The organism is Aquimarina algicola (assembly GCF_006443095.1).
GTDB lineage: Bacteria > Bacteroidota > Bacteroidia > Flavobacteriales > Flavobacteriaceae > Aquimarina > Aquimarina algicola.
The window spans coordinates 922,744-1,153,429 of the sequence record NZ_VFWZ01000002.1; the positions used below are offsets into that span (position 1 = coordinate 922,744).

A 230,686-nucleotide genomic window follows, 5' to 3' on the forward strand; every position below is an offset into this window, starting at 1 on the left:
AACATAACCAGTAACTCCATTCGTATAGTAAGGCATTCCATTGTATATCTTTTTAAAGATATACCCGCTTCCATCATAAAAAAAACCTGGACCTATAATAACTCCCGGGTTTACAATTATAGCATTGAGCCCCTCCTGCGTTCCTCTCCATACTTCCATCTCTGCACCATATTTTGTAATAGCATAGACCGAGTTTTTTACCTCAGGATTCCATTCTGCATTTTCATCAATGAGTTGACCATTAATACTGTCACCAAGCGTTGCTATAGAGCTTACATGACAGAGTTTTTGAACATTATGAACCAAACTAAGGTTTACAATATTAGCCGTGCCTTCGATATTTACTTTACGTAATTTTTTGTATTGAGAGATATCAAAACTAATAATAGCTGCGCAATGATATACATGAGTTATCCCTTTGAACGCTTCACTTAGTGCGGGAATATCATTAATATCTGCTTTCACCCAATCAATAGTATCAAAAAGATACTCTTCTTTTTTAGAAAAATAACTTAAAAATACTGTTTTAGCTTTCTCCTTTTTAGCTTCTGTTCTATACAATGCTCTAATCTGAGATTGTTCCTTTATCAACTTAATAAGCATGTGGGTTCCCACTAAACCGGTTGCTCCTGTAACTAGTACCATTTCTTAAATTCTACAAGACACTAAAATAGAGAATTAACTGTATTATTTTGACTCAATTGATTTTAATTTACCATTTTCTTTACTTTTCTTAGATACCAAAGTACGATCAAAACCAATAATCCTATCGCTCCCAATCCTACCACCCAATAGAGTAGAGTATTATCCTCAAAGTGCATCGCAGATGTATCGCCTACCAAATAAAAACTACCCCAGTAGAAAGGATCTCTACTATGTATATCTGCCTCTTTGATATATGTCAACTTTGCTTGTTGTAAGGCCTTGGATTTGTTCATCCCCTCTTTTAGGTTCTTGTAGAAGTATTGTATCAACTCCGGAGTGGTTCGGTCGGATACCGACCAGTTGGTCAATAACAAGCTCTTACTCCCTGCATATTGAAAAGCACTGCCTAAACTCATAATCCCTTCACCTTTGGCAATCTTACCAGAACCTGTATTACAAGCACTCAATACAGTAAGCTCTGCTGGAATATCCATAGCAAATAACTCATGACTATATAACAGGTTATCCTCTAAGGTGTCTTTGCTTTTGGTAAAATATAATTTTGAGTTCTCCGGATGCTCATTATCAACCTCGCCATGTAATGCCAAGTGTAAAATATTATATTGACTCGCTTTATCCTTAAAGTTCTTCTCTATAGCTTGTGAACCATAATAGTATTCTCCATCAATAATCTCTGATATCGCTCTGATTTCTGCTCTAGTGCCCGGTAGATCATCTCCTGTATCTCTTAAAGTAGCCAAGGTCATTGTAGGAGCATCTACTACCTGAGTACTATCTGAAAAAGAAAACGCTAAACACTCCTGTAATTTTGATACATCATCACTTGTGGTTGTGCTTTTTGAAAACAATAAATTCGCAGAATTGCCATAACTGATCGCATATTCTCGTAAAAGATAAGGCAAATCAGCAGGATTGTTAGAGGTAGGTTTTTGTGTCAATAACAAATCAAAATTAAGATGCCACAACGAACCATCGGGAATAATCAATAACTGATCCCCTTTACATTGATCTCGAATCGGTTTGAGTAGAGTAGTGTATAGTTCGTATGCCTGTTGTTTGTATTGTTGAAGGTCTTTATTAATAACTTGTGATCGAAAAGCTTCTATCTTTTTGGTAAGTTCTTTTGTTTGTAATGATTTTACATCAATAGCTTCTTTAGAGATTGTAAATGCATAAGTAGTACTATCCAAAGTAAAAAACTCTACTACTGTAGTTTGATCATCTAATTGTTGTTGAATATCAGCTACCGTTACAATAGTATTTTGATATTTCAGCTCATGATATTTGGGATAGTTTTGTTCTAAAACATCGATTAATGAATCCTGACTTCTATTGACCCTAAAAAGCTCATTCTCGAAAGTGGAAATCTTGGTAGAATCCACTTCTTGATTAGACAATTCTTCTGTAATTCTAGATTTATAAAACGATTTTTCGATACGAAGTTCTTTTTCTAAAGCAATCAAATCATCGGGCAGACCTGTAAACTTTTTAGCATTAGCATCGGTAAGAAGTTCTTTTAGGGTATTGGCTTTACTCTTTTCTGCATAATAAAAGGCCTGTTCAAGGGATTTTTGATCTTTTTCAACCTCATATAATGTCAAATGCGCAATAATTGCTCCCTCATAGACTTCTTTAGCGGTTTTAGAAAAAGTGAGTTTATCCTGATAATTGGTAAACGATTGCCTCATATTTTGAATTAAAGTATCGGCCTGTTTATACGTATTGATAGAATTTTGAAGAGAAGTCAAGTCTTGGTTCTCATCGTATATACTCTTATGTACCGTTGCTTCTCCAGTTAATGTTCCTAAATAATTAATAACATCAAGATATAGGTCTAAAAACAAGAGGTTATTATTTTTATCAAGTTTATTTGACTTTACATTCACTAGTTTTGCTTTATTGTAATACTCAAGTGCCTTTTTTAATTTTTTCTTTTCGGCATGAATAGCTGCGATTAAATTAAGGGATTCTACTGTAATAACACCATTCCATCCTTTTTGTAAATTGGTATTAATATCAATTGCTTTATTAAAAAAATATAATGCTTTCACATATTCCTTCTTTGACTTATAAATAACACCTAATAAACGGTATGAGTATGCAACCTGTCTACTTTTTTCTCCATAAATTCCCAACCTAAGATCTAGTGCTTTTTGAGTATATTCAAGTGCTTTTGGATATTCTCCTATTTCTTCATAAATGATTCCCATAGATTCATAGCAATTTGAAATTCTAGGATGATTTTCACTTAAAACAGAAAGATACATATTTAATGCTTTTTGAGTACATTCAAGAGCTTTTGGATAATTTTCTTGATGTCTATAATCAATACCCATATTATTAAAGTATGCGCCAATCCAAACATTATTTTTCTTTTTCGAGCTTATTTCTAATGCAATTGATTTCTTTAAATATTCTATAGATTTATCATAATAATTTTTATCTGAATAACATCGAGATATCCTTGAATATGTAAACGCTATGTTTTGAGATTCTTTTTCTAAACCACTCTTTTGTATGGCTAAACATTTTCGATAATATTCTAGTGCTTTGTCTACAAAACTAGTACTCAAATAAAACGAAGCTAAATCATAATATGTGTAGGCAGTTTCTAAATGATAAATTCCATAAGTCTTCTCTACAAGTGCCTTTGCTTTTTCGAGATATTTAAGTGCGCTTTTATAATTTCCACTTACTGTTAAAGCATCTCCAATATTTCTATATAAGATCAACAAACTAGAATCTTCTACTCCTAGAAGCTTAGTTTTAATACCAACTGATTTATAATAGTAATCTATGGCTTTTTCAAAATCAAAAAGTTCTCTATATACTAATCCCAGATTATTATATGACTCTGCAATATCTAGATTCACTTCTGGAAAATGTCTTCTCCTTATCCGTAGAGCTTTTTCATAATATTTTATAGATTGATAATAATCTTTGCCTGTAATTCGATAATAATATCCAATATTATCAAATGCCAATGCTCTCTGCAGATTATTTTCACTTAAAAAACTTATATTCAATACTTTTCTAGCAACATCAAGCATTTCTTTGAGGTTAAAACTTTTTTTATGTCCTTCAGAAACCTTATTATAACATCCCGCAACACGTTCCCATGCTTTGTGTTTTTGATAAATCAGCCGTGCCTTTTCAAATAACGTTATAGATTCATCATATTTTCGTTCTGTAAGTAAAGAATCTGCTGTTTTAAAATATTGAGAGGCTAATAAGGTATCTTTAGGTGTTTGTGACCAACTATAAACACTACTAAAAACACTAAGCAATAGAATTACAATACGTTTTTTCATAAGAGATAAGAGGTATAATACACGACATTGGTTAATACTAAATACAGCAAAAATATTGCCAAAAAGCAGCTTTAAAAGTTAAAATATAAGTATAGAAATAACGACAGGAAGCCATCTTAATTTACAGTTTTCTTTGCTTTTCTTCGATACCAAAGTAATATTAAAAACAATAATCCTATCGATCCCAATCCTATCATCCAATAAAGTAGAGTGTTATCCTCAAAGTGCATGGCAGATATATCCCCCACCAAATAAAAGCTCCCCCAGTAGAAAGGATCTCTACTGTGTATATCTGCCTCTTTGATGTACGTTAACTTTGCTTGTTGTAAGGCCTTGGATTTATTCATGCCCTCTTTTAGGTTCTTGTAGAAGTATTGTATCAACTCCGGAGTGGTTCTATCGGATACCGCCCAGTTGGTCAATAGCAAACTCTTACTCCCTGCATATTGAAAAGCACTACCCAAACTCATAATCCCTTCACCCTTAGCAATCTTACCTGAACCTGTATTACAAGCACTCAATACCGTAAGCGCTGCTGGAATGTCCATAGCAAACAACTCATGACTATATAACAAGTTGTCTTCTAAAGTATCTTTGATTTTGGTAAAATATAATCTTGAATTCTCCGGATGCTCATTATCAACCTCGCCATGTAATGCCAAGTGTAAAATGTTATATTGACTCGCTTTATCTTTAAAGTTCTTCTCTATGGCTTGTGAACCATAGTAGTATTCTCCATCAATAATCTCTGATATCGCTCTGATCTCTGCTCTAGTACCTGGTAGATCATCTCCTGTATCTCTTAAAGTAGCTAAGCTCATTGTGGGGGCATCTACTACCTGAGTACTATCTGAAAAGGAAAAAGCTAAACATTCCTGTAATTTTGATACATCAGTACTTGTGGTGGTGTTTTCTGAAAACAATAAATTCGCAGAATTACCATAACTGATGGCATATTCTCGTAACAGATAAGGTAGATCAGCAGGATTGTTAGAAGTAGGTTTTTGTGTTAATAGTAAATCAAAATTAAGGTGCCACAACGAACCATCGGGGATAATCAATAATTGATCACCTTTTAACTGATCTAAAATCGGTTTGAATAGAGTAGTGTATAGTTCGTATGCCTGTTGTTTGTATTGTTGAAGGTCTTTTTCAATCACTTTTGATCGAAATGCTTCTATCTTTTTGGTGAGTTCTTTTGTTTGTAATGATTTTACATCAATAGCTTCTTTAGAGATTGTAAACGCATAAGTAGTACTATCTGAAGTAAAGAATTCTACTACCGTCGTTTGATCGTTTAATTGTTGTTGAATATCAGCTACCGTTACAATAGTATTTTGATATTTTAACTCATGATATTTGGGATAGTGTTGTTCTAAAACTTCAATTAATGAATCCTGACTTCTATTCACCCGAAAAAGCTCGTTCTCGAAAGTAGAGATTTTGGTAGAATCCACTGCTGCATTAGACAATTCTTCTGTAATTCTAGATTTGTAAAACGATTTTTCGATACGAAGTTCTTTTTCTAAAGCAATCAAATCATCGGGCAGACCTGTAAACTTTTTAGCATTGGCATCGGTAAGAAGTTCTTTTAGGGTATTGGCTTTACTCTTTTCTGCATAATAAAAAGCTTGTTCAAGGGATTGTGGGTCTTTTTTAACCTCATATAATGCCAATTGAGCAGCAATTGCTCCCTCATAGACTTCTTTGGCGGTTTTAGAAAAGGTAAGTTTATCCTGATAATTGGTAAACGACTGCCTCATCGTTTGAATTAAAGCATCGGCTTGTTTATATATACTGATCGAATTTTGAAGATGAATAAGTTCTTGACCTTTATCAAATAATATTTCATATACTTTTGCTTCTCCGGTCAATGTCCCTAAATAATTGATAGCGTCAAGATATCGGTCTGAATAGGAAAAACTATTTATTTCACCAAAACTATTTACTTTTTGATTGGCTACTTTTGCTTTATCATAATTTTTGAGAGCATTTATAAATTCTTTCTTTTCAACATAAATTGTTGCAATTTCATTATATGATTCTGCTATAGCAATAGCATTATTAACCTTTAGATTAGTACTAATATCAAGTGCTTTATAAAAATATTGTAATGCTTTTGTATATTCTTTTTTTGACTTATAGATAGTTCCTAATTGATTATATGTATGAGCAACTCTTGTACTTTTCTTCCCATATCTTTTTAGTCTAACATTAAGTGCTTTGTGAAGAAATTTTTGTGCTTTCGTATATTCTCCTGTTTCTTCATAAATAATCCCCATAGATTGATAGCAATTAGACACTCTAGGACTGTTTTCATCTAAAACCGTCAAATATATTTTTAGGGCTTTTTGTGCGTATTCAAGAGCTTTTGGGTAATTTCCTTTATGCCTGTAGGCTATACCAATATTATTGGTATGCGCTGCAATCCAAATATTATTTTTTCTTTTTGAGCTTTTTTCTAAAATTATGGCTTTCTTCAAATATTCTATAGCTATATCAAAATTATTGTTATAAATAAGGGTACCCCCTATATTCCCTAAAGTAAATGCCATATTTTGAGGTTCTTTTTCTAATCCACTTTCCTGTATTTTTAAGCATTTTTGATAATATTCAAGAGCTTGGTCATAAAACCCAACTTTTGAATAAAACAATCCTAAATCAAAATACGTATATGCAGTTTCTAAATGATAAATTCCATAAATCTTTTCTACAATATCTTTTGACTTCTCAAGATACTTAAGTGCACTTTTATATTCACCTTTAGAAGTTAAAATATCTCCAATATGTCTATAGGAAACTATTAAACTATGATTTTCCGCATCTAAAAGTTTGGTTTTAATATCAACTGATTTATAAAAATATTCTAAAGCCTTATCAAAATCATATAATCCTCTATATGCTAATCCCAAGTTATTATACGACTCTGCAACCTTTAAACTCAATTTAGGAAAGTGGCTTCTATTTATCACCAAAGCCTTTTCATGACTTTCAATAGACTGATAATAATCTTTTGCTCTTATCCTATAATAATACCCAATATCATCAAACGCTATTGCACGTTGTAAACTATTTTTATTCAAAAGACCTGTCTCGATATTTATTACTTTTCTGGAAATATTCAACATCTGACTTAGGTTAGATGTTTTCTCATAATTCTTAGAAATCTTATTATAACACGTAGCAACACGTTCCCACACTTTATGTTTTTGGTAAATCGGTAGTGCTTTTTCAAATAGCGCTATAGATTCATCATGTTTTTCTTCTGTAAGTAAGGAATCTGCTGTTGCAAAATATTGAGAGGCTAACAAAGTATCTTTTGGCGTTTGTGACCAGACACAAACACTAACAAACATAATAAGCAAGAGTATTATAATACGATTTTTCATAGAGAACCAAAGGATTAGTATACTTATTAATAGCAAATAACGCAAAAATGTTACCCAAGAAAGTAGCTTTAAAAGTTAAAATGTGATACAAACAAATAATGCAGGATTTCTATCACTAGGATAGGGCAATATGAACCATATTTTTATCTTTGTCGATCTTAATTGAATACTTATGAAAATGGCTCAGAATTTTATAGAAGAATTACGCTGGAGAGGAATGCTACATGATGCTATGCCAGGCACAGAAGAATATCTACTAGAACAAATGCGATCTGCATATGTAGGCTTTGATCCTACGGCAGATTCGTTACATATCGGCAACCTTGTACCTATCATGCTATTAGCGCACTATCAACGAGCAGGCCACAAGCCTTTTGCTTTGGTAGGAGGAGCAACCGGTATGATCGGTGATCCCTCTGGCAAGTCTGCAGAACGTAATCTTCTTGACGAAAAGACCCTGCGCCACAATCAAGAAGCTATAAAAGCACAGCTAAGTCGATTTCTAGATTTTGATAGCGATGCGCCAAATGCTGCTATTCTAGTTAATAATTACGACTGGATGAGTCAATTTTCGTTTTTAGACTTCATTAGAGATGTAGGAAAACACATTACAGTCAATTACATGATGGCCAAAGATTCTGTAAAAAATAGAATTTCTTCAGAGTCTTCTGAAGGGATGTCCTTTACAGAATTCACCTATCAATTGGTACAGGGATACGACTTTTTACATTTGTACAAAGAACATGAGTGTACGCTACAAATGGGAGGTAGTGACCAGTGGGGTAATATTACCACGGGAACAGAACTTATCAGACGCATACAAGGAGGTAAAGGGTATGCATTAACATGTCCTTTGATTACAAAATCAGATGGTTCTAAGTTTGGTAAGTCCGAAGGTGGAAATGTATGGCTGGATGCCAAACGTACTTCGCCTTACAAATTCTACCAATACTGGCTCAATACCAGCGATGAAGATGCAGAAAAATACATCAAAATATTTACTTTCTTAACCGAAGAAGAAATCAATTCGCTAATTGCTACGCACAAAGAAACACCTCATCAAAGAGCTTTACAGAAAAAACTAGCAGACGAAGTCACTGTAATCGTACACTCACAAGAAGACTTAGATAATGCGATCAAGGCTTCTGCTATCCTATTCGGAAAATCTACTTCTGCAGATTTGAAGGATTTGGACGAAGCTACTTTTTTAGATGTTTTTGAAGGAGTTCCCCAAGCTGAAGTTTCTAAAGATTTACTTACTACCGGAATGGATATCATAGGAGTTTTAGCAGAACATACCGGTTTTTTAAAATCTAATGGAGAAGCGAGACGAGCATTAAAAGAAAACTCTATTTCTGTAAATAAAGAAAAAGTAAATGATAGCTACAAAATAGATCAAGATGATTTGATTAACAACCAGTTTGTTTTACTACAACGAGGTAAGAAAAATTATTTTGTAATTAGAGTAGTTTAAGAAATTATACTTCCTTTATACTATTAAAAGCACTACAAAAATGTAGTGCTTTTAATTTATATATTCAGAACTTCACAAAAACGCAACATTCTAAAACATGATTCGATTACTAGTCTCTTCTATTTAGAAAAATAGAGATAAAGTACAATAGTGTTGCCAGGGACCCCAAAGCAGCTACCAAATATGTTCTTGCCGCCCATTTTAAAGCATCTTTTGCCCCGGCATATTCCTGACGGGTTACCATATTTTTATTTTCTAACCATGCTAATGCTCTTTTACTGGCATCATATTCTACAGGTAATGTTATAAATGTAAATAAGGTCGTTACTGCAAATAATAAAATACCCAATAAAAACACCATATTACCTAAAGCCATGCCTGTAGCAGACAATACAAGTCCTCCCATAATTACAATGTTGGAAAATTTACTTGCAATACCAACTGCTGGTACGATCTTAGACCTCATCGTTAACCAACTATATGCTGAGGCATGCTGTACGGCATGTCCTACTTCGTGTGCAGCAACAGCTGCCGCAGCAGCATTACGTTGGTGATACACGCCTTCACTCAAATTCACTGTTTTATTAAGTGGATTATAGTGATCTGTAAGCATCCCCGGAGTAGAGATTACCTGCACATCATGAATCCCATTGTCTTGCAACATTTTTGTTGCAATTTCAGCTCCGCTCAAACCATTTTGTAAATGAATATTAGAGTATTTTTTAAATTTTCTTTTGAGCTTATTACTTACGTAAGAACTCACTAAAAATATAATTCCCGCTATGACATAATATCCTATCATCAGTATAATTTTTTATGTATATAAATATACTATATAAAAGCAAAAACCCCGCCATAATAGCGAGGTCTTCGGTTACATAAACTTGAGTTAGCCAATTAATCGAGTTTACTTGTATATGCATTTACGTCTTTCAATGGCAGGTCAAAAGCCTCTGATATTGCAGGATACACAACATCACCATTGATTACGTTTAATCCTTTTTTAAGCGGTTCATTTTCTGCACATGCTTTTTTCCAACCTTTGTTTGCAAGCTGAATCGCATATGGCAAAGTGACATTCGTAAGTGCCATTGTCGAAGTATAAGGCACTGCTCCCGGCATATTTGCCACAGAGTAATGTACTACATCGTCTATAATATATACCGGATCTTGATGTGTAGTAGGTTTTGTCGTTTCAAAACAACCTCCTTGATCTACAGCCACATCTACAAGAACTGTTCCCGGACGCATTTCTTTCAACATATCTCTAGTGATTAATTTTGGAGCTTTCGCACCAGGAATTAATACCCCACCAACAATAAGATCTGATGTTTTGATGTGTTTACGAATTGTATATTCGTTAGAATATTCTGTATTTACATTTGCAGGCATTACATCATCTAGATATTTTAATCGTTTTGGACTGATATCAAGAATTGTTACATCTGCTCCCATTCCGGCCGCCATTTTTGCGGCTTGAGTACCTACAACACCACCTCCAAGTACTAATACTTTTGCCGGAGCAACACCAGGTACGCCTCCAAGCAAGATCCCTCTACCTTTTAATGGTTTTTCTAAATACTTTGCTCCTTGTTGAATAGACATTCTACCTGCTACTTCGCTCATAGGAGTTAATAAAGGAAGGCTTCGATCAGGATCTTCTACAGTTTCATAAGAAACACATACAGAACCACTATCAATCATTGCTCTGGTCAACACCTCACTAGAAGCGAAATGAAAATAGGTAAAAAGAAGTTGATCTTTTTTGATTAAAGAATATTCTGGCGCTATGGGCTCTTTAACTTTAATAATCATTTCTGCAGTTTGATACACCTCTTCTATCGTAGGTAATATCTTTGCTCCTGCACCAATATACTCATCGTCTTCAAATCCGCTTTGAAGCCCGGCACTTTGTTGAACAAAAACCGTATGCCCATGTCTAACAAGTTCCATAACACCAGCAGGAGTCACTCCTACTCTGTTTTCGTTATTTTTGATCTCCTTAGGAACACCAATTATCATATTCTTAATTTTTGGTCGAAAATAGCTGTTTTTATGAAAAAAAACAATAAAAGAGAGGTCAAAAATATTTTATCAATAATTTTATTAAATTTTTATGAATTATGTTAAAAAAGAAAAGAATATTTTGTTTTTATCGATTTTTGTATCGTATTTTAAAAAACAACAGTAAAAAACCTAAAATTACTGTAACAAAATTTGCTAAAATAATAGGGACACTATCAATCAAAAACCCATAAACCAACCAACAAAGTAGTCCTGAAATAAAAATAAACAACATGGTCAATGATAATCCTTCTACAGACTTTGTTTTCCATGTTGTATACACTTGAGGTAGAAACGCTGTTGTTGTGAGTACTGCAGCAACAAAACCAAGAATTTCTATGGGATTGGTCATGCTTTCCTATTTTGAAACAAAGGTAGGCTTTAAAAAGAACACCTACCTTCATATAATTTTTTTTGGCTATCCTACAATGTTTACAATTTTGCCAGGCACTACAATCACCTTCTTGGGTTCGCGCCCAGCAAGTTGTTGTTGGGTTTTTTCGTGCGCCATCACTGCTGCTTCAATATCATCTTTGCTCATATCCAAAGGCAATTCTAACTCAAATCGTTTTTTACCATTAAATGAAATAGGATATACTTTTGAACTTTCTACAAGATATTTTTCCTCAAATTGAGGAAAATCTACTGTAGTAATAGAATTATTGTGACCTAACTTACTCCATAGTTCTTCTGCAATATGAGGTGCATACGGAGAAATCAACACCAATAAAGGCTCTAATATCGCTCTTGAACTACATTTTTGTGCAGTAAGTTCATTTACAGCAATCATAAAGGTACTTACCGAAGTATTGAAAGAAAAATTCTCGATATCTTCTTCAACCTTTTTGATGGTTTTGTGCAATGTTTTCAGGTTATCTTTTGTTGGTGCCATATCACTAACTTCAAAGGTATCGCCGTTGTGATATAATTTCCATAATTTTTTAAGGAAATTATGTACTCCTGTAATTCCGGCAGTATTCCATGGTTTTGCCTGTTCTAATGGTCCAAGAAACATTTCGTACAATCGTAAAGTGTCTGCTCCATAGTCATGACAGATATCATCTGGATTTACAACGTTGAACCAGCGTTTAGACATCTTTTCAACTTCACGACCTACAATATATTTTCCATCTTCGAGTGTAAATTCTGCCTCTTTAAACTGAGGCTGCCAATTTTTTAGACCTTCTATATCTAATTCGTCAGAACTATTAATTAAACTAACATCCACTCGTAATTCTTCTGTTTGATGATGATCTTTTAACCCTTTAGAAACATACGTATTTGTGCCACTTATTCTATACACAATAGCACTAGTTCCTAAAATCATCCCTTGATTGATCAGTTTTTTAGCAAATTCATCTACGGGTACGATTCCTTTATCAAACAAAAACTTTTGCCAAAAACGAGCATATAATAAGTGCCCTGTAGCATGCTCACTACCCCCGATATACAAATCTACTTGTTTCCAATAGTCAATCGCTTCTTTTGAAAACACCTCATTTTCATTGTGAGGGTCCATATATCTATTAAAGTAATAAGAACTCCCAGCCCAACCCGGCATCGTATTCAATTCTAAAGGATGAATGTTTACATGATCAATATCTTCATTTTTTGCCAATTCGCCTTTTAGGGCGTTCCATGCCCAAACTTCAGCACGCCCCAATGGTGGTTCTCCGGTTTCTGTAGGTAAATATTTTTTGATTTCCGGTAATTCGATGGGCAAATGCTCAATATCAATCATCTTTGGCATTCCATCTACATAATACACAGGAAAAGGTTCTCCCCAATATCGTTGACGACTAAACACTGCATCCCGTAATCTATAATTAATTTTTCCTTGCCCCTGACCGAGTTGCTCTAGTTCGTAAATCGCTCTTTTGGTCGCTTTCTTATAATTTAAGCCGTTCAAAAAGTCAGAATTAGCAATGATTGTCTTTTCTTTATCCGCAAAAGCTTCTTCAGAAATATCAACACCCTCAAAAATATTAGGGATTTCGATCTTAAAATGCGTTGCAAAATCATAATCACGTTGGTCTCCACAAGGTACTGCCATTACTGCTCCTGTACCATATCCGGCTAACACATAATCTCCGATCCAAATGGGTATTGGTTTTTTGGTAAATGGGTGCGCTGCATATGCTCCTGTAAATACTCCACTGATTGTTTTTACATCTGCCATACGCTCTCGTTCGCTACGTTTTGCTGTAGCCTCGATATAAGCATCTACTGCTTCTTTTTGCTCGGCAGTTGTGATTTTTTGAACCAATTCGTGTTCTGGGGCTAAAGTCATAAAACTTACTCCAAAAATAGTATCGGGACGTGTAGTAAATACTTCAATTACCTCATCATGATCTTTAACATTGAAGGTTACACTTGCTCCTTCTGATCGACCTATCCAATTGGTTTGAGAGTCTTTGAGTGGTTGCGGCCAATCTATGGTGTCTAATCCATCTAAAAGACGTTGCGCATAGGCAGAAATACGCATGCTCCATTGTGTCATTTTTTGGCGTACCACAGGATACCCCCCACGCTCAGACACACCGTTTACGATCTCATCATTCGCCAAAACGGTTCCCAACTGTGGACACCAGTTTACTTCGGTTTCTGCTAAATAGGTTAATCTATATTGCAATAAAATGGTTTGCTTTTCTTTTTCTGAAAAAGTGTTCCATTGGTCTGCTGTAAAGAACACGATGTTATCATCACAAACTGCATCCACATCTTCATTCCCCTGTTCTGCAAAAATCGCTTCTAAGTCAGAAATATTTCTTGCTTTGGCTTCTCTATTATCATACCACGAGTTAAAAAGCTCAATAAATATCCATTGTGTCCATTTGTAAAATTTTGGATCACTGGTTTTTACCTCTCTACTCCAATCAAAAGAAAATCCGATTTTATCTAGTTGTTCACGATAGCGAGCTATATTTTCTTTGGTTGTGATTGCAGGATGTTGCCCTGTTTGTATCGCATATTGTTCTGCCGGCAATCCAAAAGAATCATACCCTTGCGGATGTAATACATTAAATCCTTTGTGACGTTTATATCGCGCATAAATATCACTGGCAATGTATCCCAGAGGATGCCCGACATGTAACCCTGCACCAGAAGGGTAAGGAAACATATCCAAAACATAGTATTTTGGTTTTGAACTATTGTTTTCTGCTTTGAATGTTTGGTGCGCTGCCCAATATTTTTGCCATTTGGCTTCAATATCTTTAAAATCGTAGCTCATTGATCGTAAAATTAAGACCGCAAATTTACTAAAACCTTAAAGGTTTCGGAAGACTAAATGATTAATTTACGTGCTTTTGCTTCTACAGGCGCTAAACAATTGTAAATAAAACTATTTACCGGTGTCAAAACGTCTAGTTTTTCACCTTCTTTCACTATAAATCCATTGAAGTTTTCTAATTCAGAGGGGCGTCCTTCTAAAATATCGCGTTGCATAGATGCAGTAGCTTCATAAGACTGTTTACTAATAAACATCATAATACGATCTACAATATCTCTAGGCAGTGCCACACCTTTTGCAATAGCGACATTATAAATTTCTAAAGCTGTTTGTCTTAAGATTTCTCGAGTACCCGCATGTTCATACATTTCTCCTATGGTAACTCTTGTCAATGCTCCCAAACCACTTACGGTAGCTATAAACATAAATTTACTCCATACATCTACTTGAATGTCTTTTGAAATTGTACTCTCAAAACCTGCTTTATCAAATATTTCTTTGACTTTTTGTACTCGTTGTGTATCCTTTTTGTCCAGCTCTCCAAAAACCACTTCGGGAGGATGTCCAAAATGAGAAATCCTCCCAGGCGCTTCAATTTTACTATAGATTTTACATAATCCTCCTACAACATGCTTTGCAGTTATGGCTGCACATAACTTTCCAGCATTGTCTGCCCCATTTTGTAAGGGAATTACAATGGTATCTTCTTTTAAAATAGGTTTGATCAACAATCCTGCTTCTTTAACTTGCCAAGATTTTGTGCAAATCAAGATCAAGTCTGCTTTCTCGACCTTGCTCATATCATCGGTAACCAGATATGGATGTGTTACAAAATCTCCATTAACACTCTTTACCTGCAATCCATTTTTTTGAATGGCTTCTAGATGTTTCCCTCTGGCAATCATCGTTGTTTTTTGCCCTGAGTATGAAATTTTTCCTCCAAAATACCCTCCTACACCACCAATACCAACAATCACTATATGCATACCTTTAATTTTAAAAATTTAGAACAGACGACTTTTTATAAAAAACGCACAACACAATTTAGTGTTCGTATTTCGTATTCATAAAAAATAATTACCGCTAAGATTGCGTTATTTTCTTTATTAAAGTTAGTTAACTTTATTATTTTTACACACAAATCAATGTATTTATGAGTTCATCTTTTGAAAAGTACCAAAAACGGCGACTAATTTCTTCTTATTTCTCTGTAGTGATTAGTATCTCTTTGGTTTTGTTTTTATTGGGCTTATTAGGTTTGTTGGTTTTAAATACGAAAAAGGTAGCAGATCATTTTAAAGAAAAAATTGCTTTGACAATTTATCTGAAGGATAGTGCCAAAGATGTAGAAATCAAACAACTTGATAAAACACTTGCTCTGGCAGAATATACTAAGTCTACCACTTATATCTCTAAAGATGAAGCTGCAGAAGAACACAGCAAAGATATCGGAGAAAACTTTATGGATTTTTTGGGATATAACCCACTACAGAATTCTATAGATGTATATCTAAAAGCTGATTTTGTAGATCAGGCAAAAATAGAGGAGATTAGTACAACGATTAGTAAAAAAGATTTTGTAGACGAGGTTGTATACGACAAACCTCTAATATCTCTACTTAATGACAATATTAAACGGATTAGTTTTTGGGTACTCCTCATTAGTGGTTTATTTACATTTATAGCTGTATTATTGATTAATAGTTCTATACGCTTATCGGTATACTCCAAACGTTTTATCATAAAAACGATGCAAATGGTAGGCGCTACCAAAAAATTTATTCGCAGACCTTTTGTATGGAAAAGTGTACGCTTAGGAATGATTGGTGCTATTGTAGCTTTGATTGGGGTAGCTATTGTTTTGTATTATTTAAACAAAACCTTCCCCGAGTTAGCACTTCTGGATGACAAAATCCTAATCTTTACCTTGTTTGCTGGTGTTTTTGGAATCGGTGTATTCATTACTTGGATTAGTACTTTTTTTGCTACACAACGATTCTTAAACCTAAGAACAGACGAGCTTTATTATTAACTATCGCCAAGAAAAATTATGGGACCTATCTATTGGGATCTTGATCCGGAAATCATCACTCTATTTGGTACTTTTCCTCTCAAATATTATGGGCTCTTTTTTGTAACCGGTATTATTTTATCTTACAAACTTGCTCAACATATTTATAAACTTGAAAAAGTTCCTGTAGATGACTTGGATAAATTAGCTACTTTTTTATTTGTAGGAATATTAGTAGGTATGAGATTAGGACACTGTTTATTCTATGACTTTGAATATTTTTCTAAGCATCCTTTAGAAATATTTTTACCTTTTCAAATTACAGATGGCAACTGGACATTTACAGGGTTTGCAGGATTAGCAAGTCATGGGGGCAGTATCGGAGCCATTATTGCTATCATTTGGTATGCTCGAAAATATAAAACCAGTATAGTATGGATTCTAGATCGTATTGCAATAGTTACTCCAATAACCGGTGCTTTTATTCGTTTGGGAAACTTCATGAACTCAGAAATCTATGGAAAACCAACAAACGGAGACTATGGAGTGGTATTTGTTAGAGACGATATGATCCCCAGGCATCCCACACAGATTTATGAAGCATTTGCTTATCTAGTAATTTTTGGATTGCTTTGGTATCTCTATAAAAAAACAAATATTACATCAAAAAGAGGGGCTTTATTTGGGTTATTGTTGTCCATACTTTTTACAGCAAGATTCATCATAGAGTTTTTTAAAGAAAATCAAGTCGCTTTTGAAGATAGTATGTCTTTAAATATGGGACAATGGCTTAGTGTTCCGTTTGTAGTGGCAGGTATTGCCTTACTCTTTTTGCATAAAACTAATAAAAAGGTCAAAATAACTTCTTAGCTTATGGGTAAAGCAGGAAAAATATGGTTTATAAGCGCTTTGATCCTTTTTATAGCTTTTATGGCTGTAATGATACAGACTTTTAGGCCTGTTCGTAATGTTCAACCTGAAGATGTAATAAAAATTGAAGGTATTGTTACTGATATTAAAGAAGCACCGGGATATGATATCGCTATTACAATTAAAGATGACGTGCACTACTACTACATCAATAGAGGTTTACAGCAAGGTTTGAATATAGAAAATCTTCGAAATCAGCTAATAGATCAAAAGATTACTTTGTATGCTTTAAAAAGATGGACTATATTTACCCGTGATTATAACATGGGTCATGTTTCAAAGTTAATATTCAATGATTCCATTATTTATAATGAAATAAAAAACGATTCTAATGAGTAAATCAAAACACCAAAAAGACGTTGTCGCACAGCAAAGCTTTGTATTCGGCAAAAAGAACTATACGTTTATGGCTATTGGAATGGCAGTAATTGCACTTGGTTTTATCTTAATGGCCGGTGGTGGCAGTGACGACCCAAATGTTTTTAATCCTGAGATTTACAATTTTAGAAGAATCCGACTAGCTCCCGCTATTGTATTGCTTGGTTTTGGTATAGAAGTATATGCCATTTTATTAAATCCTGATCAGAAGAAAAAAAGCTAATTCAGGATTTTATACACAGGTAATTCTATATTTGCATCAAATTAAAGTAAACCCATATACTTCATGGAAATTATTGATGCTATCATATTAGGGATTATACAGGGATTAACAGAGTTTTTACCTGTTTCTTCAAGTGGTCATTTAGAGTTGGGAAAAGCAATTCTAGGAGACCAGAGTATTCCTGAAGAGTCTCTTTTATTTACAGTTGTACTACATTTTGCAACCGCCTTGAGTACTATTGTTGTTTTTAGAAAAGATATTTTCAAAATTATTGGTGGGTTATTGGCTTTCAAAAAGAATGAAGAAACTTTATTCTCGCTCAGAATCATCATCTCTATGATTCCGGCGGTAATTGTTGGGTTGTTTTTTGAAGAGCAGTTAGAACAATTATTTGGCGGAGATGTTACTTTTGTAGGGTTTATGCTTCTTATTACAGCAGTATTATTATGGTTTGCTGATAAAGCTAAAAGCACACGTAAGCCGGTAAGCAATTCAAATGCTTTTGTTATTGGTATTGCACAAGCCATCGCGATGTTACCTGGTATTTCACGAAGTGGAGCCACAATTTCTACTTCGGTATTATTAGGAAATGATAAAACTAAAGCAGCTCGTTTTTCTTTTTTGATGGTTATCCCCTTGATTTTTGGAAAGACAGCAAAAGACCTGGTCAGCGGTGATCTTTCTTTTTCTTCAGAAAACGCAACGGCAATCGGAATAGGTTTCTTGGCTGCCTTTGTTTCTGGACTCTTTGCATGTACATGGATGATTTCTCTAGTAAAAAAGAGTAAGTTAACTTATTTTGCAGTATATTGTGTTATTGTTGGCTGTATTGCCATCATATTTGGTTTTACTAAGTAGCCCCCTGGATTTCATTATGTTAACCGAGCAAGATTATAAAAATGGTCAAGTTATTTTGATTGACAAGCCACTACAATGGACTTCATTTCAAGTGGTTAACAAAGTGCGTTGGTTAATCAAAAAACATTTTGGAATCAAAAAAATAAAAGTAGGTCATGCCGGTACATTAGATCCTCTAGCTTCTGGATTATTAATTATATGCACAGGCAAATTCACTAAAAAAATTCAAGAATTTCAAGGACAGAAAAAAGAATATACAGGCACAATAATGCTCGGTGCAACGACACCATCTTATGATCTGGAAACTGAAATCGACGAGACATATCCTATTGATCACATTACAGAAAACCTTATTAAGGACACAATACCAAATTTTATTGGCGAAATAGAACAGTATCCTCCTGTATTTTCTGCGTTAAAAAAAGATGGAAAACGATTATATGAATATGCCAGAGAAGGAGAATCTGTTACTGTAAATCCAAGAAAAATAAATATATTAGATTTTGAAATTACCAGAGCACATCTACCTAAAATCGACTTTAGGGTAGTATGTAGTAAAGGAACATATATACGATCTCTAGCACATGATTTTGGAAAAGCTTTAAATAGTGGGGCGCACTTAACTGAATTGAGAAGAACCAAAATAGGGGATTTTTCTGTCGAAAAAGCAAGTACTATAGCATCCTTTGAAGATCAGTTGCATGTTAAAATTGAAACTACATAAAATATTGTATAATAAAAGTAGTTATAGAAACCTATGAAATTTATAGAAAAACATAAAGCTCTGATTATCACATCTATGCTGATGGGTATTTTTGTTCTTAGCTTATATAACATAAGCATGTTTAAGAAGCAAAAAGAACAATCAGAAATTCTTATGGAAATTCCTGAAGAGTTCCTTGCAGAACAGGAAGAAGAACCTGATGAAGAAATGGTTGAACAAGCAGAACGACAACTTATTGCTTCAAAAAGAACACACTCTGCATATAACGAAGACTTTGAAGACCATGATGAAATAGAACAACGAATAAAGTCTTTGACCGAAACCGAAGAAACTACATTAGAAGAAAGTGAAGAATTAAAAGTTACTGAAGGAGAAGTTCCTATCGAGGAGGAGAAAAAAGCAGAAAAGGAAAGTAAAGAGGCCGCAAAAGCCGAAGGTAAAACTACCAACAATAGAAATAGTTCTTTGACCTATAGTTTAAAAAATAGGCAATCTATAGACTTGCCCAACCCCGTATACACTTGTAATGGTAGTGGTAAAGTGGTGGTGAAGATAAAGGTAAACAATAATGGTTATGTAATCGACACAAAAGTAAACAAGAAAAGATCTACTACTAGAAACGAATGCTTGTTTGATAATGCTATGGATTATGCAAGACAAGCATTGTTTTCACGTTCTGATATCGAAGAGCAAGAAGGAACGATTACTTATTATTTTAATTATAATGAATAATTAAAATACTTTTTAAAATCTTTCCCTTAAAAATTTTATTAGTTTTACTTTAATAATGCTAATAAATCTTCAACAACATTTGCGCCTTTATTTTTGTTGTACCAAACTTGCAAATCTTGTTTAAACTCAGCATCCAAGCCTCCATGTTCTGCCTTATAATCATTAACCATTTTTGTAGCAGTAGATGGTCTTGGACCCCACGAATATAAAACTTCTTTATTCTCTGGGTTATATCCTATTAATTTAGGGATAGACTTTCCACCATTAGTTAAAAACTGATTCATCAGTTCTTCATTTTCATCTCTCAAAACTATTTTAAGATCAATATTCTCATTTAATTCCGTGATTTTATTAATCACAGGTAGAGATTGCGCTGCATCACCACACCAACCTTCAGTCAATACTAACCAGGATACTTTCTTTTCGGTTTTAGAAAAGTGTTCTACAGCAGCATCTTCTATTTTTATTGTTTTATCCAGTCGTTTCATTCTGCGATCATTCAACATACTATAATTAGTAAGTGATTCTGATTGCTCAACTCCTGTCGATTTTCCTTCTGCAAGTAAGTCACTTACAAGTTTTTTGTACTCTAAGTATGTGTATGATTTTGCTATTCCTTGTTCAATTAATTCAGGTATATTCATTTTTTCTATAGTCTGTTCCATAATCAATTCTGTTATAAGAAATATGACGAAGTATATTCTTAAAACTTACAAATTATAATTCTTCTCAAAAATAATATATTTACATTTCAAAAGGAATCTATATGCAAAAACATAGATGCGGGTGGTGTGTTGGAGATCCACTATACGAAGCATATCATGATAATGAATGGGGTGTACCTGTACATGATGATCAAATTTTATTTGAATTTTTAGTTTTAGAAACTTTTCAAGCTGGATTAAGCTGGATCACCATTCTTCGTAAAAGAGAAAACTTCAGAGTGGCTTTTGATCATTTTGATTATAGAATTATAGCTAATTATAATGATACTAAGAAAGAAAGCCTTCTTCAAGATGCCGGGATTATAAGAAATAAATTAAAGGTAAACGCTACGATAAGTAATGCTCAAAACTTTATTAAAGTTCAAGAAGAATTTGGAAGTTTTGACAACTATATTTGGGGGTTTATTGACCAAAAACCTATAAAAAATAGTTGGAAACATCATAAAGATTGCCCTGCTACAACAGAGATGTCTGATCGTATTAGCAAAGATCTAAAAAAACGAGGTTTTAAATTTGTAGGCTCTACTGTTGTGTATGCTTTTATGCAAGCGACAGGAATGGTAAACGACCACGTGCAAGAATGTTTTAGATATAACAAAGTATAACCAACTATAGTTTACTTCCAAAAGCTAAATCTCCTGCATCCCCCAAACCGGGAACAATATAACTTTTTTGGTTGAGCTCTTCATCTATTGCTGCTATCCAAAGGTGGGTATTTTCAGGAAAAATATCTTTTATAAATTCAACTCCATCACTAGAGCCAATTACAGAAACAATATGGATTTGTTTTGGCATACCGTGTTTTTGTAATGCCAGAAATGTATTTTCGAGGGTTCTTCCTGTAGCCAGCATAGGATCTGCAAGTACAAGAACTTTGTCTTGTATAGAAGGTGATGCCAAATAATTAACTACAATATCAAAATCATCATCGTTATTTTTATGATCTCTATATGCCGATATAAAAGCGTTTTCGGCTTTATCAAAGTAGTTCAATAACCCTTGATGTAGCGGTAATCCAGCTCTCAAAATAGAACATAAAACGATATCATGTTGAGGCACAGATATCTTTTTATATCCCAAAGGTGTCTTAATATCAAGAGATGTATACAGTAACGACTTACTAAGTTCATAACTTAAAATCTCGCCTATACGTTCTATATTTTTTCTAAAACGCATTGCATCCTTTTGAATATCAACTTCTCTAAGCTCTAATACAAATTGATTGAGTATTGATTGTTCTTCTCCTAAGTTATGAATTGTCATCTTTTTTTATCTTTAAATTAAAATGATTAAGGTTTTAAAAGTTTTATAAATTGATCTCTCGAAATTTCGCGAGCTCCAAGGCTTGCCAAATGATCTGTATATACTTGACAATCTACCAATTTCAAGCCGTAGTTGTTTAAATATTCTATTAATTTGATAAATCCATACTTTGAAGCATTGCTTACTTTTGCAAACATACTTTCTCCACAAAATATCTTTTGAGTATCTAACCATACACCATATAAGCCTCCTACTAGTATTGAGTTTTCCCAAACCTCAACAGAAATTACATGCCCTAGTCTATGTAATTGTAAAAATGCATCTCGCATTTCTTGGGTTATCCATGTACCTTCTTCTCCAGAACGTTTAATGGTTGCACAATTAAGAATCACATTATCAAAATTGGTATTAAACGTTACTTCAAACTTATCCTTGCGTATCAATTGACGCATGCTTTTACTGATCTTTAATTCTTCTGGAAAAAGTACCATTCTGGGGTTAGGACTATGCCATAAAATTGGTTCTCCTTCATTATACCAAGGAAAAATCCCATTACGATATGCTTCTAATAATCGATCAACAGACAAATCACCACCCAAAGCTAGTAGTCCATCAGAATCAGCATAAGAGGCATCAGGAAATTTTATAATATCAGAAAGAATGTACAATACCTTTTTATTTTAACGTTTATACAAAGTTAAATATCAGCCTGTTCTTTGAATTAAACAAAAAAAATCACAATATTTGTTAAGACCTTTTAAGAAAAATTTTTGTTCATCATTGCTTTTTTGAGTTTTATTAAAAGGTTAACCTAAAACCACAATAGTAAAAAGTCCGATATTTTTATAATCGGACTTTTTTTATGCAATTAAAATGATGATTTATTTTTCTAAAATGGTAAATCATCATGATCTTCTTCAGAAAAATCTGTTGCCGGTTCAAAAGCATCAGCAGGTGGTGTCGGAGGAGGAGATGACATTGGAGCCGCAGATTGAAGGTTCTCTATTCTCCATCCTTGTATTGAATTAAAATATTTTGTCTCTCCTTGAGGGTTTACCCACTCACGACCTCTTAAATTAATACTTATTTTAACGTCTTGCCCTACTTGAAAAGTATTCAACAAATCACACTTATCCTGAATAAATTCTACCATGATATGCTGAGGATATTGTTCTTCTGTAGTCACTACAATTTCTCTCTTTCTAAAACCATTGCTACCAAAGGTTTGCGTTTCACCGATCATCTTTACTTTACCTTGTACTTCCATCTTGTTATATTATTGTTTTGCTGCTAAAATATTCCATGCTGTATCTATGTCATTTTGATCTAAATACAGTTTCACAAATTTATGAATTTCTATTAGATCACCTTGTTCAATTTTATCTTTAATATCAATATGTTTATCAACAAATATCCTTGCATCGTCATATTCAGGCATACTTTCTACATTAGCCAATTTTCCTAAATCATTACCTGTAAAAATCTTACTATTCTTGATTTCTTCAGGAAGAGCATCTATACCTATACCCATAGTTCTTAGTGGCTTAGGCACTTCAAACATTCCTAGGTTTGCTCTAGTATACCAGTTGCCTCCCATACGTGCAACCTGGTCAATTTTATGTTGATCTATACTTTCGTTTTCATCCAAAATATCTTTATTGATATGTATCAACAGAACTTCGCATATTACTAGGTTTCCTGCACCACCTTCTTCTCCCATAGGTATAATTTGGTTTACCTTACATTCAAACTGAACAGGAGATTCTCCAACTCTATATGGCTTCACTTTTTCTGAAGAAACCATTGTTAACCCTGATTTAACAAACTCATTTACTCCATTGGCATATTCTGTACTAGAGAGAGACATTTGTTGTACGATATCATAATTAACAATATTAATCACTACTTCTTCTGTAGATTTAGCATTTTCAAGAGTATGCTTTGTTGTATTATCTCTTACTCTTCTAGAAGGAGAAAATATAAGTATTGGTGGATTTGCACTAAAAATATTAAAAAAACTAAAAGGAGATAAGTTTGGATTATTATCCTTATCAATGGTACTTGCAAAAGCTATAGGTCTTGGTCCTACAGCACCTAGAAGTATCCCATGCAGTTTTCCGGTGCTAATTTGTTTTGGATCAACAGTAATCATATTTTTCTTCATATATTTTGACAAATATAACCAAAGTTTAGCTTGATAAATAGATATAAAATATGATTTAATCTTGTATTATGTTTATAATATTGATGAGCTATTTTCTAGATTAGAATTGACTATTATCAATGTATTAATGACTACAAAAACCAACTGTTTTTACTTAATATCAAGTTAAAATGTGTCATTTATACAACTATCTGTTGTTAATTGCTGGATGATTTATCTTCAAACAAGTTTTTATTCACAATAAAACTATATTTTAACGTTATATTTTAAGATTTAGTTAACAAATATGAATTTTTCAGACGAACGTCATTTTTCTAGTTATTTCATTATTATAGCAGTTCTGGTGATCACAGGACTTGTTTTGTGGAATACATCACTTTTTATGCAACGTCTTAAAGATGATGAGCGTACAAAAATTCAAATATGGGCACAATCACAAAAAGCGTTGAATAGCGAACAGTCTGACGATTATCTTGAATTATCAATTGTTATAGGAGCGACAAACAAATCTATCCCTATCATCATTACCGACTCTAATGGAAATTTTATTCGAGATTCTCTAGGTAAACCTGATCATAGCTATTTTCAGAATATTGCTACAAATGTTCTGGATAGTGAAAGTAAACTTAAGTCTTTTCTAAAGAAATTAAAATCTGAAAATAAACCTATAAAATTAGATCTCAAAGAGACCGAGCAATATATATATTATGGTAATTCTGATATTTTAAATAAATTGAAGTACTATCCAATGACAATTGCTATCATCATATTTTTATTGATTGGTGTGATCTATTTCTTTTTTACCACGTCTAAAGCTAGTGAACAAAATAAATTGTGGGCAGGTATGGCTAAAGAAACCGCCCATCAAATCGGTACACCCTTATCTTCTTTGGTGGGATGGAACGAGATCTTGAAAGCAGAAAATGTTGATCCCGATTATATTAAAGAAATTGATAAAGATATCGAGAGACTCAAAGTAATTACAGAGCGTTTCTCTAAAATTGGTTCAATTCCAAATCTAGAAGAATTAGATATTGTAAAAGAAACTCAAAACGCATATACATATCTTCAATCCAGAAGCTCAAAACTGATCAACTTTTCTCTTGATTTGCCCGACAAGCCTATTTCTGTATCGCTCAATTCTCAATTATATGGTTGGACAATCGAAAACCTGGTAAAAAATGCTATTGATGCTATGAGAGGAAAAGGAGATTTAAAAATTGACCTTACTGATGATGCCAAAAGAGTTTTTATAAGAATTAAAGATACCGGAAAAGGAATTCCTAAAAGTAAGTTTACTAAAATTTTTGAACCGGGTTATACCTCAAAAAGTCGTGGTTGGGGCCTCGGACTCTCTCTAGCCAAAAGAATCATTGAAGAATACCACTTAGGAAAAATCAAAGTCCTAAAATCTGATATTGGCAAAGGGACTACTTTTCAAATTACACTTCGCAAATCGGGTGTAACTATCTAAAGTTAACACCCATCCAAAAACCACAATATTTCATCTAAATTTATGACCAAGTATTTGGTAAATAATTCTTAAAATATAAGAATGCTTTTTTCAAAACGTTATTTATGATACATAACCAAAATAAAATAACGTTGGAAACTGAGTATATTATTCTAAAAGAAACTCCACTCACTAATAATTGTCCCGAGTGTTATTCTAAAGACGGTATGGTGTTATCTTTTAAGCAAAAAAGGTCAAAATCAAGATTTTTGATTAAAACCGATAAAAAAATTGTAGAAAGTATTCAATGCCATAAATGTGAAAGTACAATTTTTCCTGGTCAGTGGACATTAGATATAGAACGTGTTTATGATTATCATAAAAAAACGATCACAAAAGAACCTGGTTCTATGAAATTTACAGGACTTTTTTATGCATTGTTAGTTCTATCTATCCTTGTATTTGTAAGTGGTTACCTGTTCTTATATCAACCACAACTTATAGGGTTAGGAGTATAAAAATTAGTATTTTTTCATAATTGCTCTCAAATCGTTTGTAATACTAAATGTTTTATTTGTATTAAAGTTGAAGCATACTGCAACATCATGACCTTCTGCACAAAGTACATTGTCATCGTTAAACAACTTGTGATATAACCCAAAACTAGAATTCTTTATAAATTCAACTTTTGTTTTTATGACAACATTCCCCGGAAAAAATAATGGATTTTTAAAATCACAATGTGTAGAAACAAGCATTGGACCTTTTTTAGTCTCTTGATAAAGTTTAGATAATCCTGTCACTTCCCAAAATTGAACACGTGCACTTTGCATGTACTTCATAAAGTTTACATTATTAACATGCTGATAGGTATCCATCTCACTCCAATCTATCCGGAGAGTGAGAGACAATTTAAACTCTGATTCAAGCATCGCTATAAATTTGATTGAATCTTCTTTACCAGCGCCTCAAATTCTTCTGGAGACATCTTTACTTTATGCTGAAAAGTCATGTCCTTCATTTCGTTAATAGGAATCAAGTGTACATGTACGTGAGGTATTTCTAATCCTACTACTGCTATCCCTACCCGTTTGCAAGCGACTGCTTTTTCTAAAGCCAAAGCTACTTTTCTAGAGAAACGCATAAGGTCTACATACAAATCTTCTTCTAGATCAAAAATCTTATCTTCTTCTTTTTTAGGAATACACAGTGTATGTCCTTGCGCATTTGGATTGATATCTAAAAAAGCATAAAACTTTTCATCTTCTACAATCTTATATGACGGTACTTCGCCATTTACAATTTTAGTAAATAGGGTAGGCATTTAAACAAAAATTAGCTGGTTTACGATGTGGAAATATAGTTTATTTATCTGTAAGTCTAAACTATAAAACCCTCTTTTTAAAAATTAAAAAGAGGGTTTTTATTTTTTTTGATAAAAAATAGCGTGTTTTATTCTCTTGAGATTTCTAAAACATCAAACTTCATCACTCCATTTGGCACTTTTATTTCGGCTATTTCTCCTGCACTTTTTCCTAGTAGACCTTTACCAATAGGAGAATCTACAGATATTTTTCCTGTTTTTAAATCCGCTTCACTTTGTGCCACTAGTTTATATACCATCTCTGCACCATTCGTCTGGTTTTTGATCTTCACAGTAGAATGTATCAATGCTTTTGAGGTATCTAATTGAGATTCGTCTATAATACGCGCATTTGCTAAGGTCTCTTCTAATTTAGAAATTCTCATTTCTAATAATCCCTGAGCTTCTTTTGCGGCATCATACTCAGCATTTTCACTTAAATCTCCTTTATCTCTAGCTTCTGCTATTGCTTGAGAAGCTTTTGGACGTTCAATGTCTTTAAGAAGACTTAGTTCATCTCTTAATTTTTTTAACCCCTCTGCAGTATAATAAGATACTTTGCTCATAACTTCATCGTTTATATAAATACAAAAAATCCCATTGCGAATGGGATCGTAATTCAAATATAGCAAAAAATTTACTGAAGATCATAAATTTGAGCAATTTGGTAAAACAATAACTTTTATTAGTAAACACAAAGTTAAAAACCTTTTTTGAAGCATGTTATTGATTAATTTAGCGCTTTACATGCTTTTTTGAAAAGAAAAACAAAAATCTATGAAGAATATATTGCTGATCATGAGTCTTTTTTTAGTTGTAGCTTGTAGTAGCGACGATAACAATCAAAGAAACCCTAATTTGCCCAATCAATCGTTTACTGTTCAGATCAACCTTGATCTACCTCAATATGTAGAATTAAGAGCACCAGGAGGTATCACTGTTGATCGTGCAAATGGCCGAGGCATCAGAGGGCTTATTATATACAGACAAAACATTGACCAGTTTTTTGCTTATGAGCTTAGTGACCCTAATATTCCTCTAAGTGATTGTTCTGCATTAGATGTACAAGCAACAAGGGCTTTGTCCAACTGTGGTAATGATAATGAATATGACATTCCTTCTTTTGGACAACAAGTTAAGGGAGAGGGTGGTTTGCCTTTATTGTCTTATAGCGTCTCTAGAAATGGTAACAATCTAACCATTAGCAACTAAAATCTTTATCTATACTATTACGAAAACACAGATAACTAAATAAAGTTTATTATACATAGTAAAAAAAGCCTTAAGCAACCTTTTTGTTATAATATCATCTATTTGATAGTAAAATCAAACACAAATGAAAAAGGTTACTTTACTTATTGTTTTACTAATTAGTATATTGGGTTGTAGTGATGACGATAATCTACGTTTGGAAAACGAAACGGTAGTAGGAAAATGGAACCTGAGTAAAGTCATAAACAATTCTCTTGGGGGAATGTCTGAACCTGACCCTAATCAAACACATTCTTATGTATTTGATAACGATGGTACGTTTCAAAGAATTGCCATCGAAGATAAAGTACGTAACGAACTTAGAGGAGAATATGTATTGGTGGATACCGATGAAAGTTATGAAGTAGAAAGCCCTGAAATTCTTACACTTATCAAGCTAACGTATGCGCCGGATGTTGTGTTTTTTAATTGTGGCGCCTTACCTGATAATCAACAGCTTTTGATACTTACTACAGACAACGTATTAAAAAATGAACTCGAAGGGATTTGTGATGGAAATTCTTTTCTATACACAAAGCAATAGCGCCAAGCTAGTATACTAAAAGAGTACGTTTCAACTCCAATGATCCCAATCTTTCCAAACTACTTCTAGCCCTTTATTTTTTAGCATGGCTACAACTTCTTCGGTAGGTCTTTCGTCTGAAATCTCAAATTGTTCTAAAGATTGAGGCTCTACAACATAGCCTCCGGGATTTGTTTTGGATTCTGCACTTATAGAAGTGATCCCTAAATGAACAATATGCTCTCTAAAAATCTCACTTTCGCGAGTAGACATTGATAACTCTAAGTCTTCATCCAATAGGCGAAAAGCACATATCAACTGAACTAAATCTGCATCTGTCATGGCTACTTTTGGCTCTAATCCGCCACTATGCGGTCTTAATCTGGGAAATGAAATAGAATATTTGGTTTTCCAATATGTTTTTTGAAGATATTTGAAATGTAAAGCTGTAAAAAAACTATCTGCTCTCCAATCTTCTAATCCAAACAAAGCTCCTAGTCCAATCTTATGTATTCCGGCTTTTCCTAATCGATCAGGAGTTTCTAATCTATATTCAAAATTTGATTTTCTACCTTTAGGATGATGTTTTTTATATTCACTTTTATTATAGGTTTCTTGATATACCAAAACAGCGTATAAACCACTTTTGATAAGGGTTTCATAATCATTTTGGTCAAGCGGTTGAACTTCGATTGTGATATTGGCAAATTCTGATTGTATCAGTTGTATAGCATGATCAATATAAGATACTCCTACTGTCTTATTAGCCTCTCCGGTTACTAGAAGAATATGATTGTATCCTTTGGATTTTAGATAGGCTACTTCTTTAAGAATCTCTTGATCTGTTAATGTTCTTCTTGGGATTTTATTTGTCATACTAAAACCACAATACGTACATATGTTTTGGCATTCGTTACTCAAATACATAGGCGCATACATTTGTATGGTGTTACCAAAACGTTTTTTGGTCAATTGACTGCTCACTTGTGCCATGCGTTCCAAATATGGTTTTGCTGCCGGAGAAATCAAAGCTTTGAAGTCCTCTAAATCTCTTTTGGAAGTAGTAAGTGCCTGTATAACATCTTTTTCAGTTTTTGAAAGAATACTTGATAATATATCGTTCCAATCATACTGGTCATATGTGTCTTTGAATGTGGTCATTATTCCTTTAGCTTTTAGTTTTTAGTATTTGGCTACCTGTTTTTACTTTATTCAGCTATTGGCTAAAAAGCTTATCAGTTAATAGCTCTATCCGTCAAAAAGCTTGTTAATGGGCTACTGGCATCTGCATGCGTTTGGATTGGTGCTAATTTTGCATTATATGCCATTCGACCTGCTTTTACTGCCATCTTAAAGGCTTTTGCCATGGATACAGGGTCTTGAGAAACTGCAATTGCAGTATTTACCAAGACAGCATCTGCGCCAATTTCCATAGCATGAGCTGCATGAGAAGGGCTACCGATACCTGCATCTACAATAACAGGTACAGTGCTTTGATCTATAATAATATCTAGAAATTCTAATGTTTTTAATCCTTTATTACTTCCAATTGGTGCGCCTAGTGGCATCACACACTGCGTTCCTACCTCTTCTAATCTTTTGCATAGTACCGGATCTGCATGAATATAAGGCATAACTACAAAACCGAGTTTTACTAACTCTGCTGCAGCTTTTAAAGTTTCTATAGGATCAGGAAGCAAGTATTTAGGATCAGGATGTATCTCGAGCTTAATCCAATTGGTTTCTAAAGCTTCTCTTGCCAGCTGCGCTGCAAAAATAGCCTCTTTTGCATCTCTTACTCCAGAGGTATTGGGTAATAAGTGTATATTTTTATGATCCAGATGATTTAAAATGTCATCTTCATCATTATGTACATCCACACGTTTTAAAGCAACCGTTACCAACTCACTCTCCGAAGCCAGCAATGCATTTTTCATTAGTAAAGAGGAGCTGAATTTTCCTGTTCCTGTAAATAAACGAGAAGAAAATTCTCTATCTGCAATTGTTAAGGTATCCATAAATTTAATGTACTAGTAATATGCCATTATCAGCATCTTTATATCCTGTATTTTTTGCTTTAAATCAGAAGTATGCGTTAGCAATCCAGAAGCAGCAATCCCTTTGAATCCTAATCTGAAAATACTATCGATATCGTTTTGTGTAATGCCTCCGATTGCCACGATTGGAACGCTACGGTGCACTTCTCTTTTCAACTTCTCTATCGTTTTTTTATATCCTTCAATTCCTAATATTGGGCTTAGGTTTTTTTTGGTCGTAGTGTGTCTAAAAGGCCCTAGACCGATATAATCCACTCCATTTCGTATATGTTGTGCGCAATCTTCGGCGGTATTGGCTGTACCTCCAATAATATAATCATCTCCCAGAATATCTCTGGCTTCTTCTACACACATATCTTTTTTGCCCAGATGTACGCCATCTGCCATGGCTACTTTTGCCACACTTACATCATCGTTCACAATAAAGGTTGCCTGATACGCATCACAAATATTTCTAGCTTCTATAGCTGTGTGTATATAGGTTGCTAAATCTTCTTCTTTGATACGTAACTGCACCCATTTACATCCTGCTTCACAAACTTTCTTGATATTTTGTAGATGTTCTTGTGGTGTTTCGCCCTGAGAAATATATTGTAGGCTAAACCGCTCATTACTCAGTAATGATGATTTTAGCAGTTTTGGGCTTCTTGTTAATTTAGACTCTTTTTCCTTTGCCATTTTTTGATGTATTCACATTTTAGTTTACCTCCCTTATTATTCTTAATGTTATGTTCCCTTCACATTTTATGATAACCTAATAAGGTATCATTAGAACTTAATATTTTCTCTGTATACCGTTTTGCCTTAAGGCATGATTTTAATAATGGATACCCTAACGCTAGATATGTGGTGATCGCAGATGAAAGTACACAGCCGCTACCATGTTTTTCTGAACATTTATTTCCTTTGGGGTTTAGGATATAATGTTTTCCTGTTGTTGTAAACAGCTCATCTTTACCAATAGCATCTTCTCTATGTCCTCCTTTTAAAAACAGATGAGTTCTACAAGATATATGTTTGATAGCCTCATCAATGGTTTGATCGGGGTATAGCATTTGTATCTCTTTGTAATTAGGAGTAATAAGATGTATTTTTTCTAAAATTTTATCAAACTCATGATTCAACTCTTTATCCTGATCAGGGTTCTGAAATGCATATGCTGTACTTGACTTTAAAACCGGATCCAGAATAATTTTAATATTTTGAACCTTATCCAGTATATGGTCAATGATAAAATGAAGCGTTTTCCAGTTTTTAACAACCCCTATTTTTACAAATGATATTGTAAAGCGTTCTAAAATACTATCCAATTGTTCTTTAATAATATCTTTGTTTACCCAATCACAAGATAAAAATTTGATATCATTCTGAATTGTATTTGCTGTACAGACAGCTACACCATATCCTTTTAGGGATTCTATGGTTTTGATATCTGCCAAAATACCAGCCCCTCCCGAGGGGTCGAATCCTGCAATTGTAAGTATATTTGGCCGATTTTTCATTTGTATTCAGTGTTTAGTTCACCTGCTTGTTGTTCTATTGTTTGTAATCGCCTTTAATATGATCAGACAGACACGTTTTGATATACTGCCTGAATTTTGTTGAAGTTTGCTAAAGGATCTTCAGCATTCCATATTCCTCCAAGTACACCAACACCTTTGAATCCAAGATTAAAAGTAGCTTGCAGCGTTTTTTCATTAATGCCTCCCATACCTATTACATATTCATCAAGGTCAGTTACATCAAACCCTTTACCCTCATAACCCACTTTTGAAATAGAACTAAACACCGGACTCAGCAATACATACTCAAACTTACCTTTGCACGCTACAATATCTTCTTTACTATGAAAAGAACTCGATACTTTCAGGTTTTTGTTTGCATATACTTTTAAAGTCACATCTAAGGCATCTCCTAAATCTAATCGGGGTTGTTCCTGTAAATGAATCCCTCTTAGCGCATACTCTTGAGTCAATTCGTGAAATTGATGTAACATTATCCTATCATAGTATTTTGGTTCGATTTGATCTAATAGTGCTCGATACCCATCGACACTAAAATTAGGTTTACGCAGATGTAATCGTTGTAACCCTTCTTTAAACAAAGCGTTAATTTGGTCAGCTTCGTGATCTAATTCTTTTTCTGAGGTAAGTATTATCAACATTCTATGTGTATACTAATTTCTTTACGTTTTCTAGCCCCGATTGCAACGGCATCCTTATTTGTGGTTTTAGAACCACAAATAAGATACAGTGAAAAGCGGGAAACAACTCCTAATTAACATAATATATTTATAAAGCAAGGGCTATAAATACACTTCGCTTCCTTTTTCTTTGAACTCTTCTGCTTTTTCTTTCATACCGGTTTCTATCGCCTTTTCGTTTTCGATTTCTTTTTGTGCTGCATAGTCTCTTACCTCTTGAGAGATTTTCATAGAACAAAATTTTGGTCCGCACATGCTACAAAAGTGTGCAATTTTTGCTCCCTCTGCCGGTAAGGTCTCGTCATGGTATTCTCTAGCTCTTTCCGGGTCTAAAGACAGGTTAAATTGATCTTCCCATCTGAACTCGAATCTGGCTTTGCTCAAGGCATCATCTCTGTGTTGTGCTCCGGGATGCCCTTTTGCCAAATCTGCGGCATGTGCTGCGAGTTTGTATGTAATTACTCCTGTACGCACATCTTCTTTATTAGGTAATCCCAAATGCTCTTTTGGTGTTACATAACACAACATTGCTGTACCATACCAACCGATCATAGCAGCACCAATACCCGAAGTAATGTGATCATATCCGGGTGCTATATCTGTGGTCAGAGGTCCCAATGTATAAAATGGTGCTTCTCCACAAGCTTCGAGTTGTTTATCCATATTAGCCTTGATCATATGCATCGGTACGTGACCGGGACCTTCGATAAAGGTTTGTACATCATGTTTCCATGCGATTTTGGTAAGTTCTCCCAATGTTTCGAGTTCTGCAAATTGTGCTTCGTCATTAGCATCTGCAATACAACCTGGTCGAAGCCCATCTCCTAGTGAAAAAGCTACATCATACGATTTCATGATCTCACAAATTTCTTCGAAGTGGGTGTATAAAAAGCTTTCTTTGTGATGTGCCAAACACCATTTTGCCATGATTGACCCTCCTCTAGAGACAATACCTGTAATTCGTTTTGCGGTCATTGGTACATAGGCTAATCGTACTCCGGCATGAATCGTAAAGTAATCTACCCCTTGTTCTGCCTGCTCGATAAGCGTATCTTTAAAAATCTCCCAAGTGAGATCTTCTGCTTTTCCGTTTACTTTTTCTAATGCTTGATAGATCGGCACTGTTCCTATTGGTACCGGTGAGTTGCGTATGATCCATTCTCTGGTTTCATGAATATTTTTTCCTGTAGATAGATCCATAATATTGTCTGCTCCCCAACGGCATGCCCAAACCGCTTTTTCTACTTCTTCTTCTATACTTGAGGTGGTGGCAGAGTTACCAATATTAGCATTTATTTTTACCAAAAAGTTTCTTCCTAAGATCATAGGTTCACTCTCGGGGTGATTGATGTTTGAAGGGAGTACTGCTCTACCTCTTGCGATTTCATCTCTTACAAACTCTGGTGTAATCACATCAGGGATGCTTGCTCCAAAATCTTGCCCTGGGTGTTGTTTTGCCAATCGTTTGGCTTCTTGTATTTTTTGGTTTTCGCGAATGGCTACATATTCCATCTCGGGGGTAATGATTCCTTTTTTTGCATAATACATCTGAGAAACATTAAGTCCTTTTTTGGCTCTTTTAGGTTTCTTAATATGATTAAATCGTAAGTGGTCTAAATTGGCATCATTTAATCTTTGATTGCAATACACAGAAGAAAACTCGTCTAATTCTTCTACATCTCCGCGGTCAAGAACCCATTGTTCTCGTATGCGTTCTATACCATCGTGTATATTGATTGTTTTTGAAGGATCTGTATAAGGCCCACTGGTATCATAAACCGTTACAGGTTGATTGGTTGTTTTTTTACCCGTCATACTATCAACTGTATCGTTGAGGGTAATCTCTCTCATCCCCACTTTGATCTGAGGATGGATCGTACCGGGAACGTATATTTTTTGAGAATTAGGGAAAGGCGTTGTACTAATGGTATGATCTTGTGGAGCTGTATCTTTTTTTTTCATATCTGTGTGTTTTGCGTTTTTGTTGTGTGCTGATGCTCTAATTATTTTCTACTCTCTATCCTCCTTGTGTTGCTTTGATAATCGTAATATTGTCTTGATCACAAATAAGAGTTGTATCCCACTGCTCTTTGGTAATGATATGATTATTAATCGCTATGGCAATACCGTTTGTAGCAATATCAAGATTTGCTAATAGATGTTGTATAGAACAATTATCTGGGATCGTTTGGGATTGATGGTTTACGTTTACGGTCATTCTTAAAAAAATTTGATCCATAAACTTTAGGTAGTATACGCCTATATACTAAAGAAGAAACACATATCTTATTGATATGAGTTTGACTTTTCCCTTCGTCGGTACTAACCGCATCAGGTTCAAAGGGTATTTCTCAGACCTTATTATAAAAAGGTCACCCCTAAAGTTTATATAAGGCTTAAAGGTAATAAATCTTAAGCTGAAAAATGCATATAATATTTATTTTCATGGTTTTGATGTGTTGATATATCCAATACAATGAAGTCATCTTGATTTTTTCTATTCTCTAAAAAATGGTTAAAGTCAGTTAATATATCGTTACTTTTTTTGTCTGCATCGCTGCTATACACTTCAAAAAAGCCTTATTTGCCCACGTTTTATATGATTTTTGCTAAAAACAAAAAGTCAAGATGACTTCAATATTTTTAGCACACTTATTCTAAAAACAATTATCTTTAATGATTTTTAAAAATACTAACAATCGTTATTACTAAGGTTGCTAACACAAATCATGAATAAAATGCGAACACTATATTTGACCTTATTGATGTTTGTTGTGACACATGCTATCTCAGCTCAAAATATCTTTCAAAAAGCGTTTAATACCAACTCTAGATCGACGAAAGAGAACATCAATATAAAACTATCTGATGATCAAGGAAATTTAGGAAACTTGCCTGTTTCTGTCATAAAAGGTGAAGAGGAAGGTCCCGTTTTCACAATTATTGCGGGTGTTCATGGTTTTGAATATCCACCAATAATAGCAATACAAAAAATTATAAAGGAGATTGACATCTCACAACTTAAAGGGACTTTAATCATTATTCCTATAGCGAATAAAGCTTCATTTTTTAACAGAACACCTTTTATTAATCCTCAGGACCAAAAAAATTTAAATAATGCATTTCCTGGTAATAAGAATGGTAGCATTACGGAACAAATTGCGCATTTTATAACTACTAATATTATTCCTGTAAGCGATGTTTTTCTCGATGTTCATGGAGGAGATGCCTGCGAAGATTTAATTCCTTTTGTATGTTATTATAATAATCAGAAAAAGCCGGATCAAACTGCTTTAGCCAAAAAACTTTCTGAAAACAGTGGATTTCAATACGTTGTATCGTACCCATATACGATTTCTGATACAGAACCTGCAAAATATACATTCAAACAAGCTGTTCAAGACGGTAAAACAGCTCTAAGCATTGAATGTGGTAAGTTAGGCAATGTGCAGAAAAGCAATGTAGAGTTGATTAAGAAAGGAGTATATAATATGCTTTCTACTATGAATATGTATACTAAAGGAACAGGTCCTCACCCAAAACTAATTTATCGAAATAGTCAAGATTATATCAAGTCTAAAGTTCAAGGAATTTTTTATAGTGAATATAAAGCAGGTGATACTGTTAGTAAAGGCGATAGTATTGGCTATACTACAGATGAGTTTGGAAATGTACTTGAAGAATACACAGCTTCAAAAGATGGCATCGTTTTATATATGTTAGCAACACCACCTGTAGATGTTAATGATACGATTATGTGTATCAGTTCTTTTGAGAAAAATTAAAAAATTTGGCATACAGAATATTCAATACTTTCCAGAAGGGTCAACCGAGTCATCTCCCTTTCTTTGGGCATGAATTTTATACAATTATTTTCGTTTACTCAGCATTACAAAAACAACTGCAATCATTAAGAATCCAACACCGGTAATTACAGGTGGATTGATAATATTTTCTCTCTGTAGTCCTAAATATGTAATCATTATTGATAGAATACATAAGGTAATAGCGGCAAATATTAGAATAGATTTCATCGTATAAGTTTTAAGTGTATTGTGTGAGTATTTATATTCTCTAAAATATAAATCATTGGCGTAAAAGACAATATAACTTATAGCATTATCAGTCTTATATGTCACGTTACAAAACCAAAAACTTTCGTGATTTTATTTTTGCCAACCAATCTTTTATCAGTAAAATGTTTTAGAATCATAAATGACCTTAGACTCTACATAGGTTTTATCCATTAGATTAAGTAAGTCTATAATAAAATATAGCTTCCTTTTTAGGTTCATCAAATTTGTTATATTTAAATATGAAATACTATTCTATAAAGACTATTTTAATAGTTATACTCTCTTTTTTTATTTTCAACTCGAGCTCGGGACAAGAGTTAAAAAAAGAACATAAAGATGTTGTTTTAATATTTGTAAACTGTATTAAAAATCATAATCTCGAAAAATTACAAAATTTAATCTCATATCCACTTAAGAGAGAATATCCATTGCCCGATATAAAAGATGAAACCGATTTTATCAACTGGTATAGCGAGGTTTTTGATGATCACCTGATAAACGAAATTATAAAGTCAAACTTAGATAAGGATTGGTCTGCTGTTGGTTGGAGAGGAATAATGCTAAACAACGGAACGCTTTGGCTGGATTATGAAGGAAAATTACTTGGTGTGAATTATCAATCTGATGCAGAACGCACCAAAATAAAAAAGTTGATTGAAATCGACAGAAGCTCAGTTCATCAAACCTTAAAAAAGTATAGACAACCAGTAATAATATTAGAAACAAAAAAATTTAGAGTTAGAATAGATGAATTAGAAAATGAGACATATAGATATGCTTCTTGGTCAATTAACTCAAAGATGAGCGAAAAGCCTGATTTAATAATCAAAAGCAGGAAATTGTTTTTTGAAGGTAGCGGAGGAAATCATAGGTATGAATTTAATAATGGAAATTATAAATACGTATGCTCAATAAATATTATCGGCGCAATGGATACACCACCAGCAGACTTATTAATTTATGAAAATGAAAAAGAAATACTATCCCAACCTGCTCAAATTGTCAACTACTTCGAGTCAGACACAAAAAATATAGGTAAGTAAATATCTTTGAAGTTTTAAAACAAGCCTCGAAGTACGTAAATCTCGATAATCGAGTAAAAAAATAAATGTATCACTTATGCTTATCAAAAAACAACAACTTTCACTTATACTGTTTATCACTTCAATTGTAGCAATCACAGCACAAAACAAAACTATCTATTACGGAACACCTAATGCTGGCGGAGCTCAATTACATGTGAATGAAGACAATACATATGATATTATACTAGAAAAAGGCAGTCATGACAAGATAAAAATTAAAGATGAAGAATACCTATTCTTGTATAATATTGGTCATGAGCATGAGGGATTTAAAATAACTGAAAACTCTACAAGAGCAAAGACTGATAGTATTACAATCCATTTTATGCGCCGAAATATATCTTCAAGTATTAGTGATATTCAGGACGTTTATTTGGGTTACAAAACCAAATCAGATACTAATTTTAAGTACGTAAATCTATGCTACGAGACACTCTTATTCAACACTAAAGATATTGTGCCTTTTGACTTTAACGGAACATTAAATATTACAATTCCAAGGGCAGAAGAGATACAATTAATCTTAAAGAAAGATCAATTTCACAGAGATCAGTTTAAACTATCCCCAAATACAAGTAATGTATATGTTGATTATCGATACATATACAACAAAGGCAACATCGATAATAACTCAAAACTTGTCATAGCAGAAATTAATACCGAAGGGGGATTAAAAATTAACAAGAAAGTACTTTCTACAAAAAATTTACCTGCTAAACCTGTAAAAAGAATAGCTTCTGATTCGTTTCCTAATTGGAAAATACCTTTTTCGATAAAAAAAGAAGTCTACAAAAAATTTAATAACCCAAAGTTTAAATATCAACCTGTTACTACAATTAGTCCATCTAGTAGAGAAGAAAAACACAAAGAATTCAACAACCTAAACGAAGCTATAGCTACATTAAAAAGTGATGATTCTAAAGTATTATTAGTATTTAATTCTCTTTTAGGGAATAATGACATACATGATTTTCATTTCATTTTTGATCGAATTCACAGAAATGCTAAACTTGACTACCTATCAGATTATCATCTTGATCGATATTTACTTTATTATTTAAAGCCTGACGATTTAAACGAATTAAAAAAATACAAGCAGGGAAGTATCAACGAAGTGCTTGCTTTTAATAGTGATCTAGATATTATATACGAAGAAAACATAAGTGCGAATATTTTCTATAGAAAATACAATTCTATGACCGAAGAATTATCTCATGATATCCTAGCAACCAACGCGTTGCATCGGTTTAAGAAAAAAATCGACAATAAAACAATAACTGCCAAAGATTTTCTGGAGCTAGGACAATGGAGAGACCATAGTTTTATAGAAGAGGCTATAGAAAAAAGACCAAAAGACGAATCAGATATTCTTATCGAATCTACTATTGATGTTGTTGAACCTAGTAGAAAAAAAGATACCAGATTTAAAACTAAAATTAAATTCAACTGTCCCAAAATTAGTTATACGCAAATTAATAAAGAACTTAAAACATTAATTAAAAAACATAAGCAAGACCAATCTTTGGATCCGGATTTTGCAGAATTAGCTTTTGATTTTATATCGTATTATCCATTTTTTAAAACCATTTCAGGAGCAAAAGGAAGTTATGACTCTAGTCGAGAACATTATGAGTTTTGTTTATACCTGTCACGTTTCCCTATAGAGACATCAAAAATTCAAAATGAACATACTAAGAGTATAGAAGACCATTTTTTTGTAATCAAAGAAATATTAAAAAGGGAAGGAACCAAAAAAGAGTATCCTGAAATAGTAATCCCTACTTTTGAAAATTTAATCCAACTTGACGAGTATAAATTTCATACCATTTTTATCTATTATTTTGATCTATTTAATCAAAGTAAATTGACTTATAATGATTTTAATACTCTCTTCAAAGAGATAGCGCCTTTAACCGAAAATTATAATGAACAAATAAAATCTTTTTATGATGATTGTCATTGTCCATATATAGATGATTTAAAATATTATATAACAGCATTGAGTAATGCAATGGCCTGGAAAGTAGTAACGGAAAATAACAATGACAAAACACTTTTATTAAAAGCTTTAGAATGGTCCAAACTCACTGCAGAAGTATCTCCTGAAAGTCATTTTTATACAGATACATATGCACATCTAGAGTATTTTTTAGGAAATAAAGAACGTGCGATCGAATTAGAATCAAAAGCTATAGAGCTTGCAACAAGTAATAATCATAAAAACCTAGAAGAGTACAAAAAAACCTTAGAAAAAATTAAAACAGGCACACTCAAATACTAAAGACACATTTTATGATGACCTGAATGGTTCAATTACATTTTTAAGCTTATATCAATACAATATATAACGAACAAATGAATCTCTATAACAAAGGTATTTATAAATTCTATCTCGTTGACAGATATATCTTTACAAAAACACCTGTCTATATCATCTAATCAACTACTTCGTAGTAAGCCTACGAAGTATAGATAAATGAATAACTTTTGAAATTTTAAAGCAAGCCTCAGCGTGTTTAATCAAGTAGAATCAATACTCAAAAAATAAAATACTCTTAAAACTTCAAAGTTGCTCCTACAAGAAAATTAATCCCTGCCTGTGGATAAAATCCTTTAAAATATTGAGTTCTAAAACCTGTAGGGCTTTGATTATCTTCTATATCTCCTAATGCAAATGAAAACCCATTAGATTCATATTCTACATCAAAGATATTATTGACCAGACCTGTAAGTACAATAGATTTGAATACAGGTATATTCTTAATTTCGTAAACAATGTTAAGGTCATTTACAAAGAAAGAATCTAATACAAGTTCGTCATTGCCTAGATTACTAAGGTGTTGTTCTCCTACAAATTTAGACAGGAAACCGACTTGTAACCCTTTTACCGGTGGTTGATATATCAGCATGTTTCCGGCTACAACCTCTGGCGAAAAAGAAATATCTGTCTCTCCCAAATTAGCAAGTACTCCATCTACAGGAGCTACAAAATCTTTGTTTTTGTTTGTACTCAAAGCTATATTAGGTTTGATCGATAGGCTTTCTAATAATTTTATTTCTGCATCTACCTCTAACCCCAATCGATAGCTTTCTCCACTTGTGGCTCGTATAGGATTACCGACATCATCCAGTGCTCCTGTTAGTACTAATTGATCTCTATACCACATATAATAAATATTGGTATTTACAATAGTATTATTTTTGGTAAATCGCCATCCTAATTCTATATCATCAAGTTGCTCTGGAGTAGTAATCCCATTTTCAAAATCATCTCTTCTAGGTTCTCTATTTGCTCTTGCATATGATGCATATAGTTGATGATTGGTATTGATTTGAAATGTCGCTCCAAATTTTGGATTAAAAAAATTAAAGTCTTCATCAACATCCAATTGAACACGCGCAGAGGTTAATCCTGAAATCTCGTGAGTCACAAAACGTCCTTGCAGATCTAAAAACGCACTCCATTGATCATTAATTCTATAGGTTGTTTTACCAAAAACAGTAAATTCATTTTTGATTCCGTTACCAGAATAATAGCGGTCACCACTTTGAAACCCTATTGGGTTTTCTGACCAGATAATTTCTCCAAAATGATCCCCATCATAATGGCTGTAAAAAGCCCCAAAGTCAATATCAAAATTATTGTCTTTGTAATTTGCAGAGGCATTGATCACATAAAAATCATTGTCTAACCACCGTCTTCGTATGTAATCCGTTTGAGTAACTTCCTGCCCATTAACAGTTACAGGATCTACCCCTAGAAATGAGAGTGTTGCCTGATCAGAGAACAAAACATTCTCAAAATACCATTCATCCACATATTGTTCAAAAAAACCACGACCATAGGTATAGTTAAGGCCAAGATTTGTTGACCAATTGTTATTGTATTTCTGATTCCAGTGTAATTGATAATGATCTTGTTTATAATCATCAACTTCATTCCCGTAGAATCCTTCTAGATTACCCTCAGCATCATATTGAAAACCAATAGGATTAAAACGTCTATTGGTATTCAACGTTTCTTCATCAATACCGTTCCAGGATTGGTACGTGATATTGTGCCCGCCAAAAGTAACAGCTTTGATCAACGTGTTATCATCTAAATAAGCTCCTTGTAAAAAATATGATTTTAAATCCGCAAAGGCACGATCTACATACCCATCTGATGAGATTGCAGATAAACGCCCTGCAATTTCTATATGGTCATTAAGCAACCCTGTACTGAATTTTACATTATGTCTTCTTGTACCAAAAGAACCAAAAGAATTAGAGATTTCTGCATTGGCTGTTTCTGATACCGCATCGGTAAGCAGGTTTAAACTTGCTCCAAAAGCTCCAGAGCCATTTGTAGAAGTTCCCACTCCTCGTTGTAATTGTAAATCTTGTATCGAAGAAGCAAAATCGGGAAGATTAACCCAAAACGTACCTTGACTTTCTGCATCATTAAAGGGAATTCCATTTAAGGTAACATTTACTCTAGAGGCATCACTACCTCTTACCCTAATATAAGTATACCCTATCCCTGTGCCTGCATCTGTTGTCGATACAACTCCTGGCAAATAATTTAGTAAAATAGGAATATCCTGTCCTAGATTACGGGTCGCTAACTCTTCTTTAGATAAATTAGAATGTGTAATTGGTGAATCTGCTTCTACCCTTACTGATTTAATCAAAACCTCATCAAGGACTTCTGCAGGATTATTCAAAGAATCTTTTTGTTGTTCTTGGCTCCAATTTGTGAAGCTTGTCAAAAAAACAACTAAACATAGTATATTATTTTTCATTCGTAGATGGTGTTACGAATAAAAGGGGTAATTATTCTAAAGTTAAATTAAATATTTGATGGTTTATCAACAACTTTCACATACCATTTTTATCATATCAGCTGCATAGTAAAACATCTGGCTCCTCGCTTAAAAATGCCTACAAAACATTTTTATTAATGCTCGGCCCTCCCTTGGCAGCATTACCTGCCCAGGTTCATTGGGTATGATCTCAGCCTTTTTAAGTTTTGGAATTAAGATTTTGGAAGTAGAAGAATAATGTTTTTAAACCTCATCCCAAACTCTCATATCTTACACCTAATCCAAGCACCCCTTTTGAGATTTTTTGCAAAAATAATACGTTTAGTTGATTTATTGTAACTTTATTAAATATAAAAACAATCCGTTTTAGCTTTTTAAGTTATATAGTAAGAAGTTGATGTTGATATGAAGAATACAAAGAGGTCAGTTACTTTTAAGATTATAGCAGGATATATTGTTGCCGGTTTGATTGCTGTAACCGCTTTTTGGGTAATTTACAAGCAATTAAATAATTACACCCAAATTGCAGAGATCAAAAACGAAAACAACGAGAAGCTTTTTCTTGTGGGAGAAGCAATCACCGGATTGTATGAGGCAGAAAGCCTGACTCGAAACATCATTCAAACTTCGGATGTAAGAAAATTTAAAACTTATAAAATAAAAATTGATACGATATTAAAAACGATCAATAAAGTATCTGAAATCTCTGATGACACCCTTCAAACCAAAAAAATCGATAGTATCAAATTCTTGGTAGATCGTAAAAATAAAAACCTCGAAGAACTCATCAAAATATATGAACAACGTAAACAAAAAGGTTTATATGAATCTGCAATAGATGAGCTAGAGAAAGTAAATAAGAGTTTCGGAAGTGGGTATACGAATTATGAAAAACGATTCAAAAAATACGATCCAAGAACCAGAAAAGCACTGATCAACATTCTAGAATACACCAAAAAAGATAATGCCGAGCGACTTACTAATCAAACCGTAGATTCTTTGGCTACTTCTGTACGACAAGTTTTGGCAGAATTAGAACAAAAAGATCGAAAATATAAACGAGAAATTTCTGTAAAAGAAAACAATCTTCTTAAGAATGATCAGATCATTACCAAACAACTTAGAGACTTACTTGCCGCAATAGAACGTAATGAACGTAACCAATACTTTGCACGGTTAGAAGCTTCTAATCAAATGTTGAATAATACGTCTGAGATTATTGTAGTCATTGCCGCTATTAGTGTATTGATTGCTATTATTTTTCTTTTTTTAATCACTAAAGACATTTCTAAAAGTCAAAAGTATCGTAATGAACTCGAAGCTGAAAAAATATATACAGAGTCTTTATTAAAAGCAAGAGAATCACTAATCAATACTGTAACACATGATCTGCGTTCTCCGTTAAATACAGTAATAGGATATTCTGATCTTTTAGAGCGAACAGGGTTAGATAATAAACAAAAACACTATTTAGATCATCTTAAAAAATCATCCGACTATATTCTTCACCTTGTAAATGATCTTTTGGATTTATCAAAGCTGGAAGCAGGTAAAATGGTTATTGAAGAGCTTCCTTTTTCTCCAAAGAAATTAATTGATAATACGATCGCCAGTGTGATTCCGCTTAATGACAAAAAGAATTTGGATATTAAGGTGATTAATGATGAGAACCTAAATCAGCAATATCTTGGAGACCCTTTTAGAGTTAAACAAATTCTAACAAATCTTGTCAATAATGCTTACAAGTTTACGAATCGTGGTTCAATCATTATCGATAGTAAAGTAACGGTAAATGGGTTGTCTGAGAAACATTTGGTTATTTCTGTAAAAGATACCGGAATAGGGATTACAAAAGAGCAGCAGCAACATATTTTTGAAGAATTCTCTCAAGGTGATGACAGTACAGAGAAAAAATATGGTGGATTTGGACTTGGGCTTGCGATTACCAAAAAAATAATCAAATTGCTTAACGGTAAAATTGACTTGAATAGTGAACCCGGAAAAGGAAGTGAGTTTACTTTTTATATTCCTATTAAACTTTCTGAGTCTTCACCAACTGAAGAAGCTGATAATCAAGAAATACAAAGCTTTTTTGACAAAAAAGTACTTATTGTCGATGATGACGAAAGTCAAATTGCATTAACTAGCGAGGTAGCGTCTCTGGCAGGATTATCTTATGATGTGTGTGAAAATGGAGCAGAAGCTGTAGACTTGCTCAAAAAGCATACTTATGATCTTGTACTTACAGATATACAAATGCCAAAAATGGACGGATTTGGTTTGATACATGCCATAAAAAATGACCTAAAATTAAATCACTTACCTGTTATTGCTTTATCAGGAAGAACTGATGCTTCTGCTTCAGAATACCAAAACGCAGGGTTTTCTGGCAGTTTACAAAAGCCATATGCTCCAAAGGCATTGATCGATTTAATTGCTTCGTTATTAAACTTTAGCATATCAACTTATGAGCATCAAAATAAAGCTGTAGATCTCGAAAATGAAGGAGATGAAGAGTATTCATTAAATGATCTTATGATTTTTGCTCAGGGTGACTCTGATTCTCTATATGCCATACTGGATACTTTTTATGAAAGCACTATTGAAAACATAAAAGATTTGAAAATATATGTAGAACAAAAAGACACTCTTCACATTAAAAAGATGGCACATAAGATGTTGCCTATGTTTAAACAAATAAGAGCAAAAGATGTAGTTTCTATTTTAGTAAAATTAGAAAACCCTGATCAATATGATATTGATAATAACACATTAATACAACTCACAAATTTAGGAATCCTTAAAATTGAAGACCTGATACACAAATTAAAAGTCGAAAACTAAAGACTGATATCGTACTGTTTTAATTTATTATATAGTGTTTTTCGATCTATAGCAAGCATCCTTGCTGCTTTAGCTTTATTACCGTTTGCTTTTTCTAATGCATCTAAAATCAACTCCTGCTCGTTTTGATTTTTAAATAAACCATAAGTTTGTTTTGCGTTATGTGACGCATATGCAATATCATTTGGTAAAATATCTAATGTAATCATATCGACCTGAGTAAGCAGAACAGAGCGCTTTACTATATTTTTCAATTCTCTTAGGTTACCCGGCCAATTATACTTTTTGAATGCTTCTAAAACTTCGTCTGTAAACCCTACAACATGTTTTTCTAATTCTGTGTTGGACTCTTCAAGAAAATGATTTGCAAAGAGCATTAAATCTTCGATTCTATCCTTTAATGGAGGTACTTTGATAGAAAACTCATTAAGTCTATGATATAAATCTTCTCTAAAATCACCTTCTTTTACCGCATGACTCAAATCCTCATTAGTTGCAACAATAACTCTGATATCTACTTCTATCTCTTTATTGCTTCCAACAGGTTTCACTTTTCTTTCCTGTAACGCTCTTAATAATTGGACTTGTAATTCGTAGCTCAAATTACCTATTTCATCAAGAAAAAGAGTACCACCATTTGCTGCTTCAAAATGCCCTACTTTATCATTTACGGCACCTGTAAATGATCCTTTTATATGTCCAAAAAACTCACTAGAAGCTATTTCTTTGGGTATTGCACCACAGTCTACAGCAACAAAAGGTTTGTCTGCTCTTTTACTTGCTTTATGAATACTACTTGCTACATATTCTTTTCCTGTCCCGCTATCTCCGATAACCAAAACAGACATTTTAGTAGGTGCTACAAGCGCAACATATTCGTTTAATTTTTTTGAAGCATCACTAACCCCTCTTACAAAAGATGTATTAACATTCGTTTTTTTGGTTGTTGTAGAAGCCTTTGTTTTTGTTTCTTTTTCAGGTGTTACTGTCTTTGTTCCTTTTTCATTCAAGGCTTTATCTATCGTTTGCAATATCCTATCCGGATTAAACGGTTTGGACACATAATCAAAAGCCCCTTGTTTAATTGCATTAACCGCCATATTAATCTCTGCGTACCCAGTCATAATGATCACCTGGGTCGTAGGATTTTGTTTTAAAATTTCTTCTAATAAAATAATACCATCTGTATCCGGTAGTCGTACATCTGTTAATACTATATCAAAAGTCTCTTTCTTTATTTTAGGAACAGCTTCGTTACCTGAAAAAGCAGTAGAAACATCATATTCTTTCTTTTCTAAAAAAGTCTTCAGCATTGTACAAAAAGCAACATCGTCTTCGACTATAAGTATTTTAGACATAATTCTAATAATTTGTGATCAACAAGATTTAATAATAATTGTTCTGCATACCTCGAATTGATCTCGGCACGCTACTTTTGTCAAAAGTATTTTATCATTCCAAAACCTGAAATAGCACATACTCAAAAAGCTAATAATAAAATTTAGGACAACAAGTATAGCTATGATCAATAACGGTTTTTCAAATAAAATTGATATACAAAACAAATTTTTATAGTAAACTAATATTATAAAATTACAATTTAAAATGTTTAGTAAAAATAAAAACATAAAAAAAGAGACCCTTGGGATTGAGTCTCTTTTTTAGCACTAAACAACTTTATATCGTCCTTGGTTGCAAAACGATATCCTTTTTCTACCCCTAGATTTAAGATTTATTGTCGTTTGGCGTTATCCATTCACCATTAGCGCTTGCAAATACAACTTTTGTGTTATCGTTATCGTCTTTAAAAATAATCTTGTATGTATTATCTTTAGACATATATGCTTTTACTATTCTCAAATTTCTGTAATCTTTTGCCGCCAACTCTTGTACAGAAAGTGGCAACTCTACAATATTAATTTCTGTATATTCTTGCTGCTCATACTCATAATCCCATACATCATATCCATCTTCTATCGATGCCAAGTCATCATCCTGACCAGCAACACCTTGAGCTGAAAATATACTTACTACAATTGCTATTATCATTGGTATCTTTTTCATCGGGTTATTGATAAAATTACCTTATCTACCTAATAGTAATAATTGTTCCAAAACAAAGGATTTTACCATTTTAACCATAAAACACTATAAATAAGCGTTTTACATTTTCAAGGTATTAATAAAATATGTTAAGAAATTGTAGATTAAATCAAAAATGTGTAGAAATATTACACGTTTTTATGATGTTTTTTAAAATAATGGTTTTCTACGGTTTGCTTTTTTTGTGGACTGTCTTTGTTTTTGTTCTAAACGTTTTTTGACAGCTGCTCTTGAAGGTCTTGTCGATTTTCGCTTCTTGGGGATATGTAAATTAGTCTTTAAAACTTCAAAAAGTCTTTTTATCACTAATTCTTTATTGCGATGTTGGCTTCTGTGATCACTACATTGTAAAATAAGAGTCCCTGATTTGGTAAGTCGCGATGATAATTTTTGGCTTAGCAAAAGCTTTTCTTCATCAGTAAGGCCTTGCGAAGCCAAAATATCAAAACTCAGTTCTACTTTTGAAGACACTTTATTTACATGTTGTCCTCCTGCACCAGAACTTCTTACAGCTTTATATATTACTTCTTTTATGATGATTGAAGTATTCACGAAAAGAGTTTTACCTGGTGTGCAGATTTTAATAAATCGTTGACCGTTTTTACAGGGTTAAATGTGGTTAATGGTACTTCTATAAAAACACTAATCCAATTTGACATAGCTCCATTCCATAATCCGGGTAACTCTAGAGCTTTAAGAACTTTCCCATTCAATGTTTTTTGAGTAATAAATCCTGCATCAGGATCTACAAAATCTAACAGATTAAACTTGTTACCATGATAATCTCGTACTCCACAAATCAAATCTACCGGATTAAAATGAGTTGCACTGTTCAAAATTTCTTCTTGTCTACGGTCTGCTTTATCAATCTGAGGCGATTCGATAATTTGAAGCACTAATCTTCCATTTTCATTTTTGATCCAAAAAGGGCCTCCTCCAGGCTCTCCTTCATTGATTACCATACCACATACTCGTATAGGGCGGTTCAATGATGATCTCAAAAATTCAATTTTATATTGGTCTGAAAATTTGTCAAAATCCAATGGCAAAGTAACATTAAGCTGTTGTACCAAAAACTTTTTGATGTCTTTCAACTCTGCTTCGGTAGGTTGTTGTTGATCTATCGCATTTAGTATTCTAAATACTTCGTCTTGAATTTCTATAAGTTTACCTGCTAATACTTTTTTATACCCTGATACTTCATCTTGATATTTACGAACTACCACATTATCTATATTTTTGATATAAATAATATCTGCATCTAGATCATTGAGGTTTTCTATAAGTGCTCCGTGTCCTCCCGGTCTGAAAAATAACGACCCGTCTTCTTTTCTAAAAGGTTCATTATCTTCATCTACTGCTATAGTATCGGTTTCAGGCTTCTGAAATGAATAGGTAATATCAAATTTTGTATTTGTTTTTTCTTCTACCTTCTTTTTTATTCTTTCAAATTCTTCTTTAAACCCTTCTAAATGATTTTTTGAAATTGTAAAATGAAGTTTAGATTCTCCATCAAGATTTTTATTATATCCGGCAGCTTCATACAAGTGCTCTTCAAAAGAAGTAGAAACACTATCAGAATATTTATGAAACGGAAGAAGTCCTTTTGGGAAATCCCCAAAATTCAATCCTTTTTCTTTTAACATCATCTCGACAAAGATGTAGAGTTGTCTTCCTTCAGAAAGTGATTCGAATTTTGGATAGGCAGACTTTACCTTCTTCATTACAGTTTCGTAAAACGGAAATTTCTCCAGACCTATTAAGAAAAGTCTTATCGCATTCGCTTTTTCATGGTTTGTATATGAATTTAAGCTTTCTTTCTCAAAATTATAATTATCCAAAAACCGAAACAGATCTTTGAACATGCGTGTCGCCGCACCCGAAGCAGGAACAAATTTAATCGTATCCAGATTTTCTAACCTAGATTCATATAGCTTAATCAGTTCTGTTTGATAATGCTCAGAGATTTTGAGGATTCCATTATCTAGAGTTGCTGCACTACGTAGTGATACAAATGGAATTTCTGTTTTAAAAATCTCAATCTGCGAAAGCACCTTATCAATAGTTAATCCTTTTGACTTGATAAGTTTGATATCCTTGTCTGTTATATTCACTTTACTATGTTTTTATTAATTGGTTAATTGCCTTAACAGCTGTTTCTAAACGAGATTTTCTATCTCCTTTTATTATAATATAAGGGCGATTATGATCATCTAAAGCTTTTTTAAAAGCGTCAAACATCTTTTCTCGCTCATCTGGTTTGTCTCTTAGATCATCCGGCATCCATGGGGTATCAATATAAGTCAACAAATACAAATCATAAGTATTCTCTATTGAAAACTTATCTAAATCAGGATGCACCAAATTATTAAAATATACTTCAGAATAGACTTTAGTTTCTAAAAGATCAGTATCACAAATCAATACTTTATTTGCTTTTTTCAGCGCTTGATTTTCTAGCTCCATCTGTCCTTCTGCAATTAGAATAAGATCATCATAACTACATATTTCTTTTGTAGCATCCCATTTTTTCTGCAAATATTCTCTGGCAAACTCTGGAACCCACTCTGTTTTGTAGTAAGCTGCCAGCTGTTTACTCAGTGTTGTCTTTCCTGTTGATTCAGGACCAAAAAGCACTACTTTTATACAGTTACCGGTTTGTTGTTTAAGCTTTTCTTCCATTCTAGATATCCTAAGACTGCTAATATGGTGAATAATACATATTGAAAACTAGTAAATGTAAATCCTTTATAAAAGTACAATGGTACAGATATAATATCACCTATAATCCAAAAAATCCAGTTTTCTATCTTTCTTCTTGCCATTAGCCACATCCCCACAAAGAATATTGCTGTTGTCAGCGTATCAATGTAAGCTGTCCAATCTTTCCACTTATCAAAAATAGTATATACCAGATAAACAAAAAACAAAGTAGCAATAAAGATTGTTGTACTTATTTTTTTTTCTTGAGATGTCGTTATAGAGATGGGAGTTACTTGTTTGTCATTTATTTTTCGTGTCCAAATAAACCAACCATAAACACTCATAACAAAATAGTATCCATTAATCATCATATCCCCCAACAATGACCATTTTAAAAGCAAGTACACATATATAGATGTACTGATCATACCGGTAGGATACACCCATATACGGTTTGCTTTTGCAAAATACACACTCAATAATCCAAAAATAACAGCTGTAATTTCTAGTACAATATCAAGAAGTGCATACGTTGAATATTGAGCAAAGAAAAAATCAAAAATTTGGTTCATAATCACTTCTATTACTCTTTACCATTTTCATATATACCAAAACATGATCCATATTACCGAATGCGTTTTTAATCTCTTTTGTTAAAAAAGGCATCACTTTATCATATTCTCCATAGACTTGGGTACTTAATGGATTTTCTAAAACAGTAAACTCTGATGCTCGAAGTTTTTTTATAAAAAGTATAATATGATCTTCAAAATCATTTTGAAGAGGGGTTAGGGTTAACTCTACAGAAATTTGCATTATTCTAAGTTAATTATAATTAAATACTACAAAGATAAATCAAGGACATCAAGAAGCAGGCAATACATATACACATGTAAACCCTTCAAACTCTACAAAACTCATTTCATATTCACTCTTTTTTTCCTGATAGAAAATAGCTCCATATATAATAGGGATTTTTAAACTAAATTGAGAGATATAAATATGGTCTTTAAAACTAAGACCTGCTGTAGCATATAGCTTGTATAGTGATTCTTTTGCTCCCCATATTATAGTCAAAGCTCTGGTTTCGTCAAGATTCAAATCATGCATATATTCATTTTCTCCTTGATTTGTAAACTTATGAGCGATTTTATTAATTTTTTCTCTTTGTTTTTCTATATCAATACCAACAGGTTTATCACTTACAATCACTCCTACAAATTCATAAGAATGTGTAATAGAAATTTGATTACCATCTTTGAGATGTGGTTTACCAAATTCATCATAATAGAGATCATGATCTGTATATCCAAAAATAGCTAGCAAATGACGAACACTCATAAAACCCTTGCGATGCATTTCGGATTTCATATTATCTACTCTGTTTTGACAATATTCTGTTAGTGTTATTCCTTCACACAAATCTTCATAAGATTCATTTATCTTCCATATTAATACGGTAGTGGTATTATTTGGTGTTATAGTTTTATAAAGAGGCATTTATAGTCTTAAAGTTATTGTGTACCTTTGCAAACTTAAAAGGATTTTATCCTTTACAAAACGAATTTAGAACAATTTAGTGCCAAATACCAAAAAGCACTTCATAAACATAAAATAAAAAGCTATGAGTACCAAAACAGTACCTTATGTTCCTTATAAAGTTAAAGATATTTCTTTAGCCTCTTGGGGAAGAAAAGAAATCGAATTAGCAGAAGCAGAAATGCCGGGACTTATGTCTCTTCGTGAAGAATATAAAGATGAACAACCTTTGAAAGGCGCACGTATTGCAGGGTGTTTACATATGACAATACAAACTGCCGTATTAATTGAAACACTAGTAGCACTAGGAGCAGAGGTGACGTGGAGTTCTTGTAATATTTTTTCTACTCAAGACCAAGCAGCTGCCGCTATTGCTGATGCCGGAATACCTGTTTATGCATGGAAAGGAATGAATGAAGAAGAGTTTGACTGGTGTATCGAACAAACTTTATTTTTTGGTGAAGATAGAAAACCACTTAACATGATCCTTGATGACGGTGGAGATCTTACCAATATGGTACTAGACAAATACCCAGAGTTGGTAAAAGACATTAATGGATTATCTGAAGAAACTACAACAGGTGTACATCGTTTATATGAAAGAATGAAAAATGGTACATTACCAATGCCAGCTATCAATGTAAACGACTCTGTTACAAAATCTAAATTTGATAACAAATACGGATGTAGAGAAAGCGCTGTAGATGCTATCCGTAGAGCTACAGATACTATGCTAGCCGGTAAACGTGTAGTAGTATGCGGATATGGTGATGTAGGTAAAGGTACTGCCGCTTCTTTTAGAGGAGCAGGATCTATAGTAACAGTTACCGAGATTGATCCTATCTGTGCTTTGCAAGCTGCTATGGACGGTTACGAAGTAAAAAAATTAGATACTATAGTTGGTAATGCAGATGTAGTGATTACAACTACAGGTAATAAAGATATTGTAAGAGGAGAGCATTTTAAAGCCCTTAAGGATAAAGCTATCGTTTGTAATATTGGTCATTTTGATAATGAAATCGATATGGCATGGCTAAACGAAAACTACGGAAATACTAAAGATGAAATCAAGCCGCAAGTAGATAAATATACAATTGATGGTAAAGATATCATCATACTTGCTGAAGGGCGTTTGGTAAACCTTGGTTGTGCGACAGGGCACCCTAGCTTTGTTATGAGTAATTCGTTTACAAATCAAACCTTGGCTCAAATAGAGTTATGGAACAATTCTGAAAATTATAAAAATGAAGTGTATATGCTACCTAAGCATCTTGATGAAAAAGTAGCAGAATTACATTTGGCACGTCTGGGAGTAGAATTAGAAACCCTAAGACCAGATCAGGCAGAATATATTGGTGTAACTGTAGAAGGACCTTTCAAGCCTGATTATTACAGATACTAAATATATTTTAAGTAATAGTAGAATATTCTACTATTACTTTGAAATCATAAAAAAAACACCCTTTTGCACTTGCAAAAGGGTGTTTTTTTATAAAGAATATTGTGATTAAATAATTTAATTAGATTCAGCCAATAGACAATTCTCATAAGATGCTATCTTATTTTGAATAAGTGCTAAACCTTCATTTCTTGATGTTGTTGGATCAATTTTTACATCTTCTCCATTTGGTAAATGCATTACATAAAATCCATTTTCAAAAGAAGATAGTTTAATAACCTCTCCATTTGGTTTTATAGCACTCCATGATTTATTTGATGGACTGTATACTAAATCTAGCTTTTCTCCCTTTCTATCTCCTTCTAATACTTTGATCTGAAATCTGTTTTTTGTAGCAGTCATTTCAAAAGTATTTCCATCTTTTTCTACGATTTGTGTTTCGATATCTCCTTCGTTCATTGCCAATGGATTAGATCCACTCCAGAACTCTATTACATTAAATATGATAACATCTCCGACAAAAAACAAACCATAAACAGGAATGATATTTAAGACCCAAAAAATAAGGTTATCTAAGAACTTACTGTCTGTTAATCCATCGTTCCAATCTCTTAGGCCATTAAATGCGGAAAAAGACCCTAAACAACTAGAAAATAGAATTGAAGCCGATAACAAAGTACATACTGTTAGTTTTTTCATAATTATTATGTTTTTAAAGTGTTTATTAAAAATAGAACTACTTATTAAAAAATGTTAATTTTTAATATATAATTAAGAAACTTTAATTCAATTATAATATTTCGGAAACCAAAAAACCCTTTTTCATGATGAAAAAGGGTTTTCCTATAAGAATAGAAAGAAATATATTTATGCTTCAAAAGGCACTATAGAAACATATGATTTATTGTCTTTCTTTTTAGTAAATTTTACAATACCATCTACTTTTGCATGTAAAGTGTGGTCTTTTCCGGCATAAACATTTTCTCCGGGTTTATGAGCAGTTCCTCTTTGTCTTACAATGATATTACCTGCAACGGCAGCTTGACCACCAAAAATCTTAACACCTAGACGTTTCGATTCTGATTCTCTACCATTTTTAGAACTACCAACTCCTTTTTTATGAGCCATTTTCTTTGGGTTTTATATTGTTAATACTACAGTATTACCTGCTATTTTTATTTTGCTTGTAACGCTTCGATCAAATCTGCTTTCTTCATTGAAGAAATACCAGAAATTCCTTTAGCTTTAGCTAGTTCTTTTAATTCAGCTACTGTTTTAGTATCTAAATCATCAGCTACCGTTTCTGCTTTTGGCGCAGAAGCTTTAGTTTGTTTTTCTGTTTTTGGCTCTACTTTTTTAGTTTCAGCCTTTGGTGCAGCTTTTTTAGCTCCTGAAGTTACAATGTCTTCTATTACAATCTCGGTAAGATACTGGCGGTGACCATTCTTAACTCGATATCCTTTACGTCTTTTCTTTTTGAAAACAATAACTTTATCACCTTTTAGGTGTCTGGTAATTTTTGCTCCTACTTGAGCTCCTTCTATAGCCGGGGCGCCTAGAGTAACTTTGTCTCCGTCTGCTGCAAGAAGTACTTTATCAAAAGAAACTTTGTCTCCTTCTTCTCCTGCTAGACGGTGTACAAATACTTTTTGGTCTTTTGCAACTTTGAATTGCTGCCCTGCTATCTCTACAATTGCGTACATAGCGTAACCTTTAATTAATTATTTTAAAAATATTTGAAACCTATTTTTGCAAATAAGCGGGTGCAAATATACTGCTAATTAATTAAAAGACAAATATTTTATGCTTCTACTGCGTGAGAATGATGATTTTTTCGTTGATTCCAACTTTCTTTGAAAAGTTGCATGAAAGACAATGTCAACACAAAAGTTGTGGCAAACCCCATGATTGCAGCTACAAAAACTACTATACCAACACCAACATGGTAGTGAGAACTCCAATTTGCTAACATTTCAGGCAGAAAACTGGTATTAATATGAGTTACATAAATAGCAAAAAAGATTGTAAACAAGAGAGTAGCGTTAAATCCGGTAAAAATACCCGCCACAAAACCTTTTTGGTAATCAAAACTACTTCCTTTTTCTAATTTATAATTTTTCATAGCCTGATACAGTCCAAAAGCTACAATAATACCATTCCCTAGACTAAAAACAGGATTTGTTTGCACTCCTATTAAGGCAAGTGCCAAAAAATATATAATAAGCCCTATTGATATTAGCACTCCGTATCGAATAGGTATCGTTGACTTTTTCATAGGTTTCGATTTTAATGTTCTCTTCTAAAAGTAAGAAAATTAAGAATCTTTTAACCTTAAAAACCTGTTAATTTATTGTTTAACAACACAATACAGTTTACCTGTTTCTATTAGAGAGATATACTCCAAGAATTATAATCCCAGAAGCAAGCACTTGATAAAAAGTAAATTTTTCGCCATCCAATAATCCCCACAACAAGGCAACAATAGGAATTGTATATGTAACAGATGTAGCAAAAACAGGTGTGCTAATTTGAACTAGTTTATTAAACAAAACTTTTGCTATACCCGTACCCACAACAGATAATACACACACATATAGTAGACTTGTTTGTACAATAGTGTCTGAAACTACTTGTAATGTAAAAAAGTCTGAAAAATACAACACTATCAAAGCAGGGATAACCAGCACAATAAAATTTCCGTTTGCAATCGCCATAGGTGGGATATGTTGCATATATCTTTTTATAATATTTACATTAATCGCATAGCAACCGGATGCACAGAGGACCAAAAATGCATACCAATAATTTTGATTAGGGTTTACAGAAGCTCCTTCCAAAATCAGTGCAATACAACCTATTAGACCTACAATAACTCCTATTAACTGATTTTTGTTAAACTGAATCGAAAACGCCAAAATTCCTAAAATTAGTGTAAGCAATGGGGTTGTAGAATTTAAAATTGACGCAATACCACTATCTATTTCAGTTTCTGCAAATGCAAATAAAAAGGCAGGAATAAACGTACCAAAAAAACCTGAAATGATTACCCATTTCCAATCAGAAGCGGCTATTGCCTTCATACTTCTAAAACCAATAAAAAATAAAAAAACCGCTGCAAACAGAGTTCTAAGTGCTCCTAATTGCAGAGGAGTCAAACCAATTAATGATTTTTTTATTAAAATAAAAGAACTCCCCCAAACCAGAGAGAGTATTGCCAGATAAATCCACTTAAGTTTTGTATGTTGCATTTTGCCAAAATAAGTAGCAAAAGTGATAAAATTCTAGAAAGGAAGAAGCTGTTTTTGATGAAAATTAACGCTCATGGGACAAAATATTATTCTTGCCACTCTAATGTTTCTATCATGTGTCGAATATCGTTTCGCAAATATTCTGCCGCAGGCAGTATAGAATCATAATTAGGCTTTACTTTAAAATAAATAGAACCTACCAAAAAATGATTTGTACTATCTGTTGCATAAAATTGAGAAGGAGAAGCTGCATCTCCTGATACCTTGTAAATTGTTCCAAAGACTCGTTTTTCTGAATTTACGTATTCTTCAGGTTTAATCGCATCAGCTTTTATAAAATGTTCTTGGGTAAGATTTTGTGCGTCTCTAAGCAAAGAGTCGAGATTATTATTAATCCTAAAGTATGAAATATACATCGTTGCTTTAAGTTTTTTGTACTCGAGATTGTACCAACATTTTCTATTTCTTCTGGCGTTCTCAAGTTCTGCAAAATCATTTTTTTCAAAAGAATAAGCACAAGGGATAGTAGTTTTTTGATACTTTGGATTTGGATAACTTAATCGAAGCATTCCTTTAGGTTTTGGCAACACCTCTCCTTTGCAGGAAAGTAATATTGACACCATAATTATCCAAGAAGACTTAATTACTACTTTCATCAATGGTTAATTTTATTTGTTTTATACGCTTATTATCAAGTGACTCTATTTTAAATGTGTATTTATCTAGCATAATCGATTCTCCTCTTTTAGGGAAACTTCCCGAGATCTCAAGCAATAATCCTGCAATCGTTTCAGCATCTCCTTTTTTATCTTCAAAAGCCGTATTGTCTTCAAGTTTTAGCACTTTATAAAAATCTTTGAGCGCCGTCCTCCCTTCAAAAACGTAATTTTGGTCATCTAATTTAGAGTAAATAAGATCTTCATCATCAAACTCATCACTGATATCTCCTACAATCTCTTCTATAATATCTTCTAATGAAATCAAACCACTTGTTCCCCCATATTCATCAACAACTATAGCCAAATGATTTTTCTTTACTTTGAAATCATTTAATAAATCATCAAGTTTTTTATTTTCAGGCACAAAATAAGGTTCTCTAAGTAAGGATAACCAGTCAAACGTTGATTCATTGATATATGGCAAAAGATCTTTGACATACAAAATACCAATTACCTTATCTATACTTTCTTCATATACAGGAATTCTTGAATATCCATTTCCTACTATTTCGGGAATAATTTCTTTGTATGTAGATTCTTTATTAAGCGCAAAAATATCAATCCTCGGGCGCATTACTTGCTTGGTATCTGTATTCCCAAAAGAAACAATGCCTTCTAATATTTTTTTCTCCTCAAAAGTAGTATCTGTATCAGATGTAAGCTCTAATGCTTGAGACAATTGATCAACACTCAAGTTGGATTTTTGTTTTCCCAACCTGTTATGAATACTCATTGTAACGCTACGCATAGGTAGACTAATCGGAGAAATAACCCAATCTAAAGCCTTAAGGGGTTTTGCCATAAACTTAGCAAACTTAACATTGTTTCTACTTGCGTAAATTTTGGGTAAAATCTCCCCAAATAATAAAATAACAAAAGCCGCAATCCCTATTTCTACAAGCAATCTAACCCAAAGTACAACATTAAGGTGTTCAAAATACAATTTACCCAATGCATCAAAAAGTAAAACAATTGCAATATTGATAAAATTATTGGCTACCAAAATCGTTGCCAATAGTTTTTTTGGGTTATCTAAAAGTTTAGAAATAATCTTAAGATTATTAGAGGTATCTTCTTCATCTTTGAGATCTGCAGTCGTCAAAGAAAACAAAGCTACTTCACTACCTGATATTAAAGCAGAAAAAATAAGCAGAATCAACAGGGCAACAATATTAATTGTTTGCGCTATATCAAAAATAAATAATGAAGTTAAAAGAAGTTCAGGATCAGGGTCCAAATTATTTTTCTTTAATTAAACATATCAGAATGGCAGATCATCGTCTTCCATTTCTGGTGAGTTGGTTGAAACCTCCTGTGGATTAACCGCCGGAGTATTTGCTTGGGGAGCACTTTGCATAGAAGAACCTGTAATTTGACTTTCATTTTTTGGTGTTAGAAAAGTAAAGTCTGTGCATTGTATTTCTGTACTATACCTATCTTTACCTTGTTCATCCTGCCATTTTCTAGTCTTAAGACGCCCTTCTATATAGATCTTATCTCCTTTGTTAAGGTATTTTTCGCAAATTTCTGCGGCTTTATTACGCACCACTATATTATGCCATTCTGTAGTATTCACACGCTCGCCTGTGCTTTTGTTTACATAAGAATCGTTTGTAGCCAGCGGAAATCTACCTATACAATTTCCCCCTTCAAAATAATGCATTTTTACATCATCTCCCGTATGGCCAATAAGCATAACTTTATTTAATGTTCCAGACATATATCGTTCTGTAGTTTGTTATTTTGGTTTTGAGTTGCAAATAAATGACAAACAAAGTAATTAAGCATGTACTATAATTACTTTTTTATCATTTTATTAAAAACACCTTACTTAGTAAATGTAATAAAAAAAATAATACATGAATAGCATAAAACATCTATTAACGTATATTTTATTTATTTTCAATACTGATTTACAACAAGTTAAAAAACACAAAGCCTATTACTATAATAGTTATTAACTCGAGGTTAACTCTTTGCTGAAAAATGAATCTATAAAATTACCTATCAAAATAGGCACCGGATACGAATGCACATCTCTCATTAGTATCATTTCTTCTGAAGCCTCAAAAACAGATTCATCATCAATTTTTAATATAAAAAATCGGGTATACAAATGTTGATGAGATAATTTATGTACTATAGGTTCATTATTATGTGGGATAATATCATATGGCTTATCTTTTATCATCTTTGTAAAAAGAGAATGTGAGGCAATTGTATCAATATCTGTTTTTTCGCTTTCTATAAGAGGAAACTCATACAAACCTTGCCATATCCCATTTCCTGTTCTTTGATTTATAATTGTGTATGTATCATTAATCACAGGTATGATATAATTAAAATATCTTTTTTTAATCTTTGTTTTCTTGAGCTTAACAGGCAATTGATCTACGGTTCCTTTTTTTAAAGCCATACAACTATCATTCAAAGGACATATAATACAATACGGACTCTTTGGCTTGCATTGTAACGCTCCAAACTCCATAATTGCCTGATTATATGCATCAGGCTCCTCATGATCCATAAGTTCTATAGCTAATTCTTTAAATTCTTTTACTCCTTTGGGAGTATTGATAGGAGTATCTATATTAAAATATCTAGAAAGTACTCTATATACATTTCCATCAACAACAGGAACAGCTTCGTTATAACAGATAGATGCAATAGCACTAGCAGTATAATCTCCTACTCCTTTTAATGTTAATAATTCTTTATAATTAGAAGGAAACACTCCATTTAGTTCTTCTGCAATATATTTTGCTGTGGCATGAAGATTTCTTGCTCGAGAATAATATCCCAAACCTTGCCATAATTTTAATACTTTTTCTTCTTCTGCTTTTGCAAGGTCAAAAACAGTAGGAAAAGCTTTTGTAAATGACAAATAATAGGGTAATCCTTGTGCAACTCTGGTCTGTTGAAGTATAATTTCACTCAGCCAAATATGGTATGGATTTTTGGTTTCTCGCCATGGCATTGCTCTTTTATTTTGTAAGTACCACGTAATGAGTTTTTTAGAAAATTTCATAACAAAATTATAAGTTTTACAAAATTAAACGTTTAAAGATGAAAATATCATCTTAAGTATTGATATTTTGGATTTTAAATTATTATATTTGCCCCCTTGAAAATTTAAAAACCCCTAAATAGGAAATAGAATGACTAAAGCAGATATTGTAGCGAGAATTTCAGAAAAGCTAGGAATTGAAAAAGGAGATGTTCAGGCAACGGTTGAAACATTCATGGAAGAAGTTAAAAGTTCTTTAGAGAGCGGAGACAATGTTTACCTTAGAGGATTTGGTAGCTTTATAATCAAAACCAGAGCAGAAAAAACCGGTAGAAACATTTCTAAGAATACTACAATCAAAATACCTGCGCACAACATACCAGCATTTAAACCTGCAAAAGTATTTGTAGAAGGTGTAAAAACTAATGTAGAAGTAAAGTAAACTAATTAACAATAAATAAAACGCATACACTATGCCAAGTGGTAAAAAAAGAAAAAGACACAAGGTAGCTACGCACAAGCGTAAAAAAAGAAGAAGAGCAAACCGCCATAAGAAAAAGTAGTTTCTAACTACTTTTTTCATTTAAAAAGTTAAGTTCTTTGACATCGAAACAAAATTGTATTTTACTACCTACAATAAATTTTGTTTCAACGGAATTTATAACAATTCCTGTGAAAAAAAGTACTAGCAAATCCAATCTTTATATTGTTTGAAGAATATTTGCTATACGAACTATGAAATGCTAGAAAGTATCGAATAATCATATTATCGACATCTTTCTAGCAAACAAAAATGTTTAATCCATCTCGATTCTTCGGGATAAAAATCTATTCAGAGTGAACAAAGAATTGATCATCAGGTCAGGTTCCTCTACAGATTTTGCCTTATTAAAGGATGGAAAACTAATTGAATTACACAAGGAAGAAGACGATAGCAATTTTTCGGTTGGTGATATTTTTATTGCCAAAATCCGCAAAGCTGTTCCAGGTCTTAATGCCGCATTTGTAAATGTCGGCTACGAGAAAGATGCTTTTTTGCATTATCATGACCTAGGTCCTCAAGTGTCTTCTTTGCTTAAATTCATTAAACGTGTAAGCACAGGTAAATTAAAAAATTATTCTCTTAAGGATTTTCCTTTTGAGAACGACATTGACAAACATGGTATTATTACCGATGTTTTAAAGTCTAATCAATCACTACTAGTACAAATTGTAAAAGAACCGATATCGACAAAAGGCCCTAGAATTAGTTCAGAACTTTCTATTGCAGGCAGATATATCGTATTAGTTCCTTTTTCTAATAGAATCTCTATTTCTCAGAAAATAGAATCCGCAGAAGAAAAAGAACGTTTAAAAAGGCTTGTAAAAAGTATAAAGCCAAAAGGTTTCGGAATTATTGTACGTACAGTAGCAGAAGGCAAAAAAGTAGCAGAACTAGACAAAGATTTACAAAATCTAATGGATCGTTGGAAAGCTATGTGCAAAAAAATGTACAAAGCACACCATCCATCTAAAGTACTAGGTGAAATGAATAGAGCATCTTCTATACTTAGAGATGTTTTTAATGACACCTTTACATCTATCATTGTAGACGACGACGAACTCTACAACAGAATCAAAGAGTATCTGCAAGAAATTGCTCCAAAAAAGGAATCAATTGTAAAACTTCACCCTCCAAAAGTACCTATATTTGAAAAGTATGGTATAGAAAGACAGATCAAAACAAGTTTTGGCAAAACAGTTTCGATGAGTAAAGGCGCTTATTTGGTTATAGAGCATACAGAAGCAATGCATGTAATTGATGTAAATAGCGGCAATCGGTCAAACAAGGCCAAAAACCAAGAAGATACTGCATTAGAAGTTAATCTAATTAGTGCAACAGAGGTTGCTCGACAACTTCGTCTAAGAGATATGGGAGGAATTATTGTCGTCGATTTTATCGATATGAATAATGCCGAAAATCGCAAAACACTCTTCAATCATTTGAGAGAAGAAATGAAAGACGATAGAGCAAAACATAAGATTTTACCACCAAGTAAATTTGGTTTGATTCAAATCACGCGACAGCGTGTACGACCAGAAATGAATATCAAAACCCGTGAAGAAGATCCAAACGGAATAAATGGCGAAGTTGAGGCGCCAATAGTTTTGGTAGATAAAATAAAGGTCGAACTAGAAAAATTAATTAAAAAAGACTATAAAAGTATTACGCTAAGCGCGCATCCTTTTATTGCTGCTTTTTTAACTAAAGGATTTCCATCCACCCGATCAAAATGGTTTTTGAACCACAAAAGATGGGTAAAAATTGTACCTAGAGACGCTTACACGTATTTAGAATATCATTTTCACGATAAAAATGGTGAACTGATAAAATAACAGAAACCCGGCATTATAACACTGCCGGGTTTTTTGTTTTATTACTTTAACAGAAAAATCAAGAATAAAATAGCAATCAATTTCTTGAGGTGTTGATGCTATATTCTCTAATTATTCAATATTTCGACAGCCTTATCAATACCACCATCTTTTTCTTCTATAAAATCATCGTTTGAGAATAAGGGAACTCTATTCTCATCACCTGGTCCAATACCAATTGCTTCAAACACCTGACCTTGTGCATCACTATATACTTCATTAGACAACCCTACACTCGCACCATTTGGTAAAACATGAACAAGAACATCAGAAAAAATTCCGCTTGTATGATCCCCTACTATAGTTACATATGGTAGATCTTTCATGCATAGCATAAAAACCTCTGTTGCACTTGCCGTAAAAGGACTTGTAAGCAACACTATATCTCCCGTAAATTGAAAATCACCTTTGGGTGATATAGACACAGATGTACTTTCAGTAAAACCATCTTTAAACTTTGCCTTTTTTGAAAATGCCAATCGTTCTTGATCTACAAATCTAGAAGCTATATTTACAGCAACCATATCAAATCCTCCTCCATTAAAACGCACATCTATAATAAGCTTGGAAAGCTCAGCATCTTTAATGTCATCCATTATGTTATCTAAAACAGTATTTAATGCTTCTAATTCGTTTCCCGCACCGGTTCCAAAACCAGCCATTCCAAAAATATTTATATATCCAATATTGTCATCAATTGCCCCCCAAGCTATCGTTTGATTTTCATTAAATTCAAAAACTCCACCTAAATATTTTGCTCCTATCGTTTCTAACCTTTGACCATAAAGTCTATTATAATCTTCAAAAGATTCAATTCTAAAATCTCCACTAAGGCCTGAATTTAGTCTGTCAAATAAATTTTGAGAACCAGAATCAATATTAATATTATTGGCCTCGTCTTCGATGAGTACATGACCGTCTTTTAATTGAAGTATTACTTCTTCTAGAACAGTATAAAAGTTATCAGAGTTGATTTGCTCTCCCAAATTTTTATACTGCATCCAATCCACATTACGGGTTTCAAAAAAGGCATAATGATCGTTGAATATATTCCAAAAATGATCATAATTAACCTTTGGATCATTTGTGTCTGCAATCTGATCAGGTAAACATAACTCATTTTGGCTAGTCAATCTTTTGAATTCAATATCTGATGCTGAAAGTTCTGAGGCTACTATCAATTCGTTGGGACCAACTTGCTCTAATGTTGCTCCAAAAGATTCTTCTGCATCAAAATTATCATCTGCAACCGTACAACCTATAGAATTGACACTATACAATACACTTTTCTCATCATTAGTTTCTAAAATATATCCTTTGCCTTCTAATAGCCAAAAACCATTCTTCGAAGTCTCCGGGGATGATTGATCATCATCATTTTGACAGGCCGTGATGATGAGCCCTACAATTAACATCAAAAAAATTTGCTTGAAATTTCTAATCACTGTCGTTTTACTATACTTGCGTGAATCCATACTTTTGTTTTATTTTAAGAATTAATAACACTGTTGATTGACAAATAAAACCTATCAAGTATCCAGAGTTATAAATAAAATACAACAGGTCTAAATACTCATTTGGTTTTGGTCAAAACTAGGTAGGACAAATGAAATCGACGTTCGATAATATTAAGATTTAAGAATTTAGAACCTTTTTATACTTCGATTTATACTGACTTGGAGTAAGTCCTGTTTCTTTCTTGAAAGACGTATAAAATGTTGTTTTAGATTTAAAACCAGCTTCTAATCCTATAGCTAATAAACTGTATTTATCATACTCTGTATCAAGAATCATTTTTTTAACTTCTTTAATACGATAAGAATTTACATATCCGGTAAAATTCTTTTTTGTAACATCATTGACTATCTGAGATACATAACCAGAACTAATATTCAATAGTTTGGCAATTGTGTCTCGGTTTAAGTCAGGATTACGATATATATAGTCTTGTTGAAACAAGTTTTCTAATTTCTGAAAGTATCTATTGTTTTCAGAAAAAGAATGGTCAGAAATTTCAAGTTTTCTTTGTGTTGTTTTTTCAAAAGTTTCTTTTAAATCTAAAAGAGATCTTTTCGTTGATCTATCATCATTACTAAGCTTTAACATATACACTCCATAATACAAAACCCAAAACATAAATATTGAGCCTCCACCACATATGATTACAATACCAATTTTATAACCAATATCAAAAATCATATCAGCGATATCAAGTATTACCCATGATGTTACAAGAGAAAATACACATATACACAAGTTTTTTAACCATTTAGTACTAGGGTGATTCATGTATTTTTTTTGAAGAAGAATTACATAAGCCCAAATAGCCAATAAAAAATTATAAGAATAATATCCAAATTCCTGAAAGCCAAAAAGCCAATCATAAAACAACTCTTTATGTTTCCAGGGATAGGAATACCAATGATAGATATTTTCAATATTAACAACCGTATTAATAAGTACAGACAGTATAAAAGGAAGGTACAACCAAAGTAATTTTTTGCTTTTCTCTAAATGATGGTTGATCGATTTTAAAATATAAAGGAAAAAAAATACAGGAAATAAAAATATCCATTCAATATCATAAAAAATGAATAGTCTAGGATAATCAATGTAAAAATCAATAGCATCCAAATACACATTAAACATCAAAAATGACAAAATTAATATTGAATATCCCAAATAGTTATTAGTAGAACTCTTGAAAAAAGGAGAAAAAAGGATAGCAAAACCAAAAATGACTCCTTGGGAAGCGCTAATTATCAAGAAAAATTGAAAAATGCTCATTTTTATGATTTTGCTTTAAAAATTAGGTTGAAAGCCTGTTTTTATCTTTAGCTGCTACTATAACCTTATTTCTATTATTAAAAAGTCTCTTACCTTTGTACTCAATGCAACAGAAACCACCTACATCAATCACAGTAGCTGAAGCTACTAGCAAAATGGAACACTACTGTGCTTATCAAGAACGCTGTCACAAGGATATTGTGACAAAATTAAACACTATGAGGCTTATCCCTGCAGCCAAAGAACAAATCATAATACATCTTATTGAGCACAATTTCTTGAATGAAGAACGTTTTGCTAAAAGTTTTGCAAGAGGAAAATTTTCTATCAAAAAATGGGGTAAACAAAGAATCATTAGAGAGCTAAAATATAGAGACATTTCGCAGTATAATCTAAAAGAAGCATTAAAAGAAATCTCTGATACTGACTACCTCAACACTTTTCACGAATTGGCTGAAAAAAAATACCATTTGCTTACCGAAACAAACCTTATTAAAAAAAGGAAGAAATTAACCGATTATCTTTTATATCGAGGTTGGGAAACTCATTTGGTTTTTGAAAAAGTAAGAGAACTTTTTGAATAAAAAAATGCTATAGTGACATGGAATAAAAAAACAAATTCCTTAAATAGTATTGATCAAAAATAGATCAAAATCCATTTCTCTTGTTGGTTCTTCGAATAGCTTCTGTGTTTTTATAATCAATCCATTTATGACCTCGTTGTTTTCTCATAAAGTTATCAAAATGCCTTAGAAGAAACACATTATAAGTAGCTTGTGTAAAATTAGTTACTTTTTTAGGCAAAGATCTAATACTCATCGAAAACCCGGGAGTCAAATACGTCATTTGATGCCAGTATCCTTCGGGCATATAGAGAACATCGCCGTGTTTTAATTCTGTTACATACCCTTTTGCATGTTGTAGTGCAGGCCATTGATCAAAATTGGGATTATTAAAATCTATTTCTTCGTGCGAGATCAATGCATGGGGTACTTTATACAAATATCTGGTCTCTGATGGAGGAAACAAAATACATTGCTTTTTTCCATGAAAATGGAAATGAAAAATATTAGCCAAGTCTATATCATAATGCATAAACACTTTTGATCCTGATCCTCCAAAGAATAGAAATGGTAACTTTTTTAAAAATTTTAGTCCGATATCAGGATAATCAAAGTCGTTTTGAAGCTCAGGGACTTCTTTTAATAAATTGTATAAAAATATCCTGTAATTTGTTGATCCCTCTTTCAATAATTCAATATACGCACTCAATTTCATATTAGAATGAGGCTCATTGAACTTTTGGTCAGAATTAATTCGCCTATCATCATACACCGGAACTATTTTTTCTCCTGCTAATTGAGAAATATAATCAAGGCTCCATTGCTTATAAGCTACACTATCAGTAATCAATTCTTCAATTACTAATGGCTTTTGTAATTTGACATACTCGTTAAGGAACTTTTCTTTGGTAATTTTCTTTACCCTTGGTATATGTTCTAAATTTAATTTCACTGAAAACTATAAAATAAAACATAAACAAACGACATGCTGACTACACGAAATGTTTATCTATCCTAATAAAAACAACTCTACATCATACCTAGCAAAAGTCTTTTTATTTATCTGCAGCTATACCTTTAGCTTTTTCTTTTGCTATTTCATTTCTTTCTATACTATGACCTGGCCTTGACCATTTTGGTTTTTCTCCTAATGATTCAAATTTTGAATCTGCGGCTTCTATTGTTTCAGGTTGTGCTTTTTTAACAAATGGTTTCTGAGGATTAAGCCCGAGTAACTTAAACATTTCCATGTCTTCATTTACATCAGGATTTGGAGTAGTAAGTAGTTTATCTCCGGCAAATATTGAGTTTGCTCCAGCAAAGAAACACATTGCCTGCCCTTCTCTACTCATTTCAGTTCTTCCCGCAGATAGTCGTACTTGTGTTTTTGGCATTACGATTCTTGTAGTAGCTACCATTCGTATCATATCCCACATAGACACAGGCTTTTCTTCTTCCATAGGTGTACCCTCTACTGCCACCAAAGAGTTAATAGGCACAGATTCTGGTTGTGGGCTTAATTTTGCTAATGCAACAAGCATTCCTGCACGATCTTCTACTTCTTCTCCCATACCAATAATACCACCACTACATACGGTTACATTGGTTTTTCGCACATTATCAATGGTCTGCAAGCGGTCTTCATATCCTCTTGTAGAAATAACTTCTTTATAATACTCTTCTGAAGTATCTAAATTATGATTGTAAGCATATAGACCCGCTTCTGCCAAACGCTGGGCTTGATTCTCTGTAATCATACCTAGAGTACAACATACTTCCATCTCTAATTTATTGATCGTTCGTACCATTTCAAGCACATTATCAAACTCAGGTCCATCTTTTACATTACGCCATGCAGCACCCATACATACTCTGGAACTTCCTGAGGCTTTTGCTCGAAGTGCCTGAGCTTTTACTTGTTGTACACTCATGAGGTCGTTTCCTTCTATATCGGTATGGTACCTAGCTGCCTGTGGACAATACCCACAATCTTCTGGACAACCTCCTGTTTTGATCGATAATAATGTCGATACTTGTACTACATTAGGATCATGGTATTCTCTATGAATAGTTGCTGCCTTATATAATAAATCCATCAAAGGTAGATTGTAGATATCTAATATCTCTTGCTTTGTCCAATCGTGTCTAATTATGCTCATAAAAATGGTTGTGAGTCTTCAAAAATAATGGTTTGTTCTTAAAAAACACAGCGAATAAACATCAAATTCGTGGTTTTTAGTCCTAATAAATCTATAAATTTTGTTAATTCGAGTTTGGGGTTTCTATCAAAACACTCACTGCATTTCCTCCAAAACCAACTGCATTCACAATAATTTTATGTAATTGCTTGGGGGGTGTTTTATAAGTAACGTATGGTACGGGGATAAATTGCTGTTTTTGTAACATCAATATTGCCAATTCTAAACTCAGCATCCCACTAGCTCCAAAGGTATGACCTATTTTCCATTTATTTGTTGTAAGTGCAGGTTTGTGTTTTCCAAAAACAGCTTGTATGGCATTATATTCTGATAAATCTCCTTTTACCGTTCCCGGAGCATGCATTACAATAGCATCTACCTCATCGACAGCAGTATTTTTTAAAGCCATTTTCATTGATTTCTGAAAACAATCTGCCTTTGTTGATATCGAAATATTGTGTTTCAAAGGTTCTGTAGCATACCCAATTCCTCTTATCTGTGCTATTGCATTTTCTTTCGCTCCTTTTTCGAGACATGCTACTGCAGCACCTTCTCCCAAAAACATAGAATTTCGAGTTTTATCCCAATGCATTGCCTGACAAGGATATACTTCTCCATTATTTGCCCCATAGATTTTCAAGGCTTTCATCTGTGCAATAGTAAAAGGAGTAAGTGGTGCTTCGCTACCACCGACTAAAAACTTATCTGTTAATCCAGATTGTAGCCATGCAACACCATTAAGTATTGCGTGTAATGCCGTAGAACAAGTAATAGAATGACTGATTTCTGGTCCGTTTGCTTGTAAATCGTGAGCAATCCATGATGAGATATTACCCAGTGTTGTTGTAGGTGAACTCAATGTTGACGATTTACTCGTTTCCAAAAACTCTTTATGATATTTTTCAAAAAGCTGTGTCGCACCTCTAGAAGAGCCAATATTAATCCCAAAATTAGAATCGTCACCCCATCCTGATTTTTTAATTACTTCTCTCGCGGCAAATATTCCGAAAAGAACAGAATCATCCAACGCTTTGTAATGAGTAGTTTCTTTTCTTAAACTTTCAATTACTTGTTTTGAGGCTGTACAAAGTGGTGCAATAGGTGTTGATTCTCCTTCAAAATCTTCAAAAGAGATGCAATGTGATGAATCCTTGTATTTTTCCCAAATACCATCAGACGAAATTCCTAATGGAGAGATTGAGGAGATCCCTGTTATTGATATCGTGTGTTGCAATGCCTAATTTTTGGCAAATGTAGGGGTTTGATCTGTTTTCTTCAATACCTACCCATACTTCATTAACTAAAAATTAGGATAAAGAAAATTAAAGTTTCAAAACTAACGTGTTCACTACATCATTTCTTGTTATTAAAAAATACGATTACATTTATATGAAAAAAAGTTAATCAACCAAAAACTCATAGTTCAACTTCAATTGAAAAAAATGAAAACTAATAAAATACTTAAAACAATACTAACATGGTTACCTTCGGTAATACTAACATTATTTTTTATCCCAAATGCTTTGGACAAAATTCTACATTCTAATCAGACCGAAAAAATCATAGCAAATAGCACTGTGATGATCACAACAGGAATATTTCTTTTAGTTGCTACAATTATGTTCTTGTACAACAAAACTATACTTATCGGAACCTTTCTTTTGGCACTTTACATGACTCTTATTGTATGTATTCATATGTATAAAGGAAAACCTTACGAAGTAACTATTTTGATTGTTATGGCAACAATATTTGCTTCCTATATCCGAAAACCAAAACTGTTTTAATAAGAATGAGAATTCTAATGTATTGCTGACTTACTCTAGCTTATAAAGTTGAATCAAAATCGTTGGAGAAAAGTTTCGTAATATTATTTTCAAAGTAATTTTAAGTAATGGATTTTATATTTAACCAAATAGAAATTAAGGACAAAAACATAGTTCTGGAGTTATTTAAGAAAACTGCCGAAAAAATTAATAAAATGAATATCGATCACTGGCAGTATTGGAAAAACCCACCTCTTGAAAAAATTAAATGGGTCGAAGAAGGTATCGCAAATAATGAATTCTTTTTTATTAGTACTCCCAATAAAGAAAATCTAGGTATGGTCAGAATCTTGGAAAAAGACTTATTATATTGGGGTAAACAACACAGTAAAGCAAGATATATTCACTCTCTGGTAATCAAAGAAGAGTTTAACGGAAAAGGGATTGGTACTAAGGTTATTAATAAAATAGGGGAACGAGCCAAGAGAGAGGGTTATAATTTTTTGAGGCTTGATGCCGACTCCAAAAACTCAAAACTTTGTGGTTATTATGAGAAAATAGGATTTAAAAAAGTTGGTATGAAAACATTACCATTGTCAGTCAATACTCTTTATGAGAAAGAATTGATATGAAAATCATCTACAAAAATCAAAAGCTTAGATAGTTTTAGGTTTGAAGTTATTAACTAGCGTGGGTATTCTTTTGACAATATATATCGTTATGAAAGAGGAATTCAAAAAAAATAGAATCACCTATTACGAATAAGACGAAAAAAAGGAAATAATGATACTCATGTTGACTCTTTTTGAATTAAATATTGACTTTATACAACAAGGATGTGTATAATAGAAATATGCTTAATAGTATAGAGAAGATGAAAAATATGAAAGTGGTAAAGGAAAATTATGAAACTTTAATTCAAATAGGTCTTCCTACCTTCATACTTAATCATGAGAAAAAATGGATTTTCTTTCTTCAGGAAGGTTGGGATGTAGAAACCGGTTGGAATTATTCTAGTGAAATGACAGAAATACAACAAATCCAACTCTACCGATTTATTAAAGCCAATACTATAGAATCGTGCTTATCTAATGAAATTGAATTAAAATATAATTTAAAAAATAAACAGCAAATCGAGATCAAAGTAGTTAAACACCACTCTAATAATATTTCTTTTGATTTCTTTATCAATCAACAACAGCTTTCAAAAAAACTTGGGATCAACCGATTTGACATGGCTTATTCTGATTTTGATTTAGACGTTTTTGAAGTTGATACCACCAAATTCCCCAATTATGACAGAAAAAAAATAAATACAAATGCTGTCTCTGGATTTTTAGGAATCAGTAAGCCTATAAACCAGTTTGGAACAGATAGAATTGTATTATACAGGTGTCATTGCGGTTCTGATTACTGCGGCGTTATTTCATTTGCATTACACAAGGAAGACAACTCAATAATCTGGAAAGACATATCTTATGAAGATGACACTGAAAACAACGAAGAAATAATAATAAAAGAACTAAGATTTGACAGTAAAGAATATCAATTAGAATTTGAACAATATTTATCTAAATATTGTAGCTAAAACAAGTTGTATTTGATCAAATAGGCTAAAAAAGAAAATATAGTTTATCGATTCATATCCAAGTAGTCATATACTTTTTCTTTGTAGCTCACTCCTATCGGGATTTCGATAGTATCCAATTCAATATCATTATGAGTATATGCCGTTATTTTACTAAGGTTTATGATATACGATCTATGAATTCTTAAAAATAACTCTTGATCCAATTCTTTTTCGATGTCACTAATTTTATATTTAGTTAGAATTTGTTTATTGGCTGTATGTATTTTAATATAATCTTTAAGGCTTTCGATATAAACAATATTGTAAATAGGTACTTTATGATATTTATTTCCTGATTTTACCAGTATAGATTGTTCTTTTTCTTCAGGTATACTTTTATTTTCTATAATCTTAATATTGTCTTCTCTAGAGAATCGTTCGACTGCTCTAAAAAATCGCTCAAAGGTAATCGGTTTCAACAAATAATCTAATATATCTAAGTCATATCCTTCGATCGCATAATCTCTATATGCAGTAGTAATTATAGTTTTTGGGGGATGTTTTAGCGTTTTAAGAAATGCTAATCCTGTTATATTTGGCATTTTTATATCCAAAAACATAAGATCTATCGTTTGTTTTTGTAATACTTCTAGTGCCTGAATTGCATTGTTGCAAGTAGCGACAATTTCAAAAGACTCTATTTTAGAAATATGATTTTCTAATAATCGAATAGCCAATGGCTCATCATCTACAAGTAAGCATCTAGTCTTCATTTGTAATATCTATTTTTAATCGAACCAAAAACATATCTTCTTTACTATTCTCTATCTCTAATGCATATCGGTTTGGGTATAATAATTCTAATTGCTTCCTAATATTTACCAGACCAATTTTTTTTCTAGGTGTGCTTATACCTATTGATTGGATTGTATTACAAATTTCAAATACAAAACACCCATTTTGGTTGCTTGTTGTAATGTCAATCTTTGGAGAACCACTATCTTCTCCTGCGCCGTGTTTGAAAGCATTTTCTACAAATGATAATAAAATTAGTGGAGCTATTTTAATTTCTTTATGTATTTCTTTTTTAAAAGTCACTTGTAAACGATCATCATATCTTAGTTTTTCTAATCCTATATAATTTTCCAACATTCTCAATTCTCCTTGTAGTGGTACATATTTCTCTGAACATCGATATAAAATATAATCTAAAATTTCTGATAATCGTTCAATAGAATATGCTGTATGAGGTGAATTTTCGATAGCCAACACATAAATATTATTAAGAGTATTGAATAAAAAATGAGGGTTCAATTGCGCTTTAAGAATATGAAGCTCTGTCTCTACTTTTTCTTTCTTTAATGTTAATTCTTTTTGTTTTGTATTTGCAAAATGGGTAAAATACTTTAGGAAAAGAAATACAAAAACCGCCAAATATACTGAAGGAAAATAGTTAAGTAATAACTTTTTCCAATCTAATAATATTTCTTTCAAAGGCTCTTGTACAAAAGGATATGTCCTTAGCAATGGTTCGGATATGTAAATAATCAAAATTCTTCCCAGAGCACTGGTAAAATATATGATCATAAAACCAATCGAAATATAAAACCATTTCTGTTTTCTTAATATATATCTCGGAATCAAATAATATGCAAAAAGATATGCTCCAATAAGCTGAGGAACAAGCAAACATAATTGTCTGACAAGAGAAGAGAACAAAGAATATTGATCCAACATTCTATCTCTAGCCATAAAACCAAGCACCATAATCGACCAAAAAATCAAATGTTTTGTCCACTTTGTGCTCTGAATATATTCTGTTATTTTCTCTATTTGATTCAACACTGAAGCATTTCTAAAATTGGGCATCAAAAAAGTCAAAATAATAAATTATTCATCAATCACTTTTTAGAAATCGACAAATTCTTATCAATAGCATATCAGTATCAGGATTCTAATGCCGAATTACATATATCTATCATTTTTAGCTTTATGACAATCAAAACATCAAAGTCATCGATATCCAAAAATACTATGATTTGATTTTATAATATTTCAAATTGAATATAGTCATAGTCATTCAACTATTACTATAGATTATATAAGTACAACCTTTAACATATTAAAACAACCGATTTCTTATGAAAAAAGCATCTTTTAAAATCATCATGGCCATATTTCTTTTTTGTGCTTCTATTTTAACACTTACAAATTTTAGTCATATGTATCCTCAAAAAGACAATCCCGAGGATAGCATATCAAAAAAAATTGATCAGCACATTAAAAACTATGCCAAAAGCGATCAGTATCAAGGTACTGTAATTGTTGCCAAAGAGGGGAAAATAATACACAAAGACGCTTATGGATATGCCAACAGAGAAGAAAAGACTAAAAACACCATCCACACTCAATTCTTGATAGGCTCATTAACCAAGTCTTTTGTTGCTGTGACCGTTATGCAATTGGTAGAAAAAGGAATCCTGGATTTACACACTCCATTAAAGTTGTACATTCCTAATCTAAAGAATGAATTATCAGAGCATTTAACATTACATATCTTATTGAAACATCAATCCGGATTATCTCCACATTTAGAAAGAATCACAAACTTTGAGAACAAAGATGTTACTTCTCAAGAAATTATTCAGATCATCAATACCTCATCATTATCGTTTTCGCCCTCTACTCAATATCAATACTCAAACCTCAACTATACGCTATCGGCTATTGCTATTGAAAACGTGACTGGAAAAAGCTTTGCAGATGTATTACAAGAAAACACCTTTGATCCCCTACAAATGAATCATTCTGGTGTTGAGAGAATAGCCAACAAACCCAAAGAAAGGGCAAAAGGGTATTATAAGAACGCATTTGGAATTAAAAATGATGAAAACATCGTTTCATATGCTTTAGGTAGTGGAGACATTTACTCAACAGTAGAAGATTTACTAAAATGGGATCAGGCTCTCTATCAAAATACACTCTTGTCTGACAAAAGTAAATCACTACTATTCAAAGGAGAAAACGCAACATTTGGGAACTATGGTTATGGGTTTCGAATTCAAGAATATCAAATAGGGCGTGGCAAAAACAAAAATGGAATATTGACTCGTCACGGCGGAACTATGGATGGGTTTATGTCTAATTTACATCGATATACTGATGATCGATTAACAGTAATCATTCTAGGAAATATCCGTCCGTTTCCTATTAGGCAAATGACTTTTGAACTAAAAGAAATAGCACTGGGTTTCAAGATTAATGAACGTAACCGAAAGACATTAGAGTAGCGAATAATAATGTTAATCTAATATTGTAACACTACAAACTTTCACTATATAAAGACGAATTTTGATGTATATCACCTCAACTGTGTTGATACTATAAAAAAAGTTTTATGATCCAAAAACCCAGTAACTCGACGATTTTCTAACATCTCGACTTCCTTTTTTTGAATTTTTGAACAAAATTTTAAAATCTATTTATAATGATACGAATTTGTACAACACTAATAGTCTTATTAACATCTGTGCTATTCAATGTAACCTTTGGTCAAAATAAAAAAATTTCGATTCAAGAAGGGTCTGGGGTGTTTTCTATTGTAGGAGGCCTTAAGCACGAGCAAAAGACAATTAAGATCTTTTATCACAAACCAAAAGCTTTTGACTCAAACACAAAAGTAGTGATCGTAATCCCGGGATCAGGAAGAAATGGAGATAGCCATAGAGATAGTTGGGTTGAAGAATCAGAAAAGTATAATCTATTAATTTTATCCCCTAGTTATTCAGAAAAAGAATACCCTTATAAAGATTATCATCTAGGCGGAATATTAACTGATTTAAACATTAGAGAGCATGCAAAATTCAAGAAAAACTCCAATCAGGTATTTCTAAACGAAGAAAAGGTCTCGTTTACAATAAATAATAATACCAAACAGTGGATTTTTAATGATTTTGACAGGTTATTTGATCTTGTAGTCGATCACTTAAAAATCCCTCAAAAGCAATATGATATTTTTGGTCACTCTGCCGGCGGACAAGTTTTACATCGTTTTGCTATTTTTCACCCAAAATCAAAAGCAAATCGTATTATAGCAGCAAATTCAGGCTCATATACATTGACCAATTTTGATACCCATTTTCCCTTTGGTACAAAAAACACCCACCTTTCTGATCGGGATTTAAAAAAATCATTTGCCAAAAAACTAATTGTTTTTGTAGGAGAATTAGATAACGAAAATAGTAACGGAGGAATTTTACTACGTTCAAAAACCGTTGATAGACAGGGATTACATCGATTAGCACGGGCAAAATACTTTTTTGCTACTGCTAAAAGTAAAGCTCAACAAATAGGATGTGAATTTAACTGGGAGCTCAAAGTGATAAAAGGAGTTGGGCATAATCAGAGAAAAATGGGCGATGCCGCAGGATTACTTCTTTTTGATTAAATTTGAATAGGGTTAAAAGAAAAGTCTATAGGTTGTAACATATTGATTACAACCTAGACTTATATTACAAACTTTATATCGTATCATGAGTACTACAGAGCACAAAAGTTGGTTTGCTAGAAACTGGGGATGGGCAGTACCTCTGGGAGGGTGTCTTACTATTATCGTATTGTTTGTCATTTTTTTAGGTTCTGTAATTTTTGGAGTTAGTGAGATCATGACAGAATCTGTACCCTACAAAGATGCTATAGAGAAAGCCAATGAAGATGACTATGTTTTAAAAATATTAGGTGCTCCCATAGAAACTAATGGAATCATGGGCGGTAGTATTTCTTATGAAAATAACAATGGGTCGGCAGATATTTCTATTCCAATAAAAGGCTCAAAAGCCGAAGCGCAATTGTATGTAACAGGCACAAAACAAAATGGTGTTTGGGAGTATACAGAAATGTATATCATTATTGATGAAACAGACGAACAAATTGATTTATTAGGTTATGAACAAAATGAAAGTAACAACCAGGATCAATGGTAATCTAATTACCGTTGCGATACCCATACTACTTATCGCGTCTCTATTTATATTGGCAAAATCTGAAGCATTCGCTTCAAACATAAGTTCGTTATCTATAGGTATTACTTTGGACTTATTATTTACAATTCCTGCAATCTATTTTTTATTGATCAGGAAGAAAGCTATTCCAAAAATCACTGTTGTTCCTTTTTTTGTTATGGGAATGCTCATTGCTTTCCAAATCATTCCAAAAGAACATCAATTTATTCTAAAATGGGTTAAAACATGGATATTTCCTATTGTTGAACTGAGTGTTATTCTATTTTTAGTATATAAAATACAACAAATCAGAATTCAATATAAAGCTCATACGCTTCAAAAACCTGATTTTTTTACAGCATTGCAAGAAGCATCAAGAGCTGTAATTCCTGGCAAAGTATCAACCTTACTTACTATGGAAATTGCGGTAATCTACTATGGTTTTATTTACTGGAAAAGAAAAAAACTGTCAAAAAATGAATTTACTTATCATAAAAACAGTGGAACAATAGCACTACTAATCGCTCTTATAGGGATTATAGGAATAGAAACATATGTTTTACATATTCTTCTTTTAAAATGGAATCACATTGCTGCATGGATTGTATCCGGAGCTAGTATTTACTCCGGAGTTCAGATTTTTGGTTTCTTAAAATCAATTACCAAACGCCCAATATCTATAGAGAACAACACTTTATTGATACGATATGGTATTTTGAGTGAGGTTAGTATTCCTATAAAAGACATTGTATCTATAGACATTACAAGTAAAGATATAGAGCTTGATTCGACAACAAGAAAACTATCGCCCTTTGGAAATTTAGAAAATCATAATATTGTAATCACCTTACAAAAAGAATATATTCTTAATGGGTTATATGGTAGCAAAAAATCTTTTCAAACTCTTGTTCTGTTTGTTGATCAAAAAGAAGACTTTAAAACCATGATAGAAAACAATCCTAATTTTCTAAATCAGCATGTTGAAAAATCAAATCGTATCCAATAAGCTTTTTATAGCTTCATATATCGTATTTAACTGCTCATTAGTAACTACATACGGGGCCAAAATATAAATTGTGTTTCCTAAAGGTCTCAGGAAAATTCCTTTTTGCATAAAAAAGTCAAAAATCTCGTATCTTTTTTTACCATATCGGTCCATTTCGATATCAAGATCCATTGCATATATGATACCCGTTTGCCTGGTACTTTTGACCTTGGGGTGATTCTTGATCGAATCGTTAAATTGTTGATGCGATGCTATAATTCTTTTTATGCTTGTTTGTATTTCGTCTGATTTTAATAATGATATTCCTGCCAAAGATACTGCGCATGCAATGGGGTTTGCAGAATATGTATGTGCATGAAAAAAAGCTTTTCCTACAGAGTCATCTAGAAAAGCATCATAAATTTCTTTTGTACAACTTGTTATTGCCATAGGTACAAATCCTGCCGTCAATGCTTTTGACATAGAAATAATATCAGGTTGTATCTCTGCATGTTCTGAAGCAAACATTTTACCCGTTTTGCCAAAACCTGTCATGACCTCATCTGCGATTGTGATCACTCCATGATCATTACAAACAGCAAGAATTTGATTGAGATATCTGGCATCATACATATGCATTGAATTCGCTCCCTGTACCAAAGGTTCATAGATAAATCCGGCTACATCATGATTATTGATAATAGTAAGAAGTTTTTCTATAACTTCTTCTATTGAGTCTGCTGTTGGAGTAGGTATACGCTGTACATCAATAAAAAAATCTTCAAAAGGCCCGTTATATACTGACAAACCCGAAGCTGACATAGCACCAAATGTATCCCCGTGAAATCCATTCTCAAATGCAATAATTGTATTTTTCTTTTTTCCTTTATTAAAATGATATTGAAGTGCCATTTTAATCCCTATCTCATTTGCTGTCGAACCATTATCTGAAAAAAATATTTTCTCTTGATTAGTAGGCAATAAACCTATCAATTCTTCTGATAATCTAATCGCTGGTTCATGAGTAAATCCAGAAAACACAATCTGATCCAATTGTTGCATTTGTTCTTGTGCTTTTTCTAAGACAAATGCATTACAATGGCCATACATTGCCGTATACCAAGATGCTATACCATCTATATAGGTTTTTCCATCTTCACCGTATAACAATGCTCCTTTTGCTTTTACGATAGGTAATGCTTCTTGGTGAATCTTATGCTGGGTAAGTGGATGCCAAATAAATTTTTGGTCTCTTTCTTGTAAAGTCATAAATAGTATATCAACGCCTCCGCGTAATTGTTTTAGTTATTGTTTTGAGTCATTGCAAGAAGATTTTCTTTGAACATATCTGCATACTCTGCTACAACACTTTTGTCAAAATAAGGTTCATTATCAATCCTTCCAATCACAGAAACATCCGCCATTTTGGTGATGATACGCTCTGTTGTCTTATGCTCTTCTCCGTTAAAAATAACAGATACTTTACATCCTTTTTCTTTTAATGTATGTAATGTCATAAGGGTATGATTAATACTTCCTAAGTAATGTCTGGAAACAACAATAACATGATACTCTGGTTGAATAAGGTCTAGAATTGTATGTTCTTCATTTAATGGTACCAAAAGTCCTCCTGCACCTTCTATTACCAAAGGATTATCCACTTGTGGTATGTTGATCTCCTTAATATCTATAGCTATATTATCTATCGCGGCTGCAGCATGTGGACTCATAGGAGTATGTAATGCATAGCTATTCTCATGAAATTTTGATCTCGAATTCATTACAAGCTCTTGTACCTTATCTGTATCCGAATATTCTAAATCTCCTGCCTGTACCGGCTTAAAATAATCTGCTTCTAAAGCTTCTACTACGATTGCAGAAGCTATTGTTTTTCCAACATCAGTACCTATTCCGGTGATAAATATCTTAGGAGAAGTATTTTCTAATTGATCTAGCATCTTTCTTTTAATTATGAATAACAAAAGTAGCAAGTAAGGATAAGACTTCCGAAATTTCTTCTTCAGAATTATAGGCATGTAAGCAAAAACGTAAACGTTCTTTTCCCTCTGGTACTGTTGGTGATAAAATAGGTTTTACATCAAATCCTTTATCTTGAATCTGTAAGGCTATTTGTTTTACATTTTCATTACCAGATAGAATACAACAATGTATAGCAGAATCACTTTTGATAAAATTCTGTTTTAGACCTGTCTCATCAAGTTTTTGATTAAACCATGCAATGTTGTTATGTAATTTTTGTATAGCTAAAGAATGTTCTAACTCTTGATATGCAGATAAAATAGTAGCTACAGAATGTGGAGGCAGCCCTGTTGTATAAATGAAACTTCTTGCAAAATTTACGAGATATGCTTTTAACTCCTCCGAACCTAGAATAATAGCACCATGACATCCTATCGCTTTACCAAAAGTATTGATCCTTGCAAATATATTCTTTTCTAGCCCTAAGTGCTGTACTATTCCTTTACCTTGATTACCAAATACACCTGTTGCATGTGCCTCGTCTACAATAAGATGAGCATGATATTGGGCACAAAGATTGACAATACCTTGTAGATCGGGCATATCGCCATCCATAGAAAAGACAGATTCTGTTACTACATAAATCTCAAACTCCTGAATATTATCATTGTTTTTTGAATGTAATTGTTCAAGTTTCTTTTGCAGATCATTTAAATCATTGTGACTAAATTTATATGACTTTGCATTACACATTTGTACACCATCTCGTATCGAAGCATGAATAAATTCATCGTATAAAATAAAATCGCCTCTTTGGGGTATCGCAGAGAAAAAACCAATATTCGCATCATATCCGGAGTTGAATAATAGGGCAGAGGGAGCATCATGAAAATCTGCCAAATATGTCTCTACTTTATCATATAAATCATAATTACCAGAAAGTAAACGAGAGCCCGTAGCTCCATTTTGTATTATATTTTGTTCTGCTAAAATATCTTGTGTATTCTCAAAAATAGACTGAGAAACTGCAAAACCTAAATAATCATTAGAAGAAAAATCAACCCAGTTATTTATTGAGGGCAACTTTCGTAGTGCGTTTTTTGCACTTCTATCTTCTAGTTTTTTCTGTATCTTTTTTGGCAATCCTTTCATTATCTTTACAAAGATAAGCAATGCTAATACTTATTACATATTCACTCTTAGATTACACTATAATATTGTCCTTATTACTCCTAAAATACAATACATGAAAAACATAGAATACACTTGTGTTACTCAAGAAAATGAACTTAGACAGATTATTCATTTACAACAAACCAATCTACCGTCTTCTATCTCTGAAACCGAAAAACAAAAAGAAGGATTTGTTACGGTACAACATGACTTGAATATCTTAAATAAAATGAATAATAAACAACCTCATATTATCGCAAAAGACGAGGATAAAGTTGTTGGCTACGCACTTTGTATGCCAAAAGATTTCAAAGAAGACATAGAAATTCTAAAACCTATGTTTTCAAAAATTGATCAACATCTTACTTCTGGCAATTCTTATATCGCAATGGGGCAGATATGTATTGATAAAGCCTATCGAAGGCAAGGAATTTTCAGAGGTTTGTATCAAAAAATGAAAAGCGAATTACAAACAAAATATGACTATTTGATTACTGAAGTAGCATCCAATAATTTACGTTCTATACAAGCCCATCAAGCAATAGGGTTTAACTCCTGGATTACGTATGCTGTTGATGGAATTGAATGGCACCTTATTCGTTGGAACTGGGAGTAATCCTTGTAGGAGCAACTCTTATAGTATCAAGATCGTATCCGAGATCTTTTCCTTTCTGTACTCTAGGAACTCCCGTAGTCATCCACTCAGGTGGATTTGATCCTTTTAAGTAATGATCAAAAAACTGCATCATTCTTATAGAAAGATCTTGTTTATTTCTCATTTTTCTTAGATTATGAGCTTCTTCATTATAAACTAATAACCAAACTGGTTTTTGTAATCGTCTCATTCCCATAAACATTTCGATACCTTGATAATATGGTACAGCACCATCATTATCATTATGCATCATCAACAATGGTGTTTCTATTTTCGGAATTCCGAAAAGAGGTGAATTTTCTATATACAGATCAAAACCTTCCCATAGATTTTTACCGAGTCTACTTTGGGTTCTCTCATATTGAAACGCTCTACTCAATCCTGATTTCCAACGAATACCACCATAAGCAGACGTCATATTACTTACAGGTGCTCCAGCCATAGCAGCTTTAAATTTATTTGTCACTGTAATTAAATATGCAACTTGATAACCTCCCCAGCTTTGACCTTGTATACCTATATTATTGCTATCAATATAACCTAGCTCTTCTAGTGCTTCTACTCCCGATACAATACAATTATAAGCACTTGCCCCGGGTTTTCCTTCGTCATACACAATATCCGGAACAAACATAATATAATCATTGCTTACCAAATAAGATGGATTAACAGTAGACGCACTTGGTCTCGGGATATGATAGGATCGATAGCTATCAGACCTTTTTTCATAAAAATAAGTAATCAAAGGATACTTTTTTGAAGGATCAAAATTTTCTGGTTTATATACAATCCCTTCTAATTTTTTACCATCATTCGCTTTCCAAGAGAATAGCTCGGCTGTACCCCATTTAAAGTTTTTTTGATGCGGGTTTACTTCTGTTATCTTTTTTATATTCTGAAAACTATTATTAAATGTATATAAATCCGGAAATATTTTAAAATTTCCTTTTCTAAATACAAAAATATTAGCGTTTTTAGCTTTTTTATGCGAATTAATCGAATATTCTGTAGGTGCTATTTTTTCGATTAATTTCTTCTTTTTAAGAGTATATAATCCAGAAGCTTTTGTTGTTTTGTCAAAACTTGTTATTAATAACTCTTCTCCGATATAACTAGCAATGTTTTTATCATCAGAATCAAGCATTTTTGTGCGATACTCAATAGTGTTTTTTCTTCCTGATTTTGTGAGATTTATTGGCTTTTCTTTTCCGGTAAGAGAAATTTTCCAAATATCAAACCTGTCATAAATTAATGCGTTTTGGTCTTTATCAAAACCTCCGAAACCATATGCGTCTGGAAGTGTAGGGTGATCGTCATCTTCTTCAAAGAAAGCAACATCAAGATCTTTGGTAAGATTTATCTTTTGATGAGTTGATAAATGAATAGAAAACCAATGCTTCTCTTTCATATCATAATGCAAAGCATATTGACCATCTGGTGAAAGATAAGGACGCTTCCCTTTATTTTTGAGAATTAACTTTTTATTGCCTGTATACGTATCAATAACATAGAAATCGTTTGTCCAGGGATAATCCCATGACCTATTAAGATCATATGGAGTACTTGATTCTCCTAAAATGTATTGTTGTTCTTTATTTTTATCGAAAATAAGATCTTCAATAGTTTCGTCTTGAAGATGAACATATTTTTTCTTTTCAATATCAAAATAAGAAATAAAGGCTTTTTTACTAAGTTTATCAAATTTTGATTTTTGCTCAGGTTGAATAAGCTTGTCTTGCCAGTTCCAAACATCTACTTGCGGAACCTCGTCCTTTAGCATAGTAGTATCTATTTTATAAACTACTTTTGGTTTTGAATATAAGTAAAGTCTATTTCCATTCTCAGAAAAGAAAGGTTCTTGATTTTCACTCAAAATCCAATGCTTTCTCAGGTTTTTACCCAAGGTATCTACTAATTTTTCTAGTGTATTATTTGCATAATAATGTAACTCAAATTGCAAAGAATCTACGTCTGTAGAATCTGATACAGATAAATACGCTAGTTTATCTCCATCTTTATACACACTAAGCTTGTCGTATTTATATTTAGTAGTATCAATTACGGTAGTATTTTTAGAAATGCAGTTATATTGATAGATTCCAAGATCTTTATCTTTATCTTTTTTATTTTTTAGTGTGTAATAAAAAACATTTCCTTTATCGGGTACAACAAATTCCTTGATCTGGTGTATTGTGTCTTTCTGTTTAGTCTTAAACGAGTAAATCAGGGCATAATTCTGTTGATAAGCCAAAGAAGATTTATTCTTATCAAGAGTATCTTTTTTATTTTTCTTGGAGTCAGCTCTTTTATAACTTTCAAGAACTAACCAATTTTCATGATCTTTTGGTAATTTATATGATTTTACTTTTGCTATAGAATCATAAATAGAATTTGTATTTACATTATATATAAACAAAACATCTTTGGTTCTTTTTTCTTTATCTATCTTTTTCTTTTTTTCGCTTCTTGTTACCTGATATTTAGGCTTTCTTTTGAAAACAACGTAATTTTCATCTGAAGATATTGAAGTATCATATCCATTCGGAAATGTAAACTTTCTTTTACTCTTAGTATTATAAATCTCTATATATCCATCACCTCTCCTTGTATTTGTTTGGATAGTAGAAACAATCAGTTTTCCATTATCAGATATTTTTGTATTTGTAATATTCTTCCATAGGTCATAATCGCTATGCGTAAGAGTTTTTTTTTGCGCAAAAAGAGAGGTTACGCTAAAAAAGATGATGAGGGTAATAAGTTTTTGATCCATAGGATAAAATTTGACCTTGAGGTGTATTAATTAATGTCGAAAAGTATTAAAACGTTTCTATGGTAGAAGGTGTTTTAACATAATTTTATCTAAAAACCAGATTTTTAGATTATTACATTAGAGTTTCCCTTATAAATTTAATATTTCAGTTAGTGAAACTATATTTTGCAGCATTAAAAGTCTTAAAAATAAAAACCTATCTAATGTGTTTATTTTGTTGATCCTTACATCTATTTTATATTATTATTTTGAGAATAGTTGCAATGGCAAATGAGGCGTATAAAAAAAGTGCTTCTTTTATGTAAAGAAGCACTTTTTATAGTTTTATCAAGTATTGTTTTAATCTGCTAAAACAATTACTTTATTATCTTTCATTTCTATCGTTCCAGAAGTTATAGGAAGTAGAGTAGCTCCATTTTCACCTTTTGTGAACTTATCAGCAACTTCTTCGCTAAGATTCATATCACCATATACTTTTACATTTCCTTTTCCTAATAAGGAGATAATGGGTGCATGGTTATCCAGCATCTGAAACTCTCCATTTTCTCCTGGTACGGCTACAGAGGTTACTTCACCACTAAATAATACTGCTTCTGGAGTTACTATTTCTAAATACATATTTATTCTAGTTATGAGTTATGAGTAGTGAGTTATGAGTGAAATAAAAATTAATACTAAACTCCTAACTCTGAACTCTGAGCTTATGCTTCAGCTAACATTTTTTCTCCTGCCTCCATAGCTTCTTCTATGGTTCCTTTGAGGTTAAATGCTGCTTCTGGAAGGTGATCTAATTCACCATCCATAATCATATTAAATCCTTTGATTGTATCTTTAATATCAACCAATACTCCTGGTATACCTGTAAACTGCTCTGCTACATGGAATGGCTGAGATAAGAAACGTTGTACACGACGTGCTCTGGCAACTGCAAGTTTATCTTCTTCTGATAATTCTTCCATACCAAGGATGGCGATAATATCTTGCAATTCTTTATAACGTTGTAATAACTCTTTTACTTTTTGTGCACAGTTATAGTGATCATTCCCTAAAATATCAGCTGTAAGAATTCTTGAAGTAGAATCTAACGGGTCTACTGCTGGATAAATACCAAGCTCTGCAATCTTACGAGATAATACTGTAGTTGCGTCTAAATGGGCAAATGTTGTCGCCGGTGCAGGGTCAGTTAAATCATCCGCAGGTACATAAACCGCCTGTACTGATGTAATAGATCCTTTTTTGGTAGAAGTAATACGCTCCTGCATAGCTCCCATTTCTGTTGCTAATGTTGGCTGGTATCCCACTGCTGATGGCATACGACCTAGAAGTGCTGACACCTCTGAACCTGCTTGAGTAAATCTAAAGATATTATCTACGAAGAATAATACATCTTTTCCTTGACCATCTCCTGCTCCATCACGGAAATATTCTGCAATTGTAAGACCAGAAAGTGCAACACGAGCACGTGCTCCCGGTGGTTCATTCATTTGTCCGAATACAAAAGTAGCTTTAGAGTCTTTCATCACCTCTTTATCTACTTTAGAAAGATCCCATCCTCCTTCTTCCATAGAGTGCATAAAATCATCTCCATATTTGATAATTCCAGATTCAAGCATTTCACGAAGAAGGTCATTTCCTTCACGAGTTCTTTCTCCTACTCCTGCAAATACAGAAAGTCCACCGTGACCTTTTGCAATATTATTAATCAACTCCTGGATCAATACAGTTTTACCTACTCCTGCACCACCAAATAGTCCAATTTTACCTCCTTTTGCATAAGGTTCAATAAGATCGATTACTTTAATCCCTGTAAACAAAACTTCTGTAGAAGTTGATAAATCTTCAAATTTTGGTGCTTGACGGTGAATTGGAAGTCCTTCTTCTCCTTCTTTAGGAAGATCTCCCAGACCATCGATAGCGTCTCCAATTACATTAAATAAGCGTCCATATACATCTCCTCCAATAGGCATTTGGATAGGAGCTCCTGTTGCAACTACTTCCATTCCTCTACTTAATCCATCACTGGAGTCCATTGCAATAGTTCGTACAGTATCTTCACCAATGTGAGATTGAACCTCTAACACTAGTTTGCTACCGTCTGCTTTGTTAATTTCTAACGAATCATAGATTTTTGGTAATTCAGTACCGGCTTCGAATTCAACATCGATTACCGGACCTACAATTTGAGATACTTTACCCGTAACTTTAGACATTATATAATTATTTAATGTTTTGTATTTAACTATACCGAAAAAAATCAAGCACTTAGTTGTACTAATTAGCATGTTTTTTCAGGCTGCAAATATAGTCTTTTCAAATAAAAAAATAATGTATTTTATTTTGTTTTTTTTAAGCTATTCTTCTATTACTTTTTTTAACTAATACTGTACTGATTTTTATATTCAAAAAAAATCCCGTTCAAAACATGTTGAGCGGGATTTTCTATGTTATTTCTATTTTAATTACTCCAGTAGTGAAGCCGAATAAGTAGTACTAAATGTTGAAACGTCTACGAGATTTCCTGAAGCTTCAAAGTTTGAACCATAAGTAGCATCTATAGCTTTCAGCATCTCATTAGCAACTAATGCATAACCTCTAGAAGTAGGATGCACACCATCTAAAGAAAAAGCACCACCCGTTGCTAAAGTTGAAGTGATAACTAATCCATTTGTTTCAACGCCAGTTGAAGCCACTCGATCTAACAGCGTATTGGCGTCAAATAAAGCAAAGCCACTTGCTGCCGCAGCAGTTTCTATAACATTATTGAAAGCCATAGTTGCAGTCTTAATTTCATTTTGTTCCTCTGGTGTGAGTACCCATTTATCAGACAAAGGTATAGCAACACCATTAACAGACAATGGATTTTGTGGGTCTGCGAGTGTTCCAATAAAACTTGAAGCTGGTAATACCAATAAGTCTTCTTCTGTAGCTTGCCTGAAGTTTGGCAAACCTAAACCAGACAAATCTGTTAAATCTTCATCTACAATCACTACAGCATTAGACGATGAAGCTTCAAAATTAATGGTTCGAGCATTGGCTTCTTCTGCGGTTATTAAACTATTTGCTAACGCTAATTGTAGCCCTCCGTTATACTCCATGTATGCTTGATTTACAGCGCCTGCTGTCGCAGCATCTAAGGGTACAGGATTATGCGGTACTGTCGTAAAATGAGGTATCGCAGTGACATTAGGGATGTTACCCAGTATACCCTGAACACCTGAAATATTGGTTGTTAAAGATCCTATAAGCGCTTGGTAAGTTGCCTCGAAACCCACACCAATATCACCAGCCAGTGGTGTGATTGGGTTAGTACCATCGCCGCCAGAAAGCGCATAACCTAAAACATCATTATTACCAATCCATAAAGAAACAAATGATGGTTGTTGAGCAATAGCAAGTTCTATTACACTTGCATCAGGGGATGTACCAGTCATTCTTACAAAGTATGGATTAGCATTAGGCAAAGCCCCAATATTACCATACCCAGGAGCTAATAAGTGAAAACTTTTAGCACCAGGCACACCGAGATTATTAAATGGTCCGGTTGGATTGTTTAACACGATATCTGTTGTCGGCACTGCAGAAGGCACCAGTGATTGTAAGGGAACTGGTGCTGGTCTAGGACCACTAAGATCCAAAACTAATCTTGGACCAAAACCTTGAATTTGAGTTCCACCAGCTAACAAACCACCAACATTATCATTCATTAATGGCTGTGTAAATGTACCACCATTTCCTAAAGCTGCAAATTGTTGTGCCAAAATTGCGGGCATAGAATTTTCTTGGGCAATTTTATAAAGAGCTCCATCTGCAAATCCAGCTGTTAAAGAATTTCCCATAGATACATACTTAGAAAAATCTGCACTTCCTTGCGTGAAAGCTTCGAGTTCTATCGACTCTTCTTGTCCTCTTTCTCTTAGGTCTTCCAAAGTGTCGTTATCGCAAGACATAAAACTGATAAAAAGAAGAAACAATGCTGTATATTTTATTTTTTTCATGATAATTTCTAATTTCAATATTATAAGTTATTGATTGTCCAAGATATGTAGTACTGAGAACCGATGAATCCTGTACCGAATGCAGTAAAGTATTCATCTTGTAACAAGTTTGTTGCACCTATTTTAAAAATAGACTTTAGACTTGGAATGGTATAATTTAACTGTGCATCGACGACATGATAAGCGGGCACTTCGCCGTCTCCGAAGGAAGCCTCCCAAAAGAAGTTATCACTCCATCTCCAAGAGGTATTGAATCCGAAATTTTCAAACAATTCAGTTTTACCAAAAGAGACTTTTACTTTATGTTCTGGTGTATTGAACTGGGTTCTAAAATCCGGATTTTCGTTTACATCAAAATCTAATCTTGCCCATGTGTAGTTCGCACTTAGGTCAAAACCATTGAATACTTTTGTAGTTACCTGAACAGCTGCTCCATATGATTCTACATCTGCATCAGAATTTGTATACGTCTGGTATGGTTGGAAATCTTCGTTTGCCAAAGCTGCTAAAGAAAGAGAGCTGTCACCTGCAGTACCATAAAAGGGTGCTATTACAGTTTCGTTTGCTAAGAAATCCTGATATTGATTATAATAGGCAGAGGCATCGAAGATAAAGTTTTTCACCTTACCCCGATAACCGACCTCAAAAGAGGTTACTTGTTCCGGTTCAGCTAAAGAAGAGTTCCCTATTTGTAAGTCTTCGGGATTACCAGAATTGGCAAAAGCTTCAACAGAGCTTGCCAGATAAGAATTGGTGTAAGCTGCGACACCTGTTTGTGTGATCTGAGGTGCCTGACCTAACGCTTGCCCATCAGCACTTACATTATAGGTTCTTGAAAATCTCTCTGGGTTATCAAAAGCACCTCCGATTAATACAGCTCGACCAACATCTAGACCAATATATAAATCTTGAGTCGTTGGGTTTCTAAATCCTGTTTGGAAAGACAATCTAAAATTATGATTTTCATTAACCGTAAAACCTGCAGAAATTCTCGGAGAGAAAAATCCGTCAAACAATTCGGATTTATCATATCTTATTGATCCTGTTAATTTTAATTCGACATTATCATTTATATCTAATTTTTTCTGAGCCTGCGTATAAATACCATATTCTGAGTAGGTAATAGGACCATCAAAATCGGTATAAATAGTTCCAAATGAATTTAGGCGATACGTTCTGAAAGAGCCTCCCACCTGTACCTCTACTGCATCCCAAAGATGACTGAAGTTATAATTCGCATCTGCATGATAAATCTTTGAGTTATCTTGAAAGCGTGAACCTGTGGATAAATTGGGATCATTTATGATCCTATTAAATGCTTCTTGAAATTCTGAAGTACCTGGAATCAAGCGGCCTGTATCTGCAGCCGCTCTCGCTGCATCATGTTTTTGCTGTGTGGTGAGACCTTGTGGATTACCAGACAACTCTATCCCTGCAAAGGTTTGTATGTAGTCTCCGAACCAATCTTCATCGCTTTTCCAAGCACGATTAATATTAATTCCTGTAAAAACCATATCGTAAGAGTCACCGGCTTTGTCTTCAGTAAGGTAACCTCTCACAAAAAAGTTATCATTTCTCACCTCTATTTTATGCTGCTGCAAAAAGAAATTTTTAATATTGTATCTATTAGCACCTTGATAAATAGTATTCCCAGAACCAACCTTTCCTACATACTGAATTTCGAAATCTGTACCCCAGGGGCGGAAATATAAACCCCAATCTGCTTTGACACTCTCTGCATTATAGTTGGTTAAATCGACTTCATTATATCCTGTCCTACTCACTTCTACATCAGGAATTATTCCTAAACCGGAAGCTTCTCTAATATTAGTAGAAACTTCATCCCCATAGACATTAATCCCGTCATAATCTGTATTCGCTCGTGTAAAGCCTCTATTAAATCTATCCTCTTCACTAGTAGCAAACCAATCTGTTCCCTTTAGATAACTAAAATTGACTTTTGCTGCAAAATTATCACTAAACTTATGGGCCATACGTACTCCAACATCTGTATAGGAATTGTCTCCTGCAGCTTCTTGAGAGGTAATGCCTCTTTTGCCATAAGCGCTTATCCCTTGATGATCAAAAGGACTTTTGCTACGCATAAATAAAATACCATTGAAAGCATTTGCCCCATAAAGGGCCGATGCCGCTCCAGGGAGAATTTCTACGCTTTGCACATCAGTTTCAACCATTCCCAGGAGGTTTCCTAGTGGAAAGTTAAGCGCGGGCGCAGAATTGTCCATTCCATCGATAAGTTGCATAAATCTTGTGTTTGCAAAGGCGGCAAAACCCCTCGTGTTGACAGATTTAAATGTTAAACTATTAGTATTAACATCAACACCTTTTAAATTTTCTAACCCGCCATAAAAATCTGCAGAAGGTGTGTTTTTTACCTCTTTCAATCCAAAACGTTCGACAGTAACCGGGGATTCAAAAATCCGCTCAGGAGTTCGTGAAGCCGAAACAATAACTTCATCTAATTCTGTACCTTCTTTTAATGTAATAGTAAGTTGTTCGTTTGCAGAAGCAACTGTTACCGAAGACGATTCAAAACCGATAGAACTCACAGATATCGCAAAAGGAGGTTCTTTTTCGACTGTTAATGAAAAAAGACCATCAAAATCGGTCACTGTTCCTACTCTTTCTCCTTCTAACACGATATTTGCTCCCGGAATTGGCTGATTATTGTTGTCAACAACTTTACCAGTAATAGTAGTTTGTGCAGAAGCAATAATGCCACATATGAGCATTATCACTAACGTAATTTTTTTCATACTCCCAATGTTTATTTAATGATTTATGATAAAAATATACGTTTTTTTGATATTTATTCATCATTATTGATAAAAAAATAAGTTTTTAACACAAAAGTCCTTTTAAAAATAACACATTCTCAATATTTTTTGTCTTCATTCATATTATTAAATAACTTAAGCTAACGTAAGACAGACCCATATAAGTTCGATTTATCTAACAACAAAACAAGCCTACAAATAAAAAAGTCTGTTCAGAAATTTCCAAACAGACTTTAATTTATAAAGGTTAATTGTCTTTAGACAATCAATTATTATTCAACAGTTACAGATTTTGCTAAATTTCTTGGTTGATCTACATTTTTATCTAGCATTACTGCAATATGATAAGACAATAATTGTAATGGTATTGTTGTAAGCAAAGGCGTTAAAAACTCTTCTGTTTCCGGTATTTCAATCACATGATCTGCCAACTCTTTAACAGTTACATCTCCTTCTGTTACTATACCTATTATTTTTCCTTTTCTTGACTTAATTTCCTGAATATTGCTCACCACTTTTTCATAATGTCCTTTTTTTGTAGCAATAACTACAACAGGCATTTGTTCATCGATAAGAGCAATTGGACCATGCTTCATTTCTGCTGCAGGGTAGCCTTCTGCATGTATATATGAAATCTCTTTTAACTTTAGGGCTCCTTCTAAGGCTACCGGAAAATTATATCCGCGACCTAAATACAAAAAGTTCTTTGCATTTTTATATGTGTCTGCGATATATTTTATATGCTCATTGGATTCTAAAGCTGCCTTAACTTTTTCAGGAATTCTTTCTAATTCTTGTAAGTAATAGTGGAATGAGCTATTAGAAATTGTTCCTTTACGCTCAGCTAATTTTAATGCTATCAGTGCAAGGACTGTTATTTGTGTTGTAAATGCTTTTGTAGACGCAACACCTATCTCTGGTCCGGCGTGTGTATATGCCCCGGCATGTGTTTCTCTAGAAATTGAAGACCCCACAACGTTACAAACACCAAAAACAAAAGCTCTATTTTCTTTTGCTAGTTTTATTGCAGCCATTGTATCGGCAGTTTCTCCACTTTGAGATATCGCAATTACAACATCATCTGCATGAATCACCGGATTTCTATATCTAAATTCTGAAGCATATTCTACCTCTACAGGTATGCGAACAAGCTCTTCAAAAATATATTCTGCAACCAAGCCTGCGTGCCATGATGTACCACAAGCTATTATAATGATACGTTTTGCATTCAACAGTTTTGCTAGGTTATCATCTATCCCAGCCATTTTAATAATTCCTTCTGCAACTCTCATCCTACCTCTATAGGTGTCGCTAATTGCACTAGGTTGTTCATAAATCTCTTTCAGCATGAAATGATCATAACCACCTTTTTCTATTTGCTCGAGATTGATTTGTAATTCTTGTAAGTAAGGATCAACCAGGCTATCATCATGTATTTTTCTTATTTTGACATCCTTACCTCTTCTTACTATTGCCATTTCGCCATCTTCGAGATAAATTGCATTTTTTGTGTATTCTATAAATGGTGAAGCATCAGAAGCGATAAAAAATTCATCATCTCCAACACCTATAGCCAAAGGACTACCTAATCTTGCTACAACAATTTCATCTGGTTTTTCTCTATCAAAAACTGCAATAGCGTAAGCCCCTACTGTTTGGTTTAATGCTGTTTGAACGGCTTTACCAAGTTTTACATTCTCTTTGGTCTTTACGTCTTCAATGAGATTTACCAATACTTCTGTATCTGTATCAGAATTAAATGTATACCCTCTATTTGAAAGTTCTTTCTTTAAGGATTCATAATTTTCAATAATTCCATTATGTATAATAACCAGATTACCCGAATTAGAATAATGTGGATGAGAATTAACATCATTTGGGATACCATGTGTAGCCCATCTTGTATGGCCGATACCTATATTTCCACTTGTTGATATTTCTTTTTCTAATCTTTCTTCAAGATCTACAACTTTCCCTTTTGTTTTTGATAATTGTATATCATTACCATCATAAAGAGCTATCCCCGCAGAATCGTACCCTCTGTACTCTAGCCTTTTTAATCCTTTCAAAATGATTGGATAGGCCTCTCTATGCCCTATGTAGCCTACTATTCCACACATAATTTAAGTTTTGTTTTTTTAATTAGTTATCTTTTTCAGATGTATAAAGAATCTCAAGCTGTAATCGCTTTGATTCGGGAACATCATTACCATTACCGTATAAAATAGTTCCTTCATGCGAAACTATGGATGAGGTGGGGATAACCTCTCTTTCTTTTTCAGGAGTATCTCCTATTGCTAGTGTTGTCGAATTTACATTTTGCGAAACAGCTACTCCTATTTTTATATTATCAGTATCTCCATTTAGCAAATTAATAACGTGCTGGGTAAGTCTTATATTGTAGAACTCTCCTCTTCCGTCAGACTGTCTACTTAATCTTCCTAGGTGACTTGGTATCGAAAACAGGGGTGCATCAAAGTTTTGAAGACCAAAAAGTGTGATATCTAAGGCATAATCTGCAAGTACAGCTCCTGTTTCTAAGTCAAAAACATAAATTCTTTCTGGTTCTGTAGATCCTCCGGATGTCATTTTTTCTTGATCTACATAAAGTCTGAGGTTAGCTTCATTAATCAACCAATTTTGTCGCCTTAAAAAATCGAGTTCATTCTCTTGTTCTCCATTTTCATTAGTTATCTGACCAGAAAATAAATCAATTACAGCAAAGGAACCATCTCCTCCTTTTAGATACAAACTTTCTTCTCCATTAACTTTATCTTGATTTTCAGGAAGTAAGGCTGTGGCTATATCAGAATTAAATTCTGTGTTCATCCCATTGATAATTGCATTAGAAAAAAGAAGCTCAAGTTCTCCTGTTTGTCGAGCATCTCCATCTGTTGTCGAAGAAGTTTCAGAATTATAATAAAGTGTCATTCTTGCATCAGCCATATTTACATATAACAAATTACCTCCTCCACTTATATCTTCAGCTTTAAAATATATTCCTCTATAATAATTTATAAAATTATTTGTGTTACTCAATACTATATTTCCAACCTTATCTAAAAATTGTTTTTTGAATCTTTCTACAATTAACTGATCTTCAGGTCTATTTTTAGAAAAAACGACTCTAAGTCTTGGTGTTTCTCTTGTTGTTTCAATAAGAGAATCGTTATTATTTACATCAAATTCGTCCAAAGCTCTTTCTCCTGGGGAGGGAACAAAACTTTCAATTGTTCTTAGAAGATTACTACTATTCTCTATTTGATCTTCTGGAAAATTCGAAGATATATCATTAGAATAGTATACTTGACCATCATTTGAAGTTGGATCAAAATCTCTTAGGAAAAAATCTGATTGAAATATTGACAACCTAAATGGTTGACCTCCATAAACAGAATCCAAACCATATATGGTAGCAGGATTATTTGCTGTTGGGCTTTCTGTAATAGTACTAAAATAAGGTAAACTAATGACCACACTATCTAAAACAGGGTTGGCACCAAAAGTAAGTGGAAATCTACTTGGAGTAGGTACAACCTGAGATAGTATCGAATATGTAGACTTACCATAGACAGGATCATTGTATATCCCAAGTAAATTAGCATGTGGAACTAATTGGGTTCCATTAACTTCTCTAATTAGGCTATTAGTTCTTACTCTATTAAATCGTTTACTATACGCTACAGGAACGGCCGAGTATGTATTCTCTTCAAAGTTGACATCTCCTATTACTTCACTCCCCACAGAATTAAAATCATCATCACATGCAAAAAATGCAAAAACAATAACAAATACTGTTATTGTTTTGATTGCCATATTGTTTATCTTCATAAAAAACTAATTCATCAATTTTATTTATACTAATACTTCTGATTGGTAAAACTCTACATAAGCATCAGCAAATTCATCTTGCCTTTTGTATTCTAAAACTGGTTGGTCTATGGTTTTTAAATGCTGTACTAACTCTTCAGGTATTTCTTCAGAACCTACGATTACTGCATCAGAGTTATCTACTGCCACTTTCATAAGATTATTATACGTTGGTGTCTCTAAGTGACTAATTAGATTTTCACTAATTCCATCAAACTTCACCTTTTCCATCATTTTTTCATCTAGTATGCCTTCATATCCACTATTATAAACAGAAGTTACTATTTTACTTTGTCCAAATAATGGTTCATTTGCATAATAATGCTTTAGATACAAAGGTAAAAGTGAGGCTAGCCAACCATGTACATGAATCACATCGGGTGACCAATTCAACTTTTTAACCGTTTCAATAACTCCTTTTGCAAAGAAAATAGCTCTTTCATCATTGTCAGGAAACAAATTACCATCTTCGTCTGTTAATGTGGCTTTTCTTTTAAAATAATCTTCATTATCAATAAAATATACCTGCATCCTTTCTTTAGGTATAGAGGCAACTTTGATAATTAAAGGCATATCTAAATCGTTAATAACCAAATTCATACCTGAAAGACGAATCACTTCATGCAACTGATGTCTTCTTTCATTTATGTTTCCATATCTGGGCATAAAAATTCTAATTTGACCTCCTTTATTGTTTACCATTCTAGGTGCTTCAAAAGACATTGATGAAATTTCGGTCTCTGGCAGGTAAGGTATTACTTCTGATGATACATACAATATCCTCTTATCTTTCATATAATCGATACTTTTATCGTACTCTTTTCGGGATTAATTTTGCAAAATTACGAAAATTTATGTAGTCTGCCAGTAATATCTTATTTTTGCACGCCTTATAAGTTTTACATCAATGCAAATACGTACAAAAAGACTTGACATTACAGGAGATGTTGCAAGTTTTAAAAAACAAAAGAAATCTATTGGTTTTGTTCCAACCATGGGAGCATTACATAAAGGTCACCTTGCATTGGTAGAAAGAGCATTAAAGGAAAATGATGAGGTTATTGTTAGCATTTTTGTAAATCCTACTCAATTTAATAATACTGAAGATCTGGATAATTATCCTAGAACTTTAGAAAAAGATGTTGCACTCTTATCAGAATTATCAGAACATATTATTGTGTTTTCTCCATCCCCAAAAGAAATCTACGGTGATCGTGTAATATCTATAGATTATGATTTTGGAGGAATTGAACATGAGATGGAAGGTAAGTATAGACCCGGCCATTTTGATGGAGTAGGCACCGTATTAAAACACTTTTTTACTATTGTAGATCCTACCAGAGCATATTTTGGAGAAAAAGATTTTCAACAATTACAAATCGTAAGAAAATTAGTTGAAATTGAAAATATGTCAGTACAAATTGTTGGATGCCCTATCTATAGAGAAAAAAGTGGTTTAGCCCTTAGTTCTCGAAACAAAAGGTTAACACAAAAACAACTTGAAGCTTCTTTATTGATTTTTAAAATCTTAACTCAAGTCAAAGAAGATTTTGGCACAAAAAATGTTATACATTTAAAAGATTGGGTTTCAAAGCAATTTGAAAACGATCACGAGCTAGAACTTGAATATTTTGAGATTGCCAAAACAGCTGATTTACAATCTATACAACAAAAACAAGAGAATATAAAATATCGAGCTTTTATTGCAGTATTTGCAGGAAAAGTAAGACTAATTGATAACATTGCCCTAAATTAAAAATAATTAACTTTGTAACATGTTTGTACACGTCGTAAAATCAAAAATTCACCGAGTCAAAGTTACTGGTGCTGATCTGAACTATATTGGTAGTATTACTATCGATGAGGACTTAATGGATGCCGCTAATATCATAGAAGGAGAAAAAGTACAGATCGTAAATAATAATAATGGGGAACGCCTAGAAACATATGCTATCCCAGGACCAAGAAATAGTGGTGAAATTACATTAAATGGTGCTGCGGCCAGAAAAGTAGCAAAAGGCGATGTCCTTATATTAATTACTTACGCAATGATGGATATCGAGCAAGCTAAAACCTTTAAGCCAAAACTTCTTTTTCCAAATGAGGAAAATAATTTGTTAAAGTAAAAAGAATTGAATCCTAAACTTATTAAAGTACTTAAAATTATACTCCCACTCGCACTGGGAGTTTTTTTAATCTGGTATTCTATTTACTCCGCCACAGAAGAGGAGCGTCAAAAAACACTACAATATATCTTACAAGCAAATCCTAAATGGATTCTTTTATCACTTGCAATGGGAATTACCTCTCATATATCAAGAGCATATCGATGGAGGTTTTTGATGGAACCTATGGGATACTCTATTAAATTATCAAATAGTTTTATGGCTGTTATGATAGGATATCTTGCTAACTTAGGTATTCCAAGATCAGGAGAACTTCTTCGTGGCGGAACCATATCTACGTATGAAGATATTCCATTTAAAAAAGCTTTTGGCACCATAATTTCTGAAAGAGTCATTGATCTTGTCATGCTTTTGATTGTGATTACAATTACGCTGCTTCTTCAATCAGAAAACTTATTATCTTATTTTGATGAAAATATTGCAAGTCCTCTCGTATTTTTAATAATCATTGTTATTGGAGTTATTTTGGGAGTACTATTTCTACGCATCATCAAAAAATCAAAACACCCCATTTTGATTAAAATCAAAAATTTTGGAGAAGGGTTACTAGAAGGGATAAAAAGTATTACACGTATAAAACACAAGAAAGCTTTTATATTTCACACATTTTTAATCTGGTTTCTCTACATTTTTATGTTTTATGTCATCAAATTTACAGTACCAGAAACTGCATCTCTTTCTATAGGCCCTATATTGGCGACTTTTGTAGCCGGAACCTTTGCTATGACAACTACAAACGGAGGTATTGGTGCATTTCCGCTAGCAATAGCAGCAATACTAGTCATTTTTGATGTAGAAAAACCAGCCGGAGAAGCTTTTGGGTGGATATTATGGGGGTCACAAACAGCAATAAATATTATCATAGGAGCGTTATCGTTTTTATTTCTACCTATTTTAAACCGAGAGAGATAAGGAAATAATTTATATATTGCTCCTTGCTTAACCTAAACTTGATACTTATGAAAAAAAGTATATTTTTTATTTTCACCTGCTTATTTACCGTATATGGTTATAGCCAGGCAATTTATGAGTCCTTTAGATCTATTAAATTAGACCAAAGTAGAGAACTTAAAATCCAATTACCCCGTAATTACAACAAAAATGTAGATAAAATATATCCTCTTATCGTTGTATTAGATGGTGATTATCTGTTTGAGCCTGTTGCAGGTAATGTAGACTACTTTTCGTATTGGGAAGATATGCCAGAATCTATTGTAGTAGGTATCAATCAGCGAAAAACCAGAGAAGATGATTGTAGATATGATAGTGCCGAATTTTTACCTGATCTTAAAGGAGCAGAGTTTTTTGAATTTATCGGTCAGGAACTTTTGCCTTATTTAAACAAAACCTACCGTACGGCACAATTAAAAATTATCGTTGGACATGACTACACTGGTAATTTTATAAATTATTTCTTGTTTAAAGATAATCCTATTTTTCAAGGATATATTTGCTTAAGTCCAGAGTTAGCGCCACCAATGGCAGAAAGAATAACAAATAAATTAAGTACTTCTTCAGAAATTTGGTACTACTTGGCTACAGCTACCAATGATGCAGAAAACATTAAAAAAGAAGTAATCGCTTTAGACGAAAAAATGCAAGCTGTAGAAAATACAGAAATGGATTATTTCTTTGATAATTTTGACGAATCTTCACATTACACTTTAGTAGGAAGAGCTATTCCAAAAGCGTTAGAAGGTATTTTTGAAATGTATCGCCCAATAAGCAAAAAAACATACAAAGAAGTACTACTAACTCTAGAAGAGACTTCTCCTTATGATTATTTGGTAGACATGTATCAAACTACAGAAAAATTATATGGGATCAAGCGTAAGATAAGAGTTAATGATTTTATCGCAGTATCTACAGCCATTGAAAAAAATAAAAACTGGTCTGAATTAGAACCTTTAGGAAAATTGGCTATAAAAGAACATCCAGATACCATGTTGGGTTACTACTATCTTGGTATGTTTTATGAACAAACCGGAGAACCCAAAAAAGCCATGAGAGCATATGAAAATGGATTTCAACTTTCTGAAGTTGCATTTTTAACCAAAGATTATATGTTGGATAAAGTAAATAAAATCAAAGAAGATTTTGGCTGGTAGCTGATCTAAATAATAATGTATAATAAAAGGTGTTTTTGTTATTCCAAAAACACCTTTTATATTTTGGATAATTATCAAAACGTTTAACTTTCATCTTACACAGATCAAGACCACTCCGTAATTAAAATAATAGTATTTTTACACTCAAACCCTTTAGATATTTATGGCAAAAACCAAAACTGTTTTTTTCTGTCAAAACTGCGGAGCACAATATGCAAAATGGCAAGGTCAATGTACATCTTGTAAAGCATGGAACACAATCGCTGAAGAAGTTGTACAAAAAGCCGAAAAAAATGATTGGAAAAGTAATACCAAAACCACTAAAACTAACAGAACTGCCAAACCATTGCGCATTTCTGAAATAAGTTCTGGTAATGAAACCCGTTACAACACAAATGATGCAGAACTTAATCGAGTACTAGGAGGCGGATTAGTTCCTGGTTCTTTAACGTTATTAGGAGGTGAACCCGGAATCGGAAAAAGTACACTTTTACTACAAATAAGCCTACAATTACCATATAAAACCTTATACGTTTCTGGAGAAGAAAGTCAACAACAGATTAAAATGAGAGCAGAGCGAATACGCTCAAAAACCGATAACTGTTTAATTCTTACAGAAACTAAAACCCAAAACATCTTTAGACAAATTGAGGAAACAGAACCTGATATTGTTATCATAGATTCTATACAAACCTTACATAGCGATTATATCGAAAGTAGCGCCGGAAGCATTTCTCAAATCAGAGAGTGTACCACCGAGCTTATTAAATTTGCAAAAGAGACTGCGACCCCTGTTCTTCTAATTGGTCATATTACAAAAGATGGTCATATCGCAGGACCAAAGATACTTGAACATATGGTTGATACTGTTTTGCAATTTGAAGGCGACCGTAACCATGTATATCGAATTTTAAGAGCGTTAAAAAATAGATTTGGTTCGACCTCAGAATTGGGCATTTACGAAATGCAAGGTAGTGGATTAAGGGAAGTGAGCAATCCCAGTGAAATTTTGATTTCTAAAAAAGATGAAGAATTAAGTGGAACTGCTATTGCTTCTACCCTAGAGGGGATGCGTCCGCTTATGATAGAAATACAAGCTTTGGTAAGCACCGCTGTATATGGCACTCCTCAACGAAGTGCCACAGGGTATAACTTAAAAAGACTACATATGCTTCTTGCTGTTTTAGAAAAACGTGCCGGTTTCAGACTAGGTGCCAAAGATGTTTTCCTAAACGTTACCGGTGGAATCTCTGTAGATGATCCTGCAATAGATCTTGCTGTCGTTGCTGCTATATTATCTTCGAACGAAGATATCTCTGTACCAAAAGACTTTTGCTTTGCTGCAGAAGTAGGGCTTGCGGGAGAAATACGACCCGTTACCAAAGTAGAGCAGCGCATTCAAGAGGCCGACAAACTAGGTTTCTCTACCATTTTTGTGTCTAAATACAACAAAATCTCGCTACAAGACAATAAAATCAATATACGGCTTGTCTCTAAAATCGAAGATGTTGTTGAATACTTATTTGGCTAATCTTTATGGAGCAGGATTAGGAATATCAGCATGAACTTCATTGATCTTATTGATAATATCTTCTGATAGTGTAATATTAATACTATCAATATTTTCTGTAAGTTGCTTCATAGTAGTAGCCCCAATAATATTACTCGTCACAAATGGTTGCTGATTCACAAATGCCAATGACAGATGAGTTAGACTCAAGTTATGATCTTTAGCGATCTGATTATATCTTCGTGTGGCTTCAAAACTATTTTCACCCATATATCGATTATAATTAGGAAACAGATCTACTCTGGAGTTTTTGGGTGTCCCTTCTAGATATTTACCCGTCAGCATACCGAATCCTAAAGGAGAATAGGGTAACAAACCGATATTTTCACGATGTAAAATTTCGGTAAGACCAACTTCATCTTTGCGATTAAGAAGATTATATGGATTTTGAATAGTAATCATTTTTGGAGCTCCTTTCCTTGCTTCTTCAACATAACGCATCATACCATAGGCTGTTTCATTAGACACCCCTATTTGACGAATTTTTCCTTCTTTTACAAAGTCTTGCAGGCACTCTAATACTGTTGCAAAATTATCTTTCCATGTATCGTTTTCGTCATGTGTATATCCCAATTTACCAAAATAATTAGTTTGTCTTTCGGGCCAATGCAGCTGGTACAAATCAATATAATCGGTTTGTAATCGATTTAAACTTTTATGAATAGCGTCTTTTATTTCTTCTTTTGTAAACTCACCTTTTCTAATATGTTCTGTAAACGCAGCAGGTCCAACAATTTTAGACGCTATGATTACGTCATTACGCTTGCCTGTTTTTTGTAACCAGGTTCCTATTATTTTTTCTGTGTTTCCTTGTGTTTCTTTTTTTGAAGGTACAGAATATAACTCTGCTGTATCTATAAAATTTATGCCTTGATCAATAGCATAATCTAGTTGTTGATGCCCTTCTTCTTCTGTGTTTTGTTGTCCCCATGTCATGGTTCCCAGACATATTTTGCTTACTTGTATGTCTGTATTTGGCAGTGTAGTGTATTTCATTATGTTAAATTATAAATATTTTCTGTATTAACAGTAACCAAAAGTAGAAACTCTTATTCGAGTTCATGTAAAATTTATCTTAATAGTTAAGTTTTAAGTGCATGTCTAAGTCGTTTCCTTTCAAAAATGTGAAATAAATCTACATTTTACATCTTTTGCGCAACAGTTCTGAGAGAAATTAAATTTAGGATCAACTTATAACTTTCTTATTTTCAAATTATTAAGCAGATTTAAAATAAAAATTATTTTGTGGAATAATTATTTCTCTTCTAAAAAGAAAAAACATATCCAACCAAATTCAACACTTATGAAAAAGATACATATTATTTACATTGCGTGTATGGTGCTTTTTTCATCACAGTATATGATAGCGCAACAAGATGAAGAGGCATTACCCATAACAATGACTGAAGCTGCCACAGATCAAGATAAATATATGCAGATGAAAGTTGATAAGCTTTCTGAAATTGTAAAAGCAGCTGTAGAAAAGGATTTTCCGAAAGCCAGTATTTCTGAAGCGTATACTGATAAAGTAGGAAATTACAAATTGATATTGGCTATGGATAGCGATACCAAAACAGTGTATACAAATGCTAGGGGAGAATGGTTTAATCCAGAAGAAAAAGATATGGATTAACCTTATCTTTAATTAAAACGGATAGGCTACCCCCATTGCCTATCCGTTTTCAACAACTAACCAACCTTAAATTAGACCCTGCTATGTTTTTTATAACATGCTTTACCTTGGTTGACCCAAAAATAGAATGAGATACCATTCTAAACAATATATAATGAGGGAACAGCGCCATTGATTGAGGGAAAGTAATCGTAGCACTCGGGAACAAAAAACAGTCAACTTAAAATTAGGTTGACTGTTTTGTCTTTTAGAAATAAGCAGCTTATCTTCTTCACAATGTGCTGACTTAATTTATTAATAGTTAGAGTTAAAATCAATAACGTGTAAACAATATAGAATTTTAACCCAGAATATTAAAGGTTTGAAGTACTATAGATTTGACGTATTTCCTTTATGTATCCTTATTCGATACCAAAGTAGTATTAAAAATAATAATCCTATTCCTCCCAATCCTATCATCCAATAAAGTAGAGTGTTATCCTCAAAGTGCATGGCAGATGTATCGCCTACCAAATAAAAGCTCCCCCAGTAGAAAGGATCTCTACTGTGTATATCTGCCTCTTTGATGTACGTTAACTTTGCTTGTTGTAAGGCCTTGGATTTGTTCATGCCTTCTTTTAAGTTTTTGTAGAAGTATTGCATTAACTCTGGAGTGGTTCGGTCGGATACCGACCAGTTGGTCAATAACAAGCTCTTACTCCCTGCATATTGAAAAGCACTGCCTAAACTCATAATCCCCTCTCCTTTGGCAATCTTGCCTGAACCTGTGTTACAAGCACTCAATACCGTAAGCTCTGCTGGAATGTCCATTGCAAATAACTCATGACTGTATAACAAGTTATCTTCTAAGGTATCTTTGCTTTTGGTAAAATATAATTTTGAGTTCTCCGGATGTTCATTATCAACCTCGCCATGTAATGCCAAGTGTAAAATATTATATTGACTTGCTTTATCCTTAAAGTTCTTCTCTATAGCTTGTGAACCATAGTAGTATTCCCCATCAATAATCTCTGATATCGCTCTGATTTCTGCTCTAGTGCCCGGTAGATCATCTCCTGTATCTCTTAAGGTGGCTAAGGTCATTGTGGGGGCATCTACTACCTGAGTGCTATCTGAAAAGGAAAAAGCTAAACATTCCTGTAATTTTGATACATCAGTACTTGTAGTGGTATTTTCTGAAAATAATAAATTCACAGAATTGCCATAACTGATCGCATATTCTCGTAAAAGATAAGGCAAATCAGCAGGATTGTTAGAAGTAGGTTTTTGCGTCAATAACAAATCAAAATTAAGGTGCCATAATGACCCATCGGGGATAATCAATAATTGATCGCCTTTTAACTGATCTAGAATCGGTTTGAATAGAGTAGTGTAAAGTTCGTGTGCCTGTTGTTTGTATTGTTGAAGGTCTTTTTCAATCACTTGTGATCGAAATGCTTCTATCTTTTTGGTGAGTTCTTTTGTTTGTAATGATTTTACATCAATAGCTTCTTTAGAGATTGTAAACGCATAAGTAGTACTATCTGAAGTAAAGAACTCTACTACTGTTGTTTGATCATCTAATTGTTGTTGAATATCAGCTACCGTTACAATAGCATTTTGATATTTTAGCTCATGATATTTGGGATAGTTTTGCTCTAAAACTTCAATTAATGAATCCTGACTTCTATTGACCCGAAAAAGCTCGTTCTCGAAAGTAGAGATTTTGGTAGAATCCACTTCTTGATTAGACAATTCTTTTGTAATCCTGGATTTATAAAACGATTTTTCGATACGAAGTTCTTTTTCTAAAGCGATCAAATCATCAGGCAAACCTGTAAACTTTTTAGCATTGGCATCGGTAAGAAGTTCTTTTAGGGTATTGGCTTTACTCTTTTCTGCATAATAAAAGGCTTGTTCAAGGGATTCTTGATCTTTTTCAACCTCATATAAAGCCAAATGTGCAATAATTGCTCCTTGATAAACTTCTTTGGCGGTTTTAGAAAAGGTGAGTTTGTCCTGATAATCAGTGAACGATTGCCTCATAGTTTGAATTAAAGTATCGGCTTGTTTATACGCTGATATAGACTGATTAAGAGCTGTAAGATCCTTGTCTCTGTCAAATATAGCTTTATACACTTTTGACTCATCTGTTAAAGTAGCCAGCACAGTAAATACATCTAAATATTGATCGAATTGTAAATCACGATTACTAGCTTGAAAATTATCTGATTTTAGATTTGCTAATTGGGCTTTTTTGTAATGTTTGAGTGCTTCTTTATACTTTCTCTGAACAAAATAAACATCCCCAAGTTTATCGTAAAATTGTGCTATTCTATGGTGATTTTCCCCATAGTTTTCTGTGAAAATTGTTATTGCTTTAGTGTAGTTTTCAATTGCCTTAGTATATTCTTTTGTATCAGCATAGATGTCACCGATATACTCATAATTATCCGCAATATCAGGATGGTTTTTTCTAAGCAGTCGTTGTCTGATTTTTAAAGATTCTCTACAATACTGAAATGCCTTAGCATAATCTTTCTTTTTCCTATAGACGTAACCTAAATTGTTATAATATATTGCGTTTTTTGAATGATCACTGCCATAATGTTTAATATTCAAGGATAATGCTTTATGATAATATTTTATAGATTGATCATATTCACCTTTATATTTATACGCAACACCAATGTTATTATAACATAGGACACTATCATAGTGGTTTTTACCAAAACTATCTTCTATAATTCTTAGAGCTTTATGATAATATTGTAATGCTTTATCATAATGACCTTTTTTTTTAAAAGAAATACCCATTATATTATAACATAAAGCAATATTTAATGGTCTACTAATTCCTAATTGATAATATTTCGATATACTTTTCTCGCAATAAAAAATCGATTTATCCAAATCCCCTAATGTATTATAAATCAAACCTATGTTATTATAAACTCCTATTAAATCGATCTGCTCTCCACCAGAGAAGTTATTTAATACTTTTTCTGCTTTTTTATTCAATCGAATCGCTTCTACATAATTTCCTTGTCTGTTAAATAATATTGCTCGATACATATATGATTTTGCAGCTTCATAACTATCCAAACCTATTCTTTCTTTAACTATAGTAAATGCTTCATTATAGTACCTAAATGCTAACTCATATGACAATTTACTCATATATATATACCCTATTCTATTATAAGGTTTAATTAATGCTAAATAGTCATTTGGGAAAAAATCTTGTATTATTTTTAATCCTTTTTCATAATGTAATAAAGCTACGTTGTAATCTATTTTATAATTTAAATAAAATGCACCTAAATTATTATGAGCTATTGCCTCTTCTTTACTTACTTTATCAATGTTATTTTCACAAATCTCTAAAGCCCTATTTGCATAGAAAAATGATTTCTCATAATCTCTACTCCTTATATAATTTTTAGAAATCTTATTATAGCACCCCGCTACACGTTCCCATACTTTATGTTTTTGATAAATCTGCAGCGCCTTTTCAAAAAACACTATAGATTCATCATGTTTTCGTTCTGTAAGCAAAGAATCTGCTGTCGCAAAATATTGAGAGGCGACTAAGGTATCTTGTGCTGTTTGTGACCAGACACAAACACTAGTAAACATACTAAGTAAAAGTATTGTAATATGCTTTTTCATAGAGAGTCAGAGGATTAGTATACTTATTAATAGCAAATAACGCAAAAATGTTACCTAAAAAGTAGTCCCTAGTAGTTAAAACCATCATTTCTAGCATGTATACAGAATAAAATATCTATAATTTTAGAAGCATTTTAAAACTTTTGTTCAAAAGCATAGTATAATACTCTTTCTCAAACATTCTCCTTTTTTTCAGTACTTAATGTCTATGATTTTAAATCCTTTTTATATTCATCTATACCTATAAAAGTATTTCTCTTTAAATAAATGGCATACTTTTTGGTTTTTACGAAATAAATTAAGTATTTTGACTATAATTTTTAAGGTTATTTTAACAATAAAAAATGATTTGTCCCGTTAAATATAACCGGTGTAATTAACCTATAAATTTTTAATACATTATTAAACACCCAAACGTTATGAAAAAATTATTTCTACTTTTATTTATGCTAGGCGCAGGATTATCAGTTCAGGCTCAACAGTACAATAGTAAGGAGCTAAGTGATCTTTTTAGTGATGAATTATATCCATTAGCTAAGGATATTTCAGAATATACTAATAAAGTGATTGCATATGGCAATGTAATTTCCATTGTAAAGAAAACAGGAACTACTTCGTTAGCCAAAAAAAAGATAGAAGGTATATCAGTTGAAGCGCATAGTTTTTCTTTACTTACTTCTTCAGGTAAAGAAATTAATCTAAATAATGATATGCTTCTAGCCAATAAAGTGGTCAATAAGTTCTTTGATGTCTTAAGACGTGTTAAAGAAAGTATGAAAGAAGACAACAGAAAAGAAGTTGAAGATATCCTTAATAGCTTATAAAAAGTTGTAAAGAACAACAAAAAAGCGATCCAAATGGATCGCTTTTTTGTTTGAATATAATTTGTTTTTTAGATATCATTCAACAATTTGGTAATCTCATCTAGTTTTGGCGTTAAAATAACTTCAATACGTCTGTTTTTACTCTTACCGGCACTTGTATCATTAGAAGCTACCGGAGCAAATTCTCCTCTACCGGCCGCAGTAAGGTTTTGTGGATCTATTTGTTTATTTTCTAAAAGAATGGTTACAATAGCAGTCGCTCTTTTGGTAGAAAGATCCCAATTACCCTTAAGCTGACCACCACCGGTATAAGGTACATTATCGGTATGACCCTCTATCAATACAGCAATATCCGGGTTGCCACCCAATACTTTACCCAGTTGCTTCACTGCTTTTCTTCCTTGGGTGCCTACTGCCCAACTACCGGATTCAAACAATAGTTTATTTTCCATAGAAACATATACTTTTCCGTCTCGTTCTTCTACAGTAAGGCCATTGCCTTCAAAATTGCGTAGGGCTTTGGATATGGCTGCTTTCAACGCTTGCATTTTGGCTTCTTTGGCAGCAATAAGTCCTTCTAACTCATCTACACGTTGTGAACGAGCGTCTAGATCTTTTTGTAAGGCATCTAATCGATTACGTTCTTGTGCAAAGGCTCTTTCTTTTTCTTCAAGCTTTGTCAACAATTCTCTATTTTTTTTGCTATTGGCAGCTATCGCAGCAGAACTATTTTTTTCGAGTGCATCATAAGAGTTCTTCAAGTTCTCATAATTAGCAAGAGCAGCGTCATAATTGTGTTGTAATTCATCTCTCTCGGCTTTGGTTTTTGCATATTCTGCTTCGAGTGTTTGCAATGCTTCTCGATCTTTTGCATTTGTTTTTTCTAAAGCAGAAAAATCGTCTTTCATCTTACGATGCTCACGTTTAAGATTTGCGTACTTACTTTCTAAATCCTTATACACTTTAGATGTTACACAAGAGGTCATCAGTATACCTACTACTGCTATACATGTTATTCTCCGGATTCCTTTATACATCATATATGGGGTTTTATATTTCTAATTCTACTACAACGGGACAATGATCACTATGTTTTGCTTCTGATAATATAATCGCTCTTTTTAACTTCTCTTCAAGAGGTTGTGCTACCATACCATAATCTAAACGCCATCCTTTGTTATTGGCACGGGCATTTGCTCTGTAACTCCACCAAGAATATTGATGTGGTTCTTGATTAAAGTGTCTAAAAGAATCAATAAAACCACTCTCTATAAAGTTACCTATCCATTCACGTTCTACCGGTAAAAATCCGGATACATTTTTATTGCGTACGGGGTCATGAATATCAATCGCCTGATGGCAAATATTATAGTCCCCTAAAATCACAAGATTAGGGTGCTCTTTTTTTAACTCGTTAATATACGTTTGAAAATCTGCCATGTATTGTAACTTATGCTCTAATCGGTCTACATTGGTCCCGCTTGGTAAGTAGAGACTCATCACAGATACGCCATCAAAATCTGCTCTTAAATTACGTCCTTCGTGATCCATATAATCTATGCCTGTCCCATATTCTACATGATTAGGTTCTTTTTTAGAAAGGATAGCAACCCCACTATATCCTTTTTTTTGTGCACTATACCAATAATTATATGGGTAACCTGCTTCGGCAAACAGGTTAAGGTCTAATTGCTCTTTGTTGGCTTTGATTTCCTGAAGGCAAATAACATCGGGAGAAGCTTGTTGTAACCAATCCAAAAATCCTTTATTGATGGCAGCTCGTATTCCATTTACGTTATAAGATGCGATTTTCATTATATGTATGAATTAAAATTTTAGTAAAAATAAAACGTATTCTTTTTATAATACCATTAAATACGATATAAACGTCTTTATGTAGCAATTTGCAAGTTTTTGAGCTCAAAAAAAGAAATAATACAACAAACCAAAAAGCCTCTAGTTATGAAGTTACATAACTAGAGGCTTTGTATATAAATACTATCGAGATTTACTTTAACCAGTACTCTGCGTCTGTTTTTTCTGAAACCAGCGTTTTTAATTCAGAAATCGCTACTCTCTTTTGTTCCATCGTATCACGATCTCTTATCGTAACCATCTGATCATTGATTGTATCGTGATCTACAGTAATACAAATAGGAGTTCCGTTTGCATCTTGTCTTCGATATCTTCGACCAATAGCATCTTTTTCATCGTATATGACATTAAATTTCCATTTTAAATCATCTACAATTTGTTGTGCAATCTCGGGTAAACCATCTTTTTTGACCAAAGGCAGAATTGCTGCTTTTATTGGTGCTACTACTGCCGGTAATTTTAATACAACTCTACTTGACCCATCTTCTAACACTTCTTCTTGAAGTGCTGTAGAGAATACTGCCAAAAACATTCTATCCAAACCAACAGAAGTTTCTACTACATAAGGCACATAGCTTTCTTTTAATTCGGGATCAAAGAATTGTAATTTTTTACCAGAATATTCTTCGTGAGCTTTAAGGTCAAAATCAGTTCTAGAGTGAATCCCTTCGAGTTCTTTAAATCCGAATGGAAAATTAAATTCTATATCTGCAGCAGCATTAGCATAATGTGCTAATTTATCATGATCATGAAAACGGTAATTTTCTTCGCCCAGACCTAGTGAGTGGTGCCATTTTAATCGGGTTTCTTTCCAATACTCATACCATTTCATTTCTTCTCCCGGGCGTACAAAGAATTGCATCTCCATTTGCTCAAATTCTCGCATTCTGAAGATAAATTGTCTTGCTACGATCTCATTTCTAAAAGCTTTTCCGGTTTGTGCAATCCCAAACGGAATCTTCATACGTCCTGTTTTTTGCACATTCAGGAAATTCACAAAAATTCCCTGTGCTGTTTCTGGTCGTAGATAAAGATCTGTTGCGCTTTCGGCAGAAGCACCTAATTTTGTTCCAAACATAAGGTTGAACTGTCTCACCTCTGTCCAGTTTTTTGATCCTGTCTCTGGGCAACCTATTCCAAGATCTTCTATCAACTGTTTAAAACCGGTAAGATCATTTTCTTCTTGAACTCTTGTAAGCTCAGCAGTAATTTTATCAATTTCTTTTTGACGTCGAAGAACATTGGCATTTGTACTTCTAAACTCATCTTCATTAAAAGCATCTCCAAAACGTTTTTTAGCTTTGGTAATATCCTTTTGAATTTTCTGTTTGATTTTTTCTCTGAAATCCTCCACTAACACATCGGCTCGATATCTTTTTTTAGAATCTTTATTATCGATAAGTGGGTCATTAAAGGCATCTACATGGCCAGAAGCTTTCCAGGTGGTAGGGTGCATAAATATTGCAGAATCCAGCCCTACGATATTTTGGTGCATGTTTACCATGCTTTTCCACCAATAGTCTCTAATATTCTTTTTGAGTTCTACTCCATTCTGACCATAATCATATACAGCACTAAGCCCATCATAGATTTCGCTGGAACCAAAAATGTACCCATACTCTTTTGCATGGGCTATAACTTTTTTAAATTTATCTTCTTGCTTTGCCATTGTATTTTATTCTCTTTTTAAAAAGTCGTTATCCTTTTTAATATAGATGCTTTCTTAAAAAAATTCGTCCCGCAAAAATAGTTGAATTTAAATGATTTGGAAACGAATTTTGTGAATTAATAAAGTTGGTTTATGATTTATGAAAAAAGCATAAAAAAACCGTCAATATTTAAAAAATATGACGGTTTTTTTGTTCAGTATAAGAAATTATTTCAATTCAAATTGTGTGTTTGAAATCATTTTTGGTCCTGAGAATAGGTTCACTACATAGTTTCCTTTTACCAACTCTCCTTGTGCAGCGTCTACCAATACACAAACGTCTAGTGCTTCATTTTCATAAAATACTTTATTACGTCCACTGTATGTAAGCACTGCATCATCAAAGTTTACAGATACTTTATCACCTATCAAGTTATTTTCTGGATTGATTACCTGTACAAATAAGTCTTTGTCTCCTTTTTCAGTAAGTTTATTAGGTGATAATGTAAAACATACTCTTACTTTTTCTGCTCTGCTTGCTTTTGTAGAAGTAGATATTTTACCACTATTACGTACTCTTACTCCTTCTGCCTTGATGTTTGCAGCAGTAAGGGCAGAACCTCTTTCTACAATATCAGCTAATTTGCTGTTTTGCGTTTGCAAAGAGTCTGACAAAATAATTCTTTGATTAAGTGCTGTAGATGTACTATCTAAGTCTGATGTTAATTGCGTATTTGCAGTTGTTAAACTATCAGCAAGCTTAAATAATCTATCGCGCTCTTTTTTAAGTTTACTTACTTCTCTTCTGTACTTAGAGATCAATGCAAGGTTTGCTTCATTATCTTTTACACTATCTAATAAAACAACGATACGCTCTTTTGCTTTTAGTAAATGATCGTCCATAACCTCATTAAGAGCAATCGCATTATCATACTTTGTGATTAACTCACCTAATTCACTCTCAATAAGATCTTTTTCCTGTTGCAAAATCGCTTTATTTTGCTTCTCTTCATTGTAAAACTTATACGTAAATATCCCTAGAATAAGTAATAGTGCTCCTAGAACACCAATAAGGATTTTAAGGGTCAAGTTATTGTTTTGAGTTGTCATAATTAATTTTTATAATTGTTTGATGGTTATTTTAAAAAGCTAAAAATAATAATTAATGTTTATCTTTCTAATAAAATGCTAAGAGACTTAGCGTATTTATTTTACCCGACTTATTGTGCCGCCTGTGGTCATCCTCTTTTCAAAAATGAAAGAATAATCTGTACAACCTGTAGGCATAACCTTCCATTGGGTAATTTCCATAACGTAAACGCAAAAAAAATTGAAAAAGTATTTTATGGGCGTTCCAAAATTGAAAATGCTACTGCGTTATTTGTTTTTCACAAGGATAGTTTAGTACAAAATCTTATCCATAATCTTAAGTACAGAGGGCAAGAAGAAATAGGCGTAGAGCTAGGGAAATGGTTAGGACACGAACTCTATCAAAACTCTGAATATCAATCAATTGATGCCGTTATTCCTGTACCATTACATGAAAAAAGATTAAAAGAAAGAGGCTATAATCAGGTAGAAAAATTTGGTAAAGAAATAAGTAAAAAACTAAAAGCAAACTATATTGATTCTGTATTGAAAAAAAAATCCTACAATTTTAAACAATCTAAAAAGGGGAAATTAACGCGTTGGCAAAATACTTCTGAAACATTTGAGATTCAAAATGAGTCTTTACTTGTAAATAAACATATTTTGTTGGTTGATGATATCGTTACAACGGGAGCAACGATAGAATCTTGCGTTGATGTATTAAAGTCAATTCCCGGTATTAAAATTAGTATTGCTACTATCGCAATTGCAGAATAATAGCATTTTGTTAAGTTTTTTGTTTTTAAATATAATCGTTTCTTTGTGTCTTAAAATTTTTATGTAGATATGAACAGAAGGTCAAATTTGGCATTGCTTGCCTTGATATTAATCCTTATTGTATTAGGCTGTGCAAAAAAAGGTTCGATCACAGGTGGTCCCAAGGATGAAACTCCCCCTGTTTTTATAAAAGCGCTACCTCCTAATCTATCTACCAATTTTGACAAAAAAGAAATTAGAATCTATTTTGATGAATATATAAAGTTAAAAGATCCTCAAAAACAGATTATCATCTCACCACCGATGGATCCCAAACCTAATATTACGCCTCTGGGTGTAGCAAGTAAATATGTTAAAATTGAATTTACTGACACATTGCTAGAAAACACAACCTACAGCATTAACTTTGGAGAGAGCATCGTAGATAATAATGAAGAAAATCCTTATCCATTTTTTCGTTATGTTTTTACTACTGGTGATTTCTTAGATTCCTTAAAAATCAAAGGTACTATTGCAGATGCTATACAAAAAGAACCCGATTCTTATATTACAGTCGCTCTATATGAAGTTGATGAAAATTATTCTGACTCTATTGTATACAAAGATGTTCCTCGATACATAACAAATACATTAGACACGATATCCTTTGATATGTATAACATCAAAGAAGGTGAATATAAGCTTGTTGCTCTCAAAGATGCCTCCAGTAATTATATTTATAATCCAAAACAAGATAAAATTGGTTTTCTAGAAGAAACCATCTCGTTACCAAAAGATACTGCAAAAGTTTTCAACATTAAACTATTTAAGGAAATATTGGATTTTAAAGCCTTAAAACCAAAGCAAGTGTCTAAAAATGAAATTATATTTCCGTATGAAGGAGAAGCTGATAGTATGAAAATTAAAATGCTAAGCCAAGTTCCTGACGATTTTAAAACCACAATTTTTCCTGATAAAGAAACAGACACCTTACATTATCTGTTTAAACCTTTTTTTGAAACCGACTCTTTGGTTTTTGAAATCACAAACAAAAAAAACTATCGAGATACGTTAATTGCAAGAATCAAGGACCAATACCAAGATTCACTAGTTGTGACTTCATCAATACAATCTACTCTGAATCCTGAAGAAAATTTTAGCTTTTCTGCGCTCACTGTTATCGATAGTATCAACAAAAGTTTAATTTCTTTAACCGACAAAGACACTCTAGATGTTCCTTTTTCTATAAAAACGAATCGCATCAAAAACGAAACTGAACTTGAATTTGAAAAAACAGAAAGTAATTCATATTCGCTTCAATTTCTTCCGGAAGCGCTTAAGGATTTTATCGGAAATACTAATGATACTATACAATTCTCCTTCAGAACAACAAAATTAACGGATTATGGTACTATTTTTTTAACCTTAGAAAATGTAGAAGAATATCCAGTCATCGTTCAAATCACCAATGAGAAAGAAGAAGTGATCACTGAAAAAATATCAAAACAACAAGAAACGTTAGTTTTTAAAAACCTTAATGCTGCAAAGTATTACATTAGAGTAGTCTTTGATAGTAATGATAATGGTAAATGGGATACAGGTAATTTTTTAAAAGGAATACAACCTGAAAACATAAAATACCTTACCGAACCAATAGACGTAAGAGCCAATTGGGAGATCAAGCAAACCTTTATTTTAGAGTAAGAGAATTATATCAGTCCTTCTAAAAAATATAATAGCAAAATCAATTATTGTAGATTGCTATGTAAATTCTGTAAATAATTAAGTATTATTACTCATTAATACTATTTGATTTAACTTCGGTTATTTTTTATATTTTTTTGTTTATGAAGCATTTATACTTATTATTATCAATTCTACTCTTTATCAGCTGTTCTGATGAAAAAACAGATGAAGCCTTATTACAAAAAGACAAAGAAGAACTGATCAAACAACTAGACTCAGATAAAGTATTAGTATATAAATTCGGAAAAATAAGCATTCGATCTTCTGCATTGCAAGAAGATATACCTCCTGAATTTGAAGAATTTAAAACCAAATTTGATAACATCTCTAGCAAATTGGCGGCCTATGATACGAAAAACAATGAGGAACTTTCTATTATAGACTATATTTCAATGTATCGGGATTATAGAACTGTGAAAGGATTTGTAGAAGAAACTGACGAGGATATATTTCCTACCCTCACAGAAGCTTTGTATAAAATACGTAAAGACACTACAATCAAAGCCCCTGTGTTAAATCATGAAGACAAAATTATAACCCAAAATATAGAACACGCCCTTTTGAGTGTTGTCGTACTAGCCAGTAGAGATCTTGGAAAAGAAATTTCTTTATATGAAAGCTCCAAAACTCACCCTGAATTACTACCGGATGGTGAAATCAAAGCCTTAATGCAATTTTTTAGAGGATTCCTATTCTTTGAAAAAAAATTATACTATTTGTCTGAAGACGAAATCTCTAGAAATATAGAATGGTTAAATAATAATCCGGATGTCGATTTACCTCTCTTGAAAATTATTTTTCAATGGGGCAACTTAGACAGTCAAAAAGCACATACCGGTTTGCATGCACTTAATCATCTCTTTAGAGGATTCGACAGACTAATGATGGAGCGTGAAATTGATGAAGAAAGAGCATTGTTGGATTTTGAAGAATTCTTAAAAGATGCAGAAAAAATAGGTCTAGATAATGAAATCACATGGTCTGTAGAAACCTATTTATATCTAAAACAAGAAAATAATGAAAAAGCAATTACCTCTTTGCAAAAATTAAAAACCAGTACACTACTCTCTGCCCGAGAAAAAGAAACTATCGATCAATCGATTGAATATCTCAACAACAGAGAGCCTGACAAAGTACTTAACGGGATATACGATAAGTATTTCTTAAGTAAAATTGCCACAAAATATATCATTGATATACTATCAAAAGTAGATTGGAAACAATTAATGAAATCACAAGATATCCCATATACCGACGAGATTTTCAAAATTATTGATACTTTCAATAATTTTATAGAAAACATAGACAAATACTCAAGCATGGAGAACTTGGAGAATGCTACAGACGAGATTAAAGATCAAAGCTCTAAGCTATGGGATAGAGCAAAAGGTTTACTGAAAGAAAAAGATACAATTACCACAGAAGAATGAGATTAACTTAGATTTTATATAAGTTCAAAATTATCTCTATCTTCAAGAAAAGGTAACTTAGTTCTTATCTTTTTGATATGATCTTTATCCAAAGTAGCATAAATAGTAGTTTCTATTTCCAGAGGATGTTGCTTAGTTAGAGCATTACCCAGTACATCATATATTGCAGAATGCCCATTATACTCATATCCTTTACCATCTAACCCTATTCGATTTACACCAATACAATACGACATGTTTTCTATAGCTCTAGCTTGTAATAATACATCCCATGCATTAATTCTAGGTTTTGGCCAACTTGCTACATAAAGTAAAACGTCGTAATTAGTAGTATTTCTCGCCCAAACAGGAAATCGAAGGTCATAACAAATTTGCGGCTTAATTTTCCAACCTTTATAGTCTATAATCAATTCTTTCTGCCCGGATTCAAAAACTTCTTGTTCTTTTGCCAAAGTAAACAATTGGTGTTTATCATAGTATGTATACGATCCATCAGGAAACATAAAAACTAAACGATTATAATATTTACCAGACGCTTCGATAACCAAACTGCCTGTGATGGCAACATCTTTTGACATTGACATTTCTTTTAGCCATTGTATCGTTGCTCCACTCATTGGTTCTGCAACCTCTGCTGCATTCATCGTAAATCCGGTACTAAACATTTCTGGTAAAATAACAAGATCTACTTTTTGAGAAAGTGAGTCTATCTTTTCTGTAAAAATCGACCGATTTTGTGCAGGATTTTCCCAAACAAGGTCAGATTGAATAAGTGCAATATCTAAAATAGATTTCATAAGATTAAAAATACTAAATCTGGCAAACCACAACAAATGATATTGATGTTATGACAAGTACCTTTCTATGATTACATTTAAGTCTTTTTCTTCTTCAAGATAAATTGGCAAGTGAAAATCGTCTAATTTTTTTAGTAACCTTAGCAGTGTAATTTGTTCACTACTTGTAAGACAGCCGCTTACAGTTTTTGCTGCCTTTCCCACTTCAGAATATGATTTGATTATATTTTCTTCTCCTTTCTTTGTTAATCGTAATAATTTACTTCTTTTATCATCCGGATTAGGAAATTGCTCTATAATTCCATTTTTAAGTAATCGCTTAATAACTTCCATACCAGAAGATTTATCATATACCATTTTTCTGATTAAATCTGTTTTGCCGATTGAACCTGACCTATGCAGTATTGCCGTAAAAGCAAAATCCATATCAGTAGTAAATGGTAAATCATTTAAGGCAGACTTTATATACGTATTAGAATATCTATTCATTCTTCCTATATGTGCTGCTATTTCAGCATCGATACTATGACCGGTTACTTCATATTTTTCTTCAGAAACAGTATCGTCTACATGTTTAGAAAGCCAATAAGTGAATGATTTTAAGTGAATTTCTTCATCTTTTTTGTTATTCACAAAGTCTCCAACCAGTTCAATTAACTGCTTTATCAATCCATAAATCTTCATTAAAAATATTTTTTAACACTAAATTATAATTATTTACTATTATATAATACTTTATTGTTTAATATTTACAATGTAAAAGTTAAACAAAATATGTTTGCAATATTATCTATAACATAGATAAATAAAATACTCTAATAGCTATGAGAATCAAAAATACAGTTTTAGCACTATCTATACTATTCGTTTGTCATACAAATGCTCAGGTATTTGGAGAAATTTTTGGAAATGTCACAGATCAAAAAGGACAACCTATATTAGGAGCTTCGGTTTTTCTAGAAGGCACAGAAAAAGGAGCTCAAACAGACTTTGATGGTAATTATAGAATAGAAAATATCACTCCAGGATCTTACAATTTAATCGTGAGTTATGTTGGTTTTGAAACACAAACCAAGTTTAATCTAATTGTACGATCCAAAGGAACGCTGCCAAGCAACTTTACCCTTGCAGCGTCAACAGAGTCTTTGGATGAAGTAGTTATTAGTAATGCCAACAAAATCAGCCGTCCCAGAGAAACTCCCTTATCTACTCAAACATTATCTGCTGTAGAGATTGCTACCTATCCGGGGAGCAATAATGATGTTGTACAAGTTGCACAGACTTTGCCGGGAGTTTCTCCATCGATAGGAGGTTTTAGAAATGATTTAATCATTCGTGGAGGTGCTCCAAATGAGACTGTGTATTATCTAGACGGAATGGAGGTACCAAACATTAATCATTTTAGCACACAAGGTAGCGCAGGTGGCCCTGTAGGATTAATCAATGTATCATTTATAAACGATGTTACCCTTTCTACTTCTGCTTTTGGGGCACAATACGACAATCCACTTTCGGGAGTCTTACAATTTAGTCAACGTAATGGAAACAATAGAGATATAAGTGGTAATTTTCGAGTAAGCGCAAGTGAAGCTGCACTTACATTAGAAGGACCTCTTTTTAAAGGTAAAAACGAAGAAGCAAAAACTACTTTTCTTGTATCAGGAAGACGAAGTTATCTGCAATTTCTATTTGAAGTTATAGGACTTCCTTTCAGACCTAATTATTGGGATTATCAATATAAAATCAATCATAAAATTGACACATACAATGATCTTAGTTTTATTGGTATCGGTTCTATAGACGATTTTTCTGTAGAAGCACCAGACGACTTTGATGCTGAACAACAAGCTCAATTAGAGCAAGCCCCTTTTATAGAACAACGTACTAATGCCATTGGTTTATCCTGGAAAAGGCGTTTCAAAGATGGATCCGGATTTATGGAAACTACGGTAAGCAACAATTTTTTGAAAAATGAATTTACACGATTTGAAGACCCCGAAAATGAAACAGGCGTGATCTTTAGTAATGATGCTACCGAATCTGAAACGAAGTTGAGATATCAATTGACTAAATTTTTTGGAGATTGGAAATTCACGACAGGTTTCAACACACAATACTCTGATTACAGTAATGAGACTGTAAACCTAACTGATAACAATATTTTTGATACAGAAATTGATTTTTTTAAGTATGGTCTATTTGCAAATCTAACCCGTACATTTTTTAATGATAAATTAGATGTATCTTTTGGTTTTAGAGCAGATGACGATACCTTTACCGAAGAAGATAATATCTTATCTACTTTTTCTCCTCGACTTTCTCTCTCTTATGAGTTTAAAGAAAACTGGAGGCTCAACGGGTCTGTAGGCAGGTATTATAAGTTACCTCCATATACAATTCTTGGGTTTAGAGATAATAATAATATTCTTGTAAATAAAGATGTAGAGTATACCATGAGTGATCATTATGTTTTGGGTATACAACACTATTTCAGTCCTTCAGCAAGTATCTCGCTAGAAGGGTTTTACAAACGTTATGACGACTATCCCGTATCTATACTAGACGAAGTTTCACTTGCTAATAAAGGTGCTGATTTTGAAGTTTTAGGAAGTGAAGATGTTGCTACAGTAGGACGAGGACGAAGCTATGGTGCAGAACTTCAATTTCAACAAAAACTCTCTAATAATTTCTACGGAATCTTTGCGTACACATGGTTTTTTAGTGAGTTTACAGGTTTTGATAGAAATGTTTATTTGCCCTCTGTTTGGGATAGCAGACATCTTATCTCATTTACCGGAGGTTATAAATTAAAACAAAATTGGGAAGTAAGTGCTAGATATCGTTTTGCAGGAAACACACCTTTTGTTCCAACAGATCAGGAAGCTACTTTAGCAAATTACCCCGAAGTTATTTTGGATTATGATCGTTTAGGACAGGAAGAGCTTGATATATTTAGCCAATTAGACATTAGAATTGACAAAAAATGGAATTTCAAAAATGTCTCTCTAGATGTCTTTGTAGAAGTTCAAAACGTATTAGGACAAGAAACCCCACAACCTACACAATTTGGTCTTAATAGAGACATCAATGGCAATATCACACAACCAAGAAGTTTAACTGCAATAGAAACCGATACAGGGCAATTAATCCCCAGTATAGGAGTAGTCATTGACTTCTAAATTCAGAAAAAGGTATACACAAGAACAAAAAAATTTCTGTATGTTGTATTATTCTTATTTAGTGAATAAAATTATGCATCATTAATGCGTTTTTAATTCTTTTTTATAAAAAATAAGATGACTTTGTTAAAAATCTTGATCTATATGGATTTATTTCTAATCGCACTTTAATTTCATCTGACTTTTTTCAATAAAATCCTTATTTTCGCAAACCTAATAGAAAGAACGATCAAATGAGCACTAAGTTTCCTGAATATAAAGGACTTGACTTACCAAAAACAGCTGAAGAAATCCTAGATTTTTGGCAGCAGAACGATATTTTTGAGAAAAGTATAAACGAACGTGAAGGGGCAGAACCATATGTCTTTTTTGAAGGACCTCCTTCTGCAAATGGACTGCCAGGAATTCACCACGTTATGGCACGCGCTATCAAAGATATTTTTTGTCGTTACAAAACTCAAAAAGGTTTTCAGGTAAACCGTAAGGCAGGATGGGATACTCATGGGTTACCCGTAGAACTTGGTGTTGAAAAAGAATTAGGAATTACCAAAGAAGATATCGGTAAAAAGATAACGATAGAAGAGTATAATGAGGCTTGTAAAAAAGCCGTTATGCGATATACAGATATCTGGAATGATCTTACTCAAAAAATAGGATACTGGGTAGATATGGATGAGCCATATATCACATACAAGTCAAAATATATGGAGAGCGTATGGTGGTTACTTGCTCAGATTTATAAAAAAGGACTTCTGTATAAAGGGTATACCATTCAACCGTATTCGCCAAAAGCTGGTACTGGATTGAGTTCACACGAATTGAATCAGCCCGGAACATATCAAGATGTAACAGATACTACTGTTGTCGCTCAGTTTAAAACCCAAAAAGAAACACTACCTTCTTTTTTAAAAAATATAGAAGGAGACATTTACTTTTTGGCATGGACGACCACTCCTTGGACACTTCCTTCTAATACGGCGCTCACCGTTGGGCCTAAAATTGATTATGTTGTAGTCAAAACATTCAATCAATATACTTTTGAACCTATCAAAGTAATTTTAGCCAAAAATCTAGTCGGAAAACAATTCTCAGGTAAATTCGTTCAGGCAGAAAATGAAACGCAAGTTGATGCGTATCAACAAGGAGATAAAAAAATTCCATATTTCATCCTTCAGGAATGTAAAGGAGTTGATCTTGTAGAAATTAGATACGAACAACTTATTGATTATGTGCAGCCTTATCATAATCCTGAGAATGCATTTAGAGTTATTGCCGGTGATTTTGTAACTACAGAAGACGGTACAGGTATTGTGCATACCTCACCAACCTTTGGTGCAGACGATGCATTTGTAGCAAAGCAAGCAAAACCAGAAGTACCTGCACTATTAGTCAAAGATGAAAACGACAATCTTGTGCCAACTGTTGATTTGCAAGGACGTTTTATCAAACAACTGGGAGATCTTGGTGGTAAATATGTAAAGAACGAATATTATGATGAGGGTAAAGCTCCTGAAAAATCAGTAGATGTAGAAATAGCAATCAAACTCAAGACAGAAAACAGGGCTTTCAAAGTCGAAAAGTATGTACATAGCTACCCGAATTGCTGGCGTACTGACAAGCCTGTTTTATATTATCCATTAGATTCTTGGTTTATAAAGGTTACAGATTTTAAAGATCGAATGCATGAATTAAATCTTGGAATCAATTGGAAACCAAAAGCCACAGGAGAAGGACGCTTTGGTAATTGGCTAGCCAATGCCAATGATTGGAATTTATCTCGTTCACGTTTTTGGGGGATCCCATTACCAATATGGAGAACCGAAGACGGAAAAGAAGAAATGATCATTGGTTCTATAGAAGAACTAAAAGCCGAAATGTCTAAGGCTGTAACAGCAGGAGTTCTCGAAGCTGATCTATTTGAAGACTTTGTTGTAGGTGATATGAGCGACGACAATTATGAAAAAGTAGATTTACATAAAAATGTAGTTGATAAAATCACACTAGTATCTCCTTCGGGAAAACCAATGAAGAGAGAAAGTGATTTGATAGATGTATGGTTTGACTCCGGATCTATGCCCTACGCACAATGGCATTATCCTTTTGAAAACAAAGAAAAAGTAGAACAAGGAGAACGCAAAGCAGATTTTATTGCAGAAGGTGTCGATCAAACAAGAGGATGGTTCTATACACTACATGCTATAGGTACTATGATTTTTGATGATGTTGCATACAAAAATGTAGTATCAAATGGGTTGGTTTTAGATAAAAATGGGCAAAAAATGTCCAAAAGATTGGGCAATGCTGTAGATCCTTTTGAAACCTTGCAAAAATACGGACCAGATGCCACTCGATGGTATATGATCAGCAATGCAAATCCATGGGACAATTTAAAGTTTGATATTGAAGGTATTGAAGAAGTACGACGTAAGTTTTTTGGTACGCTATACAATACCTATTCATTCTTTAGTTTATATGCCAATATCGATAATTTTACCTATTCTGAAGCAGAGATCCCAATCGATGAAAGACCAGAAATCGACAGATGGATTCTTAGTGAACTACATACATTGATCAAAAACGTAGATGAATATTATAACGATTATGAGCCAACAAAAGCGACTCGGGCAATATCTGACTTTGTACAAGAAAATCTGAGTAACTGGTTTGTACGATTAAGTAGAAGAAGATACTGGAAAGGAGATTATCAAAAAGATAAAATATCAGCATATCAAACTCTTTATACTTGTATGTTGACTGTTGCAAAATTAGGTGCTCCTGTTGCTCCGTTTTTTATGGATCGCCTTTATAAGGATCTTATTGCCGGAACAGGCAAAGAAACCTTCGAAAGTGTTCATTTGGCAAGTTTTCCAAAATATGATGATTCTTACATAGACCCATCACTAGAACGCAAAATGCAAAAAGCTCAGACGATTACTTCGTTAGCATTATCACTTCGTCAAAAAGAAAAAATCAAAGTACGTCAACCGTTACAACGTATTATGATACCCATCTTGAACGAAACTGATAAAAATGAGATCAATGAAATTGCAAATCACATTAAAAATGAGGTTAATGTGAAAGAAATTGAGCTTATTGATGATGCTTCAGGTATTTTGGTAAAGCAAATTAAGCCTAATTTTAAAGCCCTTGGCCCTCGTTTCGGAAAAGATATGAAGCTGATTGCCAATGAAATACAGAATTTCGATCAAGAAAAAATAAAAATTCTTGAACAAACAGGGCAATTTGATATAGAAATTAATGATAAAATTATTACATTAGAATCAAGCGATGTAGAGATTAGCTCTCAAGATATAGAGGGTTGGTTAGTTGCCAATTCTGGTTCTTTGACAGTAGCATTAGATGTAACTATAAGTCCCGAGCTCAAAAAAGAAGGTATTGCTCGAGAACTTATTAATCGCATACAAAATATCCGTAAGGATAGCGGTTTTGAAGTGACAGATAAGATAGAAATTGTTTTTCAGGAAAATGAAACTATTCAAGCAGCTGTTGCTAATAATGAGCATTATATTAAAAATGAGACCCTAACAGAAACCATTGAATTTACGTCAGATATAATAAATGGAACAGAAATTGCGTTTGACGACATTGCGACTCAATTGATAATTAAAAAACATTAAAAACGTATGGCAGAAGATATCAAAGTAAGATACAGCGACAATGACCTGGCAAAGTTCAAGGAAATTATCGTTGAGAAAATGGAAAAAGCACAAAACGATTTGGAATTGTTAAGAAGTGCCTATAAAAATGATGGAAATAACGGTACAGATGATACCTCTCCAACATTTAAGGCATTTGAAGAAGGAAGTGAAACTATGTCTAAAGAAGCAAATACGCAACTTGCTATTAGACAAGAAAAGTTTGTACGTGATCTTAAAAATGCGTTATTACGTATAGAGAATAAAACTTATGGAATTTGTCGTGTAACCGGAAAATTAATCAATCCTGAACGATTAAAGTTGGTACCTCATGCAACCCTAAGTATAGAAGCAAAAAATATGCAGAGCTAAATAATATTGCTATAATTTGTAAAAGTTAAAAAGGGAGTGCATAAAATGTACTCCTTTTTTGATTTAACCCATCTTTATACCATATTAGAGATTTCTACTAATTTTTTGGGTTTTAATACGAAAATAGAATTTTCTTCGATTTTAATAATTTTTTCCTCTTTAAAATCATGAAGAACTCTAACTAAGGATTCTACAGAAGTACCTACTATATTACTATGATCTTTTCTAGAAATTTTGAAACCTCTATCGGTTGCATTAAAAAAATCCTTCAATTTAATAATTGATATTGCACATCGTTCTCGAACACTATGTTGTGCTAATATTTTTGAATTATTAATAAATACTCCAAATTCGTGAGCTAAACTTTTTGAAAATCTATTTAAAATACTTTGATCTAAGCTTAGAATAATGTAAAAAATTTCTTTGGGAACCAGATTTATCTCACAATCAGAAAGACAAGCAGAGGAGCAACAATGTGGCTCTTTAGAAAGAAGAGAATGATGCCCGAGGATTTCATTATCTTTGGCCAAATAAAAAATATGTTCTTTACCTGCGAGTCCTGTAGTATATTTTTTAACCTTTCCTGACTTTATAATATATAATCCTACAGGAACTGTTCCTTCATGAAATAGAATTTGCCCTTTTTTTAATTTTAAAGTTATTGAATTTTCATTGATGAGCTGTATGGCATCCTTAGGAAGATTTTCTAAAATAGATTCATTGATAAACGAATATCTTTTGTGGGGGAACAAGATATTTATCATTATTATTAGTTTTTATAACCAGCTATCAACCTTTATAAATTAACTAATTTTTATCAAAAAAAGTATTTTAAGCAATAAAGATATATAAATCACAAAAGACCATTCGAATAATATTATTCGGATGATCTTCTTATAAACTATTAACGATATTATTATTTCTTAATCATCTTGACTACGAATTACTCTACCGTTCAATTCTTGAACAGGTCTATAATTCTTATGCATTATATCTTTTAGTTTTCTTATTTGAGAGACAGATGCTGTTATAGGTTCTTTAAGAACATACCAAGTTACAATCTCAGAACACCCAGGAGTAGTCAAAGAACCCGGATATGTATAAAAATCTAAATCTTCTGGAAGTAAGTCTTCAATATGAAATCGAGATCTATCTGTATAGTGTGTTCCTTCAAATTCTGGAAAATTATTAAAATATTTCTTTAGAATCTTATTAGCATCTCCTTCTTCAAAAAAAACACCTACCACAGCTAGTAAACCTGTATTAGGATCTCTATGTACCAGATGTGCTTCCATAGGATATCGATATCCATTTATTGTATGTTCACTTTCTGTATGAAAATGAAATTGCAATAAGTCATATTCAATATTATTCAGATCTGCAGAACTACCTGACGTATAATTAAATTGTACTGTATGACCGTTATTATAAATATCAACTTTACTCGTACTATAGTTTATATTAATATTATTAATATAATCATCTTCAACAACTTTATTAGTAACAATATTAATCGGAGATTGAGAATTTCCTGAACAATCCATCCATGCTTCTCCACAAAGATTGGCCCAATTTTCAGGCCCTTCTCCTCCTTCATATTCAAAATTACATTCGGAGCTAGATTTGCGTCCTGCATATCTATTGCTTAGTTCCATTTCACTATTTCTAATAGCGTTATTTACAGGATCTTCAACATGTACTTCATCCCTGCTACAAGAGATTAGAAGAGCCAATAATGCAACTAAAGAAATTCTTAAAAAATTACTTTTCATGAGTTTGTGAGTTTATGATTTATGTGGCAAAACTATTTTTTTGATCGCATTTTAAACTCATTATTTATCAATTGAAAAAATGATTTTTATCAAATATTTATTTGACTTTTAGTGTGGCTCGATAATAAAAAAGTAATTTTAATGTAGCGATTTTTCATTAAGACAAAGTTTTTTTATGTTCTCATGTAACCTTTTTAAAAAACACAGGTATTACAAATAAGAACTAACCAAAAGAGTAACATCTTGAAACAATTAAGCGACGAAGAATTAATGATTCTGGTATCTAATGGAAACTTAGATATGATGAGTATCTTATTTGAACGATATCATATTCGGTTATTCAATTTTTTACTAAAAATGACAAGAGATAGAGATGCAAGTCAGGATCTTACTCAAGAAGTTTTTTATAAAGCGATAAAATACCGACGTTCTTATAAAAGAGGAAAGTTCTCATCATGGATATTTACCATTGCCAGAAATTGTTTTTCTGATCATTACCAAAGTAAAAAAATGGCAATGCAACGATTAGACGACATTGATTATAAATTGAAAGAAAAAGAACAAAATGAAGTCGAGAAGCGAGAAGATAAACAACAGCTCAACAGAGCACTCGATAAACTCAACACAAAAGATAAAGAACTCATTATTATGCACCGATATCAAGGAATAAAATATCAAGAAATTGCAGAGATTATGGGATCAACGGAAGGTGCTATAAAAACAAAAGTACATCGTGCTGTTCATAAACTAAAACAACATTATTTACAAAATATATAATGACTATGAAATGTAGCCATATACAAGATCAACTTATTGATTATATAGACAAGAATCTGGATGAGAGTACATTTTTAGAAATAAAAAGACATCTCGAAAGCTGTGATCAATGTACTCATGCTTTACAAGAACTACAAACTGTTTTTGAAGCGATAAACAATGAACCTACAGAAGTACCTGATAATAGTCTAAGAGAAGGATTTGAAAAAATGCTAGAAGAAGAAAAGCAAAAAATCAATACTCCTAAAACGATCTCACTACATCAAAATAGGAAAAATTACTGGAAAAAACCATTGCAAATAGCAGCAGCCATAGCTCTTTTGGTTTCTGGTTACTTTTTAGGAAAAAATCAAAATACTGAGGCTTTCACTCAAGAAATAGCGGTTTTAGAAGATGAAAAACTCAAAATGAAAGAGACAATGACAATTTCTCTTATACAAAATGAATCTGCAAGCAAACGTTTACAAGCCGTAAGCTATGCAGAAGAGTTTACAAAACCTGGAAATGAAATCCTAAACGCATTAATAAATAAAATGCATTATGACGATCATATCAATGTCAGGTTAGCTGCCGCAGAAGCCTTAGTAAAATTTGCTGATAAAGAGATTGTACGCAAAGCTTTTATAAATGCTTTGAATACAGAACAAGACCCTAGTTTACAAATAGAATTAATTCAAATATTAGTTTCCATTCAGGAAAAACGCGCAATTCCTTCAATGGAAAAATTACTTCAAGAAGAAGAAGTCCCTGATTATGTAAAAGATCAAGTAAAGATTGGTCTACCAAGTTTAATTTAAAATTTCAATCAAAAAGCAAACAATCATGAATAGAATCACAATAACAATTATAGTTTTCATTATAGCAACTCTCAATGGAATCTCACAAGACTATACACATAACTTGCAAGGAGTTAAAAAAGTAAAAATCAGCTCTGCTACAGACATAAATATTAGGACTCATACCAAAAAGGAACTTTTGATTAAAAGTGAAGAAAACGGGCAAATTCCGGAAAAAGCAAAAGGCCTTAAAGCTATTTTTCCTGGAGGAGATGATAATACCGGATATGGGATCAATGTCATTAAAGAAGGAGAGATTCTAATACTTAAGAATTTAAAAAACATGCATAGTGAGGAAATGGATATATACCTTCCTAAAGACATCAATATAACAGTAGAAAATCCTTCAATTGGTGATCTTAATATCAATGGTTTTACATCAGAAATAGAGGTTAAATCCAATGTTGGAGAAATTAAAATTCATAATGTTACCGGACCTATAGTTGCAAAAAGTTCTGCAGGTGATATCGAAGTTATCTTTGATAAAATCAATCAAAGCTCTCCAATATCATTAATCACATCATCCGGCGATGTAGACGTTAGTCTTCCATCGAGTACACCTGCAAATCTAAGCCTTAAAGCATCTATGGGTGAGATCTATACTGATTTTGACTTAAAAATACCCTCAGGAAAAGATAATATGCAAGTTGTAGGAGGCAGTCGATCTATAGATACAAAAATCAATAGTGGCGGTGTAAATATCTCTCTTAGGTGCTCTGTTGGTAATATTTATCTTAGAAAAAAATAATAAACATCATTCAATCATCAAAAAACGAACAATCATGAAAAATATATTCACACTATCAATATTTTGTCTATTTGTACTATCGACATATGCACAAAAAGTAATCGAAAAAAATATTAAAACTTCTAGTAAAGAGGTGTCAATAGAATTCAAATTTGCAGAAGATATTATTGTAAGAACCTGGGATAAAAAAGATGTATATCTAAAATCGCAGGTTAGTGTCAAAGATGGAGAGTTTGATAACTATTTTAACTTAAAAATAGATAACAACACCTCTATTTTAAATATAAAATCTGATTATGGTGATCTATTTGATAAATGGAAAAAAGAAAGAAGATCGAACAAGAACAATAGTTGGGATTCTTGCAATAACCTAAATATTGATGCATACCATACCTTGTATTTGCCTAAAAACACTAAATTAAAAATAAAAAGTATTTCTGGTAATGTGCAATCTGAAAATTATCAAGGACAATTAACCGTTGATATTATCAGTGGAAATATAGATATCAAAAAGTACAACGGAGATCTTAAATTAAAAACCATAAGCGGAGATATCGATATCAATATTGCAAAATCTACACTAAAAGCTGAGACCTTGTCAGGAACTATTTATTCTGAAAAGGATATGCAGTTTGACCATAGCAAAAATCGAATCTCAGGAAATACAGTATCAGGTACTTTTGGAGACCCTAATCATCAATTGTCTTTAGGAACAATAAGTGGAAACATTTATCTCAGAAAACAGTAATTCACAGAGAGGTTTAAAGAAAAAGTTTAAGGTATTGAATCTAAAATATGAGACTGTTTTTAATCGTCATTTTCGTTACCAATATAATGTTGGGGCAAATGCCAAATAACATTACAAACGTCGATAAAATATATGGCTTGTCTAAATTTTGGCAAGAAGTAAACTATAACTTTGTATTTCTGGACAAAATAGACAAACAACAATGGGAGGAGAACTACAAAAAAGCAATTATAGAAGTTCAACAAACTAAAGACGACTATGAATATTATAGAGTTCTTCAAAAGTTTTGTGCTTTATTAAAAGACGGTCACACCAATGTATATTTCCCAGAAGAAATCCAAAAAAATGTTTTCACTACTTATTTTGGAGAATATCGTATCGTTTTGACAAATTTTGGTGGAAAAGCTATTGTAACCAGAGTTAACTTAAGTAAAAAAGAAGAAATCCCAATTGGTTCTGAAATTATAAAAGTCAATGGATTAGCTACTCAGGATTACATTGATACATTTGTAAAACCATATATTGCTTCTTCTACTGACTACATTGTCGAGGATAGATCTGTAAGCACATTACTTAAATCACCAATAGGTACTACTTTTAATATCACCTTGCAACTCCCAAATGGAACAACAAAAGAGTTAACCCTGACACATTCAGAAACAAAAGAAAAAGAAATCTATCCACCAATACAAAAAAGAGCATTAATCACATCAAAATGGTTAAAAAACAACATATTGTATTTAGCCTTAAACTCTTTTCAAGATGATAAAATCAACAATTTGTTTGAAGAAAAGTTACCTGAAGTGTATAAGGCTAAAGGGCTAATTATAGATATAAGGCAAAATGGAGGCGGAAGTACAAAAATAGGTCTGGATATTTTAAAATATCTTACCAAAGATTCTATCTTATATGGTTCCAAAAGTTTTACAAGATCACATATTCCAACTTTTAAAGCTTGGGGGAAATGGACAAAAGCAGAGGATACAACAGGCAATAGTATTGCCAAAAGAAATTTTTTGGCTTACAAAGATCAATATTACTATGAGTTCCCGTATCAACCTGATACAATTAAACTTAAAAAGAAAAGAATTGCGATCCCTACAGCAATATTAACAAGCCACAAAACCGCTTCAGCCGCAGAAGATTTTTTAATTTATGCCGATCAACAAAAACACATCACCAAGATAGGAGAAACTACCTTTGGAAGCACAGGACAACCTTTTATATTTAATTTACCCGGAGGAGGAAAAGCAAGAGTATGTACCAAAAAAGATACCTATCCAGATGGTAGAGAATTTATAGGATACGGGATCAAACCCGATATCGAAGTCAAAACATCTTTAGAGCAGTACATAAACAATGAAGATCCAGTGGTAGAAAAAGCGCTCGAAGTTTTGATAAAAGGCAAATAACTTTGAAAATAAGAAATGTAGAAATGAGCCCTGTTTTTAAAAAGACATGACTCATTTTATGTATATAAAATACTTTCTATTGGTATGCAAAATGAATAACTGTTTATAAAACAAAATAAAACACTATTTTTGTTCGACATTTTAACATCTGTGGCAAACCTATAGCTATATGTCCTTAAAGAAATCTATTTTAGTTATCATTTTAGTTCTACTAATTGATCAGATTACAAAAGTCTATATAAAAACTCATTTTACACTACACGAAGAAATAAGAGTATTAAGCTGGTTTCGTATCATATTTGTCGAAAACAAAGGAATGGCTTGGGGTGTTGAGTTGCCCGGAAATTATGGTAAACTCATCCTTACACTATTTAGAATCATAGCTATTACTGGTATTGGATATTGGCTTTATGACTCTGTTCGCAAAAATAGCCCTGCGATTCTTACTTTTTGTATTGCTTTAATTTTTTCGGGTGCTTTTGGAAACATTATTGATTCTATCTTCTACGGGATGCTCTTTAGCGAAAGCACACCTATAGAAGTTGCTAGTTTTTTACCTGAAGGAGGCGGATATGAAACTGTTTTCTATGGTAAAGTGGTTGATATGATACAATTAACATTTTATAACGATATTCTACCAGAATGGATCCCTATTTGGGGAGGACAACCTTTTTCGTTTTTTGATCCCGTATTTAATGTTGCTGATTCTGCTATAAGTGTTGGTGTATTTTTATTAATCGTATTCAATAAAAAAGCATTCCCAAAAAAGTAGGTTCTTTATATCCTATCTATCACACAAGTATTTTCTCAAAATCATTGAGATTAATCGGTTTAGTAAGATAATCTGAAACGATATCTATAGCTTTGGCTCTATTTATATCCCTAGTATCTATTGAAGAGCTTACCACGTATAAATTGATATTTTTATAGCTATTGTTTTTGATTTTAGAAAACTCATCCAAAAACTCCCAACCATCCATAACAGGCATATTCAAATCCAATAAAATGACTTGAGGCACCTTTTCGTTCTTGCTGTTTTCCTTAGAATCCACAAAAAAATCTAGCGCTTCTTTTCCATTTTTAAAAACCAAAATGGGTCTTGATAGTTTTTTGAATTCAATAATCTTCTTTACAAGATTAATATAGATATTGTCATCATCTATGATGCAAATACTTTGTGCATTTTGGGACATTTCTGGGGATAAAAAAATTAAGCATCGAATATAGCATAAAGTAGCATAGTACACAAGAATTGTTAATTAAAACTTAAAACTATATATTTCTGATGGTGTTATGCAAAAATCAAGACGAACATCTGTTGGCAATACTTTGTTTATTTTCTCTTCGGGATCAAAAAATGACACTCCTATTTTTATAGTATTTTCTGAACACTTACTAAGAAATTTATCATAAAAACCCTTACCATACCCAACTCTATTACCCTCTTGATCAAAAGCTAATAACGGAACAAAAACAACTTCAATTATACTATCGGGAATAGGAATTCCTTCTTTTGGTTCTGGAATCCCCCAGGAATTTATCTCTAGAACTGTTGTATCTGTAAGTAAAAAGTGAGCTAATGTATGATCATCAAAATTACTTTTTGATATAATTACATTTTTATCTTTACCTTGTAATATATGTAAAATATACTCTGTATTAACTTCTTTTTGTTTTACAATAGGCAGAAAAATATGATAATATGATTTTTTCCAGATGGGTAATTGCAGTAATTGATTTGCAATATCCATACTCAATTGTTCAATCGTATCGTCTGTTAATTGTGATCTAAGTTTTTTGTATTTGTTTCTTAATTCTTCTTTAGTCATCTTCTAATGCTCTTGTGATTCTAAAAATAGCATCTCCTTTGTATACAATTGGTGCCTCATTAACATTAATTACGTATCCTTCATCGCTTGCTTTGACAACGTGCCTCATCTTACCATAGGGATCAGTAATTGTTGCCAAAATCTCTCCCTTTTCTACATGTTTTCCCACAGGTATTTTTATGTGTAACAATCCGCTATATTTTGCACGTATCCAGGCACTTTTTTTTATGATCAAACTATTAGATTCTCGAACAGGTAATTCAAACTTAGTGCTTAGCATTTCTAAGTGATGTAGTATTCGCATCGTTCCTTCTACGCCTTCTATGGCTATTTCTTTACTACTATTTTGAGATTTCCCTCCTTCAAACAACAAAATATCAACTTCTTTTTTGGCGCAGGTAGCTCTGTAAGAACCTTCTAGGTTTTTAGACAACAAAATGAATGGAGCATTAAAAATTTTTGCTAATGTTATCAACTTTTCATTGTTGGGAGCAACTCTTATATGAGGAGCATTGAATCTACTTGCTCCTCCGGTATGAAAATCTAAGCAGAAATCTACCGCAGGCAATATTTCATTCACAAATTGATACGCAAAACGACTTGCTAAAGATCCATTTTTGGTCCCGGGAAAAACCCTGTTAAGATCTCTCCCATCAGGAAAAAATCGATTCATACTTAAAAACCCAAAGACATTAAGGACCGGTATGCAGATGATACTGCCTTTTGCCGGTTTATTAATTTTTTTAGCTATAATTTGTCTTACAACCTCAACACCATTAATTTCATCTCCATGAATTCCTGCAGTAATTAGTACTGTAGGTCCCGGTTTTTTAGAACGCTCTATAATAATTGGTATTTCGACTTTGGTAGAAGTATATAATTTGGCGATATTAAAATTAATAGTAGTGCTTGTACCCGGCAATACTTCTTTACCTAGAATATTTAATATATTATTTTCGATTTTTTTATTCATATAAGTTTATAAACTTCTTTCGATGTAACGAATAATCGTTTTTGCAATGTCTTTTCCGGTTGCTTTTTCTATACCTTCTAATCCCGGCGAAGAATTTACTTCAAGAATAAGCGGGCCTCTGTTACTTTGTAGTAAATCTACACCTGCCACTCCCATTTTCAATGCTTTTGCAGCATATATTGCAGCTTGTTCTTCTTCTCTACTTAGTTTTATAACAGTTGCTGTACCTCCTCTATGAAGATTTGATCTAAATTCTCCTGCTTTGCCCTGTCTTTTCATCGCTCCAACAACCTCTCCATCTACAACAAGGACTCTTATATCTGCTCCTTTGGCTTCACTAATAAATTCTTGTACAATAACTCGTGCTTGTAATCCATTAAACGCATCAAGCACAGATTCTGCTGCTGTTTTTGTTTCTGCCAGTACTACCCCAAGTCCTTGTGTACCTTCTAGTAATTTTATGATAAGAGGCGCTCCTCCTACATGAGAAATCACTTCAGATACATTTTTAGAATAATTAGTAAATACTGTTTTTGGCAATCCCAAACCCGCTTTAGATAATATCTGAAGACTTCTTAACTTATCTCTGGATTGTAGTAAGGCTTGTGATTTTAATGTCGTAAACACATTCATCATCTCAAATTGTCTCACAACCGCTGTACCATAAAAAGTTGTTGAAGATCCTATTCTGGGGATAACAGCGTCTACATGATCGAGTTTTTTACCTCTATAATAAATTTCGGGTTTTTGTTTCTCGATCACAATATCACAGTTAAGCGGGTCTATAACCTGTACATTATGTTTTCTTTTTACTGCAGCTTGAACGAGTGCATTTGTAGAATATAAATTTGCACTACGCGACAAAATCTTAATATTCATTATTATTTTTGATTATAAGACTGATTTTCTAATTGAGGATCTACCATGAATTTACCATTCAAAAATTTGCGCCCAATAAGTAACGGAAATCGCATGTCATCTCTAGGAGATAGATTAAGGGTAATAGGATACGTTTTATCAAACAGTGTAATTTGTGTTTTTACTGCATAACGCACTTCTACTCTTCCATTACTACTTTTTACTGCCGAAATATCATAATTATTGAATGTAAATATTTTCCCATTATATTCTGGATGAGTAGCATCTAGAAAACTGCATTGTAAGGTTTGATCAACTTCTTTAATATCTATGCAATGAATTGAAGATGTATAAGCCCCTGTATCGATTTTGGCATCGATCTCTATTAATTCTAATAAAGGAAAATCTACTTTATCAGTCCTACCTATTATTCTTTTTGCTTTTTCCAAAAAAGTATATTAAATAATACGACTACTAAAGTAATAAAAAACAACATGTATTGTATGGTATAATCTTTTTTAATATAGTCGATTTAACAAAATTTAAATCTTTAAAATCAATACAATAAAGGTAAACTATTAACTTTACCACTAATATTATGCAAGAAGCAACTTTAGACATACAATTAAAAACACTACCTGCTAGTCCCGGAGTATACCAATATTATGATAAAGATGGTAAATTATTATATGTAGGTAAGGCCAAAAATCTGAAAAAAAGGGTAACCTCTTATTTTACCAAAAATCATGATAGCTATAGAATTAGTGTTTTGGTAAAAAAGATAAAAACCATTCGCCATATTGTTGTAGAAACCGAAACAGATGCGCTACTGTTAGAAAATAATCTAATAAAAAAACATCAACCTCGGTTTAACGTAATGCTAAAGGATGACAAAACCTATCCTTGGATTTGTATTAAAAAAGAACGCTTTCCCAGAATTTTTCTTACCAGAAACCTCATTAAAGACGGGTCTGAGTATTTTGGACCCTATACATCTGTAAAAACTGTCTACGCATTACTGGACCTTATCAAAGGGCTTTATTCATTAAGAACCTGCAAATATGATCTGTCCAAAGAAAAAATTGAAAGTGGTAAATACAAAGTTTGTCTTGAATATCACTTAGGCAATTGCAAAGGACCGTGTGAAGATCTGCAAGAAGAACAAGAGTATAACGAAAACATAGAAGCGATACGACAAATTGTAAAAGGAAACTTTAAAGATTCGTTGACTCGATTTAAAAAACAAATGGTAGAACATGCCGAAAAAATGGAATTTGAAGATGCCCAAAGGATTAAAGAAAAAATACAGGTTTTAGAAAAATATCAGGCAAAATCTACTGTGGTTAATCCCAAAATAAGTAATGTTGATGTTTTTTCTATCATATCAGACGAAACACATGGGTATGTCAATTTTTTACAGCTATCTCATGGTTCGATTATTCGATCTCACACCACAGAAATCAAAAAAAAATTAGACGAATCAGATCAAGAACTTTTAGAATTAGCAATTATAGATTTACGGCAACGCTTTGGTTCAAAATCCAAAGAAATATTTGTTCCTTTCAAAGTAGAAGTAGGTGAAGAAATTAAAATTACAGTCCCTCAACTAGGAGATAAGAAAAAAATTGTAGACTTATCTGTACGTAATGCAAAATACTACCGCCAAGAACGTTTCAAACAAATTAAAATCATTGATCCCGACAGGCATGTTAAGAGATTGATGGCTCAAATGAAAAAAGATCTTAGATTACCTGAAGAACCAAGGCATATAGAATGTTTTGATAATTCTAACATTCAAGGAACTAATCCTGTTGCAGCATGTGTTGTTTTTAAGGATGGTAAACCCAATAAAAAAGAATATCGCAAGTTTAATATAAAGACTGTTGAAGGTCCTAATGATTTTGCATCAATGGAAGAAGTAGTTTACAGGCGTTACAAACGTTTGCTCAATGAGGGACAACCACTACCGCAATTGGTTATTGTTGATGGTGGTAAAGGGCAACTCTCTTCTGGATTAAAAGCTTTGGATGCACTAGAAATAAGAGGAAAAGTAACAATTATTGGTATTGCCAAGAGATTAGAAGAGATTTATTATCCCGGTGATTCGATACCGTTATATTTAGATAAAAAATCTGAAACTTTAAAAGTTATACAACATTTGCGTAATGAGGCGCACCGATTTGGTATTACCTTTCATAGGCAAAAAAGAAGCAAAGCCGCTCTGGATACAGAACTAGATCTTATTCCTGGGATAGGAGAAAAAACAGTAGTAGAGTTGCTACAACATTTTAGGTCAGTAAAAAGGGTAAAAGAAGCTACAAAAGAACAACTTATAGAAATAATAGGCGAGTCAAGGGCTAACAAAATATTTAATTATTATCTTTCTAAAAAAGAAAAATTGTGATAAAAAGGGGAAAATCAAATTTCTTGTTCGTTTGGTTATTTATTACAGTACTATTTTTTACTAATTACACAAAAGCACAAGAAAACGATATTCTTGAGCCAATGGATAGTACTGACACCAAAGATGTAAAAATTGGTCTGGTACTTAGTGGTGGTGGTGCCAAAGGTCTTGCTCATATCGGTGCATTAAAAGTAATTGAAAAAGCAGGAATTCGCATTGATTATATCGGAGGAACTAGTATGGGTGCTATTGTGGGTGGATTATATGCCTCTGGATATACCGCAAATCAACTTGACTCTATTTTTAGAAGAGTTGATTTTGATGCCCTTATCCAAGATGAATTACCAAGACAAGCCAAAACTTTTTATGAGAGAGAAGATTCTGAAAAATATGCTATCACTCTACCTTTTGATAAATTTAAAGTAGGGTTGCCCAAAGGATTGTCTAAAGGGCAGAATTTTTACAACCAGTTTTCAAAATACACTGCGCATGTAAATCATATAAAGGATTTTGACAATTTACCCATCCCTTTTTTCTGTATGGCGACAAATATAGAATCCGGGCAGCAAGTATTATTAGACAAAGGTTATCTCCCAGAAGCAGTAGCAGCCAGTAGTGCACTCCCTTCTATTTTTACACCAATTGAATTAAATGGGGTTTTAATGACAGACGGTGGAGTAACCAATAATTTCCCTGTAAAAGAAATCAAAGAAAAAGGAGCTGAAATTGTAATCGGTATAGACGTGCAAGATAGCTTAATGACAAGAAAAGATTTGAATTCTCTTACCAATATCATGCTTCAGATTAGCAATTTTAGAACCATAAAGGCGATGAAGAGCAAAATACCTGATACAGATATTTATATAAGTCCTTCGATCATGGATTTTTCTGTAATATCTTTTGATCAGGCAGACCAAATTATTACAAATGGAGAAAAAGCAGCATTAGAACAATACAGTGAATTAGAAAAACTTGCTGCATTGCAAACAAGAAAAAAAGAACCATATTATGTCGATAAAAGATCAGAAAATTTACTCATCAACAGCTTAGCCATTTCTGGTCATAAAAGATACACCAGAGCTTATATCAGAGGAAAACTAAAACTAAAAACTCCAAGAGTCACAACATATAAAAAATTAAACGAGGGGATCAACAACTTGTCTGCGACAGGAAATTTTGATCGTGTTAATTATAAATTAATCGATAAAAAAGAAGGTAAAGAACTATTTGTGAATGTAAAAGAAAGTGAAAACAAAATGCTCTTACGTTTTGCATTACATTACGATGATTTATACCAAACCGCAGCATTAGTTAATCTTACTCGCAAAAGTTTATTCTTTAATAATGACGTCTTATCAGCAGATATTGCATTGGGAGATAATATCAGGTACAATATAGATTATTATATCGATAAGGGTTTCTACTGGAGTACAGGGTTAAAAATGAGTTATACTAATTTTAATAAAGCTATTGATTTTGATTTTATCGGTCAATTTGGTGAACTCCCAAACCTTGATATCAATACAATAGATGTAGAATATACGGATATAACTGCTCAAGCATATGCAGAAACATTATTGAACCAAACTTTTTCTATTGGATTGGGGGCAGAATATAAAAGGCTTAGGATTAGTTCAGAAACCTTCGGAGAAGATGAAGATGAAATTCCTAGAACAGTTTTTGAAAATAGCGACTATTGGAGTGCTTTTGGATATATAAAGCTAGATAACTATGATCATAAATATTTTCCCAAGAGCGGTTTCTTATTTCAGGGAGATATACATTCTTATCTTTTTTCTTCTGATTTTACAGATAACTTCAGTGAATTTTCGATTGCAAAAGCAAAATTTGGATATGCTTCTTCACTTTATAAAGAATTAGTAATGAATATTACTCTAGAAGCAGGAACCAAAATAGGGAACTCTTCTATTAATTCTCTAGATTTCTTATTAGGAGGTTTTGGAGCAAGAACGATCAATAATTTCACCCCATTTTACGGATATGATTTTCTTGGACTCAGTGCACCTAGTTTTGCAAAAGCTCTGGTAACTTTTGAATATGAAATCTTTAAGAACAATTATCTTAATGCTTCTGCAAATTATGCTAATATTGGTAATAAGCTTTTTAGCACAGGAAGATGGTTTGAAGCTCCAGAATATTCTGGATATGCATTAGGATATGGGTTAGATACATTTGCAGGCCCAATACAGGTAAAATATTCTTACTCTCCAGAACTTGAAGAAAGTCAATGGTTCTTTAGTGTAGGTTTTTGGTTTTAAGATAATATCATAAAAAAGAATAGAAATATTTACGATATTTGTAGAACTATGAGTCTTTTTTGGCAAGATTTATTGTTATTGCTACATTACCTTATTAAACGAAATCCAGAATAAGGAATATTATTTTTCAATAGCTACCTTTTATATTGAAGAACAAATAATTCACGTCTTAAAATTAAATCATCATGCCTTTTTATCACACTTTAGGAAAAATACCCCCTAAGCGACATACCATATTCAAAAAACCAGATGGTAATTTATATTATGAACAAGTATTCGGAACCATTGGTTTTGATGGAATGTCTACTAATTTATATCATATTCACAGACCAACACAAGTAAAAGAAATCGGAGATAGCTACAGTGTAGCTCCAAAAATAGCTATCAAAAATAATATTAAATCCTATCGTTTTCATGGATTTAAAGTAACACCAGAAAAAGACTATTTACAAAGTAGAAAAAATGTACTTACAAATAGTGATGTACATATTATTCTATCGGCTCCACAAGAGTCTACATCACAATACTTTTATAAAAATACTGATGCAGATGAACTTATTTTCATACATAGGGGAAGTGGAAAATTCAGAAGTCATCTGGGTAATATTGATTTTAAATACGGAGACTACATATTGATTCCCAGAGGAACGATATATAAACTTGATTTTGATACCCAAGATAACCGACTCTTTATTGTAGAATCCAGAAGACCAATATATACTCCTAAAAGATATAGAAACTGGTTTGGGCAATTATTAGAACATTCGCCATACTGTGAGCGTGACCTCAGAGCGCCTCATGAGTTAGAAAGCTATGACGAAAAAGGAGATTTTCTCATCAAGGTAAAAAAACAGGACGAGATTTTTGACATGATATATGCCACACATCCTTTTGATGTTGTAGGATACGATGGTTTTAATTTCCCATATGCCTTTTCAATTCATGATTTTGAACCTATAACAGGACGAATACATCAGCCACCTCCTGTGCATCAAACCTTTGAAACAGATGCCTTTGTTGTATGCTCATTTGTTCCAAGGTTATATGATTATCATCCGCAAAGTATCCCTGCTCCTTATAACCATAGCAATATTGATAGCGACGAAGTATTATATTACGTAGATGGTGATTTTATGAGCAGAAACGATATCGATGCAGGACATATTTCTTTACACCCAGCCGGGATTCCTCATGGACCACACCCGGGAGCGGTAGAACGTAGTATCGGAAAAACCAAAACAGATGAACTTGCCGTAATGGTAGACACTTTTAAACCGTTAATGGTAACCGAAGAAGCAATCAAAATTGCAGACGAAAAATATTATAAATCCTGGTTAGAATAAACACCTTTTCATCCTATGTTGAATTACAGAACAGATATAACATCACATATAAGAACCATGTGGTAGCTTGATTAAAAATTACATCAAAATATAACACGTTACTATCAATTTTCAATAACTGAGTACATTAATTAATTCAACAAAAAATATATGTCGACCAATATAACACCAAAAGATTTAGAAAAAGTAGTTCCACAGGCAGAAGATTTTTTACCACTTTTAGGAACAGATTACGTAGAGCTTTATGTAGGCAATGCTAAGCAAGCTGCTTATTATTACCAAACAGCATGGGGGTTTCAACCTATTGCTTATGCAGGATTAGAAACAGGAAGAAAAGATAGTGTATCTTATGTATTACAACAAGATAAAATACGTTTGGTTCTCACCTCTCCTTTACAACCAGATGGAGACATCAACAAACATATCAACGCACATGGAGATGGTGTAAAAACAATAGCATTATGGGTTGATGATGCTACCAAAAGTTATCAGGAAACCATCAAAAGAGGCGCTCAATCATACTTAGAACCTACAACTCAAGAAGACAAAAACGGGAAAGTTGTATTTTCTGGCATTCACACATATGGAGAAACAGTTCACATTTTTGTAGAACGAAAAAATTATCATGGAGCATTTCTTCCTGGTTACAAAGCATGGGACAAACCTTATAAGACCAAAGAGACCGGGCTAAAATATATCGACCATATGGTTGGTAATGTAGGTTGGAATGAGATGAACAAATGGTGTGAGTTTTATGCAAAAGTAATGGGGTTTGCACAACTCGTATCATTTGATGACAAAGATATCTCTACAGAATATACCGCATTGATGAGTAAAGTAATGAGTAATGGTAATGGCCGTATCAAATTTCCGATCAATGAACCCGCAGAAGGAAGAAAAAAATCTCAAATAGAAGAATATATCGATTTTTATAACGGTGCAGGTGTACAACATTTGGCATTGGCGACCGATAATATTATAGAAACGGTTTCAGAGCTTCAAAGTAGAGGTATTGAATTTCTTACGGTTCCGGCTACATATTATGAAACGGTATTAGATCGCGTAGGAGAAATTGATGAAGATCTTGCTCCATTAAAAAAGCTTGGAATTTTGATCGACAGAGACGATGAGGGGTATTTACTACAGATTTTTACGAAACCGGTTCTTGATAGACCTACAATGTTTTTTGAAATCATACAACGCAAAGGAGCCCAATCTTTTGGAAAAGGAAATTTTAAAGCACTATTCGAAGCAATAGAACGAGAACAACAAGAACGAGGTACTTTGTAATTTTAAACCCAAAAAGAGTCGTAAACAACTTGACCGGCTTTTAAAAAAAGGCAAAAAACGATCTCAAAACCAGCGATTTCTGTTAAATTCATAATAAAAAAAGGTTTTCGTTTGAAAAATATTAAAAAAAAGTGGAATTTTACATCATATAAATGGAGTGGTTACCATTTATATCTAAAACAATAATTATTCTCATAATTTAAGTTTTTAGTTGGTTAATAAAAGTAAAAAAGAGAGCTGTGGTGGCTCTCTTTTTGTATTTATTTTTAAATTAACATAACATAATCTTCTTTTTACTTTACGTATTAAATAGTATTTTTGGAATAGATATTGCTTATTTATAATTAGTTAAAACTTTTTATATAAAACCAAGCCATACAATTATGAGACCATATATATCAACATTAATTCTAATATTTACTCTATTTTCTGCTTTTGCTCAAGATAACCACAAAGCATATGATTCTGGTGAGTGGTTCAAATTCAGAATTCATTATGGGGTTTTTACTGCAAGCTACGCGACATTAGAGGTCAAAGAAGATAAAATTGATGGTAAACCGGTACACCATGTTATTGGTACTGGTAAGTCATCGGGATTTTTAAGTCTCTTTTTTAAAGTAGAGGATTATTACGAAAGTTATATTGACAAAAATGAAGTAAAGCCTTACAAATTTGTTAGAAAAATCAATGAAGGAGGACATACCAAAGACATTGAGATTGATTTCAACCATCAAACCAGCAAAGCTCTAGTTTTCAACAAAAAACACAATACCAAAGAAACATTTCCTATCAAATCCGATGTACAGGATATGATGTCTTCATTTTATTATTTGCGCAATAGTATAGAAACATCATCGCTCAAAAAAGGAGATGAGCAATATATCAACATGTTTTTTGACAATGAAAACTATAGATTTAAGTTAAAATTTCTCGGTAGAGAGGTCATTAAAACAAAAATGGGTAAAATTGCATGTTTAAAATTCAGACCCTACGTTCAGGCAGATAGAATTTTTAAAGAAGAAGAAAGTATGACTGTTTGGGTAAGTGATGATCCTAACAGAATGCCCGTAAGGATAAAAGCTGATATCTTGGTAGGCTCTATCAAAGCTGACTTAGACGCATTCAAAGGTTTAAAACACCCATTTAAAACTATTATTGATTAAATGAATGAACCTATAAAACCAGAGATAGTTGAAAAAATAAATCAATTAGAGAAAAAGTTTAAAAATTCCGGGCAAGATTTAGGTTCATATCTTGATGGTTTACTCCATGACAAGTATTTAACGTATTGGGATTATATTCATCTCGATACATTATTGAGTTTACAGATCCCTAAAACTCATTTTCCTGATGAAGAAATTTTTATAACCTATCATCAAATTACAGAACTTTATTTTAAGCTTATCATACATGAGCTGAAACAGATTATTGATGATAAATTACAAACTGCCGAATTTTTTATTTCCAAAATCGATAGAATAAATCGGTACTTTAGAGTTTTGATTAATTCTTTTGATGTAATGATCAAGGGAATGGATAAAAATCAATTCCTAAAATACAGAATGTCTTTATTACCAGCTAGTGGTTTTCAATCTGTACAATATCGATTAATTGAAATCTATGCTACGCCATTAGTAAATCTGGTAAATACTAAAAACAGAAATCAATTTTCTGAAGAAGACCCTCTAGAAGAAGTATTTGAACATCTCTACTGGAAATCCGGTGCAACCGATATAGAGACAGGAGAAAAAACACTTACTCTAAAACAATTTGAATACAGATATACCCCAAGAATGATGCGTATTGCGTATCAGGTAGAAAAAAGTACAATCTACCATAAATACCATGACCTACCAGAAAAAGAACGAAATAATGTGCACCTTATCGAAGCATTACGTACTTTTGACACAAATGTAAATATCAATTGGTTATTAATGCACATGGGTGCCGCTTTTCGATATCTTAATAGAGAAAAAGGTGAAGTTTTGGCAACCGGCGGAACAAATTGGAAAAACTTTTTACCTCCTAGTTTCCAAAGAATTATGTTTTTTCCTAATCTCTGGAATCAACAAGAAAAAGAAGACTGGGGTAAACAATGGGTTACTCATCAATTTAATACCAAAAAATAAAATAGTCATCAGTTGAAACAAATAGGTTATCTACTACTATTATCAGTAGTATTATTTTCATGTAAACAAGAAAACAAAGCATTAGAAACTGTAGCAAGCAGTGTTGTCGAAGAAGAAGAAAAACCACCCATCATCAAAGAGTTTGGTTATATCTTGGATAATTTTACGGTGGTTAAAGACACTATAAAACCCGGAGATAGTTTTGGAGCCATTATGGATTCGCATGGTATGAGCAGAGCCCGCGTTTTTGAAATTACCAATAAAATTAAGGATACCTTTAATGTAGCAAAAATTAGAGCAGGGAAACCCTACATGCTCTTAAAATCAAAAGACACTACAGAAAAAGCTCAAATATTTGTATATCAAAACAATAAAATAGACTATACTGTTATTGATTTTAGAGATAGTATTATTGCCAAAAAAAATAAAAAACCTGTAAAACTAGTAGAAAAAATTGCATCCGGAACTATAGAAAGTAGTCTTATGCAAACTTTTGACGATCTTGATCTCAATTTTTTAGTTGCATATAATATGGCAGATATATATGCATGGACTATAGATTTCACACGATTACAAGCAGGGGATAGATTTAAAGTTGTATATACAGAACGATTTATCGACGATACAATTTCTGCAGGGATTGACAATATAAAAGCTACATATTTCGAGCATAGAAACAAACCTATTTATGCATTTAGATTTATGGATGATTCAATACATAACTCTCATGATTATTTTGACGAAGAAGCCAATAATTTAAGAAGAGCATTCCTTAGAGCTCCGGTAAAATTTAGTAGAATATCTTCGAGATATAACCTAAAAAGAAGGATCAAATATTACGGTAACAAAATAAGACCGCACAGAGGTACAGATTTTGCTGCCCCTATAGGTACTCCAATATTAGCAACAGCAGATGGTATCGTAACAAAATCGGAACGAAGAGGAGGTAACGGCAAATATGTAAAAATTAGACACAATGCTACTTATGACACTCAATATCTTCATATGAGTAAACAAGCCGTAAAAGTAGGAGAGTTTGTAAAACAAGGAGACGTAATAGGATATATAGGTATGACAGGAAATACCAGTGGACCGCACGTTTGCTATCGATTCTGGAAAAACGGAAAAGAAGTAGACCCTTTTAGACAAGAGCTTCCTACATCTAAACCATTAGCTGACAGCCTAAGACCTTCATTTTATAAACATATAGAACCACTGAGAACACAATTAGACAGTATTGTTTTTAAACCAAAAGAAATTTTATAACCATGGCACTACCTTCTATTAACCCAACCACCACAAATGCTTGGAAAGCACTACAAGAACACTATTTATCTATTAGGGACAAAAAACTCAAAGATCTTTTCTTAGAAAATCCTGAACGAGCAAATCAATTTGCCATTGCCTGGAAAGATTTTTATGTAGATTATTCAAAAAATAGAATTAACGAAACTACAAAATCATTATTGCTAGATCTTGCAAAAGAAGTAAAACTAGATCAGGCAATACAAAGTTATTTTGAAGGAGATATCATTAACGAAACAGAAAATAGAGCTGTTTTACATACAGCGCTAAGAACTCCTGGTGAGAAAAAAGTTTTTGTAGACGGTAAGGATGTCGTTCCTGAAATAAATGCAGTCAAAGAAAAAATTAAAAAATTTAGCTATGAGGTTATTTCAGGAGAATTAAAAGGGTATACAGGAAAACCATTTACCGATATCGTTAATATTGGGATAGGTGGTTCTGATCTTGGACCTGCAATGATTACAGAAGCACTAGAGTTTTATAAAAATCATCTTAACATACATTTTATTTCTAATGTCGATGGGGACCATGTGCATCAGAGATTAAAAGGCCTAAATCCTGAAACTACTCTTTTTATTGTAGTTTCTAAAACTTTTTCTACCCAAGAAACACTTTCTAATGCTACGACTGCCAGAAAATGGTTTACTCAACACGCTATACAAGAAGCTGTGAGTAAACATTTTATTGCGGTATCTAGCAATATTAGTAATGTAACTAATTTTGGTATTGATTCAGAAAATATATTCCCTTTATGGGATTGGGTAGGTGGTCGTTTTTCACTTTGGAGCGCAGTAGGATTGTCTATAAGTCTTGCGATAGGCTATGATAATTTTGATGCGTTACTACAAGGAGCTAATGAAATGGATGAACATTTCAAGAATACTCCTTTCGAAAATAATATCCCGGTTATTCTGGCATTACAAAGCATATGGTATAATAACTTTTTTAATGCAGAAAGTGAAGCTATAATTCCATATTCTCAATATCTACATAGATTACCTGCTTATCTTCAACAAGGCATCATGGAGAGTAACGGAAAAAGTGTAGACCGAAATGGAGTTCCTGTGAATTACCAAACAGGTACGATTATATGGGGAGAACCCGGAACAAACGCACAACATGCCTTTTTTCAACTCATTCATCAGGGAACCAAATTAATACCTGCAGAGTTTGTCGGGTTCAAACATTCTCTTTTTGGAGATCAGGATCATCAAAACAAGCTAATGGCAAATTTCTTTGCACAAACAGAGGCTTTGATGAATGGAAAAACAAAAACCGAAGTAATCGATGAATTAAATGCAAAAGGACTTTCAGAAACAGAAATAGAAAAACTCACTCCTTTTAAGGTTTTTGAAGGTAATAAACCCACAACGACCATACTAATTGATAGGCTTACACCAAAATCTTTGGGATCATTGGTTGCTATGTATGAGCAGCGAATATTTGTACAAGGAGTAATTTGGAATATTTTTAGTTTTGACCAATGGGGAGTTGAATTAGGAAAGCAACTTGCAACAAACATTTTATCAGAAATAGAAAATAAAGAACCTAGAGAACATGACGCTTCTACAAAAACATTACTTCAGAAACTATTGATCAGTGATTTAAAATAAAAGTATCTTATTTTTAATAAAGCCCGAGTATAAAATATTAACTTGGGCTTTATTCTTCTTCAGTATATTTTCAAACCAAAAACATCATATCTGAACAATATTTTTTTGGTATTCTACTCTTTTTTCAGAGCGGTGTTGCAACATTATTGTTATTTTTTTTTCACTACAATATTAACAAATAAACAAAATTCATTTTAAACAACTAAAAATCAGTTATTTATACTTGAAAAAATTAAGTTTTATTTGTGGAAATTCTTAGAAACTCTTAACATTAAGGTAAACTTAGGTTTCATAAAGATTTGTTCTTTTGCAGAACTAATAAGTTCAAAAGCGATTATAAAGCTGATTTTGATGCAAGTAGATTTAATCATATTGTGATCATCGAACTACTTTAATCATTTGAGGTTTTATAGAGTAATTAACAAACAATTAAATTACACTCATGAAAAAGATTACAGTTTTATTTTTTGTAATCCTTCTTGCATTCGTTGGGGAGACGTATGCGCAAGGGGTAACCACATCCTCCATTAACGGGAAGATAATTGACAATACTGGGAGTCCAATGCCCGGTGCCAATATTGTAGCTATTCATAATCCGACAGGAACTAAATATGGAGTTACTACAGACTTTGATGGCTTTTATCGTATCAGTAATATGAGGGTTGGAGGTCCATACACTATTACTATTTCTTATGTAGGGTTTAAAGAGGTTAAAAAAGAAGGTCTATTTTTACAATTAGGTCAATCTGAAAGAATAAGTGTTCAGATGGAAGAAGAAGCCGATGCATTAGAAGAAGTGATTATTACAGCACAAGCAAATAGTGTATTTGATTCTGGAAAAACAGGTTCTGAAACCACTGTAACCAGAAGACAACTAAATACTATACCAAACACTTCTAGATCTATTTCAGAATTTGTTAGAATTACACCTCAGGCAAGACTTGCAGAAGGAGATGACGGATTTAATTTCTCTATTGCAGGTCAAAATAACCGTTTTAACGGAATTTATGTTGATGGGGCCGTAAATAATGATGCTTTTGGTTTAGCTGGATCTGGTACTAATGGTGGTCAAACAGGTATCAACCCTTTTACAATAGATGCGATAGAAACAATTCAAATTAACGTTGCTCCTTTCGATGTAAAACAATCAGGTTTTGCGGGTGGAGCAGTAAATGCAATTACCAGATCGGGATCAAATAACTGGGAAGGATCTGTTTATACTTTCTTTAAAAACGAAGATTTAGTTGGAAAAACTCCTGTTGATTTAGTAAATGAGGGAGATGAAAGACAAAAATTAGATGAATTTACCGCATTAACTTATGGTATGAGAGTTGGTGGTCCTATCATTAAGGATAAATTATTTTTCTTTGCCAATTATGAAAGAGTAGATAATGAGTTTAACAACCCATTTAACATCAGCAATTATACAGGAAGTTCAACTGCTGCTGATTTAGCAAATCTTAGACAAACTGTTCTATCTCGTTATAACTACGATATTGGTAGTTTTGAAAACAATGTGTCTACATTACTTGGTAACACATTTACGGTAAGATTAGACTGGAACATCAATGAGAACAACCAGATATTTTTAAAAAACAACTATGTAAAGTCTGAAAACCTTGAAGGAAGAGCTTCTGGTATTAGAACTATTAACTTTTCTAACGGATCAGAACTTTTTGAAAGTGTAACAAATACTACTACTTTAGAATGGAATACTACCATTGGTAATAAATTTTCTAACAACTTAATATTAGGATATTCTAGAGTAAGAGATGATAGAGATCCTGCAGGAGATCCATTCCCATCAGTACAATTGAATGATGCCGATGGTGGTAGAATAAATTTTGGAGCAGAAAGATTTAGTACTGCTAACCTTTTAGATCAAGATGTATTTACATTAGCGAATAACTTTAATATCTATTCAGGAAGACATACAGTTACCATAGGTACACAAAACGAATATGCTTCTGCAAAGAATTTATTTTTTGCAAGCAACTTTGGTTACTATCAATATTTTGATCAATTCGAGGATGTTAATGGAGATGGTATAGAAACTCTTGTAAGCACTGGAACGGAACAGTTCTTAAATCAACAAGCAGCAGATCGATATGATATAAGCTATCCGTTACTTGAAGGTTCTAGAGTTGGTGATGATGCTGTTGGAGCGGCAGAGTTCGAAAGAGTAATGTTTGGGTTCTATGCGCAAGATGAAGTTCAGTTTTCAGAGAATTTAAAAATTACTGCTGGTCTAAGAGTAGATATTCCATTCTGGGAAGATGGTACAGTGAATGAAGATTTCAACAATAGAACTATTCCAATCTTAGAAGCTGCTGGTAAAGACTTACGAGGAGCTAGAGTTGGTAAAGCAATCAACCCTAGAGCTCATATTGCTCCTCGTTTAGGATTTAACTGGGATGTAAAAGGAAATAAAACAACACAGGTTAGAGGTGGTTTAGGTGTTTTCACTTCAAGAGTGCCACTAGTTTGGGCAGGTGGAACCTATAATAATAATGGTGTAACACAAGGCGCTAGTGAAGAGAGAAACTTTACTGAAGACATCTTCTTTAACTCAAATGTTAATGAACAGCCTATTCATATTGATAGAGGGTCTGGAGAAGTTGGTGGACAAATAGATTTATTTTCTCCTGACACAAAACTTCCACAAGTTTTAAAATACAATCTTGCTGTAGATCAAAAGTTACCATGGTGGGGGCTAATCGCATCTGCAGATTTATTATACCAAGATAATATTACTCAATTACAATACGAAAATCTAAATATAGCTGGACCTGTAGGAACTCTTAATGGTGGGCAAGACAATAGATTACGTTACAATAGAGGTTTTATTGATCGTACATATAGCGGAATATATTTAGCCTCAAATGTTGGAGCTGGATATTCATATAATGCTACCTTTACAATACAAAAACCTTTTAGTAATGGTTTCCAAGCAAGTGCGTCTTATTCATATGGTGAGTCAAAAAATGTATTTGATGCTTCGTCTTCTCAAAACAGTTCACAATGGAGAAATCAAATCACTGTAAATGGTAAAAACGCTGGAATTCCTGTAGCTAGATCAGACTTCTCTTTAGGACATAGAATTATTGCTAATGCTTCTTATGAGTTTAAATGGAACGAGAATATTAAAACTACAATAGGGCTTGTTTATGAAGGTTCTCAAGGAGCTCCATTTTCTTACACATATAGAACTCCAAACTTTGGAAACTTTACTTTAAATGATGATACTAGAGATAAAGCATTAATTTATGTTCCTGCAAATCGAAGCGAAATCAATTTAGTAGATATTGTAAGAAACGGTGTTGTGACTACTAGTGCTGAAGAACAATGGCAAATACTTAACAATTATATTGAAGGTAATGATTACCTAAGAGATCGTAGAGGACAATATGCAGAACGTAATGGAGAAAGAGGACCTTGGAATCATATTTTTGACTTCAAATTTGTTCAAGATTTCTCTCTTAAGGTAGGTAATAACACTCACGGATTCCAAATCACTGCTGATATCCTTAACTTTGGAAACTTCTTAAATAAAGACTGGGGTGTACGTAAATTTGCTGGAAACTTTGGAGAGGTTCAAATTATTGATTTAATTGGAGTTGATGACAACAACGTTCCTAGTTTCCAAGTAAACGAGAGAAACATAGAGAATGTAGAAGAAATCGATGATGAAGGTAATCAATCTTCTAGATGGCAAATGCAAATAGGATTACGTTATCTTTTTAACTAGTATTTATAGTACTATAATATTCAAAATGATATAGAAATCCCCTCTCATAACTGAGAGGGGATTTTTTGTTATTATTAATACTCATAATGATAATGTCAAAACAGAATTATCAAATCATATGAATTACTCAATAAATAAAAATTATCTTTCTATCAATCTTACAGATAAGGTTTTTTTAACCATTATACTTACCTTTGAACTATCATCAAGAAACTTTTATAACTCTTGATTTTTACAAATACAAAACAAAACTTCATTAACTAAACGACGTATATTATGTATCAAGCGATTCAGATTGTTCACTCTTATTGGGCTTATCTTGTTTTACTAATTGTAACATTGGCAACTATAAATGCCCTAGCCGGTTTTTTCGGTAAAAGAGAGTATGCTCCAAAAGATTTTAGAGTTTCTTTATTCGCACTTATTGTTTCACATATTCAGTTATTAATTGGTCTTGCTATTTTCTTTTTATCCCCTCTTGTCGTATGGTTTTCAGGAACATACAAAGTTGGAGAAATCATGAAAGATGCTACACTACGTCTTTATAATGTTGAGCATCCAACCGTAATGATTTTAACAATCGTCTTTATTACTATCGGATATTCTAAACATAAAAAGAAATTAACCTCTACTCCAAAATTTAAAATCTTGGCTATTTTCTATACTATCGCTTGGATTTTAATGCTATCAAGAATTCCTTGGGCACAATGGTTTTAAAAATTAATGCTGATAAAGATTTGATCAAAATAATGATGTATTGAATTACATATCTGTAATAACACTATCATAATAGTAATACAAGTCATGCAATCTCTTACCCTTGTCAAAGCAAAACAAACAGACATAGACTTTTTATTTGACCTAAGAAAACAGACTATGGCAGTGCATTTAGAAAATGCAGGTATACCCATGAATGACATAGCTCATAAAGCTCGAATATATTATAGATTTAATTACATATATATCCTTTGGTCAAATAACCAAAAAGTTGGAATGATCAAGTATAAAGAAGAGGATACAACTTCTGAAATTATGCAGCTACAAGTACTACCAAAATATCAGGGACAAGGTATAGGCAAGCAAGTGATACAAAAAGTGATCGAAAATTCAAAAAAAGTAACCTTAAAGGTTCTAAAACAAAACCCCGCTAAGGATTTATATACTAGATGTGGATTTATAATTACAGGACAAGACGATCACGAATTTTTTATGGAATATAATAGCTGAAAGATAATAATCACGATAAATAAAAGCCCAAAAGCTGTTTCTGAATAACAGTTTTTGGGCTTTTACTCTTTATATATAAATTTTTCTTTTTCTTTTAGAAACCATAATTGATCCCTAAACCAAATACCTCTCTGATCTGAAATGCTCCGATTGCATTATCATCATAAATTGCTTGAAAAGTAAGATTAGTTGATAGATATTTGTTTATTGTCATCACGATATTTGCTGTATAATCTAAATCTACATTTTGTGGATCTTCAAGATAATTAGAATATAAATTCAAAATGTTTTCCATAGAAATGTTTTCCATGATTTCAAATTTAGCATAAGCATTAACAGAAGCACCAAACTCAAAACGTGTAGATTCATTGGCCTCTACTCCAAAATACTCATCATTTGCATCTAATAAATTATTAGGATTATTTGTATCCGTAAAATCACCATTTACAAAAATAAATCTGGCAGTTGCCGGTGCTATATTTACCTTTAAATTATCATTTTTCTTCCATAAAAGACCTGGACCTACAAGAAGATAAGCAGGAGAAAAAATTCGTGTTATTTCTGATCTGGTCTCTCTTGTACCAATTACATCACCTGTAGTTTCATCAATAATAGGCTCTTCTCCAAATTCGAACCCTTTATCAAATTGAGTTCTAAAGTTAAGGATTAATGAATAATACCAGTTAGACTCTTTGATTTGTTTACCCAATAAGGAGTTGTATTCGAACCTATCATTAGTTTTTCTTGTAAATTCTTGGTCATCTAATTTAGTTAATCCATAATCAGCAAGAATCTTATTATCCCATGTAAGGTTTCCTTTTCTATAATTAAAATCATAAGACAATGATAAGTTACCTGCAATATTAGAAGTTCCTCCTCCTAGCCATTCAGCATTAAATGCAGACTGATTAAGCAAAAAACTAATGTTTCCTGCTTTTGTCCATCCATCTTTGGGAGTGTCATCTTTTTTTTCTTCATCTTGCGCAAATAAAGACGTTATGCTTATACATAGCATTGTAATGGTTAAGAGTGTGTTTTTCATTTGATCGTTAATTTTATTAATTAATAAACAAGTTGTTATTGAAAGTTAAAGATAGAATACTTCAAAACATAACTTGAAAGAATATAATTTTATGCGGGTAAAGATATATTCTTTATAACGATCGTGACCACGTATACTACATATCTACACAGAAGTTTTCGATAAAAGGTAATATTACTAGATAAGAGGTTTTATTTTTGTTTAAACAGAGGAACAGATGAGCATGCTTCTCCATACATAATGCTTTTGGCAACAGGTTGTAATTTTTGAATTAATGCAATATATGCACCTTGCGGAACAGGTTTATTAGAGCACCCTTTTATGATTAAAAATTTATCTTGATAAGAAGAAACATCAAGTTGATATATGATTTCTTGATATAATATTGTTTCTAAAGTTTCTAAAGATCCTACAACTACTTTTTTGGCAAAAGGCATAGCTGCACTTGTAAGCAATAGATATGCCCAACCCGGTATAATTGCATCTGTAGAACAATTGAAAACGATATAACTACTCTGATATTGACTCCAGTCGTGATCAGCTACTTGTTTTCTGAACTCTTTTTCTCGTAATATCAGCCCCTCATACAACCAGTCTTTAATATCAAAAACGACTCGATTACCTTCGGGATATAAATCTTCTAAATCAAAAGTGACTAGCTTTTTATTATTTGCAACTCTATTTACAATTTCTTCTGCCATAATCTTGCTTCAATACTAATAATTCTTTTAAAAAACGGTATTACTAAAAAGTAATTAAAGCATTCCTAATTCTAGTTTTGCTTCTTCACTCATCAAATCCTGAGACCATGGGGGATCAAATGTAAGTTCTATTTCTGCATCATTTACAGCATTAAGAGATTTTACTTTTTCACGTACTTCTTCTGGTAAAGATTCGGCAACAGGACAATTGGGAGAAGTTAATGTCATTAGGATTTTCACATCATAATCTTCATTTACAAAAACATCATAAATCAATCCTAATTCATAAATATCTACAGGTATTTCGGGATCATAGATGGTTTTGAGTACCCCGACAATTTTTTCTCCAAGTTCATTGGTATCTATAGTAACTTCGCTCATGGTATTAATTTTAGTCGATTTTAATAGAATGTCCTTAACAAAAATCTAGTTTAATTGTGTTTGATAAGCTATTGCATACATCTTTAATTGTTTGATCATGCTCACCAATCCATTAGCTCGCGTGGGAGAAAGATGTTCTTTTAGCCCTATTTCATCAACAAAATCTGTATTTGCATCTATAATATCTTTTGGATGCTGCCCAGAAAAAGCTCGTATGAGTATCGCAATAATACCTTTGGTAATAATAGCATCGCTATCGGCAGTAAACTCGATTTTTTCATCGTTCATTTCTGCATGCACCCAAACTTTACTTTGACATCCTTTTATAATGTTGTCGTCTGTCTTGTATTTTTCTTCAATGATCGGAAGTGATTTTCCCAATTCAATCATGTATTCATATCGTTGCATCCAATCATCAAACATGCTAAACTCGTCAACAATTTCTTCCTGAATTTCTTGTATGGTCATTCTCGCAAATTTTTAACAAAAATACGATAAGAATTTTTGCTATTCAATACTTTCTGCCAATGATAGGATAGTATTAACTAATTGTTCAATTTCTTCTGGTGGATTACCATGATCAAATTGTGAAGAAGTAAATGTTTGTGAGGGCAAAATAACCTTGATTTGAGCTATCAAAGCAGCGTCTGTATTTTTTTTTGAGGATGGAGCCTCTAATGCGTTGATCTTTTCTAATGCTACATCTTGAACTAATGCAGTAATCTCGCTCCAGTCTTTTTTAGAGCATTTTGTCGTTTTACTATCCTTCAAGCTACGATCAGCAGTTCGTTCTATAACATCTTTATTAACCTTGATAGAGAGAAAAGAACCACGTGTAGAAGCTCTATATTCTATTGCTATTATTGATGTATCTTGAGTAACAGGAGAGAGATATTGTGAAACATTTTGGCTTTGAACTTGTTCTTGTGATAATATTTTGACCAAAGTATATTGTAAAGAAGAGCCATCGGCAGGAGGGTTTTTTATGTTTGATACTTCAACCTTTACAACATATTCGTATCCTTCTTGATATTTAAATCCTTCAATATCATTATAAAAATACATCCATTCATCTTCGGTCTTTTCTTTGATCAACAAACATTTTTGAAGAGCCACACCTTCACAATCTACCTGATAGCTTGCAATTATAAGTTCTTTTGTCTGCTTAGAAATGTTGCCACAGGATGAAAACATTGTGGTAAAACTTAGCAATGCTATTACGAATAGTTTCATGTATTCTTTTATTTTTCTTTACTCGTAATATACTATAATATCATTGTCTATAATGAATTTAAAAAACCTTCTCTTGGGCCACCACTTGCAAAGACAGCTCTCATTCTATCAGTTTGTCCACTAGTAAACATATACATACAGGCATCATCAACATAATCCATATAGTTCATGGTCATATCATTAGATTCACAATTCACCACAGGATAATCAGGACAGCCATAATTAGGCGTATTAGATTCTGGGGTGTCAGCAACAAAATCGTCTTGTAAACAGCCTCCATCACCCCAAATATGTCGAAGATTTAACCAATGACCAACTTCATGTGTAGTGGTTCTACCTTTATCAAAAGGAGCAATAGCAGATCCTGAAGTCCCAAAATACTGAGGTGAAACAACGATACCATCTGTATCAGGATTATCTCCAGGAAATTGAGCATATCCAAGAACCCCACCATCTATATTACATACCCATATATTAAGACGAGTGTTTGGTGAAATAACATCCGAACCTCCACTTGAAGAGAATTTCATTTCGTCATCGGTACCCCACGAAGTTTTGGTTGAAGAAATTCTAATAACACTATCCAAAGAAAAACGAAGGTTTACAGAAGAAGATCGATCAGAAAATTCTTTAGGTATTTGTGAGATATCCGTATTTTTTTTGTTGAAATCCTCATTGAGAACATCTATTTGTGATTGTATCTGCTCTTCACTAATATTTTCTTTATCATTATTATAGATAATGTGTACAACAGTAGGAATATTAATCGTATCCAACACATTTATTCTACCACTCTTTCTCATTTCTATAAACGCCTCACAATGCTTCTCGATATTATCCATTTTTGATCTAAGATCAGGGCGCTTTGCCAAATGCTTCTCTAACACTTCCATAGTATTACAACGTTTAATGGGTTCTTGCGACGTTGGTTGTGTTTCTTCTTGCTGATCAGTATTATTCTGATCTTGTTGATTTCGTTTTTTAGAATTAGTACAACTTAAAAAAGCAATGATTATCACTAACGCAAGGAGTGTCTGATATGTTTTCTGTATCATAATACTGCATATATTGATGTAACAATTCTCTATTATAAGATAAGGATAAAACGGCTCTTATTTTAATTTTGTTTTATTCTTTAACAAAAATTAGAACTGTTTAACAGTTTGATATTGAAACCATTAAATTGCAAATACTCATAACATTTATAGTTCCTTCAAGAGTTATATTGAAGCCAATGATACAAGTTCGATCAATAATATTATGATCATCATTCAGAAATAAATATAATAACGAATACTATGTTTATTCGATGATTGTAGAGTTCACTACTCTAATATCGGTATCTGCATGAGCCGATATCCCCGGATAGGATGGATACCATGACCCTCCTATATTATTTTCTATTGTAGATGTTTCAATGACCATATTTCCAGAACGGTCATTTGTTACAAAAAAGATTGCAGCTCCAAAATCATTAACTTCGTTTGCAGTAATATGAGTTCCCGATAGGGTTAATGTCATCGTATTTCCATCATTATAGATAGCACCCCCGCTACCTCCTCCCGGGGTATTTGGTCTTGCAGGATTGCCTCCGCTACCAATCGCTTTATTGTAAGAAAACAAACTATTAATAATTGTCCAGGAAACTCCAATACTGCTTATTGCTCCTCCATTTGCTCCCGAGTTTCCAAGACCTTCTTTACCACCAAAAGTACTATTTACAATATATACAGGCTGGTTATTATATTGGCTAAACACTCTTATAGCTCCACCTCCTACATCAGGGCCATTACTGGCACAGGTGTTATTAAAAAAACGGCAATTTATCGCTTTAAAACGCCCTCCACGAACCCAAATAGCACCTCCACCATCAAACTCTGTTTCGTTTGTAGAATTGGCATTAGCAAATGTTAAGTTCTGTACTGTTAATCTTGGGTGATCTTGATTTTGACATTGATCAGTGGTCCAAACTTGATTACGGTCACAAGTATTCATGTATAGAATTCGAGTTTGGTTATTTCCACTCAATGTAACAAGCCCTCCTCCATCTATGACAACCTCATCGTTAGCATTATTAAACACTTTTGCAGGTGTATCCAATGTAATAGTGATTGGGGCTTCTCCACAATTAAACACAATCTTACCCCCTTTTGCTACTGCATCGATAAAAGCCTGACCTGTACAACTTTCTGGTGTGCCATCACCAATTACAGTATCGGGATTAGACACATCTTCTAGTGATGCTTCTGCCGGGATTGCAGCGTTACCATCTGGATTTCCTGCAGGAATCCCATCAAAGGGATTTTGTAGTGGATTATCGATTTCTCCTACAGTGTCATTTGTTTCATTATCACTAATACACGATATTAAAAAAAACGATACGAGTAAGAAAATACTACATTTATATAGGTGATCCTGTAACTTCATTTTTAAACTATATTAAGTATGATGATAACATCTTCAACGAGTTATCGATAATGTTATTGTTCCCTTCACTTTTATGATAGCATCATTTTTGCTTTTTTTACAGCTTCTACCAAAGCATCAATTTCTTCTTTGGTATTGTAAAATGAGAAAGATGCTCGTATTGTACCGGGAATTTGATAAAAATCCATAATAGGTTGTGCACAATGATGCCCTGTACGTACTGCAATTCCTAACTTATCTACAATAGTACCTACATCATAAGGATGAACTCCTTCTAGGTTAAAGGAAATTACAGAAGTTTTATGTTTTGAAGTACCATAGATTCTCAGTCCTTCTATTTCTAACAATCGTTTGGTACCATATTCTAGTAGCTCATTTTCGTAAACAGCAATATCATCAAAACCAATACTATTCATATAATCAATTGCTACACCAAAAGCAATTCCACCACAAATATTAGGAGTTCCTGCTTCAAATTTATGAGGCAATCCTGCATATGTTGTTTTTTCGAACGTTACTTCTTCAATCATTTCGCCTCCTCCTTGATAAGGAGGTAATTTATTCAACCATTCTTCTTTACCGTATAACATTCCTACTCCGGTTGGCCCACACAACTTATGAGCAGAAGCAACATAAAAATCAACATCAAGTGCTTGAACATCTGGTTTGATATGAGGCCCTGACTGGGCTGCATCAATCAAAACGGCAGCACCTACAGTGTGAGCTTTTTTGATCATCTCTTCGATAGGGTTTATCGTTCCCAGTGCATTAGAGATATGGTTTACAAAAACAAGTTTGGTTTTGCTCGATAGTAATTGATCATATACATCCATAACCAATTCGCCTTCTTCTGTCATTGGAATTACTTTGAGCACTGCCCCTGTTCGTTCACACAACATTTGCCAAGGAACAATATTAGAATGATGTTCTAATGCAGAAACAATAATTTCATCATCTTTTTGTAATAAATTGGTAAAACCAGTTGCGACTATATTGATACTATGCGTAGTGCCTGAGGTAAATATAATTTCATAAGGATGCTTTGCATTAAAATGCTTTTGTATTTTTTTGCGTGCTTGTTCATATGCATCTGTTGCTTCTTGAGACAAGGCATGTACTCCCCTGTGAATATTTGCATTATAATTACTGTAATAATCTACTATAGCATCTATTACTATTTGTGGAGTTTGCGATGTAGCAGCATTATCAAAATATACGAGAGGTTTTCCGTTGACCATTCTTTTAAGGATAGGAAAGTCTTCTCGAATTTTCTGTACATTTATCATAGTCTTTTCTTTCTACAAAAGTACTAAGTATTTTTAAGTAGGATTATGTATTTTTAGATTGATTTAACCCTTTATTCTTATGAAAAAACTCAAAAGAGGCTTTATTATCTTTTTCCTCATTCTTTTAGTAACCATTAGTATTGTTTTTGTTCTTAATTATCCAAAACTTACCATACTAACGGGGTATTCTGCCAAAAATATGAACTCATCTATATTTATTGGTCATAGAAGTGCTGAATACACAGATAAAAATGATAATAATTTTGCACCCGTTCATTTAGCAGATGATACCGTAAATCAAGAAGAAAAATCTTCTGTAGCTTCTGTTTTTGGTCTTAATGAACGCAAAGCTATCTATAGAGAAGGAGTTGGCAGTGTTCTAATCAATGAAGATTATAAGGCTAATGAACCCGTATTGACTCCAAAAAGAATCAAGACCAATACAGGATTAGCATATCCCTATGGAGAATTAGAACAAAAAGATACTGTATTTGCCTCTGTTAATTACGATCAAATAAACATCGCTATAGACTCCATGTTTGATCAAAATGGTCAGGATGTAAAAAGAACCAGAGCTGTTTTAATCCTACACAAAGACCATATCATTGCAGAAAAATATGTAGGAGGAATTGATAAAAACTCTAAACTACTGGGCTGGTCTATGACCAAAAGTATTCTCTCTACAGTATATGGAGTGCTTCAATCACAAGGTAAAATTGATATTGATAGTAAAGCACCTATAAAAGAATGGCAAAATGATGATAGAAAACAAATCACTATTCATAATTTATTACAAATGAACTGTGGTCTAAAGTGGGATGAAGATTATGGTTCAATATCTGATGTTACCAAAATGTTGTATTTGGATACCGATATGACTGCATCACAAATCAATAAAAAAGCGATTCATAAACCCAATGAATATTGGTATTACTCATCAGGAGTATCCAACCTATTATCAGGAATCTTACGAAAACAATTTACAGATTATCAAGAATATTTGGATTTCCCTTATCGAGAGTTTATTGACAAAATCGGTATGCATTCAATGTTAATAGAAACAGATTTGGCAGGTAACTACATAGGTTCATCTTATTCATGGGCAACAGTGAGAGATTGGGGTAAGTTTGGATTACTATATCTACATAAAGGCAACTGGAACGGAAAACAAATCTTTGACAAAAGCTGGGTGGATTATATTACAACACCTACACCTACCTCTGAAGGCGATTATGGAGGACATTTTTGGCTAAATGCAGGCGGATTTTATCCCGATGCTCCCAAAGATATGTTCTCTGCAAATGGTTTTCAGGGACAACGGGTATTTATAATCCCTTCCAAAGATTTAGTAGTAGTAAGATTTGGTTTGGCAGGTAATACGGTCGATTTTAATCAGTTTTTAAAAGACATTGTAACTGCAATTCAATAAAAATAATAGAATTTATACGTTTCGATTTGAATAAACATATTATTTTCTAAGCACCAAAAGCAGTTAATACCAGATTACGAGCCCCTCCATGATTACGATGTTCGCAAAGGTAAATGCCTTGCCAAATCCCCATATTAAGCTTTCCATCGGTAATGGGTATTTGAATAGAACTACCCAATATAGATGCTTTGATATGCGCAGGCATATCATCCGGCCCCTCATACGTATGCAAATAGTACGGAGCATTTTCAGGAACCATAACATTCATGTGACTTTCAAAATCTTTTCTTACTGTCGGATCGACATTTTCGTTGATCGTTAAGCCGGCAGAAGTATGTTTGATAAAAACTTGCAATTGACCTATTTGAATTTGTTGTATTTCTGGAATCGCTGAAACCACCTCATCAGTAATCAAGTGGAAACCTCTGGGATAAGGGCGCAATGCTATTTCTTTCTGAAAGAAGTTCATATATTTAGAGTTCGCTATAAATTGAAATTTATTTTTACTATATCTTCTAGACACTAAATTAATACTATCTTCACATAAATAATCATATTTTTAATATGATCTCTGATACCTTTACACCTAATTATTACTAAAAGTCAAGATTTTTATGGATTTATCTCAGATTAAATTAGTCGCTACTGATATGGATGGAACTTTGTTGAATTCTAAAGATCAGATAAGCCATCACTTTTTTGAACTTTTTCAAGAGTTACAAGAATTAGGAGTAACCTTTGTTGCTGCTAGCGGAAGACAGTATTATAGTATTATCAATAAATTAGAACCTATTAAAGATAATATCTATGTCATTGCAGAAAATGGAGCATTAACCATGCTACAAGATACAGAACTGCAAACTACTGCAATTGATAGAAAAACCTATCTCGAACTCATCGATATCACTCGAACGCTAAAAGGATCTCAGGTTGTACTTTGTGGTCGTAAAAAGGGATATATTGAAGATTATGGGCAGGACTTTATAAATATGTTTTCTGAATATTATGATCGTTATGAAGTTGTCAAAGATTTATCTGAAGTAACCGATGATGTATATCTAAAAATAGCAATATGCAATCAAAATGGATCTGAAAAATATGTATACCCTGCTTTAAAACACCTAGAAGGTAGGGTAAAAGTAAAAGTATCAGGAGAAATATGGTTAGACCTATCACATAATCTCGCCAATAAAGGTCATGCATTACAACAACTACAAGAAAAAAATAATATTACTCCCGAAGAGACTATGGTATTTGGCGATTATAATAACGATCTTGAAATGATGTCGCGAGCGACCTACAGCTTTGCTATGGCAAATGCGCACCCTAATGTAAAACAAATCGCCAATTACATGACAAAAAGTAATGATGAAAATGGGGTTGAGTATATGTTACAAAAAATGATAGAAGCTAAAAAAGCATCTGTAATATAAACGCAATACGTTATAGCCGTCTACTCATTCTGATTGTAAATACTTCTTCAAAGCTTAAGAAATACTAGCCAGTGCTACTGATATAATAAAAAAATACACATAAATTGGGATCTGGGTAGGAGATAAATTTTGCATAGTTTGTTGTTTAGTTTGTATAGTATGATTATCATAATCACAATGCAATTTATAAAAATTTATTTCATTATTGCATTTAATCTTCAAGAAAATACTTTTTAACGATAAAATTAACTTTAACAAAGAAGTGTATTTCCTACATTTTTGGCTATCTATAAAAAAATAACTGCCCTATTGATGAGCAGTTATCGTATATTTCTATAACAAAGCTGTTTTGAAAATTCAGAATAGCTTTGATCATTTTAGTAACTTAGTCATTCAGTTTTAGTACTGCCATAAATGCTTCTTGTGGTATTTCAACATTACCTACCTGACGCATACGTTTTTTACCTTTCTTTTGTTTTTCAAGTAATTTACGTTTACGAGAGATATCTCCTCCATAACATTTTGCAGTCACATCTTTTCTAAGGGCTTTTACCGTTTCACGAGCAATTATTTTTGCTCCAATAGCAGCCTGAATAGGAATATCAAATTGCTGACGTGGGATAAGTTCTTTAAGCTTTTCGCACATCTTTTTCCCAATATCATAAGCATTATCCTGATGTAATAACGCTGAGAGTGCATCTACTGTATTTGCATTCAATAATACATCGACTTTTACCAGTTTTGAAGCTCTCATCCCGATGGGTGCATAATCAAAAGACGCATATCCTTTTGAAACGGTTTTAAGGCGATCATAAAAATCAAAAACAATCTCTGCCAATGGCATATCAAAAGAAAGTTCTACACGTTCTGTTGTAAGATACGTTTGATTTGTGATCTCACCTCGTTTTTCGATACACAACGACATTACAGGGCCAACAAAATCAGCTTTAGTAATGATAGATGCTTTGATATAAGGTTCTTCAACCCTATTCATTTTAGAAGGATCAGGGAGATCAGTAGGGTTATTTACAATGATAACCTGATCTGGTTCTTTATTGGTAAAAGCGTGATAAGATACGTTGGGTACTGTAGTAATTACAGTCATATTAAACTCTCGTTCTAAGCGCTCTTGAATAATTTCCATGTGGAGCATTCCCAAGAAACCACAACGAAATCCAAATCCTAGCGCTGCAGAACTTTCCGGAGTAAATACTAGTGACGCATCATTGAGCTGTAGTTTTTCCATCGAAGCTCTTAACTCTTCATAATCTTCGGTATCTACAGGATAAATTCCGGCAAAAACCATTGGTTTTACATCTTCAAAACCTTCAATAGCATTTTGAGTGGGTACTTTTGCATCTGTAATGGTATCTCCTACTTTTACCTCTCTTGCATCTTTGATCCCGGTGATCAAATATCCCACATCCCCGGTTTTGATCACTTGCTTAGGAACCTGATTCAATTTAAGTGTACCAATCTCGTCTGCAAAATAGTTTTTTCCTGTGGCTACAAACTTAATTTGTTGTCCTTTTTTGATCTCGCCATTTACTACTCTAAAATAAGTTTCAACGCCTCTAAAAGGGTTGTACACAGAATCAAAAATAAGGGCTTGTAAAGGTTCTTCTGTAACGCCTTCGGGAGCAGGAACACGTTCTATTATCGCTTCAAGTATTTCTTCGATACCAATTCCTGTCTTAGCACTTGCAGGAATTACATCTTCGGCCTCGCAACCCAAAAGGTCTACAATATCATCGGTTACCTCTTCTGGATTTGCACTTGGTAAATCTACTTTATTGAGCACTGGTATGATTTCAAGATCATTTTCTAATGCCAGATATAAATTAGAAATCGTTTGTGCCTGTATACTTTGAGCAGCATCTACTACAAGCAATGCTCCTTCGCAAGCAGCAATCGAACGAGAAACTTCGTAAGAAAAATCAACATGACCCGGAGTATCAATCAAATTAAGGATATATTCTTCTCCTTTATACGTATACTCCATTTGTATTGCATGGCTCTTGATTGTAATCCCACGCTCACGTTCTAGATCCATATTATCAAGCAACTGGTTTTGCGCTTCGCGAGCCGTTACAGAACCGGTAAAATCTAATAATCGATCTGCCAGGGTACTTTTACCATGGTCAATATGAGCAATAATGCAAAAGTTTCTAATGTTTTTCATTCTTCTTTTTCAAATAAATTCTGGGGCGTGACCCTTCATTACATTTCGGGTCGGGCTATACGCGCTACACGGTAGCATGCTTCTATCCCTCACGCAAATTCCACTCTTGTAATGACTTGCAAATATAGTTGGATTTTATAAGCTTTATATCATCTCTCCTATATTTTTATAGCTTCAAATCGCAAAGGTTTTTGAAAACATTGAGGGTTTTACGTAATTTTACACCAAAAATATACTGTGGCAAAAATAGGAGACATAGATGTAGGGGAATTTCCATTACTATTAGCACCGATGGAAGATGTGAGCGATCCTCCTTTTCGTGCATTATGCAAAGAACAAGGTGCAGATGTGGTGTATACAGAGTTTATCTCTAGCGAGGGGTTGATAAGAGATGCTGCCAAAAGCGTCATGAAACTTGATATTTATGAAAAAGAACGTCCTGTAGGCATTCAGATTTTTGGCGCTAATCTTGATTCGATGCTCAAGTCTGTAGAGATTGTAGAAGCTTCAGGTCCCGATATTATCGATATCAATTTTGGATGCCCTGTAAAAAAAGTAGTCAGCAAAGGAGCAGGGGCAGGAATCTTAAAAGATATTGACCTTATGGTATCGTTGACCGAAGCGATGGTAAAACATACCAAATTACCGGTTACTGTAAAAACCCGTTTGGGTTGGGATCACGATTCTATTAGGATTGTAGAAGTCGCAGAACGATTACAAGATGTAGGGTGCAAAGCGATCTCTATACATGGTCGCACGAGAGCACAAATGTATAAAGGCAATGCCAACTGGAAACCTATTGCAGAGGTAAAAAACAATCCCAGAATGCATATTCCTGTGTTTGGTAATGGAGATGTAGATTCTCCTGAGCGTGCCATGGAAATGCGAGATCAATATGGATTAGACGGTGCAATGATTGGTCGTGCCAGCATTGGTTATCCTTGGTTTTTTGCAGAAGTAAAACACTTTTTTGAAACAGGAGAGCATCTACCGCCTCCTACTATAGAAGAACGTGTCATAGCAGCACGTAGGCATTTGCAAATGGCTATCGACTGGAAGGGTGAAAAACTTGGAGTTTTTGAAACCCGAAGACATTATACCAATTATTTTAAAGGGATTCCTCATTTTAAAGAATATAGGACAAAAATGGTGACTAGTGATCGCCCAGAAGATGTTTTTGCTGCTTTTGATGAAGTACAGTCCAAGTTTGCAGGCTTTGAGTTTGTGTAGCTACTAGAAGATATCTTTATGAAATAAGGCAATCATTAATCCGTGTATTAATAATCTACTCTTGGTGTTGGATCATTTTCTTTGATTCTGATTCTACATTTTTTTTCGACCTCTAATACGTTTTCAATTTTGGACATAAAAATAATATCCGGTACAAATTGATCTCCTCCATTTTTGCGGCTTCTCATTTTTCCTGTACGCAATTCCAGCTCAAGATCGCCATGGGTTTTACGTTTCTTAACCTTAATATTGCCAGAAAACTGTTCCCAATCTTTTATTTCTACAGTGCCTTTTCTGTATTTGATCAATCGACTTTCGGTACCTACAAAATATCCTCCTTTTTGAAAAAGCATAATGACTCCCCAGACAGCAATTGCAATACCTATTACTAAGAAAAAACCTAAAAATATCGCAGGAAACAACAAAGAGTCCAGATCATCGGATGCTAGATGTAGTTTTCCATTTTCAAACGATGGTTTTATGAAACCTATCAAAAGTACCATCACAATTGTATTCCAAAAAAGAGAAAATATAGAAAGACTCATTCCATTTTTTCTTGGGTGATTTTTTGCACTTTTGATCAAAAAATCAACAGGTTCTGAATCAATAACGGTTTTTAGGTCCCTGGGAATATTATTTATAGTTACGCGCATAATCAAGTACAGTATTAACTGTTATAAACCGAAAATACCTAAAAATATATTAATCATAAATAATGATTATATATTTTAAAAGCATAATTTTTAAATGACAGAAAAATTTAATTTACTAATTTTTGATTGATTCTACTCGATGCCAATAAAGAAGCAATAAATCCGATAATTGTTATTGTAAAAAAAACAATCACAAAACTGGTTGCTGTGATTCGAGTAGGATATGGTAACGAAGGGGTAATCATTAATAAACCAAAACGTTGCTGTAATACAATAAGGGTAAAACCTAATAATAATCCTAGCAATGTTCCTAATATCGTCATTAACAATCCTTGAAATAAGAATATTTTTCTAACTTTTGGTAAAGCAGCACCAACATTGTAAAGCGTCTTGATGTTGTCTTTTTTATCGATTATCATCATGATAATCGCTCCGGCAACATTAAACAGAGCAATGATAGCGATCAAGGTAATAACGAGATAAGAAACGAGATTTTCTGTGTTCAGCATTTTATATAAAGCATCGTTTAACTGTACTCTGTTTTTAACAATTACTTTATCCTCAAAAATCGATTGCAACTCTTGTTTTACTCTTGATTCATCAGCCTCTGGAGCCAGTTTAATTTCTATATGGGTGACTTTATCTTCTGATAGGGATAGCAATTTGCGAACTAACCCTGTTGTAGCAAATAAGTATTTACTATCAAGTTCTTCGCTAATACTATAAATACCAATATTTACTGCTTTTTCTATACTAAATGCTTTTGAGGGATCTGTTGGAATACCTTTGCCAGGTTTAGGCACATAAATATTTAAGAGATTGGTATAGGTTTGCTCTACTCCCATACTCAATTCTCTGCTAATCCCACTACCGGCCACTACCTGAAAATCATTATTTGTTAACCATTCTCCATATCCTAATATGCTATCTGTTTGAACAACTTTACTATAATTAGCATCTACACCTTTTATAAAAGCTGTTTTTTGTTTCTCTCTAAACTCAAGGAGCACATGTTCTTCAACAATTTCAGAAAAATTAACTACCTCATCAAGAGCAGAAATTTTTGTTTTTTGATCTTTAGTAAAGATAAAGGTCTTTCCTTCAGAAGGAAAAATTTTAAGATCAGGATCAAAATATGTAGAAAACTGAAGGCTAAAATCTTTTAATCCTGCAAAACCTGACAATACAATAAAGAGAGACATTGCCCCTATAACAACACCTGCTGCGGCAATACCTGTAATAATATTGATGGCATTACTGCTACCCGGAGAAAATAAGTAACGCTTTGCGATGTAAAGTGAAAAATTCAAAATTTGCCTGAGGTCGTAAAATAGATGTTTATCTTAATTCTGGAATAAAGATAAAAGAATAATGATGAAATCACAGGAATAAATCATTATGTTAGGATTACCTGTAGATATTATTTCTTTTTACGTCTCTCGAGAAGGTCACGATCATGTATTGGATTTTCTTTCCCTTTTACTGCTTCTTCAAGATTTGAAATATATTCTAACGAATCATCAATAAAATAGGATAATTCGGGCATACGACGCAATTGATTTTTGGTACGTTGTGCTATTTGGTGTTTGATCTGTGATTTTACTGCATTTACTTCTTTCAATACTGTTTCTCCTTCTTTATGCGGAAAAATACTCATGTATACCTTTGCCAAAGAAAGATCAGTTGTAACGTTTACTTTAGTTACAGAAACCAAAATTCCATGTACTCCAGCCTCTCGTAAAGCAAGTTGTATCACATCTGCAACATCTCGTTGTAATACTCCTGCAATTTTTTTCTGTCTATTTGTTTCCATGGCACAAAAATACATATTAATATTTTGAAGACATAAGACAATAATACTTTTAAAAAGATAGCGACTCATTAAACACCTTATCCAGCAAGTTTTTACTATTTTTCTTTGTATTATTTGACTTTATATTCGTTATATCACAATAAGATAAATAGTACCTTTACCACATAAATAGTATCATAATATGAATCATATTAATAAAATAGAACATATTGGTATTGCTGTCAAGGATATTGATCAGGCAAATACTGTATATGAGAAACTTTTGGGAGTTCCTCCATATAAACAAGAAGTTGTTGAAAGCGAATCAGTGATTACGTCATTTTTTAAAATTGGAAATAATAAAATAGAACTCCTCGCCAGCACCAAAGATGATGGCCCTATAGGAAAATTTATTGCTAAAAAAGGAGAAGGGATCCATCATATTGCTTTTGATGTAGATGATATAGAGAAAGAGATGGACAGACTAGATAAAGAGGGGTTTCAACTGATCAATAAGGCTCCTAAACGTGGAGCAGACAATAAATTAGTTGCTTTTGTACACCCAAAAGATACCAACAGTGTTCTTATCGAATTATGCCAGGAAGCTCCTCTATAAAGTAGAACTAGTAATATGTATATTAGGGTATTTTAAATCACTTGAAAAATTATCAAAAAAAATATTTGGTGTGTATATATCAAATTCTTAAATTTGCCCTCCGTTTTAGGTCCCATAGCTCAGCTGGTTAGAGCACCTGACTCATAATCAGGGGGTCCTTGGTTCGAGCCCAAGTGGGACCACTTAAAAACCCTTTAAACTATTTTGTTTAAAGGGTTTCTTTTTTTGAGAGATATAAGCTTAACAAAAAAGTAAAAACACTTATTTCGAAGATTTTTAATATTACCCAATTACACTACTCAATCTGAACATTGGCAAATACATAGCAATAAGAATGACTCCTACAATAATTCCAACCCCAATGGTCAATAACGGATTAAGAACATTAGAAATCACTTGTGATTGATGTTTTACCTGTTGGTTGTATTGCTCATTAAGTCTTTGAAAGATAAATTCTGTTTGATTTGTTTCTTCGGCAACCCGTATCATAGCGATCATTTTTTTATCAAAAATCGAATGTTGAGCAAAAGCACTACTCAACGACCCTCCCACAAGCACCAAATCCCTCGTTTTGTGTAACCCTTCTTGAAGAGGGTAAAAATTTATCATATTTTTTACAAGATCAATACTATCTACCAAAGGTACTTTTGCCATCGTTAATAGAGAGACTGCTTGGGTAAATTGTGCCATGTAAATCCTTTGAAAATAATTGCCGAGGATAGGCAAACGAAGTTGAATCTTTCCTAAAATTTTTCGATACCATTTCTTTTTAGAGATGAATATCATTGCAGTGACACCAACAAGAATACTTCCTAATAATAACCAACTATTATCACTTACAAAGTTAGAAAAGCTTATAATGGCTTCGGTAATTCCTGGTAAATCGACTTTGTTTTGTTTAAAAATATCAACAAATATCGGTACAACGTACTTCAACATAAAAGCGATAACCAACAATGCTGTACACATTACTATAATCGGATAGGTAAGTGCTGATATAATCTCTCTACGCAGTTCATTTTTGCGTTTATAAAATTCACTCAATTCAAAAGCAATTTGGGCTTGCTGCCCTGTTTGTTCACCAATCTTTATGGCATAATATTCATAATCAGTAAAGTTTTTGTTTTGCTTAAGAATATCTGAAAAAGAACTCCCTGCAACCAATTGAGAGAGCATAGAAGACATCAATTCCTGATCTTTTTCTTTCTTTTGAGTATCGGCAAGTAACTCTAGTCCGCTTCTGAGGTCGATTCCTGATTTTAATAATATACTTAATTCTGCATACCATTGTTCTTTCTTTTTTGAAGAAAATGAAGTTCCAAATAGTGTAATTTCTTTTGTTAATATTGCCGAAATATCAAAGGACGTTTCTTTTTGGCGTTGACTATTATGTTGTTGTTCTATTTTGATACCCATATTTTTAAAAATTTGCAGAAGGATCATTGTACTTAAATACGAATACACTGTGAACTTCTCGGGTTTCTTTGAATCTTAATTTGATAGCATCTATATTACCTTTTGTCACCCTTTTTCCTTTCCAGAAAAATAGTTTCTCTTTTATCCTCAAAGAATATGTAGTAATATCTGTGGCAATACTATCTTCATAAAAGATGTAATTTCGCTCTTTAATTGGGGACGATACTATTAATTTGTTTTGTGATGGATTCCAATTTACTTTGGTATTTTGATTAAAATCAATCGTTAAGGCTGTTTCAAAAGATTGTATTTGTTCTTTACGGTTATAATTATTTGTAATAGCATTCATCTGGTTTTGTACAATACCCAATACCGAAAAAGCTAGCCCGGCGACTATCGCAGAGATAATAATCACAACAATCATCTCAGTTAGTGTAAATGCATTTATCTTACGTTTTAGCAACATCATCTTACAAATAGCTTTTTTTCATACGTATTGTTTTCTTTTATATACGAGAGTACTATTTCTTTTTCAACAGACATGATTGTAATTTCCCATTCATCAAAATCTTCTGTATAGGGAATCTTTATTTCTTTATGAATAAACAAATATTCTAATTCTTTTATTCTGTTTTCTACAGCGCTTTGATCTCTTTGTATTTGATTGGTAAATACATTATTAAAACTTAAACTGGCAATCATAAATACAATGACAATCAAAACTGAAGCTGTTAATACTTCTATCAAAGTTGCTGATCGTATTTTTTTTAATATAACCATTGTACGATATCACTTTTTTGATTTGCAAATGGCAACCCCGCATAATTTTCTATGGGGTTCAGTAATACTTTACCATTATAAATATGATTCAAATATATAGACCCCGATTGTCTGGCAATAAATTGATTTGAATATAATGCTCCCAATACAGTACCCTGAAAATCCATATTACCATCACAATACACTTCTCCCACAACCTCAACTCCTTTTGCTATCTCAACATTGGTTTGTATACGATTTTGTTTTGTATCAATATTAGGTTTTATGTATGCAAGACCTCCTTCAATGATTGATTGGGTTCCTATTGTAACTTCAGGATCATGATGCTGCGTATTACGAGGCTGTTGATCAGTCTTTTTCCTTTCATCAATAAGGATTAATGCAGAAGGGTAAGACAAATAGCACGCCTTTCCTATTTCAATCTTGCGATTAGCAATTCCTTGAAACCGTCCTTTAAAACTATTACTCACAGTAATTTTGGGAGCAATGCAAATTACATCGGTGAGTTGCGCATTTGGCCCAATGATGATTTGAGATTGTGACTGAATAATAATATTTCCGGATATCGTTTGATCGTCTAAAACAATAGGATCGATATCATAAATCAACTGAGCAGGGGCATGAAATGAATTTTTATGTTCATCTTGTAGTGGTATTTGATCTATAGTTGCTAACAAAGCTCCTTGAGTGATCTTTTTAAGGTAAGCAACCCAGTCTGAATCAAATTTGGGAAGTGTTGTTTTACTCACAAAAGAACGCCCATAATACAAAGTATTTCCTTGATAATAATGTCCGGAAATATTTCCGGCTTTAACTCCTTGTTTTGGTAAATAGGTATTCCCTTCTAATCGAGCATCTCCTACAAGTACTAATGGTGAATTATTATCTTTCACATACAAATTGGGGCTACTCTCTGTCTTTTTTGAGCCCGTAAGCGCTATTTTTGATACTTTTTGGTTATGAGTCTGTATTTCTGAGTATCTTCTTATCCAAGCTCCATGATAAACTACATTTAATTTTGAGCTCCCTGTATTATCCGTTTTTATAATCGTATCGTTACGTACGATATTATCAGTATCTAATGATACAAAAAGTTGCTGATTAGATTTTTCAAAGGCTGTTATGATTTCTTTTGACTTGATATTAAAAAAAGAATGCACATGAGTAAGCATTAAAAAAGCGCCTAACAATAATGCAACCAAAACGGAAACCAGAATGGCAAATTGCATAGCTTGTGCTTCTATTTTGTGAAATATCTTCAATTGGCAATAGTAAAATTTTTAGTTTTTCCTTTATATTTTAATCTAATTGTACTTGAAGCCCCCTTAATAAGTGTAACCTGATCAATAGTTTGTTTTACCTTCATCAACTGATCAACACCATTGATCGAAATCAAATAAATAGCATTATTGTTATTACCCGATACCAGTCCTTTATATTGAATATTTGGCCAAAGGAAAGCTGTTTGTTTTTGAACTCTTGGTTTTGTGCTCTTGCTTTTTTTCTTTTTAGGTTGATACAATGTTCCTAAAAAAGGGTCTCTTTCTAAAGGTTCTATTGTAAAGACTTCTCTTTCTTTAGTTGTAATTTCAGAAACATCGATTTGAGTGTTTTCATTAAAGATGGGATCATCATCAGAAAATGCACCTAGTACCTGAAAGATAATAGCTCCCCAAATAAACACTACAAGTGGTAATAGGATATATAATGATTTCTTACTCTTCAGCATATAACCTAATTTATTGTAAAACGTGATACCGTTCCTGATTCACTCTCATTACCCGCTTCATCAAAAGCTTTTATAAACCAATAATAGGTAGTACTAGTTTCTAACGCTATCTCTGAAGGTGAGGTAACACGATCTTTGGTAGCTAATTGGGTTAGTCCAACATCTTTGTATATAAAAATACTATCAAACTCAGCAGTACCCGCTACAGTTTCTCTTGTCCAACTAAAGTTTACTGTAGTTTCTGTGAGCGTGGCATCATTTGCAGGAGCACTATTAACCGGTTGTTTTGGAGCTTCACTATCTATAGTAATAGTTCTGGTACTATAAAATGTGTTTTGCGTATTATTTTCTGCTCGTACTTGCCATTGTGTTACTCCTTCCGGAAATGTGATTGTAATAGAAGTATCTGTTGTAGTTTCTTCTTGAACAACCTCATTGCTACTATTCAATAACTGTATTTTGTAAGAAGTAGCATCGGTAACATTTTGCCATTGTAAGATTGTCTCATTTGTATTGTTTAAAGCATTGTTCTCCGGAGCTGTTAGTACAACCTGTCTGGCAGAAAACTCCTCATTTTCTAAAACTGTAAATTTTGCTGTAGCATATGGTGTTGAAGACCCTGAGTTCTGAGCCCTTATTCTCCATTCGTATTCATTTTTAATCAAATTTGATGTAAAACTAACACTAGTAACTGTTGTATCCAGAACGATTTGAGTTGCATTTTCAAAATTTGGTTGTGCTACTTGCAATAAATATTCTGTAGCTTGATCAACAGGCTCCCAACTAAACGTAACTGCCGTATTTCGTACAATAGCCTCATCTATCGGTGCAAGAAGATTTATCATTTCTTCTTCAAGATCTTCTTCAAAAAATACTTCCTCACAACTTATAAGTGTAAGAAAAAATAATCCTATATATAGTATCTTTTTCATTATTACAGTTTAAAATAGTTTGTTTTTTGAGTTGCTTTTTCGGTATCCTGATATGTGTTTTTAGGGCAAGATGAATGTTCCTGAACAAGATCTCGTAATATCATTTGCCTCTTATCATTTTCGCTCCAGCAGAAAAACGATAATCCGTAAGCAAAAATAGCTGTATCAGAAAAGAGTATCGTTTTAAAAGTTTTGTGATCTTTTAATAGTTCTAACTGATATTGTTTATACCCTCCATTTTTTAAAAATATAGTTTCTGCTTGCTCAATTTCACGTATTAATTCTTGTGAAACTGCCATCGAAATATTGGTAACTAGTGTTATGTCTTGTTGTCCTTTTAGATAATTATACGTTTGCGAATTGTAATCCTCTTGTAATTCTGCAATAGTAGTAATTCGGTCTAGCAATTCTAGGTTTAGAAACTTGGGCTTACGCTTGATCGAATCTATATATTTAACTTGTTGAGCATCGTTCTTTGACACCTTAGAATACGCTGAAAAAGTCTTTGCCGTAAAATCTGTGGTCACAGCATGTACCCGAATACGTTTTTTATATTCTGGAAAAGCTATGGTTTGATATTCTGAAAACTGTATCCCTTTTTCCTGTATGCCTATCACACCCAAAGCAATAGGATTTTTGACCGCTGTATGCATTTTTGTTTTGTTAATTCTAACGCTGTGACATCCTAAAATTGAAAAAACAAAAAGGGTGAAAAGTCCATATATTTTGTAATTATTCATGTATGCTATTAGTTTACTTATTAATTAAGGCGTTGCAACAACACTCTACATTGCAAATAGGTGGCTCTTGTTCTAAAATCCTTCTTTTTCTCAAAGTTGACCTGCACGATATTTCCAAAACTATACTGTTGTTCTAGTTCGTAGATAACTGATATTAGAGCATTATACTCTCCCTGTAATACAAAATCATAGGTAGTCATGCCTTTTTTTGTAGTCTTATCTCTATATATATGAGGTTCTTCAAAAGCAATAATTTTTATATTTGAAGTTGAGGATAATCCATTTAAGGTTTTAAGAAGGTTATGCTGCAAAGAGTTTCCTTCAACATTATTTTTTGCCAGAATGATATCTAATTGCTGTTCTTTTTTGGTTAGTGCAGCCAGTTGTACCGGAGCTGCCATATATTTTTCTTTTTCAAGAGTAAGCTGATCAACTTCTTTTTGTAATGTAAAGGTTTTAGCAAAAGCATATTGATACGCAATCAATAGTACCAGTATAAGCCCTACAACCAGTGCTATATTTTTACTTTTTTGTTTCATTAGATTTCATTTTAAGCATTAATTCAAAATCTGATGTATTTATTTTATTCAATCCATAATGTACAATCGTTACTGTATCTATATATGATAAAGCCTCTATTGCTCTCAACCAAATGGTAAAATCCGATTTGTTGATCGAAGTTCCTGTGATGGTAATCACTTTGTCTTTGAATTCGATCTCTTTTTCGTTTCTAACAGGTTTTAATAGGGGTTGATAAACAAGCGAACTAAGTACTATTGTCGAGGGTTGTGATTGTATAATTTGATTGATATAATAAGAGCTTTTTGAAAACCCGGTAGTGAGTATACTTTGTACCAGTAATTCTTTGTTATTCACTAAAGACTGTTTCTGAATAATCTGTTCCTTTTGTGAGGTATAAATTTGTAATTCTTCTTGCAAATTCTGCCATTTTTTATAAAAACTATTAAATACAAAAAAGTTGATCAACAGAGTAATGAGTAGAAAACCAGTGCCAATTTGCAACACATTTTTAAAAAGCTGTTTTTCTTTATTTCCTTGAGCAAGGGCTTGATTTTTGAGATCAAGATTTCCTGAAATGTTATGATATCCCATTGCTGTATACAACCCCATAGCCAAGGGTAATGTATGTGTCGAAGAAAAAGTTAGTCCTTCTATCTTATACTGTTCTTGAGTATTATCTGTCGACACTATCGAATCAATTTCATTAGTGTCAAATTTGATTTCTAAAGTAGACGTTTGTAAAGTATGATCTGTAAACTTTGATAGCACACTTACTTTTAATCCACCAAGTGTTACCGAAAGTACCTTGATTCCTTCTGTCTGTAATTTTGTAATAATAGATGCTACATATTCTTTTCGGCAAACTGTGACAAAAGATTTATGAGATGTCCTTAGGATCTGATAGTAAAAATCATCAAGATTAAGATTAGGAAAAGCTTCTGATATAATCACGGCATCAACATCTGTCTGAGAGACTTCTTTACAAAGTACTTGATCATCTGTAATAGCAAGATGTACTTGCTTGGTCTCTTTTAAAAATTCTGATAATTCGCCTATTTCAAAAGCAGTAAAGGTTTGATCAATATCCCATTCTTCTTTCTTCTTAGCGAATTTGAGTCCAAAAAATACTGGTGTAGCTTCCTTTACAGTATATTCTACAGCAATTAGTTTTTGTCTAAAAGGATTGTATGTCGATAATAAATTTTGCATTAATAAAAGACAGTGGGTTTGATGATTACATTCAACCTTTTCTTTGAATCTTCTCTTGTTCTTTTGCTAAACAACCATTTTAATACTGGGATTCTTGATAGCAGTGGCACCCCAGTACCCGAATCATTCTTCACTTTTTGTTCTATTCCTCCAAGTATAGCAACATCATTGGCTTTCATTCTCATAATAGAAGAGAACCTTCTACTGTTGATATCTGGAGGAGCATTTTCTGCGATGCGCTCTCCACTAAAATTAGACTGAATCACCTGTATATCAAGGGTAATTTGACCGTCTCCTGAAACAAAAGGTTTAAATTCTAAAGCAAGTTCTGCATCAATAGGTAAATAATTAACCACTTCTGAAGTTTGAGGAATTTGTGACCCAAAAAAGTTTTGGTTAGTCACAGCGTAGTACGTAGTTTGCCCGCTAGATAAATAAGCTTTATGACCATTTAGAGTACTTAGCTTAGGTGTGGATAGTATTTTTACATTACCATTGGTTTCCATGGCTTTGATATCCATATAAAAGTTAGGAACAACATTACCTAGATTTAATGATCCAAAACCATCAAATCCACCAATAACTCTATTGATAGTTTTTGCACCTAATGTAATACTGGCATCAGGAAAAGCCCGTCCTTCTGTAGTTACAGGTTCTTTACCAATACCAAATTCTACTCCTGTTTCTACCGTTGCAGAACGACTCACTTCGAGAATCATAACTTCGATCAAAATTAGAGGTACTGGTTTGTCTATATATTTTATAAAGTCTTTAAATTTTTCAACCCTTGTACCCGGACCGCTGATCACAAAACTATTTAATTCTGTATCGATTCTTATGTCTAGCCCTTCGGTCACTGTCGAAGGAAAAACTTCAGAAATATCTCCAACTGATGTGGATTCTGATGAAGAACCAGTATTTCTAAATGAAGAACGTCTTGCTGCTCCTGCATTAATACCTCCATTTTGATTAAACCCTGAATTAGACGCTCCTGAAATATAATTTACCCCTCCTGTTCTAAAATTATTGTTATTAAAACTGTTTCCATAAGAGGTAGAAGAACTTGCGTCACCAAGCATAGCAATAGATCGGTGCATCATCTGTACCAACTCTATCTTTTTGAGTGCTAATTGATCTTCGGTACCAAAATAATACACATTTCCCTCTCTTTTGAAGGTAAATGCACCAGATGAAGATTGTGGATTATTTTGCTGATTTTGTTGAGCATTAAAACTATTTGAATTTCCTTGGTTTGATTGTATCTGTTGAGTAGATGTAATATTGCTTTCAAAAATTTTAACCAGTAATTCATCAAATGAAATTGATTCTGCTTTTACAGTGACTTTTCCTGCTTTTTCTAGTGGGGAAGCTGTAAAAATATCAAGATGTAGATCCTCTGCTAATGTATAAATCACATTAGCAACCGGCGTATCTCTAAGATCAACTGAAACTACTTTTGTGAGTGTATCAACCACTGTATAAGAAAAGTTGGCACGTCTGGGACGGTAACCACTCGCTCCGTTTCCTTCATTTCCTTGCTGCGGAAAAGCATCGAATTCGTAAAAACCATCTCTGGTTTTATTAAAATCAAGATTATTTGCCTCTGCCAATTTTTTCATAGCAATATCAAAAGGGACACTGCTAATAAAAAGGTTCAAATTTTTGGTATTAAGCTGAGGCGTAAACAGTAGGTTTTTACCTGAAACTTCGGTTATTTTTCTAAACACTTTGGGTAGTGGATCATTACTCAAATCTGTAGATAGCGTAGCAGATAATACATCATAATCGACTAAAATTTCTTTTTCTACAGGAGCAACTACGGGTTGAACATACTGTTTAATAGAAAGAATATTTCCTGTAAAAGCAATATCGAGTTGGTATTCTTTTACCAAAAACATTAATAAGTCCTGTACACTCACATCATTAAATCCATTGACGATGGTAATGTTATTCAAATCGTTGGATAAGTTGATGTTGATTTTATGAACCTGAGAAACAGCTCTCAAAAAATTAAGTAGCGAAGTGTTAGAAATATTTACATTCACCTTTTCTGCTAATCCAGGTATCTCTACAGATCGCAATGCAAGTTTGTTTTCTATTGTTGCAATACGTGTATTATCCTGAGATTGATTCTGAAAATGCTCTTGCGACCAAACGTGTATTCCAATCGTAAGTGTAGCAATAAGTAGTATTTTTTTTATCATTCTTGTTTTAGTTATCTACTAATAGTGCATACACTTCTTCTACTGAGGTCTCCCCATCTATGACCATCCGTATTGCGTTGTATTGCAACGTATTAATTTGATTTTCTTTGATATATGTATCGATTTGTAATTCGTTATGTCGAATTGCGGTTTCTAATTGTTTTGTAATTGGTAATATCTCATAAATAGCTTTTCTTCCTATATATCCTGTATGATAGCATTGATCACATCCTGTAGCGACATAATGTTGCTGTAATTCTTCTGGTATTTCAAAATGTTTTGGAAAATCCTCTGAAACTGCGTTTTTGGCAGTTTTACAATGTGGACAAAGTTTTCTTACCAAGCGCTGTGCAATACTCATTGTGATGGTATTCGCCAATAAAAATGCAGGGACTTTCATATCGATTAATCTAGAAATCGTGGCCCATGCAGAATTGGTATGTATAGTTGAGAGCACCAAATGTCCCGTAAGTGCAGCTTTTATTGCCATTGCGGCAGTACGATCATCTCGAATCTCTCCTACCATGATAATATCAGGATCCTGACGCAAAAATGCTCTAAGTGCTGCCGGAAAATCAAACTCTATGTCTTCTCTAAGTTGTACTTGATTAATCCCTTCTAATGTATACTCAATAGGATCTTCAATAGTCAGGATATTGGTAGTTTCTTTATTTAATTCTTTTAATGTAGCGTACAAAGTAGTCGTTTTACCAGAACCCGTAGGACCCGAAATCAAAATAATGCCTTGTGGTTTTTTTATGGCTTCTCGATATTCTTGTATTTCTTTTTGGGTAAAACCGAGATCTGTCAATAAGACTTCTTGTGTGTTACGATTTAATAACCTAAGTACTATCTTTTCTCCATACAAAGTGGGCATTGTAGATACCCTGATATCAAAATCATCTGTACCTTGTTTAAAAGTAATTCGACCATCCTGAGCTAAACGCTTTTGAGAAATATCGAGTCCTGATTGTATTTTAATCTGATTAACTAATTGAGGATATTCTGTCTTGGCAATGGTATATTGTTCTTTTAATTTACCATCTAATCGAAAACGTACCCGGCATATTTTTTCATAAGGTTCCATGTGAATATCACTACTGCCAAAATCTTTTGCTGTAGCAATTAACTTTTGTAAAAACTGGTCTTCGTAACGTAATTTTTCTGTTGAAGCGGTCGTCGCTTTTCTATAGTTAAATGTTAGATACGATTGTATATGTTCTGTAGTTTCATCAATTATAGTGATCCTACACCCCAGTATAATGGTTAATTCTTTTTGTAATCCTATAATGTCTTTTGTATCAGATTTAAAATGTATACTATTTTCATCTTTTGCAAAAGGTATGATCCTGTAATGAAACGCTTGATTTGGCGTAATCAACTGTTTGAGATGTACAGGGATTTCATATGTAGTTATACTACTCATATCAGATACAGGGATATTACATTAGTTGTCCAATTCGTAACGAATACTACTCCTAGAAATAAAGACATGTATCCAGCTAGCGGAACTGTGGGATATTTTGCACTTTTCTTGAAGAATATCCATATAGCTAGAGAAAATAATAAAGCAAATACAAGAATAATAATAAAAGACACTGTTGGAAACCCTACAGCCAATGCTAAAAAGAATAATACATCTCCTAATCCAAACACTTCTTCAAAAAATGAACGTTTTAGTCTAAGTAATGTATACAGGTACAGCATTGCCATAATGATAATTAAGACTGTAGTATTTATCAATAACGCGTATAAGAAATGAATTTGTAATGTATGCTGATGATGAATATATCCTAGTAATCCTATTAGTACTAAAAATACAAATGCATATACTTGACGTTCTTTTATGTCTTGATAAGAAATCATGGCAAGACTACTAAGTATGAGTAATTTGATCAACAACATTAGTCTTTGGTAATTTGTTTTGGGTTACCACTTTCGTTTATCTCCCATACGTTGAATATTCCATCTCCATCAAAATCTACTACTGCTGTGGCTCTCGCTTTGAAATTAGAAACATTAGCTTCTAGCAGTTCATAACTATAATTAGCAGTACCTCCATCTTTTACTGTTCTGGGAGCTTCATAATTAAGTTCGTTAAAATCTAAGGTATATTTAGAATTCAAGTATCGATATTGGGTTTGCATATTACTTATAGTTTTGAGCTGTATTTTGGCCTCTTGTGCTTTAGTTTGGGCTATCAAAGGCAAAAAATTTGGCAGAGCAATCAGTAATAAAATCCCAATAATTGCTAATACTAAAAGCATTTCCTGAAGGTTGAACGCCTTTATTTTTCCGGGTAGGGCTTTTTTCATTTTCTATGCTATCAAAAGTTTATCTACTAATAATCCGTTAATAAAGCTTTGTTTAAAAAGGCATTTTCCAATCTGTAAACCTATATTTTTCTTTCATTGCAGCAAATGCTTCAAATACAGGTTTTTGCTTTTTATTAACTTTTTATTAAGATTGTTTTTTAATGTTTTCTAGTGCAATATTAAGACATACGAGTTTCATTTTTCGGGACTCGCATTTTTTTTTTGAAGAAAAATGATGTAGTAAAGTGTTAAAGTTTTATCTCTAATATTTTTGTATTAGTATTTTAAAATTTCTGAGCAATACGGAAGGATTTTCATTACCACAACGAAATACTAAATGAACATGACTTGGTATAAAACAAATAATACACAACAAAAAACAGCTATACTCTTTATTAATATAGCTGTTTTTTTTACTCCTATGATTATTATTAATTCTAAACCATCAAGTATGGTGAGCGAGGCATCATTCTTATATATTATTATCTTCTCATTACAAAACTTGAAGCTGCTGGTAGTTCACTTAAAAAACGAAGAATACTTATTATACTTAAACCGAATATTTTATATACATCTTTCATAACTCAATATTTTTAATTTCCTTGACATAAAGATAGGGTGATCACTCGGTTCAAATCTCAGTTTTTCGATAATTGAGATTATTGCGTCGTTGAACTGTAGTTATGTGATGATCAATGATTTTGTAAATAAAAGAGTTTACTAATATTCACAAATCTTTGGATAATTCTAATTCTTCTAAAATTTTATTGATAACAAAAGATATGACTGGTCTGTCTAATTGTTTGCACAAGACCAAAATATATAATTTTTAATGTATTTTGAACAAGAAGCATCACTTTTTTTAGATTTAAAATCTAATTTCTAAATATTTATTTCTTACTAAAACATCAACGCTTTAATCTTGTCTGCGTAGCCTCTACTCACTTTTACATTTTCCTGATTTAATAAGATGATCATATAACTTTTACCATATTTGGCAACTTCTTTGATTTTATCCAAATGTACAATCGTACTTCGATGGATGCGTAAAAAATGTTTGGGATCTAATTTTTCTTCTAATGCACTAATCCCATGATTACTGATAAACACATCTGAAGCCGTGTGCAATTTAGAATAATCTCCATAAGCTTCTATATGATATATTTCATTGGTTGCCAAGGTAACATATTTATTTCCTTTTTGTACAATGATCCGTTCGGGATATTGTTGTTTTTGTTCGATATGCTCTTCGGCTAAAGGGATCAATTGTTTGACTTCATGAATACGTGAAATAGCATTATCAAAACGATCTTTGGTATAAGGTTTTAATAAGTAATCTACTGCATGTACCTCAAACGCTTTGAGTGCGTATTGATCATATGCTGTACTAAATACAATTTGTGGGAGTTCTTCTAAATGCTCTAGTACATCAAAACCAGTCATTCCGGGCATCTGGATATCCATAAATACCAAATCCGGCTTAAACTCATTGATAATTTTTATAGCATCTACTCCATTATTGGCCTCGCCTAATAAAATGAGATCAGGATAAGCCTCTAGATATTCTTTGATAAGTGTACGTCCTGATTTTTCGTCGTCTACAATGATTACTTTTTTCACGTATATATGGTAAAATAAATATGTTATTCCCTAACTACTTCATATTTCTAAATTCGTACTTCCTAACCTCTATATACTAAACTCTACAATCAATCCCTTTGGTTCATTATCAGATAAGTTCAGGCTAGAGTTATACATTTTTTCTAATCGTTTTTGTGTATTGCTTAACCCAACTCCGGTTTGCATAACAACAGTTTTATCTTTCACTCCCACTCCTGTATCTTTTATCGTAAAAGAAAGGATTCCTTTTTCTTTTTCTTCAATGATAATATCGATCTGTCCTCCTTCGGTTAATGGGGCGATACCATGTTTTACAGAGTTTTCAACAAGAGGTTGTAAAAGCATTGGAGGTATTTGCCAATGTAATAAGTCTTTGTCTACAGCGATCGAAATCTGTAAACGGTCTTCGAATCGTTTTTGTTCGAGATCAAGATATTTGCGTACAAAATCTAATTCATCTCTCAGAGGAACTAAATCCTCTCTACTGGCACGTAATTGATATCTGAAAAGATCAGAAAGATCAGCCACCATCTCACGAGTACTCTCCATTTCCTTAGGAATACTGGCATTGATCGTATTGAATACGTTATACAAAAAATGAGGATTGAGCTGTGCTTTGATTGCACTTAACTCGCTCTTTAGTGCTACATTCTTCAATTCTATTTCATTACGAATTTTACGCTGATTACTGATATAATATTCGTATGCATGAAACATAGCAAATTGTATCATGTAGATCAATGCAGGGATATAAATATCCCATTTTTCCTGATTTCCTCGTAGATGTCCAAATTCAAATTGTTCTGATACCCAATAATACCCTTTCCATGCTATTAATATAAAAACAGGTAATAATAAAAAATGTAACAATAAGCGATAGTGTAATTTCCATGTACTGCATACTCTAAAGATAACCCACCATATAAACGCTGTTGCCGTTAACATCAAAATATGCTGTAACCCACTATCATCAAGCCATTCTAAAGGACTTAAAAGTTTTTGCCACTTATCTGGCTTACTCCAATAGACAGTCCATAAAGTAAATCGATACACAAAAGATGATAATAAATTTAAACCTACTACTATTGCAATCTCCCCTGCTTTGATTCCGAATATTTTTTTATTCCACAAAGAGGAGGTGTTTTCTTCTATCGAATGTATTTTGCTTGTTATCATGGGTATTGCTAATATACTATTATCATTTGAGTTTACTCGATAATCGAGATTTAAATGCCCTTATCTTTTATTTAGAACATCTGCCGGATAGCATTTGAAATATCGTACAGTTTTTATCAAAACTACAGACACGTTTCTAATGTATCAAGGATAGATCGACCAATGGTCCTATATCAGGTTGAATGGTCCAAAGACAATTTATCGGTCTATCCGACCACTCATCTAAAAATCCTTTCAATAGCTGATAAAAGTCTTCACTTTTGAATCAAAATCAGAAATCATGAAATCATTACTATTTATTATTACATACCTATCTGTTAGCATCATTCAATTATTGTATGCACAAAATATTAGTGGTACTGTAGTTGATTCATCTAATCAACCTATACCTTATGCCAATGTGATCATTAATACTACAGATCAACAATTGGTTAAAGCTGGTATCACTGACGAGAATGGACGTTTCTTTATTACAAATATTCAGAGTGACACCTATACACTTGTGATTAGCAGTCTTGGATTTCTACCTTATAACCAAAGCATTACAACGACAGAGGAAAATACTTCACTAGATACAATCACCTTAAAAGAAAGTACAGAGTCTCTAGAAGAGGTAACCATTACAGCCAAAAAGCCTATTGTAGAAGTTAAGCCCGATAAAACGGTTTTTAATGTAGCAGAAACACTCACCGCTTCAGGAAATAATAGCTTGGACGTATTGCGAAAAGCTCCCGGAGTTCGTGTCGATAATAATGATGATATTGTAGTAGAGGGAAAAAATGGAGTCCTGATTTATATCGATGATCGACAAAGTTTTTTACAAGGAGATGATCTTACTGCTTTTTTACAGTCCTTGCAAGCAGATGAAATAGAGAGTATCGAGATTATAACACAACCTTCTTCAAAATATGATGCAGCGGGAAATGCTGGTATCATTAACATTAGGTTAAAACGAGAAAAAGGAATAGGTACTGTTGGGAGTTTCTCTAATACCTTAACATATGGAGATTTCTTTAGAAATACTACTCAGGTAGGCATCACAACAAAGGCAAAAAAATGGGATTTTACAGCTAATTACAGCAATTTCACAGGACGTTCTACTCGTTTTATCAATCTATTTCGCGTACAAGGAGATAATATTTTTGATTCACGCTCGAATACCGAAAATGATGTGGTCAATCATAACCTTCGTACAGCCGCAGATTATGTGGTTAATTCTAAAAATAAAATTGGGGCTTCTGTAAATGTCTCTTTAAGAGATGCTACTTCAGAAACAAATTCAAGGACGCCAATCATCAGAAGAAACACCAGAGTAATCGATAGTATCTTGTTGGCACCAAACCGTAACGAGAATGAAAGTTTAAATCTGAATACAAATATCAATTATCGATATAAGGATACCACAGGAAGAAGTTTTTTGATAGATCTTAATTATGGGTATTACCAAAGAGATCGCTTTAACAATCAACCAAACTTTTACGTGACTGCCGATGGAGCTCCACTTAATGAAAATATCACTGCTCAAGATACCCCTATTGACATTGATATTTATGTAGCAAAAACAGACTACGAACAAAAAGTAGGTAAAGGTACTCTTGCCCTAGGGTCTAAACTATCTTTTGTAAAAACGGATAATACCTTTGATTTCTTTACCACTGAAAATGGAGTAAGTACGCTAGACCTAAACCGTAGTAATACCTTCGTATATGACGAAATGGTCACTGCTGCTTACATTAACTATAATTTTGGAATCAAAAAATGGAAGATTCAAGCGGGATTACGTATGGAAAATACAGATTCTAAAGGAGATCTCAACACATCAAACCAAAATGACAATAAACTGGTAAAACGCAATTATACAGACTGGTTTCCATCCGGAGGGCTTACATACCAGGCTTCGCAAAATCATTCGCTGGCATTAGTGTATAGTAGAAGGATACAACGCCCGAATTATCAAGAATTAAACCCATTTGAATTTCAGTTAGATGAATTAAGTTTTAGAAGAGGAAACCCTTTTTTACAACCTCAATATACCGATAATCTTAAACTGTCACATACGTATAAATATACACTTACTACCAGCATAAGCTATACACATATCAGTGATTTTTTCGCACAGGTTACAGAAGCAGAAGGAGAAAATCGAAACTTTATCAATACTCGTAATGTAGCCGATCAAGAAGTAATCAACCTTAGTGTTTCTTATCCTAAAAAGATAACGGATTGGTGGAGTGTGTATATGAGTGCGTATGTGTTTTACAATAAATTTAACCCCACAGACCCTTCTTTCATTGCTGTAGATCAAACTACTTATGGTGGATATGCACAAAGTACTTTTAAGTTGGGAAAAGGATTTTCATTTGAAGTAAGTGGCTGGTACAGTAGCCCATCTATATGGGGAGGTACATACAATACCGAATCGCTGGGAGCACTGAATATTGGAGTGCAAAAGAAATGGGATAATTGGACTGTAAAACTTACAGGAAACGATATTCTATATACCATCCCGTGGAGAGGAACTACACAATTTGGTGACCTCTTTATCGATGGTCGGGGAGGTTCTGATAGCAGAACAGTGCAGTTTTATGTAAGTCATTCTTTTGGAAATAAAGATGTAAAAACCAAAAAACAAAGAAAATCCGGCCTAGAAGATGAAGAGGATAGAATTAGCAACTAGATTTTAGTATTGAGAAGAGGGGTAGAGATTTTTATTTTTTAAAAAAAACTACCCCTTCTCTCATTTTACATTCTCCTGATTTAATTTAATAGTACAATCATACAGCTTTTTCCATATTTGATTCATTTTTGTAGAATGATCCGCGTAGGATATTGTTGGTTCTGTTCGATACGCACTTGACGGCTAAATAGTTAGGTTGTTGACCTTCATTATGATCGTCAGAAATCATCAAATTGATTTAAAAAAGGTACCACTTCTTCTTCTGGTGCGAATCCTAAGAAATTTTCTTTTTATTTAGCGTCATCAATATTTAGTAATACGCTGTTTTTAAACATTCTAAGTAAGGGAGTAAATAATGGACATAAACCTTGAATGTCTCACAATTATCAAGGGATTAATCATTTTTTAAATTATTACTTATGAACAAAAAATTATTAAACTTAGGAAGAGCTTTAAACAAAACTGAGCAAAGATTTATTAAAGGAGGAACATCGATTATTGGTGATGAAGATATAGACGGAGAAGATGATCAAAAAGAAGATTTGTATTGTTACTGTGGCAGTGGAGGTGTATACAAAACTGGTCATTGTAAGTGGTGTGGTTGGTTCTGTGGAGCCAGTCAAATTTTAGGTTGCAGATAATGTGTCGTTAGGACACATTATCTAGCTTTAAATGTATCGCTAAGAATAATTAATTTGACGAAAAATCAATTTAAAAACCATACTATAAAATTAATTAGTATGGTTTTTTGGCGATAATAATTGTCTTAAATAAAATTGACAATGTATTATCTATCATTCTCGCATCTTTTTCTTTAATCAATCTTTTTCTGACATCATACAAAACACCTTCATAAAAAAGTATTTTTTTTTCAATAGTAATACTTTTGAAAGAATACACTTCATGACAACCTTATCTGTTTACTTTTTGTTTATCATTATACATCTTATTTTAATGAGAAGGAATTTTTAGGTTCTTTTAAAGAGGTTGTACAAAAACTTTGATAAAGTGAAAATAACAATGATAACAGTACTATTTTTTAACACTTATTCCTAATTTTATTTATACGATGCTCTTGAAAATTAATACGTTATTAATATTATTTTATCCCTATTTTCAATGTATCTTAGAACAAAATAGATAATTATCAATATGAATAATATTAAAAACATAATAATCTTATTATTTGGAGTTGCCTTTACCGGATGCATTAACAATAACCCATATAAAGGTGTTAAATGGATTAGAGATTATCCGGGAGCCACAAATCGCCATGTAACGTATACCCCTGTTTTGAAAACTGATAATAGTATTATTCTTGGACCAACTATTGGTGCTGATTTTGGTAAGTTAAAATTTAAAGATATTGACAATGATGGAATCAAAGAAGTAATCATTGAAACGGATTACTTATATACACCTGCAGAATTTCATTCGCCTGTACAACACATTTTAAAAAGTACGATTGACGATAATGGCTTGACAAAATTTGAACTCATTAGCACAAAAGAATTAGAAAAAGACTAAGCATACAATAGCTATCCGTAATTGTGTACCCAAAAAACAAACCCTTTACTTCTTATGTATCATAAAAAAATTGAGTTTTCTAATGCTATACTCAAAGACCGCATACAGATCATAGAGGATTCAGAATACAAATTAACATTTAGAACATATTTAGAACCCGATGGAGGACAGCATGAGTTGCATTACCATACTAAACTCAATGAAAAGTTCAAGATCATTCAAGGAGAACTGAATGTTATGATTGATAATGAAGAAAAAACGTTGATCGTCGGAGATGAGCAAACTATAACTAATTTTACCAATCATCGGTTTTACAATGCATCTAGTAAACAAGTTATTTTTGACGTTGAAGTATTAAACCCTAAAAAGATGATGAATGCTTTGCAGATTATGTATGGGTTAGTAGAAGACGGAAAAACCAATGCAAAAGGATTACCAAATAATATTTTTCATACTGCTATCGGGTTACAAATGATGGATGCTTTTTCTCCTAAAATTCCGTACTTCATACAAAAATTTGGGATTTCAATATTAGCTATACTAGGGAGGATTCTTGGAATAGAGAAAAAGTTAATTAAAAAGTATTGCAAATAGAAAACTACCTGTCTCAATAAAATTAAGACCCTCCAAAATACTTCAGGGCAAACTTAGGAGTTATTTGAATTTCTATTGTTGAGCAAACAAAAAAAGCTTACCAATTATAGCATTACAAAACAATATAATCCTGAATCAGATAGATCAAACACTGGCATAATTTATTACACTTAAAGCCTTTCTATTCCAACGCTCTAAGCAATGACTTTGCTTTTTTATAATTGTAATTATTACTATCGTTCGTGATTATTTTTAATACGTCTTTTGCTTTTTGTGTACTATTCATTTTAAGGTAAGTAAGTGCTATAAACCAATTGGCTTTGGGAGCATCTAATGTGTTAGTGTTTTTCAGTTCCTCAAAGGTTTGTAATGCATCATTATACGCACTGAGTTCTAGTTGGGTAACACCCATATATATTAAAACTTGCGTATTTAGTTTCGTTGTATCATTTGCATTAAATTTAGTAAATAATGCTAAAGCCTCTTCGTACTGTTGTTCTCTAAACAGTTGTTCTCCTTCGGCCAATATTGTATTTGTATCTCTTACGGTTAATGATGGTAAATTTTCCCAATTTTTATAATCGGCATATAGTGCATTATGGTCGATACCAGTATTAAGTCGGGTGGCTATAAAAAAACCAATGATGAAAATAGCAGCAATAGAGCCAATGTACACGAGCCATTGCCTTGTTTTTGAACTTGATTGAGTCTCAAAATACATTTCTTCTGCATTTTTGATACTCTTTGCAACAGCATTGCCTTGCTCACTCATCAAAAAAGATTCATAATCCGTTATTTGTTGATTTTTTGTAGTGTTTTGAAGGTTCCAATCATTTTCATTATATATGGTATACATTTCGGTATATGTAACTACATCTTTTTGTAATTGTGGATTCTTACTCATCTTTTCCTCAAAAACCAGCCTTTGCTCGGAAGACATGCTCCCATCGAGATATAACTCTATTTCTTTTTCTAATTCATTCATAGCTCTTTGAGTTCGTTATAACGAGCATCAGCTTGTATCGATTCTTTTAATTTACCTTTACACTTAAAAATTCTTTGCCTTACCGTATTTTCTGTAGCATAACCTAAGGTTTTTGCAATTTGAACATAAGGTATTTTATTAAAGAAAAATTCTAAAATTTTCCTGCAATTTTCAGAAAGCTCTTGCAGTTTCTCCTGAAACAATTCCCACTGATCTTGCTCAAAAGCTGCAAGGGCAATTTCTCGCTCTTCATGTACAAGATCAATAACCGTATCATTTGTTACCCTGTTTTTTGAAATTTTAACTTCTCTTCTCCAAACATTCTTACACGTTGTAAATAAATAGCCTTCAAAAGAAGAATTGATCTCAAAAGTTTTGGTTTGTGCTCTAGTTGCTAATTGTAATAATGCTTTTTGTAATACATCTTTAGCATCGTCTTCTGTACCATCATGTCGGATCACATACCGTTTCACTTTGGGATATATAACTTTATATATTTCAAGAATACCTGCATCATTGCCCGATATTAGGCTTTGTAAAAGGTAATCATCATGTTCTTTTTGAGTCATTTTTGAAAAAAGTACGCTAGATGAATAAAAAAGTTTGCTTTTTGGGGTAACATAAATGCCATTTATGTATCCTAATGCAGAGATACACAAATTTAGATAAATAATTTTAAAACAAATAAGGGAAAAACAAGGGGGTATCCCCCAAAACTCGTTATAAATTAAACTAATAATTATGAAAACAATCTATTTATTTATCATCGGAATTTTATGCACCCTATTGCAGGCATGTGCCGTAGATGATGATGCAATTATCACTTCTGCTCAAACAGTACAGATAGACAATAATACCAAAAGTAGTGCTATACCTTTGCCGGTAATTTCAAAAAACCAGGTAATCATTCGATACAAAACCTATCATACTCCATCACAAAAAAGAGCCTTACGAGACAGGTTCTTTGTACTAGACTCTACCAGATGTTCCTGTGGAGATGACGATCTAGAATTATGGACGATCAACAAAGATTCTATAGATGTAGAAGAAGCAGTTGATAATATAGATGCAGAAGCAGATCTAGAAGGTGATCATCAATTTTTCTTCAAGTTGGATGATAATGATGCTTTACCATTACAGGAAACTGCTTTAATTCAAGACAAACTCGCACCGCTACATTCTAATGCAGTAAATATTGCTGTTATTGATACCGGTGTTGCTTATGATTATTTTGAAGATCCATTTTTATATTACAATCCGGATCAAGTTGATTGTAGATCAGAGATTTCGGGATGGGATTTTGTAAATAAAAGCTCAAACATACGTGATGATCATGGTCATGGAACTTTGGTTACAAAATTAATCACCTCAACTTTGGATGCCCACAGTATAAATCATAGAATATTACCTGTCAAAGCATTCGATAAAGCCGGAAATAGTTCATATTGGAATCTTGTTTGCGCTACCAATTATGTGGTTAATAAACGACCAGCGGTAGATGTGGTTAATATGAGTTTTGGTTGGTATGGAGTAGCAAAGCAAGACATTATGCAAAGTTTAATTTACGAAGCTAGAAAAACTACAGTTTTTGTAGCTTCAGCAGGAAATCAGGGTATTGACACCGATAGTAGAATACCGCATTTTCCATCTGGATATGAAGTAAGAAATTTATTGACTGTTGCAGGTTTTCAACCTACCGAAGCTGTTTATCTGGATCCGGTGGGAAATATAAGTAAAGGGATAGAATTATCAGAAATTTCAAATTACGGAAGTATTAGTATCGATATGGTAGCTCCTTTTGCATATCAAATATCTATACCTAATAAAGAAAATGACATTGTTGATGCTCAAGGAACTTCATTTTCTAGCGCATTTGTTTCTGCCAGAGCTGCAGAGCTTTTCAAGAATTTTACTTCTCCCTATAGAGTACGAAAATATTTGTTGGACACTGCTTATTTTTCTGAAGAAATGAAAAAGAATACAAGAGAAGGAAAAGTAATCCTGAACGAAGAAAAAATAGAAAAAGAATAAGAACTATCAATTTAGTTTGCACTAAATATTAGCTAAAGCAGAAATTAAAAGACAGGTAAAAGGGGGTATTTACCTGTCTTTTGCTTCTGTAAAAATCATTATTTTTATATAATGATCTGCAAATCAATTCTTGTTTTAAGCCTACTCCTATTTCATGCTCAGTCTTTCTATGGGCAGCAGCAAGAAAAACTACGTAGTATTATAGCTTCAAATGCCTCTATAGAAGTTCGACAACAACAATTAGATTCTTTTTTTTTGATTGAAAAAGATAAAATACCACTCAAAGTCTTGGCAGATTGTTATCATGATTATAGTCTAAGATGGTGCTATGGTGTACAGTGGAGAAAAGCAGGAAATAATAGTTTTTCTGAACAAGCTATTGAATATGCAAAAAAAGCTTTAAAAATACGAGAGAATCTAAGTGATCGTAATACTAAGGATTTAAAAAATACACTCTTCAATATTGGTTATTTTAATTATCTAAAAGAAAACTATTTTGAAGCTATTAAAGCATTTTCTGATCTGGTAGACCTTGAGCATACAGATACCAAAACAATGGATGCCAATAGAATGCTGGGCAATGCCTATACAAAAATTGGAGATTTTTATAAAGCCTTACGTTACTTCGATAAAGTAATTGCTTTTTGTCAAAAAGATACATTGAATAGTAAACTCCTCTTGCGTACCTATATCAACCGTTCTTCAACCTATACCTCAATAGGATACCTAGAATTTCCTGAACAAATTAATGCTGACTTAAATAAAGCAGATTCAATTTTAAAAAATACAGGTATCCAAGATAATTTAAGAAAGACTAGTATTTCTTTAATGAGAGGAAATTTTCACATTAAAAACAATGAATTTCAAAAAGGAATTTCATTTTTTAAAAAAGCATTAGTTAGTTTATCTGAGAAAGATTCTGTCAATATTGCAAAAGTTTATAATAGCTTAGGACTCTCACAGCTTAAATTAGACAAGTTTGCAGAAGCTATAGAAAACATACAAAAATCAATTGCATACAATCCCAATTATAGTTCTCCTTATGAAAACTTAGGGGATTATTATATCAAAAAAAAGAAATACAAAGAAGGGTTATCCTCGTATCAAAAAGCAATTGATATTATTTTACAAAAAAAAAGAGAAACTTTATATACTGATTTGGTCAGTAAAGAAGAGTTAGAAGTAATTGCAGACAAAGATCGTTTGCTGGGTCATCTTATCAGTAAGGCCAATGGTTGGGTTACCTATTATCGTCATGATCTCAATAAAAATCATCTTGAAAAAGCACTTCAAACTTTTATATTAGCAGATCATTTGGCAGATTTAATTCGTTTTGAAAGTACCGAATACAAATCAAAATTATATTGGAGAGAAAAAGGAGCAGTGCTCTACATGAACGCTGTTGAGGTATGTTATCTTTTAGAGAAACCCAAAAAAGCATATTATTTTATAGAAAAAAATAAAGCCATTTTACTTTTGGAAGACATTACCCATGAGCAAGCTAAAAAAAATGCAAAATTACCTGACCATATTGCCAAACGAGAATTTGATTTAAAACGTAAAATTTATCTTTCAGAAAATAATCTTCAAAATACTAATACGTTCTCAAAGGATTCTATTACAATACTCAAAAATAAAATTTATAATCATAAACAGGCTCATGAGAAATTTGTAGACTCTCTAGCCAAAGCATATCCAAATTATGCTGAAATCAAAAAGAAACCAACGATTATCCCTTATACATTTTTTAAAGAAAAATATATCGCCGATAATGAAGTTGTGCTGCAATACATTCTTAACAAAGAGAAAGGATTTGGAATTTTGCATACGCCATTACAAACCATTTTCTTTAAGATAAACAATACAAAGCAATTGTGTAGTAATGTTATAAATGCACATCAACAAATGGCTCAACCCTTCATGACTAGAGATGATTTATCAGTTTTTCAAAGAAATACACATTTTATTTTTTCTCAATTGATTCCTCAAAACGTATATAATTTAATACAAGATAAAAAACTCACCATTGTCCCTGATCATATCCTACAGCAATTGCCTTTTGAAGCCTTGTCAACCCATCCACAAAAGCTTCATTATTTTATAAAGGATGTAGAAATAAAATACGTGTATTCTATGTCATATCTGGATCGCAATCGCCATATGAAACGAAATCCAAAAAAAGAATTTGTTGGTTTTGCACCCATTACTTTTAAGAATAGTGGTTTGAGTAATCTCTCACTGAGTAAAAATGAGATTGAAACAATCAAAAAAATATATTCGGGCGATCTATTGATACATAAACACGCTTCTAAAACGAACTTTCTTGACACCATCAATAATTACAAAATTATTCACCTTTCTACCCATGCAGATATTGGTGAAACATCAAACCCTTGGATTGCTTTTGCAAACCAAAAAGTCTCTCTGAATGAGATTTATGCTACCAAAAACCAGTCTGATCTCGTTGTCTTAAGTGCTTGTAAAACATCTTTGGGAGAACTTCAAGAAGGCGAAGGAGTAATGAGTTTAGCAAGAGGTTTCTTCCATTCGGGAACCAAAAGTGTCGTCTCTTCATTATGGTCTACCAATGATAAAGCCAATCAAGAGCTCTTGATCAATTTTTATAAAAACCTAAGTAAAGGGCTCACTAAATCTGCAGCGCTTAGAAATGCAAAACTCGATTATATCAAAAATCATGAGGGTAGTGAAAAATCTCCTTTCTACTGGGCGCCTCTCGTATTAATTGGTGATAATGCTCCGATACCACCATCTCCTTCCTTTTCAATATGGACTGGATTGACCATAATATGTATTATATTAATTGTTATTACGTTCATTTACTACAACAAAAAACTAAAACATTAATCACAGTTTAAAACAATATTCAATAAGCGTTATCATATAGTTTCCGGATATTATTTTCAACACGTATCACTGCCCAAGTGATTTTTTTTAAGTATTTCTAATTTTTTTCGATTTTGTGGGTAACCTTTTACAAACAATATACTCCTCTTAGCAAATAAACAATTGTTTACATAGACTGATCATCTATTAAAATTGCCACAAAAGATGTGGTTTGGCGGAAACTGAAAAGCCAGTAATAGAGTACGTAAAACTCATTAAGACCAAACAAATTATGAAAAATCTAAAAATCATCATGTTATCATGTCTAGCTTTGGTATTCATCACTTCTTGTGAAAAAACCGAAGTAGAATCTCAAGAGTTCAATACTAATGAAGAACTCCTGGAAAACTCAAAAAACCAAGCAAAAATTACTATGAAAGACGGTACTCAGATTTCTTTCTATAAAGTAAATGATGGAGATCTACAAGGTGTTTTCTTGATGGAGGAAACAGATTGCGGAGAATGCTCACCGCTAAATGCAATCTCTAATTTGGTAGAAAAAGAATTATCCGAACAGGAAATCTTTTGGGCACTATCAGAACCAGGAACCGCAATTCCAGAATTTTTGGAAATACCAAAACAAAAAGCTTCAAATATTCAAGCACAAGGTTGGGGGAGAAATGCAATCAAAAATCTATCTCCGGCAGTTTATCAAGCAGCAACAGTAGCTTGTAATAATAACTCGTTCACAAGCTCTATCGCGTATGGATTTATAGGAACACCAGAGTTTATCCGATTAGATAAAACTCCTGATAATTATAATTCTTTTATAAATGACTGCGCAGATTTAGGTGTTTGGGGTTGCGAGAAAGGTCCGAGATATAGATATACAGCTACATTCTCTAACATCAAAAGATGGAAAGGAAAAATCTGTAGTAAAGCGGTACAAAATTCAAGTAATAATCATTACATGAAATATTTTTGTGACTCATCAGTACCTTGCGAGACCTATGTAGGCCCAGAATTATACTTCGAATATAAATCTAATGGAGTATGGAAAACCATGAAAAATACTTTTGGGGGTGCTCCCGCAGGATTTGAAGTACCTGCCAACAGCACAAAGGTATATACGTATTCATGGAGAACAAGTAGTAATACTTCTTTTCGTCTTCGGGTAAAATATGCTATGGGTAAAGACCAATTTGATTTTATGATGGATAAACAATCTGCAGGAGAATCATAACATCACAACAAATTTCATAAAACTACAGCCCGGAAAGTAAACTTTTAATCATTAGTAATGTTTTGATATTGTTAGTTAAGAAAGGGGGAAACTTAAAAAGCATGATAACGTAGATTGGAAATACAAACCTTCATTTACTTTCCGGGCTTCTTTACATTGTCTTGCATGATACCTTTCTATGTTTTTATAGCAATTGATTAAATACAACTGGCAATTCATAATTTTATAAAACACACAATCATGTTCAAATTAAAAATCAATTATATTTTTTTTCTAGTAATATGTTTTATGGTTTCATGTGACAAAAATGAAGCTATAATCGATACTGAAAATATAGCAGAAATCAATGAAATTTCTAATCAGGAGACAAAAATACTATTAGATAATGGTAATAGTATAAGGTTTCAACAAATCGATGATGGAGAACTAAAAGGTACTTTTATTCTAGAAGAAAGTACTTGCGAAGACTGTTCTGTGTTAAATAATATCACAGAAATGAACGGTAAGGAACTTTCTACAGAAGAAATATTCTGGGCATTATCCAAACCGGGAGCAAATGTTCCTGAATTTCTTAAGACAAATCTCTCAAAAAAGAGTATTACAAAAGAACAAGGATGGGCAAGAGAAACGGTATTGACTTTTCCTAATCGAATTGAAATTACACCGATAAGAGCAGTAGTGGCTTGCAAAAACAGTAATTTTACAAGTTCTATTGCAGGAGGTTTTCTGGGAGAACCAGAATTTGTAGCACTTGATAAAACTCCTAATAACTACAATGGTTTTGTAAATGATTGTGCAAGTTTAACGCCTTCTGCATGTAATAAAGGACCAAAATACAGACTTCATGCTGTAATGAACAACATCAAAAAATGGAAAGGAAAAATCTGTAGTAGAGCTATTCAAAATAGTAGTAATGATCATTATTTTCCTAATAGTACTACCGGTAGTATTTGTCAAAGCCCTCCTTGTAGCAGTTATGTAGGACCAGAATTATATTTTGAGTATCTGTCTAATGGAAAGTGGAAATCAATGAAAAATGTAGAACAAGGAGAGTTTGCAGGTTTCGAAGTTCCAGCAAATACAACAAAAGTGTATACATATTCCTGGAATACCAATGTAAAAACCTCTTTTAGATTAAGAGTAAAAAATGCTATGGGTAAAGATCAATTCGACTTTATGATGGATCAAGAAGATGTAGTTGTAGGTGGGGATAATAATGGTGGTTCTGGTGGAGAAATTTCTCCAGAAGATTTCCCTAAAATACCTGATCATGTAAATATATCGGGAATGAATAGCTACTATCTTATTGTAGATTTCACGAATATGATAGATAGTAAACCAACCATCACAATTCCAAAAAGTTTCTTATCATATTTGCCTCAATATGAGGATAAAATTATATTTCCTAATAACTTCTGCGGCATTGAGGTGAGAAAAGCCCATAGATTTGCCTGGTTTGATAATGGCGGTCAGGTGGTATTTGATCATCCTTATAATTCTATGGAAGAAGATGAATATATGAGTTCTGCCCCTGGTAATCCTTATCACGATGACTATCTAGGCGGAATTCGATTTGCCGGGCCTATTGGTGCTTGTAGTTCTTCTAATAAAAACTGGAAATTCCCAAGTCCGTTGACAGCCACTCAAACAGTGATGGATCAACCGTTAAAATTAGTGATCGAACTCAACAGCGATTCTGAGGTGAGATTCTTTGACTATGCATTACAAGAAGGTAAACCAATAAATTATGATAAACTTTTTAAAGAAGTTGACTTTAATAAAATGATCAAATGGTTTAACCAAACATTTTATTACGGTTTCAAATGGTGGGTCGATGCTATCTGCGAAGAAGACCCTTCTGCTTGTCCTTTGGAGGATTAATATTGTGTATTATTAGTTTTGTGTAAAGGGGCTAAAAAAGTTATTGAATGCTTTTTAGCCCTTTTCTTATGAAAGTATATCTCTTTAAAGCCTATTCTCAATTACGATTTCAAAAAAGAAATTAAAATTCTGGATCTGATACACTCAATTTAATACTAGAAGCAAACTTTAAAACAGAAAAAATTAGAAATACATTTCTTAAGGCATATCTTTATAAAAAATTCAGTGTTAATATCTTCTACAAAAACAGGTATTATGCAACATCACATTCTCATCAATATTTGTGCTATTTTTGGCATGGCTACGGGCGTAATCATTATTTGCAAGCTTCTAAAAATAAGGCATATTATTGGGTATTTAATTACCGGAGTATTATTAAGCCCAAATACCTCTGATTACTTTGCCGAGATGGCAGAAGTCGAAATATATGCAGAAATAGGTGTAATTTTATTGCTATTTACAGTAGGTCTAGAATTTTCTTTTAGTAATTTAAAACGGATCAAAGACTATGTTCTTATAGGTGGATCATTTCAGGTATTTTTTACAATTGGTTTAGCTGCTTTTTTAATAGGAATTATTATGCAGCCATCGCTACAAGAAAGTATTTTTTGGGGATTTTTATACGCTTTGAGTAGTACGGCTATTGTAGTCAAAACATTACAGGATAGTAATAAGATTAATACCCCTCATGGCAAATTTATTCTTGCAATACTTCTTTTTCAAGATATTATGATCGTTCCTTTTATGCTTTTTACCCCTTTACTAGCTGGTGTAGAAGGTAGCGTAGGAATAACATTACTATGGCTATTGGGTAAATTAATTGTAATGGGAGGTATTGCTTATTTACTTGCTCGCTTTATCATTCCTTATTTTCTAAAAATTGTAATGAAGGTGCAAAGCCAAGAAGTATTTTTGATTGCTGCCGTATTTATTGTTACTGCCATTGCATTACTGACTGAAAAATTGGGATTATCATTAGCTCTAGGAGCTTTTATTGCCGGACTCATTATTGCAGAAACTGATTATAATAGAATAGCCATTTCTTGTTTTTTACCTTTTCGGTATGTCTTTATGAGTTTTTTCTTTATCTCTATGGGAATGTTATTAGATTATAAAATTTTTATTACAGATACATTATTAATCATATTTTGGTTTTTCTTTACTCTTTTTGTGAAAGCTGTCGCAGGTGTATTGGCTGTAAAAACTATGAAACTAGAATGGAAAACGGCACTAGCTGTAGGGTTTTCTATTGCTCAAATTGGAGAATTTTCTTTTGTCTTGGCACAAAGTGGTTTAGAATACGAATTAATTAGTCCAAAAAATTATCAGATTTTCTTAGCAGTTTCAATTTTATTGATGTCTATAACACCATTTATTGTTATCAATGCCGAAAAGATTCATCCTGTACTTTCAAAACCTTTTAAACCTAAAAAAAATGCCTGAGTTAAAATTATATGGAGCAGACTGGTGCTTAAAATCTTCTAACTTAAGAAACTACTTACAATCCATTTGGGTATCTTTTGAAGATTTTAATGTTGAAACAGACAAAAAAGCAGAAGAAACAATTCGTTCTTTATACGATGGGAAACTTAAATTTCCTACCATAACTTATGGAGATGATTTTATAAAAAACCCTTCTATAAAAGAACTCGATGAATTTCTTAACAAACACAACATCAAAGAATAAAGCTTTACTCTTATCATCAAATACAGTATTAACATTGTCTAACGTATTATCTGTATCATTCCTTAATTTTATCTTTTTCAATAAAGAACCTCAGAGCATCTAAATCTCAATTATCGAGTAAAATCAAAGGAGTATTAGCTATTTATTACACCAATTTGATATCTTCTTTAAAAAGCATATGTATATATTCTGCATGTATATCTGCATGATGCTCTGTTTCTAAACAATGAAAAAGTAAGTGTATCAACCCATAATCTCCAAGGCTATCCCTATACTCATGCCTCTCTTTGTTTTTGACCCACATAATAAAACAACATAAGTGACCGATCTCTCCAAGTTTTTGAGGGTCTTTAAGACATTTCTTGAACTTATCAAGTTTCATATTAGCATATTCATTATACTTTCTCTTACAAAAGCTATAGTCAAAAGTATGCTTGTATGATTGTAATTTCCTGTTTTGTATTTCATAATTAATACCGCTCATAACATAATATCCTTTTGCATTACGTATTCTTATATTCATATTAGCAGGCTTTTGGTTTTATCATTTTAACAAAACATATGCCAGAACTATTAAAGGTTAAGTTATTTTTTAAAAAATCATTCATACTTTTAAAGTCTGAATTTTTTGGAAATATTCCAATACAAAAATACAAAATTTGGAAATATTCCATTATTTTTACAGTAGAAAAAATCAAAAAACTTAGCACCTTAAGTTCAATTATTCACTAAATTTTAATAAAAACTTAAGTATTAGTATATTTGTTTTGTTTAACTTTGAAATTAAAATTGTTAAACAAAATTATTTATTTGCCATTTTATTTCTGTCGGAATACATATCAGTTAAATTGATGTGTTAACATTTCCTTAGAAATTTTACGTCGTAATATTACGACTACATAGCAAATTAAGATTATGAAAATAAGATCTATGTTAAAAGAAAAAACAAAAACCAACGGATATAAGCTCAACGGATTCTCTCCCGAAGAGATAGGAAACGATCACCTTTTTACAGGCCTAGAAACCCCAATGCGAGAAGATGCTTTTTATCTATCTGATCAAGAAAAGAAAGAAAAAATTGCAGACCTTTTTGGACAAATCATGGATGTAATGGGCTTAGATCGTACCGATGACTCTTTACAAGGCACACCTGATCGAGTAGCCAAAATGTATATCGATGAGATTTTCTCAGGTCTTAATCCTGATAATAAACCAAAAGTTGCACTTTTTGAGAACAAATATCAATACAATCACATGTTGGTAGAAAAGAATATTTCTTTTTATTCAAATTGTGAACATCATTTTGTACCTATTATCGGAAAAGCACATGTTGCCTATATTTCTAACGGAAAAGTGATAGGATTATCAAAATTAAATAGAATTGTTCAGTATTATGCAAAGAGACCTCAAGTACAAGAACGTCTTACCAATCAAATCGCAAAAGAACTAGAACAAATACTTGGCACAAAAGATATTGCTGTAATTATAGATGCAAAACATTTATGTGTAGCATCAAGAGGAATAAAGGATGATACATCTGCAACAGTAACTGCATATTACGGAGGCGCTTTTAATACTTCAGACAAAATTGCAGAATTACAAAACTACATCAACCAGTAAATGAAAATTACGCTACAACTAGCCGCTATCTATAATTTGCTTTGGGGAGCATGGGTGGTTTTATTTCCAAATCATTTTTTTGAAATCACCCAGATGGAACCTATTAATTATCCTGTGATCTGGCAAGGCATGGGGATGGTTATTGGCGTATATGGACTTGGATATTGGTGGGCTTCTTATAATCCTATGCGTCATTGGCCTATTGTCGTTGTAGGTTTTTTAGGAAAACTTTTTGGCCCGATTGGTTTTATTATTAATTATTTACAAGATAATATCCCAATCGAGTTCGCGTATACGATGATCACCAATGATTTCATTTGGTGGATTCCATTTTCTATAATTATATATAAAGTACACAAAGAATACAAGTGGAAACTTAATGATTAAGTTTTTGATATACAGCCAAGCATGTTTTTATTGTATTGCAGGGATTAATCATTTTTTACACCCAGAATTTTATTTAGATCTAATTCCTAATTATCTCTTTTATCCCAGACAAATTAATTGGATAAGTGGATTATTAGAAATCATTCTGGCAATATTATTTTGTATTCACAAAACCAGAAAAATTGCGTCGATAGGAATCATTATAATGCTAGTAGGGTTTATTCCTTCACATATTTATTTTATACAAATAGGTTCTTGTATAGAAGGTGGTTTGTGTACACAACCATGGGTAGCATGGGTTAGGTTATTATTGATACACCCCTTATTTCTTATTTGGGCTTGGTATTCAGGAGGTTTAAAATTAAAAATATCATGAGTGAGATACTTTTAGTGACAAGACTATTATTGGATTTTGGACTTCTCGTATTAATCTGGATTGTACAACTCATTATATATCCTGGATTCGCATATTATACCCAAGATCAATTATTGATTTGGCATTCAAAATACACAACATTCATTACGATAATTGTTATGCCACTTATGCTAGGTCAATTAGCACTTTATTCAATTCAGCTTTTTCTTCATATTGATGTCTATGTCTTAATCATATGGGTACTAATTGTATTGATATGGAGCGCTACTTTCTTGCAGGCTGTTCCTCTTCATAATAAGATTGCTCAAAATAAGAACAAAAATAACATTATTGTTAATAAGTTAATCAAAATCAATTGGTTGAGAACTGTACTATGGACAATGGTTTTTGCGTTTAGCGTGCTCAGCGCGATCTTTTAGTATTACTTTCTTGTTGATAAAAGATAATAAAATTATTTCCGTGCAAAGAATATGAATATTACTTTTACATCATGAATTTGATAATTGTGGTATGTTTTTTGGGGAAAGAACACTCACAATACATTAATGGGAAAATAAATCAAATTGAAGAATTATGCAGTACAAAGTAATTGATACAAAAAGCCAGTATTTTGGTAGAGTATTGGATTTTGAAGCCTGCTCTAATTTGAGTGATTTAGGAGGAGTACTCTTAAAAATAGGAAGAAATAAAGTTTCACTTTTTAAATTTAATGAAGTAGAATTAGTGTAAACCACTATTCTACTTCTTCTTTTTTATTCAATTTCTGTAATTCTCTTTACATATTTACCAATTACATCAAATTCTAGATTTACTACAGTTCCAACTTTAAATGTATTAAAATTGGTATGCTGGTAAGTAAAAGGAATAATCGCTACACTAAATTGATCTATCTTAGAATCCACCACTGTAAGACTTACTCCATTTACTGTAATTGACCCCTTTTCTATAGTAATATTACTAAGGCTTTTATCATATTCAAAAGTAAAATACCAACTACCATCAGCTTCTTTGATCGCAATACAAGTTGCTATTTGATCTACATGACCTTGCACGATATGACCGTCAAGCCGATCTCCCAATTTCATACCTCGCTCTAGATTTACAATATTTCCTTCTTGCAAATGCATTAGATTTGTTTTATCTAATGTTTCTTTGATCGCTGTAACTGTATACGTATTACCTTCAATTGATACTACAGTCAAGCATACTCCATTATGCGCTACGCTCTGATCAATCTTTAATTCTGAGCAAAAATTCGCTTGTACAGTAATATGCAGATTTTCTTTATCTGTCTGTAAAGAAGTAACTTTTCCTAATTCTTCGATGATTCCGGTAAACATAAATGCGAATTATTTAATTAAATTTGTAATCTTAAAAAGATAAGAACTGATTTTAGACCCTAAAAATACTGATAAAGTAATATTAAATAATGAAGAAAGAAGAAAAAATAAGAGTTGGAATATCAATTGGAGATCTTAATGGTATAGGTAGTGAGGTTATTCTAAAGACATTTGAAGATTCTCGTATGTTGGATTTCTGCACTCCTATAATTTTTGCATCTGTAAAAATTCTTTCTTTTCTAAAAAAACATTACAAAAGCAATGTACATCTACATGGTATTGACAAAATTTCTCAAGCTTTGGATGGCAAAGTTAATGTATTAAATGTTTGGAAAGAATCTGTAAATATTAATTTTGGTAAAGAAGACCTAAAAATAGGTAGTTATGCAATCAAATCACTAAAACAAGCCACAGAAGCACTGAAAAATGATGAGATCAATATACTAGTTACTGCACCGATTAGTAAACACAGTATCCAATCACAAGATTTTAATTTTCCTGGACATACAGACTACCTTAATCAAGAGCTAGAAGGAAATAGTCTGATGTTCATGATAACAGAAGATCTCAAAATCGGCTTGTTGACTGATCATGTAGCTATTAATGATATCACAAAAACTATTACTCCCGAATTGATTGAACAAAAAATAAAAACTATTCATCAATCACTAAGACAGGATTTTGCAATCATGAAACCAAAAATTGCGGTCTTAGGTATAAATCCGCATAGTGGAGATAATGGTGTCATTGGTACAGAAGATGATGAAATTTTGAAACCTACACTACAAAAAATCAATGAGTCTGGAATATTGGTATATGGACCATATGCCGCAGACAGTTTTTTTGGGTCAGATACTCACAAAGCTTTTGATGCTATTGTGGCCTCATATCATGATCAAGGACTCATTCCTTTTAAAACACTTTCTTTTGGAAAAGGAGTTAACTACACAGCAGGACTCAATAAGGTAAGAACTTCTCCGGATCATGGAACAGCATTTGAGATTGCAGGAAAAAACGTTGCTGATCATAATTCTTTTAAAGAAGCGCTATTTTCTGCATTGACCATTTATAAAAACAGAATAGAGTTTCAGGAACTAACAAAAAACCCCCTCAAAAAACAACCTCGTAAACCACAAAACAAAGCATAAATAATACAAAAATGAGTACTTAAGTATTTTATGATATCAAATAGGTATGGTAAAAACTTGATAAATCACTAACTTTCTGATATAAATTTGGTTACAAAAATACTTTCATAACGATTTTTTATTATCTTTGCACCCGCCTTTTGATTAAAGAGGTCAGATTTTTTTGAAACTGATGACGAAATGAAACAACTAAAAGAGTACACTATCCCTTTTGTTGGATTGAAGCAAGGATTACATCGGTTTGATTATCAAATTGATAATTCGTTCTTTGAGCATTTTGAGTATGATGAATTTAACGCATCTTCGGTCAAAATAGATTTAGAATTAACAAAAAAAGTGAATATGCTAGAGCTTCATTTTGAAGCAGCAGGAACTATAAATGTTAATTGTGATCTAACCAACGAACCTTTTGACTTGCCTATTACAAATAACTTTTTTGTAGTAGTTAAGTTTGGAGAAGAGTATAATGATGAAAATGAAGAGCTACTTATTCTTCCTCACGGAGAATATGAAATTAACATACAACAGTTTATTTATGAACTGATTGTATTAGCTGTACCTTCAAAAAGAATACATCCCGGAGTCGAAGATGGTACTTTACATTCAGACATTCTCGAAAAACTAGAAGAATTAAGTCCAAAAGAAAAAACAGAAACAAACAACAAAGAGGAAACGGATCCTCGCTGGGATAAATTAAAAAACTTATTAAACGATAAATAATAGCTGAGCAATGGCACATCCTAAGAGAAAAATATCAAAAACTAGAAGAGATAAGAGAAGAACGCATTACAAAGCTAGCGTTCCACAAATAGCTACAGATCCTACAACAGGAGAAGCTCATTTATACCATAGAGCTCACTGGCATGAAGGAAAATTATACTACAGAGGTCAGGTTGTAATCGACAATACTGAAGAAGAAGTAGCATAAGTACTATGTTAAAGTTTTAAATAAGGCTCTCACCATGTGAGAGTTTTTTTGTTTTTAGTTGAATATGTCTCAAAATCCCTTTATTTTGCGCCATGTTATAAATAATTCCTAATTTAGATTAAAGTAAATATTCTTTTTTTAGCAATCGTTTTAATATTTATTAGGTTTAATTTAGTAATTTCAACGACTTTTATACATTTTTGTGTTAATTAGTTCGAGAAACTAAAATTAAGATATGAGTAAAATCACAGCCGCTATTACAGCTGTAGGCGCATATGTGCCGGACTATGTGTTAACCAATGCCATTCTAGAAACAATGGTAGACACAAACGACGAATGGATCACCACTCGTACTGGTATCAAAGAACGTAGAATATTAAAAGATAAAGACAAAGGAAGTTCTTTTCTAGGGATAAAAGCAGCAGAAAACTTGATCGCCAAAAAAAATCTCGATCCCAAAGAGATTGATATGGTTATTTTTGCTACTGCTACGCCAGACCTTCCTGTTGCTTCAACTGCAGCATATACCGCTTCTCAAATTGGTGCTGTAAATGCATTTTCTTACGATTTACAAGCGGCATGTTCCAGTTTTTTATATGCTATGTCTACTGCCTCTAGTTACATAGAATCTGGCAGATACAAAAAAGTACTTGTCATTGGGGCAGATAAAATGTCTTCTATTATAGACTACACCGATCGAGCAACATGTATTATTTTCGGAGATGGCGGTGGAGCTGTTTTATTCGAACCAAATCAAGACGGTTTTGGCTTACAAGACGAATACCTGCGTACTGATGGTATTGGTAGAGAGTTCTTAAAAATTGAAGCCGGAGGATCAATATTGCCACCTTCTGAAGATACTGTCGCAAAAAAACAACACTTTGTACAACAAGATGGAAGAACCGTATTCAAATACGCTGTTTCTAACATGGCAGATGCAAGTACAAAAATCTTAGAACGTAACAATCTTACAGGAAATGATGTTAATTGGCTTGTCGCACATCAGGCAAACAAACGCATCATCGACGCAACAGCAAATAGAATGGAGCTTGATGAAAGCAAAGTTCTAATGAATATTCAAAGGTATGGTAATACAACTTCGGCTACTATACCTTTATTATTACACGATTACGAAAAACAACTCAAAAAAGGAGATAACATTGTATTTGCCTCATTCGGTGGAGGTTTTACATGGGGCGCTATTTATCTTAAATGGGCCTACAACTCCTAAAAACTAAAAACACACAATACCCAACATTATGGATTTAAAAGAAATTCAGAATTTAATTAAATTCGTAGCCAAATCCGGCGCCAGCGAAGTAAAGTTAGAGATGGATGATGTTAAAATCACCATAAAAACTGCATCAGACGAAAACAAAGAAACAACTATTGTACAGCAAATACCTGTCGGAAATGCAGTAACACCGCAAGCCGTAGCTCCTGTACAAACAACTCCCCCTCCTGCAGCACCAACTCCAGATAAACCTGCAGAGAGTTCAAACGAAGACAATTCAAAATATATAACAATAAAGTCTCCTATTATAGGAACATTATACAGAAAACCATCTCCAGATAAACCAACTTTTGTAGAAGTTGGAGATACAATAAAAGAAGGAGACGTACTTTGTATTATAGAAGCTATGAAACTCTTTAACGAGATAGAGAGTGAAGTTTCTGGTAAAGTAGTCAAAGTTTTGGTAGACGATGCTTCACCGGTAGAATTTGATCAGCCACTTTTCTTAATAGACCCATCTTAATTAACCCAGAATTCAAAATAAAACTTCGCATTAATTATGCGCAACGCTATTTTGAATATTGTAATTGATAAGAAGTTATGTTCAAAAAAATTCTAATTGCAAATAGAGGTGAGATCGCTATGCGTGTGATCAGAACCTGTAAAGAAATGGGTATAAAAACAGTTGCTGTTTACTCTACTGCTGATGCAGACAGTCTTCATGTTCGCTTTGCAGACGAAGCGGTTTGCATAGGACCAGCACCAAGTACCGATTCATATCTAAAAATGGCAAATATTATCGCTGCCGCAGAAATTACAAATGCAGATGCCATACATCCAGGATATGGGTTTTTATCTGAAAATGCTAAATTTTCTAAAATCTGTGAAGAACACGAAATAAAATTTATCGGTGCCAGCGCAGATATGATAGAAAAAATGGGAGATAAAGCTACTGCAAAAGCAACGATGAAAGCAGCAGGAGTACCCACAATACCAGGTAGTGAAGGAATTCTTGATTCTTATGAAGAAACCGAAACACTTGCAGATGAAATGGGATACCCGGTAATGCTTAAAGCAACCGCCGGAGGCGGTGGAAAAGGAATGCGTGCCGTATGGAAAAAAGAAGATCTTAAAAAAGCTTGGGATAGTGCCAGACAAGAAGCAGGAGCTGCTTTTGGAAACGATGGTATGTATATGGAAAAGCTTATTGAAGAACCTCGTCATATAGAAATCCAAGTAGTTGGAGATAGCAATGGGCGTGCTTGTCACTTATCAGAAAGAGATTGCTCTGTACAAAGAAGGCATCAAAAACTTACTGAAGAGACCCCTTCTCCTTTTATGACTGACGAATTGAGAGAAAAAATGGGAGCTGCAGCTGTCAAAGCAGCAGAGTTTATCAAATATGAAGGAGCAGGAACAGTAGAATTTTTGGTAGACAAACACCGAAACTTCTATTTTATGGAGATGAACACCCGTATTCAGGTAGAACATCCTATCACTGAGCAAGTAGTTGACTATGATCTTATAAGAGAACAAATATTAGTAGCTGCAGGGGTGCCTATTTCCGGCAAAAATTATTACCCACAGTTACACTCTATAGAATGTAGGATTAATGCCGAAGATCCTTTTAAAGATTTTAGACCATCACCTGGAAAAATAACAACCTTGCATATTCCGGGAGGGCATGGTGTACGTGTTGATACCCATGTATATAGTGGTTATAGCATACCGCCAAACTACGATTCGATGATAGCAAAGCTAATTACTACTGCTCAAACTCGTGAAGAGGCAATCAATAAAATGAAAAGAGCTTTAGATGAATTTATCATAGAAGGTATTAGTACTACGGTACCCTTCCATAGACAGCTTATGGATCATCCGGATTATATTGCCGGTAACTATACCACAAAATTCATGGAAGATTTTGAAATGCAAGAGCTTTCTAAAGAATAATAGAGAACTTCGGGGAAATCTTATGAGGCATTTGCAGGAAACTGACTTTTGATTTCGAAGCAAGCCCCGAACCATTTAAATCTCGATTATCGAGTAAACAATATACGGTAAGCCTCTTATTAAAGAGGCTTTTTTTTATGAATCTAAGCTATTGGGAATATAAAACATGGTTATCTAATGTAGACTTTACTATTGTAGGTAGTGGTATTGTAGGGCTAAGCTGTGCTATAAAACTTCGAGAACGTTTCACCTCTGCAAAAATACTTATCTTAGAGAGAGGAATTTTACCCAATGGAGCCAGTACCAAAAATGCAGGTTTTGCTTGTTTTGGAAGCATTTCTGAAATTCTAGAAGACCTTAAAACACATAACGAACAAGAGATTATTCAACTTGTACAAAAAAGATATAATGGCTTACAATTGCTGAGAAAAAACTTTTCTGATAGTAATATTGGATATCAACAATATGGAGGATATGAATTATTTGGACTGCAAGATCAAGAATTGTATAACGAAGTACTTTCTAAAAAAGAGTACATAAATCATTTATTATTCCCGATTTTTGGGAAAGATGTTTTCGTTACCTGTCAAAACATATTTAATTTCAAAAATATAAACCCTACATACATCATAAATCAGTTTGAAGGGCAAATTGACACTGGCAAAATGATGAAGACATTATTAAAAAAAGTGTCTGATCTTGATATCAAAATCTTAAATGGTTGTACAGTTGAAAATATTGAGGATCTAAATAACACTATAGAAATAAAAACAAATCATTTTACGTTCTTTACAAACAAACTATTGATTGCCACAAATGGTTTTGCCCAACAAATGGGTATCAATGCCATAAAACCGGCAAGAGCTCAAGTATTGATCACAAAACCGATCAATAATTTACATATTAAAGGAACATTTCATTTAGACAGAGGTTATTATTACTTTAGAAATATAGATAATAGAATTCTTTTCGGGGGAGGGCGACATTTGGATTTCAAAGCAGAAGAAACCACGAGAATGGAACAAACATCTATTATACAACGACAACTAGAAAAAATTCTACACAATACAATTTTACCAGATATAGATGTTAATATTGATTATAGATGGAGTGGAATTATGGGAGTAGGAGCTCAAAAAACACCTATTGTAAAACAAATCTCAAATAATGTGTTTTGTGGTGTTCGATTAGGAGGTATGGGAGTTGCAATAGGAAGTATTGTTGGCACAGAATTAGCAGAGTTATTGTAGCATTTAAACCTAAAACAGTGAAGAAAATCCTTCGATTTATCATAAAAAGCCTTATCCTCTTTATCGTTATCAGTATTATTTGGGTAACAACATACAAGTGGATTAATGTGCCTATAACGCCACTAATGGTAATTCGCAAGACACAGAATAAGCATATCATACAACATCAATGGGTTGATTTATCAAAAATATCCAAAACACTACAATTAGCAGTAATTTGTAGTGAAGACCAAAGATTTATATACCATAATGGCTTTGATAAAAAAGCCATTCAAAAAGCAATGAACGATTATAAATCAGGAAAAAAACTTCGTGGAGCCAGTACTATTTCTCAGCAAACAGCCAAAAATGTGTTTTTATGGCCGCAAAGAAGTTGGCTGCGCAAAGGATTAGAAATGTATTTTACTTTTTTAATTGAAACATTATGGAGCAAAGAGCGAATATTAGAAGTCTATCTGAACAGTATAGAAATGGGTAATGGTATCTATGGAGCAGAAGCCGCTGCGATTTTTTGGTTCAATACCTCAGCATCAAACCTCAAAAAAGAACAAGCTACAGCAATTGCCGCGATTTTGCCGAATCCTTTACATTTTTTAGCGAATCCTCCTTCTCCCTATATCCAAAAAAGAAAAAGATGGATAGCGAATCAAATGCGCAACTACGGACCACTAGTATTCGATCAAAATAAGAATTAAAAGATGCACAACATTTCAGATACTAAACATATCCTATTAAAATATTGCAAAGAATATGTTGATCAAAGACAACAAAAAATCATAGATACAATTGCAGATCTTCAACAATCATTGACCACAGAAACAAAAAGTACTGCCGGGGATAAACACGAAACTGGTCGTGCTATGCTTCAATTAGAACGAGAAAAAGCCGGAGTTCAACTCGCAGAAATACAAAAACTACAAGAAATCGTAAATAAAATCGATATTACCATTTCTTCAGGCAATATTCGATTAGGTAGTTTGGTCGTTACATCAGAGGGCACTTATTTTATCAGCCTACCTATAGGCATATATACGCTCAATCAAGAATCTTTTTTCATTATTGCCGTAAATTCTCCTATTGGAAGGGTATTACTCGGAAAAAAAATTGGCGACACGATACGCTTTAGAGATAAAAATATCTTCATCAAAGCAGTATATTAAAATGTGTTAAAAAATATTCTATATTTGCAAGTGTTTTCTTAAAAAATACACAGGAACAATATTTTATTTAAAATTTTTAACAGTAATAAAATTTAAAAAACGCTTCAAAATGAAAAAAGTAAACCTACTTTTTGCTACAATCTTTGTAGCTATTATTACACTATCCTCATGTAGTAGTGATGACAATACAGTAAACGAGGGGGAAAACGGAAATGAAGAAACAGGAGGAGGAAATCCTGGTGAAGAAGATATCGAAGATAGAGAAATTCCGGTATCAGAGCTTGCAGACGGCATCACCATTCAAGGAGGTGAAAAGAAAAGTGGATCTGCTCCGGCACCTACAGGTGATGTAGATTTTAAATTAGGATTCTCAGAGCAAAACGCCTTTTTAACAAATGGGTTTGATATAGATTTTACTTCTACAGATCCAAATATAAAAGGAGCATACCTGCAAGTAACAGATGTAGATGGAAACAAAATTGATGGATATTTTGATATTACAGATCTTAAGGCCAATCAAAATGGTGGAAAAGCCTTCAATCAAAAAAAGAAGGTATCTGCACAAGCAAAAATGGAAGGGGAAGACCCAACATCATATAACATTAATGTGAATTTTGATGCTTCGTTACAACCCGGAAAATTCTGTTATGAGATATGCATATACGACGAAAACAACAACATTAGTCAAATACAAGAAGTTTGTGTGAATGTTGAAGCATGGGGAGGTAATGCTGACCTAGCAGGAGAGTGGGTATTCGATAGCGAAATGTCTGATGAAGTTGAGAGCGACGAAGCAATTTTTGAATGTGAGAATGGACAGTCACTTACCGCACCTTACGAAGAGAAAGAAAAAGATATTTGGACTTTTGTCCTAACTGAAGATGGTGTTTATTACGAAACTTATGAAGAAAAGGGTAAAAGACTTGACACAAATGCTTCTCTTGAGAATTGTGAAGCAGTATACAATACTCCTTATGAAGAAAATGAAAAATTCTCTGGTAACTGGTCTTATGATGAAGACGCCAAAACACTAACAGCCGTAGATTTTGCATACGAAGATTTCCTTAACTCAGCAAACAACGAGACATATCCTGAAGGAGAAGTATATTTTTATAATGTAAAAGTAGAAATCGTTGATGGAAAACTTAAAATTACTGAAACCGATGGTGTGGATGATAATGGTAATCCTGAGCTATTAGAATACTACTTCAAAAAGAAATAATTTCATCATTTCTCGAAAATTTTATATGTAGAGGCTAAACAATTGTTTAGCCTCTATTTTTTTGAGTAATCTTCTTAAAAATATATTCTTAAAATTAATATTTTGGTTTACAAAAATGATTTTAAGTAAATTGCCCTCTCATAAATCGTCAACTACTCATGAAAAAGTCTATTGCATTTGTTCTAATAGGAATATTGCTTTTCTCTTGTAAACCATATCAAAATACCAAAATAAGAAAGGATCAAATTACGTACGAAGATTTTAGAATAGATCAGCGTACCTTCCCTACAGATGATGGGATCATAAAATACATCGACAAAGGTAACGGCCCTGCTATTGTACTTTTACATGGTGTGCCTACCTCTGGATGGTTATACAGAAAAATGATAGATCCTTTAGTAAAAAGTGGTTTTAGAGTTATTGTACCTGATATGCTTGGGTATGGTTCTAGTGATTCTCCCGAAGGTTTTGAAATTTACACCGCAGAGAATCATGCAAAACGCCTCTTACAATTAATGGAAGGTTTGGGTATAGACACCTGGTCACATGCTATGCATGATGCTGGAGGGTTATGGACATGGGAGTTGATGAAACTAGCACCCAATAAAATAGAAAAACTCATCGTATTGAATACTATTATTTATGAGGATGGCTTTTATCCTCCTGTACGTATGAAACCCGGTAAACTTGCAAAAACAGCCATGTGGGCATATAGAAACGGAGTAACCACTAATACTTTGCTTAAAAATTTATTTAAACAAGGATTAAAAGAAAATACACTGAATACGATAGATGTTGAAGGATATAAAACTCCATTATTAGAAGGTAAAACAGATGCTATGTATTATTTCTTTAGTCAAACCTGTAATGAATTACCGGATTATACAGATATTTTTGAAAATATCGATATCCCAGTAACTGTAATTTGGGGGATTCATGATACGATGTTACAATGGCCACCACAACAAAGAAGAGCCTCAAACGCATTAAAAGTGAAAGAAGAAGATATTCATTTTATAGACGAAAAACACTTCTTACAAGAAACCAAAGCAAAAGAAATTGTATATAAAATAACAGCTTTTCTAAAGAAAAAAGTTTAAACCACTTTTATAAATCAATTCAGAGACAGGTTACGAATCCAGTCTTTTAGTTCAACTCTAAAAATAGTTTCGTCAATTAATTGATGAATCTGGTTCAATTCCTTTTGATTTACTGCCAAATCTACTTTGTCTGATGGAGTTCTAAGCAATAAAGAGCGACAATTTTTGGAGCTATGACATGTACAATGTTTTCTGCATTGAGATTGTATTGTGATGTTACAACATTCTGAAAAGAATTTCAATTCGGTAAGTGTAAGAAGAAAACCTGTATCTCTAAAAATGATTTGAATTTTTGGAACTGACATATTCATGTTTTTCTTCCAAAAAAAAGACATCCCAACTTCATTACTGTAAATCTTATCAATAGCACTCATCTTGAATTGTATTTAATTCAAAAATAAGAAATTATTTATATTGAATCTAAATAAAAATAGCTTAATTAATATCTTTCAGACTTAATTGAAGGGAAACTTCTCCATTCCATTCATTTTCTTCTATGGTATAAGCGGCTTTAAAATATTGTTTATTCAAAATCAAAGGATATTTTTTACCTAGATTGAACCCTATTGCGCCTATATTCACTTGATTTTTTATAACCGTACACTTCAGATGTTTTTCATCGGCTCCGACACATTTTCCATATCCCATATCCATTAAGCCTTCAGTCATAAAAACCGGTTTCATATTCCCTGGGCCAAATGGGGCAAACTGCTTCAAAATCCTATAAAACTTGGGAGTAATCTGCTCCAATTCAATAGGAGTATCTATAGCGATCTTAGGAATAAGCATTTTTTGATCTATTGTCAATGAAACTACTTTTTCAAACTTTTGTTTAAATAATTCATAGTTTTCTTCTTGTAGCGTTAGTCCTGCGGCATATTTATGTCCTCCAAACTGGTCTATATATTCTGTACATGCCTCTAATGCATTATATACATCAAAACCTTTTACCGAACGAGCAGAAGCAGCTAACTTTTCTCCGCTTTTTGTAAAAACAAGTGTTGGTCTGTAATATGTTTCTGTAAGCCTGGATGCAACAATACCTATTACTCCTTTATGCCAATTTTCATTATATACAACAGTAGTATTACGATCTTCTTCATTATTATCAAGAATCTGAGTCAATGCATCTTTAGTAATACTTTGATCTGTGTCTTTTCTGTTGCTATTATATGCTTCGATCTCTGCCGCATAACTCAATGCTTTCTCATGATTTTCTTCTACTAATAGTTGCACTGCATGTAAACCATGTTTCATCCTACCTGCTGCATTAATTCTAGGAGCAACGACAAATACCAAATCTGTTATCGTAAGTGCTTTTTTCTTGATTTGAGACAACATAGCAGTAAATCCGGCACGAGGATGTGCATTGATAACCTGCAAACCAAAATACGCCAACACTCGATTTTCTCCTGTAATAGGAACGATATCAGCTCCAATAGCTGTAGCAACAAGGTCTAAATATGGTAATAAATCTTGTATTGTTTCTCCTCTTTGTTCTGCCAGAGCTTGTATTAACTTAAATCCAACACCACAACCACATAATTCTTTAAACGGGTAATCACAATCTGTCCGTTTAGGATCTAAAACAGCTATTGCTTCAGGAATCTTATCACCCGGTCTATGGTGATCACAAATAATAAAATCTATACCCTTAGATTTGGCATATGCTATTTTATCAACAGCTTTAATTCCACAGTCTAAAGCTATAATTAAAGTAATATCATTATCATGGGCATAATCTATGCCTTGATACGATACCCCATACCCTTCTGTATAACGATCAGGTATATAAGTGGCAATTTGTGGAGTTATGGTTTGTAAATATGAGGACATCAATGCTACAGAGGTAGTACCATCTACATCATAATCCCCGTAAACCATTATATTTTCTTGTGCTGTAATTGCTTTTTCGATTCGTGATACTGCTTTATCCATATCTTTCATCAAAAAAGGATCATGTAAATCAGTTAGAGACGGTCTGAAAAATTTTTTTGCTTCTTCAAAAGTGGTAATCCCTCTTTGCACTAATAACGTAGATAGAATTTCGTCTATATTAAGTTCTTTTGCTAATTTTTTTACAATTGATATATCGGGTTTTGATTGTAATGTCCACCTCATTCGCATAATAAATTCTATAATAAAAAAGCAAAGTACAAAAAACATTACGACCCCTATAAATATGAGATTAGTTTTTGTATTTTGCTCCGACAAATGATACAAAATCAATTAAAATAAAAATATTTATGCCATTAGTTACACCACTTCCTGCAGATCACGATCCTGAAACAAGAGAGCTTGCAGATTTTTTTAATGAAACATTAGGTTTTTGTCCTAATTCGGTATTAACCATGCAAAGAAGGCCTGCTATTTCAAAAGCATTTATAAACCTCAACAAAGCTGTAATGGCAAACGAAGGCAGGGTTACCTCTGCTTTAAAACGTATGATCGCATGGGTAAGCAGTAATGCGACGGGTTGTCGTTATTGTCAGGCGCATGCTATTCGTGCCGCAGAGCGATATGGCGCAGAACAAGAACAACTAGATAATATATGGGAATATAAAACGCATCCTGCTTTTAGTGATGCAGAAAGAGCTGCTCTAGACTTTTCACTAGCTGCTTCTGCCGTTCCAAATGCAGTAAATGATGAGATTAAAGAAGAGCTTTATAAATACTGGGATGAAGGAGAAATTGTTGAGATGCTTGGTGTTATTTCTCTTTTTGGATATCTCAATCGTTGGAACGATTCTATGGGAACTATTGTAGAAGAAGGCGCTATTGAGTCTGGCGAAAAATATCTTGGGAAACACGGATGGGAAAAAGGAAAACATCAATAATCCCAAATTTTCTAAAAAAGTATAAAAAAGTCTGCTATTAATAAAACAGCAGACTTTTTATATGATTATATAATCAACCTTACCTATCTTTTCAAGTAATATCGATAACTCTTATATAATAGATAGATCGTAAAAACAAGAATGAGTATTGCCCACATCCAATACGTTCCGGGGAGATGTGCTGCTATCATTTGTGTATCAGAATATTGAATTTGCCCATCTCTTTCAAATTGTTTTGTAAACAAATATCCTGTTTGCAAATAGGTACTTAGTACACATTGAGTTCCCAAAAATAGTAATGTAAATGATTTTAGCTTTTGCATTTTTAGAATAGCAATAAAAAATAAAATGATTACAAAGAGACTTAATACGATTAGTGCAATTAGGGATTTTATCCAAATACATAACGAGATTACCATAATCATGATAAGGATCCATAATGTTATCTTGGTACTATTGTTATGCTTTGATGATGTAATGAGAATTGCTCCAGCAATAGCAGGCCCCAACAATCCACCCGCAGCAGTAAGACTTCTGGCAAAAGGATATGGCAAATAACTTGATGAAACATCAGAAACAGCAACTCCTCCTCCATTTTCATAAATCTCCAGATATAAAAACTTACCTCCTACCAGCAATGCCGTCAATCCATGTCCCATTTCATGAAACCAAGTTCCTAAGAGCATCAAAGGATATTGAATAATACCAAAATAAGGCAATTGCCACAATAGAAAAACAAGTATGCTGATTCCTACAACAGCAAAAAATGAGTTTCTCATTACTATTTTTTAAGATGTTACTTTTTTATAGCTAAACAGGCTTACTGCCTCAAAAAATATAATTCAATTATTTCTCAACAAGTGCATTACCCTGAAAAACGATGGCATCCCAACCTGTATTCATAAAATTACGAATGTTTTGGTGATCAATACCATTTGGATGATCTAATACACTTTGATAATATTCTCCAAAACACAATAATGTTTCTTCTTTTGTTAATTTTTGAGCTTTGGCAAAAGAAAATAACTTACATGATCCTGAGTTTTCGCCAGCATTATTTTTTTGAGTACCATTTGTAAAAGCCGTGGGACTAAATATATAGTTAGCATCTATTATGCTTATAACTTCTTGAAACGATATTGTATCAGGATGTTGATGTAGTTTTTCTAAAAATGTATTGATTGTCATTATCAAAATTTTAAAATTGTATTCTATTTTTAATCCAGTACCGATTTTACGACTGTTCGTAGTACAGGAATAACCTGTGCTTCGTACCATGGGTTTTTGGCAAGCCAAAAGCGATTTCTAGGCGAGGGATGTGGTATAGGAAAATATTTAGGCAAAAACTCTTCGTAAGCATTCACAGTATCTGTAAGGTTCTTTTTTGCTTTTTCTTTGAGATAGTACTTTTGGGCGTATTGACCAATTAAAATCATTAATTCTATTTTGGGCATTTGTTCAAACAATTGATCATGCCACAAAGGAGCACATTCTGGCCTAGGAGGTAGATCACCGCTTTTTCCTTTTCCGGGATAGCAAAACCCCATCGGTACTATTGCAATTTTAGTAGTATCATAAAATGTGTTATCAGAAATATCAAGCCATTTTCTAAGTTGTTTTCCGCTTGCATCATCCCAAGGAATTCCAGAAGCATGAACCTTGGTTCCGGGTGCTTGACCAATAATTACAATTTTAGCTTTTGGATGCCCCGTGACTACAGGTCTTGGCCCCAGAGGCAAATGAGACTTACAAACCTCGCATGCTTCAATATTTGATAATAATGTATCGATCATTTTTTATTTCCTTCTACGATAACAACAATTTCTCCTTTGGGAGATTTTGCTTCAAAATGTTCTAAGACGTCCTGTACAGAACCTCGAATCGTCTCTTCATGTAATTTACTTAATTCTCTTGAAACCGAAACCTGACGATCTTTACCAAAATATTCAGAAAAATTATTCAGTGTTTTGACAAGTTTATGCGGAGATTCGTAAAAAATCATAGTTCTAGTTTCTTCTGCCAGAAACTTTAGTCGTGTTTGTCGCCCTTTTTTTACTGGCAAAAACCCTTCAAAAACAAATTTATCATTCGGTAACCCACTATTTACCAAAGCTGGAACAAAAGCTGTTGCTCCCGGTAAACATTCTATTTCGATATGATGAAGAATACATGCTCTAGACAATAAAAACCCCGGATCGCTAATTGCGGGAGTTCCTGCATCACTTATTAATGCTATAACTTCTCCACTTTGCAGCTTTTGAATGATTCTATTTACAGTTTTATGCTCATTATGCATATGATGACTTTGCATAGGAGTAGAAATCTCGAAATGCTTTAATAATTTACCACTTGTTCTGGTATCTTCTGCTAAGATAAGATCTACCTCTTTGAGCACTCTAATCGCTCTAAAAGTCATATCTTCTAGATTACCAATGGGCGTAGGAACTATAAATAACTTTGACATTAAGGTCGTACTTTTTTCCCAACTGTATAAGAAACAGCCAGAAGGATAATTGCATAAACTGATAAACCAACAGGATGACCTGCATAATAATGTGCCAAGCTTGCTAATACCAAATCAAAAAAGAAACCTGCATATGCCCATTCTTTCATCCATTTTACTTTGTTGGTGAGAATTGCAATAACCCCTAACATTTTGGCTATTGCCAATGGAACTACAATATAAGTTGGGTAATTAAAACTTTCGAAAAAGCCTTTTATCATTTCTGTTTTGAAGACATACATCTGAGCAGAATACAACATAATACAGCATAATGCTACTGTTGAAATCCAATATACAATTTTCATAAAAAAAGGATTCAGAATTTAATATTCATATTTACTGAGTACAATATTCATAAACCGTTCTGCATATTCATCTTTTCCTTCCCAATGATTATAATCCGGTTTAATCATTGTATTGATAAAAGTCTCTGCTTCGGTTTTACTATCTATTGTTCCTAGTTGTGATAAAACACGATTATAGTCAGAAGGGTTGCCATCAAAAAGATTTTTGATAAATGCTAATCGATCATTAAGCCCAATATGTATTTCTTTTTTTAACTGATCATTTAGTGATCTGGGCTTATCATCAGCTTCTGGATTTACAGCAGCTTTAGGATGTTGTATACTTTTTGAAACAGGTTGTTCTTCTTTGGATACAGAAGCAGGTACAAATAAATCTTCTGTCACTCTAGCATTTACTTCTTCTATAATAATTTCGGGTTTCTGTTCGATTGTAGTTGTTTCTACCTCTTTTTTACTTTCTTTTTCTTCTAGAGGTATTGATACTGGCGTAACAGGAGCAATCTCTTTTGGTACAATTGGAACAACAGGCTTTGGTTCGGCAACAGGTTGTTCTTTTTGCCCTATTTCTTTTACGTCTTCTACTTCATTTGTCTCTAGCGCAGATTTTATCTGCCCTATAGTAGGTTGTGGACCGGCAAAATGAGCTTCAGAAAAAGTTAGAATAGTAAGTTTTTCATACAACTGTCTTGCCTCTTCTTGTAATTGAGGTAAAGTAGACTTATCATTCAGTCTTAATATTCTATGGGCAATACTTATAAGTTCTGCTTCAAGTTTCTTCTTCATAACTTTCTTATTCGTTTATAATACTGCTTGTTGTTTTTTAATAAATTTACCTCATCTTTTAAAGTAAGAAAAAGGGATTTTTTAATTGATTCTGAAAAGTACAAAATGTTTCTCGAAAATACAGTAAATCATAAAGAGCAATTTGGATGGATAGAAGTAATATGCGGTTCTATGTTTTCGGGTAAGACTGAAGAATTGATCCGTAGATTAAAACGAGCTCAATTTGCTAAACAAAAAGTTGAAATTTTTAAACCTGCAATAGATGTGAGATATGATGATGAAATGGTCGTCTCTCACGATTCAAATGAGATTCGTTCTACTCCTGTTCCTGCTGCTGCCAATATTAGAATATTAGCAGATACATGTGATGTTATAGGTATAGATGAAGCTCAGTTTTTTGATGATGAGATTGTGGCTGTTTGCAATGATTTGGCCAACAAAGGGATTCGCGTTATTGTTGCCGGTTTAGATATGGATTTCAAAGGTAACCCTTTTGGACCGATGCCGGCACTTATGGCTACTGCAGAATATGTAACCAAAGTTCATGCAGTTTGCACACGTACAGGAAACCTTGCTCAATACAGCTATCGCAAATCCAGAAAAGATGATTTGGTATTATTGGGTGAAACCGATGAGTATGAACCTCTAAGTCGTGCTGCTTATTATAAGGCTATGCTCAAAGAAAAAGTAAAAGATATCAAGGTAAAAGATCCTAAAGAAATATCAAAAAAAGAAAATAAAGCTAATGAGTAGTGTACAGGAAACAGTCCTTGAAATTAATCTAAATCATCTTACCCATAATTTTGAATATCTAAAAAGTAAAGTTGACCCCAAAGTTAAAATGCTTGCTGTAGTAAAAGCATCCGGATACGGAAGTGATGCTGTAATTATTGCCAAACATCTCGAAAAGCTAAAGGTCGATTATCTTGCTGTTGCTTACGCAGCAGAAGGCATCACACTTCGCAAAGCAGGAATAAAAACCCCTGTTTTAGTGCTACATCCGCAGCCGGTAAATTTTTCTAAAATAATAGAATATCATTTAACCCCTAGCATATATAGTATAAGAACACTTCATGAATTTATCTCATCAGTAACGTTAGCAAAACAACAACAATATCCTGTTCATTTAAAAATGAACTCTGGTTTAAACCGCATTGGTTTCGGAAAAAATAATCTTGAAACATTAATAAAAACAATAAAAGCAACTCCGGCGATCAAGGTAGAAGCTTTGTTATCTCATCTGGCTGCGAGCGAAGATAATTTGGAGAAAGAATTTACTTTCGACCAAATTAAAGTATTCAAAGAATTGGCAAACCAAATCATCAATTCAATTGGCTACACCCCTATTTTGCACCAATCTAATACATCAGGAATTCTTAATTATCCAGAGGCTCATTTTGATATGGTACGTAGTGGGATAGGGTTATATGGATATGGTAATGATGCAAAATTTGACCAACATTTGAAACCAATTGCTAGCTTAAAATCTGTAATATCACAAATTCACGAATTGCAAAAGGGTGAATCTGTAGGATATAATAGAGCCTTTATAGCCAAAGAATTTACAAGAAAAGCAACCATACCCATTGGTCATGCCGATGGTATTAGCAGACAATACGGTAACAAAAATGGTTTTGTGATCATAAATAATAAAAAAGCTTATATCGTAGGTAATGTTTGTATGGATATGATTATGGTAGATATAACTACCATTGATTGTCAAGAAGGAGACGAAGTTATTTTTTTTGATCCAAAACACAGTGCTGCACAAGTTGCAGAATACTCAGGTACAATTTCTTATGAGCTACTTACTGCTATTTCTCCAAGGGTAAAACGTTTGGTAATCGAGGATAATTGATTTTCATCGAAAAAGTTAAAATTTTACGAGATCAAAACACAATACATATAGTAGTTTTTTTGTTAAATTAGTAAACGACTAATCACCTAAAAACGTATTTAATATGGGATTTCTAAAAGATTTTAAGTCCTTTCTCTTGAAAGGCGACATTGTAAATTTGGCTACTGCAGTAATTGTAGGTGGAGCTTTCGGAAAAATTGTAACTTCATTTACCAATGATGTATTAATGCCTCCTATTGGCTTACTTTTGGGAGACGTAAATTTTACTGAATTAAAGTTCTTACTCACAGAAGCATCTGTAAATGAAGCAGGAGAAGCAATACCACCGGTAAGTATAAATTATGGATCATTTGTCCAGACAGTAATTGATTTTATTATCATAGGATTCTGTATTTTTATGGTATTAAAAGCATATGAAAAATCTCAGAAAAAAGAAGAACCCGCACCAGCAGCACCAGCAGGTCCTACACAAGAAGAATTACTTGCAGAGATTAGAGATTTGCTTAAGAATAAATAATCTCTAATACACAAGAGCATTTATCTATAGCTACCGCTATACTACATATTCTAACTAAACCGCTTGAAAAATTCAAGCGGTTCTTTTTTACTATTTGTTATATATATAACAAATAGTACGAATTTCTATATTTTTACCATAAATGCTTGTTACCTTAGAAATAATCCTCAATTTTGTCAAAAGATAAGTATATCAATATTTTGTAATTATAAAATTGATCTAAAGAAATATAATTTTTTATGAAAGTAGCTGTTGTTGGCGCTACCGGATTGGTAGGCACTGTAATGTTAAAAGTATTAGAAGAGCGTAATTTTCCGATAACGGAATTAATTCCTGTAGCATCAGAGAGGTCTATAGGTAAAAAAATAACATTCAAAAACACTGATTATTCGATAGTTGGACTTGCTGATGCCATTGCATCACAACCTGATGTAGCCTTATTTTCTGCCGGAGGAAGCACATCACTAGAATGGGCGCCAAAATTTGCAGAAGCAGGAATAACAGTTATCGACAACTCTTCTGCCTGGCGAATGGATCCTGACAAAAAACTTGTAGTTCCCGAAATCAATGCAAAATCACTAACAGTAGACGATAAAATTATAGCCAATCCAAATTGTTCTACAATACAATTGGTTATGGCATTAAGCCCTCTTCATGATCAATATAAAATCAATCGTGTTGTTGTCTCTACATATCAGTCTATAACGGGTACTGGTGTAAAAGCAGTTCAACAGTTAGAAAATGAATATAGTGGTACAAAAGGAGAAATGGCATACCCCTATCCTATCCACAAAAATGCAATCCCACATTGCGATGTGTTTCAAGAAAATGGCTATACCAAAGAAGAAATGAAACTCGTTAACGAAACACAAAAAATCCTTGATGATAGAACTATCGCAGTAACCGCTACCGCTATTAGAATACCAGTAGTAGGAGGACATAGCGAAAGTGTAAATTTAGAATTCGAAAATGAGTTTAATGAAAGTGAAATTAGAAAACTCCTAAGTGAGACTGGTGGAGTAACCGTACAAGATAATCCCGACACCAATACATATCCAATGCCAATATATGCCGAAGGAAAAAATGACGTTTTTGTTGGTAGAATCCGTAGAGACCACTCTAGAGAAAATGCTTTGAATATGTGGATTGTATCAGATAATTTGCGTAAAGGAGCTGCGACCAATGCCGTACAAATTGCAGAATATCTTGTAGAAGAAAAGCTTATCGGTTAATAACCATAAATAAAATATATAGTATTAAAATGCTGGATAATTTTATATTTATTCAGCATTTTTTATGGCAGAATGCCATTCCACCTTATACTATAATCCAGAGTAATTAAAACTCGAATATAGAAATCCGAAGGCAGAAGAAAGCCGTGGATAGTTTGTGAATAGTGAATGTCAAGAAAACCTCTCATAAGCTTATTTCTCTAGGGGAAGCAGTCTCTTCCCTCACAATAAAGCGCACTCATAAACTCCCCCTCTCTTTTACAATCTTTAAATTAGTATTGAGTAAGTCAACATTAAGAAAATACCTCATATACTCCTTCCTCATAACAAAGCGGTCTCAAAATCTCTTCTGAATATGGAAATCCGTAAAAATCATGACGAATTATTATTGATCTTTGAAAGACAATATGATATAAAACCAACATTATCGACAACTCAGTACAAATAACTATATACACAAACATCTTTAATTGAATAAAGGTACTTAGTAATAGTTGTTTTATGAGTGATAGAATTTATACAAACACAAAAAATAAAACAACCTAAACATGAATGTACAGAAAAAACATCAGTTTAATGTAGGAAAATGGCTTCCTAAAGATTACGAACTTATCCAAAATCACATCAAGGGAATCAAATCTTATGTAGCAGCAAACCCATTGAAGTTAACCCCAAATATACTTGCGTTGGACTTGTATGTAAAAAGCCATCCTGAGATAAGTAAATGGTCCAATGATATGTTTACAGAGGTACCGCCTAAATACCAAAATACTGAATATGGTAATGAACTAAAAAGTTGGGATGAGTTCATTCCTTTATTGAATGGAATCATGACCATGACTATGACATTCAATACTTCTGGATGTGTAGGGTTTCCTATCAATGCACTATTGGATTGGGCTATGGGAACATCTTCTGGGCATAAATTCTTTTTAGATAATGGTGTAAATGAACACTTTAACAAAGTGCTTAACGATTGGAGTTCCTTTTTGATGAGTCCTGCTTCAGTATATGCTGTTACAAACAGTAATGAACAGGTAACAAATTACCCCGGACACTTTACGGATCCTCAATATTATTGGCTAAGTGATAATGCTATGGTTGCCTTGGCAAATGCTTTGAATAATGGAACAAACTATGATAACGATCCGGCAGCAGCAAGAGAAACGTTCATCGAGACATTTAAATGCCCAGACATTTCAGACATACACTATGGGTTTACATGTTGGGATGATTTCTTTACACGTGAATTCAATTCAGGAATGCGTCCAATTGCTACGGGAACAAATGATATTGCCAATGCTTGTGAATCGGGACCTTATAGAGTAGCTTATAACGTAAAGCGTTCAGACGATTTTTGGTTAAAAGGACAACCATATTCATTAATCAATATCTTTAATGAATCAGATGGCAACACACCTTTAACCGACAAATATGAAGGTGGAACAATTTATCAAGCTTTTTTAAGTGCAGAGAGCTATCATAGGTGGCATAGCCCTGTAGATGGTATTGTAAAAACAGTGTACGACACAGCGAGTCAAAAACCATTTAACAGTACGTATTATTCAGAATTATTGCCAGAAAACCCATTAAATTTAGATCCTTCCGGACCCAATGAGTCACAAGGATATATTTCGAATGTAGCCACGAGAGGAATAATTGAAATCACATCGAACAACCCAGCAATTGGGGATATGTGTGTAATCCCAATTGGTATGGCCGAATGTGCTACTTGTGATATCACAGTAAAGCCTGAACAACCTGTTAGCAAAGGAGATCAAATTGGGATGTTTCACTTTGGAGGATCTACACATCTCTTGGTTTTTCAGAAGGATATTAATTTCCTATTCGACTACAATGGGGAACGTCCGGGATTGAGTGCGAGTAATATCCCAGTCAACTCAAAAATAGCTACTGTTGTTAAAAAAACTCTAGAATACCCTACTACTTTTGGACAGAGTGGTGTACGCATTGGAGAAATAGATACTACTAACAACAATGCGGGAGCGATATTGGCGGTTGTGCCCTCTAGTGATTCTGCATACCCAATTAATGTAGGAAACAGCAAAGGGCAATATCTCTGGGGAGTAGATGCAAAAGGACAAATAAATACAAAAAAAGGTACCATACAACCAATAGATAATCAAGCTTCAAGTAACTTGCACATTAATTTTCCAGAATCAGGAAGTAGCGGATATATTATTGGTGAAAATCCGAATGATAATATATGTGCAGCTCTAAAGATTGTGGTTCCCTCTCCTGATTGTCAGAATTGGCCATTAGTGGTGTCAGACGCATCAGGAAATACACTCTGGGCAATTGATTGCCAAGGAAATCAAAACACTAATACTCCAATCCCTTCGGAAACGTCGGATTTGATGAACATGCCATACCCTTCTACTCAAGGAGGGTCAAATGCCTTAGTAATCGGTAATGTGACTAGAACTCTAGGATGCTACGGTGGTATCTCGATTATTGTACCAGAATCTGCGAATGATAGTGATATTTATGCCATTGCAGTGGTCGATGCTAGCGGAAGTCTTCTATGGGGAGTAGATAAGGCAGGTAACGAAGAAGTAGCTAAATCCCTAATTGAACAATAGAAAATGTATGTAGAAGGATAGTAAAACTGCATAAAGTGTATCAAAACGCACTTTATACTAACCGTCAGCCTGTCTCAAAACCTTACTTTTTAATTTTAGTATTCAAACATATATCCTTAAAAGGTACTAAATACAAAGTTATCAAAGAAGTAAAATGAGTTTTGAAACAGGCTGACGTTGTGCTTAATTATTGCCTTGTTTTTCGCTCATTTTTGAATGTATTTCAAATACTTTTTCTGGTCATAAGCCAAAACCAATAAGTATATTTAGTTGCTTATTTTATTCCCAAAGTATTAAAATGTCTGAAAATAACTGTCTGAAAAAAAGGTAACAAACTCAAAAAGTTCGCTCAAAGAGTTATCAAACAACTTTTTATGCTTTATTTAGCATTTATAGTTCCATCTTTTGATAGATTTGTGAATCACTTTAACTAAATACATCATGAAAAGAACGTTCTTCGCATTATCTGTTATTGCATTAGCAATAGCATGTAAAAATGAACCCAAAGAAGAAACCACCAAAAATTCTATCGCATTGAACTATCCAGAAACTAAAAAAGTAGATACTGTAGATACTTATTTTGATACTCCTGTAAAAGATCCTTACCGCTGGTTAGAAGATGATCGAAGTACAGAAACAGAGCAATGGGTAAAAACGCAAAACAAAACTACTTTTGGTTATTTTGACAATATTCCTTTTAGAGAAGACCTAAAGAAAAGACTCTCTGACCTATGGAACTATGAAAAAGTAAGCGCTCCATTCAAAGAAGGAGAGTATACTTATTTTTACAAAAACAATGGTTTACAAAATCAATATGTAATATATCGCTTCAAAAATGAAGGAGATGAACCTGAAGTTTTTTTAGATCCAAATACTTTTAGTGAAGACGGAACTACTTCTCTTGGAGGTGTTAGTTTTTCTAAAAATGGAAAGCTTGTTGCCTATTCAATTTCTGAAGGCGGAAGCGATTGGCGAAAAATCATTATTAAAAATGCAGAGACCAAAGAAATTGTAGAAGATACTCTGATAGATATTAAGTTCTCTGGTATCTCCTGGAAGAGTAATGATGGGTTCTATTATTCTAGCTACGACAAACCTAAAGGAAGTGAACTTTCTGCAAAAACTGATCAGCACAAAGTATATTACCACAAGTTAGGAACATCACAAAAAGATGATGCTCTTATTTTTGGAGGTACTCCCGAAGAAAAACATCGTTATGTGGGCGCATCTGTAACAGAAGATGATAAATATCTAATTATTTCTGCCAGTATCTCTACATCTGGTAATAAACTCTTTATCAAAGACCTTACTAAACCCAATAGTAAGTTAATTACTATTTTGGATCATACAAAAAGTGATACTTATGTTATCGAAAATGTTGGTTCTAAGCTATACTTGGTAACCAATCTTGATGCTCCGAATCAAAAGATAGTAACTGTAGATGCTGCAAATCCAACTCCTGAAAACTGGAAAGATTTTATTCCTGAAACAGAAAATGTACTTAGTCCAAGTATTGGTGGAGGTCATTTTTTTACTGAATATATGGTTGATGCAGTTTCCAAAGTACTTCAATATGATTATGATGGAAAACTTGTTAGAGAAATCAAACTCCCGGGTGTAGGAAACGTCAACGGCTTTAACGCTAAAAAAGAAGAAACAGAACTATACTACACATTCACAAATTATAAAACTCCTTCAAGTATCTACAAATATAACATAACAGAAGGGACTTCAGAATTATACCGAGGGCCAAAAATCGACTTTAATCCTGAAAACTATGAGAGCAAGCAGGTATTTTATACCTCTAAAGATGGAACCAAAGTACCTATGATCATCACTCATAAAAAAGGACTAGAACTTAATGGAAAAAACCCAACAATATTATACGGATACGGTGGGTTTAATATTAGTCTAACACCTTCGTTTAGTATTGCAAATGCTGTTTGGATGGAACAAGGAGGAATTTATGCTGTTCCTAATTTAAGAGGAGGAGGAGAATATGGAAAAAAATGGCATACTGCAGGAACTAAAATGCAAAAACAAAATGTTTTTGATGATTTTATCGCCGCAGCAGAATATTTAATCGAAAACAAATATACTTCTAGTGATTATCTTGCAATTAGAGGAGGATCAAACGGAGGGCTTCTTGTTGGAGCAACAATGACACAAAGACCGGATTTAATGAAAGTGGCCTTGCCAGCAGTTGGTGTACTAGACATGTTACGTTATCATACATTTACTGCTGGAGCAGGATGGGCTTATGATTATGGTACTGCAGAAGATAGTAAAGAAATGTTTGAGTATCTTAAAGGGTACTCACCCATACACAATGTAAAAGAAGGAGTACAATATCCTGCTACTTTGATCACTACAGGAGATCATGATGATCGAGTTGTACCTGCACATTCTTTTAAATTTGCTGCAGAACTTCAAGAAAAGCAATCGGGTTCTAATCCTACATTAATAAGAATTGAAACCAATGCCGGGCATGGAGCAGGAACTCCCGTAAGCAAAACTATAGAGCAATATGCTGATATATTTGGTTTTACACTTTTTAATATGGGATACGAAGTATTACCAGAAAAAGTAAATACCGAAATAAAAGGGTAAAAATCCTTTTTTAAAAGTTTTATTAAAAAATCCGCTTTCTCTAGAGAAAGCGGATTTTTTATGTCAAAGTTCAATATATTTGAATATGCTTAAAGTCCAGAACATTTCTTTTGCTTACGATACAAAACCTGTATTACAAAACATCAGTTTTACGATTACACCCGGTCAACATATTGCACTCATCGGTGCTAGTGGTTGCGGAAAAAGTACTTTGCTGAAAGTAATTTATGGACTCTTACATGTAGAAGAAGGAAGTTTATTCTGGAATGGTAAACAATTAATGGGCCCTAATTACAATTTGGTTCCCGGCGAAGAGAACATGAAATATCTCTCTCAAGGGTTTGAACTACAACCATATCGTTCTGTAGAAGAAAATATAGGACAATATCTTTCTAGTTTTGAACCAGAATTAAAATCAGGGCGTGTTAATGAACTTCTAGAGATTGTAGAAATGGTTGATTTTGCAAAAACAAAAGTAGAAAACCTAAGCGGAGGGCAAAAACAAAGAGTTGCTTTGGCAAAAGCTCTAGCCAAAAGACCCGAACTACTATTATTAGACGAACCCTTTGGCAATATTGATAATTTTAGGCGTAGTTCATTGAGAAGAAATCTATTTAGATATCTAAACCGTAATAAAATAACCAGCATTACCGCTACTCATGACAAAACCGATATCCTTTCGTTTACAGATGAGACTATTGTGATAAAACATGGTAAAATTATTGCTCAAAAAAATACAATATCGTTATACCAAAACCCTACAGATTATTATACAGCATCCCTTTTTGGCGAAGTCAATCAAATACCTAAATCTTATCTGACAGGTATTGAAAATGACAAGGACACTATATTACTATACCCTCATGAAATAAAAGCGAGTACAAAATCTCATCTCAAAGCAAGAGTCAAAAACTCTTATTTCAAAGGCAGTCATTATTTGATCGAAGCCGTGTTTAATAATACCGTACTGTTTTTTGAACATCATACAGCAATGAAAGCCCCGGAAACAATCGGAATTCAATTCTCAAAAAGCATTGCTAAGTAATTAAATTTCATTACCTTAACACTTACATATTATTGTAACCAACTTAGACACAAAACCTGAGTGTCTCTAATGTTCAGGACATACACAAATTAAAAATTCGTATGATGTTAAAAAGCATTTTAAAAATTAACGGTGTTCAAGAGTTAAACAGAAAAGAGCAACAATCTGTTTCAGGAGGTAACAGAAATCCTGTTTTCTTTGGTTGTGAAAGCATCCCAGGTGCAACCTGTGCAACAGGTAGAATTTGTTGTCAAGACGTTTGTGTGAGACCAGATAATATTATCTGCGATCCAGACTTCTTCTAGTTTTAAATAAAATTAAAAGCATAATTCTACTAGCTCTATTTTAATGAGTTAGTAGAATTATATTTTTTTAATCATAACATATTGAATAATAGACTCATAAGTGTAGAACCACTTGTTTAATCAAAATAATAGATTAATTTTCTAAAACCTAAAAGTATACTTTTTGTATGCTATATTATTTCATTGTACCCTTAATGTAACCCTTCTCCCAAATACAAAATCGCATTTATGATAATAACTTTGTTGCACTAACTTAAATATATTATTATGAAATGCAAATCATGTTTATCTCTCTTTTTGATTCTACTATTTTATGTCAACACTATCTTCTCACAATGGAACCCCAAGCATCCTAGCTGGACAGATAGTTATGCTGCCAATGGTTTTTGCTGGTGCGATACTACTTTTGACCACAATCTCGACGATATTAATGTAGCTTCTGTAACCATTAATGGAGTAAAGAGAAATCTTCGGGATGTTTGTGATGAATTAAAAAAGCATCCAAAATACAGAGCTTATAAAAATGGAGATGCTCCATATAATGATATTCAATGTGGAAACGGCCCGGCAAACGACGCTCCGGATGAGGCAGGATGTCCCGGTCGCACAGACTTGGGGTCTCAAGGATGCAATCAAAAAGGCCCCAAATTTGATATGAATTGGTTATCATCCAGGCCAAGGTTTGGGGGAGGCAATACTAATGTAAATGGAACTGTAACTATAAAAGGCCAAAGTATTAATAAATACGTAAGTTCTGAAGGAGGCTTTGGACCAATGCGCGCAAATTATACTCAGGCAGGAAATACAGAACAATTTACTGTAGCACCTGCAGGAAATGGCACAATAAGCTTAAAAGGAAATAATGGAAAGTATGTAAGCTCTGAAAACGGAAAAAAAGCAATGACCTGTAATCGTAATGCTGTGGGGGCTTGGGAAAAATTTAGATTAGAATCCTTAGGAGGGGATCTCTATGCGATAAAAGGGAATAATAATAAATACGTAAGTCATGAAAATGGAAAAAATACAGGAATTACATGTAACCGAAATGCTATCGGTTCATGGGAAAAGTTTATTATAACAGGGCTTAATAACAAATCTAATTTGCAAGCGGTAGACAACAAGCAAAACGTTACTATTTTCCCTAATCCGGCAGTGACCAATGATCTTAATGTACAAATCGATATCCTTGAAGATACTCATGGTACTGTAGAAATTACAACTCCTGATGGGAAAAGTATAAAACAAAAAGATTTGGGTATATTAAAAAAAGGATCTACTTCTATCCTACTAAATGACTTAAAAAACTCAGTTGCTACAAAAGGGTTATATTTTGTGAATATCAAATTAGGTAAAAAAACTATTGTAAAACAGGTTATGATAGAATAATATATCATTACCAAAATGATAAAAGAGATTGTCTAAAAAGCAATCTCTTTTTTATTTAAATGTTTCAAGTTTTAGCTCATTACCATCAAAAACTGCATACGTATAATGCACGATCCAATCTCCTAAATTAATATATTGAGATTTTTCATTTAGGGTAATTTCCATAGGTAAATGCCTATGACCAAATACAAAATAATCTCTATGTTTGTGTTCTAATTTTCGTTTACAATATTGTACTAACCATTCATTATCTTCACCTAAAAAAGTTACATCTTCATCTCCCGAGATTAATTTATTTTTTACAGAAAGATATTGTGCCAATCGTACTCCCAAGTCAGGATGTAACCATTTAAAAAGCCATTTTGCCAGTGGATTGGTAAATACTTTTTTCATACGTTTATAGCCTTTATCTCCTGGGCCTAAGCCATCTCCATGGCCAATAAAGAAAGTAGTTGTCCCAAATGTAAATTCTTGGGGAGTATGGTAAACTGGTATATTTAGTTCTTGTTCAAAATACCCATTCATCCACAGATCATGATTGCCTACAAAATAATATACTGGTATTCCTGAATCCGTAATTTCTGCAAGTTTTCCCAGAGTTCTGGTAAAACCTTTGGGAACAACTGTCTTATATTCAAACCAAAAATCAAAAAGGTCTCCAAGCAAAAAGATGGCTGCTGCATCTTCTTTTACCTCATCTAACCATCGTACAAATTTCTTTTCTCTCGGAAAGCTTTTTTCTATTGTTGGAGCGCCAAGATGATTATCACTGGCAAAGTATACCTTTTTCCCTTTAGGAAGATTCATGCTATAATTTTATAAAGGATAAAGATACAGAAAAGCACTGTAAGACCTCATTCCTTTCTATCTATTTTGACGCTACTTTATTTCTATTGTTAGCTTACATCAAATATGCTGATCAATAAGGATATGATTACCATCAGGATCAGTCAACGTAATACTAGATGGTCCTGTTGTTGATTCGTCTGTTTCTTTGTCTAACTTTATATTATGTTCTTTTAGATGATATTGTATTTGCCTGACATCATCAAAATTTTCTAAGGTATTAGCATTTTGATCCCATCCTGGATTAAAAGTTAGAATATTTTTATCAAACATCCCCTGGAAAAGCCCTATCAATGAATGTTCATTCTTCATGATAAGATAATTCATAGCCATATCACCTCCAAACACTTCAAATCCAAGCTGTTCATAAAATGTTTTGGATGCATTAAGATCTTTTACTGCAAGACTGATAGAAAATGCGCCTAATTTCATAATTATCTTTGTTTTTAAGTTACTATTATCTCATTTTAAACAAGATATAAGATATTAAGATAAATAATTAAAAACAAAGGAGGCAAACCAATAAAATTATTGATTCATCAATTCTTCGATCTCTTCTGCCTGTATAGGAATATTGGCCATAAGGTTAAAAGGTTCACCTTCTTTTTGAATCACTACATCATCTTCAATACGAATTCCGAAACCTTCATCCGGAATATAAATTCCTGGTTCTACCGTAAATACCATATTCGCCTGCATAGGTTCGATTAAAATTCCATAATCATGGGTATCTAATCCAATATGGTGAGAAGTTCCGTGCATA

The 230,686-nt window shown here is 33.1% G+C and carries 217 protein-coding genes, 1 tRNA gene and 1 riboswitch (2 of these 219 running past the window's edge); of the genes, 100 read left to right on the forward strand and 118 right to left on the reverse strand.

Features of this window, described 5'->3' with window-relative positions; genetic code table 11:
* From FHK87_RS08100 to FHK87_RS08110, 3 genes are all read right to left on the reverse strand, one after another.
* On the reverse strand, positions 1–645 hold the 5' portion of the coding sequence (locus FHK87_RS08100) for an NAD-dependent epimerase/dehydratase family protein (protein WP_140592177.1). The gene continues 366 nt to the left of window position 1, outside the view; 645 of the gene's 1,011 nt are visible here — the first part of the coding sequence; the start codon lies at positions 643–645; the stop codon falls past the left edge of the window.
* Positions 646–707: 62 nt separating this feature from the next.
* Positions 708–3,977, reverse strand: coding sequence for a CHAT domain-containing protein (locus FHK87_RS08105; protein ID WP_140592178.1), 3,270 nt, complete (start codon positions 3,975–3,977; stop codon positions 708–710).
* A 116-nt stretch (positions 3,978–4,093) separates the two neighbouring features.
* A complete protein-coding gene (locus tag FHK87_RS08110; RefSeq protein WP_140592179.1) occupies positions 4,094–7,366 on the reverse strand; it encodes a CHAT domain-containing protein in 3,273 nt (1,090 codons plus the stop codon).
* Between the two features lie 178 nt (positions 7,367–7,544).
* Between FHK87_RS08110 and tyrS the strand changes: the two genes are divergently transcribed.
* Positions 7,545–8,840, forward strand: coding sequence for a tyrosine--tRNA ligase (gene tyrS, locus FHK87_RS08115; RefSeq protein WP_140592180.1), 1,296 nt, complete (start codon positions 7,545–7,547; stop codon positions 8,838–8,840).
* 109 nt (positions 8,841–8,949) lie between these two features.
* Here tyrS and FHK87_RS08120 read toward each other — a convergent pair whose 3' ends face one another.
* From FHK87_RS08120 to FHK87_RS08140, 5 genes are all read right to left on the reverse strand, one after another.
* Entirely contained in the window at positions 8,950–9,642 is a 693-nt protein-coding gene (locus FHK87_RS08120; protein WP_140592181.1) for a zinc metallopeptidase, read from the reverse strand.
* A 95-nt stretch (positions 9,643–9,737) separates the two neighbouring features.
* On the reverse strand, positions 9,738–10,862 hold the full coding sequence (gene ald / locus FHK87_RS08125) for an alanine dehydrogenase (RefSeq protein ID WP_140592182.1): 1,125 nt from the start codon (positions 10,860–10,862) through the stop codon (positions 9,738–9,740).
* 130 nt (positions 10,863–10,992) lie between these two features.
* Positions 10,993–11,256, reverse strand: coding sequence for a SemiSWEET family sugar transporter (locus FHK87_RS08130; RefSeq protein ID WP_140592183.1), 264 nt, complete (start codon positions 11,254–11,256; stop codon positions 10,993–10,995).
* A 66-nt stretch (positions 11,257–11,322) separates the two neighbouring features.
* Positions 11,323–14,136 (reverse strand): leucine--tRNA ligase, encoded by a 2,814-nt coding sequence (leuS, locus tag FHK87_RS08135; protein ID WP_140592184.1) that lies wholly within the window; start codon positions 14,134–14,136, stop codon positions 11,323–11,325.
* A gap of 53 nt (positions 14,137–14,189) precedes the next feature.
* Positions 14,190–15,122: a 2-dehydropantoate 2-reductase gene (locus FHK87_RS08140; RefSeq protein ID WP_140592185.1), complete on the reverse strand. Its 933-nt coding sequence runs from the start codon at positions 15,120–15,122 to the stop codon at positions 14,190–14,192.
* A gap of 167 nt (positions 15,123–15,289) precedes the next feature.
* Here FHK87_RS08140 and FHK87_RS08145 point away from each other — a divergent pair, with 167 nt between their 5' ends.
* The 7 genes from FHK87_RS08145 (at position 15,290) to FHK87_RS08175 (ending at position 19,992) form a co-directional block, all read left to right on the forward strand.
* Positions 15,290–16,168, forward strand: coding sequence for a cell division protein FtsX (locus FHK87_RS08145; RefSeq protein WP_140592186.1), 879 nt, complete (start codon positions 15,290–15,292; stop codon positions 16,166–16,168).
* An 18-nt stretch (positions 16,169–16,186) separates the two neighbouring features.
* The gene (gene lgt, locus FHK87_RS08150) at positions 16,187–17,017 is read left to right on the forward strand and encodes a prolipoprotein diacylglyceryl transferase (RefSeq protein WP_140592187.1); all 831 of its coding nucleotides are present in this window, start codon (positions 16,187–16,189) and stop codon (positions 17,015–17,017) included.
* A 3-nt stretch (positions 17,018–17,020) separates the two neighbouring features.
* Positions 17,021–17,416 carry a hypothetical protein gene (locus FHK87_RS08155; protein ID WP_140592188.1) on the forward strand — a complete coding sequence of 132 codons (396 nt, stop codon included), beginning with the start codon at positions 17,021–17,023 and terminating at the stop codon, positions 17,414–17,416.
* Complete coding sequence (locus tag FHK87_RS08160; protein ID WP_140592189.1) at positions 17,409–17,678, forward strand: DUF3098 domain-containing protein; 270 nt, start codon at positions 17,409–17,411, stop codon at positions 17,676–17,678. The genes FHK87_RS08155 and FHK87_RS08160 overlap by 8 nt, the downstream gene beginning before the upstream one ends.
* A 63-nt stretch (positions 17,679–17,741) precedes the next feature.
* Entirely contained in the window at positions 17,742–18,536 is a 795-nt protein-coding gene (locus FHK87_RS08165; RefSeq protein WP_140592190.1) for an undecaprenyl-diphosphate phosphatase, read from the forward strand.
* A 16-nt stretch (positions 18,537–18,552) separates the two neighbouring features.
* Positions 18,553–19,260, forward strand: coding sequence for a tRNA pseudouridine(55) synthase TruB (gene truB / locus FHK87_RS08170; protein WP_140592191.1), 708 nt, complete (start codon positions 18,553–18,555; stop codon positions 19,258–19,260).
* Positions 19,261–19,293: 33 nt separating this feature from the next.
* On the forward strand, positions 19,294–19,992 hold the full coding sequence (locus tag FHK87_RS08175; protein ID WP_140592192.1) for a hypothetical protein: 699 nt from the start codon (positions 19,294–19,296) through the stop codon (positions 19,990–19,992).
* Between the two features lie 44 nt (positions 19,993–20,036).
* On the opposite strand, the gene FHK87_RS08180 is transcribed toward FHK87_RS08175, so the two are convergent.
* Positions 20,037–20,657: a thioredoxin family protein gene (locus FHK87_RS08180; protein WP_226294148.1), complete on the reverse strand. Its 621-nt coding sequence runs from the start codon at positions 20,655–20,657 to the stop codon at positions 20,037–20,039.
* Positions 20,658–20,758: 101 nt separating this feature from the next.
* On the opposite strand from FHK87_RS08180, the gene FHK87_RS08185 reads away from it, so the two are divergent.
* Positions 20,759–21,322, forward strand: coding sequence for a DNA-3-methyladenine glycosylase I (locus tag FHK87_RS08185; protein ID WP_140592193.1), 564 nt, complete (start codon positions 20,759–20,761; stop codon positions 21,320–21,322).
* A 4-nt stretch (positions 21,323–21,326) separates the two neighbouring features.
* Here the strand turns inward: FHK87_RS08185 and upp are convergent, their stop codons facing one another.
* From upp to FHK87_RS08205, 4 genes are all read right to left on the reverse strand, one after another.
* Complete coding sequence (upp, locus tag FHK87_RS08190; protein WP_140592194.1) at positions 21,327–21,980, reverse strand: uracil phosphoribosyltransferase; 654 nt, start codon at positions 21,978–21,980, stop codon at positions 21,327–21,329.
* A 26-nt stretch (positions 21,981–22,006) separates the two neighbouring features.
* Positions 22,007–22,648: a leucyl/phenylalanyl-tRNA--protein transferase gene (aat, locus tag FHK87_RS08195; RefSeq protein WP_140592195.1), complete on the reverse strand. Its 642-nt coding sequence runs from the start codon at positions 22,646–22,648 to the stop codon at positions 22,007–22,009.
* Between the two features lie 221 nt (positions 22,649–22,869).
* The gene (locus FHK87_RS08200) at positions 22,870–23,247 is read right to left on the reverse strand and encodes a DUF3127 domain-containing protein (RefSeq protein ID WP_140592196.1); all 378 of its coding nucleotides are present in this window, start codon (positions 23,245–23,247) and stop codon (positions 22,870–22,872) included.
* Positions 23,248–23,256: 9 nt separating this feature from the next.
* Entirely contained in the window at positions 23,257–24,132 is an 876-nt protein-coding gene (locus FHK87_RS08205; RefSeq protein ID WP_140592728.1) for a flavin reductase family protein, read from the reverse strand.
* A gap of 298 nt (positions 24,133–24,430) precedes the next feature.
* Here FHK87_RS08205 and FHK87_RS08210 point away from each other — a divergent pair, with 298 nt between their 5' ends.
* Positions 24,431–25,618, forward strand: a complete 1,188-nt coding sequence (locus FHK87_RS08210) for a sensor histidine kinase (RefSeq protein ID WP_140592197.1) — start codon at positions 24,431–24,433, stop codon at positions 25,616–25,618.
* Positions 25,619–25,722: 104 nt separating this feature from the next.
* A complete protein-coding gene (locus FHK87_RS08215; RefSeq protein WP_140592198.1) occupies positions 25,723–26,115 on the forward strand; it encodes a hypothetical protein in 393 nt (130 codons plus the stop codon).
* A 3-nt stretch (positions 26,116–26,118) separates the two neighbouring features.
* Here the strand turns inward: FHK87_RS08215 and FHK87_RS08220 are convergent, their stop codons facing one another.
* The 3 genes from FHK87_RS08220 to greA form a co-directional block, all read right to left on the reverse strand.
* A complete protein-coding gene (locus FHK87_RS08220; protein WP_140592199.1) occupies positions 26,119–26,529 on the reverse strand; it encodes an acyl-CoA thioesterase in 411 nt (136 codons plus the stop codon).
* Positions 26,530–26,531: 2 nt separating this feature from the next.
* Entirely contained in the window at positions 26,532–26,921 is a 390-nt protein-coding gene (locus tag FHK87_RS08225) for an HIT family protein (protein WP_140592200.1), read from the reverse strand.
* Positions 26,922–27,049: 128 nt separating this feature from the next.
* Positions 27,050–27,526, reverse strand: coding sequence for a transcription elongation factor GreA (gene greA / locus FHK87_RS08230; RefSeq protein ID WP_140592201.1), 477 nt, complete (start codon positions 27,524–27,526; stop codon positions 27,050–27,052).
* A 211-nt stretch (positions 27,527–27,737) separates the two neighbouring features.
* Here greA and FHK87_RS08235 point away from each other — a divergent pair, with 211 nt between their 5' ends.
* Both FHK87_RS08235 and FHK87_RS08240 read left to right on the forward strand, forming a co-directional pair.
* Positions 27,738–28,172: a hypothetical protein gene (locus tag FHK87_RS08235; RefSeq protein ID WP_140592202.1), complete on the forward strand. Its 435-nt coding sequence runs from the start codon at positions 27,738–27,740 to the stop codon at positions 28,170–28,172.
* Positions 28,173–28,296: 124 nt separating this feature from the next.
* Complete coding sequence (locus FHK87_RS08240; protein WP_140592203.1) at positions 28,297–28,755, forward strand: hypothetical protein; 459 nt, start codon at positions 28,297–28,299, stop codon at positions 28,753–28,755.
* Between the two features lie 30 nt (positions 28,756–28,785).
* On the opposite strand, the gene thiH is transcribed toward FHK87_RS08240, so the two are convergent.
* From thiH to thiS, 7 genes are all read right to left on the reverse strand, one after another.
* Positions 28,786–29,895, reverse strand: coding sequence for a 2-iminoacetate synthase ThiH (thiH, locus tag FHK87_RS08245; RefSeq protein WP_140592204.1), 1,110 nt, complete (start codon positions 29,893–29,895; stop codon positions 28,786–28,788).
* A gap of 74 nt (positions 29,896–29,969) precedes the next feature.
* Positions 29,970–30,752, reverse strand: a complete 783-nt coding sequence (locus FHK87_RS08250; RefSeq protein WP_140592205.1) for a thiazole synthase — start codon at positions 30,750–30,752, stop codon at positions 29,970–29,972.
* Positions 30,753–30,764: 12 nt separating this feature from the next.
* Positions 30,765–31,469, reverse strand: a complete 705-nt coding sequence (locus FHK87_RS08255) for a thiamine phosphate synthase (protein WP_140592206.1) — start codon at positions 31,467–31,469, stop codon at positions 30,765–30,767.
* 59 nt (positions 31,470–31,528) lie between these two features.
* Entirely contained in the window at positions 31,529–32,293 is a 765-nt protein-coding gene (locus FHK87_RS08260; protein WP_140592207.1) for a hydroxymethylpyrimidine/phosphomethylpyrimidine kinase, read from the reverse strand.
* Positions 32,294–32,355: 62 nt separating this feature from the next.
* The gene (locus FHK87_RS08265) at positions 32,356–32,955 is read right to left on the reverse strand and encodes a thiamine phosphate synthase (protein WP_140592208.1); all 600 of its coding nucleotides are present in this window, start codon (positions 32,953–32,955) and stop codon (positions 32,356–32,358) included.
* Positions 32,956–33,096: 141 nt separating this feature from the next.
* The gene (gene thiC / locus FHK87_RS08270; RefSeq protein ID WP_140592209.1) at positions 33,097–34,956 is read right to left on the reverse strand and encodes a phosphomethylpyrimidine synthase ThiC; all 1,860 of its coding nucleotides are present in this window, start codon (positions 34,954–34,956) and stop codon (positions 33,097–33,099) included.
* 55 nt (positions 34,957–35,011) lie between these two features.
* Positions 35,012–35,233, reverse strand: a complete 222-nt coding sequence (thiS, locus tag FHK87_RS08275; RefSeq protein ID WP_226294149.1) for a sulfur carrier protein ThiS — start codon at positions 35,231–35,233, stop codon at positions 35,012–35,014.
* Between the two features lie 52 nt (positions 35,234–35,285).
* A riboswitch (TPP riboswitch) is annotated at positions 35,286–35,384 on the reverse strand.
* 348 nt (positions 35,385–35,732) lie between these two features.
* Between thiS and FHK87_RS08280 the strand changes: the two genes are divergently transcribed.
* Complete coding sequence (locus tag FHK87_RS08280; RefSeq protein WP_140592210.1) at positions 35,733–36,779, forward strand: succinylglutamate desuccinylase/aspartoacylase domain-containing protein; 1,047 nt, start codon at positions 35,733–35,735, stop codon at positions 36,777–36,779.
* An 84-nt stretch (positions 36,780–36,863) separates the two neighbouring features.
* Here FHK87_RS08280 and FHK87_RS26150 read toward each other — a convergent pair whose 3' ends face one another.
* Positions 36,864–37,028, reverse strand: a complete 165-nt coding sequence (locus tag FHK87_RS26150; RefSeq protein ID WP_226294150.1) for a hypothetical protein — start codon at positions 37,026–37,028, stop codon at positions 36,864–36,866.
* 281 nt (positions 37,029–37,309) lie between these two features.
* Here FHK87_RS26150 and FHK87_RS08285 point away from each other — a divergent pair, with 281 nt between their 5' ends.
* Both FHK87_RS08285 and FHK87_RS08290 read left to right on the forward strand, forming a co-directional pair.
* Positions 37,310–38,113 carry a hypothetical protein gene (locus FHK87_RS08285; RefSeq protein WP_140592211.1) on the forward strand — a complete coding sequence of 268 codons (804 nt, stop codon included), beginning with the start codon at positions 37,310–37,312 and terminating at the stop codon, positions 38,111–38,113.
* A gap of 76 nt (positions 38,114–38,189) precedes the next feature.
* Positions 38,190–40,436, forward strand: a complete 2,247-nt coding sequence (locus tag FHK87_RS08290) for a hypothetical protein (RefSeq protein WP_140592212.1) — start codon at positions 38,190–38,192, stop codon at positions 40,434–40,436.
* Positions 40,437–40,710: 274 nt separating this feature from the next.
* Here FHK87_RS08290 and FHK87_RS08295 read toward each other — a convergent pair whose 3' ends face one another.
* A complete protein-coding gene (locus FHK87_RS08295) occupies positions 40,711–42,939 on the reverse strand; it encodes a TonB-dependent receptor (RefSeq protein ID WP_140592213.1) in 2,229 nt (742 codons plus the stop codon).
* A 426-nt stretch (positions 42,940–43,365) separates the two neighbouring features.
* On the opposite strand from FHK87_RS08295, the gene FHK87_RS08300 reads away from it, so the two are divergent.
* Positions 43,366–45,804 carry an ATP-binding protein gene (locus FHK87_RS08300; protein ID WP_140592214.1) on the forward strand — a complete coding sequence of 813 codons (2,439 nt, stop codon included), beginning with the start codon at positions 43,366–43,368 and terminating at the stop codon, positions 45,802–45,804.
* Here FHK87_RS08300 and FHK87_RS08305 read toward each other — a convergent pair.
* The 8 genes from FHK87_RS08305 to FHK87_RS08340 all read right to left on the reverse strand — a co-directional run bounded on the left by FHK87_RS08305 (position 45,801) and on the right by FHK87_RS08340 (position 52,110).
* Positions 45,801–47,162 carry a sigma-54-dependent transcriptional regulator gene (locus FHK87_RS08305; RefSeq protein ID WP_226294151.1) on the reverse strand — a complete coding sequence of 454 codons (1,362 nt, stop codon included), beginning with the start codon at positions 47,160–47,162 and terminating at the stop codon, positions 45,801–45,803. The two genes, FHK87_RS08300 and FHK87_RS08305, sit on opposite strands and share 4 nt — an antisense overlap.
* 367 nt (positions 47,163–47,529) lie before the next feature.
* Entirely contained in the window at positions 47,530–47,868 is a 339-nt protein-coding gene (locus tag FHK87_RS08310; RefSeq protein ID WP_140592216.1) for a hypothetical protein, read from the reverse strand.
* 189 nt (positions 47,869–48,057) lie between these two features.
* Positions 48,058–48,459 (reverse strand): alternative ribosome rescue aminoacyl-tRNA hydrolase ArfB, encoded by a 402-nt coding sequence (gene arfB / locus FHK87_RS08315; protein ID WP_140592217.1) that lies wholly within the window; start codon positions 48,457–48,459, stop codon positions 48,058–48,060.
* On the reverse strand, positions 48,456–50,021 hold the full coding sequence (locus tag FHK87_RS08320; RefSeq protein ID WP_140592218.1) for a DUF4301 family protein: 1,566 nt from the start codon (positions 50,019–50,021) through the stop codon (positions 48,456–48,458). Before FHK87_RS08320 ends, arfB begins: the two co-directional genes overlap by 4 nt.
* A 4-nt stretch (positions 50,022–50,025) precedes the next feature.
* Entirely contained in the window at positions 50,026–50,589 is a 564-nt protein-coding gene (locus FHK87_RS08325) for an AAA family ATPase (protein WP_140592219.1), read from the reverse strand.
* The gene (pnuC, locus tag FHK87_RS08330) at positions 50,550–51,182 is read right to left on the reverse strand and encodes a nicotinamide riboside transporter PnuC (protein ID WP_140592220.1); all 633 of its coding nucleotides are present in this window, start codon (positions 51,180–51,182) and stop codon (positions 50,550–50,552) included. The genes FHK87_RS08325 and pnuC overlap by 40 nt, the downstream gene beginning before the upstream one ends.
* On the reverse strand, positions 51,166–51,426 hold the full coding sequence (locus FHK87_RS08335) for a hypothetical protein (protein ID WP_140592221.1): 261 nt from the start codon (positions 51,424–51,426) through the stop codon (positions 51,166–51,168). Before FHK87_RS08335 ends, pnuC begins: the two co-directional genes overlap by 17 nt.
* 48 nt (positions 51,427–51,474) lie before the next feature.
* Positions 51,475–52,110, reverse strand: a complete 636-nt coding sequence (locus FHK87_RS08340) for a 4'-phosphopantetheinyl transferase family protein (RefSeq protein WP_140592222.1) — start codon at positions 52,108–52,110, stop codon at positions 51,475–51,477.
* A 124-nt stretch (positions 52,111–52,234) separates the two neighbouring features.
* Between FHK87_RS08340 and ahcY the strand changes: the two genes are divergently transcribed.
* Entirely contained in the window at positions 52,235–53,551 is a 1,317-nt protein-coding gene (gene ahcY / locus FHK87_RS08345; RefSeq protein WP_140592223.1) for an adenosylhomocysteinase, read from the forward strand.
* 114 nt (positions 53,552–53,665) lie between these two features.
* On the opposite strand, the gene FHK87_RS08350 is transcribed toward ahcY, so the two are convergent.
* The 9 genes from FHK87_RS08350 to mutY form a co-directional block, all read right to left on the reverse strand.
* A complete protein-coding gene (locus FHK87_RS08350) occupies positions 53,666–54,247 on the reverse strand; it encodes a DUF3332 domain-containing protein (protein ID WP_140592224.1) in 582 nt (193 codons plus the stop codon).
* A gap of 168 nt (positions 54,248–54,415) precedes the next feature.
* Positions 54,416–54,676 carry a 50S ribosomal protein L27 gene (gene rpmA / locus FHK87_RS08355; RefSeq protein WP_073318462.1) on the reverse strand — a complete coding sequence of 87 codons (261 nt, stop codon included), beginning with the start codon at positions 54,674–54,676 and terminating at the stop codon, positions 54,416–54,418.
* Between the two features lie 47 nt (positions 54,677–54,723).
* Positions 54,724–55,251: a 50S ribosomal protein L21 gene (gene rplU, locus FHK87_RS08360; protein WP_140592225.1), complete on the reverse strand. Its 528-nt coding sequence runs from the start codon at positions 55,249–55,251 to the stop codon at positions 54,724–54,726.
* A gap of 98 nt (positions 55,252–55,349) precedes the next feature.
* Positions 55,350–55,823 (reverse strand): DUF4199 domain-containing protein, encoded by a 474-nt coding sequence (locus FHK87_RS08365; protein ID WP_140592226.1) that lies wholly within the window; start codon positions 55,821–55,823, stop codon positions 55,350–55,352.
* Between the two features lie 97 nt (positions 55,824–55,920).
* Positions 55,921–56,796 carry a DMT family transporter gene (locus tag FHK87_RS08370; RefSeq protein WP_140592227.1) on the reverse strand — a complete coding sequence of 292 codons (876 nt, stop codon included), beginning with the start codon at positions 56,794–56,796 and terminating at the stop codon, positions 55,921–55,923.
* 86 nt (positions 56,797–56,882) lie between these two features.
* Positions 56,883–57,452, reverse strand: coding sequence for a gliding motility lipoprotein GldD (gene gldD / locus FHK87_RS08375; protein ID WP_140592228.1), 570 nt, complete (start codon positions 57,450–57,452; stop codon positions 56,883–56,885).
* The gene (locus tag FHK87_RS08380; RefSeq protein WP_140592229.1) at positions 57,436–58,752 is read right to left on the reverse strand and encodes a gliding motility-associated protein GldE; all 1,317 of its coding nucleotides are present in this window, start codon (positions 58,750–58,752) and stop codon (positions 57,436–57,438) included. Before FHK87_RS08380 ends, gldD begins: the two co-directional genes overlap by 17 nt.
* A gap of 24 nt (positions 58,753–58,776) precedes the next feature.
* Entirely contained in the window at positions 58,777–59,235 is a 459-nt protein-coding gene (locus FHK87_RS08385; RefSeq protein WP_140592230.1) for a single-stranded DNA-binding protein, read from the reverse strand.
* 237 nt (positions 59,236–59,472) lie between these two features.
* The gene (gene mutY / locus FHK87_RS08390; RefSeq protein WP_140592231.1) at positions 59,473–60,543 is read right to left on the reverse strand and encodes an A/G-specific adenine glycosylase; all 1,071 of its coding nucleotides are present in this window, start codon (positions 60,541–60,543) and stop codon (positions 59,473–59,475) included.
* Between the two features lie 130 nt (positions 60,544–60,673).
* Between mutY and FHK87_RS08395 the strand changes: the two genes are divergently transcribed.
* Entirely contained in the window at positions 60,674–60,964 is a 291-nt protein-coding gene (locus tag FHK87_RS08395; protein WP_140592232.1) for an HU family DNA-binding protein, read from the forward strand.
* A 395-nt stretch (positions 60,965–61,359) separates the two neighbouring features.
* Positions 61,360–62,898 (forward strand): Rne/Rng family ribonuclease, encoded by a 1,539-nt coding sequence (locus FHK87_RS08400; RefSeq protein WP_140592233.1) that lies wholly within the window; start codon positions 61,360–61,362, stop codon positions 62,896–62,898.
* Between the two features lie 107 nt (positions 62,899–63,005).
* Here FHK87_RS08400 and FHK87_RS08405 read toward each other — a convergent pair whose 3' ends face one another.
* Positions 63,006–64,412 (reverse strand): S41 family peptidase, encoded by a 1,407-nt coding sequence (locus tag FHK87_RS08405; RefSeq protein ID WP_140592234.1) that lies wholly within the window; start codon positions 64,410–64,412, stop codon positions 63,006–63,008.
* Between the two features lie 160 nt (positions 64,413–64,572).
* Positions 64,573–65,724, reverse strand: coding sequence for a helix-turn-helix domain-containing protein (locus tag FHK87_RS08410; protein WP_140592235.1), 1,152 nt, complete (start codon positions 65,722–65,724; stop codon positions 64,573–64,575).
* A 104-nt stretch (positions 65,725–65,828) separates the two neighbouring features.
* Between FHK87_RS08410 and FHK87_RS08415 the strand changes: the two genes are divergently transcribed.
* Positions 65,829–66,308 (forward strand): regulatory protein RecX, encoded by a 480-nt coding sequence (locus FHK87_RS08415; RefSeq protein ID WP_140592236.1) that lies wholly within the window; start codon positions 65,829–65,831, stop codon positions 66,306–66,308.
* Between the two features lie 64 nt (positions 66,309–66,372).
* On the opposite strand, the gene FHK87_RS08420 is transcribed toward FHK87_RS08415, so the two are convergent.
* From FHK87_RS08420 to FHK87_RS08430, 3 genes are all read right to left on the reverse strand, one after another.
* Positions 66,373–67,239, reverse strand: a complete 867-nt coding sequence (locus tag FHK87_RS08420) for a cupin-like domain-containing protein (RefSeq protein WP_140592237.1) — start codon at positions 67,237–67,239, stop codon at positions 66,373–66,375.
* 103 nt (positions 67,240–67,342) lie between these two features.
* The gene (bioB, locus tag FHK87_RS08425) at positions 67,343–68,446 is read right to left on the reverse strand and encodes a biotin synthase BioB (RefSeq protein ID WP_140592238.1); all 1,104 of its coding nucleotides are present in this window, start codon (positions 68,444–68,446) and stop codon (positions 67,343–67,345) included.
* A gap of 103 nt (positions 68,447–68,549) precedes the next feature.
* Positions 68,550–69,719: a beta-ketoacyl synthase N-terminal-like domain-containing protein gene (locus FHK87_RS08430; RefSeq protein ID WP_140592239.1), complete on the reverse strand. Its 1,170-nt coding sequence runs from the start codon at positions 69,717–69,719 to the stop codon at positions 68,550–68,552.
* A 208-nt stretch (positions 69,720–69,927) separates the two neighbouring features.
* On the opposite strand from FHK87_RS08430, the gene FHK87_RS08435 reads away from it, so the two are divergent.
* The 3 genes from FHK87_RS08435 to FHK87_RS26155 all read left to right on the forward strand — a co-directional run bounded on the left by FHK87_RS08435 (position 69,928) and on the right by FHK87_RS26155 (position 71,839).
* On the forward strand, positions 69,928–70,272 hold the full coding sequence (locus FHK87_RS08435; protein WP_140592240.1) for a hypothetical protein: 345 nt from the start codon (positions 69,928–69,930) through the stop codon (positions 70,270–70,272).
* A gap of 107 nt (positions 70,273–70,379) precedes the next feature.
* Entirely contained in the window at positions 70,380–70,883 is a 504-nt protein-coding gene (locus tag FHK87_RS08440) for a GNAT family N-acetyltransferase (RefSeq protein ID WP_140592241.1), read from the forward strand.
* 251 nt (positions 70,884–71,134) lie between these two features.
* Positions 71,135–71,839: a hypothetical protein gene (locus tag FHK87_RS26155; RefSeq protein ID WP_226294152.1), complete on the forward strand. Its 705-nt coding sequence runs from the start codon at positions 71,135–71,137 to the stop codon at positions 71,837–71,839.
* A gap of 44 nt (positions 71,840–71,883) precedes the next feature.
* Here FHK87_RS26155 and FHK87_RS08450 read toward each other — a convergent pair whose 3' ends face one another.
* Positions 71,884–72,594, reverse strand: a complete 711-nt coding sequence (locus tag FHK87_RS08450; protein WP_140592242.1) for a LytR/AlgR family response regulator transcription factor — start codon at positions 72,592–72,594, stop codon at positions 71,884–71,886.
* A complete protein-coding gene (locus FHK87_RS08455; protein WP_226294153.1) occupies positions 72,584–73,690 on the reverse strand; it encodes a sensor histidine kinase in 1,107 nt (368 codons plus the stop codon). The genes FHK87_RS08450 and FHK87_RS08455 overlap by 11 nt, the downstream gene beginning before the upstream one ends.
* A gap of 272 nt (positions 73,691–73,962) precedes the next feature.
* On the opposite strand from FHK87_RS08455, the gene FHK87_RS08460 reads away from it, so the two are divergent.
* The 4 genes from FHK87_RS08460 to FHK87_RS08475 all read left to right on the forward strand — a co-directional run bounded on the left by FHK87_RS08460 (position 73,963) and on the right by FHK87_RS08475 (position 77,827).
* The gene (locus FHK87_RS08460) at positions 73,963–75,111 is read left to right on the forward strand and encodes a serine hydrolase domain-containing protein (protein ID WP_226294154.1); all 1,149 of its coding nucleotides are present in this window, start codon (positions 73,963–73,965) and stop codon (positions 75,109–75,111) included.
* Between the two features lie 197 nt (positions 75,112–75,308).
* A complete protein-coding gene (locus tag FHK87_RS08465) occupies positions 75,309–76,268 on the forward strand; it encodes a hypothetical protein (RefSeq protein WP_226294155.1) in 960 nt (319 codons plus the stop codon).
* Positions 76,269–76,353: 85 nt separating this feature from the next.
* On the forward strand, positions 76,354–76,803 hold the full coding sequence (locus FHK87_RS08470; protein WP_140592243.1) for a cytochrome c oxidase assembly factor Coa1 family protein: 450 nt from the start codon (positions 76,354–76,356) through the stop codon (positions 76,801–76,803).
* A complete protein-coding gene (locus tag FHK87_RS08475) occupies positions 76,775–77,827 on the forward strand; it encodes a hypothetical protein (protein WP_140592733.1) in 1,053 nt (350 codons plus the stop codon). The genes FHK87_RS08470 and FHK87_RS08475 overlap by 29 nt, the downstream gene beginning before the upstream one ends.
* Here FHK87_RS08475 and bioA read toward each other — a convergent pair.
* From bioA to FHK87_RS08490, 3 genes are read right to left on the reverse strand one after another with little or no spacing between them, the layout of a single operon-like run.
* Complete coding sequence (gene bioA, locus FHK87_RS08480; RefSeq protein WP_140592244.1) at positions 77,810–79,075, reverse strand: adenosylmethionine--8-amino-7-oxononanoate transaminase; 1,266 nt, start codon at positions 79,073–79,075, stop codon at positions 77,810–77,812. The two genes, FHK87_RS08475 and bioA, sit on opposite strands and share 18 nt — an antisense overlap.
* A 32-nt stretch (positions 79,076–79,107) precedes the next feature.
* On the reverse strand, positions 79,108–79,764 hold the full coding sequence (gene bioD, locus FHK87_RS08485; RefSeq protein ID WP_140592245.1) for a dethiobiotin synthase: 657 nt from the start codon (positions 79,762–79,764) through the stop codon (positions 79,108–79,110).
* A gap of 7 nt (positions 79,765–79,771) precedes the next feature.
* Positions 79,772–80,938, reverse strand: coding sequence for an aminotransferase class I/II-fold pyridoxal phosphate-dependent enzyme (locus FHK87_RS08490; protein ID WP_140592246.1), 1,167 nt, complete (start codon positions 80,936–80,938; stop codon positions 79,772–79,774).
* A 94-nt stretch (positions 80,939–81,032) separates the two neighbouring features.
* On the opposite strand from FHK87_RS08490, the gene FHK87_RS08495 reads away from it, so the two are divergent.
* Positions 81,033–81,575, forward strand: a complete 543-nt coding sequence (locus tag FHK87_RS08495) for a GNAT family N-acetyltransferase (protein WP_140592247.1) — start codon at positions 81,033–81,035, stop codon at positions 81,573–81,575.
* Here the strand turns inward: FHK87_RS08495 and FHK87_RS08500 are convergent.
* The 8 genes from FHK87_RS08500 to FHK87_RS08535 all read right to left on the reverse strand — a co-directional run bounded on the left by FHK87_RS08500 (position 81,553) and on the right by FHK87_RS08535 (position 95,842).
* Complete coding sequence (locus FHK87_RS08500) at positions 81,553–84,384, reverse strand: alpha/beta hydrolase family protein (protein WP_140592248.1); 2,832 nt, start codon at positions 84,382–84,384, stop codon at positions 81,553–81,555. The two genes, FHK87_RS08495 and FHK87_RS08500, sit on opposite strands and share 23 nt — an antisense overlap.
* 339 nt (positions 84,385–84,723) lie before the next feature.
* Positions 84,724–85,002: a F0F1 ATP synthase subunit epsilon gene (locus FHK87_RS08505; RefSeq protein WP_140592249.1), complete on the reverse strand. Its 279-nt coding sequence runs from the start codon at positions 85,000–85,002 to the stop codon at positions 84,724–84,726.
* An 83-nt stretch (positions 85,003–85,085) separates the two neighbouring features.
* Positions 85,086–86,594 (reverse strand): F0F1 ATP synthase subunit beta, encoded by a 1,509-nt coding sequence (gene atpD / locus FHK87_RS08510; RefSeq protein ID WP_140592250.1) that lies wholly within the window; start codon positions 86,592–86,594, stop codon positions 85,086–85,088.
* Positions 86,595–86,843: 249 nt separating this feature from the next.
* A complete protein-coding gene (locus tag FHK87_RS08515) occupies positions 86,844–88,379 on the reverse strand; it encodes a G-D-S-L family lipolytic protein (protein WP_140592251.1) in 1,536 nt (511 codons plus the stop codon).
* Between the two features lie 20 nt (positions 88,380–88,399).
* Complete coding sequence (locus tag FHK87_RS08520) at positions 88,400–91,156, reverse strand: TonB-dependent receptor (protein WP_140592252.1); 2,757 nt, start codon at positions 91,154–91,156, stop codon at positions 88,400–88,402.
* A gap of 293 nt (positions 91,157–91,449) precedes the next feature.
* Positions 91,450–93,297 carry a glutamine--fructose-6-phosphate transaminase (isomerizing) gene (glmS, locus tag FHK87_RS08525; RefSeq protein WP_140592253.1) on the reverse strand — a complete coding sequence of 616 codons (1,848 nt, stop codon included), beginning with the start codon at positions 93,295–93,297 and terminating at the stop codon, positions 91,450–91,452.
* A 22-nt stretch (positions 93,298–93,319) separates the two neighbouring features.
* Complete coding sequence (locus FHK87_RS08530; RefSeq protein WP_226294156.1) at positions 93,320–94,993, reverse strand: DUF4270 domain-containing protein; 1,674 nt, start codon at positions 94,991–94,993, stop codon at positions 93,320–93,322.
* 39 nt (positions 94,994–95,032) lie between these two features.
* On the reverse strand, positions 95,033–95,842 hold the full coding sequence (locus FHK87_RS08535) for a glycogen/starch synthase (protein ID WP_140592255.1): 810 nt from the start codon (positions 95,840–95,842) through the stop codon (positions 95,033–95,035).
* Between the two features lie 112 nt (positions 95,843–95,954).
* On the opposite strand from FHK87_RS08535, the gene panC reads away from it, so the two are divergent.
* From panC to radA, 5 genes are all read left to right on the forward strand, one after another.
* On the forward strand, positions 95,955–96,803 hold the full coding sequence (gene panC / locus FHK87_RS08540) for a pantoate--beta-alanine ligase (protein WP_140592256.1): 849 nt from the start codon (positions 95,955–95,957) through the stop codon (positions 96,801–96,803).
* Positions 96,804–96,822: 19 nt separating this feature from the next.
* Entirely contained in the window at positions 96,823–97,173 is a 351-nt protein-coding gene (gene panD, locus FHK87_RS08545) for an aspartate 1-decarboxylase (protein ID WP_140592257.1), read from the forward strand.
* A gap of 6 nt (positions 97,174–97,179) precedes the next feature.
* Complete coding sequence (locus FHK87_RS08550) at positions 97,180–98,145, forward strand: lysylphosphatidylglycerol synthase transmembrane domain-containing protein (protein WP_140592258.1); 966 nt, start codon at positions 97,180–97,182, stop codon at positions 98,143–98,145.
* Between the two features lie 47 nt (positions 98,146–98,192).
* Complete coding sequence (locus FHK87_RS08555; RefSeq protein ID WP_140592259.1) at positions 98,193–99,341, forward strand: alpha/beta hydrolase; 1,149 nt, start codon at positions 98,193–98,195, stop codon at positions 99,339–99,341.
* A gap of 163 nt (positions 99,342–99,504) precedes the next feature.
* Positions 99,505–100,872 (forward strand): DNA repair protein RadA, encoded by a 1,368-nt coding sequence (gene radA / locus FHK87_RS08560; RefSeq protein ID WP_140592260.1) that lies wholly within the window; start codon positions 99,505–99,507, stop codon positions 100,870–100,872.
* A gap of 3 nt (positions 100,873–100,875) precedes the next feature.
* Here radA and FHK87_RS08565 read toward each other — a convergent pair whose 3' ends face one another.
* Positions 100,876–101,907, reverse strand: coding sequence for an aldo/keto reductase (locus FHK87_RS08565; protein ID WP_140592261.1), 1,032 nt, complete (start codon positions 101,905–101,907; stop codon positions 100,876–100,878).
* Positions 101,908–102,214: 307 nt separating this feature from the next.
* Here FHK87_RS08565 and FHK87_RS08570 point away from each other — a divergent pair, with 307 nt between their 5' ends.
* Positions 102,215–102,544, forward strand: coding sequence for a hypothetical protein (locus FHK87_RS08570; RefSeq protein ID WP_140592262.1), 330 nt, complete (start codon positions 102,215–102,217; stop codon positions 102,542–102,544).
* A 369-nt stretch (positions 102,545–102,913) separates the two neighbouring features.
* Here the strand turns inward: FHK87_RS08570 and FHK87_RS08575 are convergent, their stop codons facing one another.
* The gene (locus FHK87_RS08575; protein ID WP_140592263.1) at positions 102,914–106,195 is read right to left on the reverse strand and encodes a CHAT domain-containing protein; all 3,282 of its coding nucleotides are present in this window, start codon (positions 106,193–106,195) and stop codon (positions 102,914–102,916) included.
* A 419-nt stretch (positions 106,196–106,614) separates the two neighbouring features.
* Between FHK87_RS08575 and FHK87_RS08580 the strand changes: the two genes are divergently transcribed.
* On the forward strand, positions 106,615–107,019 hold the full coding sequence (locus FHK87_RS08580; RefSeq protein ID WP_140592264.1) for a hypothetical protein: 405 nt from the start codon (positions 106,615–106,617) through the stop codon (positions 107,017–107,019).
* 68 nt (positions 107,020–107,087) lie between these two features.
* Here the strand turns inward: FHK87_RS08580 and FHK87_RS08585 are convergent, their stop codons facing one another.
* The 4 genes from FHK87_RS08585 to FHK87_RS08600 all read right to left on the reverse strand — a co-directional run bounded on the left by FHK87_RS08585 (position 107,088) and on the right by FHK87_RS08600 (position 111,652).
* Positions 107,088–108,059, reverse strand: a complete 972-nt coding sequence (locus FHK87_RS08585) for an OmpA/MotB family protein (RefSeq protein WP_226294157.1) — start codon at positions 108,057–108,059, stop codon at positions 107,088–107,090.
* A gap of 10 nt (positions 108,060–108,069) precedes the next feature.
* Complete coding sequence (locus tag FHK87_RS08590) at positions 108,070–108,834, reverse strand: exodeoxyribonuclease III (RefSeq protein WP_140592265.1); 765 nt, start codon at positions 108,832–108,834, stop codon at positions 108,070–108,072.
* Positions 108,835–109,027: 193 nt separating this feature from the next.
* Positions 109,028–110,563, reverse strand: coding sequence for a glycine--tRNA ligase (locus FHK87_RS08595; RefSeq protein ID WP_140592266.1), 1,536 nt, complete (start codon positions 110,561–110,563; stop codon positions 109,028–109,030).
* Positions 110,564–110,770: 207 nt separating this feature from the next.
* Complete coding sequence (locus FHK87_RS08600) at positions 110,771–111,652, reverse strand: hypothetical protein (protein ID WP_140592267.1); 882 nt, start codon at positions 111,650–111,652, stop codon at positions 110,771–110,773.
* Positions 111,653–111,727: 75 nt separating this feature from the next.
* On the opposite strand from FHK87_RS08600, the gene FHK87_RS08605 reads away from it, so the two are divergent.
* The 3 genes from FHK87_RS08605 (at position 111,728) to FHK87_RS08615 (ending at position 115,563) form a co-directional block, all read left to right on the forward strand.
* Positions 111,728–112,408, forward strand: a complete 681-nt coding sequence (locus FHK87_RS08605; RefSeq protein WP_140592268.1) for a ComF family protein — start codon at positions 111,728–111,730, stop codon at positions 112,406–112,408.
* A 69-nt stretch (positions 112,409–112,477) separates the two neighbouring features.
* The gene (locus FHK87_RS08610; protein ID WP_140592269.1) at positions 112,478–114,091 is read left to right on the forward strand and encodes an Ig-like domain-containing protein; all 1,614 of its coding nucleotides are present in this window, start codon (positions 112,478–112,480) and stop codon (positions 114,089–114,091) included.
* Between the two features lie 143 nt (positions 114,092–114,234).
* A complete protein-coding gene (locus tag FHK87_RS08615) occupies positions 114,235–115,563 on the forward strand; it encodes a short-chain dehydrogenase (protein WP_140592270.1) in 1,329 nt (442 codons plus the stop codon).
* Positions 115,564–115,577: 14 nt separating this feature from the next.
* Here the strand turns inward: FHK87_RS08615 and FHK87_RS08620 are convergent, their stop codons facing one another.
* Both FHK87_RS08620 and FHK87_RS08625 read right to left on the reverse strand, forming a co-directional pair.
* Positions 115,578–116,360 carry a nitrilase family protein gene (locus FHK87_RS08620; RefSeq protein ID WP_140592271.1) on the reverse strand — a complete coding sequence of 261 codons (783 nt, stop codon included), beginning with the start codon at positions 116,358–116,360 and terminating at the stop codon, positions 115,578–115,580.
* A gap of 48 nt (positions 116,361–116,408) precedes the next feature.
* The gene (locus FHK87_RS08625) at positions 116,409–117,044 is read right to left on the reverse strand and encodes a MarR family transcriptional regulator (protein ID WP_140592272.1); all 636 of its coding nucleotides are present in this window, start codon (positions 117,042–117,044) and stop codon (positions 116,409–116,411) included.
* Positions 117,045–117,184: 140 nt separating this feature from the next.
* Here FHK87_RS08625 and FHK87_RS08630 point away from each other — a divergent pair, with 140 nt between their 5' ends.
* From FHK87_RS08630 to FHK87_RS08640, 3 genes are all read left to right on the forward strand, one after another.
* Complete coding sequence (locus FHK87_RS08630) at positions 117,185–119,539, forward strand: TonB-dependent receptor (protein ID WP_140592273.1); 2,355 nt, start codon at positions 117,185–117,187, stop codon at positions 119,537–119,539.
* A 233-nt stretch (positions 119,540–119,772) separates the two neighbouring features.
* A complete protein-coding gene (gene ileS / locus FHK87_RS08635) occupies positions 119,773–123,177 on the forward strand; it encodes an isoleucine--tRNA ligase (protein ID WP_140592274.1) in 3,405 nt (1,134 codons plus the stop codon).
* 6 nt (positions 123,178–123,183) lie between these two features.
* A complete protein-coding gene (locus FHK87_RS08640) occupies positions 123,184–123,567 on the forward strand; it encodes a TraR/DksA family transcriptional regulator (RefSeq protein ID WP_140592275.1) in 384 nt (127 codons plus the stop codon).
* 74 nt (positions 123,568–123,641) lie between these two features.
* Here FHK87_RS08640 and FHK87_RS08645 read toward each other — a convergent pair whose 3' ends face one another.
* Both FHK87_RS08645 and FHK87_RS08650 read right to left on the reverse strand, forming a co-directional pair.
* A complete protein-coding gene (locus tag FHK87_RS08645; protein WP_140592276.1) occupies positions 123,642–124,331 on the reverse strand; it encodes a Crp/Fnr family transcriptional regulator in 690 nt (229 codons plus the stop codon).
* A gap of 159 nt (positions 124,332–124,490) precedes the next feature.
* Positions 124,491–125,339 (reverse strand): carbonic anhydrase, encoded by an 849-nt coding sequence (locus FHK87_RS08650; protein WP_140592277.1) that lies wholly within the window; start codon positions 125,337–125,339, stop codon positions 124,491–124,493.
* 243 nt (positions 125,340–125,582) lie between these two features.
* On the opposite strand from FHK87_RS08650, the gene FHK87_RS08655 reads away from it, so the two are divergent.
* From FHK87_RS08655 to FHK87_RS08680, 6 genes are all read left to right on the forward strand, one after another.
* Positions 125,583–126,116: an RNA polymerase sigma factor gene (locus FHK87_RS08655; RefSeq protein WP_140592278.1), complete on the forward strand. Its 534-nt coding sequence runs from the start codon at positions 125,583–125,585 to the stop codon at positions 126,114–126,116.
* A 5-nt stretch (positions 126,117–126,121) separates the two neighbouring features.
* Positions 126,122–126,913, forward strand: a complete 792-nt coding sequence (locus tag FHK87_RS08660; protein WP_226294158.1) for a HEAT repeat domain-containing protein — start codon at positions 126,122–126,124, stop codon at positions 126,911–126,913.
* 25 nt (positions 126,914–126,938) lie between these two features.
* Entirely contained in the window at positions 126,939–127,700 is a 762-nt protein-coding gene (locus FHK87_RS08665) for a DUF4097 family beta strand repeat-containing protein (protein WP_140592279.1), read from the forward strand.
* Positions 127,701–127,734: 34 nt separating this feature from the next.
* A complete protein-coding gene (locus FHK87_RS08670) occupies positions 127,735–128,448 on the forward strand; it encodes a DUF4097 family beta strand repeat-containing protein (protein WP_140592280.1) in 714 nt (237 codons plus the stop codon).
* A gap of 47 nt (positions 128,449–128,495) precedes the next feature.
* Complete coding sequence (locus FHK87_RS08675; protein ID WP_140592281.1) at positions 128,496–129,860, forward strand: S41 family peptidase; 1,365 nt, start codon at positions 128,496–128,498, stop codon at positions 129,858–129,860.
* A gap of 169 nt (positions 129,861–130,029) precedes the next feature.
* Positions 130,030–130,632: a lipoprotein signal peptidase gene (locus tag FHK87_RS08680; protein ID WP_140592282.1), complete on the forward strand. Its 603-nt coding sequence runs from the start codon at positions 130,030–130,032 to the stop codon at positions 130,630–130,632.
* A gap of 19 nt (positions 130,633–130,651) precedes the next feature.
* Here the strand turns inward: FHK87_RS08680 and FHK87_RS08685 are convergent, their stop codons facing one another.
* The 5 genes from FHK87_RS08685 to FHK87_RS08705 all read right to left on the reverse strand — a co-directional run bounded on the left by FHK87_RS08685 (position 130,652) and on the right by FHK87_RS08705 (position 133,969).
* Positions 130,652–131,053 carry a response regulator gene (locus FHK87_RS08685; protein WP_140592283.1) on the reverse strand — a complete coding sequence of 134 codons (402 nt, stop codon included), beginning with the start codon at positions 131,051–131,053 and terminating at the stop codon, positions 130,652–130,654.
* Positions 131,054–131,119: 66 nt separating this feature from the next.
* A complete protein-coding gene (locus FHK87_RS08690) occupies positions 131,120–131,689 on the reverse strand; it encodes a 5-formyltetrahydrofolate cyclo-ligase (RefSeq protein WP_140592284.1) in 570 nt (189 codons plus the stop codon).
* A complete protein-coding gene (locus tag FHK87_RS08695; RefSeq protein WP_140592285.1) occupies positions 131,682–132,662 on the reverse strand; it encodes a succinylglutamate desuccinylase/aspartoacylase family protein in 981 nt (326 codons plus the stop codon). Before FHK87_RS08695 ends, FHK87_RS08690 begins: the two co-directional genes overlap by 8 nt.
* A 6-nt stretch (positions 132,663–132,668) precedes the next feature.
* Complete coding sequence (gene rimK, locus FHK87_RS08700) at positions 132,669–133,541, reverse strand: 30S ribosomal protein S6--L-glutamate ligase (RefSeq protein ID WP_140592286.1); 873 nt, start codon at positions 133,539–133,541, stop codon at positions 132,669–132,671.
* 2 nt (positions 133,542–133,543) lie between these two features.
* Entirely contained in the window at positions 133,544–133,969 is a 426-nt protein-coding gene (locus FHK87_RS08705) for an ATP-dependent zinc protease family protein (RefSeq protein ID WP_140592287.1), read from the reverse strand.
* A 149-nt stretch (positions 133,970–134,118) separates the two neighbouring features.
* Between FHK87_RS08705 and uvrC the strand changes: the two genes are divergently transcribed.
* From uvrC to FHK87_RS08760, 11 genes are all read left to right on the forward strand, one after another.
* Positions 134,119–135,924, forward strand: a complete 1,806-nt coding sequence (uvrC, locus tag FHK87_RS08710) for an excinuclease ABC subunit UvrC (protein ID WP_140592288.1) — start codon at positions 134,119–134,121, stop codon at positions 135,922–135,924.
* Entirely contained in the window at positions 135,921–138,203 is a 2,283-nt protein-coding gene (locus FHK87_RS08715; RefSeq protein WP_226294159.1) for a patatin-like phospholipase family protein, read from the forward strand. The genes uvrC and FHK87_RS08715 overlap by 4 nt, the downstream gene beginning before the upstream one ends.
* Before the next feature lie 185 nt (positions 138,204–138,388).
* The gene (locus FHK87_RS08720; RefSeq protein ID WP_140592289.1) at positions 138,389–139,546 is read left to right on the forward strand and encodes a homogentisate 1,2-dioxygenase; all 1,158 of its coding nucleotides are present in this window, start codon (positions 138,389–138,391) and stop codon (positions 139,544–139,546) included.
* Between the two features lie 150 nt (positions 139,547–139,696).
* Complete coding sequence (gene hppD / locus FHK87_RS08725; protein WP_140592290.1) at positions 139,697–140,836, forward strand: 4-hydroxyphenylpyruvate dioxygenase; 1,140 nt, start codon at positions 139,697–139,699, stop codon at positions 140,834–140,836.
* Positions 140,837–141,219: 383 nt separating this feature from the next.
* Positions 141,220–141,999 carry a DUF3108 domain-containing protein gene (locus FHK87_RS08730; RefSeq protein ID WP_140592291.1) on the forward strand — a complete coding sequence of 260 codons (780 nt, stop codon included), beginning with the start codon at positions 141,220–141,222 and terminating at the stop codon, positions 141,997–141,999.
* Positions 142,000–142,965 (forward strand): tryptophan 2,3-dioxygenase family protein, encoded by a 966-nt coding sequence (locus tag FHK87_RS08735; protein ID WP_140592292.1) that lies wholly within the window; start codon positions 142,000–142,002, stop codon positions 142,963–142,965. It begins immediately after the preceding gene.
* Positions 142,966–142,977: 12 nt separating this feature from the next.
* Positions 142,978–144,231 carry a peptidoglycan DD-metalloendopeptidase family protein gene (locus FHK87_RS08740; RefSeq protein ID WP_140592293.1) on the forward strand — a complete coding sequence of 418 codons (1,254 nt, stop codon included), beginning with the start codon at positions 142,978–142,980 and terminating at the stop codon, positions 144,229–144,231.
* Between the two features lie 2 nt (positions 144,232–144,233).
* Positions 144,234–145,883, forward strand: a complete 1,650-nt coding sequence (gene pgi / locus FHK87_RS08745; protein ID WP_140592294.1) for a glucose-6-phosphate isomerase — start codon at positions 144,234–144,236, stop codon at positions 145,881–145,883.
* Between the two features lie 442 nt (positions 145,884–146,325).
* Entirely contained in the window at positions 146,326–149,631 is a 3,306-nt protein-coding gene (locus tag FHK87_RS08750; protein WP_140592295.1) for a TonB-dependent receptor, read from the forward strand.
* Between the two features lie 276 nt (positions 149,632–149,907).
* Complete coding sequence (locus FHK87_RS08755) at positions 149,908–150,348, forward strand: hypothetical protein (RefSeq protein WP_140592296.1); 441 nt, start codon at positions 149,908–149,910, stop codon at positions 150,346–150,348.
* 87 nt (positions 150,349–150,435) lie between these two features.
* Positions 150,436–150,858, forward strand: a complete 423-nt coding sequence (locus tag FHK87_RS08760; RefSeq protein ID WP_140592297.1) for a GNAT family N-acetyltransferase — start codon at positions 150,436–150,438, stop codon at positions 150,856–150,858.
* A 94-nt stretch (positions 150,859–150,952) separates the two neighbouring features.
* Here the strand turns inward: FHK87_RS08760 and FHK87_RS08765 are convergent, their stop codons facing one another.
* The 8 genes from FHK87_RS08765 to FHK87_RS08800 all read right to left on the reverse strand — a co-directional run bounded on the left by FHK87_RS08765 (position 150,953) and on the right by FHK87_RS08800 (position 157,928).
* A complete protein-coding gene (locus FHK87_RS08765; protein ID WP_140592298.1) occupies positions 150,953–151,900 on the reverse strand; it encodes a DUF3078 domain-containing protein in 948 nt (315 codons plus the stop codon).
* A gap of 191 nt (positions 151,901–152,091) precedes the next feature.
* Entirely contained in the window at positions 152,092–152,601 is a 510-nt protein-coding gene (locus FHK87_RS08770) for a DUF2480 family protein (protein WP_140592299.1), read from the reverse strand.
* A gap of 54 nt (positions 152,602–152,655) precedes the next feature.
* Positions 152,656–152,982, reverse strand: coding sequence for a DUF59 domain-containing protein (locus FHK87_RS08775; RefSeq protein WP_140592300.1), 327 nt, complete (start codon positions 152,980–152,982; stop codon positions 152,656–152,658).
* Positions 152,983–153,027: 45 nt separating this feature from the next.
* Positions 153,028–153,450, reverse strand: coding sequence for a SufE family protein (locus tag FHK87_RS08780; RefSeq protein WP_140592301.1), 423 nt, complete (start codon positions 153,448–153,450; stop codon positions 153,028–153,030).
* Between the two features lie 39 nt (positions 153,451–153,489).
* Entirely contained in the window at positions 153,490–154,215 is a 726-nt protein-coding gene (locus FHK87_RS08785; RefSeq protein ID WP_140592302.1) for a DUF4377 domain-containing protein, read from the reverse strand.
* Between the two features lie 47 nt (positions 154,216–154,262).
* The gene (locus FHK87_RS08790; protein ID WP_140592303.1) at positions 154,263–155,270 is read right to left on the reverse strand and encodes a zinc metalloprotease; all 1,008 of its coding nucleotides are present in this window, start codon (positions 155,268–155,270) and stop codon (positions 154,263–154,265) included.
* A 247-nt stretch (positions 155,271–155,517) separates the two neighbouring features.
* Positions 155,518–156,642, reverse strand: a complete 1,125-nt coding sequence (locus FHK87_RS08795; RefSeq protein WP_140592304.1) for a hypothetical protein — start codon at positions 156,640–156,642, stop codon at positions 155,518–155,520.
* Between the two features lie 71 nt (positions 156,643–156,713).
* Positions 156,714–157,928: an aminotransferase class V-fold PLP-dependent enzyme gene (locus tag FHK87_RS08800; RefSeq protein ID WP_140592305.1), complete on the reverse strand. Its 1,215-nt coding sequence runs from the start codon at positions 157,926–157,928 to the stop codon at positions 156,714–156,716.
* Between the two features lie 79 nt (positions 157,929–158,007).
* Between FHK87_RS08800 and FHK87_RS08805 the strand changes: the two genes are divergently transcribed.
* The gene (locus FHK87_RS08805; RefSeq protein ID WP_140592306.1) at positions 158,008–159,357 is read left to right on the forward strand and encodes a serine hydrolase domain-containing protein; all 1,350 of its coding nucleotides are present in this window, start codon (positions 158,008–158,010) and stop codon (positions 159,355–159,357) included.
* Positions 159,358–159,403: 46 nt separating this feature from the next.
* Here FHK87_RS08805 and FHK87_RS08810 read toward each other — a convergent pair whose 3' ends face one another.
* The gene (locus tag FHK87_RS08810) at positions 159,404–159,826 is read right to left on the reverse strand and encodes a secondary thiamine-phosphate synthase enzyme YjbQ (protein WP_140592307.1); all 423 of its coding nucleotides are present in this window, start codon (positions 159,824–159,826) and stop codon (positions 159,404–159,406) included.
* 145 nt (positions 159,827–159,971) lie between these two features.
* On the opposite strand from FHK87_RS08810, the gene FHK87_RS08815 reads away from it, so the two are divergent.
* Complete coding sequence (locus FHK87_RS08815) at positions 159,972–160,790, forward strand: HAD family hydrolase (protein WP_140592308.1); 819 nt, start codon at positions 159,972–159,974, stop codon at positions 160,788–160,790.
* 385 nt (positions 160,791–161,175) lie between these two features.
* Here the strand turns inward: FHK87_RS08815 and lepA are convergent, their stop codons facing one another.
* Positions 161,176–162,972: a translation elongation factor 4 gene (gene lepA / locus FHK87_RS08820; RefSeq protein ID WP_140592309.1), complete on the reverse strand. Its 1,797-nt coding sequence runs from the start codon at positions 162,970–162,972 to the stop codon at positions 161,176–161,178.
* A gap of 237 nt (positions 162,973–163,209) precedes the next feature.
* Here lepA and dusB point away from each other — a divergent pair, with 237 nt between their 5' ends.
* Positions 163,210–164,202, forward strand: coding sequence for a tRNA dihydrouridine synthase DusB (dusB, locus tag FHK87_RS08825; RefSeq protein ID WP_140592310.1), 993 nt, complete (start codon positions 163,210–163,212; stop codon positions 164,200–164,202).
* Positions 164,203–164,249: 47 nt separating this feature from the next.
* Here dusB and FHK87_RS08830 read toward each other — a convergent pair whose 3' ends face one another.
* The 3 genes from FHK87_RS08830 to rbfA form a co-directional block, all read right to left on the reverse strand.
* Positions 164,250–164,855, reverse strand: a complete 606-nt coding sequence (locus FHK87_RS08830; RefSeq protein WP_140592311.1) for a hypothetical protein — start codon at positions 164,853–164,855, stop codon at positions 164,250–164,252.
* A 107-nt stretch (positions 164,856–164,962) separates the two neighbouring features.
* A complete protein-coding gene (locus tag FHK87_RS08835; RefSeq protein ID WP_140592312.1) occupies positions 164,963–166,165 on the reverse strand; it encodes an ABC transporter permease in 1,203 nt (400 codons plus the stop codon).
* A 110-nt stretch (positions 166,166–166,275) separates the two neighbouring features.
* Positions 166,276–166,668 (reverse strand): 30S ribosome-binding factor RbfA, encoded by a 393-nt coding sequence (gene rbfA / locus FHK87_RS08840; RefSeq protein ID WP_140592313.1) that lies wholly within the window; start codon positions 166,666–166,668, stop codon positions 166,276–166,278.
* Positions 166,669–166,858: 190 nt separating this feature from the next.
* Here rbfA and mce point away from each other — a divergent pair, with 190 nt between their 5' ends.
* Both mce and FHK87_RS08850 read left to right on the forward strand, forming a co-directional pair.
* Positions 166,859–167,263: a methylmalonyl-CoA epimerase gene (mce, locus tag FHK87_RS08845; RefSeq protein WP_226294192.1), complete on the forward strand. Its 405-nt coding sequence runs from the start codon at positions 166,859–166,861 to the stop codon at positions 167,261–167,263.
* A gap of 108 nt (positions 167,264–167,371) precedes the next feature.
* Positions 167,372–167,445 (forward strand) — tRNA-Ile (locus FHK87_RS08850).
* Positions 167,446–167,545: 100 nt separating this feature from the next.
* On the opposite strand, the gene FHK87_RS08855 is transcribed toward FHK87_RS08850, so the two are convergent.
* From FHK87_RS08855 to FHK87_RS08925, 15 genes are all read right to left on the reverse strand, one after another.
* A complete protein-coding gene (locus FHK87_RS08855) occupies positions 167,546–168,679 on the reverse strand; it encodes a type II secretion system F family protein (RefSeq protein ID WP_140592315.1) in 1,134 nt (377 codons plus the stop codon).
* 4 nt (positions 168,680–168,683) lie between these two features.
* Positions 168,684–169,148 carry a prepilin-type N-terminal cleavage/methylation domain-containing protein gene (locus FHK87_RS08860; RefSeq protein WP_140592316.1) on the reverse strand — a complete coding sequence of 155 codons (465 nt, stop codon included), beginning with the start codon at positions 169,146–169,148 and terminating at the stop codon, positions 168,684–168,686.
* Entirely contained in the window at positions 169,145–169,459 is a 315-nt protein-coding gene (locus tag FHK87_RS08865; protein ID WP_140592317.1) for a hypothetical protein, read from the reverse strand. Before FHK87_RS08865 ends, FHK87_RS08860 begins: the two co-directional genes overlap by 4 nt.
* The gene (locus tag FHK87_RS08870) at positions 169,447–170,721 is read right to left on the reverse strand and encodes a hypothetical protein (protein WP_140592318.1); all 1,275 of its coding nucleotides are present in this window, start codon (positions 170,719–170,721) and stop codon (positions 169,447–169,449) included. The genes FHK87_RS08865 and FHK87_RS08870 overlap by 13 nt, the downstream gene beginning before the upstream one ends.
* Positions 170,718–171,188: a hypothetical protein gene (locus FHK87_RS08875; protein ID WP_140592319.1), complete on the reverse strand. Its 471-nt coding sequence runs from the start codon at positions 171,186–171,188 to the stop codon at positions 170,718–170,720. The genes FHK87_RS08870 and FHK87_RS08875 overlap by 4 nt, the downstream gene beginning before the upstream one ends.
* A gap of 5 nt (positions 171,189–171,193) precedes the next feature.
* On the reverse strand, positions 171,194–172,120 hold the full coding sequence (locus FHK87_RS08880; RefSeq protein WP_140592320.1) for a fibronectin type III domain-containing protein: 927 nt from the start codon (positions 172,118–172,120) through the stop codon (positions 171,194–171,196).
* Positions 172,121–172,122: 2 nt separating this feature from the next.
* The gene (locus FHK87_RS08885) at positions 172,123–172,773 is read right to left on the reverse strand and encodes a hypothetical protein (RefSeq protein WP_140592321.1); all 651 of its coding nucleotides are present in this window, start codon (positions 172,771–172,773) and stop codon (positions 172,123–172,125) included.
* A gap of 107 nt (positions 172,774–172,880) precedes the next feature.
* Entirely contained in the window at positions 172,881–173,399 is a 519-nt protein-coding gene (locus FHK87_RS08890; protein ID WP_140592322.1) for a hypothetical protein, read from the reverse strand.
* On the reverse strand, positions 173,383–174,591 hold the full coding sequence (locus FHK87_RS08895) for a hypothetical protein (protein WP_140592323.1): 1,209 nt from the start codon (positions 174,589–174,591) through the stop codon (positions 173,383–173,385). The genes FHK87_RS08890 and FHK87_RS08895 overlap by 17 nt, the downstream gene beginning before the upstream one ends.
* Positions 174,591–176,795, reverse strand: coding sequence for a type II secretion system protein GspD (locus FHK87_RS08900; protein ID WP_140592324.1), 2,205 nt, complete (start codon positions 176,793–176,795; stop codon positions 174,591–174,593). Before FHK87_RS08900 ends, FHK87_RS08895 begins: the two co-directional genes overlap by 1 nt.
* Positions 176,796–176,802: 7 nt before the next feature.
* Positions 176,803–178,221, reverse strand: a complete 1,419-nt coding sequence (locus FHK87_RS08905) for a GspE/PulE family protein (RefSeq protein WP_140592325.1) — start codon at positions 178,219–178,221, stop codon at positions 176,803–176,805.
* A complete protein-coding gene (locus tag FHK87_RS08910; RefSeq protein ID WP_226294160.1) occupies positions 178,218–178,694 on the reverse strand; it encodes a prepilin peptidase in 477 nt (158 codons plus the stop codon). Before FHK87_RS08910 ends, FHK87_RS08905 begins: the two co-directional genes overlap by 4 nt.
* Before the next feature lie 5 nt (positions 178,695–178,699).
* A complete protein-coding gene (locus FHK87_RS08915; RefSeq protein ID WP_140592327.1) occupies positions 178,700–179,110 on the reverse strand; it encodes a prepilin-type N-terminal cleavage/methylation domain-containing protein in 411 nt (136 codons plus the stop codon).
* A 900-nt stretch (positions 179,111–180,010) separates the two neighbouring features.
* Positions 180,011–180,730, reverse strand: a complete 720-nt coding sequence (locus tag FHK87_RS08920) for a LytR/AlgR family response regulator transcription factor (RefSeq protein ID WP_140592328.1) — start codon at positions 180,728–180,730, stop codon at positions 180,011–180,013.
* A 69-nt stretch (positions 180,731–180,799) separates the two neighbouring features.
* The gene (locus FHK87_RS08925; protein ID WP_140592329.1) at positions 180,800–181,906 is read right to left on the reverse strand and encodes a sensor histidine kinase; all 1,107 of its coding nucleotides are present in this window, start codon (positions 181,904–181,906) and stop codon (positions 180,800–180,802) included.
* Between the two features lie 280 nt (positions 181,907–182,186).
* On the opposite strand from FHK87_RS08925, the gene FHK87_RS08930 reads away from it, so the two are divergent.
* The 4 genes from FHK87_RS08930 to FHK87_RS08945 all read left to right on the forward strand — a co-directional run bounded on the left by FHK87_RS08930 (position 182,187) and on the right by FHK87_RS08945 (position 186,704).
* Positions 182,187–184,583, forward strand: a complete 2,397-nt coding sequence (locus FHK87_RS08930) for an outer membrane beta-barrel family protein (protein ID WP_140592330.1) — start codon at positions 182,187–182,189, stop codon at positions 184,581–184,583.
* 419 nt (positions 184,584–185,002) lie between these two features.
* On the forward strand, positions 185,003–185,224 hold the full coding sequence (locus tag FHK87_RS08935; RefSeq protein ID WP_140592331.1) for a hypothetical protein: 222 nt from the start codon (positions 185,003–185,005) through the stop codon (positions 185,222–185,224).
* 511 nt (positions 185,225–185,735) lie between these two features.
* Positions 185,736–186,110, forward strand: a complete 375-nt coding sequence (locus FHK87_RS08940) for a hypothetical protein (protein ID WP_140592332.1) — start codon at positions 185,736–185,738, stop codon at positions 186,108–186,110.
* Positions 186,111–186,164: 54 nt separating this feature from the next.
* Positions 186,165–186,704 (forward strand): cupin domain-containing protein, encoded by a 540-nt coding sequence (locus tag FHK87_RS08945; RefSeq protein WP_140592333.1) that lies wholly within the window; start codon positions 186,165–186,167, stop codon positions 186,702–186,704.
* 181 nt (positions 186,705–186,885) lie between these two features.
* Here FHK87_RS08945 and FHK87_RS08950 read toward each other — a convergent pair whose 3' ends face one another.
* Complete coding sequence (locus tag FHK87_RS08950) at positions 186,886–187,689, reverse strand: tetratricopeptide repeat protein (protein ID WP_140592334.1); 804 nt, start codon at positions 187,687–187,689, stop codon at positions 186,886–186,888.
* A complete protein-coding gene (locus FHK87_RS08955) occupies positions 187,686–188,258 on the reverse strand; it encodes an RNA polymerase sigma factor (protein WP_140592335.1) in 573 nt (190 codons plus the stop codon). The genes FHK87_RS08950 and FHK87_RS08955 overlap by 4 nt, the downstream gene beginning before the upstream one ends.
* A gap of 172 nt (positions 188,259–188,430) precedes the next feature.
* Between FHK87_RS08955 and FHK87_RS08960 the strand changes: the two genes are divergently transcribed.
* The 6 genes from FHK87_RS08960 to FHK87_RS08985 all read left to right on the forward strand — a co-directional run bounded on the left by FHK87_RS08960 (position 188,431) and on the right by FHK87_RS08985 (position 197,375).
* Positions 188,431–189,720: a S8 family peptidase gene (locus tag FHK87_RS08960; protein WP_140592336.1), complete on the forward strand. Its 1,290-nt coding sequence runs from the start codon at positions 188,431–188,433 to the stop codon at positions 189,718–189,720.
* Between the two features lie 111 nt (positions 189,721–189,831).
* Entirely contained in the window at positions 189,832–192,585 is a 2,754-nt protein-coding gene (locus tag FHK87_RS08965; protein WP_140592337.1) for a CHAT domain-containing protein, read from the forward strand.
* Between the two features lie 271 nt (positions 192,586–192,856).
* Positions 192,857–193,807, forward strand: coding sequence for a hypothetical protein (locus FHK87_RS08970; protein WP_140592338.1), 951 nt, complete (start codon positions 192,857–192,859; stop codon positions 193,805–193,807).
* Between the two features lie 240 nt (positions 193,808–194,047).
* Positions 194,048–195,688 (forward strand): hypothetical protein, encoded by a 1,641-nt coding sequence (locus FHK87_RS08975; RefSeq protein WP_140592339.1) that lies wholly within the window; start codon positions 194,048–194,050, stop codon positions 195,686–195,688.
* A 255-nt stretch (positions 195,689–195,943) separates the two neighbouring features.
* On the forward strand, positions 195,944–197,131 hold the full coding sequence (locus FHK87_RS08980) for a cation:proton antiporter (RefSeq protein ID WP_140592340.1): 1,188 nt from the start codon (positions 195,944–195,946) through the stop codon (positions 197,129–197,131).
* Positions 197,124–197,375, forward strand: a complete 252-nt coding sequence (locus FHK87_RS08985) for a glutaredoxin domain-containing protein (RefSeq protein WP_226294161.1) — start codon at positions 197,124–197,126, stop codon at positions 197,373–197,375. The genes FHK87_RS08980 and FHK87_RS08985 overlap by 8 nt, the downstream gene beginning before the upstream one ends.
* Before the next feature lie 145 nt (positions 197,376–197,520).
* Here FHK87_RS08985 and FHK87_RS08990 read toward each other — a convergent pair whose 3' ends face one another.
* Positions 197,521–197,898: a hypothetical protein gene (locus FHK87_RS08990; RefSeq protein WP_140592342.1), complete on the reverse strand. Its 378-nt coding sequence runs from the start codon at positions 197,896–197,898 to the stop codon at positions 197,521–197,523.
* A gap of 407 nt (positions 197,899–198,305) precedes the next feature.
* Between FHK87_RS08990 and folE the strand changes: the two genes are divergently transcribed.
* The 5 genes from folE to FHK87_RS26160 all read left to right on the forward strand — a co-directional run bounded on the left by folE (position 198,306) and on the right by FHK87_RS26160 (position 200,487).
* A complete protein-coding gene (gene folE / locus FHK87_RS08995; protein ID WP_394344917.1) occupies positions 198,306–198,995 on the forward strand; it encodes a GTP cyclohydrolase I FolE in 690 nt (229 codons plus the stop codon).
* Entirely contained in the window at positions 198,996–199,382 is a 387-nt protein-coding gene (locus tag FHK87_RS09000; protein ID WP_140592344.1) for an alkyl hydroperoxide reductase, read from the forward strand.
* Complete coding sequence (locus tag FHK87_RS09005; protein ID WP_140592345.1) at positions 199,375–199,758, forward strand: DoxX family protein; 384 nt, start codon at positions 199,375–199,377, stop codon at positions 199,756–199,758. The genes FHK87_RS09000 and FHK87_RS09005 overlap by 8 nt, the downstream gene beginning before the upstream one ends.
* Positions 199,755–200,177, forward strand: a complete 423-nt coding sequence (locus tag FHK87_RS09010) for a hypothetical protein (RefSeq protein WP_140592346.1) — start codon at positions 199,755–199,757, stop codon at positions 200,175–200,177. The genes FHK87_RS09005 and FHK87_RS09010 overlap by 4 nt, the downstream gene beginning before the upstream one ends.
* A gap of 154 nt (positions 200,178–200,331) precedes the next feature.
* Positions 200,332–200,487, forward strand: a complete 156-nt coding sequence (locus tag FHK87_RS26160; protein ID WP_226294162.1) for a hypothetical protein — start codon at positions 200,332–200,334, stop codon at positions 200,485–200,487.
* 23 nt (positions 200,488–200,510) lie between these two features.
* On the opposite strand, the gene FHK87_RS09015 is transcribed toward FHK87_RS26160, so the two are convergent.
* Entirely contained in the window at positions 200,511–201,098 is a 588-nt protein-coding gene (locus FHK87_RS09015; RefSeq protein WP_140592347.1) for a riboflavin synthase, read from the reverse strand.
* Between the two features lie 89 nt (positions 201,099–201,187).
* On the opposite strand from FHK87_RS09015, the gene pdxA reads away from it, so the two are divergent.
* The 11 genes from pdxA (at position 201,188) to FHK87_RS09070 (ending at position 211,093) form a co-directional block, all read left to right on the forward strand.
* Positions 201,188–202,246, forward strand: coding sequence for a 4-hydroxythreonine-4-phosphate dehydrogenase PdxA (gene pdxA, locus FHK87_RS09020; protein ID WP_140592348.1), 1,059 nt, complete (start codon positions 201,188–201,190; stop codon positions 202,244–202,246).
* A 180-nt stretch (positions 202,247–202,426) separates the two neighbouring features.
* On the forward strand, positions 202,427–202,966 hold the full coding sequence (locus FHK87_RS09025; RefSeq protein ID WP_140592349.1) for a YceD family protein: 540 nt from the start codon (positions 202,427–202,429) through the stop codon (positions 202,964–202,966).
* A gap of 10 nt (positions 202,967–202,976) precedes the next feature.
* Entirely contained in the window at positions 202,977–203,174 is a 198-nt protein-coding gene (gene rpmF, locus FHK87_RS09030) for a 50S ribosomal protein L32 (RefSeq protein ID WP_140592350.1), read from the forward strand.
* A 235-nt stretch (positions 203,175–203,409) separates the two neighbouring features.
* Positions 203,410–204,405 carry a beta-ketoacyl-ACP synthase III gene (locus FHK87_RS09035; RefSeq protein ID WP_140592351.1) on the forward strand — a complete coding sequence of 332 codons (996 nt, stop codon included), beginning with the start codon at positions 203,410–203,412 and terminating at the stop codon, positions 204,403–204,405.
* Between the two features lie 28 nt (positions 204,406–204,433).
* Positions 204,434–204,931, forward strand: coding sequence for an acetyl-CoA carboxylase biotin carboxyl carrier protein (gene accB / locus FHK87_RS09040; protein WP_140592352.1), 498 nt, complete (start codon positions 204,434–204,436; stop codon positions 204,929–204,931).
* A 77-nt stretch (positions 204,932–205,008) separates the two neighbouring features.
* Positions 205,009–206,361 (forward strand): acetyl-CoA carboxylase biotin carboxylase subunit, encoded by a 1,353-nt coding sequence (gene accC / locus FHK87_RS09045; protein ID WP_140592353.1) that lies wholly within the window; start codon positions 205,009–205,011, stop codon positions 206,359–206,361.
* 137 nt (positions 206,362–206,498) lie between these two features.
* Positions 206,499–207,611: an NAD(P)/FAD-dependent oxidoreductase gene (locus tag FHK87_RS09050; protein ID WP_140592354.1), complete on the forward strand. Its 1,113-nt coding sequence runs from the start codon at positions 206,499–206,501 to the stop codon at positions 207,609–207,611.
* A gap of 17 nt (positions 207,612–207,628) precedes the next feature.
* On the forward strand, positions 207,629–208,306 hold the full coding sequence (gene mtgA, locus FHK87_RS09055) for a monofunctional biosynthetic peptidoglycan transglycosylase (RefSeq protein ID WP_140592355.1): 678 nt from the start codon (positions 207,629–207,631) through the stop codon (positions 208,304–208,306).
* Positions 208,307–208,309: 3 nt separating this feature from the next.
* Positions 208,310–208,771 (forward strand): GreA/GreB family elongation factor, encoded by a 462-nt coding sequence (locus tag FHK87_RS09060; protein WP_140592356.1) that lies wholly within the window; start codon positions 208,310–208,312, stop codon positions 208,769–208,771.
* A 109-nt stretch (positions 208,772–208,880) separates the two neighbouring features.
* Entirely contained in the window at positions 208,881–209,993 is a 1,113-nt protein-coding gene (locus FHK87_RS09065) for a hypothetical protein (RefSeq protein ID WP_140592357.1), read from the forward strand.
* A gap of 158 nt (positions 209,994–210,151) precedes the next feature.
* Positions 210,152–211,093, forward strand: a complete 942-nt coding sequence (locus tag FHK87_RS09070) for an alpha/beta fold hydrolase (protein ID WP_140592358.1) — start codon at positions 210,152–210,154, stop codon at positions 211,091–211,093.
* Positions 211,094–211,107: 14 nt separating this feature from the next.
* Here FHK87_RS09070 and FHK87_RS09075 read toward each other — a convergent pair whose 3' ends face one another.
* Together FHK87_RS09075 and recJ are read right to left on the reverse strand one after the other, a co-directional pair.
* A complete protein-coding gene (locus FHK87_RS09075; RefSeq protein ID WP_140592359.1) occupies positions 211,108–211,467 on the reverse strand; it encodes a hypothetical protein in 360 nt (119 codons plus the stop codon).
* A gap of 61 nt (positions 211,468–211,528) precedes the next feature.
* Positions 211,529–213,214: a single-stranded-DNA-specific exonuclease RecJ gene (gene recJ, locus FHK87_RS09080; protein ID WP_140592360.1), complete on the reverse strand. Its 1,686-nt coding sequence runs from the start codon at positions 213,212–213,214 to the stop codon at positions 211,529–211,531.
* 125 nt (positions 213,215–213,339) lie between these two features.
* On the opposite strand from recJ, the gene FHK87_RS09085 reads away from it, so the two are divergent.
* A complete protein-coding gene (locus FHK87_RS09085; RefSeq protein ID WP_140592361.1) occupies positions 213,340–213,930 on the forward strand; it encodes a carboxymuconolactone decarboxylase family protein in 591 nt (196 codons plus the stop codon).
* 83 nt (positions 213,931–214,013) lie between these two features.
* Here FHK87_RS09085 and FHK87_RS09090 read toward each other — a convergent pair whose 3' ends face one another.
* The 6 genes from FHK87_RS09090 to FHK87_RS09115 form a co-directional block, all read right to left on the reverse strand.
* Entirely contained in the window at positions 214,014–214,709 is a 696-nt protein-coding gene (locus tag FHK87_RS09090) for a M50 family metallopeptidase (protein ID WP_140592362.1), read from the reverse strand.
* A 67-nt stretch (positions 214,710–214,776) separates the two neighbouring features.
* The gene (locus FHK87_RS09095) at positions 214,777–215,118 is read right to left on the reverse strand and encodes a HopJ type III effector protein (RefSeq protein WP_140592363.1); all 342 of its coding nucleotides are present in this window, start codon (positions 215,116–215,118) and stop codon (positions 214,777–214,779) included.
* A gap of 29 nt (positions 215,119–215,147) precedes the next feature.
* Entirely contained in the window at positions 215,148–215,720 is a 573-nt protein-coding gene (locus tag FHK87_RS09100; RefSeq protein ID WP_140592737.1) for a uracil-DNA glycosylase family protein, read from the reverse strand.
* Positions 215,720–216,394: a 16S rRNA (cytidine(1402)-2'-O)-methyltransferase gene (gene rsmI, locus FHK87_RS09105; protein WP_140592364.1), complete on the reverse strand. Its 675-nt coding sequence runs from the start codon at positions 216,392–216,394 to the stop codon at positions 215,720–215,722. The genes FHK87_RS09100 and rsmI overlap by 1 nt, the downstream gene beginning before the upstream one ends.
* Positions 216,394–216,738 carry a DoxX family protein gene (locus tag FHK87_RS09110; protein WP_140592365.1) on the reverse strand — a complete coding sequence of 115 codons (345 nt, stop codon included), beginning with the start codon at positions 216,736–216,738 and terminating at the stop codon, positions 216,394–216,396. The genes rsmI and FHK87_RS09110 overlap by 1 nt, the downstream gene beginning before the upstream one ends.
* Before the next feature lie 18 nt (positions 216,739–216,756).
* On the reverse strand, positions 216,757–217,521 hold the full coding sequence (locus FHK87_RS09115; protein ID WP_140592366.1) for a hypothetical protein: 765 nt from the start codon (positions 217,519–217,521) through the stop codon (positions 216,757–216,759).
* 105 nt (positions 217,522–217,626) lie between these two features.
* Between FHK87_RS09115 and FHK87_RS09120 the strand changes: the two genes are divergently transcribed.
* The 9 genes from FHK87_RS09120 (at position 217,627) to FHK87_RS09160 (ending at position 229,077) form a co-directional block, all read left to right on the forward strand.
* Positions 217,627–218,274: a thymidine kinase gene (locus tag FHK87_RS09120; protein ID WP_140592367.1), complete on the forward strand. Its 648-nt coding sequence runs from the start codon at positions 217,627–217,629 to the stop codon at positions 218,272–218,274.
* The gene (gene alr / locus FHK87_RS09125; RefSeq protein ID WP_140592368.1) at positions 218,267–219,379 is read left to right on the forward strand and encodes an alanine racemase; all 1,113 of its coding nucleotides are present in this window, start codon (positions 218,267–218,269) and stop codon (positions 219,377–219,379) included. The genes FHK87_RS09120 and alr overlap by 8 nt, the downstream gene beginning before the upstream one ends.
* Before the next feature lie 103 nt (positions 219,380–219,482).
* Positions 219,483–219,896: a large-conductance mechanosensitive channel protein MscL gene (gene mscL, locus FHK87_RS09130; RefSeq protein WP_140592369.1), complete on the forward strand. Its 414-nt coding sequence runs from the start codon at positions 219,483–219,485 to the stop codon at positions 219,894–219,896.
* Positions 219,897–220,135: 239 nt separating this feature from the next.
* Positions 220,136–221,128 carry an aspartate-semialdehyde dehydrogenase gene (locus FHK87_RS09135; RefSeq protein ID WP_140592370.1) on the forward strand — a complete coding sequence of 331 codons (993 nt, stop codon included), beginning with the start codon at positions 220,136–220,138 and terminating at the stop codon, positions 221,126–221,128.
* A gap of 548 nt (positions 221,129–221,676) precedes the next feature.
* Positions 221,677–223,731, forward strand: a complete 2,055-nt coding sequence (locus FHK87_RS09140) for a phosphatidylserine decarboxylase family protein (RefSeq protein ID WP_140592371.1) — start codon at positions 221,677–221,679, stop codon at positions 223,729–223,731.
* Positions 223,732–224,172: 441 nt separating this feature from the next.
* Positions 224,173–226,341, forward strand: a complete 2,169-nt coding sequence (locus FHK87_RS09145; RefSeq protein WP_140592372.1) for a prolyl oligopeptidase family serine peptidase — start codon at positions 224,173–224,175, stop codon at positions 226,339–226,341.
* A gap of 85 nt (positions 226,342–226,426) precedes the next feature.
* The gene (locus tag FHK87_RS09150) at positions 226,427–227,386 is read left to right on the forward strand and encodes an ABC transporter ATP-binding protein (protein ID WP_140592373.1); all 960 of its coding nucleotides are present in this window, start codon (positions 226,427–226,429) and stop codon (positions 227,384–227,386) included.
* A 104-nt stretch (positions 227,387–227,490) separates the two neighbouring features.
* Positions 227,491–227,691 (forward strand): hypothetical protein, encoded by a 201-nt coding sequence (locus FHK87_RS09155; RefSeq protein ID WP_140592374.1) that lies wholly within the window; start codon positions 227,491–227,493, stop codon positions 227,689–227,691.
* A 267-nt stretch (positions 227,692–227,958) separates the two neighbouring features.
* Entirely contained in the window at positions 227,959–229,077 is a 1,119-nt protein-coding gene (locus tag FHK87_RS09160; protein WP_140592375.1) for a T9SS type A sorting domain-containing protein, read from the forward strand.
* Between the two features lie 51 nt (positions 229,078–229,128).
* On the opposite strand, the gene FHK87_RS09165 is transcribed toward FHK87_RS09160, so the two are convergent.
* The 3 genes from FHK87_RS09165 to FHK87_RS09175 form a co-directional block, all read right to left on the reverse strand.
* Positions 229,129–229,884, reverse strand: coding sequence for a UDP-2,3-diacylglucosamine diphosphatase (locus tag FHK87_RS09165; RefSeq protein ID WP_140592376.1), 756 nt, complete (start codon positions 229,882–229,884; stop codon positions 229,129–229,131).
* 99 nt (positions 229,885–229,983) lie between these two features.
* A complete protein-coding gene (locus FHK87_RS09170; protein WP_140592377.1) occupies positions 229,984–230,355 on the reverse strand; it encodes a VOC family protein in 372 nt (123 codons plus the stop codon).
* A gap of 96 nt (positions 230,356–230,451) precedes the next feature.
* Positions 230,452–230,686 carry the final stretch of an aminopeptidase P family protein gene (locus FHK87_RS09175; protein ID WP_140592378.1) on the reverse strand. The gene runs 1,058 nt beyond the window's last position, so 235 of the gene's 1,293 nt are visible here — the last part of the coding sequence; the start codon falls outside the window, past its right edge — the gene reads right to left on this strand; the stop codon is at positions 230,452–230,454.

Bases quoted from the DNA above. Each gene is read 5' to 3' on its own strand.
- lepA (WP_140592309.1), bottom strand. From the start codon at position 162,972: ATGAAAAACATTAGAAACTTTTGCATTATTGCTCATATTGACCATGGT.
- FHK87_RS08660 (WP_226294158.1), top strand. From the start codon at position 126,122: ATGAAATGTAGCCATATACAAGATCAACTTATTGATTATATAGACAAG.
- FHK87_RS08800 (WP_140592305.1), bottom strand. From the start codon at position 157,928: ATGATAAATGTACAGAAAATTCGAGAAGACTTTCCTATCCTTAAAAGA.
- FHK87_RS08165 (WP_140592190.1), top strand. From the start codon at position 17,742: ATGGAAATTATTGATGCTATCATATTAGGGATTATACAGGGATTAACA.
- FHK87_RS08685 (WP_140592283.1), bottom strand. From the start codon at position 131,053: ATGTCCCAAAATGCACAAAGTATTTGCATCATAGATGATGACAATATC.
- FHK87_RS08960 (WP_140592336.1), top strand. From the start codon at position 188,431: ATGAAAACAATCTATTTATTTATCATCGGAATTTTATGCACCCTATTG.
- FHK87_RS08975 (WP_140592339.1), top strand. From the start codon at position 194,048: ATGTTCAAATTAAAAATCAATTATATTTTTTTTCTAGTAATATGTTTT.
- FHK87_RS08210 (WP_140592197.1), top strand. From the start codon at position 24,431: ATGAATTTTTCAGACGAACGTCATTTTTCTAGTTATTTCATTATTATA.
- mutY (WP_140592231.1), bottom strand. From the start codon at position 60,543: ATGAAATTTTCTAAAAAACTCATTACGTGGTACTTACAAAATAAAAGA.
- FHK87_RS08340 (WP_140592222.1), bottom strand. From the start codon at position 52,110: ATGCCTCTTTATAAAACTATAACACCAAATAATACCACTACCGTATTA.
- FHK87_RS09145 (WP_140592372.1), top strand. From the start codon at position 224,173: ATGAAAAGAACGTTCTTCGCATTATCTGTTATTGCATTAGCAATAGCA.
- FHK87_RS09060 (WP_140592356.1), top strand. From the start codon at position 208,310: ATGCACAACATTTCAGATACTAAACATATCCTATTAAAATATTGCAAA.
- FHK87_RS08475 (WP_140592733.1), top strand. From the start codon at position 76,775: ATGAAAGTAACAACCAGGATCAATGGTAATCTAATTACCGTTGCGATA.
- FHK87_RS09085 (WP_140592361.1), top strand. From the start codon at position 213,340: ATGCCATTAGTTACACCACTTCCTGCAGATCACGATCCTGAAACAAGA.
- FHK87_RS08830 (WP_140592311.1), bottom strand. From the start codon at position 164,855: ATGCGCGTAACTATAAATAATATTCCCAGGGACCTAAAAACCGTTATT.
- FHK87_RS08530 (WP_226294156.1), bottom strand. From the start codon at position 94,993: ATGGCAATCAAAACAATAACAGTATTTGTTATTGTTTTTGCATTTTTT.
- FHK87_RS08450 (WP_140592242.1), bottom strand. From the start codon at position 72,594: ATGAAGACTAGATGCTTACTTGTAGATGATGAGCCATTGGCTATTCGA.
- FHK87_RS08790 (WP_140592303.1), bottom strand. From the start codon at position 155,270: ATGATACAGAAAACATATCAGACACTCCTTGCGTTAGTGATAATCATT.
- FHK87_RS08515 (WP_140592251.1), bottom strand. From the start codon at position 88,379: ATGAAAAAAATAAAATATACAGCATTGTTTCTTCTTTTTATCAGTTTT.
- FHK87_RS09025 (WP_140592349.1), top strand. From the start codon at position 202,427: ATGAAACAACTAAAAGAGTACACTATCCCTTTTGTTGGATTGAAGCAA.
- rsmI (WP_140592364.1), bottom strand. From the start codon at position 216,394: ATGTCAAAGTTATTTATAGTTCCTACGCCCATTGGTAATCTAGAAGAT.
- pnuC (WP_140592220.1), bottom strand. From the start codon at position 51,182: ATGAACCAAATTTTTGATTTTTTCTTTGCTCAATATTCAACGTATGCA.
- FHK87_RS08735 (WP_140592292.1), top strand. From the start codon at position 142,000: ATGAATGAACCTATAAAACCAGAGATAGTTGAAAAAATAAATCAATTA.
- FHK87_RS08915 (WP_140592327.1), bottom strand. From the start codon at position 179,110: ATGAAAAAAGCCCTACCCGGAAAAATAAAGGCGTTCAACCTTCAGGAA.
- FHK87_RS08325 (WP_140592219.1), bottom strand. From the start codon at position 50,589: ATGGAAGAAAAGCTTAAACAACAAACCGGTAACTGTATAAAAGTAGTG.
- mscL (WP_140592369.1), top strand. From the start codon at position 219,483: ATGGGATTTCTAAAAGATTTTAAGTCCTTTCTCTTGAAAGGCGACATT.
- FHK87_RS09095 (WP_140592363.1), bottom strand. From the start codon at position 215,118: ATGACAATCAATACATTTTTAGAAAAACTACATCAACATCCTGATACA.
- FHK87_RS08200 (WP_140592196.1), bottom strand. From the start codon at position 23,247: ATGGAAGTACAAGGTAAAGTAAAGATGATCGGTGAAACGCAAACCTTT.
- FHK87_RS08780 (WP_140592301.1), bottom strand. From the start codon at position 153,450: ATGACCATACAAGAAATTCAGGAAGAAATTGTTGACGAGTTTAGCATG.
- FHK87_RS08955 (WP_140592335.1), bottom strand. From the start codon at position 188,258: ATGACTCAAAAAGAACATGATGATTACCTTTTACAAAGCCTAATATCG.
- FHK87_RS08885 (WP_140592321.1), bottom strand. From the start codon at position 172,773: ATGCATACAGCGGTCAAAAATCCTATTGCTTTGGGTGTGATAGGCATA.
- FHK87_RS08750 (WP_140592295.1), top strand. From the start codon at position 146,326: ATGAAAAAGATTACAGTTTTATTTTTTGTAATCCTTCTTGCATTCGTT.
- FHK87_RS08265 (WP_140592208.1), bottom strand. From the start codon at position 32,955: ATGTTGATAATACTTACCTCAGAAAAAGAATTAGATCACGAAGCTGAC.
- FHK87_RS08680 (WP_140592282.1), top strand. From the start codon at position 130,030: ATGTCCTTAAAGAAATCTATTTTAGTTATCATTTTAGTTCTACTAATT.
- FHK87_RS08370 (WP_140592227.1), bottom strand. From the start codon at position 56,796: ATGCAACATACAAAACTTAAGTGGATTTATCTGGCAATACTCTCTCTG.
- ahcY (WP_140592223.1), top strand. From the start codon at position 52,235: ATGAGTACCAAAACAGTACCTTATGTTCCTTATAAAGTTAAAGATATT.
- FHK87_RS08405 (WP_140592234.1), bottom strand. From the start codon at position 64,412: ATGGATTCACGCAAGTATAGTAAAACGACAGTGATTAGAAATTTCAAG.
- upp (WP_140592194.1), bottom strand. From the start codon at position 21,980: ATGACAATTCATAACTTAGGAGAAGAACAATCAATACTCAATCAATTT.
- FHK87_RS09140 (WP_140592371.1), top strand. From the start codon at position 221,677: ATGAATGTACAGAAAAAACATCAGTTTAATGTAGGAAAATGGCTTCCT.
- pgi (WP_140592294.1), top strand. From the start codon at position 144,234: ATGGCACTACCTTCTATTAACCCAACCACCACAAATGCTTGGAAAGCA.
- FHK87_RS08160 (WP_140592189.1), top strand. From the start codon at position 17,409: ATGAGTAAATCAAAACACCAAAAAGACGTTGTCGCACAGCAAAGCTTT.
- FHK87_RS08900 (WP_140592324.1), bottom strand. From the start codon at position 176,795: ATGATAAAAAAAATACTACTTATTGCTACACTTACGATTGGAATACAC.
- rpmF (WP_140592350.1), top strand. From the start codon at position 202,977: ATGGCACATCCTAAGAGAAAAATATCAAAAACTAGAAGAGATAAGAGA.
- accB (WP_140592352.1), top strand. From the start codon at position 204,434: ATGGATTTAAAAGAAATTCAGAATTTAATTAAATTCGTAGCCAAATCC.
- FHK87_RS08120 (WP_140592181.1), bottom strand. From the start codon at position 9,642: ATGATAGGATATTATGTCATAGCGGGAATTATATTTTTAGTGAGTTCT.
- FHK87_RS08925 (WP_140592329.1), bottom strand. From the start codon at position 181,906: ATGATAACAAGCAAAATACATTCGATAGAAGAAAACACCTCCTCTTTG.
- alr (WP_140592368.1), top strand. From the start codon at position 218,267: ATGAGTAGTGTACAGGAAACAGTCCTTGAAATTAATCTAAATCATCTT.
- FHK87_RS08255 (WP_140592206.1), bottom strand. From the start codon at position 31,469: ATGGCAAAGGAAAAAGAGTCTAAATTAACAAGAAGCCCAAAACTGCTA.
- FHK87_RS08280 (WP_140592210.1), top strand. From the start codon at position 35,733: ATGCGAACACTATATTTGACCTTATTGATGTTTGTTGTGACACATGCT.
- FHK87_RS08535 (WP_140592255.1), bottom strand. From the start codon at position 95,842: ATGAAAGATAAGAGGATATTGTATGTATCATCAGAAGTAATACCTTAC.
- truB (WP_140592191.1), top strand. From the start codon at position 18,553: ATGTTAACCGAGCAAGATTATAAAAATGGTCAAGTTATTTTGATTGAC.
- FHK87_RS08720 (WP_140592289.1), top strand. From the start codon at position 138,389: ATGCCTTTTTATCACACTTTAGGAAAAATACCCCCTAAGCGACATACC.
- FHK87_RS08875 (WP_140592319.1), bottom strand. From the start codon at position 171,188: ATGCTGAAGAGTAAGAAATCATTATATATCCTATTACCACTTGTAGTG.
- FHK87_RS26155 (WP_226294152.1), top strand. From the start codon at position 71,135: ATGAAAGTGGTAAAGGAAAATTATGAAACTTTAATTCAAATAGGTCTT.
- lgt (WP_140592187.1), top strand. From the start codon at position 16,187: ATGGGACCTATCTATTGGGATCTTGATCCGGAAATCATCACTCTATTT.
- thiC (WP_140592209.1), bottom strand. From the start codon at position 34,956: ATGAAAAAAAAAGATACAGCTCCACAAGATCATACCATTAGTACAACG.
- panD (WP_140592257.1), top strand. From the start codon at position 96,823: ATGTTTGTACACGTCGTAAAATCAAAAATTCACCGAGTCAAAGTTACT.
- FHK87_RS08505 (WP_140592249.1), bottom strand. From the start codon at position 85,002: ATGTATTTAGAAATAGTAACTCCAGAAGCAGTATTATTTAGTGGTGAA.
- FHK87_RS09070 (WP_140592358.1), top strand. From the start codon at position 210,152: ATGAAAAAGTCTATTGCATTTGTTCTAATAGGAATATTGCTTTTCTCT.
- FHK87_RS08895 (WP_140592323.1), bottom strand. From the start codon at position 174,591: ATGCAAAATTTATTATCGACATACAATCCTTTTAGACAAAAACTAATT.
- folE (WP_394344917.1), top strand. From the start codon at position 198,306: ATGTTAAAAGAAAAAACAAAAACCAACGGATATAAGCTCAACGGATTC.
- rplU (WP_140592225.1), bottom strand. From the start codon at position 55,251: ATGTACGCAATTGTAGAGATAGCAGGGCAGCAATTCAAAGTTGCAAAA.
- FHK87_RS26150 (WP_226294150.1), bottom strand. From the start codon at position 37,028: ATGAAATCTATTCTAATATTTGCCGCTATTACCTTATGTATTCTATCA.
- greA (WP_140592201.1), bottom strand. From the start codon at position 27,526: ATGAGCAAAGTATCTTATTATACTGCAGAGGGGTTAAAAAAATTAAGA.
- FHK87_RS08670 (WP_140592280.1), top strand. From the start codon at position 127,735: ATGAAAAATATATTCACACTATCAATATTTTGTCTATTTGTACTATCG.
- FHK87_RS08460 (WP_226294154.1), top strand. From the start codon at position 73,963: ATGAAAAAAGCATCTTTTAAAATCATCATGGCCATATTTCTTTTTTGT.
- FHK87_RS08620 (WP_140592271.1), bottom strand. From the start codon at position 116,360: ATGAAATCTATTTTAGATATTGCACTTATTCAATCTGACCTTGTTTGG.
- FHK87_RS09135 (WP_140592370.1), top strand. From the start codon at position 220,136: ATGAAAGTAGCTGTTGTTGGCGCTACCGGATTGGTAGGCACTGTAATG.
- FHK87_RS08935 (WP_140592331.1), top strand. From the start codon at position 185,003: ATGAACAAAAAATTATTAAACTTAGGAAGAGCTTTAAACAAAACTGAG.
- FHK87_RS08470 (WP_140592243.1), top strand. From the start codon at position 76,354: ATGAGTACTACAGAGCACAAAAGTTGGTTTGCTAGAAACTGGGGATGG.
- tyrS (WP_140592180.1), top strand. From the start codon at position 7,545: ATGGCTCAGAATTTTATAGAAGAATTACGCTGGAGAGGAATGCTACAT.
- FHK87_RS08205 (WP_140592728.1), bottom strand. From the start codon at position 24,132: ATGATTACTGTTGATCCAAAACAAATTAGCACCGGAAAACTGCATGGG.
- FHK87_RS08630 (WP_140592273.1), top strand. From the start codon at position 117,185: ATGAGAATCAAAAATACAGTTTTAGCACTATCTATACTATTCGTTTGT.
- FHK87_RS08555 (WP_140592259.1), top strand. From the start codon at position 98,193: ATGAAAAAAAGTATATTTTTTATTTTCACCTGCTTATTTACCGTATAT.
- FHK87_RS08365 (WP_140592226.1), bottom strand. From the start codon at position 55,823: ATGAAAAAGTCAACGATACCTATTCGATACGGAGTGCTAATATCAATA.
- pdxA (WP_140592348.1), top strand. From the start codon at position 201,188: ATGAAGAAAGAAGAAAAAATAAGAGTTGGAATATCAATTGGAGATCTT.
- FHK87_RS09065 (WP_140592357.1), top strand. From the start codon at position 208,881: ATGAAAAAAGTAAACCTACTTTTTGCTACAATCTTTGTAGCTATTATT.
- FHK87_RS08565 (WP_140592261.1), bottom strand. From the start codon at position 101,907: ATGAAATACACTACACTGCCAAATACAGACATACAAGTAAGCAAAATA.
- FHK87_RS08310 (WP_140592216.1), bottom strand. From the start codon at position 47,868: ATGAAAAAGATACCAATGATAATAGCAATTGTAGTAAGTATATTTTCA.
- FHK87_RS08465 (WP_226294155.1), top strand. From the start codon at position 75,309: ATGATACGAATTTGTACAACACTAATAGTCTTATTAACATCTGTGCTA.
- FHK87_RS08865 (WP_140592317.1), bottom strand. From the start codon at position 169,459: ATGGTTATATTAAAAAAAATACGATCAGCAACTTTGATAGAAGTATTA.
- FHK87_RS08665 (WP_140592279.1), top strand. From the start codon at position 126,939: ATGAATAGAATCACAATAACAATTATAGTTTTCATTATAGCAACTCTC.
- FHK87_RS08520 (WP_140592252.1), bottom strand. From the start codon at position 91,156: ATGAAAAAAATTACGTTAGTGATAATGCTCATATGTGGCATTATTGCT.
- FHK87_RS09010 (WP_140592346.1), top strand. From the start codon at position 199,755: ATGAGTGAGATACTTTTAGTGACAAGACTATTATTGGATTTTGGACTT.
- rpmA (WP_073318462.1), bottom strand. From the start codon at position 54,676: ATGGCTCATAAAAAAGGAGTTGGTAGTTCTAAAAATGGTAGAGAATCA.
- FHK87_RS08645 (WP_140592276.1), bottom strand. From the start codon at position 124,331: ATGATAAATATCTTGTTCCCCCACAAAAGATATTCGTTTATCAATGAA.
- FHK87_RS08295 (WP_140592213.1), bottom strand. From the start codon at position 42,939: ATGAAAAATAATATACTATGTTTAGTTGTTTTTTTGACAAGCTTCACA.
- panC (WP_140592256.1), top strand. From the start codon at position 95,955: ATGCAAATACGTACAAAAAGACTTGACATTACAGGAGATGTTGCAAGT.
- FHK87_RS08300 (WP_140592214.1), top strand. From the start codon at position 43,366: ATGAAGAATACAAAGAGGTCAGTTACTTTTAAGATTATAGCAGGATAT.
- thiS (WP_226294149.1), bottom strand. From the start codon at position 35,233: ATGGATCAAATTTTTTTAAGAATGACCGTAAACGTAAACCATCAATCC.
- FHK87_RS08985 (WP_226294161.1), top strand. From the start codon at position 197,124: ATGCCTGAGTTAAAATTATATGGAGCAGACTGGTGCTTAAAATCTTCT.
- FHK87_RS08570 (WP_140592262.1), top strand. From the start codon at position 102,215: ATGAAAAAGATACATATTATTTACATTGCGTGTATGGTGCTTTTTTCA.
- FHK87_RS09090 (WP_140592362.1), bottom strand. From the start codon at position 214,709: ATGAGAAACTCATTTTTTGCTGTTGTAGGAATCAGCATACTTGTTTTT.
- FHK87_RS08605 (WP_140592268.1), top strand. From the start codon at position 111,728: ATGCTAAGAGACTTAGCGTATTTATTTTACCCGACTTATTGTGCCGCC.
- FHK87_RS08765 (WP_140592298.1), bottom strand. From the start codon at position 151,900: ATGAAAAACACACTCTTAACCATTACAATGCTATGTATAAGCATAACG.
- ald (WP_140592182.1), bottom strand. From the start codon at position 10,862: ATGATAATTGGTGTTCCTAAGGAGATCAAAAATAACGAAAACAGAGTA.
- FHK87_RS08180 (WP_226294148.1), bottom strand. From the start codon at position 20,657: ATGGAACAGACTATAGAAAAAATGAATATACCTGAATTAATTGAACAA.
- FHK87_RS08185 (WP_140592193.1), top strand. From the start codon at position 20,759: ATGCAAAAACATAGATGCGGGTGGTGTGTTGGAGATCCACTATACGAA.
- FHK87_RS08290 (WP_140592212.1), top strand. From the start codon at position 38,190: ATGCTTATCAAAAAACAACAACTTTCACTTATACTGTTTATCACTTCA.
- FHK87_RS09005 (WP_140592345.1), top strand. From the start codon at position 199,375: ATGATTAAGTTTTTGATATACAGCCAAGCATGTTTTTATTGTATTGCA.
- ileS (WP_140592274.1), top strand. From the start codon at position 119,773: ATGAGCACTAAGTTTCCTGAATATAAAGGACTTGACTTACCAAAAACA.
- rimK (WP_140592286.1), bottom strand. From the start codon at position 133,541: ATGAATATTAAGATTTTGTCGCGTAGTGCAAATTTATATTCTACAAAT.
- FHK87_RS09050 (WP_140592354.1), top strand. From the start codon at position 206,499: ATGAATCTAAGCTATTGGGAATATAAAACATGGTTATCTAATGTAGAC.
- FHK87_RS08890 (WP_140592322.1), bottom strand. From the start codon at position 173,399: ATGAAACAAAAAAGTAAAAATATAGCACTGGTTGTAGGGCTTATACTG.
- FHK87_RS08730 (WP_140592291.1), top strand. From the start codon at position 141,220: ATGAGACCATATATATCAACATTAATTCTAATATTTACTCTATTTTCT.
- glmS (WP_140592253.1), bottom strand. From the start codon at position 93,297: ATGTGTGGAATAGTAGGCTACATAGGGCATAGAGAGGCCTATCCAATC.
- FHK87_RS08220 (WP_140592199.1), bottom strand. From the start codon at position 26,529: ATGCTTGAATCAGAGTTTAAATTGTCTCTCACTCTCCGGATAGATTGG.
- FHK87_RS09120 (WP_140592367.1), top strand. From the start codon at position 217,627: ATGTTTCTCGAAAATACAGTAAATCATAAAGAGCAATTTGGATGGATA.
- FHK87_RS08235 (WP_140592202.1), top strand. From the start codon at position 27,738: ATGAAGAATATATTGCTGATCATGAGTCTTTTTTTAGTTGTAGCTTGT.
- FHK87_RS09155 (WP_140592374.1), top strand. From the start codon at position 227,491: ATGTTAAAAAGCATTTTAAAAATTAACGGTGTTCAAGAGTTAAACAGA.
- FHK87_RS08260 (WP_140592207.1), bottom strand. From the start codon at position 32,293: ATGAAAAATCGGCCAAATATACTTACAATTGCAGGATTCGACCCCTCG.
- FHK87_RS08980 (WP_140592340.1), top strand. From the start codon at position 195,944: ATGCAACATCACATTCTCATCAATATTTGTGCTATTTTTGGCATGGCT.
- FHK87_RS08455 (WP_226294153.1), bottom strand. From the start codon at position 73,690: ATGCCCAATTTTAGAAATGCTTCAGTGTTGAATCAAATAGAGAAAATA.
- FHK87_RS08395 (WP_140592232.1), top strand. From the start codon at position 60,674: ATGACTAAAGCAGATATTGTAGCGAGAATTTCAGAAAAGCTAGGAATT.
- FHK87_RS09110 (WP_140592365.1), bottom strand. From the start codon at position 216,738: ATGAAAATTGTATATTGGATTTCAACAGTAGCATTATGCTGTATTATG.
- FHK87_RS08755 (WP_140592296.1), top strand. From the start codon at position 149,908: ATGTATCAAGCGATTCAGATTGTTCACTCTTATTGGGCTTATCTTGTT.
- FHK87_RS08335 (WP_140592221.1), bottom strand. From the start codon at position 51,426: ATGCAAATTTCTGTAGAGTTAACCCTAACCCCTCTTCAAAATGATTTT.
- FHK87_RS08585 (WP_226294157.1), bottom strand. From the start codon at position 108,059: ATGATGTATAAAGGAATCCGGAGAATAACATGTATAGCAGTAGTAGGT.
- hppD (WP_140592290.1), top strand. From the start codon at position 139,697: ATGTCGACCAATATAACACCAAAAGATTTAGAAAAAGTAGTTCCACAG.
- FHK87_RS08285 (WP_140592211.1), top strand. From the start codon at position 37,310: ATGAAATACTATTCTATAAAGACTATTTTAATAGTTATACTCTCTTTT.
- FHK87_RS08675 (WP_140592281.1), top strand. From the start codon at position 128,496: ATGAGACTGTTTTTAATCGTCATTTTCGTTACCAATATAATGTTGGGG.
- FHK87_RS08225 (WP_140592200.1), bottom strand. From the start codon at position 26,921: ATGCCTACCCTATTTACTAAAATTGTAAATGGCGAAGTACCGTCATAT.
- FHK87_RS09150 (WP_140592373.1), top strand. From the start codon at position 226,427: ATGCTTAAAGTCCAGAACATTTCTTTTGCTTACGATACAAAACCTGTA.
- FHK87_RS08930 (WP_140592330.1), top strand. From the start codon at position 182,187: ATGAAATCATTACTATTTATTATTACATACCTATCTGTTAGCATCATT.
- FHK87_RS08595 (WP_140592266.1), bottom strand. From the start codon at position 110,563: ATGGCAAAGCAAGAAGATAAATTTAAAAAAGTTATAGCCCATGCAAAA.
- bioB (WP_140592238.1), bottom strand. From the start codon at position 68,446: ATGAGCATAATTAGACACGATTGGACAAAGCAAGAGATATTAGATATC.
- FHK87_RS08815 (WP_140592308.1), top strand. From the start codon at position 159,972: ATGGATTTATCTCAGATTAAATTAGTCGCTACTGATATGGATGGAACT.
- recJ (WP_140592360.1), bottom strand. From the start codon at position 213,214: ATGAGGTGGACATTACAATCAAAACCCGATATATCAATTGTAAAAAAA.
- FHK87_RS09015 (WP_140592347.1), bottom strand. From the start codon at position 201,098: ATGTTTACCGGAATCATCGAAGAATTAGGAAAAGTTACTTCTTTACAG.
- FHK87_RS08770 (WP_140592299.1), bottom strand. From the start codon at position 152,601: ATGGCAGAAGAAATTGTAAATAGAGTTGCAAATAATAAAAAGCTAGTC.
- FHK87_RS08215 (WP_140592198.1), top strand. From the start codon at position 25,723: ATGATACATAACCAAAATAAAATAACGTTGGAAACTGAGTATATTATT.
- FHK87_RS08590 (WP_140592265.1), bottom strand. From the start codon at position 108,834: ATGAAAATCGCATCTTATAACGTAAATGGAATACGAGCTGCCATCAAT.
- FHK87_RS08440 (WP_140592241.1), top strand. From the start codon at position 70,380: ATGGATTTTATATTTAACCAAATAGAAATTAAGGACAAAAACATAGTT.
- thiH (WP_140592204.1), bottom strand. From the start codon at position 29,895: ATGACCACATTCAAAGACACATATGACCAGTATGATTGGAACGATATA.
- FHK87_RS09115 (WP_140592366.1), bottom strand. From the start codon at position 217,521: ATGAAGAAGAAACTTGAAGCAGAACTTATAAGTATTGCCCATAGAATA.
- FHK87_RS08435 (WP_140592240.1), top strand. From the start codon at position 69,928: ATGAAAACTAATAAAATACTTAAAACAATACTAACATGGTTACCTTCG.
- FHK87_RS08785 (WP_140592302.1), bottom strand. From the start codon at position 154,215: ATGAAACTATTCGTAATAGCATTGCTAAGTTTTACCACAATGTTTTCA.
- FHK87_RS26160 (WP_226294162.1), top strand. From the start codon at position 200,332: ATGCAGTACAAAGTAATTGATACAAAAAGCCAGTATTTTGGTAGAGTA.
- FHK87_RS08775 (WP_140592300.1), bottom strand. From the start codon at position 152,982: ATGAGCGAAGTTACTATAGATACCAATGAACTTGGAGAAAAAATTGTC.
- FHK87_RS09165 (WP_140592376.1), bottom strand. From the start codon at position 229,884: ATGAATCTTCCTAAAGGGAAAAAGGTATACTTTGCCAGTGATAATCAT.
- FHK87_RS08760 (WP_140592297.1), top strand. From the start codon at position 150,436: ATGCAATCTCTTACCCTTGTCAAAGCAAAACAAACAGACATAGACTTT.
- bioD (WP_140592245.1), bottom strand. From the start codon at position 79,764: ATGCTAGATCAATTAGAAAATACTTCTCCTAAGATATTTATCACCGGA.
- FHK87_RS08695 (WP_140592285.1), bottom strand. From the start codon at position 132,662: ATGAATAAAAAAATCGAAAATAATATATTAAATATTCTAGGTAAAGAA.
- FHK87_RS08250 (WP_140592205.1), bottom strand. From the start codon at position 30,752: ATGGATACCTTAACAATTGCAGATAGAGAATTTTCTTCTCGTTTATTT.
- FHK87_RS09035 (WP_140592351.1), top strand. From the start codon at position 203,410: ATGAGTAAAATCACAGCCGCTATTACAGCTGTAGGCGCATATGTGCCG.
- FHK87_RS08965 (WP_140592337.1), top strand. From the start codon at position 189,832: ATGATCTGCAAATCAATTCTTGTTTTAAGCCTACTCCTATTTCATGCT.
- FHK87_RS09075 (WP_140592359.1), bottom strand. From the start codon at position 211,467: ATGAGTGCTATTGATAAGATTTACAGTAATGAAGTTGGGATGTCTTTT.
- FHK87_RS08990 (WP_140592342.1), bottom strand. From the start codon at position 197,898: ATGAATATAAGAATACGTAATGCAAAAGGATATTATGTTATGAGCGGT.
- FHK87_RS08650 (WP_140592277.1), bottom strand. From the start codon at position 125,339: ATGAAAAGTAATTTTTTAAGAATTTCTTTAGTTGCATTATTGGCTCTT.
- FHK87_RS08610 (WP_140592269.1), top strand. From the start codon at position 112,478: ATGAACAGAAGGTCAAATTTGGCATTGCTTGCCTTGATATTAATCCTT.
- FHK87_RS08690 (WP_140592284.1), bottom strand. From the start codon at position 131,689: ATGACTAAAGAAGAATTAAGAAACAAATACAAAAAACTTAGATCACAA.
- FHK87_RS08155 (WP_140592188.1), top strand. From the start codon at position 17,021: ATGGGTAAAGCAGGAAAAATATGGTTTATAAGCGCTTTGATCCTTTTT.
- FHK87_RS08130 (WP_140592183.1), bottom strand. From the start codon at position 11,256: ATGACCAATCCCATAGAAATTCTTGGTTTTGTTGCTGCAGTACTCACA.
- FHK87_RS08600 (WP_140592267.1), bottom strand. From the start codon at position 111,652: ATGACAACTCAAAACAATAACTTGACCCTTAAAATCCTTATTGGTGTT.
- FHK87_RS09000 (WP_140592344.1), top strand. From the start codon at position 198,996: ATGAAAATTACGCTACAACTAGCCGCTATCTATAATTTGCTTTGGGGA.
- FHK87_RS08305 (WP_226294151.1), bottom strand. From the start codon at position 47,162: ATGTCTAAAATACTTATAGTCGAAGACGATGTTGCTTTTTGTACAATG.
- uvrC (WP_140592288.1), top strand. From the start codon at position 134,119: ATGCAAGAAGCAACTTTAGACATACAATTAAAAACACTACCTGCTAGT.
- FHK87_RS08880 (WP_140592320.1), bottom strand. From the start codon at position 172,120: ATGAAAAAGATACTATATATAGGATTATTTTTTCTTACACTTATAAGT.
- gldD (WP_140592228.1), bottom strand. From the start codon at position 57,452: ATGAAAGTAGTAATTAAGTCTTCTTGGATAATTATGGTGTCAATATTA.
- FHK87_RS08105 (WP_140592178.1), bottom strand. From the start codon at position 3,977: ATGAAAAAACGTATTGTAATTCTATTGCTTAGTGTTTTTAGTAGTGTT.
- FHK87_RS08860 (WP_140592316.1), bottom strand. From the start codon at position 169,148: ATGATGTTGCTAAAACGTAAGATAAATGCATTTACACTAACTGAGATG.
- FHK87_RS08795 (WP_140592304.1), bottom strand. From the start codon at position 156,642: ATGAAGTTACAGGATCACCTATATAAATGTAGTATTTTCTTACTCGTA.
- accC (WP_140592353.1), top strand. From the start codon at position 205,009: ATGTTCAAAAAAATTCTAATTGCAAATAGAGGTGAGATCGCTATGCGT.
- FHK87_RS08145 (WP_140592186.1), top strand. From the start codon at position 15,290: ATGAGTTCATCTTTTGAAAAGTACCAAAAACGGCGACTAATTTCTTCT.
- FHK87_RS08490 (WP_140592246.1), bottom strand. From the start codon at position 80,938: ATGAAAGGATTGCCAAAAAAGATACAGAAAAAACTAGAAGATAGAAGT.
- FHK87_RS09170 (WP_140592377.1), bottom strand. From the start codon at position 230,355: ATGAAATTAGGCGCATTTTCTATCAGTCTTGCAGTAAAAGATCTTAAT.
- FHK87_RS08240 (WP_140592203.1), top strand. From the start codon at position 28,297: ATGAAAAAGGTTACTTTACTTATTGTTTTACTAATTAGTATATTGGGT.
- FHK87_RS08575 (WP_140592263.1), bottom strand. From the start codon at position 106,195: ATGAAAAAGCATATTACAATACTTTTACTTAGTATGTTTACTAGTGTT.
- FHK87_RS08810 (WP_140592307.1), bottom strand. From the start codon at position 159,826: ATGAACTTCTTTCAGAAAGAAATAGCATTGCGCCCTTATCCCAGAGGT.
- FHK87_RS09160 (WP_140592375.1), top strand. From the start codon at position 227,959: ATGAAATGCAAATCATGTTTATCTCTCTTTTTGATTCTACTATTTTAT.
- FHK87_RS08950 (WP_140592334.1), bottom strand. From the start codon at position 187,689: ATGAATGAATTAGAAAAAGAAATAGAGTTATATCTCGATGGGAGCATG.
- FHK87_RS08385 (WP_140592230.1), bottom strand. From the start codon at position 59,235: ATGTCTGGAACATTAAATAAAGTTATGCTTATTGGCCATACGGGAGAT.
- FHK87_RS08140 (WP_140592185.1), bottom strand. From the start codon at position 15,122: ATGCATATAGTGATTGTTGGTATTGGTGGTGTAGGAGGGTATTTTGGA.
- FHK87_RS08945 (WP_140592333.1), top strand. From the start codon at position 186,165: ATGTATCATAAAAAAATTGAGTTTTCTAATGCTATACTCAAAGACCGC.
- FHK87_RS08640 (WP_140592275.1), top strand. From the start codon at position 123,184: ATGGCAGAAGATATCAAAGTAAGATACAGCGACAATGACCTGGCAAAG.
- FHK87_RS08615 (WP_140592270.1), top strand. From the start codon at position 114,235: ATGAAGCATTTATACTTATTATTATCAATTCTACTCTTTATCAGCTGT.
- FHK87_RS08940 (WP_140592332.1), top strand. From the start codon at position 185,736: ATGAATAATATTAAAAACATAATAATCTTATTATTTGGAGTTGCCTTT.
- atpD (WP_140592250.1), bottom strand. From the start codon at position 86,594: ATGTCTAAAGTTACGGGTAAAGTATCTCAAATTGTAGGTCCGGTAATC.
- rbfA (WP_140592313.1), bottom strand. From the start codon at position 166,668: ATGGAAACAAATAGACAGAAAAAAATTGCAGGAGTATTACAACGAGAT.
- FHK87_RS08905 (WP_140592325.1), bottom strand. From the start codon at position 178,221: ATGAGTAGTATAACTACATATGAAATCCCTGTACATCTCAAACAGTTG.
- FHK87_RS08110 (WP_140592179.1), bottom strand. From the start codon at position 7,366: ATGAAAAATCGTATTATAATACTCTTGCTTATTATGTTTGTTAGTGTT.
- FHK87_RS08350 (WP_140592224.1), bottom strand. From the start codon at position 54,247: ATGAAAAAACTAACAGTATGTACTTTGTTATCGGCTTCAATTCTATTT.
- FHK87_RS08495 (WP_140592247.1), top strand. From the start codon at position 81,033: ATGAAAAACATAGAATACACTTGTGTTACTCAAGAAAATGAACTTAGA.
- FHK87_RS08175 (WP_140592192.1), top strand. From the start codon at position 19,294: ATGAAATTTATAGAAAAACATAAAGCTCTGATTATCACATCTATGCTG.
- leuS (WP_140592184.1), bottom strand. From the start codon at position 14,136: ATGAGCTACGATTTTAAAGATATTGAAGCCAAATGGCAAAAATATTGG.
- FHK87_RS08855 (WP_140592315.1), bottom strand. From the start codon at position 168,679: ATGGGTATCAAAATAGAACAACAACATAATAGTCAACGCCAAAAAGAA.
- bioA (WP_140592244.1), bottom strand. From the start codon at position 79,075: ATGACTTTACAAGAAAGAGACCAAAAATTTATTTGGCATCCACTTACC.
- FHK87_RS08415 (WP_140592236.1), top strand. From the start codon at position 65,829: ATGCAACAGAAACCACCTACATCAATCACAGTAGCTGAAGCTACTAGC.
- FHK87_RS08805 (WP_140592306.1), top strand. From the start codon at position 158,008: ATGAAAAAACTCAAAAGAGGCTTTATTATCTTTTTCCTCATTCTTTTA.
- FHK87_RS08410 (WP_140592235.1), bottom strand. From the start codon at position 65,724: ATGAGCATTTTTCAATTTTTCTTGATAATTAGCGCTTCCCAAGGAGTC.
- FHK87_RS08580 (WP_140592264.1), top strand. From the start codon at position 106,615: ATGAAAAAATTATTTCTACTTTTATTTATGCTAGGCGCAGGATTATCA.
- radA (WP_140592260.1), top strand. From the start codon at position 99,505: ATGGCAAAAACCAAAACTGTTTTTTTCTGTCAAAACTGCGGAGCACAA.
- FHK87_RS08625 (WP_140592272.1), bottom strand. From the start codon at position 117,044: ATGAAGATTTATGGATTGATAAAGCAGTTAATTGAACTGGTTGGAGAC.
- FHK87_RS08970 (WP_140592338.1), top strand. From the start codon at position 192,857: ATGAAAAATCTAAAAATCATCATGTTATCATGTCTAGCTTTGGTATTC.
- FHK87_RS08500 (WP_140592248.1), bottom strand. From the start codon at position 84,384: ATGGATCAAAAACTTATTACCCTCATCATCTTTTTTAGCGTAACCTCT.